Origin of the sequence: Albidovulum sediminicola (genome assembly GCF_025751575.1) — a bacterium.
Taxonomy (GTDB): Bacteria; Pseudomonadota; Alphaproteobacteria; order Rhodobacterales; family Rhodobacteraceae; genus Albidovulum; species Albidovulum sediminicola.
This window is the reverse complement of record NZ_JAOWLA010000001.1, coordinates 223,249-426,679: the sequence shown is the minus strand read 5'-3', so window position 1 is coordinate 426,679 and position 203,431 is coordinate 223,249. Positions and strand designations below refer to the sequence as shown.

The 203,431-nt window shown below is 67.6% G+C and carries 179 protein-coding genes, 2 tRNA genes and 1 other annotated feature (1 of these 182 cut by a window edge); of the genes, 82 read left to right on the top strand and 99 right to left on the bottom strand.

Features of this window, described 5'->3' with window-relative positions; translation table 11 throughout:
- Positions 1-354 precede the first annotated feature (354 nt).
- From OE647_RS02020 to OE647_RS01995, 6 genes are all read right to left on the bottom strand, one after another.
- A complete protein-coding gene (locus tag OE647_RS02020; RefSeq protein ID WP_263719920.1) occupies positions 355-993 on the bottom strand; it encodes an ATP-binding cassette domain-containing protein in 639 nt (212 codons plus the stop codon).
- Positions 990-2,699 carry an ABC transporter permease gene (locus tag OE647_RS02015; RefSeq protein WP_263719919.1) on the bottom strand — a complete coding sequence of 570 codons (1,710 nt, stop codon included), beginning with the start codon at positions 2,697-2,699 and terminating at the stop codon, positions 990-992. Before OE647_RS02015 ends, OE647_RS02020 begins: the two co-directional genes overlap by 4 nt.
- Positions 2,696-3,883 carry an ABC transporter substrate-binding protein gene (locus tag OE647_RS02010; protein ID WP_263719918.1) on the bottom strand — a complete coding sequence of 396 codons (1,188 nt, stop codon included), beginning with the start codon at positions 3,881-3,883 and terminating at the stop codon, positions 2,696-2,698. Before OE647_RS02010 ends, OE647_RS02015 begins: the two co-directional genes overlap by 4 nt.
- Positions 3,884-3,885: 2 nt before the next feature.
- Entirely contained in the window at positions 3,886-4,527 is a 642-nt protein-coding gene (locus tag OE647_RS02005; protein ID WP_263719916.1) for a CDP-alcohol phosphatidyltransferase family protein, read from the bottom strand.
- On the bottom strand, positions 4,524-6,677 hold the full coding sequence (locus OE647_RS02000) for an FAD-dependent oxidoreductase (protein ID WP_263719915.1): 2,154 nt from the start codon (positions 6,675-6,677) through the stop codon (positions 4,524-4,526). The genes OE647_RS02005 and OE647_RS02000 overlap by 4 nt, the downstream gene beginning before the upstream one ends.
- 191 nt (positions 6,678-6,868) lie before the next feature.
- Entirely contained in the window at positions 6,869-7,099 is a 231-nt protein-coding gene (locus tag OE647_RS01995) for a hypothetical protein (RefSeq protein WP_263719914.1), read from the bottom strand.
- A gap of 460 nt (positions 7,100-7,559) precedes the next feature.
- On the opposite strand from OE647_RS01995, the gene OE647_RS01990 reads away from it, so the two are divergent.
- Entirely contained in the window at positions 7,560-8,225 is a 666-nt protein-coding gene (locus tag OE647_RS01990; protein WP_263719912.1) for a TetR family transcriptional regulator C-terminal domain-containing protein, read from the top strand.
- Positions 8,226-8,279: 54 nt separating this feature from the next.
- Entirely contained in the window at positions 8,280-9,311 is a 1,032-nt protein-coding gene (locus tag OE647_RS01985; protein ID WP_263719910.1) for a trans-3-hydroxy-L-proline dehydratase, read from the top strand.
- Positions 9,312-9,426: 115 nt separating this feature from the next.
- Here OE647_RS01985 and OE647_RS01980 read toward each other — a convergent pair whose 3' ends face one another.
- From OE647_RS01980 to OE647_RS01955, 6 genes are all read right to left on the bottom strand, one after another.
- Complete coding sequence (locus OE647_RS01980) at positions 9,427-10,509, bottom strand: saccharopine dehydrogenase family protein (RefSeq protein ID WP_263719909.1); 1,083 nt, start codon at positions 10,507-10,509, stop codon at positions 9,427-9,429.
- A gap of 181 nt (positions 10,510-10,690) precedes the next feature.
- Positions 10,691-12,190, bottom strand: a complete 1,500-nt coding sequence (gene amaB, locus OE647_RS01975; RefSeq protein WP_263719908.1) for an L-piperidine-6-carboxylate dehydrogenase — start codon at positions 12,188-12,190, stop codon at positions 10,691-10,693.
- Positions 12,187-13,230 carry an ACP S-malonyltransferase gene (locus tag OE647_RS01970; RefSeq protein WP_263719907.1) on the bottom strand — a complete coding sequence of 348 codons (1,044 nt, stop codon included), beginning with the start codon at positions 13,228-13,230 and terminating at the stop codon, positions 12,187-12,189. Before OE647_RS01970 ends, amaB begins: the two co-directional genes overlap by 4 nt.
- Positions 13,227-15,416 (bottom strand): thiamine pyrophosphate-dependent enzyme, encoded by a 2,190-nt coding sequence (locus OE647_RS01965; RefSeq protein ID WP_263719906.1) that lies wholly within the window; start codon positions 15,414-15,416, stop codon positions 13,227-13,229. The genes OE647_RS01970 and OE647_RS01965 overlap by 4 nt, the downstream gene beginning before the upstream one ends.
- Before the next feature lie 106 nt (positions 15,417-15,522).
- Positions 15,523-16,731: an acyl-CoA dehydrogenase gene (locus tag OE647_RS01960; RefSeq protein WP_263719904.1), complete on the bottom strand. Its 1,209-nt coding sequence runs from the start codon at positions 16,729-16,731 to the stop codon at positions 15,523-15,525.
- 11 nt (positions 16,732-16,742) lie between these two features.
- Positions 16,743-17,951, bottom strand: coding sequence for a pyridoxal phosphate-dependent aminotransferase (locus OE647_RS01955; RefSeq protein ID WP_263719903.1), 1,209 nt, complete (start codon positions 17,949-17,951; stop codon positions 16,743-16,745).
- Between the two features lie 95 nt (positions 17,952-18,046).
- Here OE647_RS01955 and OE647_RS01950 point away from each other — a divergent pair, with 95 nt between their 5' ends.
- From OE647_RS01950 to tdh, 4 genes are all read left to right on the top strand, one after another.
- Positions 18,047-18,964: a LysR family transcriptional regulator gene (locus tag OE647_RS01950; protein ID WP_263719901.1), complete on the top strand. Its 918-nt coding sequence runs from the start codon at positions 18,047-18,049 to the stop codon at positions 18,962-18,964.
- Between the two features lie 31 nt (positions 18,965-18,995).
- Positions 18,996-19,556, top strand: coding sequence for a helix-turn-helix domain-containing protein (locus OE647_RS01945; protein WP_263719900.1), 561 nt, complete (start codon positions 18,996-18,998; stop codon positions 19,554-19,556).
- A 146-nt stretch (positions 19,557-19,702) separates the two neighbouring features.
- Entirely contained in the window at positions 19,703-20,896 is a 1,194-nt protein-coding gene (locus OE647_RS01940; protein ID WP_263719899.1) for a glycine C-acetyltransferase, read from the top strand.
- 8 nt (positions 20,897-20,904) lie between these two features.
- On the top strand, positions 20,905-21,930 hold the full coding sequence (tdh, locus tag OE647_RS01935) for an L-threonine 3-dehydrogenase (RefSeq protein ID WP_263719952.1): 1,026 nt from the start codon (positions 20,905-20,907) through the stop codon (positions 21,928-21,930).
- A gap of 448 nt (positions 21,931-22,378) precedes the next feature.
- Here tdh and OE647_RS01930 read toward each other — a convergent pair whose 3' ends face one another.
- The 3 genes from OE647_RS01930 to OE647_RS01920 all read right to left on the bottom strand — a co-directional run bounded on the left by OE647_RS01930 (position 22,379) and on the right by OE647_RS01920 (position 24,563).
- Entirely contained in the window at positions 22,379-22,660 is a 282-nt protein-coding gene (locus tag OE647_RS01930) for a hypothetical protein (protein WP_263719898.1), read from the bottom strand.
- 344 nt (positions 22,661-23,004) lie between these two features.
- Positions 23,005-23,775: an inositol monophosphatase family protein gene (locus OE647_RS01925; protein ID WP_263719897.1), complete on the bottom strand. Its 771-nt coding sequence runs from the start codon at positions 23,773-23,775 to the stop codon at positions 23,005-23,007.
- 2 nt (positions 23,776-23,777) lie between these two features.
- Complete coding sequence (locus OE647_RS01920; protein WP_263719896.1) at positions 23,778-24,563, bottom strand: DeoR/GlpR family DNA-binding transcription regulator; 786 nt, start codon at positions 24,561-24,563, stop codon at positions 23,778-23,780.
- 73 nt (positions 24,564-24,636) lie between these two features.
- Here OE647_RS01920 and OE647_RS01915 point away from each other — a divergent pair, with 73 nt between their 5' ends.
- On the top strand, positions 24,637-26,142 hold the full coding sequence (locus OE647_RS01915; RefSeq protein ID WP_263719895.1) for a sulfatase-like hydrolase/transferase: 1,506 nt from the start codon (positions 24,637-24,639) through the stop codon (positions 26,140-26,142).
- A gap of 8 nt (positions 26,143-26,150) precedes the next feature.
- Here OE647_RS01915 and OE647_RS01910 read toward each other — a convergent pair whose 3' ends face one another.
- The 6 genes from OE647_RS01910 to OE647_RS01885 form a co-directional block, all read right to left on the bottom strand.
- Positions 26,151-28,163: a hydantoinase/oxoprolinase family protein gene (locus OE647_RS01910; protein ID WP_263719894.1), complete on the bottom strand. Its 2,013-nt coding sequence runs from the start codon at positions 28,161-28,163 to the stop codon at positions 26,151-26,153.
- A gap of 11 nt (positions 28,164-28,174) precedes the next feature.
- Entirely contained in the window at positions 28,175-29,791 is a 1,617-nt protein-coding gene (locus tag OE647_RS01905) for a GMC family oxidoreductase (RefSeq protein WP_263719893.1), read from the bottom strand.
- 90 nt (positions 29,792-29,881) lie between these two features.
- Positions 29,882-30,781, bottom strand: a complete 900-nt coding sequence (locus OE647_RS01900; protein ID WP_263719892.1) for an NAD(P)-dependent oxidoreductase — start codon at positions 30,779-30,781, stop codon at positions 29,882-29,884.
- A gap of 24 nt (positions 30,782-30,805) precedes the next feature.
- Positions 30,806-32,371: a trimethylamine methyltransferase family protein gene (locus tag OE647_RS01895; RefSeq protein ID WP_263719891.1), complete on the bottom strand. Its 1,566-nt coding sequence runs from the start codon at positions 32,369-32,371 to the stop codon at positions 30,806-30,808.
- Positions 32,372-32,452: 81 nt separating this feature from the next.
- Positions 32,453-34,897 (bottom strand): GcvT family protein, encoded by a 2,445-nt coding sequence (locus OE647_RS01890; protein WP_263719890.1) that lies wholly within the window; start codon positions 34,895-34,897, stop codon positions 32,453-32,455.
- 72 nt (positions 34,898-34,969) lie between these two features.
- The gene (locus OE647_RS01885) at positions 34,970-37,414 is read right to left on the bottom strand and encodes a GcvT family protein (protein ID WP_263719889.1); all 2,445 of its coding nucleotides are present in this window, start codon (positions 37,412-37,414) and stop codon (positions 34,970-34,972) included.
- A 108-nt stretch (positions 37,415-37,522) separates the two neighbouring features.
- Between OE647_RS01885 and OE647_RS01880 the strand changes: the two genes are divergently transcribed.
- The 3 genes from OE647_RS01880 to OE647_RS01870 all read left to right on the top strand — a co-directional run bounded on the left by OE647_RS01880 (position 37,523) and on the right by OE647_RS01870 (position 40,552).
- Complete coding sequence (locus tag OE647_RS01880) at positions 37,523-38,101, top strand: isochorismatase family protein (protein WP_263719888.1); 579 nt, start codon at positions 37,523-37,525, stop codon at positions 38,099-38,101.
- Complete coding sequence (locus tag OE647_RS01875; RefSeq protein WP_263719887.1) at positions 38,101-38,979, top strand: LysR family transcriptional regulator; 879 nt, start codon at positions 38,101-38,103, stop codon at positions 38,977-38,979. The genes OE647_RS01880 and OE647_RS01875 overlap by 1 nt, the downstream gene beginning before the upstream one ends.
- A gap of 301 nt (positions 38,980-39,280) precedes the next feature.
- Entirely contained in the window at positions 39,281-40,552 is a 1,272-nt protein-coding gene (locus OE647_RS01870) for a DEAD/DEAH box helicase (protein WP_263719886.1), read from the top strand.
- A 97-nt stretch (positions 40,553-40,649) separates the two neighbouring features.
- On the opposite strand, the gene OE647_RS01865 is transcribed toward OE647_RS01870, so the two are convergent.
- The 5 genes from OE647_RS01865 to OE647_RS01845 all read right to left on the bottom strand — a co-directional run bounded on the left by OE647_RS01865 (position 40,650) and on the right by OE647_RS01845 (position 44,838).
- Positions 40,650-41,207 carry a PqiC family protein gene (locus OE647_RS01865; RefSeq protein WP_263719885.1) on the bottom strand — a complete coding sequence of 186 codons (558 nt, stop codon included), beginning with the start codon at positions 41,205-41,207 and terminating at the stop codon, positions 40,650-40,652.
- A 4-nt stretch (positions 41,208-41,211) separates the two neighbouring features.
- A complete protein-coding gene (locus OE647_RS01860) occupies positions 41,212-43,296 on the bottom strand; it encodes an MlaD family protein (RefSeq protein ID WP_263719884.1) in 2,085 nt (694 codons plus the stop codon).
- A complete protein-coding gene (locus tag OE647_RS01855) occupies positions 43,293-43,928 on the bottom strand; it encodes a paraquat-inducible protein A (protein ID WP_263719883.1) in 636 nt (211 codons plus the stop codon). The genes OE647_RS01860 and OE647_RS01855 overlap by 4 nt, the downstream gene beginning before the upstream one ends.
- A complete protein-coding gene (locus OE647_RS01850) occupies positions 43,895-44,530 on the bottom strand; it encodes a paraquat-inducible protein A (RefSeq protein WP_263719882.1) in 636 nt (211 codons plus the stop codon). The genes OE647_RS01855 and OE647_RS01850 overlap by 34 nt, the downstream gene beginning before the upstream one ends.
- Positions 44,531-44,761: 231 nt before the next feature.
- Positions 44,762-44,838 (bottom strand) — tRNA-Met (locus OE647_RS01845).
- Between the two features lie 125 nt (positions 44,839-44,963).
- Between OE647_RS01845 and selD the strand changes: the two genes are divergently transcribed.
- Positions 44,964-47,135: a selenide, water dikinase SelD gene (selD, locus tag OE647_RS01840; RefSeq protein WP_263719881.1), complete on the top strand. Its 2,172-nt coding sequence runs from the start codon at positions 44,964-44,966 to the stop codon at positions 47,133-47,135.
- A 4-nt stretch (positions 47,136-47,139) separates the two neighbouring features.
- Here selD and mnmH read toward each other — a convergent pair whose 3' ends face one another.
- Positions 47,140-48,201 (bottom strand): tRNA 2-selenouridine(34) synthase MnmH, encoded by a 1,062-nt coding sequence (mnmH, locus tag OE647_RS01835; RefSeq protein WP_263719880.1) that lies wholly within the window; start codon positions 48,199-48,201, stop codon positions 47,140-47,142.
- Between the two features lie 99 nt (positions 48,202-48,300).
- On the opposite strand from mnmH, the gene OE647_RS01830 reads away from it, so the two are divergent.
- A complete protein-coding gene (locus tag OE647_RS01830) occupies positions 48,301-50,727 on the top strand; it encodes a heavy metal translocating P-type ATPase (protein WP_263719879.1) in 2,427 nt (808 codons plus the stop codon).
- Positions 50,728-50,734: 7 nt separating this feature from the next.
- Here OE647_RS01830 and OE647_RS01825 read toward each other — a convergent pair whose 3' ends face one another.
- Both OE647_RS01825 and OE647_RS01820 read right to left on the bottom strand, forming a co-directional pair.
- Entirely contained in the window at positions 50,735-53,263 is a 2,529-nt protein-coding gene (locus OE647_RS01825; protein WP_263719878.1) for an ABC transporter permease, read from the bottom strand.
- Positions 53,260-53,964 carry an ABC transporter ATP-binding protein gene (locus tag OE647_RS01820; RefSeq protein ID WP_263719877.1) on the bottom strand — a complete coding sequence of 235 codons (705 nt, stop codon included), beginning with the start codon at positions 53,962-53,964 and terminating at the stop codon, positions 53,260-53,262. The genes OE647_RS01825 and OE647_RS01820 overlap by 4 nt, the downstream gene beginning before the upstream one ends.
- Here OE647_RS01820 and OE647_RS01815 point away from each other — a divergent pair.
- From OE647_RS01815 to OE647_RS01800, 4 genes are all read left to right on the top strand, one after another.
- Positions 53,963-54,673: an arylesterase gene (locus OE647_RS01815; RefSeq protein ID WP_263719876.1), complete on the top strand. Its 711-nt coding sequence runs from the start codon at positions 53,963-53,965 to the stop codon at positions 54,671-54,673. The two genes, OE647_RS01820 and OE647_RS01815, sit on opposite strands and share 2 nt — an antisense overlap.
- A 43-nt stretch (positions 54,674-54,716) precedes the next feature.
- The gene (locus tag OE647_RS01810) at positions 54,717-56,126 is read left to right on the top strand and encodes an FAD-binding oxidoreductase (protein ID WP_263719875.1); all 1,410 of its coding nucleotides are present in this window, start codon (positions 54,717-54,719) and stop codon (positions 56,124-56,126) included.
- Between the two features lie 81 nt (positions 56,127-56,207).
- The gene (locus OE647_RS01805) at positions 56,208-57,539 is read left to right on the top strand and encodes an MFS transporter (RefSeq protein ID WP_263719874.1); all 1,332 of its coding nucleotides are present in this window, start codon (positions 56,208-56,210) and stop codon (positions 57,537-57,539) included.
- Between the two features lies 1 nt (position 57,540).
- Positions 57,541-57,969: a YqaA family protein gene (locus tag OE647_RS01800; protein ID WP_263719873.1), complete on the top strand. Its 429-nt coding sequence runs from the start codon at positions 57,541-57,543 to the stop codon at positions 57,967-57,969.
- Between the two features lie 31 nt (positions 57,970-58,000).
- Here OE647_RS01800 and OE647_RS01795 read toward each other — a convergent pair whose 3' ends face one another.
- Both OE647_RS01795 and hemC read right to left on the bottom strand, forming a co-directional pair.
- Positions 58,001-59,215: an MFS transporter gene (locus OE647_RS01795; protein ID WP_263719872.1), complete on the bottom strand. Its 1,215-nt coding sequence runs from the start codon at positions 59,213-59,215 to the stop codon at positions 58,001-58,003.
- 82 nt (positions 59,216-59,297) lie between these two features.
- Entirely contained in the window at positions 59,298-60,254 is a 957-nt protein-coding gene (gene hemC, locus OE647_RS01790; RefSeq protein WP_263719871.1) for a hydroxymethylbilane synthase, read from the bottom strand.
- A 106-nt stretch (positions 60,255-60,360) separates the two neighbouring features.
- Here hemC and hemE point away from each other — a divergent pair, with 106 nt between their 5' ends.
- Positions 60,361-61,389, top strand: a complete 1,029-nt coding sequence (gene hemE / locus OE647_RS01785; RefSeq protein ID WP_263719870.1) for a uroporphyrinogen decarboxylase — start codon at positions 60,361-60,363, stop codon at positions 61,387-61,389.
- Positions 61,390-61,402: 13 nt separating this feature from the next.
- Here hemE and hemF read toward each other — a convergent pair whose 3' ends face one another.
- Positions 61,403-62,260, bottom strand: coding sequence for an oxygen-dependent coproporphyrinogen oxidase (hemF, locus tag OE647_RS01780; RefSeq protein WP_263719869.1), 858 nt, complete (start codon positions 62,258-62,260; stop codon positions 61,403-61,405).
- Between the two features lie 137 nt (positions 62,261-62,397).
- On the opposite strand from hemF, the gene OE647_RS01775 reads away from it, so the two are divergent.
- Both OE647_RS01775 and OE647_RS01770 read left to right on the top strand, forming a co-directional pair.
- A complete protein-coding gene (locus OE647_RS01775; RefSeq protein ID WP_263719868.1) occupies positions 62,398-62,760 on the top strand; it encodes a hypothetical protein in 363 nt (120 codons plus the stop codon).
- Positions 62,761-62,770: 10 nt separating this feature from the next.
- Positions 62,771-63,163 (top strand): hypothetical protein, encoded by a 393-nt coding sequence (locus OE647_RS01770; protein ID WP_263719867.1) that lies wholly within the window; start codon positions 62,771-62,773, stop codon positions 63,161-63,163.
- 1 nt (position 63,164) lies between these two features.
- Here the strand turns inward: OE647_RS01770 and OE647_RS01765 are convergent, their stop codons facing one another.
- The 3 genes from OE647_RS01765 to clpS are packed head-to-tail and all read right to left on the bottom strand — an operon-like array spanning position 63,165 to position 65,370.
- Complete coding sequence (locus OE647_RS01765) at positions 63,165-63,974, bottom strand: SDR family NAD(P)-dependent oxidoreductase (protein WP_263719866.1); 810 nt, start codon at positions 63,972-63,974, stop codon at positions 63,165-63,167.
- 55 nt (positions 63,975-64,029) lie between these two features.
- On the bottom strand, positions 64,030-65,031 hold the full coding sequence (locus OE647_RS01760) for a class I SAM-dependent methyltransferase (RefSeq protein ID WP_263719865.1): 1,002 nt from the start codon (positions 65,029-65,031) through the stop codon (positions 64,030-64,032).
- Between the two features lie 18 nt (positions 65,032-65,049).
- Positions 65,050-65,370 (bottom strand): ATP-dependent Clp protease adapter ClpS, encoded by a 321-nt coding sequence (clpS, locus tag OE647_RS01755; RefSeq protein WP_263719951.1) that lies wholly within the window; start codon positions 65,368-65,370, stop codon positions 65,050-65,052.
- A gap of 159 nt (positions 65,371-65,529) precedes the next feature.
- Between clpS and OE647_RS01750 the strand changes: the two genes are divergently transcribed.
- Both OE647_RS01750 and OE647_RS01745 read left to right on the top strand, forming a co-directional pair.
- Complete coding sequence (locus OE647_RS01750) at positions 65,530-66,231, top strand: HAD family hydrolase (protein ID WP_412174913.1); 702 nt, start codon at positions 65,530-65,532, stop codon at positions 66,229-66,231.
- Between the two features lie 221 nt (positions 66,232-66,452).
- On the top strand, positions 66,453-68,258 hold the full coding sequence (locus OE647_RS01745) for a D-alanyl-D-alanine carboxypeptidase family protein (RefSeq protein WP_412174919.1): 1,806 nt from the start codon (positions 66,453-66,455) through the stop codon (positions 68,256-68,258).
- Positions 68,259-68,292: 34 nt separating this feature from the next.
- On the opposite strand, the gene ccoS is transcribed toward OE647_RS01745, so the two are convergent.
- From ccoS to ccoN, 8 genes are all read right to left on the bottom strand, one after another.
- A complete protein-coding gene (gene ccoS, locus OE647_RS01740; protein WP_263719863.1) occupies positions 68,293-68,451 on the bottom strand; it encodes a cbb3-type cytochrome oxidase assembly protein CcoS in 159 nt (52 codons plus the stop codon).
- 4 nt (positions 68,452-68,455) lie between these two features.
- Positions 68,456-70,579, bottom strand: coding sequence for a heavy metal translocating P-type ATPase (locus tag OE647_RS01735; protein WP_263719948.1), 2,124 nt, complete (start codon positions 70,577-70,579; stop codon positions 68,456-68,458).
- A gap of 65 nt (positions 70,580-70,644) precedes the next feature.
- A complete protein-coding gene (locus tag OE647_RS01730) occupies positions 70,645-71,100 on the bottom strand; it encodes a FixH family protein (RefSeq protein ID WP_263719862.1) in 456 nt (151 codons plus the stop codon).
- Between the two features lies 1 nt (position 71,101).
- Positions 71,102-72,529, bottom strand: coding sequence for a cytochrome c oxidase accessory protein CcoG (gene ccoG / locus OE647_RS01725; RefSeq protein ID WP_263719861.1), 1,428 nt, complete (start codon positions 72,527-72,529; stop codon positions 71,102-71,104).
- Positions 72,530-72,837: 308 nt separating this feature from the next.
- On the bottom strand, positions 72,838-73,707 hold the full coding sequence (gene ccoP / locus OE647_RS01720; protein WP_263719860.1) for a cytochrome-c oxidase, cbb3-type subunit III: 870 nt from the start codon (positions 73,705-73,707) through the stop codon (positions 72,838-72,840).
- Positions 73,704-73,910 carry a cbb3-type cytochrome c oxidase subunit 3 gene (locus tag OE647_RS01715; RefSeq protein WP_263719859.1) on the bottom strand — a complete coding sequence of 69 codons (207 nt, stop codon included), beginning with the start codon at positions 73,908-73,910 and terminating at the stop codon, positions 73,704-73,706. The genes ccoP and OE647_RS01715 overlap by 4 nt, the downstream gene beginning before the upstream one ends.
- Positions 73,911-73,919: 9 nt before the next feature.
- Complete coding sequence (ccoO, locus tag OE647_RS01710) at positions 73,920-74,645, bottom strand: cytochrome-c oxidase, cbb3-type subunit II (protein ID WP_263719858.1); 726 nt, start codon at positions 74,643-74,645, stop codon at positions 73,920-73,922.
- A gap of 14 nt (positions 74,646-74,659) precedes the next feature.
- Positions 74,660-76,261, bottom strand: coding sequence for a cytochrome-c oxidase, cbb3-type subunit I (gene ccoN / locus OE647_RS01705; RefSeq protein WP_263719857.1), 1,602 nt, complete (start codon positions 76,259-76,261; stop codon positions 74,660-74,662).
- A 330-nt stretch (positions 76,262-76,591) separates the two neighbouring features.
- Between ccoN and OE647_RS01700 the strand changes: the two genes are divergently transcribed.
- Positions 76,592-77,431: a universal stress protein gene (locus tag OE647_RS01700; protein ID WP_263719856.1), complete on the top strand. Its 840-nt coding sequence runs from the start codon at positions 76,592-76,594 to the stop codon at positions 77,429-77,431.
- Positions 77,432-77,486: 55 nt separating this feature from the next.
- Here the strand turns inward: OE647_RS01700 and fnrL are convergent, their stop codons facing one another.
- Positions 77,487-78,233 (bottom strand): transcriptional regulator FnrL, encoded by a 747-nt coding sequence (fnrL, locus tag OE647_RS01695; protein WP_263719855.1) that lies wholly within the window; start codon positions 78,231-78,233, stop codon positions 77,487-77,489.
- Positions 78,234-78,296: 63 nt separating this feature from the next.
- Between fnrL and hemN the strand changes: the two genes are divergently transcribed.
- A complete protein-coding gene (gene hemN, locus OE647_RS01690) occupies positions 78,297-79,652 on the top strand; it encodes an oxygen-independent coproporphyrinogen III oxidase (RefSeq protein ID WP_263719854.1) in 1,356 nt (451 codons plus the stop codon).
- Positions 79,653-79,659: 7 nt separating this feature from the next.
- On the opposite strand, the gene OE647_RS01685 is transcribed toward hemN, so the two are convergent.
- From OE647_RS01685 to OE647_RS01660, 6 genes are all read right to left on the bottom strand, one after another.
- A complete protein-coding gene (locus OE647_RS01685) occupies positions 79,660-80,877 on the bottom strand; it encodes a glycosyltransferase (RefSeq protein ID WP_263719853.1) in 1,218 nt (405 codons plus the stop codon).
- 4 nt (positions 80,878-80,881) lie between these two features.
- Positions 80,882-82,468: an ABC transporter ATP-binding protein gene (locus OE647_RS01680; RefSeq protein ID WP_263719852.1), complete on the bottom strand. Its 1,587-nt coding sequence runs from the start codon at positions 82,466-82,468 to the stop codon at positions 80,882-80,884.
- Positions 82,465-83,568, bottom strand: a complete 1,104-nt coding sequence (locus OE647_RS01675) for an ABC transporter permease (RefSeq protein WP_263719851.1) — start codon at positions 83,566-83,568, stop codon at positions 82,465-82,467. The genes OE647_RS01680 and OE647_RS01675 overlap by 4 nt, the downstream gene beginning before the upstream one ends.
- A complete protein-coding gene (locus OE647_RS01670; protein ID WP_263719850.1) occupies positions 83,568-84,662 on the bottom strand; it encodes a microcin C ABC transporter permease YejB in 1,095 nt (364 codons plus the stop codon). Before OE647_RS01670 ends, OE647_RS01675 begins: the two co-directional genes overlap by 1 nt.
- Before the next feature lie 16 nt (positions 84,663-84,678).
- Entirely contained in the window at positions 84,679-86,586 is a 1,908-nt protein-coding gene (locus OE647_RS01665; protein WP_412174918.1) for an extracellular solute-binding protein, read from the bottom strand.
- A 164-nt stretch (positions 86,587-86,750) separates the two neighbouring features.
- The gene (locus OE647_RS01660) at positions 86,751-87,278 is read right to left on the bottom strand and encodes a c-type cytochrome (RefSeq protein ID WP_263719848.1); all 528 of its coding nucleotides are present in this window, start codon (positions 87,276-87,278) and stop codon (positions 86,751-86,753) included.
- A 121-nt stretch (positions 87,279-87,399) separates the two neighbouring features.
- On the opposite strand from OE647_RS01660, the gene OE647_RS01655 reads away from it, so the two are divergent.
- Positions 87,400-88,233 (top strand): prephenate dehydratase, encoded by an 834-nt coding sequence (locus OE647_RS01655; RefSeq protein WP_263719847.1) that lies wholly within the window; start codon positions 87,400-87,402, stop codon positions 88,231-88,233.
- A 1-nt stretch (position 88,234) separates the two neighbouring features.
- On the opposite strand, the gene OE647_RS01650 is transcribed toward OE647_RS01655, so the two are convergent.
- Complete coding sequence (locus tag OE647_RS01650) at positions 88,235-88,714, bottom strand: SRPBCC family protein (protein WP_263719846.1); 480 nt, start codon at positions 88,712-88,714, stop codon at positions 88,235-88,237.
- A 28-nt stretch (positions 88,715-88,742) separates the two neighbouring features.
- Positions 88,743-89,702, bottom strand: a complete 960-nt coding sequence (gene nudC, locus OE647_RS01645; protein WP_263719845.1) for an NAD(+) diphosphatase — start codon at positions 89,700-89,702, stop codon at positions 88,743-88,745.
- 215 nt (positions 89,703-89,917) lie between these two features.
- Here nudC and OE647_RS01640 point away from each other — a divergent pair, with 215 nt between their 5' ends.
- Both OE647_RS01640 and OE647_RS01635 read left to right on the top strand, forming a co-directional pair.
- Positions 89,918-91,897 (top strand): bifunctional 2',3'-cyclic-nucleotide 2'-phosphodiesterase/3'-nucleotidase, encoded by a 1,980-nt coding sequence (locus OE647_RS01640; RefSeq protein ID WP_263719844.1) that lies wholly within the window; start codon positions 89,918-89,920, stop codon positions 91,895-91,897.
- A gap of 67 nt (positions 91,898-91,964) precedes the next feature.
- Complete coding sequence (locus tag OE647_RS01635; protein ID WP_263719843.1) at positions 91,965-92,306, top strand: hypothetical protein; 342 nt, start codon at positions 91,965-91,967, stop codon at positions 92,304-92,306.
- Between the two features lie 103 nt (positions 92,307-92,409).
- On the opposite strand, the gene OE647_RS01630 is transcribed toward OE647_RS01635, so the two are convergent.
- The 4 genes from OE647_RS01630 to OE647_RS01615 form a co-directional block, all read right to left on the bottom strand.
- On the bottom strand, positions 92,410-93,651 hold the full coding sequence (locus tag OE647_RS01630) for a saccharopine dehydrogenase family protein (protein WP_263719842.1): 1,242 nt from the start codon (positions 93,649-93,651) through the stop codon (positions 92,410-92,412).
- Positions 93,652-93,704: 53 nt separating this feature from the next.
- Complete coding sequence (locus OE647_RS01625) at positions 93,705-94,799, bottom strand: carboxynorspermidine decarboxylase (protein ID WP_263719841.1); 1,095 nt, start codon at positions 94,797-94,799, stop codon at positions 93,705-93,707.
- Between the two features lie 83 nt (positions 94,800-94,882).
- Positions 94,883-95,587 carry a winged helix-turn-helix domain-containing protein gene (locus OE647_RS01620; RefSeq protein WP_263719840.1) on the bottom strand — a complete coding sequence of 235 codons (705 nt, stop codon included), beginning with the start codon at positions 95,585-95,587 and terminating at the stop codon, positions 94,883-94,885.
- A gap of 28 nt (positions 95,588-95,615) precedes the next feature.
- Entirely contained in the window at positions 95,616-95,855 is a 240-nt protein-coding gene (locus tag OE647_RS01615; RefSeq protein WP_263719839.1) for a hypothetical protein, read from the bottom strand.
- Between the two features lie 224 nt (positions 95,856-96,079).
- On the opposite strand from OE647_RS01615, the gene OE647_RS01610 reads away from it, so the two are divergent.
- The 4 genes from OE647_RS01610 (at position 96,080) to OE647_RS01595 (ending at position 99,828) form a co-directional block, all read left to right on the top strand.
- Positions 96,080-96,580 carry a hypothetical protein gene (locus tag OE647_RS01610; protein WP_263719838.1) on the top strand — a complete coding sequence of 167 codons (501 nt, stop codon included), beginning with the start codon at positions 96,080-96,082 and terminating at the stop codon, positions 96,578-96,580.
- A 163-nt stretch (positions 96,581-96,743) separates the two neighbouring features.
- Complete coding sequence (locus OE647_RS01605) at positions 96,744-97,379, top strand: ribonuclease HII (protein ID WP_263719837.1); 636 nt, start codon at positions 96,744-96,746, stop codon at positions 97,377-97,379.
- A gap of 117 nt (positions 97,380-97,496) precedes the next feature.
- Positions 97,497-98,606, top strand: coding sequence for a site-specific DNA-methyltransferase (locus OE647_RS01600; RefSeq protein ID WP_412174917.1), 1,110 nt, complete (start codon positions 97,497-97,499; stop codon positions 98,604-98,606).
- A 148-nt stretch (positions 98,607-98,754) separates the two neighbouring features.
- Positions 98,755-99,828, top strand: coding sequence for a class I SAM-dependent methyltransferase (locus tag OE647_RS01595; protein WP_263719835.1), 1,074 nt, complete (start codon positions 98,755-98,757; stop codon positions 99,826-99,828).
- A 10-nt stretch (positions 99,829-99,838) separates the two neighbouring features.
- Here the strand turns inward: OE647_RS01595 and OE647_RS01590 are convergent, their stop codons facing one another.
- Positions 99,839-100,963: an alkane 1-monooxygenase gene (locus OE647_RS01590; RefSeq protein WP_263719833.1), complete on the bottom strand. Its 1,125-nt coding sequence runs from the start codon at positions 100,961-100,963 to the stop codon at positions 99,839-99,841.
- 29 nt (positions 100,964-100,992) lie between these two features.
- Entirely contained in the window at positions 100,993-102,003 is a 1,011-nt protein-coding gene (locus OE647_RS01585) for an A/G-specific adenine glycosylase (protein ID WP_412174916.1), read from the bottom strand.
- Positions 102,004-102,145: 142 nt separating this feature from the next.
- Here OE647_RS01585 and OE647_RS01580 point away from each other — a divergent pair, with 142 nt between their 5' ends.
- The 3 genes from OE647_RS01580 to OE647_RS01570 are packed head-to-tail and all read left to right on the top strand — an operon-like array spanning position 102,146 to position 104,482.
- The gene (locus OE647_RS01580) at positions 102,146-102,673 is read left to right on the top strand and encodes a DUF721 domain-containing protein (protein WP_263719831.1); all 528 of its coding nucleotides are present in this window, start codon (positions 102,146-102,148) and stop codon (positions 102,671-102,673) included.
- Positions 102,674-102,677: 4 nt separating this feature from the next.
- Complete coding sequence (locus tag OE647_RS01575) at positions 102,678-103,346, top strand: DsbA family protein (protein ID WP_263719830.1); 669 nt, start codon at positions 102,678-102,680, stop codon at positions 103,344-103,346.
- A gap of 2 nt (positions 103,347-103,348) precedes the next feature.
- On the top strand, positions 103,349-104,482 hold the full coding sequence (locus OE647_RS01570) for a CaiB/BaiF CoA transferase family protein (RefSeq protein ID WP_263719829.1): 1,134 nt from the start codon (positions 103,349-103,351) through the stop codon (positions 104,480-104,482).
- A gap of 18 nt (positions 104,483-104,500) precedes the next feature.
- Here OE647_RS01570 and lpxK read toward each other — a convergent pair whose 3' ends face one another.
- The 5 genes from lpxK to OE647_RS01545 form a co-directional block, all read right to left on the bottom strand.
- Positions 104,501-105,493: a tetraacyldisaccharide 4'-kinase gene (gene lpxK / locus OE647_RS01565; RefSeq protein ID WP_263719828.1), complete on the bottom strand. Its 993-nt coding sequence runs from the start codon at positions 105,491-105,493 to the stop codon at positions 104,501-104,503.
- Positions 105,493-106,725 (bottom strand): 3-deoxy-D-manno-octulosonic acid transferase, encoded by a 1,233-nt coding sequence (locus tag OE647_RS01560; protein ID WP_263719827.1) that lies wholly within the window; start codon positions 106,723-106,725, stop codon positions 105,493-105,495. The genes lpxK and OE647_RS01560 overlap by 1 nt, the downstream gene beginning before the upstream one ends.
- A gap of 177 nt (positions 106,726-106,902) precedes the next feature.
- Positions 106,903-107,706 carry a carnitinyl-CoA dehydratase gene (locus tag OE647_RS01555; protein WP_263719826.1) on the bottom strand — a complete coding sequence of 268 codons (804 nt, stop codon included), beginning with the start codon at positions 107,704-107,706 and terminating at the stop codon, positions 106,903-106,905.
- Complete coding sequence (locus OE647_RS01550) at positions 107,706-109,703, bottom strand: acetate--CoA ligase family protein (RefSeq protein ID WP_263719825.1); 1,998 nt, start codon at positions 109,701-109,703, stop codon at positions 107,706-107,708. The genes OE647_RS01555 and OE647_RS01550 overlap by 1 nt, the downstream gene beginning before the upstream one ends.
- A 260-nt stretch (positions 109,704-109,963) precedes the next feature.
- On the bottom strand, positions 109,964-111,127 hold the full coding sequence (locus OE647_RS01545) for an acyl-CoA dehydrogenase family protein (protein WP_263719824.1): 1,164 nt from the start codon (positions 111,125-111,127) through the stop codon (positions 109,964-109,966).
- 82 nt (positions 111,128-111,209) lie between these two features.
- On the opposite strand from OE647_RS01545, the gene OE647_RS01540 reads away from it, so the two are divergent.
- On the top strand, positions 111,210-112,166 hold the full coding sequence (locus tag OE647_RS01540; protein WP_263719823.1) for a GlxA family transcriptional regulator: 957 nt from the start codon (positions 111,210-111,212) through the stop codon (positions 112,164-112,166).
- Here the strand turns inward: OE647_RS01540 and OE647_RS01535 are convergent.
- Positions 112,148-113,611, bottom strand: a complete 1,464-nt coding sequence (locus OE647_RS01535) for an aminotransferase class V-fold PLP-dependent enzyme (RefSeq protein WP_263719946.1) — start codon at positions 113,609-113,611, stop codon at positions 112,148-112,150. The genes OE647_RS01540 and OE647_RS01535 overlap by 19 nt on opposite strands.
- 104 nt (positions 113,612-113,715) lie before the next feature.
- On the opposite strand from OE647_RS01535, the gene OE647_RS01530 reads away from it, so the two are divergent.
- The 5 genes from OE647_RS01530 to uvrC all read left to right on the top strand — a co-directional run bounded on the left by OE647_RS01530 (position 113,716) and on the right by uvrC (position 118,222).
- Positions 113,716-114,189, top strand: a complete 474-nt coding sequence (locus OE647_RS01530; RefSeq protein WP_459542704.1) for an Lrp/AsnC family transcriptional regulator — start codon at positions 113,716-113,718, stop codon at positions 114,187-114,189.
- A 95-nt stretch (positions 114,190-114,284) separates the two neighbouring features.
- Positions 114,285-115,082, top strand: a complete 798-nt coding sequence (locus OE647_RS01525) for a S49 family peptidase (protein WP_263719821.1) — start codon at positions 114,285-114,287, stop codon at positions 115,080-115,082.
- Between the two features lie 2 nt (positions 115,083-115,084).
- The gene (locus tag OE647_RS01520; RefSeq protein WP_263719820.1) at positions 115,085-115,255 is read left to right on the top strand and encodes a hypothetical protein; all 171 of its coding nucleotides are present in this window, start codon (positions 115,085-115,087) and stop codon (positions 115,253-115,255) included.
- The gene (locus OE647_RS01515; protein WP_263719819.1) at positions 115,252-116,040 is read left to right on the top strand and encodes an SDR family oxidoreductase; all 789 of its coding nucleotides are present in this window, start codon (positions 115,252-115,254) and stop codon (positions 116,038-116,040) included. Before OE647_RS01520 ends, OE647_RS01515 begins: the two co-directional genes overlap by 4 nt.
- A 304-nt stretch (positions 116,041-116,344) precedes the next feature.
- Positions 116,345-118,222 (top strand): excinuclease ABC subunit UvrC, encoded by a 1,878-nt coding sequence (gene uvrC / locus OE647_RS01510; protein WP_263719818.1) that lies wholly within the window; start codon positions 116,345-116,347, stop codon positions 118,220-118,222.
- Between the two features lie 6 nt (positions 118,223-118,228).
- On the opposite strand, the gene OE647_RS01505 is transcribed toward uvrC, so the two are convergent.
- From OE647_RS01505 to OE647_RS01470, 8 genes are all read right to left on the bottom strand, one after another.
- Positions 118,229-118,816: a hypothetical protein gene (locus OE647_RS01505; protein ID WP_263719817.1), complete on the bottom strand. Its 588-nt coding sequence runs from the start codon at positions 118,814-118,816 to the stop codon at positions 118,229-118,231.
- A 181-nt stretch (positions 118,817-118,997) separates the two neighbouring features.
- The gene (locus OE647_RS01500; protein WP_263719816.1) at positions 118,998-119,474 is read right to left on the bottom strand and encodes an RNA pyrophosphohydrolase; all 477 of its coding nucleotides are present in this window, start codon (positions 119,472-119,474) and stop codon (positions 118,998-119,000) included.
- Positions 119,475-119,477: 3 nt separating this feature from the next.
- On the bottom strand, positions 119,478-120,815 hold the full coding sequence (locus OE647_RS01495) for a S41 family peptidase (protein ID WP_263719815.1): 1,338 nt from the start codon (positions 120,813-120,815) through the stop codon (positions 119,478-119,480).
- Positions 120,816-120,818: 3 nt separating this feature from the next.
- The gene (locus tag OE647_RS01490) at positions 120,819-121,940 is read right to left on the bottom strand and encodes a murein hydrolase activator EnvC family protein (protein ID WP_263719814.1); all 1,122 of its coding nucleotides are present in this window, start codon (positions 121,938-121,940) and stop codon (positions 120,819-120,821) included.
- Positions 121,937-123,457, bottom strand: a complete 1,521-nt coding sequence (gpmI, locus tag OE647_RS01485) for a 2,3-bisphosphoglycerate-independent phosphoglycerate mutase (protein WP_263719813.1) — start codon at positions 123,455-123,457, stop codon at positions 121,937-121,939. Before gpmI ends, OE647_RS01490 begins: the two co-directional genes overlap by 4 nt.
- Before the next feature lie 69 nt (positions 123,458-123,526).
- Positions 123,527-123,997: a 23S rRNA (pseudouridine(1915)-N(3))-methyltransferase RlmH gene (gene rlmH, locus OE647_RS01480; RefSeq protein ID WP_263719812.1), complete on the bottom strand. Its 471-nt coding sequence runs from the start codon at positions 123,995-123,997 to the stop codon at positions 123,527-123,529.
- Complete coding sequence (gene rsfS / locus OE647_RS01475) at positions 123,997-124,368, bottom strand: ribosome silencing factor (RefSeq protein WP_318527922.1); 372 nt, start codon at positions 124,366-124,368, stop codon at positions 123,997-123,999. Before rsfS ends, rlmH begins: the two co-directional genes overlap by 1 nt.
- A gap of 222 nt (positions 124,369-124,590) precedes the next feature.
- Positions 124,591-125,916 carry a mechanosensitive ion channel family protein gene (locus OE647_RS01470; protein ID WP_412174912.1) on the bottom strand — a complete coding sequence of 442 codons (1,326 nt, stop codon included), beginning with the start codon at positions 125,914-125,916 and terminating at the stop codon, positions 124,591-124,593.
- Between the two features lie 240 nt (positions 125,917-126,156).
- Between OE647_RS01470 and leuC the strand changes: the two genes are divergently transcribed.
- From leuC to OE647_RS01445, 5 genes are all read left to right on the top strand, one after another.
- Positions 126,157-127,563 (top strand): 3-isopropylmalate dehydratase large subunit, encoded by a 1,407-nt coding sequence (gene leuC, locus OE647_RS01465; protein WP_263719810.1) that lies wholly within the window; start codon positions 126,157-126,159, stop codon positions 127,561-127,563.
- Positions 127,563-128,168 (top strand): 3-isopropylmalate dehydratase small subunit, encoded by a 606-nt coding sequence (gene leuD / locus OE647_RS01460; RefSeq protein WP_263719809.1) that lies wholly within the window; start codon positions 127,563-127,565, stop codon positions 128,166-128,168. The genes leuC and leuD overlap by 1 nt, the downstream gene beginning before the upstream one ends.
- 280 nt (positions 128,169-128,448) lie before the next feature.
- Positions 128,449-129,285: a hypothetical protein gene (locus OE647_RS01455; protein WP_263719808.1), complete on the top strand. Its 837-nt coding sequence runs from the start codon at positions 128,449-128,451 to the stop codon at positions 129,283-129,285.
- An 82-nt stretch (positions 129,286-129,367) separates the two neighbouring features.
- On the top strand, positions 129,368-130,474 hold the full coding sequence (gene leuB / locus OE647_RS01450; protein WP_263719807.1) for a 3-isopropylmalate dehydrogenase: 1,107 nt from the start codon (positions 129,368-129,370) through the stop codon (positions 130,472-130,474).
- A gap of 125 nt (positions 130,475-130,599) precedes the next feature.
- Complete coding sequence (locus OE647_RS01445) at positions 130,600-131,562, top strand: DMT family transporter (protein WP_263719806.1); 963 nt, start codon at positions 130,600-130,602, stop codon at positions 131,560-131,562.
- 37 nt (positions 131,563-131,599) lie between these two features.
- On the opposite strand, the gene OE647_RS01440 is transcribed toward OE647_RS01445, so the two are convergent.
- Entirely contained in the window at positions 131,600-132,358 is a 759-nt protein-coding gene (locus tag OE647_RS01440) for a hypothetical protein (protein ID WP_263719805.1), read from the bottom strand.
- A 159-nt stretch (positions 132,359-132,517) separates the two neighbouring features.
- Here OE647_RS01440 and OE647_RS01435 point away from each other — a divergent pair.
- The 7 genes from OE647_RS01435 to OE647_RS01405 all read left to right on the top strand — a co-directional run bounded on the left by OE647_RS01435 (position 132,518) and on the right by OE647_RS01405 (position 139,319).
- Positions 132,518-132,594 (top strand) — tRNA-Pro (locus tag OE647_RS01435).
- A 109-nt stretch (positions 132,595-132,703) separates the two neighbouring features.
- A complete protein-coding gene (locus OE647_RS01430) occupies positions 132,704-134,233 on the top strand; it encodes a trimethylamine methyltransferase family protein (RefSeq protein ID WP_263719804.1) in 1,530 nt (509 codons plus the stop codon).
- A gap of 25 nt (positions 134,234-134,258) precedes the next feature.
- Positions 134,259-135,437, top strand: a complete 1,179-nt coding sequence (locus tag OE647_RS01425; protein ID WP_263719803.1) for an MFS transporter — start codon at positions 134,259-134,261, stop codon at positions 135,435-135,437.
- 51 nt (positions 135,438-135,488) lie between these two features.
- Positions 135,489-136,538: a glycosyltransferase family 4 protein gene (locus tag OE647_RS01420; RefSeq protein WP_263719802.1), complete on the top strand. Its 1,050-nt coding sequence runs from the start codon at positions 135,489-135,491 to the stop codon at positions 136,536-136,538.
- A 105-nt stretch (positions 136,539-136,643) separates the two neighbouring features.
- Positions 136,644-137,576, top strand: coding sequence for a lysophospholipid acyltransferase family protein (locus OE647_RS01415; RefSeq protein ID WP_263719801.1), 933 nt, complete (start codon positions 136,644-136,646; stop codon positions 137,574-137,576).
- On the top strand, positions 137,573-138,208 hold the full coding sequence (locus OE647_RS01410) for a glycosyltransferase family 29 protein (protein WP_263719800.1): 636 nt from the start codon (positions 137,573-137,575) through the stop codon (positions 138,206-138,208). Before OE647_RS01415 ends, OE647_RS01410 begins: the two co-directional genes overlap by 4 nt.
- A gap of 88 nt (positions 138,209-138,296) precedes the next feature.
- The gene (locus OE647_RS01405) at positions 138,297-139,319 is read left to right on the top strand and encodes an aspartate-semialdehyde dehydrogenase (protein ID WP_263719799.1); all 1,023 of its coding nucleotides are present in this window, start codon (positions 138,297-138,299) and stop codon (positions 139,317-139,319) included.
- A gap of 61 nt (positions 139,320-139,380) precedes the next feature.
- Here the strand turns inward: OE647_RS01405 and OE647_RS01400 are convergent, their stop codons facing one another.
- Genes OE647_RS01400 through OE647_RS01390 form a run of 3 tightly spaced genes read right to left on the bottom strand, consistent with a single transcriptional unit; the run spans position 139,381 to position 149,255 of the window.
- Positions 139,381-141,696, bottom strand: a complete 2,316-nt coding sequence (locus OE647_RS01400; protein WP_318527921.1) for a Tex family protein — start codon at positions 141,694-141,696, stop codon at positions 139,381-139,383.
- A gap of 59 nt (positions 141,697-141,755) precedes the next feature.
- Positions 141,756-143,792 (bottom strand): penicillin-binding protein 1C, encoded by a 2,037-nt coding sequence (pbpC, locus tag OE647_RS01395; protein WP_263719797.1) that lies wholly within the window; start codon positions 143,790-143,792, stop codon positions 141,756-141,758.
- Positions 143,793-149,255 (bottom strand): alpha-2-macroglobulin family protein, encoded by a 5,463-nt coding sequence (locus OE647_RS01390; protein WP_263719796.1) that lies wholly within the window; start codon positions 149,253-149,255, stop codon positions 143,793-143,795. It abuts the gene before it with no gap.
- Positions 149,256-149,427: 172 nt separating this feature from the next.
- Here OE647_RS01390 and OE647_RS01385 point away from each other — a divergent pair, with 172 nt between their 5' ends.
- Positions 149,428-151,131 (top strand): thiamine pyrophosphate-binding protein, encoded by a 1,704-nt coding sequence (locus OE647_RS01385; RefSeq protein WP_263719795.1) that lies wholly within the window; start codon positions 149,428-149,430, stop codon positions 151,129-151,131.
- A 12-nt stretch (positions 151,132-151,143) separates the two neighbouring features.
- Here OE647_RS01385 and OE647_RS01380 read toward each other — a convergent pair whose 3' ends face one another.
- The 6 genes from OE647_RS01380 to OE647_RS01355 form a co-directional block, all read right to left on the bottom strand.
- Entirely contained in the window at positions 151,144-151,911 is a 768-nt protein-coding gene (locus OE647_RS01380; protein ID WP_412174911.1) for an ABC transporter ATP-binding protein, read from the bottom strand.
- Complete coding sequence (locus OE647_RS01375) at positions 151,899-152,732, bottom strand: ABC transporter ATP-binding protein (protein WP_263719794.1); 834 nt, start codon at positions 152,730-152,732, stop codon at positions 151,899-151,901. Before OE647_RS01375 ends, OE647_RS01380 begins: the two co-directional genes overlap by 13 nt.
- Entirely contained in the window at positions 152,729-153,643 is a 915-nt protein-coding gene (locus tag OE647_RS01370; protein WP_263719793.1) for an ABC transporter permease, read from the bottom strand. The genes OE647_RS01375 and OE647_RS01370 overlap by 4 nt, the downstream gene beginning before the upstream one ends.
- Entirely contained in the window at positions 153,640-154,701 is a 1,062-nt protein-coding gene (locus OE647_RS01365) for an ABC transporter permease (protein ID WP_263719792.1), read from the bottom strand. Before OE647_RS01365 ends, OE647_RS01370 begins: the two co-directional genes overlap by 4 nt.
- A gap of 1 nt (position 154,702) precedes the next feature.
- On the bottom strand, positions 154,703-156,295 hold the full coding sequence (locus OE647_RS01360; RefSeq protein WP_263719791.1) for an ABC transporter substrate-binding protein: 1,593 nt from the start codon (positions 156,293-156,295) through the stop codon (positions 154,703-154,705).
- A gap of 164 nt (positions 156,296-156,459) precedes the next feature.
- A complete protein-coding gene (locus tag OE647_RS01355) occupies positions 156,460-157,389 on the bottom strand; it encodes a 2-dehydro-3-deoxygalactonokinase (protein WP_263719790.1) in 930 nt (309 codons plus the stop codon).
- 169 nt (positions 157,390-157,558) lie between these two features.
- Here OE647_RS01355 and OE647_RS01350 point away from each other — a divergent pair, with 169 nt between their 5' ends.
- From OE647_RS01350 to OE647_RS01330, 5 genes are all read left to right on the top strand, one after another.
- Positions 157,559-158,443 carry a LysR family transcriptional regulator gene (locus OE647_RS01350; RefSeq protein ID WP_263719789.1) on the top strand — a complete coding sequence of 295 codons (885 nt, stop codon included), beginning with the start codon at positions 157,559-157,561 and terminating at the stop codon, positions 158,441-158,443.
- A gap of 123 nt (positions 158,444-158,566) precedes the next feature.
- Complete coding sequence (locus tag OE647_RS01345) at positions 158,567-158,797, top strand: DUF1127 domain-containing protein (RefSeq protein WP_263719788.1); 231 nt, start codon at positions 158,567-158,569, stop codon at positions 158,795-158,797.
- Positions 158,798-158,882: 85 nt separating this feature from the next.
- A complete protein-coding gene (locus tag OE647_RS01340) occupies positions 158,883-159,461 on the top strand; it encodes an ImuA family protein (protein WP_263719787.1) in 579 nt (192 codons plus the stop codon).
- Positions 159,376-160,857 carry a Y-family DNA polymerase gene (locus OE647_RS01335; protein ID WP_263719786.1) on the top strand — a complete coding sequence of 494 codons (1,482 nt, stop codon included), beginning with the start codon at positions 159,376-159,378 and terminating at the stop codon, positions 160,855-160,857. Before OE647_RS01340 ends, OE647_RS01335 begins: the two co-directional genes overlap by 86 nt.
- Positions 160,854-164,240, top strand: coding sequence for an error-prone DNA polymerase (locus tag OE647_RS01330; protein WP_263719785.1), 3,387 nt, complete (start codon positions 160,854-160,856; stop codon positions 164,238-164,240). Before OE647_RS01335 ends, OE647_RS01330 begins: the two co-directional genes overlap by 4 nt.
- 38 nt (positions 164,241-164,278) lie before the next feature.
- Here the strand turns inward: OE647_RS01330 and OE647_RS01325 are convergent, their stop codons facing one another.
- Together OE647_RS01325 and OE647_RS01320 are read right to left on the bottom strand one after the other, a co-directional pair.
- Positions 164,279-165,142: a universal stress protein gene (locus tag OE647_RS01325; RefSeq protein ID WP_263719784.1), complete on the bottom strand. Its 864-nt coding sequence runs from the start codon at positions 165,140-165,142 to the stop codon at positions 164,279-164,281.
- 13 nt (positions 165,143-165,155) lie between these two features.
- On the bottom strand, positions 165,156-166,646 hold the full coding sequence (locus OE647_RS01320; RefSeq protein ID WP_263719783.1) for a SulP family inorganic anion transporter: 1,491 nt from the start codon (positions 166,644-166,646) through the stop codon (positions 165,156-165,158).
- 67 nt (positions 166,647-166,713) lie between these two features.
- Positions 166,714-166,771 (bottom strand) — a sequence feature (sul1 is cis-regulatory element that is thought to sense ions involved in sulfur or methionine metabolism; They are found in Alphaproteobacteria).
- Between the two features lie 189 nt (positions 166,772-166,960).
- Here OE647_RS01320 and OE647_RS01315 point away from each other — a divergent pair.
- Entirely contained in the window at positions 166,961-169,246 is a 2,286-nt protein-coding gene (locus OE647_RS01315; RefSeq protein WP_263719782.1) for an arginine/lysine/ornithine decarboxylase, read from the top strand.
- Between the two features lie 38 nt (positions 169,247-169,284).
- Here OE647_RS01315 and OE647_RS01310 read toward each other — a convergent pair whose 3' ends face one another.
- Positions 169,285-170,238 carry a LysR family transcriptional regulator gene (locus OE647_RS01310; protein WP_263719781.1) on the bottom strand — a complete coding sequence of 318 codons (954 nt, stop codon included), beginning with the start codon at positions 170,236-170,238 and terminating at the stop codon, positions 169,285-169,287.
- A gap of 91 nt (positions 170,239-170,329) precedes the next feature.
- On the opposite strand from OE647_RS01310, the gene OE647_RS01305 reads away from it, so the two are divergent.
- A complete protein-coding gene (locus OE647_RS01305; protein WP_263719780.1) occupies positions 170,330-170,809 on the top strand; it encodes a cupin domain-containing protein in 480 nt (159 codons plus the stop codon).
- A 21-nt stretch (positions 170,810-170,830) separates the two neighbouring features.
- On the opposite strand, the gene OE647_RS01300 is transcribed toward OE647_RS01305, so the two are convergent.
- Complete coding sequence (locus OE647_RS01300) at positions 170,831-171,115, bottom strand: DUF1330 domain-containing protein (protein ID WP_263719779.1); 285 nt, start codon at positions 171,113-171,115, stop codon at positions 170,831-170,833.
- Positions 171,112-171,792, bottom strand: coding sequence for a GntR family transcriptional regulator (locus OE647_RS01295; RefSeq protein ID WP_263719777.1), 681 nt, complete (start codon positions 171,790-171,792; stop codon positions 171,112-171,114). The genes OE647_RS01300 and OE647_RS01295 overlap by 4 nt, the downstream gene beginning before the upstream one ends.
- Positions 171,793-171,895: 103 nt before the next feature.
- Here OE647_RS01295 and OE647_RS01290 point away from each other — a divergent pair, with 103 nt between their 5' ends.
- The 5 genes from OE647_RS01290 to OE647_RS01270 are packed head-to-tail and all read left to right on the top strand — an operon-like array spanning position 171,896 to position 176,693.
- Positions 171,896-172,498 (top strand): amino acid synthesis family protein, encoded by a 603-nt coding sequence (locus tag OE647_RS01290; protein WP_263719775.1) that lies wholly within the window; start codon positions 171,896-171,898, stop codon positions 172,496-172,498.
- A complete protein-coding gene (locus tag OE647_RS01285; RefSeq protein WP_263719774.1) occupies positions 172,470-173,252 on the top strand; it encodes an alpha/beta fold hydrolase in 783 nt (260 codons plus the stop codon). Before OE647_RS01290 ends, OE647_RS01285 begins: the two co-directional genes overlap by 29 nt.
- On the top strand, positions 173,252-174,178 hold the full coding sequence (locus OE647_RS01280) for a flavin reductase family protein (RefSeq protein ID WP_263719773.1): 927 nt from the start codon (positions 173,252-173,254) through the stop codon (positions 174,176-174,178). The genes OE647_RS01285 and OE647_RS01280 overlap by 1 nt, the downstream gene beginning before the upstream one ends.
- A gap of 5 nt (positions 174,179-174,183) precedes the next feature.
- Positions 174,184-175,221 (top strand): LLM class flavin-dependent oxidoreductase, encoded by a 1,038-nt coding sequence (locus OE647_RS01275; RefSeq protein WP_263719772.1) that lies wholly within the window; start codon positions 174,184-174,186, stop codon positions 175,219-175,221.
- A gap of 8 nt (positions 175,222-175,229) precedes the next feature.
- A complete protein-coding gene (locus OE647_RS01270) occupies positions 175,230-176,693 on the top strand; it encodes an aldehyde dehydrogenase (protein WP_263719770.1) in 1,464 nt (487 codons plus the stop codon).
- 57 nt (positions 176,694-176,750) lie between these two features.
- Here the strand turns inward: OE647_RS01270 and OE647_RS01265 are convergent, their stop codons facing one another.
- The 4 genes from OE647_RS01265 to dnaK all read right to left on the bottom strand — a co-directional run bounded on the left by OE647_RS01265 (position 176,751) and on the right by dnaK (position 181,717).
- Positions 176,751-177,656 carry a helix-turn-helix transcriptional regulator gene (locus tag OE647_RS01265; RefSeq protein ID WP_263719769.1) on the bottom strand — a complete coding sequence of 302 codons (906 nt, stop codon included), beginning with the start codon at positions 177,654-177,656 and terminating at the stop codon, positions 176,751-176,753.
- 118 nt (positions 177,657-177,774) lie between these two features.
- Positions 177,775-178,533 (bottom strand): RadC family protein, encoded by a 759-nt coding sequence (gene radC, locus OE647_RS01260; protein WP_263719768.1) that lies wholly within the window; start codon positions 178,531-178,533, stop codon positions 177,775-177,777.
- Between the two features lie 55 nt (positions 178,534-178,588).
- Positions 178,589-179,734 carry a molecular chaperone DnaJ gene (gene dnaJ, locus OE647_RS01255; RefSeq protein WP_263719767.1) on the bottom strand — a complete coding sequence of 382 codons (1,146 nt, stop codon included), beginning with the start codon at positions 179,732-179,734 and terminating at the stop codon, positions 178,589-178,591.
- A 69-nt stretch (positions 179,735-179,803) separates the two neighbouring features.
- Positions 179,804-181,717 (bottom strand): molecular chaperone DnaK, encoded by a 1,914-nt coding sequence (gene dnaK, locus OE647_RS01250; RefSeq protein WP_263719766.1) that lies wholly within the window; start codon positions 181,715-181,717, stop codon positions 179,804-179,806.
- 236 nt (positions 181,718-181,953) lie between these two features.
- Between dnaK and OE647_RS01245 the strand changes: the two genes are divergently transcribed.
- Positions 181,954-182,544 (top strand): alpha-ketoglutarate-dependent dioxygenase AlkB family protein, encoded by a 591-nt coding sequence (locus tag OE647_RS01245; protein WP_263719942.1) that lies wholly within the window; start codon positions 181,954-181,956, stop codon positions 182,542-182,544.
- Between the two features lie 2 nt (positions 182,545-182,546).
- Here the strand turns inward: OE647_RS01245 and OE647_RS01240 are convergent, their stop codons facing one another.
- Positions 182,547-183,365 (bottom strand): ABC transporter permease, encoded by an 819-nt coding sequence (locus tag OE647_RS01240; protein ID WP_263719765.1) that lies wholly within the window; start codon positions 183,363-183,365, stop codon positions 182,547-182,549.
- Positions 183,366-183,484: 119 nt separating this feature from the next.
- On the opposite strand from OE647_RS01240, the gene cysQ reads away from it, so the two are divergent.
- From cysQ to OE647_RS01195, 9 genes are all read left to right on the top strand, one after another.
- Positions 183,485-184,282 carry a 3'(2'),5'-bisphosphate nucleotidase CysQ gene (cysQ, locus tag OE647_RS01235; protein WP_263719764.1) on the top strand — a complete coding sequence of 266 codons (798 nt, stop codon included), beginning with the start codon at positions 183,485-183,487 and terminating at the stop codon, positions 184,280-184,282.
- A complete protein-coding gene (locus OE647_RS01230) occupies positions 184,279-185,079 on the top strand; it encodes a 3-deoxy-manno-octulosonate cytidylyltransferase (protein ID WP_263719763.1) in 801 nt (266 codons plus the stop codon). The genes cysQ and OE647_RS01230 overlap by 4 nt, the downstream gene beginning before the upstream one ends.
- Entirely contained in the window at positions 185,076-186,320 is a 1,245-nt protein-coding gene (locus OE647_RS01225; protein WP_263719762.1) for a glycosyltransferase family 2 protein, read from the top strand. The genes OE647_RS01230 and OE647_RS01225 overlap by 4 nt, the downstream gene beginning before the upstream one ends.
- 193 nt (positions 186,321-186,513) lie before the next feature.
- Positions 186,514-187,407 carry a UTP--glucose-1-phosphate uridylyltransferase GalU gene (gene galU / locus OE647_RS01220; protein ID WP_263719761.1) on the top strand — a complete coding sequence of 298 codons (894 nt, stop codon included), beginning with the start codon at positions 186,514-186,516 and terminating at the stop codon, positions 187,405-187,407.
- Between the two features lie 3 nt (positions 187,408-187,410).
- Complete coding sequence (gene galE, locus OE647_RS01215; protein WP_263719760.1) at positions 187,411-188,397, top strand: UDP-glucose 4-epimerase GalE; 987 nt, start codon at positions 187,411-187,413, stop codon at positions 188,395-188,397.
- Positions 188,387-189,616 carry a glycosyltransferase family 4 protein gene (locus OE647_RS01210; protein WP_263719759.1) on the top strand — a complete coding sequence of 410 codons (1,230 nt, stop codon included), beginning with the start codon at positions 188,387-188,389 and terminating at the stop codon, positions 189,614-189,616. Before galE ends, OE647_RS01210 begins: the two co-directional genes overlap by 11 nt.
- 42 nt (positions 189,617-189,658) lie before the next feature.
- Positions 189,659-190,669: a glycosyltransferase family 2 protein gene (locus tag OE647_RS01205; RefSeq protein ID WP_263719941.1), complete on the top strand. Its 1,011-nt coding sequence runs from the start codon at positions 189,659-189,661 to the stop codon at positions 190,667-190,669.
- A gap of 10 nt (positions 190,670-190,679) precedes the next feature.
- Positions 190,680-192,377 carry a beta-1,6-N-acetylglucosaminyltransferase gene (locus tag OE647_RS01200; RefSeq protein WP_263719758.1) on the top strand — a complete coding sequence of 566 codons (1,698 nt, stop codon included), beginning with the start codon at positions 190,680-190,682 and terminating at the stop codon, positions 192,375-192,377.
- A 5-nt stretch (positions 192,378-192,382) separates the two neighbouring features.
- Positions 192,383-193,792 (top strand): sulfotransferase, encoded by a 1,410-nt coding sequence (locus tag OE647_RS01195; protein ID WP_263719757.1) that lies wholly within the window; start codon positions 192,383-192,385, stop codon positions 193,790-193,792.
- Here the strand turns inward: OE647_RS01195 and OE647_RS01190 are convergent.
- From OE647_RS01190 to OE647_RS01160, 7 genes are all read right to left on the bottom strand, one after another.
- Positions 193,780-194,244 carry a PTS sugar transporter subunit IIA gene (locus OE647_RS01190; protein WP_263719756.1) on the bottom strand — a complete coding sequence of 155 codons (465 nt, stop codon included), beginning with the start codon at positions 194,242-194,244 and terminating at the stop codon, positions 193,780-193,782. The genes OE647_RS01195 and OE647_RS01190 overlap by 13 nt on opposite strands.
- A gap of 34 nt (positions 194,245-194,278) precedes the next feature.
- Positions 194,279-194,848: a ribosome hibernation-promoting factor, HPF/YfiA family gene (gene hpf / locus OE647_RS01185; RefSeq protein ID WP_263719755.1), complete on the bottom strand. Its 570-nt coding sequence runs from the start codon at positions 194,846-194,848 to the stop codon at positions 194,279-194,281.
- Between the two features lie 299 nt (positions 194,849-195,147).
- Positions 195,148-195,909 carry an LPS export ABC transporter ATP-binding protein gene (lptB, locus tag OE647_RS01180; protein WP_263719754.1) on the bottom strand — a complete coding sequence of 254 codons (762 nt, stop codon included), beginning with the start codon at positions 195,907-195,909 and terminating at the stop codon, positions 195,148-195,150.
- Positions 195,909-196,403, bottom strand: coding sequence for a lipopolysaccharide transport periplasmic protein LptA (gene lptA, locus OE647_RS01175; RefSeq protein ID WP_263719753.1), 495 nt, complete (start codon positions 196,401-196,403; stop codon positions 195,909-195,911). Before lptA ends, lptB begins: the two co-directional genes overlap by 1 nt.
- Before the next feature lie 7 nt (positions 196,404-196,410).
- Positions 196,411-197,013, bottom strand: a complete 603-nt coding sequence (locus tag OE647_RS01170) for a hypothetical protein (RefSeq protein ID WP_263719752.1) — start codon at positions 197,011-197,013, stop codon at positions 196,411-196,413.
- 4 nt (positions 197,014-197,017) lie between these two features.
- Positions 197,018-197,986 (bottom strand): KpsF/GutQ family sugar-phosphate isomerase, encoded by a 969-nt coding sequence (locus OE647_RS01165; protein WP_263719751.1) that lies wholly within the window; start codon positions 197,984-197,986, stop codon positions 197,018-197,020.
- Position 197,987: 1 nt separating this feature from the next.
- Positions 197,988-198,602, bottom strand: a complete 615-nt coding sequence (locus OE647_RS01160; protein ID WP_263719750.1) for a ribonuclease D — start codon at positions 198,600-198,602, stop codon at positions 197,988-197,990.
- A 405-nt stretch (positions 198,603-199,007) separates the two neighbouring features.
- On the opposite strand from OE647_RS01160, the gene OE647_RS01155 reads away from it, so the two are divergent.
- The 8 genes from OE647_RS01155 to OE647_RS01120 form a co-directional block, all read left to right on the top strand.
- A complete protein-coding gene (locus OE647_RS01155) occupies positions 199,008-199,856 on the top strand; it encodes a serine protease (RefSeq protein ID WP_263719749.1) in 849 nt (282 codons plus the stop codon).
- Between the two features lie 275 nt (positions 199,857-200,131).
- Entirely contained in the window at positions 200,132-200,701 is a 570-nt protein-coding gene (locus OE647_RS01150; RefSeq protein WP_263719748.1) for a recombinase family protein, read from the top strand.
- Between the two features lie 306 nt (positions 200,702-201,007).
- Complete coding sequence (locus OE647_RS01145; RefSeq protein ID WP_263719747.1) at positions 201,008-201,355, top strand: hypothetical protein; 348 nt, start codon at positions 201,008-201,010, stop codon at positions 201,353-201,355.
- On the top strand, positions 201,352-201,525 hold the full coding sequence (locus OE647_RS01140; RefSeq protein ID WP_263719746.1) for a hypothetical protein: 174 nt from the start codon (positions 201,352-201,354) through the stop codon (positions 201,523-201,525). Before OE647_RS01145 ends, OE647_RS01140 begins: the two co-directional genes overlap by 4 nt.
- Before the next feature lie 88 nt (positions 201,526-201,613).
- Positions 201,614-202,531, top strand: coding sequence for a hypothetical protein (locus OE647_RS01135; RefSeq protein WP_263719745.1), 918 nt, complete (start codon positions 201,614-201,616; stop codon positions 202,529-202,531).
- A gap of 77 nt (positions 202,532-202,608) precedes the next feature.
- On the top strand, positions 202,609-202,818 hold the full coding sequence (locus tag OE647_RS01130; protein ID WP_263719744.1) for a hypothetical protein: 210 nt from the start codon (positions 202,609-202,611) through the stop codon (positions 202,816-202,818).
- The gene (locus OE647_RS01125; RefSeq protein WP_263719743.1) at positions 202,815-203,129 is read left to right on the top strand and encodes a hypothetical protein; all 315 of its coding nucleotides are present in this window, start codon (positions 202,815-202,817) and stop codon (positions 203,127-203,129) included. Before OE647_RS01130 ends, OE647_RS01125 begins: the two co-directional genes overlap by 4 nt.
- Before the next feature lie 211 nt (positions 203,130-203,340).
- Positions 203,341-203,431: the 5' portion of a hypothetical protein gene (locus OE647_RS01120; protein ID WP_263719742.1), read on the top strand. It continues 119 nt past the right edge of the window; 91 of the gene's 210 nt are visible here — the first part of the coding sequence; the start codon lies at positions 203,341-203,343; its stop codon lies off the right edge, out of view.

Here is a 203,431-nt window from a genome sequence, read left to right as displayed (position 1 = left end):
CGCTCGCCTCATCTCCAGTTAGTCGCAGCTTCTAACTTCCGTCTCGCAACTTCCGCCGTCCGCCGTCCGAAGCATCGTCCGCTTCGGTGAGCCGCTGTTTACGGATACACCCATACCTCCGCAAGAGGTAATTTCACAAAAGTATCGTGTTTTTTCATCTTGAGCTTCACATGGCTTCGGCGGGTGCGGTGCGAATCCCGGTTTTCAGGGGATTCAGGGCCCTTCAGGCCTGTCTGAGGCCCCCGCAGCCAGCCGAATTTTTTGCAAGAGTCGGGATTCTTCCGTCCGGGACCGGCGATTCTGCCGGCCCTCACCGAGTCGCGGCCGGGATTCGTCCCCGGATTCGCCCTGTGGCTAGAGCGAAATGCGCGGCCCCCCGGCAGCCTCGGCGTCTGAGGCGTCGTGAGTCACCATCAGGACCGGTATATCGCGTGCGCGAACGTGGTCTAAGACAAACGCCCGAATCTCCTGCCGCAGCTCCGGGTCGAGCTTGGCGAAGGGCTCGTCGAGCAGGAGCGCGCGCGGTTCGGCAAGAAGTGCCCGCATCAGGGCCACGCGCGCCCGCTGCCCGCCCGACAATGTCGCGGGGTCGCGGTCGTAGAAACCCGGCAGGCCCGCGCGATCCAGCGCGTCTTCGACCTTGCGGCGCCGGTCGCGCCGCCCGCGCACCGCGCCGGACAGTCCGAACGCGAGGTTGTCGCCCACTGACAGATGCGGAAACAGCACCGCGTCCTGGAAGAGGATGCCGATCCCGCGCGCCTCTGCCGGAAGGGCGGTCATATCCCTTCCGTTTAGCAGCACCCGACCGGTCGCCCGAAAGCCCGGCCCCAAGTGCCCGCCGATGAAATCGACCAGGGTCGACTTGCCGATGCCGGAGGGTCCCATGAGGGTCAGCACCTCCCCCGCCGGGATCGTGACCGTCAGATCGGGGAAGAGCGGGCGTTCCGCGTTTCGCGGCGTGACGCGGACTTGCAGGAGTTGGAGCGCATTCATCCCGTTTCTCCGGACAGGGCGCGACGGTGGCGGAAGACCCAGGCGGGAATCAGGAAGGCCGCGGCATAGACGAGGAACGGCAGCGCGGACTGAAGCGTCGCGTAGGTTCCGGTGACGCGGCGGTCGGAGCTCGAGGACAGGGTCACCGCCTCCGTCGTCAGCGTCGGAACCCGGCCGGCGCCAAGGAACAGTGTCGGCAGGTATTGCGCGACCGAGACCGCAAAGCCGATCGCGGCCGCCGTCAGGAGCGGTCGCAGAAGGACCGGCAGACGGACCGCGAAAAGCCGCCGCATGGGACCTGCGCCAAGGGCGGCGGCCGCGCGCAGCAGGCGCGGGTCGAGCGCGCGCCAGGGGTCGGACAGGGCGATCATCACATAGGGAAAGACGAAAAGCGCCTGCCCCCAGATCACGGCCCCGATCCCCCCCGCAAGGCCCAGGCGGACGAATACCACCTGCAGGCCGTAAAGAAAGGCGACCTGCGGCACGATCAGCGGCAGATAGATCAGCCCCTCGGCCCAGCGGGCACGGGCAAGGCCGCCGCGCTCCTCGCCTTCAAGCCAGGCCACCGCCAGGGTCAGCGCCAGCGCGGTCGTGACAAAGCCGATGACAAGGGTATTGAGCGCGGCCAGCCCCCAACCCGCGCCGGGCCGCGCCCAGGTGTGGAGGGAAAGCGACTCCGGCCAGACGTTGGGAAAGCTCCACCGCCAGGTGAGCGACCAGAGGGTCAGCGCCGCCAGGGAGAGCAGCCCAAGCAGCAAGAGTGCGCCAACGATCCCCGCGCCCCCCCAGGCCGCACCCGACCAGGTCCGGCCTCTGCGCCCGCGGCGCAGGATCGCCCGGCCGGCCAGGGACACCAGCGTCTCCGTCCCGCGCCAAAGGGCGATGGCCCCAAGGGCGATCACGGCCTGCGCGACGGCGGCGGCCGACGCCGGCAGGATCAGCCCGCTGTCGGGGGCCAGAAACCAGCGCGTCATCGCCACCGCCAACACCGGCGGGTTCGACGGGCCAAGGATGATGCCGAGGTCCACCACCGAAAGCGCGAAGGAAAGCACCACATAGACCGGCAGCCGGATCTGCGCATAGACCTGCGGGGTGATGACGAAGGCCCAGACCTGTGCCGGGCCATATCCCAGCGCCCTGCCTGCCCGCATCTGCGCGGCGGCCGGGACCTGTGCCAGCGCCCCGAGGATCACCAGAAGGAAGAACGGAACCTCCTTGATCACCAGCCCCAGGATCAATGCCAGGCCCGCCGGGTCATGGACGATGGCGAGGTCGGGGGGCACATCCCAGCCCGTCGCCCAGGGGCTGAGCCCGCGCGCGATCCAGCCCGAGGGCGCGATCACGAAGGCCAGGCCGATCGCCAGCGCGGCATGGGGCACGGCCAGGAAGGGGGCAATGGCGCGGCCGATGGCACGCGGTCCAAAACGGCCATGCGCCCAGGCCGCGGCCGCCAGCGCCAGCACCAGAGACAACGCGGTGGAGGCAAAGCCGGTCCAGAGCGTGAGCCTGAGGCTCGTCAGCGCGCCCGGAAGGTCGACAAGCTGCCGCCAGGGCGCAAGCGAGGGGCCATTCGCCCCGATGGCGGGCAGGTGCCCGAAGGCGGCGGCAAGCGTTCCCCACAGCCCGGCGGCGATCGGCAGCACCAGCCCCAGCGCCACCACCGCCAGAACTGCCGCCCTTAGCCATCGCCCCCCGGCCCGCGTCATCTGGTGTAGCGTTCGGCCCAGGCCTCGGCGATCATGGTCATCCAGCTTGGGTGCGGCTCGATCAGCGTCGGGCCAAGCGCCTCAAGCGTCGGAAGCGCGGGCGAGGTCGGCAGGGCATTGAAGGCCGCCCGCTCTGCCTCTCCCAGCTTTGCGGGGTCGAGGACCGCGAAACTGCCCAGAACGGTGATATCCTGCGCGTGGGCCTGCGTCGCCGGGTCGAGGAGGAAGTTCGCGACCACCATCGCGCCTTCCTTGTGGGCGGCGTTGTAGGGGATGGCGACAAAGCTGATGTTGCCGATCGTTCCGCCCTCAAGCGCATAGGCGCGTGCGGTCTCGGGCAGCAACCCCTTCTCAATCGCCGCCGCGGCCGAGGCCGGATCGAAAGCCATCGAAATATCGACCGCCCCGTCGTTCAGCATCTGCTCCTGCACCGAGGCGTTTTCGGGGAAAGTTTCTCCGCCGCGCCAGAGCGTCGGACGCAGCGCATCATACCATGCCCAGAGTGGCGCGGTGGCGGCATCGAAGTTCCCCTCCGTCGCGGGGCCCTGCAGGGCCGAGGCATCCGGCGTCAGTTCGATCAGCGCCTGCTTCAGGAATGTCGCGCCCATGAAGTTCGACACGGCGGGATGGGTGAAGCGGCCGGGGTTGGCCGCCGACCATTCCAGCAACGCGGCCATCGACCGGGGCGGGGTTTCGACGCGCGCGCTGTCATAGGTCATGACAAACTTCGCCAGCCGCCAGGGCGCCTCGTAGCCCTCGACCGGAACGGTGAAATCGACCGAGGCGGCCGACCCTGGCGACAGGTCAAGATAGCGCGCGTTCGGCAGGTCCGCGACGAAGGGACCATGAAGCAGCCCCTGTTCCTTCATCGAGAGGAAGTTGGCGCCGTTGATCCAGATCATGTCGACCGAGCCGTCCGCGTCCTGGCCGGCGGCCTTCTCGGCGACCACGCGGGTCACGGCCTCGGCGGTGTCGGCAAGCTTCACCTGCTGGATGGTCACGCCATATTGCGCCTCCACCTGGTCGGACGCCCAGGCGATGAAATCATTGGTCCGCTCATCCCCGCCCCAGGCGTTCCAGTAGACCGTCTGGCCGCGCGCGGCGGCGACGATCTCGTCCCAGCTTTCGGCGCGAAGCGGCAGAGCAGCCGCCAGAAGAACGGCGGTCAGGATCGGAAGGCGCATGGTCACTCCTCTATCGTGTCTTTGTATGGGGCGGCGGCAGGGGCGAAGGCAACCCAGCCCATGCGCCAGCGCGTGAGCGTCGTCACCGCGCAGGCGGCGGCGAAAAGGCCTGCCAGCGCGGGGAAGGCCTGCGGCCAGAGGCAGACGGCTGCGAAGAAGGCGATCGTCTCCGCCCCCTCGGTCAGGCCGCCGAGGTAATAGATGCCCTTGGCCGGGTACTGGTCCGCCCTCAGCCCGCGCTTCGCGGCGATGGCGGCGAAGGCCAGGAAGCTCGATCCGGTGCCGATGAAGGCCGCAATCAGAACCGCCGCCGCCAGCGCGTTCCGCGCCGGGTCGGCCAGCGCGAAACCCAGGGGCACCAGCGCATAGAAGATGAAGTCGAGCGCGATGTCGAGGAAAGCCCCCCGATCGGTCGGCCCCGCCACCCGCGCCACCGCCCCGTCAATCCCGTCGGCCAGCCGGTTGGCCAGGATGAAGGCAAGCGCCATCCCGAACCACCCCAGCCAGAGCGCGGGCAACGCCAGAAGCCCCAACCCGAACCCGGCCAGCGTCACCTGATCCGCCCCGACGCCCCGTGCAACCAGCAGGCGCGCGACCGGGGCGAGGGCCGCGCGCTGCGCGGGCAGGAGATAGCGGTCGATCATACGCCGCGCCTCCGGCCATGGAGCCATTCGAGCCAGCGGAGCACCGCCGGGTTCACATGCGCCCTGCGCCATTCCCCGGCGGCGAACTTGTTGGCCTCGGCCAGTGTCGGATAGATGTGGATCGTGCCGAGGATCTTGTTCAGCCCCAGCCCGTGCTTCATCGCCAGCACGAACTCGGCCAGGATGTCGGCGGCGTGTTCGCCCACGATCGTGACCCCAAGGATGCGGTCGCGCCCCGGCACCGTCAGCACCTTGACGAAGCCTGTCGCCGTCCCATCGGTGATCGCGCGGTCCAGGTCGTCGATGCCGTAGCGCGTGACCTCATACGCAATCCCCTTCTCGCGCGCGTCCTGCTCGTTCAACCCGACGCGGGCGACCTCCGGGTCGATGAATGTGGCCCAGGGAATGACCCGGTAATCGGCCTTGAAGCGTTTGACGAAACCGAAAAGCGCGTTGACCGCCGCGAACCACGCCTGATGCGCCGCGGTGTGCGTAAACTGGAACGGCCCCGCGACATCGCCCGCGGCATAGATGTTGGGGTAAAGCGTTTCGAGATAGGCGTTGGTCTCGACCACGCGCTTGGCGGGGATGCCGAGCTCTTCCAGCCCGTAGCCCTCAAGCCGGGCCGCGCGACCGACCGCGACGATGATCTCGTCAAAGCCGATGCGGCGGGTGTCGGCGCCCGCCTGCACCTCGATCCATTTGCCGCCGTCTGTCACGCCGCAGGCCAGCGCCTTGTGCCCCGTCAGCACCTCCACGCCATCCGCCGCAAGCGCCGCGCGGGCGAAGGCCGAGACCTCCGGGTCCTCGCGGGTCATGACCCGGTCCTGCATCTCGACCTGCGTGACCTGCGATCCGAGGCGCGCGAAGGCCTGCGCAAGTTCGCACCCGATCGGCCCGCCCCCCAGGACGACCATCCGCGCGGGTGGCGCATCACGCTCCGCGAAGGCCTCCCAGAGCGTGTCCGATGTGAGGTAGCCCACGTCCGCCAACCCCGGCAGCGGTGGCACGAAAGGGGCGGCCCCCGTCGCGATCACGACCGCGCGCGTGCTGAGCTGCCGCGCCGTTCCATCGCTCAGCGCGACCTCGACCCGCCAGGGATCGAGCAGCCGCGCATGGCCCTGCAACACCTCGACGCCCAGCGCCTCATAGCGCTCCACGCTGTCATGGGGTTCGATCGCGGTCACGACATCGCGGACGCGCGCGAAGACAGGGCCGAAGGACACGGCCGGATCCACCGGCGACAGGCCAAGCTCCCCGGCCTTGCGCATCTGATGGGCCAGCTTGGCCGAACGGATCAGCGCCTTGGACGGCACGCAACCGAAGTTCAGGCAGTCGCCCCCCATCTTGTGGCCTTCGATCAGCGTCACCTTGGCCTTAAGCGCCGACCCGATATAGGCCGCCACCAGCCCAGCCGCGCCGCCGCCGATGACGACAAGGTTGCGGTCGAACCGCTCAGGCCTGTTCCAGCGCGCATAAAGACGCCGGCGCCGAATGGCCGAAAGGGCGAAGCGCGCGATCCAGGGAAACACCCCTAGCAGCCCGAAGGACAGCAGGATCGGCGCCGAGAGGATGCCCGCGACGGAGTCGAGCTGGCCAAGCTGGGTGCCCGCGTTCACATAGGCTGCAGTCCCGGCCAACATGCCCGCCTGACTAACAAGATAGAACGTCGCCACGCGCATCGGCGTCAGCCCCATGAGCAGGTTGATCGCAAAGAAAGGGACCGCCGGGATCAGCCGCAGGGTGAAAAGGTAAAAGGCGCCATCGCGCCGCACACCGTCGTCGATCGTCGCAAGGCGCGCGCCCAGGCGGTCATGAACCCAGTCCGACAGCAGATAGCGCGCGGCCAGGAACGCCAGCGTCGCCCCGAGCGTCGAGGCAAAGGAGACGACCACAAGCCCCCACCAGAACCCGAAGAGCGCCCCCGCCGCAAGCGTCATCCAGACCGCCAGCGGCAACGAAAAGGCCGTGACCGCGGCATAGGCGACAAAGAACAGGGTCCCGACCAGCACCGGCCTTTCGGCGGTCAGATCGGCCAAGCCTGCGATGTAGCCACGCAACGCCTCCAGGTCGAGCGAATGGCGCCCCCCCAACTGGACCAGCAGAACGGCCAGCGCTGCTACCGCCAGAAAGATCAGCGGCTTTTTCATGCGGCCAAGGCGCCCCGCGCCGATTTGCTGACCCGTCTCATCTGCACCTGCCCAGTTAACTTGATCTCAGGACCTTATCAGCCAATCCCGATCACGCGGAACCCGGACAGGCAACACGTTTGTGTCAAGGCTGTTACAGCCGAACGGGCACCCCTTGGGTCAGGGGTGCCCGTCGCGCTGACCACACCGGATCAGTTCAGGATGGCACGGATCTGCGCGCCGATATTCTCGTCAGAGGAATAAAGCACCGCCTCGATCGCCCGCACCTGTTCATGCGTCAGACCGCTCAGGTCCGAGGTCGGGGCCGCCTGCCGCGCCTCGGAAAGGTCGGTCGCGGAAAGCAGGCCGGGATCGGTCATGGCAGAGGCAGCGCCGGCGGCGGCAAAGGTCAGGGCGGCGGCGGCGAGAATGGAACGTTTCATGTCTAAATCCTTTCAGGTCTGTGTCGGGCTCGTTGGCCACTGACCGAAAGATGTGCCCCCGCCCCGCGAAGGGGAAATCACACCTCGGTCGCGGCGGTTCACGGCGTTATTCCCGGATGTGCGCTTGATCTTGAAACACCGGTAACATCCCCCGCCGCGCGGGACGAAAGTTGCCGGCCCCGCCTCGCGAGCGCGTGACATCCGGCCATCGCCCAGGGCCGCCGGGTGCCGCGCACCATGTCTGTGCGGGGGCGCGCGTCTGTGCGGGGGGGCGCGCGCGCCAGGCTTACCTCGTTACAGCCCCTGTTTCCCGCGTGTCGGGCCACACCGAATCGCCTTCCGGCTGATTCCGCCGAAAGATCGGCCAAATATTCAACTCACAATATCCTTAGTTGCAGGATGCGGATTTGGCTCTATTAAGGCGCCGCAGCAACGAAGCCCTGCCGGAGAGAGGACGCCGATGAACGCAGCCGCGGCCAGATCGAAAGCAGACCCCGCGCAGCCGCGCAAGCTGAGCCGCGCGGCGCGGCGCCAGCAACTCATCGAAGCCACGATCGAGACGATCGCCGAACGCGGCTATGCCCGCACGACCCTGACCGATGTCGCGAACCGCGCCGGTCTTTCCCACGGTCTCGTCAACTTCCACTTCGAGACGAAAGAGAAGCTTCTGACCGAGACGCTCGTCTTCCTCTCCGAGGAGTATCGCGCCAATTGGGTAGCGGCCCTGGACCGCGCGCCCGATGACCCCGCGCATCGGCTCGACGCGATGATCCGGGCCGACTTCTCGCCCGAGATCTGCACCCCAGAACGCCTGGCTGCCTGGTGCGCCTACTGGGGCGAGGCGCAGTGCCGTCCGCTCTACCAGGAACACTGCGGATCGAACGACGCCGAATATTTCCAGGTGCTCTTGGGTATTTGCGAGCGACTGGCCCGCGAGGGGCGATATGACTACAACCCGACGCTGGTCGCGCGGGTGCTTCGCGTCATGCTCGAAGGTGTGTGGCTCGACATGATGACGATGAACATGCCCTATAGCCGAGCGGAGGCGCTGACGACCGTCTATGCCAGCGCGGCCGCCTTCTTCCCCGACCATTTCACGACCGAAGGCCCCAAGACCAGCGCCTGAGACGCCTTCGGGGCACCGACCGCAGGCCACCCCACCCCAGCTCCCGAGGTCCCCATGCGCACCACAAAGGTCATCCACACCATCAGCTGCCACGCCGAGGGCGAGGTCGGCGACGTCATCGTCGGCGGCGTCGCCCCGCCTCCGGGCGAAACGCTCTGGGATCAGCGCAGCTTCATCGCCCGCGACCAGTCGCTGCGCCGCTTCATGCTGAACGAACCCCGCGGCGGGGTCTTTCGGCACGTCAACCTGCTGGTGCCCCCCAAGCACCCCGAGGCGCAGATGGGCTTCATCATCATGGAGCCGGAGGACACGCCCCCGATGTCGGGCTCGAACTCCATCTGCGTTGCGACCGTGCTCCTGGACGCGGGCCTCCTGCCCATGACCGAACCCGTGACAGAACTCACGCTCGAGGCGCCCGGCGGCCTGGTCCGGGTCCGGGCCGAATGCCGCAACGGCAAGGCCGAACGCATCACCGTGCGCAACCTGCCCTCCTTCGCCGTGCGCATGGCCGAACGGATCGAGGTCGAGGGCATCGGTTCCCTGACCGTCGATACCGCCTATGGCGGAGACAGCTTCGTGATCGTGGACGCCGCCAGCCTCGGCTTCGCGATCGCCGCGGACGAGGCCCGGGACATCGCGCGCCTCGGCACCCGGATCACCGCAGCCGCCAACGCGCAACTGGGCTTCGCGCATCCCGAACAGCCGGATTGGGACCACATCTCCTTCTGCCTCTTCGCCGGTCCGCTCGAAGAGGCGCCCGAGGGTTTCCGGACCAGCTCCGCCGTCACCATCCAGCCGGGCAAGATCGACCGCTCGCCCACCGGAACCGCGCTCTCCGCGCGCATGGCGCTGCTCCATGCCCAAGGCCGCATGCGCGAAGGCCAAAGCCTTACCTCGCGCTCGATCATCGGGTCGGAGTTCACCGGCCGCATCGCCGCGTTGGCCGAGGTCGCCGGACGTCCCGCGATCATCCCGGAAATCTCGGGCCGCGGCTGGATCACCGGCACCCACCAGCACATGCTCGACCCGTCGGACCCCTGGCCGGAGGGCTACCGCCTGTCCGACACCTGGGGTGCGCGCGACTAGCCCCGTCTTCATTGCCAAAATACCCCGCCGGAGGCAAAAGGCGGAGCGCCGTCCGCAGTGGCGGACGGCGCGACAGATCGCTTGCGCGCGCCCTGAGGGCGCGCGCGCCTTGGGATCACTGCCCGCGGCCGCGATGCCCGAGGTTGTAGTAATTTCCCGTCTTCGTCGCCAGATAGGGCGTCAGCGGGATCTCCTCCTGCTTCAGGAAGCCCTTGGCTGGGATCATGCCCAACCGCACCATCTCGATCACCGCCACGACCGAGGCGGAGGTCGTCCAGGCGATCGCCGTGCGCCGCTTGCCGCCGATTTCAAGCGGATAGTAGGCGCGCACGAACTCGCGACGCTTCAACTGCCCCTCGACCCAGCCTTCAGCCGCCACATGGACATAGACCACGTCCTCGTCGACCGGGGGCTTGGCATGGGTCAGGATCTTGCCGGCCGCCTCGCGGTTCTCACGCATCAGCAACTCATGGAAGAAGAAGTTCATCAGCGACACATGCCCGGGATAGCGCATGGTCTTGTAATCGATGTTCTCCACCCGCCCCGCGTAGGTTTCGCACATGGTGCCAAGCCCGCCGGAGGTCGTGAAGGCCTCAAGGTGCACGCCGTCGATATAGATCGTCTCCAGCCATTCCATGGCAGAGACGGTCTTGCGCACCCCCTCCTCGATCACCTCGCAGTCGTTGAGGTATTCGTTAACGACCCCCTCCGGCGACCAGTTGAAGGCGTATCCCAAAAGCCCGGTCGGGTTCTGCGGCAGTGCGCCCACGCGCAGGCGGATGGAGCGGACCTTCTCGAACTGTTCGGCCAGGTGGGCCCCGACGATACCCACGAACCCGGGCGCAAGCCCGCATTGCGGCGCCATGATGCCCTTGGCGGTCTTCGACAGCTCCCGGATATGGTTCGTGGTCGGGACATCCTCGGTCAGGTCGAAGTAATGCAGCCCCAACTCATGAGCCACGCTCGAAACGCCGATGTTGAGGTGATAGGGCAGGCAGGACAGCACCGCCTCTTGCCCGCCAAGCACGGCCTTCAGCGCCGCGGTGTCGGTCATGTCCACGCGCTTCACGGCGAAGGGGCAGCCCGATACCTCGCGCGCATCGACCCCCGTCACTTCGAACCCCGCTTCCGCCAGCAGCTCCGCCGCCAGGTGCCCGACCTTCCCAAGGCCCAGAACGGCCACTTTAGTGAACGACATCTCTTGTTCCTTCTTTCGTCGCCCGGGGCCCGAATGCCCCTTTCCGACGCATATTGCCGGATTGTGATGGCGATTGCGCCGATCATTCCGACGAAATTTATTATTGAAACAAGAAATAAGACAGGCCGGTCGGGCATTATGCCGACCGGCCTGCATTGACCCTCTGGAAGGATCCCGCGCCTCAGAAGTCGAACTTCACCCCCTGCGCCAAGGGCAAGGTCGCGCCGTAGTTGATGGTGTTGGTCTGGCGCCGCATGTAGCCCTTCCAGGCGTCCGAGCCGCTTTCGCGGCCACCGCCGGTCTCCTTCTCGCCGCCGAAGGCGCCGCCGATCTCGGCGCCCGAGGGGCCGATGTTGACGTTGGCGATCCCGCAGTCCGATCCGGCCGCCGACAAGAAGGTTTCCGCCTCGCGCATGTTCAGCGTGAAGATGCACGACGACAGGCCCTGCGGCACGTCGTTCTGGATGGCGATGGCCTCCTCCAGTTCATCATAGCCCATGACGTAGAGGATCGGCGCGAAGGTCTCGGTCCGGACCGTGTCGGTCTGGGCGGGCATCTCGGCAATCGCGGGTTCCACATAGGCCCCGCCCTGCGGCACGCCTTCTGCCACGGTGCGCCCGCCATGAACCTTGCCGCCCTCGGCGCGCGCCTGTTCCAGGGCCGCTTGCATCCGGTCGCGCGCGCCATGGTCGACCAGCGGCCCGACCAGCGTGGTGCCCTTGCGCGGGTCGCCGACCGGCAGGCTGCCATAGGCCTTGACGAGCTTCGCCACCAGATCGTCCTTGATCGAGTTGTGGGCGATCAGGCGGCGCAGAGTGGTGCAGCGCTGGCCTGCCGTGCCGACCGCCGAAAAGACGATGGCGCGCACCGCCATGTCGAGGTCGGCCGAAGGCGCAACGATCATCGCGTTGTTGCCGCCCAGTTCCAGGATCGGCCGACCCCAGCGCGCCGCGACTTTCGGCCCGACGATGCCGCCCATGCGGGTTGATCCGGTGGCCGAGACGATCGGCACGTCCTTCGAATTCACCAGCGCCTCGCCGATGGCCGGGCCGCCGATGACAAGCTGCACCAGCCCTTCCGGCGCATCGCCGAAACGCTTGAGCGCGCGCTCCATGATCTTCATCGAGGCCAAGGCCGTCAGCGGCGTCTTTTCCGACGGCTTCCAGATCACCGGATCGCCGCAGACCAGCGCCAGAGCGGTGTTCCAGGACCAGACCGCGACGGGGAAGTTGAAGGCGGTGATGACCGCGCAGGGGCCCATCGGGTGCCAGGTCTCCATCATGCGGTGGCCGGGGCGCTCGGAGGCGATGGTCAGCCCGTAGATCTGCCGGCTGAGGCCCACGGCAAAGTCGCAGATGTCGATCATCTCCTGCACCTCGCCCAGACCTTCGGAGGTGATCTTGCCCGCCTCCAGCGTCACCAGCGCCCCCAGTTCGGCCTTGGCCGCGCGCAGTTCCTCGCCCAGGAGCCGCACCAACTCGCCCCGCCGCGGCGCGGGCACCTGGCGCCAGGCCTTGAAGGCCTCCTGCGCCCTGGCGATGACGGCAGGCATGTCGGCGGGCGCGGTTTCGCGGATACGCGCGACCTCCGCCCCGTCGATGGGCGAATGTACGGCCAGCGTGCCGCCCGTCAGTTCGTCCTGCGTCAGGCCCGCGGCCTTGAGGATATCTTCATGGGTCATCTCTGGTCTCCCTTAGTGACGGCCGCCCGCTGATCTTCCATTCCCATGGAGATCAGCACCGGCGCCGCCTGTTGCCGTGTCTGAAAATCGGTTTTCGATCCCATGCCGCGCCAGTCCGACAGGATCAAGGACTGCGCGACCGCGCCCCCCAATGTGGTGCCAGGGCCGGTGACGATGAAGAGATCGGGCGCGAATTCGCGCGCCGCGATCCGGATCGCATGGGTGAAGTCGTAGGTCTCGGTCACCTGGTGGCCAAGCGTGTAGTCCCAAAGGGCCTGCGTGTCGGTGGCCCCTGGCCACCAGATCGCGCCGCGTCCATCGATCATCGGCAGGCGCGGCTGGCCGAAGAGCGCGGGCGAAAGCCGCGCGCGGCCCCGTTCAGCGACTGGCGCCTGAAGCGCGGAGTGGAAGGCCGCATGGTTGGCGAGCCGCATCGGGAAGCGTCCCTGAACGGCCGGCACCGCCGCTTCGAACGCGGCAAGCCCTGCCTCGTTCCCCGCCAGGACCAGCATCCCGCCCAGGTCGATCGACAGCGTCAGCACATGATCGGCGCGGGCCGCGATCGTGTCCACAAGGGCCAGAAGTTCGGCCTTGCGCGCGGGCTCGGGCCGCCAGTCTTCTCCCACGAAGGGATAGATCAGCTGCCCGCCGATCAGCGACTGCTGCATCAGCGTGCCCATGGTGTTGACGACCTCGAAGCCCGCCTCGGCGCTCAGCGCGCCACCGCAGGCAAGCGCGGAATACCAGCCCATGGAGTTGCCGGTGACCGCCACGACCTTCACCGCGCCCTCGTCAATGGCGCGAAAATCGCCCAGCGTCGCCGCGTAGATCAGCGCCGAGGCATTGTCACCCCGCGTATGCCGTGCCACCGAATAGCTCGCCGCCCCGTCGAGCGCGCTGAGCGTGTCCTGCCCCTGCGCGGCGCGCAGGCCATCAAAGGCGTTCATCAACCCCCGGTCGCGGAAATGCCGCCCCAGATAGCCAAGCTCGGTCTTTGTATAGGTGCCCCGGCCGGGGCAGATGACAACGGCCGTTTTCATTCCGCCCCCCCGATCAGCGCCATCGCCGCCTCATAGATGCCCTCGGCCGAGGGCATCGTCGCCGCATAGGCGGGCCCCGTCGCGATGAAGCTGTCCTCGGCCGTCAGGCGCGCCTTCGGCACATCGGTCCGCTCCGCGAAAAGCGCCATCAGCGCCTCGGCCACCCCGCCCGACCGGCGCGTCTCGTCCACGATCAGGATGCGGCGCGCGCCCTTGACCGCCTCCACCAACGCCTCGGCTGGAAGGGGCGACAGCCAGCGCATGTCGATGACGCGCGCCTTGACGCCGGCCTCTGCCAGCCGCCGTTCCGCCTGCCGCGAAAGGTAATAGCCGTTGCCGAAGGTCACGATGGCCAGGTCCTCGCCCGCGCCATGCACGCCGACCTCGCCCAGCGGGATCACCTCCGACGGGTCGGGATAGCGGCGCATCCAGCCGCCGTCCTTCTCCGCATGCAGGTCCCGCATCGGGTAAAGCGCGATCGGCTCCAGGAAGACCACGACCCGTTGCTCCTCCCGCGCGAGCCGCGCGCATTCCCGCAGCATCCGCGCCGCGTCCGCCCCGTTCGAGGGGCAGGCGAGGATCACGCCCGGAATGTCGCGCAGGACCGCCACCGAGTTGTCGTTGTGGAAATGCCCGCCGAAGCCCTTCTGATAGCCAAGCCCCGCGATCCTCAGCACCATCGGGTTGGTGTATTGCCCGTTCGAGAAGAAGGGCAGCGTCGCGGCCTCCCCCCGGATCTGGTCCTCGGCATTGTGGAGGTAGGCGAGGAACTGGATCTCGGGCATCGGCACGAACCCGTTCTGGGCCATGCCGATGGCAAGGCCCAGGATCGACTGTTCGTCCAACAGCGTGTCGATCATCCGGTCGGGTCCGAACCGCTGCGTCAGCTTCTGGGTCACCCCATAGACGCCGCCCTTGCGGCCCACATCCTCGCCCATCATGACGATCTCGGGATGGGCCAGCATCAGGTCCGTCAGTGTCCAGTTGATCAGCCGCGACAGGATCTGCGGCTCCTCCATCGCCTTCAGATCGCCGCCGAAGGCCGCGGCCCGCGCCTCGGCCGAGGGGCCGTTCGTCGGGCGGCAGACCCGTTTCGGCGGGATGAGAGAGGCCATGACATCCGCCGCCGTCTTCAGACGCGGCCGCTGGACCGCATCCGTGGCCACACGCGCCACCCGCGCGCAGGTCTCCTCATAGACCTTCAGCGAGTCGCCGGGCGTCATCGCCCCCGCCTGGTCCAGAAGCCGGACGGAATGCAGAAGCGGATCGTTCGCCTCCTCCGCTTCAACCTCCTCCCGCGACAGATAGGTCGTCGGCACATCGGCACCGGCGTGCCCGTAAAGCCGGATCGTCCCCACATGAAGGAAGGCGGGCTTGCGGCGATTGCGGACATAGGCCGCGGCCTCCTGCGCTACGCGGTAGGTCTCGTAAATGTCGAGGCCATTGCAGTGGAAATACTTCAACCCGGGCCGGTTCCCGAACGTCGCCGCGATCCAGCCCTTGGGTGTCTTTGTGGAAATGCCGATGCCATTGTCCTCGCAGACGAAAAGCAGTGGCAGCGGGATCGATTGATAGGACGTCCACTGTGCGGTATTGAAGGCGCCCTGCGCGGTCGAATGGTTGGCCGAAGCGTCCCCGAAGGAACAATAGACGATCGCATCGTCCGGCAGTTCCTGATGCTCGGGCCGATGACGCCGCGCCGCACCGACCGCATAGGCCGCGCCCACGGCCTTCGGCAGATGCGAGGCAATGGTCGAGGTCTGCGGGGGGATGTTCAGCGCCTTCGACCCCAGCACCTTGTGCCGCCCGCCGGAAATCGGATCCTCGGAGGAGGCCGCGAAACTCAGGAGCATGTCCCAGGCGATCGACTGGCCCGGAACCTGCCTCGCGCGTGCGATCTGAAAAGCCGCATCGCGGTAGTGCAGGAAGGCCATGTCGGTGGGCCGAAGCGCCAGCGCGACCGCCGCCAGCCCCTCGTGCCCCGAGGACCCGATCGTGTAGAAGCCCTGCCCCGCTTTCTGCATCGCCCGGCTCTGCCGGTCGAGCGCGCGCGTCAGACACCCCGCCCGATAGGCGGCAACCGCCTCCGCCCGCGACAAAGCCCCAGAGGGCGCCGCGCCCGGCGGCAGGTCGCGCGCCGCCACCCGGCGCAGGAAATTCTCGTGTACGATATCAGCGCGATCCATCGTCCCTGTCTCTCTTATGCTTTCTTCTTTTTCCAAATATCCCCGCCGGAGGCTTCCAACGGATCCGAAGGGAGCCTCCGGCGGGGATATTTTCGAAAAGAAGAGATCAGAAGAACGCCTGAAGTCCGGTGACCGCACGGCCAAGGATCAGCGCATGCACGTCATGGGTCCCCTCGTAGGTGTTCACCGTCTCGAGGTTCACCATGTGGCGGATGACGTGGAAGTCCTCCTGGATGCCGTTGCCGCCATGCATGTCGCGCGCCCAGCGGGCGATGTCGAGCGCCTTGCCGCAATTGTTGCGCTTGACGATGGAGATCATCTCGGGCGCGGCCTTCGCCTCGTCCATCAGTCGCCCGACGCGCAGCGACCCCTGCAGGCCCAGGCTGATCTCGGTCAGCATATTGGCGAGCTTGAGCTGGAAGAGCTGGGTCTGAGCCAACGGCTTGTTGAACTGCTTGCGATCAAGACCGTATTGGCGCGCCGCGTGGAAGCAGGCCTCGGCCGCGCCCATGACGCCCCAGCTGATCCCGTAGCGGGCGCGGTTGAGGCAGCCGAACGGGCCCTTCAGCCCTTCGACATTGGGCAGGAGGGCGTCTTCGCCCACCTCGACGTTATTCATCACGATCTCGCCGGTGATCGAGGCGCGCAAGGAGAGCTTGCCGCCGATCTTCGGGGCGGAGAGCCCCTTCATGCCCTTGTCGAGCACGAAGCCGCGGATCTTGCCGCCATGGGCCTCCGACTTCGCCCAGACGACGAAGACATCGGCGATGGGCGCGTTCGAGATCCACATCTTCGACCCGTTCAGCACATAGCCGTTCGCGGTCTTGGTCGCGCGCGTCTTCATGCCGGCGGGGTCCGATCCGGCATCCGGTTCCGTCAGGCCGAAGCAGCCGATGTATTCACCCGAGGCGAGCTTCGGGAGGTATTTCTGCCGCTGCTCTTCAGAGCCGTAGGCGTAGATCGGATACATCACCAGGGAGGATTGCACCGACATCATGGAGCGGTAGCCGCTGTCGACCCGCTCGACCTCGCGCGCGACGAGGCCATAGGCGACGTAGGAGGCGCCGAGCCCGCCGTATTCCTCGGGCACGGTCACGCCCAGAAGCCCCATCTCCCCCATCTCACGGAAGATCGAGGGGTCGGTGTGTTCCTCGCGGAAGGCGGCGGTGACGCGGGGCATCAGCTTTTCCTGCGCGTAGGCGCGGGCGCTGTCGCGCATCATGCGCTCGTCCTCGGAAAGCTGGTCCTCCATGCGGAAGGCATCTTCCCAATCGAAGCGGGACAGGTCGGGGGCATCTTTGGGCTTCAGGGCCATGGGCGGTCTCCTCAGGTCAGCGATTGGCAGAATCGGGCAATGCGGGTGCAGGCCTCGGCCAGGGAGGCGCGTGCATAGGCGTAGGACAGGCGGAAATGGCCGGGAAGCCCGAAGGCGCGGCCGGGCACGAGCGCCACCCCTTCGGCGCTGAGCAGCGCGGCGGTGAAATCGGCGTCGCAGTCGATCACGGCGCCGTCGGGCGCGGTCTTTCCGAAGGTCGCCGTGCAATCGGGGAACAGGTAGAACGCCCCTTCGGCCGAGGCGCAGCGGATCAGTCCGGTCGCGTTCAGCGCGCTCTGCACCATGTCGCGGCGATCGCGGAAATCGTCGTTGCGCTCGGCCAGCAACTGCTGGTCGCCCGAGATCGCCGCCAGCGCGGCCGCCTGGCCGACGGAGGAGGCGCCGGAGGTCGCCTGCCCCTGCGCCGCCGCCATGGCTTCGATCAGCCGTCTTGGCCCGATCCCCCAGCCGATCCGCCAGCCGGTCATCGCGTAGGACTTCGACACGCCGTTCACGATGAGCATGCGCCCGGCAAGATCCGGCGCCACGGTGCGAAACGAGGCGAAGGGGACGTAGCAGATATGCTGGTAGATCTCGTCGGCGATGATGCCGACATGGGGCGCGCCGCGCAGAACCTCCGCGAGCGCCTCCAGTTCGGCGGGCGCATAGACCGCGCCGGAGGGGTTGCCGGGGGAGTTCAGGAGCACCCAGCGCGTGCGCCCGGTGATGGCTGCCGCCAGAGCATCAGGCGTCAGCTTGAAGCCGGTCGCGGCGTCGGTCGGAACGACGACAGACGTGCCGCCGCAGACGGCCACCATGTCGGGGTAGCTCGTCCAGTAGGGCGCGGCCAGGATCACCTCGTCGCCGGCGTCGAGGGTTGCGAAGAAGGCGTTGAAGATCACCTGCTTGGCCCCGGTGGACACGATGACCTCGGCCGGTTCCGGGCGATAGCCGTTCTCGCGTTCGCAGGCCGCTGCGATCGCGGTGCGCAACGCGGGCGTCCCGGCGGTCGGCGTATAGGTCGTCTCACCCCGCAGCGCCGCCTCATGGGCCGCGGCGACGACATGCGGGGGCGTGGGAAAGTCGGGCTCTCCGGTGCCGAGCGAGATCACGTCGCGCCCCGCGCGCTTCAGGGCGGCGGCGGCCTCGGAAACCTGGATGATCTCCGACAGCTCCACGGCGGCGATGCGTGTGGCACGGCGGAAGGGATCTTGGGGCATCCTGCGGCTCCTGACTCTGGGCATATGCTATATGCGCCTTTTTTCGGACGCGGAATACTGCTATTGCGGCGGTATTATATGCATGGAGCACATATATGGCCGTTCCTCGCCGACTTCTGCCGTCGATCAGCCTGCTGACGGCATTCGAGGCCGCCTGCCGCACCGGCTCGACGCTGGCGGCGGCGCGTGACCTCGATCTGACGCAAGGGGCGGTCAGCCGGTTGATCCAGAACCTGGAGGCGCAACTGGGCGTGCAGCTTTTCCTGCGCGAGGGGCGCCGGCTGAAGCCGAACGACCGGGCGTTGGCCTATGCCCGCGACGTGGGCAAGGCGCTGGACCTGATCTCGCGCGGGTCGATGCGGCTGCGCGCGGGGACCGGCGGCGGCACGCTGGCGCTTGCGATCCTTCCGACCTTCGGCACGCGCTGGCTGGCGCCCCGGCTGCCGCGCTTCCTGTCGGCGCATCCGGGCATCACCATCAACCTCGGCACCCGGCTGCGCCCCTTCGATTTCGAGGAAGAGGGCTTCGACGCCGCGATCCACTTCGGCACCGACAGCTGGCCGGGCGCGGGCACGGTCAAGCTGTTCGACGAGCGGCTGATCGCGACCTGTTCGCCCGAATTCCTCGCCGCCAACCCCGTGGGCGAGGCTTCGGACCTGGCGCGGCTGCCGCTTCTGCAACTGGAGACACGGCCCAATGCCTGGGCGGGCTGGTTCCGCGCCCATGGCGTGGAGGGCGCGCCGCCCCAGGGGATGCTCTTCGACCAGTTCGCCCCGATGATCCAGGCGACGATCCATGGGCTGGGCGTCGCGCTCCTGCCCGAGTTCCTGGCCAAGGCCGAACTTTCCGACCGGCGGCTGGTTGCCGCCTGGGGCGCGCCGGTGGCGGGGGAGGGCAGCTACTACCTCGTCTGGCCGCGCGTGGGCGAGTGGTACCCGCCGCTTCAGGCCTTCCGGGACTGGCTGCTGGACGAGGCCGCCGATCCGGATGGCGAGGACATGCTGCCCCGTTGACCTTTCCCCCGCGCCGCCTCACCCTTGGATCATGAACACGCGCCCCGACATCCACGACCGTCTTGCCGCCTCGCTCAAGCAGGCGCGCCGCGCCAAGGGCCTGAGCCTTGATGCGGTGGCGAAGCTCTCGGGGGTCAGCCGCTCGATGGTCAGCCAGATCGAACGGGGCGAATCGAGCCCCACGGTCGCCACGCTTTGGAACCTGACCCAAGCGCTCCAGGTCGATTTCGCGGGGCTACTGGAAGGGCGCGCCGCCCCGGGGATCGACGTGATCCGGGCCGAGGCCGTGCCGGTCATCGCGGGCCGGGGCAAGGGGGTGCGCATCCGCATCCTGTCGCCCGCCGATGCGGTGGGGGAAACCGAGGTCTATGACCTGCGCTTCGACGCCGAGGGCCTGTTGGACAGCGATCCGCACGGGCCGGGGTGCCGGGAAAGCCTGACCGTGCTGGAGGGCGCGCTGGAGGTCGTCTCGGGCGAGGATCGCCAGGACCTCCGGACCGGTGACACCGCCCGCTATTTCGCCGACCGTCCGCATCGCATCGCCGCGGGGGACGGCGCGGCGCGGGCGATCCTGATCGTGCATAACAGCTGAGAGGGCGGGCGGCCGCCTGCCCCCCGCACCCCCCGGGAGTATTTCGGCCAGAATGAAGCATGTTCCGCTATAGTGGATTTCATTCCGGCATATTGACTTTTCCGTGATCGCGGATATTTTTCCGCCATATAGGAATGGAGTCTGTCATGCCGGACACGCAGGGGTTTCTGGATCACCTTGGCCAAACGCTTGAGGCCATCGAGGCCGACGGGTTGATGAAGCGCGAGAGGCTGATCACCTCGGCCCAAGGCGCGCATGTGAAGGTCGCGGGCCGCGACATGCTGAACCTTTGCGCCAACAACTACCTTGGCCTGGCCGACCACCCGGCGCTGATCGCGGCGGCAAAGGCGGCGATGGAGGATCACGGCTACGGCATGGCCTCGGTCCGGTTCATCTGCGGCACCCAGGACCTGCACCGGGAGCTGGAGGCGCGAATCGCCCGCTTCCTCGGCAAGGATGACGCGATCCTGTTCGCGGCCTGTTTCGACGCCAATGGCGGGCTCTTCGAGCCGCTTCTGGGGCCGGAGGATGCGATCATCTCAGACGCGTTGAACCACGCATCCATCATCGACGGCATCCGGCTGTGCAAGGCCCGGCGCTACCGTTACGCGAATTCCGACATGGCGGATCTTGAGGCGCAGTTGCAGGCTGCCCGCGCCGACGGAGCACGCTTTGTCATGATCGCGACGGACGGCGTCTTTTCCATGGACGGCTACCTGGCGAAGCTGGCCGAGATCACCGCGCTGGCCGAGAAATATGGCGCGCTCGTCATGGTGGACGACTGCCACGCGACGGGGTTCATGGGCCCCCAGGGGCGCGGCACGCCGGCCCACGCAGGGGTGGAGGTCGATATCCTGACCGGCACGCTGGGCAAGGCCCTTGGCGGGGCGCTTGGCGGCTATATCGCTGGGCCGCAGCCCGTCGTCGACCTCTTGCGTCAACGCGCGCGGCCTTACCTCTTCTCGAACGCGCTGCCGCCTGCCGTGGTGGCCGCAGGGATTGCCGCCATCGATCTGGTCGAGGCGGCGGACGACCTGCGCGCGCAGCTTTTCGAGAACGCCCGCTACTGGCGCACCGGGCTGACGGAGGCTGGCTTCACGCTGCTGCCGGGAGAGCACCCGATCATCCCGGTGATGCTGGGGGACGCGAAGCTCGCGCAGGCGATGGCCTCGGCGCTTTACGACCGGGGGGTCTATGTCTCCGGCTTCTTCTTTCCGGTGGTGCCGAAGGGGCAGGCGCGCATCCGCACGCAGATGAACGCGAAACTGAGCCGGGACGATCTGGATTTCGCGCTCGACGCCTTCCGGGGCGCGGGCAAGGCCGTGGGGGCGATCCGATGAGAAACGACATGAAGGCGCTGGCAAAATCGAAACCCGAAGTCGGGCTCTGGATGGAAAACCGCCCGGTGCCTGAGATCGGACCCGACGACGTCTTGATCCGGATCCGCAAGACCGGGATCTGCGGCACCGACATCCATATCTGGAACTGGGACGACTGGGCGGCCAAGACCGTGCCGGTGGGCCTTGTCACCGGCCACGAGTTCGCCGGTGAGATCGTGGAGATCGGCAAGAACGTGGAGGGGCTCTCCATCGGCCAGCGCTGTTCGGGCGAGGGGCACCTGATCGGCAAGCAGTCGCGGCAAAGCCGGGCGGGCAAGTTCCACCTGGACCCCGCCACACGCGGAATCGGGGTGAACGAACAGGGCGCCTTCGCCGAATACCTGCGCCTGCCCGCCTTCAACGTCGTCCCCCTGCCCGACGAGATCGATGACGAGATCGGCGCGATCCTCGACCCGCTGGGCAACGCGGTCCATACCGCGCTGTCCTTCGATCTGGTCGGCGAGGACGTGCTGATCACCGGCGCCGGGCCCATCGGCATCATGGCCGCCGCCGTCGCCCGCCATGTCGGCGCGCGTCACGTTGTCATCACCGATGTGAACCAGGACCGGCTGGACCTGGCGGCGCAGGTGACCGACGTGGTGCCCGTCAACGTGGCGAAGCAGGACCTGCGCGAGGTCGAGGGCGCGTTGCGGATGAAAGAGGGCTTCGACGTCGGCATGGAGATGTCGGGCAATCAGGCCGCGCTCGACCAGATGGTGGAAAACCTGGTGATGGGCGGGCGGATCGCGATGCTCGGCATCCCGCCGGGCAAGTCGCCGGTGGACTGGTCGCGCATCGTCTTCAAGGCGATCATGATCAAGGGCGTCTACGGGCGCGAGATCTTCGAGACCTGGTACAAGATGATCGCGATGCTGGAAAACGGCCTCGATATCCGCCGTGTGATCACCCATCGCTATAAGGTCGATGACTTCCGCGAGGGGTTCGAGGTCATGCGCTCCGGCAAAAGCGGCAAGGTGGTTCTGGACTGGGGATAGTTTGGACGGGGGATAGAACGGGCGTCAGGCCCGTATCCGAAGGCCATCCGGGTCGTGAAGCGGGCGCGGTGACAGCGCCACGGCACGCGGGCGGCCCAGGACCGCGACCCGGGTAGGCGGCGCCGGGTCGCCAGGCGTCGGGCGGGCCATATCCCCTAGCGCCATGCTGTCCGGTCGAGGGCCCCCAGCCGCCCGTGGCGAGGGATCCCACGGGTTCGCCGTCCATAAAGACCGCCCCCCGATGGCGCCGGACCCGGCATCGACGGCGAAGGTGGCGATGCGCTCGCGCATCACCGGGCCCGCCGAGAGAAAGGGGAAGGCGCGCTGCCAAGATCGCCCTCGGCCACCTGGGCCAGAATTTCGCGCGATGCGGGGTCGCACAGGTGCGGACCGGCAGGATCGCAGGAACGGTTGAGAACCTCCAATCCCAGTTCGGGCAGGCGCCCCGTCAGCGGACGGTCGGGCCAGGCCGTCGCCCCGGCCCACGGATCTCGGACCGCGCGAGGGCCGATAGCCCGACCAGCCCAGCCGCCTCGTAGATCCGGCGGCCCTCGTCGGCGACGGGCGACCGCCAGTTCGGCCGCCGACAGCTGGGCGCATCACGCCGACCCGAGGCCCGCACACCGAAACGGGCCAGGTCCCAGGCCAAGGCGTCCATCGCGGGCTCGCCCTCGGTCATCCGGTCGGCGATCAGCTTGCCCATGCCCGACCCCTGGTTGAAGCCCGACATCCTCTCCTTCGCGCAGGGATAATTGCGGGGCGCCGGATGCGACCCCAGAAGTGGCGTCAGGTCGGGCGAAAAGATCATCGGCGGGTTGATGGTCCGCCTGACTCGGCCCCCTCAAGGCAGGGCATCATTCCCACCGCCTGTTCGAAATTTCAACCCATGCGCGACTGGTCGTCGGGCAGAAACTCATGCCTGAGATCGGCGGGCATGCGTTCCTTCGCCTAAGGGGGTGCAGCGGCCCTCGCAAGCGCCAAAGTGCAGGCACTTGCGCGCTTGCCCCGCGTCGCGGCCTTTATCGTTGATCTGCGGGAGTTCGAAGGACGCTTTTCCCCCGGGGGCCCTGCCGCTTATCCGCCTATCACCGCCAAGGCCCTTGCGTGCAGTTCCGCCGTTGCCGCAGCGACGACGGGGACGTTGTAGCCCATGCCCAGGGCGCGCCCGTCCCAATCGGTCATCACCCCCCCGGCTTCTTCGACAAGAAGGGCGACAGGGTGGTAGTCGTAGGGTTGCAGGTCGAAGTCGATGACGACATCGACGCTGCCCATCGCCAGAAGCCCGTAGGGGTAGCAGTCGCAGGACAGCCGCCGGGTCTTTCCGAAATCCATCAGGCGGGCAAAGACCGCGGCGTCCGCGCGCCAGATCTTTTCGCCCTCGTTGATGTAGACCGCCGCGCCCTCCGCCTCTGTTCGTCCCGAGGTGCGGATGGGCACGCCGTTCAGAAAGGCGCCCTGCCCCCGCCCGGCAGAAAAGACCTCACCCGTCGGGGGGATGGAGACGACGGCAAGCTCCGCCCGACCGCGATGGAGCTTGGCCAGAAGAAAGCCGAAAAGCGGATGCCCGGTGATGAAGCTGCGCGTGCCGTCGATCGGATCGACGATCCAAAGATCGTCGCGGTCGGCGCCTTCGACGCCATGTTCCTCGCCGAAGATCCCATGGCCGGGGAAGCGGTCGGCAATGATCGCGCGGACCTCGGTTTCGACCGCGCGGTCGGCAATCGTCACCGGGCTTTCGTCGGCCTTGAACTCGACCCCCAGACTTGTCCGGAAGTGCGACAGGGCGACGGGCCGCGCGGCCTCGGCGATGGCGATGGCGTCTTCGAGGCGGGCGCGGGCGGCCATGGCTATTCCTTCCTGCGGGCGATCATCGTAACGACTTCGGCCAGCGCCAGCGCGCGGGCGATGGGTTCTGGCGGGGCGCGGTCGGTGACCATGAGGTCGACCCCGTCGACCGGCACGGTCACGACCGGCGCCTCGCGACCGAACTTTTCCTGATCGGCGCAAACGATGCAGCGGCGCGCGCGCGAAGCGGCAAGCCGCGCGATACTCGCCTCGGCGGGGTTGTAGACGGTGAAGCCCGCGCGCTCCGACACGCCGTTGGCCGACAGGATCGCCGCGTCGAAGGCAAAGCCGCGGATCGCCGCCTCGGCCAGCGGGCCATAGCTGCCGCGCTCCTCCCCGCCCAGTTCACCCCCTGTCAGGAACACGCGGTTGTCGTTGTGGTTGGCCAGAGCCTGCGCGGCCAGGAGCGAATTCGTGACGACCATCAGCCGGTGTCGGACCCGCAGCGCCTCGGCCACGAACTTGGTCGTCGAGCCCACGTCGAGAAACAGGCACATGCCGTCCTGGATCTCCTCGGCGACGGCGGCGGCGATGCGCGACTTGCCGTCGGTGTTCTGTGCTGCGCGGTGGTGAAAACCCGGCTCCGCCCCTGCCAGCAAGGTGCCGCCATGCATCCGCTCGACCTGCCCGTCGCGCTCAAGCCGCTTTGCCAGCCGACGGACGGTTTCTTCCGACACGTCGAGCACGCGCGCAATCTCGCCATTGCGTGCCGAGCCGCCGTAGCGGCGCAGCACTTCCAGAAGCTCGTGCTCGCGGTGGCTGGCTTTGGCCGGTCTGCTTTTCGGCATGGATTACCTCTCAAAAAAGATTTACACATATTTCCACACATTAAGCCACACGATAAATCGCGGAGGGCCAGCGATGACGCAGCCGGAGAACGTGCTTTTCGTCGTGATCGACCAGCTTAGGGCGGACTGCCTCTGGGGCGCGCTTGCCGATCATGCCGTGCTTCCGAACATCCGGGCACTGGCGGACGATGCGATGGCCTTCCGCAATCACTATTCGGTCGCCAATCCCTGCGGACCGGCGCGCGCCTCGCTGCTGACCGGGCAATACGCGATGAACCATCGCTCAGTCCGAAACGGGACGCCCCTGCCGCATGACAAGCCGAACCTCGCGACCGAGGCGCGCAAGGCGGGCTACCAGCCGCTGCTGTTCGGCTACACCGACATCGCCAAGGATCCGCGCGTCCATCACCCAAACGACCCGGCCGTGAAATCCTATGAGGAGGTTATTCCCGGCTTCGACGAGGTCGTCGAGATGCGGATGGAGGAAAGCATCCCCTGGCGCGCGCATCTGATCGCCCGTGGCTATGATGTCCCCGACTATCCCGACAACTTCCGCCAAAGCGGGCCGAACCTGACCGATCCGGCCCTTTACCGGGCCGAGGACAGCGACACCGCCTTCCTGACCGACCAGACGATCGCCTATCTGCGCGCCTCGCGCCCCGGCTGGTTCGCGCATCTGACCTACCTGCGCCCGCACCCTCCGCTGGTCGCGCCCGAACCCTGGAATCGCCTGATCGACCCCGCGTCCCTGCCCCTGCCAGTAGGCCGCGCCGACCGGAGCGCAGCGGAGGCCGCCCACCCCTTCGTCGCCCCCGCCCTTGCCGCAAATACCGCCGCCGACATGGTCGTGGGCTTCCCGGACCTAGAGGCGACGGACGACACGATCCGCACGCTCCGCGCGCTCTACCTCGGCCTTGCCGCCGAGGTGGATCATCATCTGGGCCGCCTGATCGCATGGCTCAAGGACAGCGGTCAGTACGACCGCACCCTGATCGTCGTGACCGCCGACCATGGCGAGATGCTGGGCGACCATCACGCCTGGGGCAAGATGAACTACCACGCGCCTGCCTGGCATGTGCCGCTGATCATCCGTGACCCCCGCGCGACGGGCGCGCGCGGCATCGCGACCGACGCGCCGACGGAATCGATCGACATCACGCCAACGATCCTTGACTGGGTCGGGCAGGCGCGGCCTACGACGATGGACGGGCGGAGCCTTCTGCCGCTGATCCAGGGCGACACGCCGCCGGATTGGCGCAGCTACACGGTGTCGGAGTTGGACTTCGCCGACCCGGCGGCGCCGACGATCTGGGAACGGTCACTGGGCCTGCCGGCGGAGCGTTGCAACCTCGCGATCCTGAGGACCGGGACACATGTGCTGGTGCATTTCAACGGCGGCCTGCCGCCCCTGCTTTTCGACCGGCGCGACGGGCCCGGGGCGCTGAACCGGGCCACCGATCCGGCAGAGGCGCCGCTGCTTCTGGCCCTGACGCAGCAGCTTCTGAACCACCGCATGGCCCATGCCGAAGGGCTGTTCGCCCGCACACGGGCCACGCGGCACGGCCACCTGACGACCTGAGCGCCCCCTTAGCCGACGGCGATGCGGGGGCGGCCCTGGGCGGTGACACGCAGCCGCGCCTCGATGAACATCGGCTGGCCCTCGATCTCGATCTCGCGGATGTCGCGCACGACGCTCAGGCGCATCTCCTCCACGCCGGAGGCGCGGGCGCGGCTGGTCGCTTCCTCGGAGAGCGCGGTCTCCAGCGCGTGGATCGCGGCGGCCTGATCGGCGAAGCGGGCGGGACCGGCCGGCAGGTGGGCGGAGAAGATGCCGGGGCCGGGGCTGGTCACGATCCCTTCGGCATGCATGGCGATCTGCCCCACGACCGCGCCGATCGCGTTGGCGACACCCGCATGTTCGGAGAGGATCATCCGCGCGCCCACACGATCGCCCACCGCGCCGTAATAGGACGGCGCAGAGGCGCCGAGCCCGATCACCGGCACGCCAAGGCTGGCGCTCATTCGGATCACGCCACTGTGCCCCGCGAAGGCGGCGCGTGTCAGCGCATGGCGGGCCAAGGCCTCCGCGGCCTCGTCCGGCCAGGACTGGCCATCCTCGGCAAAGGCGGCTTCAAGCAGGCAGTCCACGGTCTGCCGGGTCAGTTGGTCGACGATCCGGGTTGCCAGCGCCTCGGGCCCCGGGGCGATACGGTCGCCGCGCCCGTTGCGCCGCTTGGCAAACAGCGTCATCGCCTTGCGCGCGGCCTCGCCATCCCAGCTGTCGAGCCGGCCAAGGACATGGGCCGCGTCCGAGGGCGTGACGCCCGCGATCATCACCGCGCCCCGTGACACGAGCTTCATGAGCGCGGGCAGTTCCAGCCGCGTGCGCACCGCATCGACAACCCGCATCGGCCCGGCAAGCAGGCGCTCGGCCACGGCGGCCTCACGCGGGGCCAGACCAGTGGGCGGGCCATCCTTCCACATCGGGATGGCGAAACGGCCATCGTGTTCGCCCACCGCATCGGTTCCAAGCCAGGTGTCGAGCGCATCGTGAACCAGCCCCGGCCAGTCGCGCGCCGCCAGCGACACCGGCATCAGCCGCCGCGGCCCGAGCTTCAGGCTGGTTTCCAACCCGTCGATCAGGTGCACCTCGCTGTCGCCGCCAAGGCCGGTGGTGCGCATCGCCACCGCCTCGACCATGGTGCGGTAGGGGCCGACGCGCGCGCCCAAGGGGTCGATCTTCGGCTTGCCGTCCTGGAGGAGGCAGACATCCGTCGTCGTCCCGCCGATGTCGGACACCAGCGCCTCGGTTTCGCCGGTCAGCCAACTCGCCCCCGCGATCGAGGCGGCGGGGCCGGACAGGATCGTCTCGATCGGCCGCTCCCGCGCAAGGCTGGCGGACACCAGAGCCCCGTCGCCGCGCACGACCATCAGGGGTGCTACGATGCCGCGCGCCTCCATATGCGCCTCGCAGGCGGTGATCAGCCCGTCGATCATCCCGATCAGGCGCGCGTTCAGGACCGCCGTCAGCGCCCGGCGCGGTCCGTTCAGCCCGGCGCTGAGTTCATGCGAACAGGTGACCGGGCGGTGTGCCAGGGCGCGAATCGCGTCCCGCGCGGCGATCTCATGCGCGGGGTTGCGGGTCGCGAAGGCGGAGGCGACGGCAAAGCCCGTGACCTCGGGCCCCAGACGCAGCGCCGCAGATTCGACGGCGACCAGGTCAAGCGGGGTGGCCTCGGCCCCCGCGTGGTTGTGCCCGCCGGCGATGCGCACGACCGGATCGCCCTTCATTGCCTCCTCAAGGCCCGCGCGGGCAAGTTCCGCCGCCTCGAACCCGATGAAGATCAGCGCGACGCGCCCGCCCTGCCCTTCGACCAGCGCATTGGTCGCCAGCGTGGTGGAGAGTGAGACCATGCCGATCTGTGCCGCGTCGATCCCCGCCTGTTCCAGCGCCGCATCAATGGCCCGGCCCACGCCCAGCGACAGGTCGGGCCGCGTGGTCAGAGACTTGGCCGAGGCGATGACGCGGTCCTCCACCTCGTTCAGGATGACCGCGTCGGTATAGGTGCCGCCGGTATCGACGCCCAGAAGATATGCCATGTCCGTTCCCTTCAGCTGGCGTCCTGCAGGATCCGCCCGGCCCCGATCCATCCTGTCAGGATCGACGGCGCATTTGTATTCCCCCCAATCAGCGTCGGAAAGACCGAGGCGTCGCAGACGCGCAACCCCTCGACGCCGCGCACCTTCAGGTCGGGATCGACGGCCGAGGTCGCGGGATCGCGCCCCATCCGGACCGTGCAGGAGGGGTGGAAGACCGTGCCGGAACGCGCGCGGAAATCGGCGATCAGATCCTCATCCGAGGAAACCTCCGGCCCCGGGCGCAGTTCCTCTGCGATCAGGCCGCGGATCGGGTCCTGCGCGGCGATGCGGCGCAGGAACTTCACCGCCAAGAGCATCTCCTCGACATCGTGGTTGGTCGAGAAGGCGTTGGCGGTGATCTTCGGCGCGGCGAAGGGATCGCCGGAGTTCAGCGTGATTTCCCCCCGGCTGGTCGGGCGGCAGTTCGACAGACCGATGGAGAGGCCCGAGAACGGGTCCGGGGTCAGAAGCGGCCGTTCGCCTTCGCGCGGGATCAGAGTCGAAAACGCCTGGAAATAAAGCTGCATGTTCGGGCGCAAGAGGTCGGGCGAGGTGCGGAAGAACCCGCCCGCGTGGTTGATCGACTTGGCCAAGGGGCCCGACCCGGCCAGGAAATACTTCATCCCTGCGTAGACCTTGCCCCACCATGGACGCAGGAGGTCGTTGTAGGTCGGCACCTTCATACGCCAGGTGTAATTGATCCCCTGATGGTCGTTCAGGTTCTGCCCCACCGCCGGCACGTCGGCCAGCACGTCGATGCCGTGGTCCTTCAGATGCCCCGCCGGCCCGATCCCCGAAAGCATCAGGAGCTGGGGGGAATTGATCGCGCCACCCGACAGGATCACCTCGCGCCCGGCGCGCACCTTGTGGAGCTTGCCCGCGCGGTAATATTCGACCCCCACCGCGCGGCGCCCCTCGAACAGCACGCGCGTGGCATGGGCCTCGGTCAGCACCGTCACGTTCTTGCGCTTCATCGCGGGGCGAAGGAAGGCGCGCGCAGTCGAATTGCGCCGCGCCCCCTTGATGGTCATCTGGTAGATGCCGGCGCCCTCTTGCCGGGTGCCGTTGAAATCCTCGGTCGGGCCGAGCCCCGCGGCCTCGGCGGAACGGATGTAGGTATCGACCAGAGGGTGCAGGTCGCGGCGGTTGGCCGAGATGAAAAGCGGCCCGCCTGTGCCGCGCAGATCGTCGCCGCCGGCCTCGTTGTCCTCGATCGCGCGATAGGCCTCGCGCGCGGCGTCCCAGCCCCAGCCCGCATCCGCGATCGACGCCCAGTCCTCGTAATCGGTCTGGTGGCCGCGGATCCAAACCATGGCGTTGATCGCGCTTGACCCGCCCAACACCTTGCCGCGCGGCCAGAAGTCCCGGTTCCCCGCCAGCCCCGGATCGGGCTCGGTCCGGTACATCCAGTTGACGTCCGGGTTGAAGAAGAGCTTCCCGTAGCCGAGCGGCAGATTGACGTAGAAGCGCCGGTCGGACCCGCCCGCCTCCAGCACCAGAACCTTGTGGCGCCCGTTCACGGACAGACGCTCGGCCAGCACACAGCCCGCCGAGCCCGCGCCCACGATGATATAGTCGAACCCGTCCACGCTAGTTCCCCCCGGTCACGGCCAGTGCCCTGATGCACCGGGCCAACACGGGTTGCAGTCCGGTCCGCGACCGATTTTGTCGCTTCGCGATCACTCAAGCCGCGCCGGGAAGCCCGGAGCGCGCAGATCGGTGCCCAGAAGGTCCTCAAGCAGCTTTGCGATCATCGGCGACTGCGCCTTGCCGCCGTAAGCCGCCTTCGCCGCGACATAGGTCTGGTTCGTCATGCTGGCGAGGTCCAGCGGCACCCCGAACTCCTTCCCGAAGCCCAGCGCGAAGCCAAGATCCTTCAGCGCCAGGTCGATATCGAAGGCGATGTCGTAGGACCCGTTCAGGATCAGCGCGCCCTCGGTCTCATGCACGAAGGAGTTGCCGGAAGACGCCTGGATCGCATGCCAGGCCTGCCCGAGGTCCAACCCCCCGCGCTTGGCCAGCATCAGCGCCTCGGAACAGGCCTTGAGGTGGATGAAGGCCAGCATGTTGGTGATGACCTTGATGATCGAGGACGACCCCAAGGGACCCATGTGGAAGATCCGATCGCCCATCGCCTCAAACGCTTTCCAGTGCAGATCGACCAGGTCCTTGTCGCCCCCCGGCAGCATTGTGATCTCGCCGCGCGCGGCCAGATGCACGCCGCCAGTGACGGGCAGTTCGAGCATCCGCACGCCGCGCGCCTCCGCCACCTTGGCAAAGGCCAGAACGTCGTCACGCCCCAGCGTCGACATCTCGATCCAAGTCGCACCGGGCTTCATCGCCGGCAGGATCTGGTCCAGCACCTTTTCCGTCACGGCCGGAGAGGGCAGGCAGGTGATCACGTGATCGGCGGCCGCGGCGGCATCGGCCGCGCTGTCGGCCCAATGCGCGCCCGCCGCGATCAGCGGCTCCGCCACCGCCCGGTTCAGGTCGAAGACGGTCAGTTCAAAGCCCGCCCGCCGCAGGCAGGCGGCGCAGCTGGCGCCGAGGTTTCCGAGGCCGATATAGGCGTAATGCATGATGCGTCCCGTTTGCAGCTGGGTTTAGTCGTTGAAATACATCTTGAACCTGGCGCGGATCGCCCGGTCCAGATCGGGCGCGACCTGGCACCCGGCAGAGGCCAGGATCTCGTTCTTGCGGCGGATCGCCTGGTCCAGAAGCATCGGCCGGCCGGCCTCAACCCATTCCTTCGGACTCATCCGGTTGCCGACCGCGGGATAGATATATTCGGTCTGCATCAGGCTCAGCGTCTGGCCCGAGCCCAGGTAGTGTCCCGGCCCGCCCAGGCAGACCTCCTTCATGGCCTCGATCGAGGTCGAATCCTCGGTCACGTCGATGCCACGCACGCAGCGCAGCACCTGGCCCAGGATGTCGTCGCCAAGAACCAGCGACTCCAGGCAGAAACCCAGAAGCGAGGCGTGCATGCCCACCGATTCATAGACCATGTTCAGACCCGAAAGCCCGGCCAGCGTGTTGGTGATGGCCTGCTCCCAGCCCGCCTGCATATCCGGCAGCTTCGCGTCCGAGATGCCGGCGGCCGCACCGCCGGGCAGGTTGTAGAACCGGTGCATCTGGGCGCAACCCGCGCTCAGAAGCGCTTGCTCGGCGCTACCGCCCGACATAGCCCCGGTCCGCAGGTCGCTGACGAAGGGCCAGGTCCCGAAGACCGCCGGATGCCCCGGCTTGATCGCGTTCACATAGACCACGCCCGCCAGGCACTCCGCGACCGCCTGCACGATCGCCAGCGCGATCGGCGCGGGCGCCGTCGCCCCGGCCTGCCCGGCTGACAAGAGCAGCACCGGCATGCCCGCGTGGATCAGCTTCTCCATCGTGACGCAGCTTTCCTCGGCGAACTTCATCGGCGGCACGACGAAACAGTTGGAGTTCGAGATGAAGGGACGCGCGCGCCACTTCTCCTCTCCGCCCGCGATGGTGTGGATCAGTTCCATGCACCCCTCGACATGCGACGGATCGCTGAAGGAGGTGCCGACATGCTTGGTCGTGCCTGCACAGCAGGCATAGATCGTGTTCATGTCCATCTCGTAGTTGTCGAGCACGTCGCGGCAGACCATCGCGCGCTGGAAGAAATGGACGTTGTCGAGATTATGGGTGATCCGCGCCGCGTCATAAAGATCCTGCGCCGTGGAATCACGGTATGTGTTCGTCTCCAGATCGACGATATGGACCGCCGCGCCGGCGGTGCCGAAATGCACCTTGCTCCCGGACAGGTGCAGGTCATACTTCGGATCGCGCGCATGAAGCGTGATGTCGCGTGCGGCCACGGCCAGCATGTCCTCGACCAGCGCGCGCGGAAAGCGCAGGCGGCCGTCCTCGCCCAGGATGGCGCCCGCGCGGGTCATCGCCTCCACGCCCGATGCGGGGGCGTTCGCCAGCCCGATCACCTCCAGCGCCTCAAGCGCGGCCTGGTGGATGCGCGCCATGCCCGCCTCCGTCAGCGGTCGGTATTGCCCGCCCTCCAGCCCCGCCCGCACGGGGCGGATGTTTTCCGCCAGCGGCGCGGCCCGCATCGCCCGGCGCGCCTCGCGCCCGCCTGCCCGTGCAGCCCGTGCCGCCCGCTGGGGCGCACAATTCTGAGCATCATCCGACATTTCGTCTCTCCCGAAAGCGCCCGGCTTTCATTCTGGTTCAAATACTCCGGGGGTCCGGGGGCAGGGCCCCCGGCCGCCGCCTCAGGCGCGCACGCGCTCGCCCTTGGGATCATACATCGGGGCCAGCGAGGCCTTGGCCCGAACCCGCCGCCCGGCGACCTCGACCTCGTAGCTCGACCCCAGGATCTCCGCCGCGCTCTCGCCCTTGCAGGGCAGGTAGCCCATGCCGATGGCCGCGCCCAGGTGATGCCCGTAGGCGCCCGAGGTCAGGTGGCTGACGATCTTGCCGTCGCGGATCACGGGCTCGTTGTGATAAACCATCACCCCCGGCTCGCTCAGGCGGAACTGCACCATCCGGCGGTCCAGCCCGGCCTCCTTCTTGCGCAGCACCGCGTCGCGGCCGATGAACCCCGGCTTCGAGGTCTTCACCGCAAAGCCCAGCCCGGCTTCGAGAACATGATCCTCGCAGGTGATGTCGTGGCCGAAGTGGCGGAACGCCTTCTCGATCCGGCAACTGTCCATCATGTGCATGCCGCAGAGCTTCAGGCCCAGGTCCTGTCCCGCCCCCCAGAGCGTCTCGAACACATGACCCGCCATGTCGGAGGAGATATATACTTCCCACCCCAGTTCACCGACGTAGGACACCCGGTGCGCCCGGGCGAGGCCCATGCCGATCTCGATCTCCTGCGCGGTGCCGAACGGGTTGGCATCGTTCGAGAAATCGTTGGGGCTGACCGCCTGCATCAGCTTGCGGGCATTCGGCCCCATGACCGCCAGAACGCCTTCGCCCGCTGTCACGTCGGTCAGGACGACGTTGAAATCGCCGATGTGCCGCCACATCCATGCCTGGTCCTTGGGCCGCGTCACCGCGGGCGTGACGACCAGATAGGCGGTCTCGGAGAGCCGCGTCACGGTCACGTCGGCCTCGATCCCGCCGGCGGCGTTCAGGAACTGCGTATAGACGATCTTGCCCGCCGCAACCGACATGTCGGCGCCGCAGATATGGTTCAGGAAGGCCTCCGCGTCGCGCCCCTCGACCCGGATCTTGCCGAAGGAGGACATGTCGTACATGCCGACATTGGTGCGCACCGCGTTGTGTTCCGCCGCCTGGTTCGCGAACCAGTTCTGCGGGCCCCAGCTGTAGCGGTATTCGCGCTCCTGGCCCGGTGCCGCGAACCAGTTCGCGCGTTCCCAGCCGCCGATCTCGCCGAAGACGGCGCCCTGCGCGTCCAGGTGCCCGTGGAAGGGCGTCCGGCGCACGCCGCGCGCGGTGGCCTTCTGGCGATAGGGGAAGTGGTTGGCGTAAAGCAGGCCCAGCGTCTCCTTTGACCGTTCGAACAGGTAATGCCGGTTGCCCTGGAAGGGCTGGTTGCGCGCCACGTCCACGTCGCCGAGGTCAAAGGGCTTTTCACCCGTCTCCATCCACTGCGCCAGCGCCATGCCCGCGCCGCCCGCCGACTGGATGCCGATGGAGTTGAAGCCGGCCGCGACCCAGTAGTTGTCGACCTCCAGCGACAGGCCCAGGTTATAGGCGTCGTCGGGGGTAAAGCTCTCGGGGCCGTTGAAGAAGGTGTGGATGCCTGCCTCCGCCAGCATCGGCAGGCGGTTCACGGCGCGCTCCAGGATCGGTTCGAAGTGGTCGAAATCCTCGGGCAGCTGGTCGAAGCAGAAGTCCTCGGGGATGCCTTTCATGCCCCAGGGCTTGGCGTTCGGCTCGAACGCGCCCAGCAGGTATTTGCCGGCATCTTCCTTGTAGTAGGCGCATTCGTCGGGCACCCGCAGCACCGGCATCTGGGTGAGGCCCGGGATCGGCTCCGTCACGATGTAGAAGTGTTCGCAGGCGTGCAGCGGCACGTTGACGCCGGCCATGCGGCCGACCTCATGGCCCCACATGCCGGCGCAGTTGACGACGTGATCGGCCGCGATGGTGCCGCTGTCCCCGCCCATTTGCCAGGCGACCGACTTCGCGCGCCGCCCCTCGACCGCGATACCGGTGACCTTGACGCCCTCGACGACAAGGGCGCCGCGCTGGCGCGCGCCCTTGGCCAGCGCCAACGCGATGTTCGCCGGGTCGCCCTGCCCGTCGGTCGGCAGCCAGACGCCCGCCTTCACGCCGTCGATGTTCAGATGCGCGTAGCGTTCCTTCACCTCCTGCGGCGACATCTCCTCGACCGGAACGCCGAAGGCCCGCGCCATGGAGGCGGAGCGGAACAGCTCCTCCTTGCGCGCCTCGGTCAGCGCGACCGAGATCGAGCCGACGGTCCGCACGCCCGTCGCAAGGCCGGTCTCGGCCTCCAGCCCGCGGTAGAGGTCGGCGGAATACTTGGCGAGCCGCGTCATGTTGGCCGAGGCCCTGAGCTGGCCGATCAGGCCAGCCGCGTGCCAGGTGGTGCCACAGGTCAGCTGCTTGCGCTCCAGCAGCACCACGTCCTTCCAGCCGAGCTTGGTCAGATGATAGGCGACCGAGCATCCGACGACGCCGCCGCCGATGATGACCACGCGGGCCTGGGTGGGAAGGGAGGTCATTTCGCGGGCTCCTTGAAGGCGAAAAGAGGGAAGGGCGCGCGCCACCGGGCGCGCGCGTCACGGCAGGGGCGGTCAGGCGCGGATGCGGGCATTTTCCGGGTCCCAGAGCGGCTGGTCTTCCTGCACGACCGCGCGGCGGCGCTCGCCATAGATCTCGACCGCGATCTCGGTCCCCGGCTGGGCCAGGTCGGCGCGCAGCATCCCCAGCGCGATCGACTTGCCCACCCGGTAACCCCATCCGCCCGAGGTCGTCTCCCCGACCACGGCGCCGTCATGCCAAAGTGTCGACATGTAGGGCGCGTCCGCCTCGCCCGCGTCCACGACAAGCGTCACGAAGCGCTTTTTCGATCCACGCTGCTTTTCGGCCAGAAGTGCGGCCTTGCCGGGGAAGTCCTGCGGCTTGTCGAACTTGATGAACCGGTCGAGCCCACCCTCCAGCAGGCTGTAGTCGGTCGAAAGATCGCCCTTCCAGGCGCGGTAGCCCTTTTCCAGGCGCAGCGAATTCAGCGCCCACATGCCGAAGGGTTTCGCGCCCTGCCCCAGAACCGCGTCATAGATCGCGGGCATGTCGGCAACCTTGGCGTGGACCTCCCACCCGAGTTCCCCGGCGAAGCTGACGCGCGCCAGCATCGCAGGCCGTCCCGCGACGCTCGCGGACTGGATCGAGAGCCAGGGCAGCGACAGGTCGGCCTCGCCGATCGCGGCGAAAAGATCGCGCGCCTTGGGGCCCGAGACGATCAGCGTGTCGAACTCGACCGTGCGGTCCGTCAGCGTCAGGCCGGGGGCGAGGTTCTGGCGCAGGTGTTCGCCGTCGTGCCACTGCGCGGTGGCGGCCGTGATCAGGGTAAACTCATCCTCGCCGTGACGCAGGATCGACATCTCGGTCAGGATGCGGCCGCGCTTGTCGGGGAAGTAGCCCAGGTTCATGCGCCCGACTTTGGGAAGCGCACCTGCGATCATGCCGCGCAGCCAGTCCGCCGCCCCCGCGCCCGAAAGGTCGAAGCGCGAGAAGCCCGGCAGGTTCAGGACGCCCACGCCGTCGCGGACCGCCTCGCATTCCTCGCGGATGCGGGCCTCCCACGGGCCGGCGCGGTTCCAGGTCTGGGTCGCTTCTTCCGAGGTGTCGTCGCCCGGTTGCGCGAACCAGTTCGCGCGTTCCCAGCCGTTGTAGGCGCCGAACTGGCCGCCCAGTGCCTTGACCTTGTCATGGACCGGCGAGAGCTTGCGGTCGGGCGCGGCGGGCCAGCGATGCCAGGGGAAGTGCATGGCGTATTCGTGGCCATAGACCTCCTTGCCCTTCTCGATGCAGTAATCCCGGTCGGTGTAGTCGGTGTAGCGGCGCGGGTCGCAGGACCACATGTCCCATTCCGTGCAGCCCTCGGTGATCCACTCGGCCAGCACCTTGCCCGCACCGCCGCCCTGCGCGATGCCGAAGGTGAAGACGCAGGCCTCGAACGCGTTCGGGACGCCGGGCATGGGGCCGATCAGCGGGTTTCCGTCGGGGGCATAGGGGATCGGGCCGTTGATGACGCGGGAGATGCCAGCGGTGCCCAGAAGCGGCACACGGGCCATCGCGTCTTCGATGTAGAACTCAAGACGGTCCAGATCGTCGGGATAGAGCTGGAAGCTGAAGTCCTCCGGGAAGGGGTCGTCGGGCGTCACCCAATGCGCCTTGCAGTTGCGCTCATAGGGGCCGAGGTTGAAGCCCGTCTTTTCCTGCCGCAGGTAGTAGGAGGTGTCGACGTCGCGCAGAAGCGGCAGCTTGCGGCCGCTTTCCTTCGACCAGGCCTCAAGCTCGGGGACGGGTTCGGACAACAGGTACTGGTGCGACATCACCATCATCGGCACCGTGCGCCCGCCATAAGGCTTGAACCACTCGCCCACGCGCTGCGCGTAATAGCCGGCGGCGTTGACGACATATTCGCAGCGGATGTCGCCCTTTTCGGTATGAACGATCCATTCGCCGTTCTCGCGGCTGACGCCGGTGGCGGGGGTAAAGCGCAGGATCGTCGCCCCCATGTCGCGCGCGCCCTTGGCCAGCGCCTGGGTCAACTGCGCCGGGTCGATGTCGCCATCCGCCGGGTCGTAAAGCGCGCCCTTCAGGTCGTGCGTTTCGAGGAAGGGGTACTTGCCCTTGATCTCGTCAACGCCCAGGACCTCGATATCCATGCCCTGGTAGCGGCCCATGCCCTTGGCGCGTTCGAATTCCTGCATCCGCTCCTTCGAATGGGCGAGCCGGATCGAGCCGGTGACATGGTAGTTCATCGGATAGTCGACCGCCGCGCCGAGTCCGCGGTAAAGCTCGGTCGAATAGCGCTGCATGTTCATCAGCGACCACGAGGTCGAAAAGGTCGGCACGTTGCCTGCCGCGTGCCAGGTGGAGCCGGCGGTCAGTTCGTTCTTTTCCAGAAGCACGCAGTCGGTCCAGCCCGCCTTGGCCAGGTGATACAGCGATGAAACCCCGACGGCGCCTCCCCCGATGATCACCACTCTTGCTGTCGAAGGTATACCGCTCATGCTTTGCTCCCGGGGGTCGTTTCGGGCGCGAGTATCACGATCTGCCCCACCTCTTTCAATTCGCTTGAAACGCAATTATTAATCGGAATGTCCGATAAGAGGATTGCGATGCAAGACCTGCTTTTTTCCCGTGATCGCTCGGTTCTGGCGGTGATCGACGTGCAGTCGGTCTTCCTCGATAAACTGCCCGAGGCGGAGCGGGCACCGCTCGTCGGGCGAATCTGCTGGCTGATCCGGGCGGCCGTCGCGCTGGGGGTTCCCGTCGTCGCCATGGCGGAGGACATCGCGGCCAACGGCCCGCCCGTTGACGCGGTCGCGGCGGCGCTGCCCGAGGGGACGGTCATTCACGACAAGCAGGTCTTCGGCCTCGCGGGGCAGGCCGGCATCCTTGCCGGCATCGCCGCGCACCGCCGGGCGGAGGTCGTCCTCGCCGGGCTGGAAACCGATGTCTGCGTCGCCCAATCGGCGCTGGGCCTTATCGGCGTGGGGTATCGCGTGGCCGCGCTCACGGACGCCACGGGCGCGCCCGGCGCCTGTCATCCGGCGGGGCTGGAACGGATGCGCGGCGCCGGCGTCCAGATCTCAACCGTCAAGGGCATCTATTACGAATGGGTCCGCGACCTGCAAACGCTGGCGCGCGTCAAGCCGATGTTGGCTGGCGCGCTGCCTGCGGGGCTGACGCTCTGATGCAGATCGAACTGATCGACACCTTCCTCGACCTTTGCGAGACGCGCAGCTTCAACCGCACGGCCGAGCGGCTGGGCGTCACGCAGTCCACGATCTCCGGCCGGGTCAAGGCCTTGGAAACCGCCGTCGGCCAGCGTCTTTTCATCCGGTCCCGCGCGGGAACGGCCCTGACGCTACAGGGGATGCGGTTCGAGCCGCACGCGCGCAGCCTGCGGCTGGGCTGGGCCGAGGCGCGCCACGCCATCAGCCAAAGCGGCGGGCGGGCCGCGACCGTGCGCATTGGCATCCAGCACGACCTTGTCGGCAGCCACTTTTCCGATCTGATCCGGGCCTTCCGGGCGGCCCTTCCCGACACCTCCTTCTTCTTCGAGGCCGACTATTCGACCCAGATGTGCGCCGACCTGACGACCGGGGCGGAGGATCTGGCCATCCTCTTTTCGCCCCGCTTCCACCCCGATCTCTATTTCGAGCCGATCGGGGAGATCACCTATGAGATGGTCTCGACCGAGACCGACCGGCTGGAGGAGGTGCGCCGGGAAACCTACATCCTGCCGCATTTTTCCGATGCGATCCCCCACGCCCACGCGGCATTGCACCCGGCTCTGGCGACGGCGACGCTGTCGATCGGACAGAATGCGGCCATGGTCAGCCTGATGCGGACGATGGGCGGCAGCGCCTATGTCTTGCGCGACTCTGCCGGGGAACTGGCGGTCGAAGGCGTCTGCCGCAGGGTCATAGATGCCCAGCCGATCCCCCAGGCGGTCTTCGTCGGCGTCAACCAGCGTCAGCGCCACCGGGCGGTCCAGCGCCGCCTGTTCCAGATCCTTAGGGACCATTTCCGTGCCCCCGCGCTGCGGGCAGAGGCGCGGGGTGGCTGAGCCACGGGGCGGGCGGAACCGGCGCCCTGAGACCGCAACGGCCCCGATCACCCTTGACAGACGCCTCGCGAAAGCGCATGTGCTCCAAGTTCGCCGCGCTGCCGCGTGAGACAGCCGCGCCCCACTGACCGGGCGCATCGGCGACAAGATCTTCCGGTTCCCCATCACGCAGGGTTCTGAACGTCGGGCAAGGCAGGCGCATGCGGCGCAGGTCCAGACGCCCGGCGAGACCCTCGCCCGCCACGAAACCCGTGGCCAATCCAAGCTGCGTCCGAACCGGCGCGGCCCGAAAGGAATACCTTTGTTCGACTTCGACATGCTCGGCCTTGCGCCGGCCCTGACCTCGGCGCTCAAGCGCGCGGGGCTTTCCCAACCGACCCCGATCCAGAACCAGGCGATCCCGCTGGCGCTGGCGGGGGATGACATCCTCGGCCTCGCCCAGACCGGGACCGGCAAGACGCTGGCCTTCGGCTTGCCGCTGGTCGATCACCTGCTGGCCCAGCCCGGCAAGCCCGAACCCAAGACCGTCAAGGCGCTGATCCTGGCGCCCACCCGCGAACTGGTGAACCAGATCGCCGACAGCCTGCGCGTCCTGACCACCGGCACCAAGGTCCGCGTCGTGACCGTCGTCGGCGGCCAGTCCATCAACAAGCAGATCGAGGTCCTCAAGCGCGGCACCGACGTGCTGGTGGCCACCCCCGGCCGCCTGATTGACCTGATGGACCGCGGCTCGGTGAACCTCTCGACGGTGCGCCACCTGGTGCTGGACGAGGCCGACCAGATGCTGGACCTCGGCTTCATCCACGCGCTGCGCAAGATCGCGCCGCGCCTGGGCACCCCGCGCCAGACAATGCTCTTTTCCGCCACCATGCCCAAGCAGATGGAGGAACTGAGCCGCGCCTACCTGACCAACCCGAAGAAGGTGCAGGTCTCCCCTCCGGGCAAGGCCGCCGACAAGGTCACCCAGTCCGTCCATTTCCTTGACCGCGCCCGCAAGCCCGAAAAGCTGCGCGAGATCCTGGCGCGCGACCTCGGTGCGCTGACGCTCGTGTTCTCGCGCACCAAGCACGGGGCGGAAAAGCTGATGAAGGACCTGGTCGCGGATGGCTTCAACGCCGCCTCGATCCACGGCAACAAGAGCCAGGGCCAGCGTGACCGCGCGATCAAGGCCTTCCGCGACGGCACGGTGACGGTCCTGGTGGCGACCGACGTGGCCGCACGCGGCATCGACATCCCCGGCGTTGCCTATGTCATCAACTACGACCTGCCCGAGGTGCCGGACAACTACGTCCACCGCATCGGCCGCACCGCCCGCGCGGGCCGCGAGGGCGAGGCGATCGCCTTCTGCACCCCGGAAGAGGCCGATCAGCTGCGCGATATCGAGAAGCTGATGAAGATCGAGATCCCGGTCGCCAGCGGACATGCCCCGCGCGGTCCGGTCGAAAAGCCCGCCCGCGGCAGGCCCGGCCCGAAGCGCCACCGCGGCCCCAAGCCCGATTTCGCGGGCGGCGAGAAGAAAGCCGCCCCGGCGAACAACAACCGTCAACGTCAGCGCCGCCGCCGCGCCGCCTGAGCGGCAGGGGAGCCACTGGCTTTACGCTGAAGAGAAGACCTTGGCAGCGGCTCGGACAACCGGGCCGCTGTCGGCTTTTTGCGCTGGCGGTATCTTCTCAGCGCGCGAGGCTGCGCGCGATCGCCTCCGCCAGGCGGGCGACCGCCGTGCCGCTCGCCGCGGCGATCCCCGCCGAATCGACGGCCCCGGCCGGAAGATGGATCGCGAAGCGCTCGATCCGCTCGCGCACCCCGCCAAGGGGCGCGGAGACCGCGAACTGTCCCTCGAAATCGAAGCCGCCGTCGGCGCGCGCCAGCATCTTCTCCACATGGACGGCCACCCGCGCCTGGGCGGGCTCCTCCAGCGGCCAGGGTTCGGGCGCGACCGTCGCCGTCGTCGCAAGGTCGAGGCTGCGGGCAAGCGCGGCGGTGATGCCGCGCACCGGCTCGTCCGCCCAAAGCGAATCCGGCAGGTTGCGCACCGCGCCGCCGTCGTCCTGCCGGGCGATCTCCACTGCCGCGGCATAGGCCGGAAGCGCCACGTCGAGCACCTCGATGGAGGAGACGGCCACGGCCGTCCGCGCGGCGGGCGCAGGTGTATCCAGCACGAAGCGGCCGGCATTGTCGGCACAGCCGGTCAGCGCGAGGGTCAGGCAAAGAAGGGCAAGGCGGCTCATCGGTTCATCGTCCCGTCAGAAGAGAGTTCGGGTTGCGCTCGATCGCGCGGGCAAGCTGGGCCACGGCGCGCGCGGCGGTGCGGACCTCGCGCAGGGCCGCCAGCGTTTCGTCGTTGAATTCGGAGCGCTGGCCATAGGCGGACAGAAGCCCCTCGGCCCGGGATACGAGCTGGTTCAGCCGATCCGAGAGTTCCGGCAGGCGTTCGGTCGCCCGGGCCACCGCATCGGCGGCATCGCGGGCGGAGGCCATGGTGGCATTGGCGTTTTCGACCGCGCCCCCCTCGCGCAGTTCGGAAAGGGTCGCGCGCACCTCGTCCAGCGCCCCGTTGAGCGCCGGGGGCAGTTCCCGCGCGGCGTCGGAATCGATCACCTTGTCGGCGCTGTCGAGCACGCGCGTCGCGGCGGCGACCAGATCCTCCGCCTTCAGCGCATTGGCCTTCTGCGCGACCGCGCGCAGATCCGCGACAAGCGCCGGGAACTCGGCTGAGCTTTCGCTGAGATTGGAGGCGATCGTGTCGGCCTGTTCGAGCGCGGAGGCCAGGTTGGCGACCGCGCCGCCGTCCTTCAGCTCCTGCAAGGCCGCGCGCAGATCGGCGACGGTGGCGCGCAGCTCGCCCGGAAGCGCCCGGGTCGCCTCGTCATTGACGAGCGCGCGTGCGTCCTCCAGCAGGGCAACGACGGCATCGGGCGCGCTCCTTACGCCGTCGGAGCTTGCGACCGCTTCGATCGAGGCCATGGTGCGGATCGCCTGGTCGATCAGCTCCTCGACCGGCAGGGCGTTGATCCGCTCAAACACGCCCTGCGCGGTCGCGGTGAAATCGGGCAGGTCGGACTTCACGCTGGGTATGACGGGCGCCGGATCGGCGGCGCGGTCGAAGCGCGCCGGGTCGGCCTCGGGCATTTCCACCAGTTCGACGACGAGCGCCGCGTTGAACAGGCTGGTCGTGCCGAGCCGCGCGCGCAGGCCCTTCTCAACCGCCGCCTCGAAGAAATCCAGGGTCTCGGCCTCGCCGCTGCCCGCGGGCAGGCCGAGACGTTCGGGATCGATCGCGAGGTTCGCCATCAGCCGGACCACCGGCCCCTGGTCGGTATCCTGCACCCGGGCGCTGATCGCGGTCACTTCGCCCACCTGCAACCCGCCATAGCGGACCTCCGCCCCGGCCTCGAGGCCGCTGACGGATTCGCCGAATTCCGCGGCGATGGTCACGGTCGCGCTGCTGGTGCGCGTGACCAGGCTCTTCCGCGCCTCCGCCTCGTCCGCGTAGACGTTGAAGACATGGCCCGGCCCGATGGCGCGCCCGCCCTCGTAGAGCGCGTCGAACTCCACCCCGCCAGAGACGAGCGAGGCGAGGCTGTCGAAATTGACGCTGAGGCCCGCGCCGCTCAGCGACACCTCGAAGCCCGAGGTATCCCAGAATCGCGTGGCCGTGGTCAGGCGCCGGTCGTGCGGCGCCTCGATGAAGGCGTCGACGATGATCGCGTCAGAGGAGACCGTGAGGCGCGGCTTTTCCAGGCGCCCCACCTCGATCCCGTGGAAGAACACCGGCGCCCCTTCGGAAATCAGGCTGCCATCGTGCGTCAGAAGGGTGATGCGCTTGCCCTCCCGTCCCGGCTGGACCAGCGGCGGTCCGTCACCGCCCTGGAAGGCGAAGGTCTGGGTGCCCGGCTCCTGATCCCAGGCGCCCTCGATGTAGACGCCCGACAGCACCGTCGAAAGGCCGGTGATGCCGCGCGCGCTGACCTTGGGGCTGACCACCCAGAAGCGCGCGTCCTCGTCGAGGAAGGGCGCGACATCGCGGTCGATCCGGGCGCGCACCAGGACCTTGGCAAGGTCCGGCGTGAAGGTCACCTGTTCGACCTTGCCGATGGCGACCTCCCGGTACCTCACGGTGGATTCGCCCGCGACCAGCCCCGAGGCGCTGGGGAAGGTGATCTCGATCAGCACGCCGCGATTGGCGATGTTCTGCCAGGCGATGCCAAGCGACACGACCAGCGCCAGGACCGGAACCGCCCAGACGAAGGACAGGTTGCGCCAGAACGCCGGTTTCGGCGCCGAAACCTCAAGATCTGCCGGGCGCGGTTCGCTCATGTGTCGTCGTCCTCGTAGGCGTCCCAGATCATCCTGGGGTCAAAGCTCTGGGCGGAAAGCATGGTGAATGCAACCGATAAGGCGAAGCTGAGCGCGGCGATGCCCGGGGTGATTGTGGCAGTGAAACCGAAACGCACCAGTGACGACAGGATCGCGACCACGAACACGTCGATCATCGACCAACGCCCGATGAACTCCACCACATGATACAGGCGCTGGCGGCCATGGCCGCGGATCACGACGCTGCTGCGCACCGAAAGCGCGAGGTAGCCGATGGCGATGAACTTGCTGATCGGGATCAGGACCGAGGCGACGAAGACGATCAGCGCGACGAAATAGGACCCCTCGTCGAAAAGGTGGATGGCGCCGCCGACGATGGTGTTTTCCTGCTGCTGGCCGAGCGTCGTCGTCATAAGCATCGGGAAGGTCATCGCCGGGACATAGGCGATCATGCCCGCCATGAGCCAGGCCCAGACCCGCTGCAGGCTGGCCCCGTCGCGGCTCGTCAGCGCGCTGCCGCAGCGGCGGCAGGTGCTTTCGCGCGGCGAATGGACCCGGCCACAGCGCGTGCAGCCCACAAGCCCCGCCCGCCGTGCCGTCAGGATGGCCGGCGTTCCTCGAGCGTCTTCCATACCGTCATCCTGCACATAAGGGTGTCCTTCAGGACCGTGACCACGACCAGCACCGCCAGGGCCCAGAACGCAGGCCCCAGCGCGACATCGGCCAGCGCCGAGATCTTCACCAGCGAGATCGCCGCCCCGAGGATGAAGATCTCCACCATCGCCCAGGGCCGCATCGCCTCGGCCCAGCGGAAGGCCAGCGCGGCGTGGGGCGCCGGGCGGTGACCCAGGGCCATCGGCGCCAGCGTGTAGATAAGCGCGGCCAGCCGGGCGAGCGGCAGCACCAGGATCATCGCCCCCAATCCGAAGGTCAGGGGCAGCATCCAGCCCTCCGAAAAGGCCGCGACCACCCCGAGGAGGGAGCTCCACCGGCTGAGGCCCGACGCATGGATCTCCAGAAAGGGAAAGAACACCGCGGCGACCATCAGGATTGCCGCGGTCGCCGCCAGCATGACGATCTGGGTCATCGCGCTTTGCCGCGGGGCCAGAAGCACCCGTGCACAGCGCCGACAACGCGCGCGCGCGCCCACCGGAACCTCCGCGAGGCGGTGCAGGGCATCGCAGGTCGGACAAGCGATCAGCGCATCGAGCGCGCGGTCCTCGGCACCGGGCAAGGCGGGGGTCTGCGAGGGGGCGTAAGAAGTCAAATCGGGATCGAAGCCCCTCGGGTTCGGGAACGCAACACCCTCCCTCCTTAGCGCGATTCCGCGGGCGGGACGACGAAAAACGCGCCAGCCCGGCCGGGGGAGGCCAGATCAAGCCTGCCCGGGATCGCCCCGGGCGGCACCACGACCGGGCAAGGACCGTTCCGGTCGCCGGCCCGTCATAGCGTCACAAGGGAAGGGTGGTAGCGGAGGAGGGATTTGAACCCCCGACACAAGGATTATGATTCCTCTGCTCTAACCAGCTGAGCTACTCCGCCAGAGCGAGCGCGTAGGTATGCGAGGCTGGCCGGGCCGTCAAGCCGAAAATCGCGCCTTCTTGCGTCGATCTTTCCGGTCGTCTTTCGCGGGCGCTCAGGATAGCAAGATCGGGAGGGAGCCGATCATGCAGCCACAGATACCCCTGACGCGCGATATCGTCTTTGTCGGCGGAGGGCATGCCCATGCGCTCGTGCTGCGCATGTGGGGCATGAAGCCGCTGCCGGGCGCGCGGCTGACGGTGATCAGCCCGGACCCGACCGCCGCCTATTCGGGCATGCTGCCCGGCCACGTTGCGGGTCACTATCCGCGCGAAGCGCTTCAGATCGATCTGGTGAAGCTTGCCCGCCATGCCGGGGCGCGGCTGATCCTGGGCAGGGCCACGGGGATCGACCTGGACGCGCGGCGGGTCGCGGTCTCCGGTCATCCGCCGGTCGCCTATGACCTGCTCTCGATCGACATCGGCATCTCCTCGGAAATGCCGGCGCTGCCGGGCTTTGGCGACCATGCCGTGCCGGCAAAGCCGCTCGATGCCTTCGCCGACCGTTGGCAGGCCTTCGCGGAAGGCGCGCCGAAGGGGGCGCGGGTCGCCGTCATCGGTGCAGGCGTGGCAGGGGTGGAACTGGCGCTGGCCGCCGCGCAACGCCTGGGGCCGGATGCGCAGGTGACGTTGGTCGAAGCGGGGGCGGCGCTGTCCGCGCTCGGGTCCGGCGCGCGCCGGGCGCTCTTGCGGCACATTGCGCGGGCGGGCGTGACATTGGTCGAGGATGCCGCGGTGGCCGCGGTGGAACGGGACGGCCTGCGCCTGGCTGACGGGCGCCTGATCGCGTCGGACTTCACGCTGGGCGCGGCAGCGACGCGGCCGCAGGGCTGGCTGACCGGAACCGGGCTTGCCTTGCGCGAGGGCTTCGTGAAGGTCGATGAATACCTGCGATCGGTTTCGGACCCAGCGATCTTCGCGGCGGGCGACATCGCGCATCTGACCCACGCGCCGCGCCCCAAGGCCGGGGTTTTCGCCGTGCGCGAAGCGCCAGTGCTGCTCCATAACCTGACCGTGGCGGCGACGGGCAAGGGCGTGCAGCGCCCCTACCGGCCGCAGCGCGACTATCTGAAGCTGGTCTCGGCCGGGGCGGGCCGGGCGGTGGCCGACAAATGGGGGCTGCCGCTTGACGGGGCGTGGCTCTGGCGCTGGAAGGACCGGATCGACCGCAAGTTCATGGCGAAGTTCGACCCGCTGCCCGCGATGCCCCGCCCCGCCCTGCCCGATCCGGTGGCCCAGGGCGTGGCCGAGGAACTGGGCCGCGGCAAGCCGCTGTGCGGGGGCTGCGGGGCCAAGGTCGGGCGGGCCGACCTTTCCGCGGCGCTGGCCGAACTGCCGCCGCCGCGCCGGGCGGATGTGATCTGGGGCGCGGGCGACGACGCGGCCATCCTGCGCCACGGAACCGGCGCGCAGGTGCTGACCACCGACCATGTCCGCGCCTTTACCGAGGATCCCTGGCTGCTGGCGCGGATCACCGCCGTCCACGCCCTGGGTGACGTGTGGTCCATGGGCGCGCGCCCGCAGGCGGCGCTGATCCAGGTGATCCTGCCGCGCATGGCGCCGCGCCTCCAGACCGAGACGCTGCGGGAGATCATGGCAGGCGCTGCCGAGGTCTTCGGCGCCGAGGGCGCGGACGTGGTCGGGGGCCACACCAGCCTCGGCGCGGAACTGACCGTCGGCTACACCGTCACCGGGCTTTGCGACAGGGTGCCGGTCACGCAGGCGGGCGCGCGGGCGGGTGACGTGCTGGTCCTGACGAAGCCGATCGGCACCGGGGTGATCCTGGCGGCTGAAATGACCAAGGCCGCGCCCGGCGCCGTCGTGGCGGGGGCGCTCGCCTCAATGGCGCGGCCGCAGGGGGCGGCGGCGCGGGCTCTCGCACCCCATGCCCATGCAATGACCGATGTCACCGGCTTCGGCTTGGCCGGGCACCTTCTGGGCATGCTGGAAGCCTCGGGTCTGGCCGCGACACTGGATCTTGCCGCGGTGCCGGTTCTTCCGGGCGCGGAGGCGCTTTCCGCCGCCGGGCATGGATCGACGCTGCTGCCCGCGAACCGGCAGTCCATGGCGCGGATGTTCCTGACTGAAAGCCCGCGCGCGGACCTGCTGTTCGATCCGCAGACGGCAGGCGGATTGCTGGCCGCCGTTCCGGCGGCGCAAGCGTCTGAGGTGCTGGCCCATCTGGCCGAGCTTGGCGAACCCGCCGCCGTCATCGGCACGCTGAGCGAGGGCGCGCCCTTCCTGACGGTCGAGGGCTAGACGCTCAGCGGCCGCCGAAGCGCCCGACGGCTTCCGCCACCCGCGCGGCCAGCGCATCAAGCGCCTCCGGCGCGAGCGTCCCGGCCGCGATGACCTCCCCCGGCGCATCCTCGAACCGCGCGCGGTGCTTTTCGTAGCGGGGATCGTAGTGGCGGACCATCAGCTCTCCCGCCAGCGTCGCGAAATCCCCGGCGGCCGACAGCGAAAGCCAGTCGGCGATCACCTCGGCCGGGTGCAGCGGCCGCAGAAGGGAAATCGTCTGCTCCAGCCGATCCCGGTCTTCCGTCAGGTCCGCATAGGCCCGCGCCAGATAGGCCGCCCGCGCCGCGACCGGCGCCGCGATGCGGATGCGGGGCGCCGCCCCCATGGCCGCCCAGAGCTTCTTCGGCAGGCCCAGGTTCCCGACCTTGGAGCTTTCGGCCTCCACCACCACCGGCCGGTCCGGGTCGAGCGCCGCCAGCGCCGTGGCCAGCCGCCCCTCGAACGCCTTCTGCGAGGGTTGCCCGCCCGCGCGATGCCCGAAAAGCGATCCGCGATGGTTGGCAAGCCCTTCGAGGTCGATCACCTGCACCCCGTGGGCAGGCAACCGCCCCAGGATATCGGTCTTGGCCGAGCCGGTATTGCCGTCCAGGACCACGACGGACGCGCGCACATCGCGGTCGTGCAACTCTTCGACCACCAGGCGCCGCCAGGCCTTGTAACCGCCCGCGACAAGTTCCGCCCGCCAGCCGACCTGCGACAGGATCGTGGCGAAGGAGCCCGACCGCTGCCCGCCGCGCCAGCAATAGACCAGCGGCCGCCAGCCGCCGGTCATCCCGGCCAGCGGTCCTTCCAGATGCGCGGCGGCGTTGCGCGCCACCAGCGCCGCGCCCAGCTTGCGGGCGAGGAAGGGCGATTGCTGCTTGTAGATCGTGCCCACCCGCGCGCGTTCCTCATCGTCGAGCACGGGCAGGTTGATGGCGCCGGGCAGATGATCCTCGGCATATTCCGAGGGCGAGCGGACGTCGATCACGGCGTCGAAGCCGTGCCGGTCGAGATCGAGAAGCGAGGTCAGCGTCAGGGGCATGGTGCACTCTTATCCCGTGGGACGCGACGGCGAAAGGGCTGCCGGTGGTTTGACAAACCCGGCCCCCGACCCCCATCTAGGCGTGAAAGGAACCCAGCCATGCCCTCAGCCAAGTTCACCGTCGAAGGAATGACCTGTGCCTCCTGTGTGGGGCGGGTCGAACGGGCGCTGAAGGCTGCGCCCGGCGTGCGGGACGCGCAGGCGAACCTGATGGCCGGAACGGCCTCGGTCGACTACGACGCGCCCGCCGACCCTCAGGCGCTGGCCGATACGCTGCGGCGCTCCGGCTATCCGCCGGTCGAGACCGAGATCCAGCTGGATGTCACGGGGATGACCTGTGCCTCCTGCGTGGGCCGGGTCGAGCGGGCGCTGAAGGCCGCCCCCGGCGTCGTGTCGGCCGAGGCGAACCTCGCCACGAACTCCGCCCGCGCGCGGGTCCTGTCCGGCCTGACCGACGCCGACACGCTGGCCGCCCGCGTGACCCAGGCCGGGTATGAGGCGCACCCCCACCATGAGGCCACCACGCAGACGCACGACCATCACAGCGGGGACAGCGCGGAACTGGCCCGCCGGGTCGCGATCTCCGGCGCGCTGACGTTGCCGGTGGTGATCCTGGCGATGGGCGGGCACATGGTGCCGGCCTTTCACCACTGGATCGCGGGGTCAATCGGGATCCAGGCCTCCTGGCTGATCCAGTTCGTGCTGACGGCGCTGGTCCTGTTCGGGCCGGGCCGGATCTTCCTGACCCATGGCCTGCCCGCGCTGGCCCGCGGCGCACCCGAGATGAACTCTCTCGTCGCCCTGGGCAGCCTGGCCGCCTTCGCCTATTCAACCGTCGCGACCTTTGCCCCGGCGCTCCTGCCCGCCGACGCCCGCGATGTCTATTTCGAGGCCGCCGCGACCATCGTCACCCTGATCCTCGTCGGCCGCCTGCTGGAGGCACGCGCCAAGGGCCAGGCGGGCGAGGCGATCCGCCGCCTGGTCGGCCTGCGCCCGGCGACCGCGCGGGTCGAGCGCGACGGCACCGTGGTCGAAACCGCGGTCGAGGATCTTGTTCCCGGCGACATCGTCCACCTGGCCCCGGGCGAACGCGTGGCCGTCGATGGCGTGGTGACCGAAGGCCAGGGCTGGATCGATGAAAGCATGCTGACGGGCGAACCCGATCCGGTCCGGAAAGCCGAGGGCGCGGCGGTGACCGGCGGCACGGTCAACGGGGCGGCGGCGCTGTCCTACCGGGTGACGGCAACCGGCGCCGATACCGTGCTGGCCCGGATCATCCGCCTGGTGGAGGACGCGCAGGGCGCCAAGCTGCCGGTGCAGGCGCTGGTGGACCGCATCACCTTCTGGTTCGTGCCCGCCGTCATGGCGCTGGCGCTGCTGTCCTTCGGGCTGTGGCTGGCGCTCGGCCCCGATCCCAGGCTGACGCATGCGCTCGTCGCGGGAATCTCCGTCCTGATCATCGCCTGCCCCTGCGCGATGGGGCTCGCGACGCCCGTCTCGATCCTGGTGGGCACGGGGCGCGGCGCGGAGAAGGGTGTGCTCTTCCGCCGAGGCGACGCGCTTCAACGCCTGTCCGAAGTGGGCATCGTCGCCTTCGACAAGACCGGCACGCTCACCGCCGGGCATCCCGAACTGACCGATATCGAAACCGCCCCCGGTTTCGAGGCCGATCAGGTGCTGCGCCTTGCCGCCGCGGCCGAGGCGCGTTCTGAACATCCGCTGGCCCGGACGATCGTGGCGGCCGCGGCGGAACGTGCGCTTTCTCCCGCCACCGCGACGGGGGTCGAGGCGAAGCCGGGCCTCGGCCTTGCCGCGACCGTCGAGGGCCAGGCGATCCTGATCGGAAACCGCCGCGCGATGACCCAGTCGGGCATCGAGACCGGCGATCTGGCCGAGCGCGCCGCCGCGCTGGCCTCCGAGGGCAAGACCCCGATCCTGATTGCCCTTGATGGCCGGATCGCGGCGCTTCTGGCGGTGGCGGACCCGATCAAGCCCGGCGCGCCAGAGGCGATCGCGGCGCTGCACGCGGCGGGGCTCAAGACGGCGATGATCTCCGGCGACACCCGTGCGACGGCGGAGGCCGTGGCGCGGCGGCTTGGCATCGACGCGGTCCGGGCAGAGGTCCTGCCCGACGGCAAGGTCGCGGCGCTGGGTGAACTGGCCCAGGGGAAACGCGTGGCCTTCGTCGGCGATGGCATCAACGACGCCCCGGCGCTGGCCGCCGCCGATGTCGGAATCGCGATGGGCACCGGCACCGATGTCGCCATCGAGAGCGCCGAGGTGGTGCTGATGGGCGGCGATCCGGAAGCCGTCCCGGCGGCGGTGGCACTCTCCCGCGCGACGATGCGCAACATCCGCGAGAACCTTTTCTGGGCCTTCGGCTACAACGTCGTGCTGATCCCGGTTGCGGCGGGCGCGCTTTATCCCCTTGGCGGGCCGCTCCTGTCGCCGATGCTGGCGGCGGGCGCGATGGCGCTGTCCTCGGTCTTCGTGGTGACCAACGCGCTGCGCCTGCGCCGCGCCTGAGCGCCCGTCACTCTGACCCGCGCAGGATGCGGCCGGGCCGCGCGCCCAGCGCGGGCAGCGCGAAGGCAAGGCCCGCCAGAAGCGTCGCCAGCACACCCCCGGCAACCACCGCCAGCGCGGTCACGGGTTCGAACCGATAGGGCGCATCCATCACGAAGCGCATGACGGCAAGCCCCGCCACCGCGCCAAAGCCGATCGCCACCAGCCCCGCCGCCGCCCCCATCAGCGCCGAGCGCAGGGCAAAGCTCGCGAGGATTCCCGCCCGCGTGGACCCCAGGACCTTCAGGATCGCCGCCTCGTAGACGCGCGCGCGCTGGCCAGAGGCCGCCGCCCCGATTAGCACCACGACCCCGGTCAAGAGCGTCACGCCCGCCGCGATGGCGGTGGCCCGCGCGATGGCGCCCAGGATCTCCGACACGCGGCCCACGACCTCACGCACCGCGATCGCGGTGATGTTGGGGAAGGCACCCGCGACATCGCGCAGGATGCGCGCATCCGCGCCCGCATCGGCATAGACCGTGGCGATATGGGTATGCGGCGCGCCCGTCAGCGCGGCGGGGTTCATCAGCATGACGAAGCCGATCCCGGCGGTCGAGAAATCGACCTCGCGGAGCGAGGTGATCTCGGCCTCGATATCCCGGCCAAGCACGTTGACGGTGATCCGGTCGCCGAGTTTCAGGCCAAGCTCCGCGGCCTCCTCCGCAGCGAAGCTGAGCTGAGGGGGGCCTGTGTAGCCCTCGGGCCACCAATTGCCCGCGACGATCCGTGTGTCGGCGGGCGGGGCGGCGGCATAGGTCAGCCCCCGGTCGCCCCGAAGCACCCAGTGATCGCCGGCAACCTCGCGCGCGTCGCGCCCATTGATGCGGGTCAGGACCGCGCGCAGCATCGGCGCGGTCTCGACCTTGGTGACGCCCGCCTCTGCCGCCAATCGGGCTCGGAAGCCCTCCAGCTGATCGCTCTGGATATCGACGAAGAAGAAGGAGGGCGCGACCTCCGGCAGGTCACGGTCGATGGCGGCACGCAGGTTGGCATCGATCTGCCCGACGGCGGCCAGGACCGACAGGCCCAGGCCCAGCGCCAGCACCACGGCGCTGGCCTCTTCCCTTGGGCCGGCGACGGCCGCCAGCGCCAGACGCAGCCCAGGCCGTCCGCCCGTGTGATGCGCCAGCCGCCGCGCGATCCGCCGCAGGACCCAGGCCGCGCCCGCCAGCAGCAGCAAGGCCCCGGCGATCCCCCCAAGCGTCGCGAGAGCCAGGCTGGGCATCGCGGAAAGCCCCAGCACCACCACCACGAAGACCGCAAGAATGCCCAGAAGCGCCCAGCCCAACCGCCGCCCCGGCCAGCGCCGCCGCCCCGCGCCAAGATCGCGGAACAGGGCCGCCGCGCGCACGTCCCGCACCCGGGCGAGCGGCCAGAGCGTGAACAGCACCGCCGTCAGGACACCGTAGATTGCGGCCTCCGCCGCCGGGGCGAAGGCCGGGGCGACCGCGACCGGAATCGGCAGAAGCCCCGCCACGACCGGCGCGGCGGCAACCGGCAGGGCGATGCCCAACGCAAGACCCAGTACGATGCCCAGCACGGCCATCCCGCCCACCTGGAGCGCATAGGCCAGAAAGATCGTGCCGCTGTCGGCCCCCACGGCCTTCAGCGCGGCAATCGTGCGCGTCTTGCCGTCCAGATAGGCCCGCACCGCCGAGGCGATGCCGATCCCGCCCACGGCCAGCCCGGCAAGGCCAACGAGGACCAGGAAGGACCCCATCCGCTCCACGAACCGCTCCGCCCCCGGCGCGCCCCGGCGCGCGTCGCGCCAGCGCAATCCGGTGTCGAGAAAGGCGGCCTCGGCCTCCTGCTGAAGGCCGCCAAGATCGGCGCCCGGCGGCAGCCGCAGCCGGTAGCGGGTGTCAAAGACGCTGCCCGGCGCCAAGAGGCCGGAGCCCTCCAGATCTCGGGTATGAACGATGGTCCGCGGGCCGAGAAGCATGCCGCCCATGGCCCCGTCCGGTTCCCGCAGAAGTCGCGCGCCCAGCCGGAATTCGGTGGCGCCCAGGCGGAAGCGGTCGCCCGTGACCAGCCCCAGCCGGTCGGCCAGGACGCCGTCCATCACCGCGCCCGGCACGCCATCGCGCGACGCCAGCGCCTCGGCCAGCGGCACGCCGGGGTCGAGGTCGAGCCCGCCCACCAGCGGATAGGCCGCGTCCACCGCCTTGACCTGGGTCAGCGCGCGTTCTGCCGCCTCGCCTTCGCCCGCGACCGCCATGGAGCGGAAATCGACGATTTCCGAGACCGCTTCGGCGCGCGCCTGCATGAAGGCGCGTTCCTCCGCGCTCGCGAAACGGTAGGTGAAGGACATCTGTGCGTCGCCCCCCAGCAGCGCCGCCCCCTCGCGCGAGAGCGCGTGCGCGATGGCCGATCGCACGGTGCCCACGGCCGCGATGGCCGCAACGCCAAGGATCAGGCAGGCCAGGAACACGGCGAAGCCGCGCAGCCCTCCGCGCAGGTCGCGCCGCGCGATGCGCCAGGCGACGGGTGCGTTCACGCCCGCACCTCCACCTTGGCCCCCACCTCCGTCTCCGGCACGATCGCGCCATCGGCCAGCCGCACGATGCGGTCGCACCGCTCCGCCAGTTCGGGCGCATGGGTGACAAGCACCAGTGTCGCCCCGTGACGGTCGCGCAGGCCGAAGAGAAGCTCCATGATCGCGGCCCCGGTCTGGCTGTCGAGGTTTCCGGTCGGCTCATCGGCAAGAAAGATCGCGGGCCGGGGCGCGGCGGCGCGCGCCAGCGCCACGCGCTGCTGCTCGCCCCCCGACATCTCGGCCGGGTAATGGCCAAGCCGCGCGCCCAGGCCCATGGCCTCCAGTTCCTCCCGCGCGCGCGCCATCGCGTCGGGCATCCCGGCAAGTTCCAGAGGGATCGCGACATTCTCTAGCGCGGTCATCGTCGGAATCAGGTGGAAGCTCTGGAAAACGATGCCCATATTGGCACGGCGGAAGCGGGCCAGCGCGTCTTCGCCCATGGCCGTCAGGTCTTGGCCCAGAGCCTCGACCCGGCCCGAGGTCGCGCGCTCCAACCCGCCCATGAGCATGAGGAGCGAGGATTTGCCCGACCCGGACGGCCCGACCAACCCGAGGCTTTCGCCGCGCGTGACGGACAGCGTGATGCCCTTCAGGATCTCCACCGGGCCGGCATTGCCCGCAAGTGTCAGCCGTGCCGCCTCAAGGCTCAGAACCCTGTCCATGTCCGCCCGTTTCCGCCTGTCCCGTTTCGCCTATCGATATGGGGGCGGGGTCTTGGGGCGCAACCTTGCGGCGACGATCTGGGCGATCTTTCTTGCCTTGGGCACCGGCGCCGCATCCCCGGCGGCGGCCGAACCCTTCACCATCGTCGCACTCGGCGACAGCCTGACGGCGGGCTATGGCCTGCCGCCCGAGGACGGCTTCGTCCCCCAGCTGCAACGCTGGCTTGACGCGAAGGGCGCCGGGGCAGCGGTGATCAACGCGGGCGTATCGGGCGATACCACCGCCGGCGGCCTTGCCCGCACCGACTGGGCGCTGGTCCCCGAAACCGATGCGGTGATCGTGACGCTTGGCGGCAACGACCTTCTGCGCGGGCTTCCTCCAGAGGAGGCGCGCGCCAACCTCGACGCGATCCTCGACAAGACCGACGCGCGCGGACTGCCGGCCCTGCTGGTGCCGATGATCGCGCCGGGCAACTATGGCCCCGACTACAAGGCGGCCTTCGACGCCATCTACCCGGCACTCGCCGAAAGCCACGGCGCGCGCCTTGGCCCCGCCTTCTTGGCTCCGATCCTGACGCAGACCGACCAGACCGCGGCGCTCCGCGACCTCATGCAGCCGGACGGCCTGCACCCGAACGCCGCGGGCGTCGCCCTGATCGTCGAGACGCTGGGGCCCGAGGTCCTTGCCCTGATCGGGGCCGCGAACTGACCCCGCCCCGTCTTCCTTGCCCAGATACCCCGCCGGAGGCCCCATGTCCCTTCTCGACCGCCTGACTGCCCTGCTGGGTCCCGCCCATGTCCTGACCGGACGGGATTGCGCGCCCTATGTCAGCGAATGGACCGGCAAGTATCACTGGGAGCCGCTCGCCGTCCTGCGCCCGGCAAACCGCGACGAGGTTGCGGCGGTCCTGCGGCTGGCGTCCGAAACCGGCACGCCCGTCGTGCCGGTGGGCGGGCGCACCGGGCTTGTCGGCGGGACCGAGGCCCAGGGGCGGCTGATGCTTTCGCTCGAACGGATGAACCGCATCCGCGAGATCCGGCCCGAGGCGCGCATCGCCATCGTCGAGCCCGGGGTAATCCTGTCGCGCCTGCACGAGGCGGCGGCGGACCGGGGGCTCTATTTCCCGCTCTGGTTCGGGGCGCGCGGCTCGGCGATGATTGGCGGGGTCCTGTCCACCAACGCCGGCGGATCGAACGTCCTGCGCTACGGCTCGACCCGCGCGCTCTGCCTGGGGCTGGAGGTCGTGCTGGCCGACGGACGGGTGCTGAACCTGATGAGCGAGCTGCACAAGGACAATTCCGGCTACGACCTGAAGGACCTTTTCATCGGCGCCGAGGGGACGCTGGGTGTGATCACCGCCGCCGTGATGCGGCTGGTGCCTGCACCGCGCGCCCATGCCACCGCGATGCTGGCGATGCCCTCGCTCGATGCCGCGCTGGCGCTTCTGAACCGGCTTCAGGCCGCGACCGGCGGCCTGGTCGAGGCGTTCGAATTCATGCCGCGCAGCTACCAGGCGTTGCTGGTCGCGCGCCGACCTGACCTGGGCCTCGCCTTCGACCGCATCTACGATGTCACGATCCTGGTGGAACTGGGCGCCACCGCCCCGCGCGACTGCTCCCCCGGCCCGGACGGCACGCTGCCGCTGGCGGCACTGCTGGAGGAGACGCTGGGCGCGATGATGGAGGAGGGGCTGGTGACCGACGCCGTGATCGCCGCCTCCGAGGCGCAGCGCCAGGCGCTCTGGGCCCGGCGCGAGGCCGCGGCAGAGGTCGGAACGCCGGTTTCCGGCCCCTCGGTCGATACCGACATCTGCGTGCCGCTCGACAAGGTCGCGACCTTTCTCACGCAGGCGGAGGCGCGTGTCGCGGCGCTCGATCCCGGCGCCTTCCCGCATTGCGTGGCACATCTGGGCGACGGCAACATCCATTTCACCGTCTTCCCCACCCGCGACGATCCGGCGCTTGAAGGCGCGATGGTCCGCGCGGTGGAGGATACGGTGCAGGACCTGGGCGGCAGTTTCTCGGCCGAACACGGGGTGGGCCTGTCCAAGCGCGGCTCGATGGCGCGGCGCAAGGACCCTGTCGCGCTCGACCTGATGCGCGGGCTCAAGCAGGCTTTCGACCCCGGCAATATCCTCAACCCCGGCAAGGTCCTGCCCTGAGCGCCCTGCCCGCCCGATCTCGACGCCGCAGCCCGGCCCCGGTATGACGGTCGGGAAAGCCCCAGGAGCGCCAGGAACAGCATGATCGAGGTCTTTGCGAACCGAACCTACCGGCATCTTTTCGCCGCGCAGGTCATCGCGCTCCTGGGTACCGGGCTGGCGACGGTGGCGCTTGGCCTTCTGGCCTGGCGCATCGCGGGGGAGGACGCGGGCCTGGTGCTGGGAACGGCGCTGGCGATCAAGATGATCGCCTATGTGACCCTTGCACCAGTCGCCTCGGCCTTTGCCGACCGGGTGCCCCGGCGGGCAATGCTGGTCACTTTGGACCTGATCCGGGCGGGCGTCGCCTGCGCGTTGCCCTTCGTGACCGAGGTCTGGCAGGTCTATGTCCTGATCTTCCTGTTGCAGGCGGCGTCGGCCGGCTTCACCCCGACCTTCCAGGCGACGATCCCCGATGTCCTGCCGGAGGAGGCGGATTACACCCGTGCCCTGTCGCTGTCGCGGCTGGCCTATGACCTCGAAAGCCTGCTGTCCCCGATCCTCGCCGCCGCGCTCTTGAGCGTGGTGAGCTTCCCCGCACTTTTCGGCGGCACCGTGATCGGGTTCCTGGCCTCAGCGGCGCTGGTGGTGAGCGTCACGCTGCCCTCGCCCCGGCCCGCGCGGCCGCGCGGGATCTGGGACCGCACGACGCGCGGGCTGCGCATCTACCTGGCGACCCCGCGCCTGCGGGGGCTTCTGGCGCTGAACCTCGCCGTGGCCTCGGCAGGTGCCATGGTGATCGTCAATACCGTCGTCATCGTGAAGGGCGACCTTGGCCTGGGGGAGGCGCAGTTGGCGCTGGCGCTGGCCGCCTTCGGCGGCGGCTCCATGATCGCAGCACTCTTGCTGCCGCGGCTCCTCGACCGGGTGCCCGACCGGGCGGCGATGCTGGCGGGCGCCGCGATCCTGGTGCCGGGCACGCTGGCCGGGGTACTGGCGGGAACTCTGCCCACGCTCATGGCGCTCTGGGCCGCGATCGGCTTCGGCTACAGCCTTGCCCAGACCCCGACCGGGCGGCTTTTGCGGCGCTCCGCGCAGCCGGAGGACCGGCCCGCAGTCTTCGCGGCGCAATTCGCGCTCAGCCACGCCTGCTGGCTCATCGCCTATCCGCTGGCCGGACGGTTCGGCGCAGGCTTCGGGACCGGGGCGACCTTTGCGGTGATGGCGGCACTGGCGCTTCTGGGGGTGATCGCGGCGATCCGGCTTTGGCCCGCGCAAGACCCCGCGGACCTGCCGCATGACCATCCCGACCTGCCCCGCGACCATCCGCATCTGGCCGATCACGCGGCGGGGCCGGGCGACAAGGCCGGAGCCGATCACCGCCATGCCTTCGTGATCGACGATCTGCACCGGCGCTGGCCGCCGCGACCCTGACGTGACGAGCCTCGCCGCCCTGTTCGCCACGGCGCTGATCGCCGCGACGCTGGTCCCCGCCGGGTCAGAGGCCGTGCTGGTGGCCCTCATCCTGCAGGCCGGGCATCCGGTCTGGCTGCTGCTGACGGTCGCGACCACCGGCAATGTCCTCGGCTCCGCGATCAACTGGGCGCTTGGCCGGTTCCTCGCCCATCACGCGGGGCGCCGCTGGTTCCCGGTTCCGCCGCGCAAGCTTGAGCGCGCCTCGGGATGGTACGCGCGCTGGGGGCATTGGAGCCTTCTGGGCGCCTGGCTGCCGGTGGTGGGCGACCCCCTGACACTCGCCGCCGGGGTCCTGCGGGAGCCGCTCTGGCGGTTCCTGCTGATCGTGACGGCCGCGAAATTCGGCAGATATCTGGTGTTGGCGATCGTCACGCTGGGCGCGGGCTGAGCCGCGGCGCCCCGGTCATTCCTGAGCGGCGTCATCCCCGGTCACGCGCGCGCCACCCAGCCAGAGAACGCCTGCCAGCGCCAGTGCCGCGAAACCCGCCCCGGCAAGGAAGGTCGCGCCCGATCCGATCACCTGCCAGAGTGCGCCCGCGATCACGCTGGCGGCCAGAAGCACCACGCCGGTGACCAGATGGTAAAGACCGAAGGCCGTGCCGCGCAGGGCCGCCGGTGCGGCGTCCGCGATCAGCGCCGACAAGAGGCCCTGCGTCGTCCCCATGTGAAGCCCCCAGATCAGCACGCCCGCCGCCACGCCCCAAAGCCCCGGCGCCAACCCCAGCAGAAGATCCGCGACGATCAGGAGCGCGAGCCCCCCCGACCAGCAGCGCGCGCCGCCCGATCCGGTCCGACAGCGCCCCCACCGGATAGGCAGAAGCCGCGTAGACCAGGTTCATCCCCACCAGGACCAGCGGTGCGAGGGCCGGGGCAAGTCCCGCCTCGACCGCACGCAGGATAAGGAACGCCTCGCTGAAGCGGGCCAGCATGAAGGCCGAAGCGACCGCGATCACCACCCAATAGGCCGCTGGAAGCGCTGAAAGCTCTGCCCGCGACAGGGGATTGCGCGGGGTCGCATCCGTACTCCGCGCCGGTTCCCGGACCGCCGTCAGGATCAGCCCCAGCGCCAGGAAGGCCGGGATCACCGCGACCCAGAAGACGCTGACGAAATCGCCCGCGAAAGCCGCCATCAGGGCAATGGCCGCAAGCGGCCCGATGAAGGCCCCGATGGTATCGAGGGACTGGCGCAGACCGAAGGCCGCGCCCCTGAGCCCCTCGGGCGTCAGATCGGCGATCAGCGCGTCACGCGGCGCCCCGCGTATCCCCTTGCCAACCCGGTCGATGAAACGCGCCGCAACCACCCAGCCGATGGAGCCCGCCAGCGGAAAGACCGGCTTGCTCAGCGCCGCCAGCCCGTAACCGAGCGCCGCCAGTTCCTTGCGCCGCCCGATCCGGTCCGACAGCGCGCCCGAGAAGATCTTGACGATGGAGGCCGTCGCCTCCGCGATGCCCTCGATCACGCCGACGGTCAGCGCCGTCGCGCCGAGACCGACGGTCAGGTAGATGGGCAGCAGCGCGTGGATCATCTCGGAGGAGATGTCCATGAGCATGGAGACGAAGCCAAGCACCCAGATCCCGGCGGGCAGGCGACGCCAACGCCGGTTGCTATCTGGTTGGGGCTTGGGATCAGTCACGCTGGCGCCCTGCGGTCGGGACGGTGCACGCCCCGCATGCGCCCTATCCACACCCAGGTCGCGGTGCGGAGGCGCACCGACCTCAGCCTTGGCGCCAGTCGAAAAAGCCCGGCCCCGCCTGCGCGAGGAGTTCGCGCGCAAGGTCCTGCCCCGCCGCAGCCGCGTCGGAGACCGCGCAGCGCCGGTCGCCCGCGATGGCTTCGGAGCCGTCGGGCCTCAGGATCTCTCCACGCAGCCACAGCCCGTCGCCGTCGTGAAGGGCAAGCCCGGCGATGGGGGTCTCACAGGACCCGTCAAGCTCGGCCAGGAACGCGCGCTCGGCGGAAAGCCGTTCGCCCGTCTGGCCGTGGTGAATCGCGGCCAGAAGCCCGGCGGCGTCGCCGTCGGCCAGCCGCCGCTCGATCCCGATGGCGCCCTGTGCGACGGCGGGCAGCATGTCCTCGGGCGCGATGGCCGCGCGCGCGATGCGCCCCATGCCCAGGCGATTCAGCCCCGCCATGGCGAGGAACGTCGCCGCCGCGACCCCTTCGTCGAGCTTCTTGAGCCGCGTCTGCACATTGCCGCGAAACTGCACCAGCTTCAGGTCGGGGCGGCGGTTGGCAAGCTGCGCCCGCCGACGCAGGCTGGACGATCCGACCACCGCGCCCTCGGGCAGATCGGCGATCGAGGCGTGGTCGCGCGACACGAAGGCATCGCGCACATCCTCGCGCGGCAGGTAGCAATCCAGCACCAGCCCCTCCGGCTGGGCGACCGGCATGTCCTTCATCGAATGCACCGCGATGTCGATGCGGCCCGACAGCAGCGCCTCCTCGATCTCCCGCGTGAACAGGCCCTTGCCGCCGACCTCCTTCAGCGGGCGGTCGGCTGCGATCATCGCCCGGTCGTCGCCCGTGGTCTTGATGATCACGATCTCGAAGGCGTCCTCGGAAAGGCCATGCGCCTCCATCAGGCGTCGGCGCGTCTCGAACGCCTGCGCAAGCGCCAGCGGAGAGCCACGGGTTCCGATCTTCAGCGGGGTTTTTGCAGTGGGCTGTGTCATGCCTCCCGGCATATCCGCGACACATTGGCCGCGCAATGGGCCTTGACCAGACTTCGCCTTGACATCCCGCCGCAGGCGGCGATGAAGGGGCACGAAGGAGAGCCCGATGACCAAGACCATCCTCAAGGCGCTGGCCGGTGAAACCCAGGCCGTTCCCCCGATCTGGATGATGCGCCAGGCGGGCCGCTACCTGCCGGAATACCGCGCCACGCGGGCCGAGGCCGGGGATTTCCTGTCGCTCTGCTATGCGCCCGACCTCGCCGCCGAGGTGACGCTGCAGCCGATCCGCCGCTACGGCTTTGATGCGGCGATCCTGTTTGCCGACATCCTGCTCCTGCCGCAGGCGCTCGGGGCGGAGCTTTGGTTCGAAACCGGCGAGGGGCCGCGGCTCTCGACCATCACGACGCCCGCCGAGCTTGCCAAGCTGGGCGGCAAGGACGACATCCACGACCGGTTGGCGCCGGTCTATGAAACCGTCCGGATCCTGGCGCGCGAACTGCCGCGCGAAACCACGCTGATCGGCTTTGCCGGGGCGCCCTGGACGGTTGCGACCTATATGATCGCGGGCCGTGGCACCCCGGATCAGGGACCCGCCCATGCGCTGAAGGCCGCCGACCGCGCGACCTTCGCGGCGCTGATCGACCTGCTCAGCGAAGCGACCATCGAATACCTCTCCGCCCAGGTCGCGGCGGGGGCCGAGGTCATCAAGCTCTTCGACAGCTGGGCCGGATCGCTCAAGGGGCAGGATTTCACCGATTTCGCCCTGGAGCCCGCGCACCGAATCATCGCCGCGCTGAAGGAGCGTCATCCCGGCCTGCCGATCATCGCCTTCCCGCGCGAGGCGGGGGAGCGTTACATCGGCTTCGCCCGCGCGACCGGCGCCGATTGCGTCGCCATCGACAATTCGGTCTCGGCCGAATGGGCGGCGGAGCATGTGCAGAAGGACGGCTGCGTACAGGGCAACCTCGATCCGTCGCTGCTGGTGTCAGGGGGCGAACGGCTGATCGAGGAAACCCGCCGCGTGGTGCGGGCCTTTTCCGGCGGCCCGCATATCTTCAACCTCGGCCACGGGATCACGCCGGACGCTGACCCCGAGAACGTCGCGCGCATGATCGAGGCGGTGCGCGCCCGCTAGGGCCGCGCGCCCCTCACGGCCATTTGGCGACGGGCGGCAAGCTCATCAGCACGGCATTGGCGTCGTGGCCGGTTTCCAGCCCGAACTTGGTGCCCCGGTCATAGACCAGGTTGTATTCGGCATAGAGCCCGCGATGGATCAGCTGCACCTCGCGGTCGGCCTCGCTCGCCTGCGCACCGAGCCGCCGTTCGGTGACCGGCACGAAGGCGGGCAGGAAGGCGCGGCCCACCGATTGGGTGAAAGCGAAATCGGCCTCCCAGTCGCCGGTGTTCAGGTCGTCGTAGAAGATCCCGCCGATGCCGCGCGCGCGCCCGCGATGGGGGACGAAGAAATACTCGTCCGCCCAGGCCTTGAAGCGGTCGTAGTAGCCCGCGTCATGGGCGTCGCAGGCGGTCTTCAGCGCGGCGTGGAAATGCGCGGTGTCCTCGGCATATTCGATGCAGGGATTCAGGTCCGCCCCGCCCCCGAACCACCAGGCATGCGGGGTCCAGAACATCCGCGTGTTCATGTGGACGGCGGGGGTATGCGGGTTCTGCATATGCGCGACAAGGCTGATGCCGGAGGCCCAGAAACGGGGGTCCTCGGACATGCCAGGGACGCCGCGCGCGGCCATCGCCTTTTGCGCCCGCTCGCCCAGCATGCCGTGGACTGTGGAGACGTTGACACCCACCTTTTCGAACACCGCGCCGCCGCGCATCACGCTCATCAGACCGCCGCCGCCGTCCTCGCCGCGCCGCGTCTCGGACACCTCGAACCGGCCGGGCGTGGCGGAGGCCGCATCCTCAAGCCCCTCGAACGCCGCCACGATCTGGTCGCGGAGTGTCCGGAACCAGGCCGAGGCCCGCGCCTTGCGTTCGTCGAAATCCACCATCTCCCGGTCCTCCCTTTCGCGGCCTGCCTAGCAGCTTTGCGCCCCTGCTGCCAGTTGCCGGACGGCGGCTGCGACGCGGCACTTGGCCCTGACCGCCCATCCGCTATCCTTGGGCCAGCGAAAGGATGAGTCGCGCCATGCCCCGTTCCCTTCTGCCGTTGCTGATGGCCCTCACGCTCGGCGCCTGCGCCGCGCCCGCAAAGCCCGGCTGCGACCGCGCCGTCGCGCGCGAGCTCGCAACCCTCGCCACGCTGATTGACGAGACGGAAGCCAACCTCGACAACGGCTACCGGGTCGAGCGGGCGCCGGCGCGCAGCGGCTTCAACCTTTGCCTGGGGTCGGCGCGCAGCCATGTCGGCATCAGCTTCTGCACCGAGCCTGCAAGCCGCACCCAAACCGTTGCCATCGACCCGGAGGCAGAGGCGCGCAAGCTTGCCGCCCTGCGTGAACGGCGCGCCGCGCTTCTTGCCGCCCATCCTACCTGCGGCGCCCCAGAGTGAAGGAACCGCCATGCGCCTTTCCGCGACCGTCCTCGTCCTCGCGCTGACGCTGGCCGCCTGTTCGGCGCAGGACAACTGCCTCCGCAGCGCCACGCGCGACATCCGCGCGCTCGACGCCCTGATCGCGGAGACCGAGGCGAACATCGCCCGCGGCTACGCCTATGAGAGCCGGGAAGTGACCCGCTGGGCCTGGGTGCGCTACTACGACGGCCCCTTCGACGCGCGCCACCACCGCACGCTGACCCGCTGCTGGGAACCCTATACTGACATCGTCCGCAAGCCGGTCGCCATCGACCCGGAGGCGGAGGCGCGCAAGCTGGCCGCGCTGAAGACGCGCCGCGCGGCGCTGGCCTCGACCGCCATGACCGCGGTCGAGGATTGCCGTCGGCTTTACCCCGAATGACCTAGTGGATCGGCACACCCGCCGGGTCGATCAGCCCGCGCCCGCCGTCCAGCGTGAGGGTCTGGCCGGTGACGAAGCCCGAGGCATCTGAGGCGAGGTAAAGCGCGGCATCCGCAACCTCGGACGGTGCGGCGATGCGGCCAAGCGGCGTCGCGTCGATCACCCGGTCGCGCCAGTCGGCATGTTCGCGCAGGGCCTCCTGAAGGCTCGCGCTCAGGACGCTGGCGAAGGCCACGCCGTTGACGCGGATGCGATGCGGCGCAAAAGCCACGGCCAGCGACCGCGTCGCCTGTTCCAGCGCCGCGTTTGACACCGAAACACCCAACAGGTCCGGATGCGCGAGCCGAGAGGCGAGCGTCGAGACATTGACGATCGCGCCGACCTGGCCGCTTTCCTGTCCGTCCCGCTCGGCCTGGGTGATCATGCGCCGCGCGACCATCTGGCTGAGCCGGACCGCGCACATCATGTTCTGGCGCACCAGCATCTCAAAGGTGGCGTCGTCGGGGTTCAGCGGATCGGTCAGGGCGAAGTCGCGGTTGGCGTTGACGAGGATATCGACGCGATCGAAGGCGTCGATGGTGGCGGACAGCAGGTTCGCCGCCGTCAGCTTCTGGCTGAGATCCCCCGCGAAAGAGCGCAGCGGCCCTTCACCCTCGGCCTCGTCGCCAAGCTCGGCCTCCAGCCGTGCCTCGTCGACGTCGGCGAACATCACGTTCGCGCCGACGGCGACGAAATGCCGGGCGATGGCAAGGCCGATCCCCCTGGCAGAGCCCGTGACGATCGCGGTCTTTCCAGCGATGGAAAGGGTCATGTCATCCCCTGTTCTTGATGCTTGTTCTTGATTCTTGGCGCGAGCCTATCGGAATTCACCGGCCGGGGCGAGGCGAGGTGGCCGGACGGTTTCCCTTGAGCACCTTGAAGCCGGATGTGCCGCCCACTTCCGCCACTTCGCGAAACAATGCGGCCATGGTCTTCTCGTAGGGCAGGTGCCGATTCGCGACGAGCCAAAGCTGACCGGAAGGCGTCAGCATCCCCGCCGCGGCCTGGATGAAGGCGGCGCCAAGCGCGGGATCGGCCGCGCGTTCGGTATGGAAGGGCGGGTTGGTCACCACGACATCGAAGCGCCGCTCAGGCCGGAAGCGGGTGGCATCCGCCCAGTGGAAACGCGCGCGCGGATCGGTGACGTTGCGCCGCGCGCAGGCCAGCGCGGCGTGATCGGCCTCGATCAGGTGCAACTCACGCACCCCGTCGCGCTTGAGGATCTCGGACGAGAGCCACCCCCAGCCCGCGCCAAGGTCGGCGACGACCCCGTGCAGATCGCCGGGCAACTCCGCCGCCAGCGCCACGGACCCCTTGTCGATCCCGTCGGCCGAAAACACGCCCGGCGCCGCCACGAAGCCTGGGGCCGGCTGCGTGTCGGCCGCGCGCCAGTCCTCAAACCCGCCCCGCTCCGGCACCGCGAAGCGAAAGACCTTGCCATGCGCCTTGGCGAACACCTCCGCGATCTCGGCCCGCGGGCGGATGTCCTTCAGCACGCTGTCCACGCCATCGGTCTTCTGGCCATCCACCCAGACGGACGCGCCCGCCGGCAGGTGATCCGCCGCCGCGGCGACCAACGCCCGCGCGGCGGCCCGCGCGCGCGGCACGAAAAGGATCGCCGCCGCGTGATGCCCCTCAAACCCGGGCGAGACCGCGTAGCCTCGTGCGGCCAGCGCGTCATGGTCGGGCCGGAAGCCCTGGACGATCCGCACCCGATCCTTGGGCAGCGCCGACAGGTCGGTATCCCCGCGCGGGCCGATGACCAGGATCGTACCCTCGGCGGGCAACTCGGCGCCCTCAAGCGCAAGGGTAAGTCGGGATTGGCTCATGGCTTGGGGGCAGGCGCCCTATTCCTTTTCCATCGTGCATTGCAGCGGATGCTGGTGGCGGCGCGCGAAATCCATCACCTGCGCCACCTTGGTCTCCGCCACCTCGAAGGAAAAGACACCGACGACGGCAAGCCCGCGCTTGTGCACGGTCAACATGATCTCGAACGCGTGGGAATGGTTCATCCCGAAAAAGCGTTCCAGCACATGCACGACGAATTCCATCGGCGTGTAATCGTCGTTCAGGAGCAGCACCTTGTACATCGGCGGGCGCTGCGTCTTGGGCCGGGTCTTGGTGACGACCGAAGTCTCGCCATCGCGGCCGCCGTCTTGGTCGGACATGATGAAGGGACGAAGGGTCACGGGGCCAGCTCCTGGTGGATTCGGGCGACAGGGGTTCGCCCGGCAATATAATCCGGGAGGGGCCGGGAAAAAAGTCCGCAAAACACGCGATTGCAACGATCCGCCCCGCCGCGCTATCAAACCCGGCGGGAGGCGCTGATGGAAAAGTTCACGACGGTCGCGTTCGACGCCGACGACACGCTTTGGCACAACGAGCGCTTCTTTCGCCTGACGCAGGACCGGTTCGCGACGCTCCTGGCGGATTTCGCGGAGCCCGATCACCTGGATGAGCGCCTGCTTGAGGCCGAGCGGCGCAACGTCGGGCGCTACGGGTTCGGGATAAAGGGCTTCATGCTCTCGATGATCGAAACCGCGATCGAAGTGACCGAGGATCGCGTGCCCGCCCGCGTCATCCGGGAAATCATCGCGACGGGCCAGGACATGCTGGCCCACCCGATCGAGCTTCTGCCCCACGCGCTCGATACCGTCTCCTCGCTTGCGGGACGGTATCGCATCCTGCTGGTGACCAAGGGCGACCTGCTGGACCAAGAACGCAAGCTCGCGCAATCGGGTCTGGGCGATCTCTTCGACGGGGTGGAGATCGTGTCGCAGAAGACGCCCGCCGTCTATGCGGCCATCTTCGAACGCCACGGGGTACGGGCCGAGGGTGCGATCATGGTCGGTAACTCGATGAAGTCCGATGTCGTGCCGGCGATCGAGGCCGGCGGCTGGGGCGTCTATGTCCCGCACGGCCTGACCTGGGCACTTGAGCATGCAGACGCGCCCGAGGGTCATCCCCGCTTCCGCGAGATCCCCGACCTCGGCGCCTTGCCGCCGCTGATCGCCGCGCTTGAACGATGAGCGGCCACACCCCGACAGGCCACGCTGAACGAAGTCCGGGCCGCAACGGCTCAAAAAGACTTGCAATTGGGCTTTTGCGGATGCGAACCCCTGTGCTATCGTCAAGGCGAAGCAGTAGCCCCACCACAAAAACCGGGGCACCGAGGCAGAACATGGGCAGTAAGCAAACCGCACCCGCCGGGACGCGGGTGAAGGGTATTATCCGGAATTTGATTGTGGGCTTGGCGCTGGCTCTGGCGCCGGTCGCGGGCGTGGCCGCACCCTACGCCGATTACGTGATCGACGCGCGCACGGGCCAGGTCCTGCACGAGAAGAACTCGGACGCCCGGCTTCATCCCGCCTCTCTGACCAAGATGATGACGCTCTACATCGCTTTCGAGGCGATCGAGCGCGGCGAGATCTCGCTTGACACAAAGGTGACGGTGTCAAAGCACGCAGCCTCTCAGCCGCCGTCTCGGCTGGGACTCAAGCCCGGCCAGAAGATCGCGCTGCGCTACCTGATCCGCGCGGCCGCCATCAAGTCGGCGAACGATGCCGCGACCGCCATCGGCGAGGCCATCGAAGGCTCCGAGCCCGCGTTCGCAAAGCGCATGACGCGCACCGCCAAGGCGCTGGGCATGTCGAAGACAAGCTTCCGCAACGCGAATGGCCTGACCGCCGAAGGTCACCTGTCGACCGCCCACGACATGACCATGCTGGGTCGCCACCTGTTCTTCGATTTCCCGCAGTACTACAACCTCTTCTCCCGCCGCTGGGCGGATGCGGGGGTGGCCAAGGTCGCCTCGACCAACCGCCGGTTCCTTGAGGCTTACGAAGGCGCGGACGGGATCAAGACCGGCTACACCGTCGCGGCGGGCTTCAACCTGGTCGCCTCGGCGCAGCGGGGCAACAAGCGCATCATCGCGACCGTCTTCGGTGGAACCTCGACCGCACAGCGCAATGAGCGTGTGGCCCAGCTTCTCGACATCGGGTTCGGCAAGGCGCCGAACCGGGCCGTGGTGCAGAAACCTGCGGCGCCGAACTACGCGGTGGCCGATGGCGGAGAGCCCGGCGGCGCGGGCAAGATCATCCGCCTGTCAGGCGCGGTGAAGACCGCAAGGAAGCCGATCGCCCGCCCGGTTCCGGGCGCAGCCCCCGCCGCGCCGCCGGAGGAACTGCTGCTGGCGATGCAGGAAAACATCGATTCCGTGCTTGAGGCGGTGCAATCCGCCGATGCGCCGCCGGCGCCGGCCCCCGCCGAGATCGCCCAAGCCGCGATCGCGGCACTGGAAACGGTCGCTGTGCCCACGCCGCCTGAGGGCACGCCCCAGCCGGTCGCGCGCCCCGCAGCCGTCGAAACGGTTGCGCTGGCGGCAGCCGAACCGGCAGCGCCGGAACCGGCCGCCGAGGCACCGCAGGACACCGCCGAGGCCGCGCCCGTAGAAGAGCCCGCCGTGATCCTGGCCGCCGCCGCCCTGACGGACGACATCCAGCGCCCCGTGGCCCGCCCGGGCGCCGCCGAACCGGCCGAGACCGTCGTGGTCGCCGCCGCGGAAGAAGCCCCGGTCGAAGCCAGCACGCCCGAGCTCCCACCGGAGACTGTCGCAGCGGCCGATGCGCCGGAAGTCCTGGACCTGCCAGCCGTGGCAACGGCGGTCGAAGAAACGACCGTTGCCGCGCTCGACACCCCGCGGGAAACCATGACCCCCATTGCCCGCGCGCTGCCCGAGCGGGTCATCCTCGCGGCCGCCGACGCCGCGCCCCCGGACGCCGCGGAGCCGCTGGAGATCGTCACGCGGGTCTCGACCTCGGGCGGGCGCCAATGGGCCATCAACGTCGGCAACTACCCCTCGCGCTACGAGGCGGAACGGCGGCTCCTGCAGACCGCGCTGATGGAGATGAACACGCTGGACGAAGCCCTGCGCAAGGTCGTCCCGCGGCGCGGCGGCTTCGATGCGAATTTCGTCGGCATGACCGAGGAAACGGCCCAGCTTGCCTGCCGCCGGCTGGTCGCCCGCAACGCCGATTGCGAGGTCGTGGCACCCTGAGGCCGAGACAGCCCCGGCAAGACCCGGCCATGGCCTAGGGCTTCGGGCGGTCGTCCCAATCGTCCGAAAGAAAGCGCTGACCGTCGCCGTCGGGGTCCTCGAACTGGCGATTGCGCAGCGCCCAAAGGAAGGCGGCAAGGCCGACCCCACCCAGAAGCAGGGACGCCGGGATCAGGTAGACGAGCATCTCCATCCCGTCACCTCAGCCTGAGCGCGTTGAGAGATACGGTGATCGAGGAGGCCGACATCGCCAGGGCCGCGATCAGCGGGGTCGCAAGCCCCAGAAGCGCGACCGGCACTGCCACCAGGTTGTAGCCGAGCGACAGCGCGAAGTTCTGCTTGATCCGCCGGCGTGCGGTGACGGCAAGCGATGCGGCCAGCGCGATGGGCTGCAGGTCCTGCCCCAGAAGCACGATGTCCGAGGCGACCCGGGCCGCGTCAAGCGCGGTGGCAGGCGAAACCGAAACATGCGCGCCCGCAAGCGCCGCGGTGTCGTTCAGACCGTCGCCCACCATCAGCACGCGCCCGCCCGCCGCCGTCAGGTCCGCTACCCGCCCGGCCTTCTCCTCGGGTCGGGCGCCCGCGTGCCATTCCTCGATCCCAAGCTCCTTCGAAAGGCGCGCGACCGGCGTTTCCGCATCACCCGAGAGCAGCACCACGCGCTTGCCCGCCGCCTTGAGCGCCGCCACGGCCTCTGCCGCGCCGGGGCGCAACTGGTCAGCGAAAACGAAGGTTCTCGGCGCGCGTCCATCGCCCGCATCAAGGTAGGTCGCGGTCATGTCCTCAGGCGTGGCGCCGGTCCAGTCGGCGCGGCCCAGCCGCACGCGGCGGTCGCCCAGGAATGCCTCCACGCCCTCGCCCGGAACCTCGCGCAGCCCGCTGACCGGTGCCGGGGCGATCCCGCGATCCGTTAGCGCCGCCGCCAGGGCGGCAGACAGCGGATGGGCCGAGCCGGCGGCCAGCGCCGCGACCAGCGACAGGTCGGTCGCGTCATGCCGGTCCAGGTCGATGGGCCGGGGCGCGCCAAGGGTCAGCGTCCCTGTCTTGTCGAAGACGACCGTATCGACCTCTGCCAGCCGTTCGAGCGCGGTGCCGTCCTTGATCAGCAGGCCCTGCCGGAACAGGCGGCCCGAAGCGGCCGTCACGACGGCCGGCACGGCAAGCGCCAGCGCGCAGGGGCAGGTGATGATCAGCACCGCCGAGGCGACGTTGACCGCAAGCCGGATATCGCCGCCCGACTGGACCATCCAGCCGATGAAGGCCGCGAGCGCGAGCAAGTGGACGCTGGGCGAATAGGCCCGCGCCATCCGGTCGGCCAGCGAGGTGTAGCGGTTGCGCGCGCTTTCCGCGACCGCGACGAGGTCCGCCATCCGGTGCAGCGACGAATCGCGCCCTGCCGCAGTCACGCGCACCGTCAGGGGTCCGGTCAGGTTGACCTCCCCCGCGCTGACGGGCAGGCCGGCGGCCACCCGCACGGGCAGCGTTTCCCCGGTGAGGAGCGAACGGTCGAGCTCGGACGCGCCCTCGGTCACGATCCCGTCGACGGGCATGCGGGCGCCGGGCCGGACGCGCACCAGATCGCCCAGGGCGAGCTCGGCGATGGGCACGATCGACTCGCCCTCAGGTCCGATCCGGGTCGCACGCGGCACCTCCAGCGCGGCCAACTCCTCGGCTGCGGACCGTGCAATCGCGCGCGACCGGTAATCGAGGTAGCGCCCCGCCAGCAGGAAGAAGCACAGCGACACCGCGGCATCGAAATAGGCGTGTTCGCCGCCCTGGAACGTCTCGTAAAGCGAGATCGCGGATGACAGAATCAGCGCCAGCGAGATCGGCACGTCCATGCCAAGGCGCCGCGCCTTGAGCGAGGCCCAGGCCGAGGCAAAGAAGGGTTGACCGGCAAAGACCAGCGTCGGCAGCGCGATCGCGGCGCTGATCCAGTGGAAGAGGTCACGCGTCGCGGCCTCCGCCCCCGACCAGACGGCGACGGAAAGCAGCATGACGTTCATCATCGCGAATCCGGCAACGCCCAGCCGCATCAGCAGGTCGCGCCCGCGCCGGTCGGTTTCGGTCACAGACAGAAGGCCCGGATCAAGCTCATGCGCCTCGTATCCGATCCCGGCGAGCCGGGCGATCATCGCCTCGGGCGTGACCTCGGGCGCGGCCTCGACGCTGACGCGCTTCAGCGTCAGGTTGACCCGCGCCGAACGGACCCCCGGCATCCGCGTCAATTCCCGCTCCACGTCCGAGATGCAGGCCGCGCAATGCGCCGTCGGCAGCGAGAGGACGAGGCCGGAAGCTTTCTGCGCCCGTGCCGCCGCCATGGCCTCGGCCGAGGGTGCGGCGATGCAGGCGGGGCAGGCCGAGATCGAGGTTGCCGACACGGGTCCTAGTCCTTCACGGAGATATCGAGCCGCTTGTGAAACCGGGTGCCGTCCTCGGCCCGCGCTTCGAGCAGGACCATCCAGCGGCCCGGCCCAAGGTCAAGCGGCGCGACATAGTCGCCACCCTCGTGGACGAAGATCGGGGTCTTGTCTTCGGCAGCCTCGGTCGTGCGGCCGACGGTTGCGGCGATGTCGCCCAGGGTGACGGGGTGACCCGCGCTGTCACGGAAGGACAGCCTGAGCTCGCCCGCCTCGTAGCTGTCGGTGAGCGTCCAACCCAGCGCCTCCTGCGCGTTGCGCTCCCGGTCGAAGTTCTGCGAGGCGACGTAGGAGTTCGCCACCTCCAGCCCCGGAAAGGTGCCCACCGCCTTCACGGCCATGTAGACATTGACCGCGATGATGATGGCGAAGGCCGACGCCGTGATCGCGAAGACCTTGCGCCCTGTCAGTTCCCGGCCCATCTCACTGGTCCTTCCCGTTGAAGACCGTGTTCGCGTAGACGCGGTCCTGGTTCACCTGGTCCACGATCCAGAGCCGGATCGCGGTGCGGTCCGCCACGGCGGCCCGGCTGCCCGGCGGCGCGGTCACATAGACGCGCTGGGTCAGCGTTTCGTCCGCGGGCACGGTCACAACATAGCTTTCCCGGCCTTCGAGCGAAAGCGCCAGCGGCGAATCCGAGGTCAGCGACAGCAGGAAGGGGCGATCCTCGGGCTGCTTGTTGCGCAGCCGGATCTCATAGGCGTTGCGGATCGAACCGTCGGAAAGCGTCACGAAGATCGGGTTGCGCTCCGGCGTCACGTTGAAGTCGATGGGCGAGCGCATGAAGAGCGCCACGATCAGCCCCACGCCGACCGCTGACCAGAGCGCGGTGTAAAGCAGCGTGCGCGGACGCAGGATATGCTTCCAAAGCTGCTTGGGATGCCCGCCCGCGCGTTCGACCGTCTCGTCCTTCAGCGCCATGTAGCCGATCAGGCCGCGCGGCTTGCCGATCCGGTCCATGACCTCGTCGCAGGCATCGATGCAGAGCGCGCAGGTGATGCATTCGAGCTGCTGACCGTTTCGGATGTCGATCCCCACCGGGCAGACGTTGACGCAGGCCATGCAGTCGATGCAATCGCCCTGGCTCGGATCAAGCTCCCCCTTCTTGAGCTTGCCGCGCGGCTCGCCGCGCCATTCGCGATAGGCGACGACCAGCGTGTCCTCGTCCATCATCGCAGCCTGGATGCGCGGCCAGGGGCAGGCGTAGATGCAGATCTGCTCGCGCGCGAAGCCGCCGAAGACGAAGGTGGTGACGGTCAGGATGCCCATCGTCGAATAGGCGATCGGATGGGCATCGAGCGTGAACAAGTCGCGCGCCAGCGTCGGCGCGTCGGTGAAGTAGAAGACCCAGGCCCCGCCGGTCGCCAGGCCGATCAGCAGCCAGATGAACCACTTCGTCATCCTCAGGCGGAACTTCCGCAGGTCCCATTTCTGGTTCCAGAGCCGCACGCGGGCGTTGCGGTCGCCCTCGACCCAGCGCTCGACCAGGATGAAAAGATCGGTCCAGACGGTCTGCGGGCAGGTGTAGCCGCACCAGACCCGGCCAAGCGCCGAGGTGAACAGGAAGAGCCCCAGCCCCGCCATGATCAGAAGGCCGGCGATGAAGTAGAACTCATCCGGCCAGATCTCGATCATGAAGAAGAAGAAACGCCGGTTGGCCAGATCGACCAGCACAGCCTGGTCGGGCAGGCTCGGCCCCCGGTCCCAGCGCAGCCAGGGCGTGACGTAATAGATACCAAGCGTCACCACCATGATCACCCATTTGAGGGTGCGGAAGTTGCCTTTGACCCTGCGGGGGAATATCGGCTCCCGCGCTGCGTAAAGCGCCGGAGGCGTTTCGCTGGAACTCATCTTCAATTTCCTGAATATTTTATGTCCGTTCGCGTCGGACTATTACGGCACCGCTCCGACTCGTGGCTTTGATATAGGTCAATGGTAGCGGGAGGTGTCCCCGGAATTGAAGTCCAAATGGTCGCAGGCTATTTTTGCCGCGGACTTCGCAGGGTAGGCCCGCCCGCCGGGCGGGGACGCGCCCAGAAAAAAGGCGCGCCCGAAGGCACGCCAGAAGTCTTGGAGCATCGGCGCCCCCAGGAAACGCGCGAACAGGACGGGGCGCCGATGCTTTTCACCGGAAGGGCAGTGATGCCCCCCGGATTCCTTTACTCGCCGCCGCCGCGGCTGTGGACCCAGGTCGCGACCGCGCGGATGTCGGCCTCGCTCAGGCGGCCGGACCAAGCCGGCATCACGCCGAAGCGGGCATTCGTCACCGTCTCGGTCAGCGCAGCCGCATCCCCGCCATAAAGCCAGATGGCGTCGGTCAGGTTCGGCGCGCCCTGCGCGCGGTCGCCCGAGCCGTCTTCCGCGTGGCAGGCCGCGCAGTTGTCGGCGAAGACCGTGGCGCCCTCGGCCGCGAGGGCCGCGTCATTGTCCTGGCCCGAGAGCTGCAGGACGTAGTGCACGACCTGGTCGATCTGCTCGGATTCCAGCAACTCGTCGGCGCCGAAGCGCGGCATTTCGGAGTAGCGGGCGTCCGCGTCTTCCGTGTTGCGGATACCGTGCTGGATCGTGGTGTGGATATCCTCGATCGTGCCGCCCCAGAGCCAGTCGTTGTCGTTCAGGTTGGGATAGCCCTTGGCCCCGGCGGCACCGGCACCGTGGCACTGCGCGCACCAGGTCTTGAACACCGCGGCCCCTGCGTTGGTCGCAAAGCCGACAAGCTCCTGATCCGCCGAGATTGCCGTCAGGTCCGCCGCCACCAGCTTGGCCTCGATCCCCGCGTTCGCATCGTCGAAGCGCTGGATTTCAGCGGCGACGCTCGTGCGCGGGTTGCCGCCCCAAAGACCCTGGGTCGCGCCCTCCACCAGCGGCCAGGCCGGGTAGAGGATCGTGTAGATCAGCCCCCAGATGATGGTCAGGTAGAAGGTCCAGAGCCACCAGCGCGGCAGGGGGTTGTTGTATTCCTCGATCCCGTCCCAGGAATGTCCCGTGGTTTCGGGCTGGGCCTTCGTCGTTGTCGGTTTCTTGCTCATCTTGCGCCTCCTTGACCCCGCGCGCCGGTCGTGCCGGCGGGGGCGGGCCTGTCCTCATGCCGGAAGGGAATGTTCGCCACGTCGTCGTGGACCTTCCGCGACCCGGGCCGGAAGGCCCAGATCACGACGCCCGCGAAGACCAGCACCAGCGCCAGAAGCGCCCAGCTGTCGGCGAATTCCCGGAAAAGCGAATAGATATCCATCCGCTCCTCCTATCGGTTCGGGTCAGGTTCGAAGGTCGAGAAATCGACCATCGTGCCCAGCACCTGGAGATAGGCGATGAGCGCGTCCATTTCCGAGATGCCCGCCTGGCCGTCGAAATTGGCGACACTGGCACCGGCGTAGCGCTCAAGCAGCCCGTCGGTGTCGGCATCCGGATCGGCTTGGGCCGCGAAATCAGCCTTGGCCAGCTCGATCATCTCGGACGTGTAGGGCACACCGACGAGCGCGTCGGTCGCCAGACGGTCCTCGATGTGCTTGGCCTCGATCATCCGGTCGGAAAGGAAGCCGTACTTCGGCATCACCGATTCCGGCACCACCGACTGCGGGTCGGTCAGGTGGTCGACATGCCATTCGTTCGAATAGCGGCCGCCCACCCGGGCCAGATCCGGCCCGGTGCGCTTGGAGCCCCACTGGAACGGATGGTCGTACATCGACTCCGCCGCCAGAGAGTAGTGGCCGTAGCGCTCGACCTCGTCGCGCATCGGGCGGATCATCTGGCTGTGGCAGACATAGCAGCCTTCGCGGATGTAGATGTCGCGCCCCGTCAGTTCGAGCGGAGAGTAGGGACGCACCCCCTCGACCTTCTCGATCGTGTTCTCAAGGTAGAAGAGGGGGGCGATCTCCACGATCCCGCCGATGGTCACGACCAGGAAGGACCCGACGAGCAGCGCCGTGGCGTTGGTTTCGAGGAACTTGTGCTTTTCAAGGATGGACATTTTCTGGGCCCCTCTCATTCGGCCGGGACCGCGGCGCTGGCAGCGGCGGAGGCCGGCTGCTTAGCGACGGTTGCCCAGAGGTTGTAGACCATGATGACCGCACCAGCCAGGTACATGACCCCGCCCAGACCCCGCACCACGTACATCGGGAACTTCGCGGCGACGGTGTCGGCGAAGGCGTTCACGAGGAAGCCGTTCGCATCCACTTCACGCCACATCAGGCCTTCCATGATCCCCGTCACCCACATCGAGGCGGCGTAGAGCACGATCCCGATGGTGGCGAGCCAGAAGTGCCAGGAGACGAGCTTGAGGCTGTAAAGACCGGCGCGGTTCCACAGGCGCGGCACCAGGAAGTAGAGCGCCCCGAAGGTGATCATGCCGTTCCAGCCCAGCGCGCCGGAGTGGACATGGCCGATGGTCCAGTCGGTGTAGTGCGACAGCGAGTTCACGGCCTTGATCGACATCATCGGGCCTTCGAAGGTCGACATGCCGTAGAAGCCGATGGAGATCACCATCATGCGGATCACCGGGTCGGTGCGGATCTTGTCCCAGGCGCCCGAAAGCGTCATCAGGCCGTTGATCATGCCACCCCAGGAGGGCATCCACAGGATGATCGAGAAGACCATACCCAGCGTCGAGGCCCATTCCGGCAGCGCGGTGTAGTGCAGGTGGTGCGGACCGGCCCAGATATAAAGGAAGATCAGCGCCCAGAAGTGGATGATCGACAGCTTGTAGCTGAAGACCGGGCGTTCGGCCTGCTTGGGCACGAAGTAGTACATCATCCCCAGGAAGCCTGCGGTCAGGAAGAAGCCCACGGCGTTATGGCCGTACCACCACTGTGTCATCGCGTCCTGCACGCCGGCAAAGACCTGAACTGACTTCGACCCGAAGACCGAGACCGGGATGGCAAGGTTGTTGACGACGTGGAGCATCGCGATGGTGACGATGAACGACAGGTAGAACCAGTTCGCCACGTAGATGTGGGGTTCCTTGCGCTTGATGATCGTGCCGAGGAAGACGGCCAGATAGGCGACCCAGACGATGGTCAGCCACCAGTCGACGTACCATTCGGGCTCGGCGTATTCCTTGGACTGGGTGGCACCCAGGATATAGCCCGTCGCGGCCAGCACGATGACCAGCTGGTAGCCCCAGAACACGAACCATGCGAGGTTTCCCCCCCAGAGCCGCGCCGCGGAGGTCCGCTGGACGACATAGAACGAGGACATGATCAGCGCGTTGCCGCCGAAGGCAAAGATCACCGCCGAGGTGTGCAGCGGTCTCAGCTTGCCGAAGTTGAGGTAACCCTGGGCCAGTTCGGACAGGTTCAGCGCCGGAAAGGCCAGCTGGAAGGCAACGGTCACGCCCACCAGAAAGCCCACGACACCCCAGAAGGCCGTCGCGATCACCCCGGCGCGCACGACGCCGTCAAGGTACTCGTTGGCAACCTGGGGCCGCGGCGTATCAATACGGCGCAACACCCAGACGAATGTGATGGCCGCAGCCAGCATCACGGTCAAGGCGTTGACCATGTATGCAAGGTCGCGCGCGTAGTTGGCTGCGATCGCGGCCACGACCGCGATGGCGCCAAGCGCGGCGAGCTTCAAATAATCCCACATGCTATGTCCCTTCGTTCATCCATGCCCAGCCGACTCGCGCAGTCGGACGGTTTCCGGACGGGGGTCATTTGACCCGCCGAAGGCAACCTTACCTTGATCTGGGTCAAATGTCGGTGATGGCTTTCGGCATGGTTGAAGATGTTTCGCGGAAACCCAGGCCGCCCGGCCTGCCCGCCCGATCCCCCGGACCGATAAGTCCTTGAGCGCGCGCGCATCCCGGCAGCACCCCGGAACGGCGGGCCAAACGCGCGGAGGCACTTGATCCGAATCAAGGTGGCCCCTCCTACTGTCCCCTAGGTTCAGGGCAAACGCGCTCACGGGAGGCCGGACATGGGCTACAAATCGATCCTTACCATCGTCACCGATCCAAAACTTTCGGCCACTCAGATCGACGCGGCCGTCGCGCTCGCCCGGAGGGAGGACGCGCATCTGGACATCCTCTGCCTCGGCATCGACCGCGCGCAGACAGGCTATTACTACGCCGGCGCCACGGCAGCGCTGCATCAGGAGACCTTCGAATACGCCCGCGCCGAAGCGGCGGAGATCGAGAACGCCGTGCGTGCCCGCATGGCCTCGGAGGAGATCCGCTGGGCGGTAGATACCGTCGTGACCCAGATCGCCACGCTGACCGAGCCCGTCGCGGTGGAGGCGCGCTTCTCGGACCTCGTGGTGCTGCCGCAGCCCTATGGCGGCAAGGACCAGCACGATCTTGAAGCCGTGCTTGAGGCGGCGCTCTTCGACGGGCGCGCGCCGGTCCTGGTCCTGCCCCCGGCTGGCCTCAGCGCCACGCCGCCGCAGCGCATCGTGATCGCCTGGAACCAGAGCGACGAGTCCCTGATCGCGATCCGCGCCGCGCTTCCGATCCTCAAGGCGGCCTCGATCGTGAACATCACCGTCATCGACCCACCGAGCCACGGGCCGGAGCGGTCGGACCCCGGCGGGCTGCTCTCGCAGTTCCTGGCGCGCCACGGGGTCAAGACAGAGGTGTCCGTGCTGGCCAAGACGCTGCCCCGCGTGTCGGAGGTCCTGTGCCGCCACGCCCGCGACATCGATGCGGACATGATCGTCATGGGCGGCTACGGGCATTCCCGCTTCCGCGAGGCGATCCTGGGCGGGGCGACCCGCGACATGCTGGAAATCGCCCAGATTCCGGTGCTGATGGCGCACTGAACGGGCGCCGGAAATCCGGTCTATCGTATGCGCTGGCCGTCAGGCCGGCGCGCGATCAGGGCAGATAGCCGCCGTCGGCATCATCGCCGGCTTCGTCCAGAAGCAGGTCGTAGTCGGGCACGATGACGTGGCGCTTGCCCTCAAGCTCGATGACGCCGTCGCGCCGGAGCGCGGACATCTGCCGGCTCACGGTTTCGAGCGTCAGGCCAAGGTAGTCGGCCATCGCCTCGCGCGTCAGCGCAAGGTCGAAGGCCATGCGCCCCGAGGGCGTGCGCAGGTTGAGGCTCGCGTCCCGCCGCGCGACGATCGCGAGCAGGCTCGCGATCTTTTCCCGCGCGGTCTTGCGACCCAGAAGCAGCATCCATTCGCGCGCCGCGTCAAGTTCGTCCAACGTCATCTCCAGCAGCCGCTGGGCGATGTGCGGCGTCCGGCCCATCAGGTCCTCGAACGGCTTCTTGCGGAAGCAGCACATCAGAAGATCGGTCGTGGCGGTGACGTTGTAGGGGGCATTGGGGCGGCCCGGGCGGCCGACGAAGTCGGAGGGCAGCAGAAGCCCCACCATCTGCGTCCGCCCGTCTTCGAGCGTCTGGGTCAGCGTAGCCACGCCGGTCACGACGGAGGCGACGAAATCCATGCGATCTCCCGCCCAGACGACCGTCTGGCCCGGCTCGAAGCTGCGATAGTATTTGATCGCATCGAGCTGCGCCAACTCATCGGTCTCGCAGCGGGCACAGACCGCGCGATGACGGATCGGACAATCGCCGCACCGCGGGGCGATGTTGGGAACTTCGTGGAGGCTCATGTTCGCGCGTATCTTTGATCTACGTCAAGGATTTTGCCCATCATAGCCCTTAACGCTACCGACATGAAACCCATTTCCGAACTTGCGCGGCTCGGACTTTTCGATGCGCGCGTGCCCCGCTATACGAGCTACCCGACCGCCCCGCATTTCTCTAATGTGGTGACGGATCAGGATTTTTCCGGCTGGATCGGGGCAATCCCCGAAGGCTCGCGAATCTCACTCTACCTTCATGTGCCCTTCTGTCGCAGGCTGTGCTGGTTCTGCGCCTGCCGGACACAGGGCACGCGCTCGGAAGAGCCGGTTCGCGCCTACGCGGAGGTGCTGAAGGCCGAGCTTCAACTGCTGAAGGACCGCCTGCCGGCCGGCGTGACGCTGTCGCGGCTGCATTGGGGTGGGGGGACGCCCACGCTTCTGCCGGCGGATGAAATCGAGTCGCTGGCCAAGGCGATCTTTGCAGTGGCGCCCCTTGGCAAGGATGCGGAGTTCTCGGTCGAGATCGACCCGAACGAGATCGACGACGCCCGCCTGGACGCGCTTGCCGCGGCGGGGATGAATCGCGCCTCCATCGGGGTGCAGGACTTCGACCCGATCATTCAGAAGACGATCGGCCGCGATCAGAGCTACGAGGTCACGCAGAAGGCGGCCGAAATGATTCGGGCGCGCGGCGTCCGGTCGCTGAACGCGGATATCCTCTACGGTCTGCCCCATCAGTCGGACGCGCGGATCAGCGACAGCGTGAAGAAACTCTTGTCGCTGTCGCCTGATCGCGTGGCGCTTTACGGCTATGCGCATGTGCCCTGGATGGCGCGCCGTCAGGTGATGATCCCCTCCGACGCCATGCCCAAGCCAGAAGAGCGGCTGGGCCTGTTCGAAACCGCCCGGGATCTGTTCCTCGCGGCCGGCTACGAAGAGATCGGCATCGACCATTTCGCCAAGCCCGAGGATGGGCTGGCCGTCGCCGCGCGCGAAGGCCGCCTGCACCGCAACTTCCAAGGCTACACCGACGACACCGCGGAGGCGCTGATCGGCCTCGGGGCTTCCGCGATCTCGCGGATGCCGCAGGGTTACGCGCAGAACGCGCCCTCCACCTCCGCCTATATCAAGGCCATCCGCAGCGGGAACTTCGCCACCGTCAAGGGCCACGCCTTCGACCGGGAGGACCTGCTGCGCGCGCGCATGATCGAGGCGCTGATGTGCGATTTCCGCATCGACAGCCGCGAGCTTCTCGGGCGGTTCGGCACGAGCCCGGAGCGCTTGGCGGAGCTTTACTCCGTCCCCGCGCATGAGTTCGACGGGATGGTGGTGGTCAATGACGAAGGCTTCGCCATCCCCGAACGCGGGCGGCCGCTGACCCGGATGATCGCCCGCGCCTTCGACGCCTACGACCTTTCAAAGGCCGGGCACAGTTCGGCGGTCTGACCCCAGGTCAGGCCCGCCGGATGTCCGCGCTTTCGACAAAATCGATCAGTCGGGGAAGGCAGACGGTCTTGAGGTCATAGCGCGCGCGTGCCGTGTCCCGCGCGGCCCGGCGCAAGGGCGCCTGCGCCGCCGGATCGGCCAGCGCCCCGATCAGCGCATGTGACCAGCCGTCGATGTCGAAAAACGGCACCAGGCGCCCGTTGACGCCGTCGCGGATCACCTCTTCCACCGGCGGGGTCGCGGAACCGACGACCAGTGCGCCCGCGGCCATCGCCTCGATCATCGACCAGGACAGGACGAAGGGATAGGTCAGGTAGGCGTGGACGCGCGTCACCTGCATCAGCGCGACGAAGCGCGCGTGGGTGATCCGCCCGACAAGGTGAACCCGTGACCGATCGATCCGGCCCGCGACCTCCTCCAGGAAGCGATCCCGCCAGCTGCCACTCTCTGGCCGTCCGCCGTAGCTTTGCCCATCCGCGCCGACGATGACCACCTGCGCCTCGGGCCTTGCGGCCAGCACCGCCGGCAGGCCGCGCATGAACAAATGATAACCGCGATAGGGTTCGAGGTTGCGGGCCACGAAGCTCAGGACCTCGTCCCCCGGGCGCAATGTCGGCCCGCCGGGAAGATCGAAGCACGCCTGCGGATCGGGGCGCAAAACATCGGTGTCCACCCCGTCGTGGATCACCGCGATCTTCTGGCGCAACGGTTCGGGGAAGGTCGAGGCCTGAAACTCCGTAGGCGACAGTGCGGCATCGGCATCCTGAAGCGCCATCAACAGATGCGCCTTGCGCGCGGTCGTGGACAGGCGCGCGCCAAGGCTATCCGTCGAAAACTCCGGATCGAACCCGGCATCGAGGCCCGTCGAACGATAGAAGAACTCCGCATAGGTCAGGATGCGGACATCCGGCCAGACCTCGCGCAGGAACAGCGGCTCCCCCCAGCCGCCATGGGCGAAGATCACCTCGGGTCGGTAGCCCTGCGCGTCCAGCGCCGCACAGGCGCGGGCGACGCGATGCCCGCGGTCGCAGGCGCGCGCATAGGTGCGTGCCAGGCCCGGCACCTCGGGCCCGTCTGGACTGGGATAGCAGAGCGTCCGAACGACGCGGGGCCGGGTGTTGGCCGCGTCGGTCAGCGCCAGAACGTCGTGCCCGCGCGCGGCAAGGGCCGGGGCAAGGTGCAGGAACTGCCCCGGAAAGTTCTGGTGAATGAAAAGGATCCTCAAGGGGTCACCCCCCGAACGCGGCCGCCATCAGTTCGCGTGTATAATCCGTCTCCGGCCTTTCGAAGATCTTAGCACTGTCGCCGGATTCGACGATATCGCCCTTCCGCATGACGATGATCTTGTGCGACAGCGCGCGCACGACGCGCAGGTCGTGGCTGATGAACAGGTAGGCCAGCCCGTATTTGCGCTGCAACTGGCGCAAAAGCTCGACGATCTGCACCTGCACGGTCATGTCGAGCGCCGAGGTCGGCTCATCCAGCACCATCACCTTTGGACGCAGGATCATCGCCCGCGCGATGGCGATGCGCTGGCGCTGGCCGCCGGAAAATTCGTGCGGGTAGCGCCCCATGGTCGCGGGGTCGAGGCCAACCTCGGTCATGATCTCGGCCACCATCTCGGTGCGGTTGCGGCCCGGTTCGACGCCATGGACGCCCAGGCCCTCGGCGATGATCTCTTCGGCGGTCATGCGCGGGCTGAGGCTGCCGAACGGGTCCTGGAAGACGATCTGCATGTCGCGGCGCAGCCGGCGAAGCTCGCCCGCGGTCCAGCGGGTAATGTCCTGGCCAAGGTAGATGACTGGCCCGGCCGCCTCGATCAGGCGCATGATGGCAAGCGCAAGTGTCGTCTTGCCCGACCCGCTTTCACCCACGATGCCGAGCGTTTCACCGGCACGGACCGACAGGGTGGCGTCGTTCACGGCCTTCACATGGCCGACGGTCTTGCGCAGGAAGCCGCGCTGGATCGGGAACCAGACCCTGAGGCCCTCGGTCCGGATGATCTCCTCGGCGCCCTGGGGCACGGGGTCGGGGCGGCCCCTAGGCTCGGCGGCCAGAAGCTTCTGCGTGTAGGGGTGCTGCGGATTGGCGAAGATCTCCGCCACCGGGCCCTGTTCCACGATCGCGCCGCCCTGCATCACGCACACGCGGTCGGCGATGCGCCGCACGATGTTGAGATCGTGGGAGATGAACAGAAGGCTCAGCCCCTCCTTGCGCTTCAGGTCTGCCAGCAGTTCAAGGATCTGCGCCTGGATCGTGACATCGAGCGCGGTGGTCGGCTCGTCCGCGATCAGGAGCTCCGGCCCGTTCGCCAGCGCCATGGCGATCATCACCCGTTGGCGCTGCCCGCCCGACAACTGGTGCGGATAGTCCTTCAACCGCCCCTCGGCATTGTCGATGCCGACGTTGCGCAACAGTTCGACCATCCGCGCCTGCGCTTCCGCCCCGCTCAGCCCCTGATGCAGCAGAAGGCTTTCGCCGATCTGCTTTTCCAGCGTGTGGAGCGGATTGAGTGAGGTCATCGGCTCCTGGAAGATGAAGCTGATGTCATTGCCGCGCACCTTGCGCAAAAGCGGCTCGGGCGCGCCGACCATTTCCTGGCCGAGGTAGGTGATGGACCCGGCGATGGCCGCGTTCCCGCCCAGAAGCGCCACGGTCGACAGCGCCGTGACCGATTTTCCCGACCCGCTTTCCCCGACAAGCGCCACCGTCTCGCCCTTCTTGACGGTGAAGCTGACGCCCTTCACCGCCTCGATCATCCGTCCGTCCTGGCGGAACTGCACCGACAGGTCGCGCACCTTCAGCACTTCGGTCATTGGAAGGTCTTCCTCGGGTCGAAGGCATCGCGGACGCCTTCGAAGATGAAGACCAGGAGCGACAGCATGATGGCGAAGGTGAAGAAGGCGGTGAAGCCGAGCCAGGGCGCCTGAAGGTTCTGCTTGGCCTGAAGGCTGAGCTCGCCCAGAGAGGGCGCCGAGGATGGCAGGCCGAAGCCCAGGAAGTCGAGCGAGGCGAGCCCCCCGATCGCCCCCGTCACGATGAAGGGCAAAAGCGTCACGGTCGCGACCATGGCATTGGGCAGGATGTGGCGGAACATGATCACCCGGTCGGGCACGCCCAGCGCACGGGCGGCGCGGACGTACTCGAAATTGCGCGCGCGCAGGAACTCCGCCCGGACAACACCCACGAGCGCCGGCCAGCCGAAGAGGATCGAGACCACCACCAGAAGCCAGAAACTTCGCCCCAGGATCGCGAAGAGGATGATGATGATGTAAAGCGAGGGCGTGCCGCCCCAGATCTCGATCACGCGCTGGAAGATCAGGTCGGTGCGACCGCCGAAATAGCCCTGGACCGCGCCCGCGATGATGCCAAGGATGCTTGCCCCGGTCGAGACGATGATCGCGAAAAGGATCGACAGGCGGAAGCCGTAGATGATCCGCGCCAGCACGTCGCGCGTGGTGTCGTCGGTGCCCAGCCAGTGATCGCCATCCGGCGCCGAGGGCGCGGTGCCCACGTTGTTGATCGTGTTGTAGCTGTAAGGGACCGGCGGCCAGAGAAGCCATCCCGCCACCACCGGCTCGCCCGCGAATTCACCGTCGGCGGCATCCGCCATCACCCCTTCGGGATCGTCGAAGCAATCGACGATCCCGCCGGTCTTGATCAGACACTGCACCTCCGGGTCGCGGTAGATCGCCTCGGTCTTGAAATCGCCGCCAAAGGCGGTTTCGGGGTAGAAGCTGTAGATCGGAAACCGAAGCTCCCCCCGGTAGCTGACGGCGATCGGCTTGTCGTTGGCGAGCACCTCGGCAAAGAGAGACAGGCCGAAGAGCGCCGTGAAGATCCACAAGGCCCAGAAGGCCCGCCGGTTGGCCTTGAAGTTGCGCCAGCGGCGCTGGTTCAGCGGCGAAAGGCGCATCAGCCCACCCTCCGCTCGAAGTCGATCCGGGGGTCGACGAAGACATACATCAGGTCCGACACGATCCCGATCACCAGCCCCATCAGGCCAAAGGCATAAAGCGTGCCGAAGACCACCGGGTAGTCGCGCTGCAACGCGGCCTCATAGCCCATGCGCCCCAGCCCATCGAGCGAGAAGATGATCTCGATCAGGAGGCCGCCGCCGAAGAGGACCGCGAGGAACAGCGAAGGGAAGCCCGCGATCACGATCAGCATCGCGTTGCGGAAGACATGGCCGTAAAGCACGCGCCCCTCGGTCAGGCCCTTGGCACGCGCGGTCAGCACGTATTGCTTGTTGATCTCGTCCAGGAAGCTGTTCTTGGTCAGCAGCGTCAGCGTCGCGAAGCCGGAGATGGTGGAGGCGATGACCGGCAGCGCAATGTGCCAGAAATAGTCCAGCACCTTGCCGATCAGGCTCAGATCCTCCCAGTTGTCGGAGGTCAGCCCGCGCAGCGGGAAGATGCGCCAGTAGCTGCCGCCCGCGAAAAGCACGATCAGCATGACCGCGAAGAGGAACCCCGGGATCGCGTAGCCGACGATGATCGCGCCCGAGGTCCAGGTGTCGAAGGACGTCCCGTCCTTCACCGCCTTGCGGATGCCCAGCGGGATCGACACCGCATAGGCCAGAAGCGTGGACCAAAGGCCCAGCGTGATCGACACCGGCATCTTCTCGATCACCAGGTCCACGACCGAGATGGAGCGGAAGTAGCTTTCGCCGAAATCGAAGCGCATGTAGTTCCACATCATGTTGAGGAACCGCTCAAGCGGCGGCTTGTCGAAACCGAACTGGACCTCAAGTTCCTTGATGAACTCGGGCGGAAGGCCGCGGGCGCCGACATATTTGTCGCCCCCGCCGCCGCCCGCCATCTCTTCCGCCTGGCCGCCGTCGCCGCCCCCGGTGATGCCGCGCAGCACGTCGCCCTCGCCCTGGATCTGGGCCAGGACCTGTTCGATCGGGCCGCCGGGCACAAACTGGGTCAGGGTGAAGTTGACCACCATGATCCCGATCAGCGTCGGGATCACCAGCAAGAGCCTGCGCAGGATATAGGCGCCCATGCCCTCTGCCGTCCGCTCAGTTCAACGCGCCGGCCGACTTGAGCGCGGCGGCCCTGTCGGCGTCGTACCACCAGAAGCTGAGCTCGCCCAAGGCGAAGGGCGGCAGCGGGTCGGGGTGCCGATACATGTCGTAATAGGCGACGGTGTAACTGTCCTTGAACCACTGCGGCACCCAGAAGCGGTGAGCGCGCAGCACCCGGTCCAGCGCCTTGACCGCGACGTGCATCTCGTCCTTGCTTTGCGCCGCGATGACCTTCTCGATCAGCGCATCGGCCGCCGGATCGGACAGGCCCATGGTGTTGAAGACATCCGCCAGCCCCTCTGTTCCGAAATACTGCTTCAACCCTGCCCCCGGCTCGTATCCCGTGGGGAACTGATCGGTGATGATGTCGAAATCGAACGAGGCCGCCGCGTTCGCCGCGTCCGGGCGCACCCGCTTGGTGTATTGCGCCGGGTCGACCCGGTTCAGTGTCGCGTCCACGCCCAGCGCGCGCAGGTTCTCGATGAACGGGTTCACGATACGGTCGAAGGCGGGGTCGTCCTCCAGGAACTCGATCGACAGCATTTCGCCCCTGGCATTGCGGCGTATGCCGTCGTCGCCGACGATCCAGCCCGCCGCCTCCAGAAGCGCCGCCGCCTTGCGCAGGTTCTTGCGGTCGAGTTGACGTTCGCCCGAGACCGGCGCCATGGCCGGCTCCTGATCCAGCACGCCCGGCGGAAGCTGATCCTTCAACGGCTCCAGCAGCGCCAGTTCCTCGGGCGAGGGCAGGCCCTGGGCCGCAAGCTCACTGTTTTCCCAGAAGGAATTGATGCGCCGGTAGAGCCCGTAGAAGAGTGATTCGTTCGACCATTCGAAGTTGAACATCAGCCCGATCGCCTCGCGCACGCGGGGGTCCTGGAACTTTTCGCGGCGCAGGTTCAACACGAAGGACTGGCCGTTCGCGATGTTACCGTGCTTGAGCTCCTGCTTCACCAGCCAGCCCTTTTCGACCGCCGGGATGTCATAGGCGGTCGCCCAGTTCTTCGATGAGTTCTCGTTGCGGAAGGTGTAGGCCCCCGCTTTCAGCCCTTCGAGCGCCGAGGTCGCATCGCCGAAATACTCGATCCGGATGCGGTCGAAATTGTTCTGGCCGATGCTGATAGGCAGGTCCTTGCCCCAGTAATCCGGGTTGCGCTTGTAGATCACGCGCTGGTTCACGTCGAAGCTTTCGAGGACGTAGGGACCCGAGCCAACCCCCGGCTCCATCCGGCTTTCGTCAAGCTTCGCGCCGGTCTTCTCGAACCAGGCCTTCGACATCACGGGCAGGCCGCCCGCCATCTGGATCCGTTCGCGCGGGGAGCTTTCGGGCTTGAAGACGTACTTGATCCGGTGGTCGTCCAGGACCTCGACGCTCTCGACGTATTCCGCGAGCACCGTGCGGAAGGAGATCAGCCCCTCGTCGCGGAACAGCGCATAGGTGAAGGCCACATCCTCCGCCGTCATGGGGCTGCCGTCGGAAAACCGGGCCTCGGGGCGCATGTGGAAGATGACCCAGGCCTTGTCCTGCGGGTACTCGATGGTCTTGCAGATCAGGCAATACATCGCGCCGACCTCGTCGGCGGTCCCCACCATCATCTCCTCATAGGCGATATTGGCCAATGCGGCGGCGCGGCCCTTCTGCGTGTAGGGATTGAAACTGTCGAAGGTGCCGAAGGTCGCCTCGGAGATTTCCCCGCCCTTGGGCGCATCCGGATTGACGTAATCCAGATGCTTGAAATCGCTCGGGTATTTCGGCGCGTCGCCAAAGGTCGTGATGGCGTGGGAGGTGATGACCGTCCCCTCCGCCCGCAGACCGGAGGGCGCTGCAAGCGCGAGCACCGCCGCCAGCCCGAGCGTCAGGCGGGCCCCTGTCTCGGATCGGCCGGAGGACGCGTCCGCGACCATCACCTTGCGCTTCATACCGGCAACCTCCCCTTCGGACCCTGGCCCCTCCCAAGCTAGAAGCGCGCGCGGCGGGCTTCAAGTTGCGAATACGTGAGCTTCGGGCGAATGCAAAAGCAAAGGCCGCCCCGAAGGGCGGCCCCGTGATCCTGTCTCGCGCGCCGCGCTCAGCCGCCCAGCGATTGCAGATAGGCGATCAGGTTGACGCGGTCCTCTGCCTTGGGCAGGCCGGCGAAGGACATCTTGGTGCCCGGCACAGCGCCCTTCGGGTTGGCGAGGAAGGCGTCCAGTTCGGCCGGCGCCCAGGTGCCGCCATGCGAACCCATCGCGTCGGAATAGCTGAAGCCCGCGACCGAGCCCACCGCGCGGTCGACCACGCCGTCGAGATGCGGGCCGGTGCCGTTGCTGCCATCGGTCTTGTGGCAGGCCTTGCACTTGCCGAAGACCTTCTCGCCCGCGCCGGCATCGGCCGCGGCGAAGAGTTCGTCGAAGCTCGGGCCTTCCTCGGCCGCCGCCGCTTCGCCGCCTTCCGAGGCGCCGGTGTCGATCGTGTAGGCCTGCGCGACCTCCTCGTCACCATGGCTTTCAGCCCCGGTGTGGTAGAGCGATTCCGCCGCCCAGTTGCCCAAAAGGAAGATCAGCAGGGCGCCGCAAAGCGCACCACCGGCCTTCGTTACAGTCATCGTGTCGAACATGTCGCGCCTCTACCCTGGCATTTTCTCGCCGGTATCTATCCGCTTCCACTGTCCTGTTTCAAGGTATAGTTAGCGCGACGTAACGCCCCCGGTCGCGGGGCCACGTCAAGGAGCCACCCGCATGACCGGTCGGATCGCCTTCCAGGGGGAACCCGGAGCCTATTCGCACGAGGCCTGCCGCAAGGCGCGCGCCGACATGGAAGCGGTGCCCTGCGCGACCTTCGAGGACGTGATCGACACGGTCAAACGTGGTGACGCCGACCTTGCGATGCTGCCGGTCGAGAACTCGACCTACGGCCGGGTGGCCGACATCCACCACCTTCTGCCCGAATCCGGCCTGCACATCATCGACGAGGCCTTCGTGCGCGTGCACATCAACCTTCTGGCCGTGCCGGGCACGAAGCTGGAGGAGGTCGAAAGCGCCATGAGCCACACGGTCCTTCTGGGCCAGTGCCGCGGCTTCCTGCGCAAGCATGACATCCGTCCGGTGACGGGCGCCGACACCGCGGGCTCGGCCCGCGCGGTGGCGCAGATGGGCGATCCGAAGATGGCCGCGCTCGCCTCGGAACTGGCCGGCGAGATCTATGGGCTGGACCTTCTGGCGCGTCATATCGAGGACCGGGCGCACAACACCACGCGCTTCCTGGTGATGTCGCGGGCGCCGGACCTGACGCGGCGCGGCACTTCGGGCATGATGACCAGCTTCGTCTTCCGCGTCCGCAACATCCCCGCCGCGCTTTACAAGGCGATGGGGGGCTTTGCCACCAACGGCGTCAACATGACGAAGCTCGAAAGCTACATGGTGGACGGTAGCTTTTCCGCCACCCAGTTCTACGCCGATATCGAGGGCCACCCGGACGACGACAATGTCCGCCTGGCGATGGAGGAGCTTGAATACTTCTCCTCCTCGATCACGGTCCTGGGCGTCTATCCCGCCGACCCCGGACGCAACTGAGTCACTGCCAGGGGTTCGCGCCGGTCCTGTGCCAGCGTTCGATGCCGCGGCAAAGTTCGGCGATCCGGCGGTCGAAGCGACGCTCCAGCCCTTTCTTGCCGAAGCGCATGGAATTGAGAAGGAAGCGCGCCGAAAGGCTGCGCGGCTTGACCTCCAGCGCGGTGCCCAGCCGGCTGCGGCCCGCCCCGATATCCTGCGGCGTCATCGTCAGCGTCATCTCGAACCCGCCGATCGTGCCCAGGACGCTCAACAGGTCGCTGGGCTTCATCGACTGGATCTCGACCACGAGGTTGCGCGCCTTGCCGCGGTGCTGGAAATCGACCTCCCAGGCCGATCCGACGCCTGCGGCGGGCAGGCTGTCACGCCGCACCACGGCGGCGTCGCGGCGCAATGCCGCGCGTTCGAGCGTCTCGAAATCGGTGATCTTGGCGAAAACGACGGCCGCCGGAACCGCGATCTCCTGCGAGGTCGTGAACTTCATCGGCAATTCCTCCTGCGGTCTTTTCGCGTCAATCCAGGCGGTCGGCAAGCCAGTTTCTGAGCAGGAACCCGGCGATCGCCCCGCGACGCGGCGCGCGGATCTCCGGGTGTTCTCCGGCGAAGGCGCGGGCGATCTCCTCGCGGCTGACCCATCGGGCATCCTCAAGCTCTTTCGGGTCCAGCGTGATCGCCGCGTCCAGCGCCTCGCCCGCCGCGCCGAGCATGAGCGAGGAGGGATAGGGCCAGGGCTGGCTGGCCAGGTAGCGCACGCTTCCCACGCGAATGCCGGCTTCCTCGTGGACCTCGCGGCGGACGGCGGCCTCCATCGTCTCGCCGGGCTCCATGAAGCCCGCAAGGCAGGAATACATCCCCTCCGGCCAGCCGGGCGAGCGGCCCAGAAGCACGCGGTTGCCCCGCGTGATCAGCATGATCACAACGGGGTCGGTGCGGGGAAAGTGATGGGCGCCACAGGTTGCGCAGGTCCGCTGCCATCCGGCCATCGCGACCGCGCTTTCGGCCCCGCAGGACGAACAGAAACGGTGGCTGCGATGCCAGCCGATCAGCCCCTTCGCCGTGGCCGCGCATTCCGCGTCACGGGGCGACAGATCCGCCATCACCCCGCGCAGCTCAACGAAGCGGTGACCGTCCGGAAGGCCGGGATGATGCTGTTCGCTCGCATCGAAGAAGCTGCCTTGCGCGGGGCCCTCCCCATCCTCGGGCTGCCAGGCCGATAGGTCGATGGCAAAGCGCGGCCCGGCCTCGTCCATGCCGAGGAAGATCGCGGGCTCCCCGTCCGCCAGCGCGGGAAGGCCGGTCCCGACCCAGCCCAGATCCGATGTCCCCGCGAAAGAAGGCTTGCCGCGCCAGACCGGCAGGACCCGCGCTGTGGAGCTGCGCCATAGCGCCGCGATGCGCGCCGCATCGCCCCGCATCTCCGCCGCCCGGTCCAGGCCCGAGCCGCCGAATGTCACCGTCTCCGCAATCCGCATCCGCCCGATCCTCCGGCGACATGCCTTGCATGGGCGCGACCGGGTTGCAATCTCCGACGCGCGCGCCGAGAGCCCGGGTCGATGGATTTGCACCCTGAAATGCACGCGGCACGCCAGTCGCCGGTTGGATCGGCTGGCGAGGTGATCTAGGATCAGGCATTGACGGTTTAAGTGACACGAGAAACGTGCAATTTCCGAACTATCGGAGTGCCCACATGCCGCATTTCACATCGCCAGCCCTGACCCGCCGAGGTTTCCTTGCGGGCACCGCCGCAGGAACCTCCTTGATCGCGCTCCACCCCTTTTCCGCCTTCGCCGCCAGCAACCAGGCCCATCTGCGGATCATGGAAACGACGGACCTGCACGTCCATGTCTTTCCCTATGACTACTATTCCGACAGGCCGGTCGATACCGTGGGTCTCGCGCGCACGGCGGCGATCATCGAGACGATCCGCGCCGAGGCGACCAACGCGCTTCTGGTCGACAACGGCGATTTCCTGCAGGGCAACCCGATGGGCGACTACATCGCCTATGAACGGGGCATGAAGGAAGGCGACCTGCACCCGGTCATCGCGGCGATGAACACGCTGGCCTTCGACGCCTCGACGCTTGGCAATCACGAATTCAACTACGGGCTCGATTTCCTGATGAAGTCGCTCGCGGGGGCCAGCTTCCCGGTCGTTTCGGCCAATATCTCCAAGACGCTTGGCACCGCCCCGCGCCAGGATGAAACGCTGCTGAGGCCCTATGTCATCCTCGACCGCAGCGTGACGGACGGGGCCGGCCAAAGCCATCCGATCCGCCTGGGCCTGATCGGCTTCGTGCCGCCCCAGGTGATGACCTGGGACCGCCGCCACCTGGAGGGCAAGGTCGGCGCCCGCGACATCGTCGCCGCCGCGCAAGCCTGGGTTCCCCAGATGCGGGAGGAAGGCTGCGACCTGGTCGTCGCGCTGAACCATTCCGGCATCGGCGCCGCCGAGCATGAGGAGGGGATGGAGAACGCCGCCGTGCCCTTGGCCCGTGTCGAGGGGATCGACGCGATCCTGACCGGGCACAGCCACCTCGTCTTCCCCTCCCCCGCGTTCGAGGGGGTCGCCGGGGTGGACGCGGCGCGCGGTACGATCTCGGGCAAGCCGGGCGTCATGGGCGGTTTCTGGGGATCGCATCTAGGACTGATCGATCTGCTTCTGGAACGCGACGGCAACGCCTGGCGTGTCGTCAACTTCACGACCGAAGCGCGCCCGATCTATGAGCGGGGCGAGGATCGCAAGGTCACGCCGCTTGTCGACAGCGTGGAGACCGTCCTCGCCTCGGTCCAACAGCAGCATGACGAGACGCTGGACTACATCCGCCGCGCGGTCGGCAAGACCGAGGCGCCCTTGCATTCCTACTTCGCGCTGGTGGCCGACGACCCCTCGGTCCAGATCGTCTCCATCGCCCAGCGCTGGTACATCGAAGAGATGATGAAGGGCACGCCGCACGAGGGGCTGCCGGTCCTGTCCGCAGCGGCCCCGTTCAAGGCCGGCGGGCGCGGCGGGCCGGATTATTACACCGACGTGCCCGCAGGCGATGTCGCGATCAAGAACGTGGCGGATCTTTACCTTTACCCCAACACGATCCGCGCCGTCCGCGTGACCGGCGCGCAGGTCAAGGACTGGCTGGAACGCTCCGCCGGGATCTTCAACCAGATCACGCCCGGCATGGCCGATCAGGTGCTGCTCAACCCCGACTTCCCCTCCTACAACTTCGATGTGATTGATGGCGTAAGCTATGAGATCGACCTGTCCCAGCCCTCGAAGTTCGGCCCGAAGGGGGAGGTGCTGAACCCAGGTTCCAGCCGCATCGTCAAGCTCAGCCATGCCGGAGGGCCCGTCGATCCAGCGGCGGAGTTCATCATCGCCACCAACAATTACCGCGCGACCGGCGGCGGCAACTTCCCCGGCGCGGGCGGCGATACGGTGGTCTTCGAGGGGCCCGACACCAACCGCGACATCATCGTGCGCTACATCCACGAACGGGGCAGTATCAACCCCGCGGCCGACGGCAACTGGCGCTTCGCGGCGATGCCGGGGACCAGCGTGCTTTTCGACACCGGCCCACGCGCGGCCGATCATATCGCCGACCTGAAGGGCATGGTGATCGAGTCGGCGGGCGACGGACCGGACGGCTTCATGCGCCTGCGCATCTCGCTCTAGGCCCCCGGGCCTCGACAGCCGCATCGCCCGCGGGCATAAGGTTGGCCAAGCGGATGAAGGGGTCGAGATGTTCAAGTGGGTGATCTTGCTGATCGTTCTGGGCGCGGGCGCGGCCTGGCTGACCAAACCCGGCGAGGCCGCCTTTGACGACATGCTGCGCGCACGCCTCGAACGGCAGATCGCAACCCAGGATGTGGGCACCCAGGATGACCCGATCGCGGCCATCGCGCTCGTCGTCTGCAAGCTGCGCCCTTCGGGCTGTTTCAAGATGGTCCGCGAGGGGCTTGAGGTCACGGTCGAGGATCGCGTCCTTTATACCCGGCTCCGCGCCGACGGCTTCGGCAAGCGCACGGTTTGCACCGGCGCCTTCACCAAGCTCTGGTGTCACGAGGTCAGCGCAGAGCGGTAATCCGATCGGCGTGAGGCAGGCGGCGCGAACATCCGGCGCCAGGACGCAAAAGGCGGCACCCTTTCGGAATGCCGCCTTCGGTTTTCAGACCCTGCGCCTGCGATCAGGCGAAGTCGACCGGACGGTCGCCGTCCGCATCCTTGACCCGCGTCGGCAGCCCGATGCGGTTCAGAAGGCTGATGAATGGCTTGGGGTCGAGGTCCTCGACGTTGGCCATCTTCTTCACGTCCCAGGTGCCGTTCGCGACAAGGATCGCGGCAGCGACCGGCGGAACCCCGGCGGTGTAGGAGATCCCCTGGCTGCCCACTTCCTCGTAGGCTTCCTTGTGGTCGGCGACGTTGTAGACGAAGACCTCGGCCGGCTTGCCGTCCTTCGTGCCCCTCACAAAATCACCGATGCAGGTCTTGCCGGTGTAGTTGGGCGCCAGGCTCGCCGGGTCGGGCAGAACGGCCTTGACGACCTTCAGAGGGATCACCTCTTGCCCCTCGGCGGTCTTGACCGGCTGCTCGGACAGCAAGCCTAGGTTCTTCAGCACCGTGAAGACATTGATGTAGTGATCGCCGAAGCCCATCCAGAAGCGCACGTCGGCCTCAGGGAAGCGGGCGGAGAGCGAGTGCACCTCGTCATGGCCGGTCATGTAGGCCTTCTGCTTGCCGACCACGGGCAGGTCCCACTCCTGGCCGACCTCGAACATCTTGTTCGATTGCCACTGACCGTTCTGCCAGGAATAGACGGTGCCGGTGAACTCGCGGAAGTTGATCTCCGGGTCGAAGTTCGTGGCAAACCACTTGCCGTGCGATCCCGCGTTGATGTCAACGATGTCGATGGAGGCGACGGTATCAAGGTATTCGTCCGCCGCCAGGCGCGCATAGGCGTTGACGACGCCCGGATCGAAGCCCACGCCAAGGATCGCCGTCACGCCCGCCTGTTCGCAGGCCTCGCGCTTCTTCCACTCGTAGTTGCCGTACCAAGGGGGCGACTCGCAGATCTTTTCCGGGTCCTCATGGATCGCGGTGTCCATATAGGCCGCACCCGTCTCGATGCAGGCGTCGAGCACATACATGTTCACGAAGGCGGAGCCGACGTTGATCACGATCTGCGCCCCGGTCTGACGGATCAGTGCGACGACGGCGGCGGTATCCATCGCGTCGACCGCATGCGCCTCGAACGTGCCGGGCACCTTCATCGCGCCCTTCTCGTGGACGCTGGCGATGATGGCGTCGCATTTCGACTTCGTGCGGCTCGCGATATGCAGATCGCCCAGCAAATCGTTGTGCTGCGCGCATTTATGCGCGACGACCTGCGCGACGCCGCCGCCGCCGATGATTAGCACGTTCTTTTTCACTTCGGCTGTCTCCTTGTTCCCAGAGGCCAGTGGAAGGGGCGCGTGTAACACGCTCACGACAGGCTTGAGGCGTAGTCCTCATAGCCAAACTCGCGGACCAGACGGATGCTGCCGTCCAGTTCCTTGATGGCGATCGACGGCATGTTCACGCCGTTGAACCAGTTCTTCTTCACCATCGTGTAACCCGCCGCATCCGCGACGGAGATGCGGTCGCCGACCGACAGCGGACGCTCAAAACGCGCATCGCCGAAGATGTCGCCCGCCAGGCAGGACTTGCCGCAGATCTGGTATTCGTGGTCGCCCGACTGCGGCAGCTTCGCCTTTTCGCGGTAGATCAGCAGGTCCAGCATATGCGCCTCGATCGAGCTGTCGACGATGGCCAGGTCCTTGCCGTTGTTCAGCAGGTCCAGCACCGTTACCTCAAGCGAGGTGGAATCGGTGATCGCCGCCTCGCCGGGCTCCAGGTAGACCTGCACGCCGAATTTCTCGGAAAACGCCTTGAGCCGGGCGGCAAGGTCATCGACCGGGTAGCCCTCGCCGGTAAAGTGGATGCCACCGCCGAGGCTGACCCACTTCACCTTCTCCAAAAGCGGGGAGAACTCCGCCTCGATCCGGCCAAGCTGCTGGTCAAACAGGTCGAAGTCGCGGTTCTCGCAATTGTAGTGGATCATGAAGCCCGAGATTCGGTCGATCACGCCCGCGATCTTGACCGGGTCCCACTCGCCCAGACGCGAGAACGGGCGCGCCGGGTCAGCGAGGTCGAAGCCGGAGGTCGAAAACCGCGGGTTCAGCCGCAGCCCCCGCTCGATCCCCGCCGACTGGTTGTCGAAGCGTTCAAGCTGGCCGATGGAGTTGAAGATGATCTTGTCGGCGTAGCCCACCGCCTCGGCGATCTCATGATCCGCCCAGGCAACCGAATAGGCGTGGGTTTCCTTGCCGAACTTCTCGCGGCCGAGCCTCAGTTCAAAAAGCGAGGAGGAGGTCGTGCCATCCATATGGTCGCGCATCGTGTCGAAGGCAGACCAGGTCGCGAAGCACTTCAGCGCCAGAAGCGCTTTGGCCCCGGAACCCGCGCGCAGGCGGTCGATGGTCTCCATGTTGCGAAGAAGCTTCGCCTTGTCGATGAGATAGAAGGGTGTCTGAAGCACGGGCAGCCCCCCAAAACCGGCAAACGAGGCGTCCGTATAGGACCCCCCGCCCCCCGACGCAAGGCCCCTGACGCAAGGGCGATTCAGATCATCCGGATCGCGTCCTTGTTCACCGCCAGCATATAGCCGCGGCGCGCGATGTTCTTGACCAGAAGCTCCGAAACGATCTGATTGCCCAGCGCATCGCGCAGCCGCTTGATGCGGACCGCGCCCGCGGCCTCGTCACAATCGACGGCCTTGCGGCCGGTGATCACGGCCTCGATCTCCGCCCCTGAAAGCACGTCATCATCCATCCGCGCCTCGGCCAGAACGGCCAGGGTCTCGATCGCGGCGTCGGTCAGCTTGAACTCCAGGTCGTTCAGCACCACCGCCTTCTCACCCCGGCTGATCAGAAGCGAGGAAACCTGGATGCCCTGACGCTGGATCTCCACCATTCGCCGGTTCAGCGCGACGATCATCACCAGGAACACCAGCGCCGCGATCAGAAGCGCCGCCGCGAAGATCATCAGGATGAAGATGACGACCCGGTAGCTCGTCAGAACCTCGGAGAATGTCGTGCCCGACTGCGCGAGGACCTCCAGAAGCTTGATCTGCTCGCCCGTGGTCAGGGCGTCGTTCTCGATGAAGATGCGCTCGACCCGGGCGTTGAAGGCATTCGCGTCGGGCAGCGAGAAGAACAGGAAGCCCGCCGCCAGGACAAGCGTCGCCACGATCCCGGCGATGCCCCAGATGACAACGCGGTTACCGGCCTTGAGCGCCACCTGGGCGGTGTTGGGATAGTCGGACACGGAGGGCGGATTCCCTGACTAGGCGATATCAGCCGAGAATGGCAACAATCGCCAGAAGGGTCCAGCCTTCCTTGGCAAGCTTCGGCGCGAGCGCGGCCGCCGCCGCGTCCTTCGAGCCGCAGGCGCTGTCGGGCAGCGTCGCCTCGCCGGCCATCAACTGCAGGGGGTTGTCCTGCTTGGCCTTGTACTTGACCGTGCAATCCGCAAGCGCGGGACCCGCGACCGTCAGCGCGGCAAGGGCGGCTAGGGTGAAGATCGTGCGTTTCATGGTCTCAGGCCCGTTGCTAGGGTTTGCTGCCGGGGTTGGCTTGCATTCAACCTGCGATAGCCAACCTGCGATGGTAGGGCCCGTTAATCAATATCAAAGCCCCCGGCATGGGGTGTTATCGAATATCGGCGGGGCGTAATTGCTTGCCGCGGCCCATCTGCCCCATCTCTGTCCCATCACGTCGCGGCCACCGCCGCCCGACGACCGAGAGTACGGAGAGAGAGATGAAACACCGCATCACCGCCGCCATCGCCGCCGCCGCCATCGCGCTGGGTTCGGCCGCCCCGGTTCGCGCAGAAGAGGGCGATTTCCTCAAGCTTGCCATCGGCGCCGTCGGTGTGGGCCTGCTGGTCCACGAACTGGACAAGAAGAACAAGGAAGAGATCCGGAACGAGGAAATCCGGAGAAGGGGCGAGATCGAGAACGTCTCCGACGACGAACACTTGCACCACTGGCTCCCCGGTGACGACTGGCGCCGCGACCGCAAGTTCTTCGAGCACAAGCATCGCGGCAAGATCATTCCGCAGCAGTGCATCTTCGAGGGCAAGATCCGCGGCCGCTGGCGGGACGTCGTCTCCGAACGCTGCATGGAAAAGGTGGGGGCGAGCCGCCGCCTGCCGCGCGAGTGCCGGGTCGAGGTGCGTGCCCGCGGCGACCGTCGCCAGGCCTACGGGCTGAGATGCCTTGAGCATCACGGCTACCGGGTGGCGCGCGGGCGCTACTGACCAATTCCCCGATAATCGAGCAGCCGGGCGTCTCCCCTTCGCGCACCGGAAACCTGGCGGGCGCTTCGGCGTCCGCCTTTTTCATGCGCGCCCGGGGCCTCGCCATGGCACGCGGCTTGCGTTTTCCGGTTGCGTCCGCGCCGTGGAACCGCAACTTGGGGCCATGTCGAACAGCCCTGACTTTTCCCATGAGACGGCGGCGCTGGCGCGCGGGTTGGCGCGCATCGCGGGCGTGGACGAGGCCGGGCGCGGCCCGCTCTGCGGCCCGGTCATCGCCGCAGCCGTCCGCCTGGACCCCGAGCGCATCCCCGCCGGCCTGAACGATTCCAAGGCATTGAGCGCGACGCGGCGCGCGTCGCTCTTCGAGGCGCTCCGCGACACTGCCGATGTCGCCTGGGCCGAGGCCAGCGTGGCTGAGATCGACGAGATGAACATCCTGCGCGCCAGCCACCTGGCCATGGTCCGGGCGCTGGAGGCCCTGCCCGGGGGCGCGGATCATGCGCTGATCGACGGAAACCTGATCCCGCGCGGGCTCGCGCTCAGCGCCGAGGCCATCGTCAAGGGCGATGCGCGCAGCCTTTCGATCGCGGCGGCCTCGATCGTGGCGAAGGTGGTGCGCGACCGGATCATGGTGGATTTGGCGCAACAGCACCCCGGCTACGGCTGGGAACGCAACGCCGGATACCCGACAAAGGACCATCTGGCCGCGCTGCGAGATTTAGGGCCAACCCCACACCATAGGCGTTCGTTTAAGCCGGTGCACAATATCTTGTATCAAGAGAAAACAATAACCCCTTGATTCAAAAAAGAATTTGACGGCGAATCGGTCCTGACTCATCTTGAGGACAACACGAACCGGCAGAACAAACCGCCGGGCAACAAACGGCGAAACGCCGAAGATGAGGCAGAGATGACGATGACAAAGGCCAAGGGCGCGCAGTCGGCGCTGCCCCTCAACCAGATCATTGCGGGTGACTGTATCGAAGTGATGCGGTCCCTGCCGGAGGCGAGCGTGGATCTGATCTTCGCCGATCCGCCCTATAATCTCCAGCTTCGCGGCGACCTGCACCGGCCCGACAATTCCAAGGTCGATGCGGTGGACGACCACTGGGACCAGTTCGACAGCTTCAAGGCCTATGACACATTCACCCGCGACTGGCTGGCGGCGGCGCGGCGGCTTTTGAAGCCCAACGGCGCGATCTGGGTCATCGGTTCCTATCACAACGTCTTCCGCATGGGGACGGAGTTGCAGAACCAGGGGTTCTGGATCCTCAACGACGTGGTCTGGCGCAAATCGAACCCGATGCCGAACTTCCGCGGCAAGCGGCTGACCAACGCGCATGAGACCCTGATCTGGGCCTCGAAATCCGAGGGCGGCAAATACACCTTCAACTACGAGGCGCTGAAGGCCCTGAACGAGGGGATTCAGATGCGTTCGGACTGGGTGATCCCGCTCTGCACGGGGGGTGAGCGGCTGAAGGATGAACACGGCGACAAGGCCCATCCGACGCAAAAGCCCGAGGCGCTCCTGCACCGCGTTCTGATCGGCACGACCAATCCGGGCGATGTGGTGCTGGACCCGTTCTTCGGCACCGGCACGACCGGCGCGGTGGCCAAGATGCTGGGCCGCGACTTCATCGGGATCGAGCGTGAGGCCGCCTATCGCGAGGCCGCCGAGAAACGCATCGCCAAGATCCGCAAGTTCGACAAGGAGGCGCTGGAGACCGCGACCTCCAAGCGGGCCGAGCCGCGGGTGCCCTTCGGCCAGGTGGTCGAACGCGGCATGCTGCGCCCGGGGGAGGAGCTTTATTCCCCCCGAGGACGCATCGCCAAGGTCCGCGCCGACGGCACGCTCGTCGGCAATGACGTGAAGGGATCGATCCACCAGGTCGGCGCGCATCTGGAAGGGGCGCCCTCCTGCAACGGCTGGACCTACTGGCACTTCAAGCGCGACGGGCAGCTTGTGCCCATCGACATCCTGCGCCAGCAGATCCGCGCCGAGATGGACAGCACCCAGGCGCACTGACCCCGCCCCGCAGCTTCAAACCTTACCGCCGGTGCCTGTGGCCTGACCCACGGCGCGTGACTGCCCCGCCCGTTCACGGCGGGGCTTTTTTTGCGGCCCAAAACCGGACAGGATGCATTCAGAACCATCCATCGCGGCGAGCGGCGAGATGCACCTTTCGACACGACATCCCGAGGCCCCCCGCGTACTGGAGGCCGAGGCATCGGCCCTCGCCTCGGACCTGGTGGAGCGGCTGATGGCGCCGCCAGTCGGACGGCGCCGCCTGCGATCCGGCATCGACGGATTCGAGACACTGATGACGCGCACGCGCGCCGCCCTGTCCGCCAAGCAGCGCGCTTTAGGCTACGCGCCCCGCGCGCGCGGTAAGGAGGAGGCCGCCGAGACGCAATATTGCAAGGACCTGCGCAAACGGCTTGGCCAGTGGCGGGCGGTGATCGCGGCCCTCCGGCAGATCGAGAAGCGGGCGAACTTCGCCCTGATCCCGGCGGATCGCCCGATCCTCGATCCCCGCGCGGGGATGGAGGAGATCCTGGACATCACCTTCACCCGCGCCCACCGCGCGGTGAACCCTGCGGTCCAGACCAAGGATGCGGCGGCGCATGGTTGTTTTGCGGACATTCCGACGCGGGTGTCCCTGTTTCTGGAAATCGCGCAGCTGGCCTATCGGGTCCTGCTGGCGCGCCGCCACACGGGCCCCGGACGCTTTCTCGACGTGGGCTGCGGCAGCGGGATCAAGGTCGCGCTGGCCACGCAGATCTTCGCGACCGCCGACGGGATCGAATACGATCCGGGCTATGCCGAAAACGCCCGGCGGGCGCTGCCACTTCTGCGCGCCGATCGCGGACGGATCTTCGAGGGCGACGCGCTGGCCTTCGATAGCTACGGCGATTACGACGTGATCTACCTCTACCGGCCGATGCAGAACGACGCGCTGATGCGGCAACTGGAGGAACGGATCCTCGACCAGGCGCGCCCGGGGACGCTTCTGCTTGCCCCCTATGCGATGATCGAGGCGCATTGCCCCCGGATCAGGAAGATCGCGCACTGCGTCTATGCGGTGGGCCTGAGCGCCGCGGAAGTCGAGGGATTGAAACGTCAGACCCTCCGGATCGGCCCTCATATCGTCGCCCCGGACCGGCGGCTGCCGAAGCAGATCGGGTGGCTCGCCCCGCTCTGGGAGGCCTGCGAGGCGAACGGATTCGATCCGGCGCTTTGGGCCTGAGCCACCCGGCTCAGCTCGCCCCCCTGGGCATGGGCAAGCGTCCGGCGTTGTAGTCCGACCAGTCGGCCACACCGGGATAGAACCGGCGCCGCCAGGCGCGCACGCGTGGGTTCATGCGCCGCCGCCAGAGGGGCGGGATCATCGCCAGCGCCGTCATCGCAGGATAGCCCAGCGGCAGTTGCGGTGCCTCCTCCGCGTCGTAGGTCTGCAAGAGCGGAAAGCGGCGGTCCGGCTTGCAATGGTGGTCCGAATGACGCTGAAGGTTGATCAGCATCCAGTTCGACGCTGCGTGATCGGCATTCCAGGAATGATGCGGGCGCACCGGCTCATACCGGCCCTCGCCCAGGTGTTCGCGCGTCAGCCCGTAATGCTCGACGTAGTTCACCAGTTCCAGTTGCCAGACGGCGACAAACGCCTGCCAGAGGAACAGCGCCACCCCCGCCCAGCCGCCGACCAGCCAGGCCAGGATCACCGCCAGCCCCTGCAAGGCCCCGTAGCGCCAGAACGGGTTCGAGGGGTGCCCCATCGTCCGGTTTGCGCGCGCCAGAAGCTGCCGTTCCGCCCGCCAGGCCGATACGGGCCCCATCCGCAGGACACGCGGGAAGAAACGATGGAACCCCTCGTTGTAACGGGCGCTGACCGCGTCGCGCGGGGTGCCGACATAGCGATGGTGGACCAGCAGGTGCTCGGTCCGGAAATGGCTGTAAAGCACCAGCGCCAGAAGCAGGTCGCCCAACCAGCGTTCCACGCGGTTCTTCTGATGCATGAGTTCATGGGCGTAGGTGATCCCGATCGAGCCCGAGATGACGCCGAGCCCGAAGAACAGCCCCAAGCATTCCCAGAAGCCGAGCGTGCCGTGCTGCGTCACCCACCAGATAGATCCGTAGATCGCCGCCGCCTCCAGCGGGAACCAAAGAAGCGTGATCAGCCGGTACCAGAACAGGTCCTTGTCGGGCGCCTGCGGGTCGGGGTTTTCGGCGTTGCGTCCGAAGACCGCGTCAAGAAGCGTGATCCCGACCCAGCCGTAGAGCGGGAGCAAAAGGACCGTCCAGCCGCCCTTGATTGCGCCCAGAGCGGCAAGGGGCAACAGGACAAGCGAGATCCAGAAGGGGAGGGCGGCAGGGCGGCGCGGCATGGCAGAACGTTCCGAATTTTGCGGCCAGCCTAGCCGTCCGCGCCGTCACCCTCAAGCGCGCCCCGCGCGATGTCATGGGCCTTGCGCATGACCGTGGGCAGGTCGGCGGGGCTGAAGCTGTCGCGCGGCACGAAGGTGCCCGTGCCGGCCGCCGCGTCCGGGGCCAGGCGGGCGGCCTGCACCTCCAGCACAAGGTGGAAATGGGTGAAGGTGTGGCGCACCTCGCCCACGCGCCGCCAGTTCCCCGGCGCGGGAGGCGCGGGGTCAAGGGGCGCCTCAGACCATTCTCCGCCGGGCCAGCCCAGCATCCCGCCCAGAAGCCCGCGATCCGGGCGCCGTTCCAAAAGCGCCGCGCCATCGCCGCGAAGGCCGACGAAAGCCGTGCCCCGGCGCGTCGGCTTGACCGGCTTCGGCGCTTTCGCGGGCAGCCGGGCGGCAATCCCGGCAGCCCGCGCGCGGCAGGCCGTGACCAGGGGGCAGATCCCGCAGGCCGGGTTGCGGGGGGTGCAGATCGTGGCCCCCAGATCCATCATCGCCTGCGCGTGGTCGCCCGGCCGCGTCCGGGGCGTCAGCGCGGCCGCATGCGCGGTCAGTTCGGGCTTTGCCGCCGGAAGCGGCGTCTCGACCGCGAAAAGCCGTGCGACGACGCGCTCCACATTGCCATCAACGACAGTTGCCGGTTCATCGAAGGCGATCGCGGCGATGGCAGCCGCGGTGTAGGGGCCGACGCCCGGCAAGGCCCGAAGCGCCGCCGCCGTCTCGGGAAATCGCCCGCCGTGATCGGACACGACCGCCCGCGCGCATTTCAGAAGGTTGCGCGCGCGGGCGTAGTAGCCAAGCCCCGCCCATTCGGCCATGACCTGGCCGTCCTCGGCCGCCGCCAGGTCCCCGACCGTTGGCCAGCGTTCCGTGAAGCGGCGGAAGTAGTCGCGTACCGCCGCGACGGTCGTCTGTTGCAACATGACCTCGGAGAGCCACACGCCATAGGGATCGGGCCTCTGGCCCGACCGACGCGCCTCGGGCCCCACGCGCCAGGGCATCACGCGGGCATTCGCGTCGTACCAGCGCAGAAGCGCCGCGCTCAACTCCTCATCACGCAAGTGTTTGCTCTCCGGTGTCGGGGGCCATGGGCATCGCCCGGTCTTTCGCCTAACATAGAGGGGACATGCCGGAAGGACAGGGATGACGGAAGCACAAAACCGCTCCGACAGACGCCGCCGCGGGTTCGAATCCGCGGGTTTCCTGCTTTCGGGAAAGATCCGCAAGCTGGGCGAGGCGCGCGGCTTCGCCGTCGCCCGGCTCCTGACCCACTGGTCCGAGATCGTGGGCGAGGATCTCGCCGCGATGGCGCTGCCGGTCAAGATCAGCTACCCGCGCGACGGCTTCGGCGCCACGCTGACGGTGCTGACGACCGGCCCCAACGCACCGCTGGTGCAGATGAAGCTGCCCGCGATCCGGGAAAAGGTGAACGCCTGCTACGGCTACAACGCGATTTCCCGCGTCGCCGTCACGCAGACCGCACCGACGGGCTTTGCCGAGGGCCAGGTCGCCTTCGCCCCGGCGCCACGCCAAAGCCCCTCCGCCCCCGATCCGAAATGTTCCGAAGCCGCCCGGTCGATCTCCGCCGGTGTGGGCGACGATGGCCTCAGGGCCGCCCTTGAAGCGCTGGGAGAAAAAGTCTTATCTCGCAGCGGGAAACAGAAAGGCTGATCTCATGTCGAAGAAAATCAAGCTGGCCGCCGTGGTGGCCGCGGGGGTCGTGGCCGGTGGCTGGTGGGCCGCCCAGCCCGAGGCGACCCTTCCGCCGACCCTGTCGATCGCGGCGGACGCCCAGACCGCGACCGAATCCGAGGCCGCGCAAATCCCCGACATGGTCATGGGCCAGGAGGACGCGCCGGTGACGGTGGTCGAATACGCCTCCTTCACCTGCCCCCACTGCCAGCGTTTCCACGAGACGGTCTTTGGCGAGCTGAAGGCGAACTACATCGACACCGGCAAGGTCAAGTTCGTCTACCGCGAGGTCTATTTCGACAAGTTCGGCCTCTGGGCGGCCATGGTCGCCCGCTGCGGCGGCACCGACAAGTACTTCGGCATCTCGGACATCATCTACGACACGCAGAAGGACTGGCTGAAGGCCGAGAACGAGGCCGGAATCGCCGACAACCTGCGCAAGATCGGGCTCAAGGCCGGGATCGCGCCTGATACGCTCGACGCCTGCCTGAACGACAACGACACGGCGCGGGCCATGGTCGCGACCTACCAGGCCAACGCCACGAAGGACGATATCTCCGGCACGCCGAGCTTCATCATTGACGGACAGAAGTACTCAAACATGTCCTATGAGGATTTCGCCCAGATCCTGGACGAAAAGCTCGCGAACTGACCATGACACCACTTTCCGGGCTGAAAGTCGTCGAGCTTGCCCGCATTCTGGCCGGTCCCTGGGCCGGCCAGACCCTTGCGGATCTGGGCGCGGATGTCATCAAGGTGGAAGCGCCGGAGGGGGACGATACCCGCCGCTGGGGCCCCCCCTTCATCGAGCGGGACGGCGACCTCAGCGCCGCCTATTTCCACGCCTGCAACCGCGGAAAGCGCTCGGTCATCGCCGATTTCCGCACCGAGGAAGGGCAGGCCTTCGTCCGCGACCTGGTGCGTGACGCCGACATCGTGATCGAGAACTTCAAAGTGGGCGGCCTGAAGAAATACGGGCTTGATTACGAGGGGCTCCGCGCGGTCAACCCGCGGATCATCTATTGCTCGATCACCGGCTTCGGGCAGGACGGACCCTACGCGGCCCGCGCGGGCTACGACTACATCATCCAGGGCATGGGCGGGCTGATGAGCGTGACCGGCGACCCTGCCGGCCAGCCGCAGAAGGTGGGCGTCGCGGTCTCCGACATCTTCACGGGCGTCTATGCGGCGACCGCGATCCTGGCTGCCGTGCATCAGCGCGCCACGACCGGGGTGGGCCAGCACATCGACATGGCGCTTCTCGACGTGACGGTGTCGATCATGGCCAACCAGGCGATGAACTACCTGGCCACCGGCAAGGCGCCGGGCCGGATCGGCAACGCGCATCAGAACCTGGTGCCCTACGCCGTCTTCGACTGCGCCGACGGCTGGATCATCCTGGCCACCGGCAACGATGCGCAGTACCGGCGGCTTTGCACGATCCTCGGGGTCACGGAACTGGGCGAGGCCCCGGAGTATCGCACCAATGCCGACCGCATCGCCAACCGCGTGACCCTGACGGAGCGCCTGACCGCCCGAACGAAGCAATGGGCCAAGGCCGACCTTCTGGCCGCCTGCGAGGCCGCGGGCGTGCCCGCCGGCCCCATCAATGACCTGTCCGAGGTCTTCGAGGACCCGCAGGTCGTGGCGCGCGGCATGCGGATCGAGCGTGACGGCATCCCCGGCGTCCGCTCCCCCTTCCGATTCTCGGGCGCGGAACTTGCGCTCGACCATCCCTCGCCGAAGCTCGGCGAACATGACGCGCAGGTGAAATCGGGCCGCGACTAGCCGCGCGGCCGGCACCCGTCAGAGGCCGATCGCCGCAAGCCGGCGGTCGATCTCCGACCAGTCGGCGATGTGGAGGCGCACCGGCAGGGTCACGACACCCCGGCGGAAGTCCTCCGGCAGGCGGACGGCGTCCTTTTCGGTGGTGACAAGTTGCAGCCCGCGCGCCAGCGCCTCACCCGCCAGCCGCCGCAGGAGCGGCGGGGTGAAGGGTTGGTGGTCCTCAAGCGCCTCGGCCCGGACAACATCGGCGCCCAGCGCCCGAAGCGTGGCGAAGAATTTCTCCGGATAGCCGATCCCGGCGAAGGCGAGGACGCGCAGCCCGGCCCAATCCATGCCTGTTTCGAGGGGCTGCAAGCTGGCCGTGACGACCGGGCAAGGGATCTCGCCTGCCCAGCGGGCGGCGAAGGCGGCCTGCGTATCGCCATCGCCGATCGACAGGACGAGATCGGCGCGGGCAAGTCCCGCCGGAACCGGCTCCCGCAGCGGGCCCGCAGGCAGGCAAAGGCCGTTGCCGAAGCCCCGTGCCGCGTCCACGACGACAAGGGACAGATCCTTGGCCAAGGCGGGGTTCTGGAACCCGTCGTCCAGCAGGATCGCCTGCGCGCCAGCCCGGACCGCGGCGCGCGCGCCCTCGGCCCGGTCACGCGCGACCCAGGTCGGCACGAAGGCCGAAAGCAGCAGCGGCTCGTCCCCGGTCTGCGCCGCGCTGTGGCGCCGTTCATCTACGCGCACGGGGCCAAGCAGCGTCCCGCCATAGCCGCGGCTGACGACATGCGCCGTGACCCCACGCTCGGCGAGCCGTTGCGCCAGCGCGATGACGGTCGGCGTCTTGCCGGTCCCGCCCGCATTCAGGTTACCGACGCAGATAACCGGCACGCCCACGCGCGCGAAGGGTCCGCGCGCCAGGCGGCGCGCGGTGGCCGCGCCATAAAGCCGTCCCAGGGGCGCCAGCAGGCGCGCCGGCCAGTCCGGGCGCTCCGGCGGGCTGAACCAGAAGGCGCGCGCGGCCATCAGGCGGCCTCCGGTGCGGATGCGGTGCGGGCGGCCAGCGTTTCAAGGATCGCCTGGGTCACCCGCTCCGTGACCTCCGCCCCGCCGGAGGTCACGGCCCAGGCGTTATGCGCCAGAAGCGCCGCGCGATCCGGCGCCATCAGTTCGGCGATCGCCGCCGTCAGGGCCTGCGGCGTGGCGACCGAGCGCGTCGCGCGCGCCTCGGCCAGCCGGGCGTAGGCATCGGGATAGGGCGCAAGATGCGGCCCGTGCACGATCGCCGATCCCAACGCGGCGGGTTCGAACGGGTTGCGCCCAGAACCGCCGGGCAACAGCGTCCCGCCCATGCAGGTCAGCGGCGCGAGACGATACCAGAGCCCCATCTCCCCCTCGGTATCGACGACATAGGCCTGCACCTCCGGATCGGGCTCCTCATCGGCGGAACGCAGCGCGGCCACCCAGCCCTCGCGCGCGAGGCGCTCCACCAGGGCCGGAGCCCGCGCGGCGTTGGCGGGCGCAATGATCAGCAGCATCCGGTGCGCCAGCCGCAGGACATGGGCCTGCGCGGCGATCACCGCCTCCTCCTCCGCCTCGGGGCAGGCGGCGGCGAACCAGACCGGGCGCGCCTGAAGCAGCTCCGCCAGCGCCTCGCGCTCGGCCTCGTTGCAGGTGAGCGGGTCGTTCGATTCTTCGATGCGCCCCGCGATCTCGACCCGGCCAATGGGCGCCCCGCGAAGCCTGAGCCCCCGCGCGCTTCCGGGGTCCTGCACCAGCAGTCGCGCGAAGCGGGACAGGAGAGAGCCGGTCATGCCCCGCTTCAGCCGCTGCCCCAGCGATATCGCCGCCGGGACAGACGCATCGACCAGCACCAGCGGCACCGCGCGGTCATGGGTGGCCACGATCAGCGCCGGCGGCAGGTCCGAGCCCGCGATCACCGCCAGGTCGGGCAGCCAGTGGTCGAGAAAACCGCGCACGTCGGGAAAGGTGTCAGGGGGCAGGACATCGGCGCTGGTTTCCTTCGGGAAGCCCTCAAGCCCCGGCGCGGCGCCTTCCGCGGTGATCAGCAGGCTCGTTCGCGGCTTTTCCCGGGCCAGGCGCTGCGCAAGCTGGCCGAGGCTCGTCAGGGAGGCGCCGTGCCCGGCGTGCAGCCAGATCACCCGTCCCTGAGGCCGCGGCCCGCGCGGGCGCGATACGCCGGGGCGGGCCCGTTTGGCGGCCAGCAGATAGGCCCAAAGCACGATCGAACGACCCATTCCCCGACCTTACGCCCCGTATTCGGTCCGCGCGGCAGGTTCCGGGCCGGAAACGCGCTGAAGGGCCTGGATCATCCCGTTCTCTCCCTGGATCGGTCGTGGGCCAAGGTAGAGCATGCGCCCGCGCGGCTCAAGCAGATGGGGCGGGTGGCAAGGGGACCGCCCGCAACCCGCGTCTTAGCGCCCCTTCCAGATGGGGTCGCGCTTCTCGGCGAAGGCGCGCGCACCCTCAAGCTGGTCCTCGGACGAATAAAGCCGGTCGACCGTCGGCATCTGCCGCTTGGTGATCCGGTTCAGCGCGTCCTGGAAGCGCATGTTCTCGGCCTCGCGCACGACCTCCTTGATCGCGGCGTAGACAAGCGGCGGGCCGCTTTCCAGAAGCCGCGCCAGATCCCAGGCCTTTTGCAGCAGCGCCTCGGGCGTAGTGATCTCCTTCACGATCCCCCACTGCTTGGCCTCCGCCGCGTCGAACCAGCGCCCGGTCAGCAGAAGATCCATCGCGACATGGTAGGGGATGCGCTTGGGCAGCTTGATCGAGGCCGCGTCCGCCACCGTGCCCGACCGGATCTCCGGCAGCGCGAAGGTCGCGTTGTCCGAACAGAGGATCAGGTCCGCCGACAGCGCCAGCTCCAGCCCGCCGCCACAGCAGATCCCGTTGACCGCGGCGATCACCGGCTTGTTGAGGTTCGGAAGCTCCTGCAACCCGCCAAAGCCGCCGACGCCGTAATCGCCATCGACCGCGTCACCGTCCGCCGCCGCCTTAAGGTCCCAGCCGGGGCAAAAGAACTTCTCCCCCTCTGCCCGGATAATCGCCACGCGCAGGCTTTCGTCGTCGCGAAAGTCGCGAAAGGTCAGCCCCATGATCCGGCTGGTCACCAGGTCGATCGCATTGGCCTTGGGCCGGTCAAGCGTGACCTCCAGCACCCCGCCTTCGCGCCGGGTCCGGATCGGCCCCTCCGTCCGCATCTGCATTTCCGCCATCAGATCGCCTCCCTTATCAATGCGTCCACCGCCACCGCGCCGTTTTCCCGGACGAGGATGGGGTTGATCTCGATCTCTTCCAACTCGGGCCGGGCCAGCATCTCCTGCCCCAGGCCCACGGCGATGCGCGCCACCGCCGCCATGTCGGCCTTCGGCCGCCCGCGATAGCCGTCAAGCAACGGCCAAAGGCGCAGCCCCCGCATCGCGGCCAGCACAACGTCCTCGGTCACGGGCAGCACGAGCGTCACCGTATCGGCCAGGACCTCGGCCGTCACGCCACCCAGCCCCAGCGTCAGCGTGACCCCGTAGACCGGGTCGCGGCGCAGGCCCAGCAGGATCTCGGCCCGCGTGTCGGTCACCATCTCTTCGGCGAGGTAGCCGGTCGCGCCCGGCATCTCGGCCTGGCCCTCGACGGTGGCGAGCCCCAACCGGACAGCCCCCGCTTCGGTCTTGTGCGCGAAGCCCAGCCCCTTCAGCGCCAAGGGCGGCCGCAGGCACGCGGCCTTCGCAGTCAGTTCCTCCAGCGTGTTGGCGATGACCCCGCGCGGGATCGCCACCCCGGCACGATCCAGCAGGCGCTTGCCCTCGGCCTCGTCCAGCAACCGCGTCCCGCGCGGCGGCAAGGCCGGCGCCGGGCGCCAGCCAGGCACGCCTGCCGGGGTCGCTGCAGCCTTGATCGCGCCCAGCGCCGTTTCCAGCCCCATCAGCGGGGCCACCCCCTCTGCCATCATCGCGATGGCCCGATCCTCGTCAAAATTCTCGGGCAGCGAGGCGACGGGGAATGCCGGCTTTCCCGTCGTCCGCCCGGCCTCAACGATGGCGTCAAGCGCAGGCTGGAACGAGGTCGGATCGCAGCGGTCAGGCCGCGGCGGATCGATGATGTAGATCCCCGCGTCATACCCTTCGAGCATGGTGGTGAAGACCGCCTCGGTCCGCGGGCCGTCGCCCCAGATGAAGGTGTGGTAGTCGAGCGGATTGGAGATCGTTACGATCGGCCCCAGGATCTCGCCCAGACGCTGGCGCTGCGCCTCGGTCGGGGGTTCGAACGCGTGGCCGAAGGGCGCGGCCAGATCCGCAACCAACCCCGCCTCGCCCCCCGAACAGGAGCAGGAGCAAAGCCGAGGGCCGATCTGCGGTCCATGGACGTGAAAGATCTTGAGCGTCTCGATAAGCTCCGAAAGCGTATCGACCTCGGCCACGCCCGCCTGGCGCAGGAAGGCGGACGACGCAGCACCACCCCCGGCGAGAGACGCGGTATGCGAAGCCGCCGCGCTGCGGGAGGCCTCGGTCTTGCCGGATTTCACGCAAACGATGCCCTTGCCCGCCGCCCGCGCCGCCTCGGCCAGCGCGGCGAAGGCGGGCGCGTCGTCGATCCCCTCCACGTACATGCCGATGGCGGTCACCCGGTCGTCGCCCAGCAACGCCCCGGCAAGCTCCGCGAGCCCGATCTGCGCGGCATTGCCCAGACAGGCCACATAGGCGACCGGCAGGCCCCGCGCCTGCATCGTCAGGTTGATCACGATGTTCGAGGACTGCGACAAGAGCGCGACGCCGCGCTCGACCCGCCGCCCGCCATGCTGGTCCGGCCAGAGCAACGCCCCGTCCAGGTAATTGATGACGCCATAGCAATTGGGTCCAAGGATCGGCATGTCACCGGCAGCAGCAACCAGGCGATCCTGAAGTTCCGGCTCCCCGGCTTCTGTCCATCCGGAGGCGAAGCAGATCGCGCCCCCCGCCCCACGTGCCTCCAGTTCGGTCACGACCTCGACCGTGGCATGACGATTAACGCCGATGAAGGTCGCGTCGGGCGCTTCCGGTAGCTCGGCGATGGAGGGATAGGCCCTGAGCCCGCCGATTTCCGCCTTGGTCGGGTGTATCGGCCAGACCGGCCCCTCGAACCCCATCTTGCGGCACTGATCGATGACGTTCACCGCCCAGCCAGCACCCAGGACAGCGATATGGCGCGGACGCAGAAGCCGCGACAGATCCCGCCTCATGCCCGGCCCCCCGCCCCTGGGCAGACGCCGGGGGCTCTGCCCCCGGACCCCCGGGATATTTTCGAAAAGAAGAAAGCAGAAACGCTCCGCCCCGACAGGAACGGAGCGCCTTCTCCTTTTACGGTCATCGGCGTCCCCGCCTGTACCGTGCTCTCAGGATGCGCCATGTAGATTAACATTTTCTTGCTTCTTCTTTTTTCAAGTATCCTCGGGGGGAGCTCCGGGCTTGCCCGGAGCCGGGGGGCAGACAGCCCCCCGCGTCAGGCGCCGAAGGGACGCAGCAGTTCCCGGCTGATGATATGGCGCTGAATCTCGGAGGTGCCTTCCCAGATCCGCTCGACGCGCGCGTCGCGCCAGATCCGCTCAAGGGGCAATTCATCCATGAGGCCCATGCCGCCATGGATCTGGATCGCCTCGTCCGCGATATGCGCCAGGACCTCGGTCGCCTTCAGCTTGGCCATCGACATATCGGACTCGGTCACGGTGCCTTGATCGTATTTCCAGGCGGCTTCCCGCGTCAGCAGTTCCGCGGCCTTCAGTTCCATTGCCATGTCGGCGAGCTTGAACGATATGCCCTGGAACTTGCCGATCTTCTGGCCGAACTGTTCGCGTTCGGCCGCATAGGAAACCGCGTGCCCCAGCGCCCGCTCGGCGCGGCCGAGGCAGGTCGAGGCGACCTGGAGCCGAGTGGCGCCAAGCCAGCTGTTGGCGACCTCAAACCCCTTGTGCACCTCGCCCAGGATCTGGCGCTTGTTGAGGCGGCAGTCGTCGAACTCAAGTACCGCATTGGTGTAGCCGCGGTGGGAAACGTTGCGGTAGCCATCGCGCACCGTGAAACCCTTGGTGCCCTTGTCGACGAAGAAGGCGGTGATCTTCTTCTTGGGCCCGCGCGGGGTCATTTCCTCTCCGGTCGCCATGAAGACGATCGAGAAGCCCGCGATGTCGGCGTGGCTGATGAAATGCTTGGTGCCGTTCAGGATCCAGTCGTCGCCGTCCTGCCGGGCAGAGGCCTTCATGCCGCGCAGGTCGGATCCCGCGCCGGGCTCGGTCATCGCCAGGCAGTCCCAGGTTTCCCCCCGGATACAGGGATAGAGGTACTGCTCCCGCTGTTCGTCGTTGCCCGCCAGAAGGATGTTCGAGGGGCGCGCCACGCAGGTCCAGTGGAGCGCGTAGTTCGCCCGGCCCAGTTCCTTTTCGTAAAGCAGCCAGGTGAGCGTATCGAGCCCCGCGCCACCCACCTCTTCGGGCATGTTGGCGGCATAAAGCCCCGCAGCCATCGCCTTGGCCTGGATCTCCTTGATCAGTTCCATCGGCAGGTGGCCGGTCCGCTCGACCGTCATCTCGTGCGGGTAGAGCTCATTCTCCACGAAGGCACGCGTGGTATCGACGATCATCTGCTGTTCTTCGGTCAGGCCGAAATGCATGGGAGGTCCTTCCGGGATGGGGTGCTGGGCCCATCGCTATCAGGGATTGCGGGCCATTTTCGTGCAGATTATGATATTGATCATGCCGATCTGGACAAAAAACACGACCCGGACCCAGCGGGTTCTGCTCTGGCTCTTCGAACGGTTTTCGATGCATTGCCTGGCCAATGTGGTCGAACCGCTGCGCGCCGCGAACACGATCGCGCGGCGGCAAGTCTTCGAGTGGCAGTTCGTGACGCTGGACGGGTCGAGCGTCACCTCTTCCTCCGGTCTGCCGGTCCTGCCGCATGCGGCGCTGGCCGAAGCCGGGCGCGCCGACGTGCTGTTCGTCATGCCGAGCTATGACGCGCGCGCCCATGCGACACCACGCTGCCTTTCGGCCCTGCGGGAGGCCGCCAGCCGCCATGGCGCCATCGCCGCGATGGACATGGGAAGCTGGCTCCTGGCGCGCGCCGGGCTACTGAAGGGGCGGCGCGCGACCATCCACTGGGACGAGATCGACGCCTTCGCCGAAACCTTCCCCGAGGTCGAGGTTGAGCATCGGCGGTATGTGATCGACGGCACGCTGATGTCCTCCGGCGGGGCGATGACGGCCTTCGACCTGACCACGCGGCTCGTCGGCGACCTGCTGGGCGAGGGGATGCGGCTGGAGGTTTCGGCGCTGTTCATGTCGGCGGATATCGAGCGCCCGGAAGAGCCGCTGCGCCGCAGGCCGCGCGGGCGCATGGTGGAATCGGCCATCGCCCTGATGCGCCGCCATATCGAGGACCCGCTGCCCCTGCCCGAGGTCGCGCGCCGCCTGGGCCTCGGCCTGCGCGACCTGGAAGGGCGCTTTGCCGCCGAACTCGGCGCCGGGCCGCGCAGCGTCTACCGCAGCCTGCGACTGTCCGCGGCGCGGCGCTATGTCGAGCAATCGACCTATCCGGTCTCCGAGATCGCGTTGCGTTGCGGATACAAGGACGCCTCGGCGATGACGCGGGCCTTCTCGGCGGAGTTCGGCACGACCCCGCGCGACCTGCGTCAGGGCCGCGGGGCCTGAGCGGTCGAAGTCGCGCGCGGGGTGAAGATCGCCGTCGATGCGTCGAAGTCATAGGCCGGGCGCAGCCGGTCCGCGTTCCGCGCCAGATCAATCACGGCAGCGATCACGCGGTCGGCCTCCTCATCGGAAAAGAGATAGCTGAAATTCAGGCGGACGAAGCCCGGCTTCAGCATCTCCTGCCCCGACAGGATCGCGGCGCGCAGGGCGCGGGATTCCTCCGCACAGATCCCCAGAAGGCGGTGGACATAGGGCCCCGCGCAGGCGCAGCCGCCGCGGGCCTGTATGCCGTGAAGGTCCGAAAGCATCCGCGTGGCAAGCTGCTGGTGCAAATAGCCGCCCTGCCCGTCGCGGATGCGGAAGGAGAGGATCGGAAGCCGCGCGACCTCAAGGTTGCCGAGGATCTCGATCCGGTCACAGGCCCCCCAGGCCGCCAGCGCGCGATCCCTCAGTTCGGCGTTGCGCGCGTCGATGAAGCGCTGTCCGATCGCATCCTTGACGATGAACGCCAGCGCGGCGCGGATATCGCCCACGACGTTCGGCGTCCCGGCTTCCTCCCGCGCCTCGACGTTTGCGGCGTAATCATGGGCCTCGGGCGAAACGAAGCGGACCGTGCCGCCGCCCGGAAAGGTGGGGATGTCGGCCGCCACAGCCGAACGGCGGAGCAGGAGGAGGCCTGAGGCCGCAGGCCCGCCCACGAACTTGTGGGGGGAGGTGACGATGGCATCGATCTCGGCGTCGGGGGCGGGCGCCATGCGGATCGGCAGGTAGGGACCGCCGCCCGCGTAGTCCCAGACCGCTCGCGCGCCGGCCGCCTTCAGCTGCCGGGTTATACCCTCGACATCGGTGAGGATGCCGGTGACGTTCGAGGCTGCGGAAAAGCTGCCGATGACCAAGCTGCGGCCTGCAGCGGCCGCAAGTGCCCGCGCCAGCGCCTGGCGATCGGGGCCGCCCCGGGCATCCTCCGGGATCTCGACCACCTCGGCGCCGCTTTCGCGCCAGGGCAGGATGTTGGAATGATGCTCATAAGGGCCGATGATGACGACCGGACGGTCGCCGCGCCGGACCGCCGTGTCGAGCCCCAGCAGATGCACCAGCCGGTTCAGCCCCGCGGTCGCCCCCGAACCGGTGAAGATCACCGCCGTTTCCTCCCCCGCCCCGCAGAGCGCGCGGATGACCGACCGCGCCTCGCGCCGCAGCCGGGTCATGACGCCACCGCAATGCGACGCCTCGGTATGGCTGTTCGAATACCAGGGCAGAACCTCCTCCATCACGAAGGTTTCAACCTGCCGCAGCGCACGGCCGGAGGCGACGTAATCGGCATAAAGCATGGGCTTGGGACCGAAAGGCCCGTCGATCACGGCGTCCTTGCCGATCACGCCATCATGGATGCGCCCGGGCACATTGTCGGACCCGAGGCTGGCGCGGAAGCGGTCGAAAGCGGTCATGGTCATGGCGTTCTCCTGTCTGGAGGAGATAATCGTTGCACTCAACCGCCAATTCATCACATATTTGATATCCGAATTCTCAATTATTGGGTCATTTGACCTTAATAGCCATGAAAATCGACGCAATCGACCAATCCATCCTGAACTGCATCCAGGCCGATGGCAGCTTGTCCCAGCGCGAGGTGGCGGAGCGTGTGGGCCTGTCGCAGAACGCCTGCTGGCGGCGGATGCAGCGCCTGACGCAGGCGGGCATCATCCGCGGCGCAACAGCCCGGCTCGACGCGCGGGCGCTGGGGCTGGACCTGACCGTCATGGTCTTCGTCAAGACGCGGAACCATTCGCCCGACTGGTCGGCCCGCTTCCGCGCCAAGGTCGAATCCATCCCCGAGATCGCCTCATTCCACCGTATCGGGGGGGAGTGGGATTATTTCCTCAAGGTCGTGACGACCTCGATGGCCGGGTATGACACGGTCTATCAGCAGCTGATCACGGTCGGCGACCTTGAAACCGTGACCGGCCACTTCTCGATGGAGACGATCTTCGACGGCCGCCCGCTGAGGGTGCGCGTGATCGGCTGAGCAGATCTGTCCCACAGGGGAAAACGGTGGTGGGCAGGGGCCTTTGCGCCGGCTTTCCATTGTTCCGGCGGCCGCGAAGGTCTACATCGCATCTCATGAGATCCATTCGCGACCTTTTCCGCGCCAAGCCGCGTGTCGCCGTCCTCCGGCTTCAGGGTGTGATCGCCGCAGGCCCGCGCGGCGGTCTGTCCGATCACGCGCTGGCCCCGATCATCGAACGCGCGTTCCGCCGCGGCAAGCCGAAGGCGGTGGCGCTGGTCATCAACTCGCCCGGCGGCTCGCCGGTACAGTCGGCCCTGATCGCCGCCCGCATCCGCCGCCTTGCGGAAGACCGCAAGATCCCCGTCCACGCCTTCGTGGAGGATGTCGCGGCCTCGGGCGGTTACTGGTTGGCGACGGCGGCCGACGATATCTGGCTGGACGCGAATTCCGTCACCGGCTCGATCGGCGTGATCTCTTCGGGCTTCGGCTTCCCGGAGTTCCTGGCCCGCCACGGGATCGAGCGGCGCGTCCATACCGCCGGCGCCTCGAAGAGCTTCCTCGATCCGTTCCGACCGGAAAAGCCCGAGGATGTGGAGCGCCTGCAGGCAATCCTTTCCCCCGTGCATGAGGCGTTCAAAACCCAGGTCAGCAGCCGCCGTGGCGCCCGCCTGGACCCCGGGCGCGATCTGTTCACGGGCGACGTCTGGGTGGGTCAGGGCGCGGTCGACGTGGGCTTGGCCGACGGGATCGCCCACGCGGTCCCGAAGCTCAAGGCGCTTTACGGCGACAAGGTCAAGCTGATCCCCTACGGCACCAGGCGGCCGTTCTTCCAGCGGCTGACCGGCAGGCTCGTCGGATCGGTGCTGGAAGAGGCGGAGGAGCGCGCGCTTTGGGCGCGCTACGGGTTGTAGCCATGGTCAAGGTCGTCACACTGTTCCTGATCGTGATGGCGGTGCTCGCGCTGTTCGGACGGCTCCGGGTGCCGGGCATCGGGTCGCGCAAGACCGGGATGCGGCGCTGCCGGTCCTGCGGGCGCCCGATCGTCGGCAAGGGCGGATGCGACTGCGGAAAGGATGCGTCATGACCGTTGTGCTGGGACGCGCGCTTGTCACCGGCGGGGCAAAGCGGCTGGGGCGCGACATGGCGCTATACCTTGCCTGCCGCGGGCTGGATGTGGCGATCCATTACGCCAGCTCGGCCGAGGCGGCCGAGGCCACGGCGGAGGAGGCGCGGGCCTATGGGGTGCGTGCCGTAACCCTGCAGGCCGACCTTCTGGACGAGGCGCAGACCGAAACCCTGATCGCCCAGGCCGCCGCCGCATTGGGGGGCGAGTTGACCGTGCTTATCAACAACGCCTCGATCTTCGAATACGACAACATCCGATCCGCCAGCCGCCAAAGCTGGGACCGGCACATGGAATCGAACCTGCGCGCGCCCTTCGTGCTGACCCAGCACTTCGCGGCGCAGGCCCCGCGCGCGACCGAAGGCCCCGGCGGCCGGCGGGCCGAGGCGCTGGTCGTCAACATGGTTGACCAGAGGGTCCGCAAGCTGACGCCCGAGTTCATGAGCTACACCATCGCCAAGATGGGCCTCTGGGCCTTTACCCAGACCGCGGCGCGGGCGCTGGCGCCCGACATCCGCGTCAACGCCATCGGCCCCGGCTCGACCCTGAAGGGCGAAAACCAGCCCCAGGCACAGTTCGAGGGCCAGCGCGCGGCCTCGGTGCTGGAGCGGGGCGCGAACCCCGACGACATCTGCGCAGCACTTGGCTATTTCCTCGACGCGCCCGCGGTGACGGGCCAGCTTCTGTGTGTCGATGGCGGCCAGCACCTGGGCTGGAAGACGCCCGATATTCGCGGAATCGGCTAAAAAAACCCGGGGGTGTGGCGGTGCGCACCCTTGACTTGTGCACTCTTGGGTCGGCAGTCACAAAACTGTCAAGATTCTCCCAATAGTTTCAGGCCTTTGCATGGCGTTAAGAATTTTACATATCAATTTCAAATACTTACGATTGCGCCTAAAAATTAGGCAAACCGGAGAACGGGTCACAAACTAAGGAGAATTTCGGGGTGCCGGATTATTATCACCAGAGTTATCCACAGAATCCGTGGACAGGTTTCCTCTTGCGCCCCAGCGCTTAACATTGCAGCAGCCACGCGGAATCATCTGCCCCATGACCGACGACCAGAGCCAGACCCAGCAGCCGCCCGCGACGGGCCACGCGGTCATCCAGTCCTACCTCAAGACCCTGACGGCGCAGCCGGGGGTCTACCGGATGCTGGATGCCGAGGGTCGGGTGCTTTACGTCGGCAAGGCCCGCAATCTCAAGGCGCGGGTGTCGAACTATGCCCGTCCCGCGGGCCATTCGGCACGGATCGCGCGGATGATCCATGCGACCGCCTCGATGATGTTCCTGACCACGCGGACGGAGACCGAGGCGCTGCTGCTGGAACAGAACCTGATCAAGCAGCTCAAGCCCTATTTCAACGTGCTGCTGCGGGACGACAAGTCATTCCCCAACATCCTAGTCTCCAAGGAAACCGAGTTCGCGCAGATCAAGAAGCATCGCGGCGCGAAGAAGGAAAAGGGCAGCTACTATGGCCCCTTCGCCAGTGCGGGCGCGGTGAACCGGACGCTGAACCAGTTGCAGAAGGTGTTCCTCTTGCGCAACTGCTCGGACGCGATGTTCGCCAGCCGCACGCGCCCGTGCCTGCTTTACCAGATCAAGCGCTGCGCCGCGCCTTGCGTGGGGCGTATCAGCACGGCGGATTATGCCTCCCTTGTCACCGACGCGGAACGCTTCCTCCAGGGCAAGACCACCCAGGTGCAGGCGAAGCTGGCCGAAGAGATGTCGGCCGCCGCCGAGGCGATGGAGTTCGAGCGTGCCGCCGCGCTGCGCGACCGCATCCGTGCGCTGACGCAGGTGCAGTCCTCGCAGGGGATCAACCCCCGTGGCGTGCCCGAGGCCGATATCGTCGCGCTGCACATGGAAGGCGGGCAGGCCTGCGTCCAGGTCTTCTTCATCCGTGCCAACCAGAGCTGGGGCAACCGCGACTTCTACCCCAAGACCGGATCGGGCGCCGAGGAGGCCGAGGTGCTGGAGGCCTTCCTGGGCCAGTTCTACGCCGACAAGGAGCCGCCGCGGCTGATCCTGCTTTCCCATCCGATCGAGGATGCGGACCTGATGACGGAACTGCTCAGCGACCGCGCCGGGCGCAGGGTCGAGCTTGCCGTTCCCCAGCGGGGCGAAAAGGCGGAGCTTGTGGAAAACGCCGCCCGCAACGCCCGCGAGAGCCTTGGCCGCAAGATGAGCGAAAGTGCCGCGCAGTCGAAGCTGCTCGACGGGTTGGCGGAAGCGTTCGAGCTGGACGGTCCGCCGCGCCGGATCGAGGTCTACGACAACTCCCACATCCAGGGCACCAACGCGGTCGGCGGCATGATCGTCGCGGGACCGGAGGGCTTCGACAAGGGCCAGTACCGCAAGTTCAACATCAAGGGGACCGAACTGACCCCAGGCGATGACTTCGGCATGATGAAGGAGGTCCTGACACGCCGTTTCCAGCGCCTGTTGAAGGAGGACCCGGACCGGGAAACCCCGGCCTGGCCCGACCTGATCCTGATCGACGGCGGGGCGGGGCAGGTCTCCGCCGTGCGCGAGATCATGGAGGAACTGGGGGTGGAGGACGTGCCAATGCTGGGCGTCGCCAAGGGCGTGGACCGCGACGCGGGCAAGGAAGAGTTCCACCGCCCCGGCAAGCGCCCCTTCGCGCTGCCGCACAATTCACCCGTGCTCTACTTCATCCAGCGACTCAGGGATGAGGCGCATCGCTGGGCCATCGGCGCCCACCGGGCGAAACGCGCCAAGGCCGTCGGCGCGACCCCCCTGGACGAGGTGCCGGGCATCGGGGCCACGCGCAAGCGCGCGCTCCTGCAGCATTTCGGGTCGGCCAAGGCGGTCAGCCGCGCCGGCCTCGACGACCTCAAGGCCGTCGAGGGGATCTCGGAAAAGGTCGCGCAGACCGTCTACGACTTCTTCCACGCCGAGGGCTGATGCGGCTCAGCCGTGCTGGTGCTCGCAGGTCACGTTCGGGTTGAAGGGCACGTCCACACCATTCGGATTTTCCCTGAACAGCCAGACATGCTTGTCGTAGTGCGGCATGAACCCGTGCGCCTCGTCGGCATCGGTCCCGGCATCGTCGGCCATGTGGTCCCACATCCGGCCGTTGAACATCGGCCCGGCGCTGTTTCCGGCCTCCGTCCAGGCCTTCTCGAAGACCAGGTTCTCGATCCCTACCAGTTCCAGTGTCCCGTCTTCCTGCGGTTCATAAATCAGGATCGCCGGGGCCATGAAGTCGGTGTAGGTGCTGCCGCCGTCGACGCGCTCACCGCCCTGCGCGATCTCCAGCAGGTCGGGCCGCAGGTAATGGATGCCCATCGCGCCCCATTCGGCCGGCAGCCCTTCGGCGGCGGCGCTGACGCAGTGGCCCGAGGGGTCCTGAATAAACCCTTCGGCCAGCGCGACATTCACGTCCTTATATTTCTCGGTGGCCGCCCGGAGCGTATCGAGGTCGTAGTCGTCTGCCGACGCGATCACGGGCAGCCAGGCGGCGGCCAGAGCGGCGCCGAGTATCACATGTCCTTTCATGGGTCCCTCCCTTTCGGGCCGCGGCAGCACCACGGCCACGCGGGGCAATGATACCACCGAACGGGCCGATTCCGGTGTCCCGCCCGGCGGGTCGCACCAAATATTCAGCCCCGAAGCCGCCAGGCTTCCACCTTACGGCGACTGGACGGGGGGCCGCTCGCCAATCGCTCGTTCCGGGGCGTCAGGCGAGCCAGGCGCGAAACTCGGAAACGACTCGCTCGTAGACATCGCGTTTGAAGGGCACGATGGCGGCGATCATCTCCTCCGCCGTCACCCAGCGCCATTCGGAAAACTCGGGGTGTTCGGTCGCGATGTCGATCTGATCGTCCCGGCCCAGATAGCGAAACAGGAACCAGCGCTGCTTCTGGCCGCGGAACTTGCCGCCCCAGACCCGGCCCAGAAGCTCCGGTGGCAGGTCGTAGGTCAGCCAGTCCGCCGATTTGGCAAGGAATTCCACAAGCTCCGGCGCGATCCCAGTTTCCTCGCCCAGTTCACGCAGCGCGGCCTTTCGCGGCTTTTCGCCTTCGTCGATCCCGCCTTGCGGCATTTGCCACGCGGCAACGGGGCTGTCGAAACGCTGGCCGGCGAAGATCCGGCCCGCGTCGTCGATCAGCATGACGCCCACGCAGGGACGATAGGGCAGATCCCCGGCTTGCACGGCCTAGTTCGCCTCGGCGATAGCCGAAAGGCCCTTGAGGATGTCGATGGCATAGGCCAGCTGGTAGTCCTCCTGGCGAAGCTTCGCGGCCTCCTCGGCGCGGGCCTGTTCTTCTTCCAGGACGCGCTTTTCATCCTCGGTCACGGAGTCGTTGGTCAGGCTGCCGCGCAGGCTGGCCTCGGTCCGGTCGCGGGCGGCGGCGCTGCCGTCCTCTTCCTCGCTCGGCGGCGCGACCTTGGGCTGCTCGACCAGAATGTCGGGCGCGATACCCAGCGCTTGGATCGAGCGGCCGGAGGGCGTGTAGTAGCGCGCCGTCGTCAGCCGCATCGCGCCGTTGCCGCGCAGCGGGATGATCGTCTGGACCGAACCCTTGCCGAAGCTCTTGGTGCCGACGACGATGGCCCGGTGATGGTCCTGAAGGGCGCCGGTCACGATCTCGGAAGCGGAGGCAGAGCCGCCGTTGATCAGCACAACGATGGGCTTGCCCTCGGCCAGATCGCCCGGCTCGGCGTTGAAGCGTTCGCTGTCCTCGGGGTCGCGGCCGCGGGTGGACACGATCTCCCCCTTGTCGAGGAAGGCGTCCGAAACCTCGATCGCCTGGGTCAGAAGCCCGCCGGGGTTGTTGCGCAGGTCGATGACGAAGCCGTTGACCTTGTCGATCCCGCCGGCTTCGGCGACCGATTTCTTCAGCCCTTCCTCAAGGTTGGCATAGGTCTGGTCGTTGAAGGTGGTCACCCGGATCACCACCGTGTCGCCCTCAAGCCGCGCCTTGGCGGCGGTCAGCTTGATCGTGTCGCGGATGATGGAGACGTCGAAGGGCTCGTCCACGTCCTTGCGCACCACGGTGATGACGATCTCGGACCCGACCGGGCCGCGCATCATGTCGACCGCCTCGTCAAGCGTCAGGCCCAGAACGCTTTCGCCGTCCACATGGGTGATGTAGTCGCCCGCGTGGATGCCCGCCTCATACGCCGGGGTGCCGTCCATGGGCGAGACCACCTTGATGAAGCCTTCCTCCTGCGTGACCTCGATGCCGAGGCCGCCGAATTCACCCCGGGTCTGGACCCGCATGTCGCTGAACGCATCGGGAGGAAGGTAGTTCGAATGCGGATCGAGAGAGGTCAGCATGCCGTTGATGGCAGCCTCCACCAGCTCGCCAGGATCGACCTCCTCGACATATTGGGAGCGGATGCGTTCGAAGATGTCGCCGAACAGATCGAGCTGCTGGTAGACGGACGCGCCCTTGTCGGCTTCCTGCGCGAGGAGAGGCCCGGCCACCTGCGTCGTGAAGAGCGCCCCCGCCAGCGTGCCGCCCACGACGGCCAACAGATATTTCCTCATCGGCTACTCTTCCCTCAATTGCTCGAACCACGGCGCGGGGTCGATCGGCTCCGCATCCTGTCTTACCTCTATATAGAGCGTTTCCGTCCGCTCTGCGCCAGCCCCTTCCGAAAGGGCCGCCTCTTCCCCGCCCATGAGGCCGACCGGCGCGCCTGCGTCCAGCACGTCGCCCGTCTCGCCGTAGACGGTCGCGAGTCCCGCCAGAACCAGAAGATAACCGGATGCGGGCTCAAGGATCATCACATTCTTGTAGTCGAGCAGCGGGCCGCGGTAGCGGATCGTCGCGAGCCAGGGCGTCGTGACCAGGGCCGCGGGCCGGGTCGCGATCAGGACGCCGGGCCGGACGATCCCGGCGGCGTCGGCCTCGCCCGCGCGACGCAGAAGGGTTCCCACCACCGGCAGAGGCAGCGTGCCCTTCGCCCCCTCGAAGTCCTCCATCGGCGGGCCGACATCGGACTGAAGCCGCGCCACGCCGCGCGCGAAGCCCTCCAGCGTTTCGGCATTCTCGACAAGCGCCCGCAACTCCTCGGGGTCCTCAAGGAAGCGCTGCGGCAGGTCGGTGCGGTCCTGCACCGCCTGGCTGAGCGCGGTGCGCGACGCCTGCGCGGCGGCAAGCCCCTCCTGCAGGGCTGCAAGCGCGCTGTCCTGAAGCGCCCGCATCCGGGCGATTTCCTGAAGATCGCCCCTGAGCCGCGCCGCCTCTGCCTCAAGCGCGGGCTGGACCGAGGCCAGGATCATGCCGCTGCGCGCGGCGGCCTCCGGCCCGTCGGGATGCAAGAGGACCAGGGGACCCGGCGCGGCCTCCATCGCGGCCATCGCGGCCAGAAGCTGGCCGATCGTGTCCCGCCGCGCGTCGAACCGGGCGCGGATCTCGCCTTCCTTCAGAGCGGAGCTGCGCAGCCCCTCGCGCAGCGCGCCGAGGCCAAGTTCGTAAGCCCGGATGGTCTGGGTCAGCGCGGCGATGCGGTTGCGCGCGCCATCCGCCTTGTCGAGCGTCTCGATCGCGGCGCGAAGATCGGCCGCCGCCTGTTCGGCCGATTGCGTGGCGGTTTGCGCAGGCGTCTGCGCCCCGGCGGGAAAGGCCAGAAGACTGGCGGCGGCAAGAACCCTGGCGGCGCGCATCATCTTTCGATCAGCGTCCGTCCCGTCATCTCCGGCGGCAGCGGCAGCCCCATCAGGTCAAGGACCGTCGGCGCCAGATCGGCCAGCCGCCCGTTCCGGAGCCGCGCGCCCGCCGGGCCGCCGACCAGGATCACCGGCACCGGGTTGGTGGTATGGGCCGTATGCGGACCGCCGGTCACCGGGTCGATCATGGTTTCGCAGTTGCCATGGTCGGCGGTCACGATCATCGCGCCGCCCGCGCGCTCCAGCGCGTCCAGCGCCTTGCCCAACCCGCCATCCACCGCCTCGACGGCCTCGATCGCGGCCTCGAGGATGCCGGTATGGCCAACCATGTCCGGGTTGGCGAAGTTCACGACGATCAGGTCGTAGCCCGCGCCGATCGCCTCGACGAGCTTGTCGGCCACCTCGGGCTCGGACATCTCTGGCTGGAGGTCGTAGGTCGCGACCTTGGGCGACGGCGCCATGTGGCGATCCTCGCCCGTCTCCGGGGCCTCCTTCCCGCCGTTGAGGAAGAAGGTCACATGGGGGTATTTCTCGGTCTCTGCCAGGCGGAACTGGCGCAGGCCCCGCGCCGCGACCCAGGCGCCCAGCGTGTTGACCACCGGGCGCTTGGGATAGGCCGCGGCCATGAAGGCGTCGTGGGTCTTCGAATAGTCCACCATACCCAGAAGGGCCGCCCAGTGCGGTCGCTTGCCCCGTTCGAACCCGGTGAAGTCATCCTCCCCCACCGCGAGCAGGATTTCCCGCGCGCGGTCGGCGCGAAAGTTGAGGCAGAAGAAGCCGTCCCCGTCCTTGGCACCCGCGTAGTCGCCGATCACCGTCGGCTGGATGAACTCATCCGTTTCACCCCTCTCATAGGCTGCGGCGACAGCGCCTGCGGGCGATGCGGCGCCCAGCCCCTCGGCGCCCACCATGGCGCGATAGGCGCGTTCGACCCGATCCCAGCGGTTGTCGCGGTCCATGGCGAAATAGCGCCCGGTGACGCTCGCCACGCGAACGCCCACGGGCAGCCGCCGCGTCAGATCCTCCACGAACCCGTCCGCGGAGGACGGCGCGACATCGCGCCCGTCGGTGACCGCATGCAGCGCCACCGGAACACCGGCGGCGGCCACCGCCTCGCAGGCCGCGATGACGTGGTCGATGTGACCATGCACCCCCCCGTCCGAGATCACGCCCATCAGATGCGCCGTCCCGCCCGAGGCCTTGAGCGTCTGCACGAAGCCAGTGATCGCGGTATTGCCGAAGAAGCTGCGATCCTCGATCGCGAGGTCGATCTGACCAAGGTCCATCGCCACGACGCGCCCGGCGCCGATGTTGGTGTGCCCGACCTCGGAATTGCCCATCTGACCCGAGGGCAGGCCGACATCGGGCCCGTGGGTCACAAGCTGCGCATGCGGGCAGGTCGCCATGATCCGGTCGAAGGCGGGCTTTCGCGCCAGCGCCACGGCATTGGCCGTCCGCTCGGCACGCAGGCCCCAACCGTCGAGAATGCAAAGCACCACGGGCTTCGGAGGTGTCATGGCGGGCTCCCTGTCAGTCGTGCGCATCTTCTAGGCCCGTTGGCGGCGCGGGGCAACAAGCGCCGCGCGTCAGACGCGGTGGTAGGGCGCGCCCGCAAGGATCGTCGCGGCCCGGTAAAGCTGTTCGGCCAGCATCACGCGCACCAGCATATGCGGCCAGACCATCTTGCCGAAGGAAAGCGCGAAATCCGCCCGCGCGCGCAGGTCCGGCGCGATGCCGTCGGCACCGCCGATCACGAAGGCCACGTCCTGCCGCCCCCCGTCCCGCCAGCCCGCGAGCCTGTCGGCGAATTCCGGCGAGCTGACGGTCTGTCCGCGCTCGTCAAGAATGGCAAGGACGGCACCCTGCGGGATGGCCCGCGCCAGAAGCGCGCCCTCCGCCGCCATGCCGCCGCCCTTCTTGTCCTCGACCTCGTGCTCGGACACGGGGCCAAGCCCAAGGGGCCGCCCCGTCCGGTCGAAACGCTTGAGGTAGTCATCGACAAGGTCGCGCTCCGGCCCCGCCCTGAGGCGGCCGACAGCGCAAAGATGCAGCCGCATCAGGCCTGGCGGGTCGTGAACCCGGTTCCGGTCGGCATCCACATCTTCTCGAGCTGGTAGAACTCCCGCACCTCGGGACGGAAGACATGGACGATCACGTCGGCGGCGTCGATCAGGACCCAATCGCCCTGCTCCTTGCCCTCGACCCGGCAGAACCGGCCGAACTCTTCCTTGAGCCGCTCGGTCAGCTTCTCGGCGATGGCGCCGACCTGACGCGACGACCGGCCCGAACAGATGACCATGTAATCGGCAACGCTCGACCGTCCGCGGAGATCGATCGTCACCACGTCCTCGGCCTTGTCGTCATCGAGGGAAGCGAGAATCCGGGCGAGCAACTCGTCGCTGGAAACTTCTGCGGGCATCGCCGTCATCGGCACCGCCCCCGCAGCCATACCGCCGGCTGCCGGCACTTCGGAAAACAGGACATCGTCCTCCTGGGTTGCGCGCCTGTGAAAAACCCCGGCGCCGGGCCATACTTAAAAATTAGCATCTGCAAGGTGAAATCTCAATGACACGCGGCCGATCTGCACAAGGTTGTCACCCGGTTGCCGCAACGACATGGGGCGAAGGCCCGGACGCCGGGGCCGCGCAGCTCAGCTTTCCGGCCTTTCGGCCGCCGGCGGATCGGCAAGCAACCGGACCTCCCGCTGCGGGAAGGGGATGGAAATGCCGTTTTCCTTGAACCTATCCCAAAGGGCAAGGAAGACCGCGCCCCGCACGTTCATCAGGCCCTGCACCGGGTCCGTGATCCAGAATCGCAGCACATAATCGACCGAGTTGTCGCCGAAGCCGGTGATGTGGCAGACCGCCGGCCGATCCTGGAGGACACGCGGCACGGACTTCGCCGCCTCGACCGCGAGCTTGCGGACAAGATGCGGGTCGTCGCCATAGGAGGTACCAAAACTCAGGTCGATCCGCACGAAATCGTTGGAATGGGACCAGTTCACCACCTGCCCGGTGATCAGGTCCTCGTTCGGGATCAGGTATTCCTTGCCCTCGCGCGTGACGACGCTGACATAGCGGGCGCCCAGCCGCTCGATCCAGCCGAAGGTCTCGCCGAGCGAGATCACATCCCCCGGCTTCACCGACTTGTCCAGAAGGATGATGACCCCCGAGACCAGATTCGACACCACCTTCTGCAGGCCAAAGCCCAGGCCGACGCCGATGGCCCCGGACAGGACCGCAAGGCCCGTCAGATCGAAGCCCACGGCCTTCAAGCCGATGAAGACCGCCGCGCCGTAAAGCAGGATCTGCAGGAACTTGATCGCCAGCACCTGCATGGAGGGCGAGATCTCGCGGTTGCCCTCGATCCGGTTCTGCGCCTGCTCGGCCAGAGTGCGTGCCCCCAGAAACAGGATACCGGTGACGGCCATGGCCTTCAGCACCGACAGCATCGACAGACGGAAATCCCCGAACTCGACCGATACCCGGTCGAGGAAGTCGGAAAACCCGTCCGACAGGCCGAGGAAATAGATCACCACATAGGCCCAAAGCCCCCAGGTCGCGAGGCGCCGCAGGAAGGGCGAGCGGATCAGCCGGGCCGCGAGGCTGACGGCCAGCAGGGCCGTCGCGATCGTCGCGACCAGCGCCACCAGGTAGCGGCGCGACGGGAAGGTGGTGATCGCCGACAGCACCACGTCCGCGCCCCAGGCCAGCAGCACGAAGAAGATCAGTTGCAGGCGCCGTTGCAGGATTACCGCGACGCGCAGCCGCCATCTCGGCCAGCCCTCGCGGCTGCGCAGCCAGTCATTGATCCGGGGGGTGGCCCAGCGGCGAAGCGCCCAGGCAACCAGGACGCAGACCAGCAGGATCACCATCTGGTTGAGCCGCGAGGGCAGCAGAAGATTGCGGAGCGACATGAAGACGCCGTCGCGCAACTCGATCAGGGCCTCGATGAAGGCCTGAAGTTCTGTTTCCATCCGCCTCCCCTTCGGGAAAAAGCATCGCACAGGCCCCGCAGGCTCGACAAGGTTTCCCCTTCGCCCTTGCGGGAAACGGGGGCAAGGAGTATCTGAGCGGGCATGAAACGCTTTTTCGACATGGATGACCGCGCCCGCCTGCCCTGGCGCTTCTACGGGTCCACCGTCTCGATCCTCGCGCGCGCCTGACCCGCGTTCCGCGCGTCACCCCCTTTTGCCTTTCCGCTATGAGAGAATGCCATGTCCGGCCCGAAAACACTCTATGACAAGATCTGGGATGCCCACGTCGCCCATGAAGACGCTGACGGCACCTGCCTGCTCTACATCGACCGTCACCTCGTTCACGAAGTGACCAGCCCCCAGGCCTTCGAGGGCCTGCGCATGACCGGCCGCAAGGTGCGCGCGCCGGAAAAGACGATCGCCGTGCCCGACCACAACGTGCCCACCACCCCGGGCCGCGACAAGCACATCGACAACGAGGAGAGCCGTATCCAGGTCGAGGCGCTCGACAAGAACGCGCGTGACTTCGCGATCAACTACTACCCCGTGTCCGACATCCGTCAGGGCATCGTGCACATCGTTGGTCCCGAGCAGGGCTGGACCCTGCCCGGCATGACCGTTGTCTGCGGCGACAGCCATACCGCGACCCACGGCGCCTTCGGGGCACTTGCCCACGGCATCGGCACGTCGGAGGTGGAGCATGTGCTCGCCACCCAGACGCTGATCCAGAAGAAATCCAAGAACATGAAGGTGGAGATTACCGGCAAGCTGCGTCCGGGCGTCACCGCCAAGGACATCACGCTGTCGGTCATCGGCGCGACCGGCACCGCCGGCGGCACCGGCTATGTGATCGAGTACTGCGGCGAGGCGATCCGCGACCTGTCGATGGAAGGCCGCATGACGGTCTGCAACATGGCGATCGAGGGCGGCGCGCGCGCGGGCCTGATCGCGCCCGACGAAAAGACCTTCGACTACGTCATGGGCCGCCCGCACGCGCCGAAGGGCGCGCAATGGGAAGCCGCGCTCAACTGGTGGAAGACGCTCTTCACCGATGAGGGCGCGCATTTCGACAAGGTCGTGACCATCCGGGGCGAGGATATCGCCCCCGTCGTCACCTGGGGCACCAGCCCCGAGGACGTGCTGCCGATCACCGGCACCGTGCCCGCGGCGGAAAGCTTCACCGGCGGCAAGGTTGGTGCTGCGCAGCGCAGCCTTGACTACATGGGCCTGACGCCGGGCATGAAGCTGACCGACATCCAGATCGACACGGTCTTCATCGGCTCCTGCACCAACGGCCGAATCGAGGATCTGCGCGCCGCGGCCGCGATCCTGAAGGGCAAGAAGGTCAAGGACGGCATGCGCGCCATGGTCGTGCCGGGCTCCGGCCTCGTGCGTGCACAAGCCGAGGAAGAGGGCCTGGCCCAGATCTTCATCGACGCGGGCTTCGAATGGCGGCTTGCCGGCTGCTCCATGTGCCTGGCCATGAACCCCGACCAGCTCTCGCCCGGCGAACGCTGCGCCGCGACCTCCAACCGCAACTTCGAGGGCCGCCAAGGCCGCGGCGGTCGCACCCACCTGATGAGCCCCGCCATGGCCGCCGCCGCCGCGGTCACCGGCCACCTCACCGACGTCCGGGAGATGATGTAATGGACAAGTTCACCAAACTGACCGGCATCGCGGCGCCCATGCCGCTGGTCAACATCGACACCGACATGATCATCCCGAAGCAGTTTCTGAAGACCATCGCCCGCACGGGCCTGGGCAAGAACCTGTTCGACGAGATGCGCTATACTCAGGACGGGCAGGAGATCCCGGATTTCGTCCTGAACCAGCCCGCCTATCGCGACACCCAGATCCTGGTTGCGGGCGACAACTTCGGCTGCGGCTCCTCGCGCGAGCACGCGCCCTGGGCGCTTCTGGATTTCGGCATCCGCTGTGTGATCTCCACCAGCTTCGCCGACATCTTCTACAACAACTGCTTCAAGAACGGCATCCTGCCGGTCGTGCTTCCGGCCGAAGCGGTCGAGGTGCTGATGGACGACGCCCGCAAGGGCGCCAACGCACGCATGACCGTGGACCTGGAGGCGCAGACCGTCACCACCTCCGACGGGCATAGCTTCGGCTTCGAGATCGACCCGTTCAAGAAGCATTGCCTGCTGAACGGGCTCGACGACATCGGGCTGACGCTGGAAAAAGCGGCCTCGATCGACAGCTTCGAAAAGGCCGCCGCGCAGTCGCGCCCCTGGGTCTGATCCGCGACCGGATCTTGCCGCAAGTTTCGGGCCGCCCCTTGCCGGGCGGCCCTTTCGTTTTCCCGGAACCAGATTCCTGCGCGGAAAATGATGCAATGCCGCACCAGTTCGGACACGAAAAGGCCGCATTACGCGCGTTAATCTGAACGGACGATTGTGCGGAGTGCGGAATGTGGGCAGAAATGTGTCAAGAATGAGGCAGCCCGCCACAAACGCGGGACTAAGTTTGGAACAATGGGGCGGCATCGCATCGCTCCTGGCCAGATCGAGGAACTGAGCAGTGATCTCGCGGTTCGCAGGCGCTTTGGCGCGCGCTGTGCTGGTGATGGGACTCATCGCCATGCCATCGCTGATGTTGCCCGGCGTGCACCGCGACACGACTCAGATCGTTGCCCTCGTCGCAATCTTCGCCGCGCTGCTGACCTTCTTCGAATATGTCGCGATTTATCCCTGCCTCATGGAGTTCCGGGACGCCCCGCCCTTCAACCGGCTGCGTTTCCTGTCGCTCTTCGTGACCGTGTTCCTGCTGACCACGATCGTGCGCGGCCAGAATGAGCAGACGGCGCTGACCCTCTTCGTCGAGGTCGTCGGCAACCGGCTGGGAGAGTTGATCGACATCCCCTACAGCCCCGTGCGCCTGTTCGTGCTGATGCTGCCCGACGACATGAGCCTTTACCAGATGATCCTGATCCGCACCGCGGCGGGGATCGCCTACACCGTGTCGCTGGTGACGCTGATCGTGTTCATCATCTCGCTGCGCGTTATCGACTGGCCCGCGCGGCTGGGCTCCTTCAACGTCTGGGTCAACCTTCCGACCTTCGACCCCACGACCGGCGGCGATGTCGTGCGGCGCCTGCAACGCGATGCGCGCTTCAACATCGTCGTGGGGATTCTGCTGCCCTTCGTCATCCCCGCCGGCATCCGGATCGCGGAAAGCTCGTTCGAGCCGGTCTCGCTCGAAAGCCCGCAGACGCTGATCTGGGCGATGACGGCCTGGGCGTTCCTGCCCGCCTCGCTGCTGATGCGGGGCATCGCCATGGGCCGCATCGCCGGCATGATCGCCGAGAAGCGGCGGCGCGGCCAGCGCGGCGTGCAGGCGGAACTGCAACCTGCGTGAAAGGCGCGGCGGCTTGACCGCGCCCTTGCCTTTGGCTAGGCCAACCCGGACCCTTTTTCACGACTGATCCGGAGAGCATCCAGTGGCCAACCCCTCCCTCCTTATCCTGCCGGGCGACGGCATCGGCCCCGAAGTCATGGCCGAGGTCCGCAAGATCATCGACTGGTTCGGCGCCAAGCGCGGGCTGGTCTTCGACGTGTCCGAGGATCTGGTGGGCGGCGCGGCCTACGATGTCCACGGCGTGCCCCTGGCCGACGCGACGATGGCCAAGGCGCAGGAGGTCGACGCGGTCCTTCTGGGCGCCGTCGGCGGGCCGAAATACGACAAGCTCGACTTCTCGGTGAAGCCGGAGCGCGGCCTTCTGCGCCTGCGCAAGGAAATGGACCTTTATTCGAACCTGCGCCCGGCCCAGTGTTTTGATGCGCTGGCCGATTTCTCCTCGCTCAAGAAGGACATCATCGCCGGGCTCGACATCATGATCGTGCGCGAGCTGACCTCGGGCGTCTATTTCGGCGAGCCGCGCGGCATCTTCACCGAAGGCAACGAGCGTGTCGGCATCAACACCCAGCGCTACACCGAAAGCGAGATCGCCCGCGTGGCGCGCTCGGCCTTCGAACTGGCGCGGCGGCGCGGCAACAAGGTCTGCTCGATGGAGAAGGCCAACGTCATGGAATCGGGCATTCTGTGGCGCGACGTGGTGCAGGAAGTGCACGACAAGGAATACCCCGATGTCGAGCTGTCGCACATGTATGCCGACAACGGCGCGATGCAGCTTGTCCGCTGGCCCAAGCAGTTCGACGTGATCGTGACCGACAACCTGTTCGGCGACGTGCTGTCGGATTGCGCGGCGATGCTGACGGGGTCGCTGGGCATGCTGCCCTCGGCCAGCCTCGGCGCGCCGATGGCCAACGGCCGCCCGAAGGCGCTTTACGAGCCCGTCCATGGCTCCGCCCCCGACATCGCGGGCCAGGGCAAGGCCAACCCGATCGCCTGCGTCCTGTCCTTCGCGATGGCGCTGCGCTACTCCTTCGACCGGGGCGAGGATGCCGACCGGCTTGAAAAGGCGGTCGAAAAGGTTCTGGCGGACGGTGTGCGGACGGCCGACCTGATGCAGAACGCGGGCGAAACTGCGGTGACCACCAGCCAGATGGGCGACGCGATCGTCGCCGCGCTGGACGCAAGCCTCTGAGCAGGTCCACACGGTCGCGTGACGTGGTGCGAACGGGGGGCGGTTTTCGCCCCCCGTCCTCGTTTCAAGGCTTGCAAAGACCCCGGCACCGGGCCAAAGGGTGTGAGCGGTAACGGATCGGAGCCATGAGCACACAGGGCGGAAACAACATGCGGGCCGCGCTCGTCATGCTGGGCGCCATGGGGGTCTTCGCGACCCACGATGTCGTCGTGAAGGCCCTGGGCGCGACCTACTCGCCGGCGCAGCTTCTGTTTTTCGGCTCGCTCCTCGGTTTTCCCATCGTCGCGGTGATTCTGCTCAACGACCGCCGGCATGAGAGCCTGCGCGCGCGTCATCCCGGCTGGGTCATGCTGCGAACGGCCTGCGCGATCGTGACCGGGGTTTCGGCCTTCTACGCCTTTTCAAACCTGCCGCTGGCGCAGGTCTACGCGATCCTGTTCTCGATGCCGCTGCTGGTGACGATCCTCGCGATTCCGATGCTGGGCGAAAAGGTGCGCCTGCGCCGCTGGGCCGCCGTCGTCACCGGCCTCGTCGGGGTGATGATCGTGCTGAGGCCTGGGCAGGCGGACCTGTCGCTGGGCCATCTTGCTGCCCTGGTTGCCGCCCTGACGAGCGCGGCGGCCTCGGTCATCGCGCGCAAGATCGGCAAGGACGAACGCTCGGTCGTGCTGCTGCTTTACCCGATGGTCGGAAACTTCCTCGTAATGGGGGCGGCGCTGCCCTTCGTCTATGTGCCGATGCCGATCGAGGACCTGGGCCTGATGTCGATCATCGCGGTCTTTGGGCTGATCGGCGCCTTCCTGATGATCCTGGCCTACCGGGAGGGCGAGGCCGTCATCGTCGCGCCGATGCAGTATTCCCAGATCCTCTGGGCCACGGGCTACGGCTACGCGCTTTTCAACGAACACCTGGACGGCCCGACGGTTCTCGGTGCAGCGGTCATCATCGCCTCGGGCATCTACATCGTCCTGCGCGAGGCGCGGCCGGGCACCTCGGGCAACCGGCCGGTTCTCGAAACGCGGGGACGGGCGGAAACCGTTACCGCGCCGCGCTCAAGCATCCTGCAACGCATCCTGTCGAACAGGTAAAGGGGCACCCCACGCGGAGGTGCCCCCTTGCTCGTGATCAGCCCTTGAAGGCCGCGATCGCCTTCACCTGGATCACCGCCAGTTTCACGATCTTGGCGCGCTTTTCGTTAGTTGCCTCGTCCTCGGCATCAATGCCCAGCGTGTTCTGGTCGAAGCCCTTGAACTTCTCGAAGTCCTTCCAGAACTTGGCGCGATAGGCCTGCAACTGCGCGACGGAGTTGGAGACGCTCCGCCCCTGCTGCTTGATGTTCGCCTCCCAGCTTTGCTTGCTGGGCGCGCGCAGGAAGGTCGCGGCACCGGTTGCGAATTTCTTCAGCGAATCGTTGAGATGCTTCGCAGCCAACTCGTTCTTCTTCTGGATGTCGGCCTTCACCTTTTCGACCGCCCTTTCCAGATCGAGGCTTTTGCAGCTGACGCGCAGCACCTCGGCCTCCTTCTGGACATCGGCCGCGGCCTTGGCGGCGTCCTTCCCGCCCAGCGCCTTCTTCAGCTTGGCCTCGGCGTCCTTGGCGGCCTTGACGACGTTGTCGAGCTCCTTCGAGAACGGAATGACGGTCGCGGCATAGTGCTTCTTGGCCCGGTCCACCGCATCGTTGAGCTCCTCAAGGCTCTTGAGCGGGTTGGAAGACGGGTCGAGCACCCCAAGGTCGATCTTCTTGAATGCCGCCTCGGCCTTCTCAAGCGCGTCGCCAAGCCCGGTCTTCGTCAGCTTGCCGATCTTGCCCTTGGCCTTTTGCCAGTCGGCGTTCGTCAGCGCCTTGGGATACTTCAATGAATAAATATCAATGCCGGCCATGTTCTCTCCCGTGTTTTGTTGTGAGAAGGAGCATGCAACGTCGCCCGCCCGCGATCTACCGGGAAATGTTCCACGATTTTCCACCTGCGCCGAAAATCCCCTGCGGCCGCGCAATTCTCCCTTGTGCCGCCGGATGAATCCGACTAAACGCCTCCCCGTCGGAGCGTAGCGCAGCCTGGTAGCGCACCTGCTTCGGGAGCAGGGGGTCGGAGGTTCGAATCCTCTCGCTCCGACCAGAATTCCCGACAATCCCCCGAAGCATAACGCGAATAGTCGCATTCCAGGTCGCTTTCGACCCAGAGCCTTGTCCAGATCCGGTTACGGTGCGGCCAGGGAGGATCCGAGATGCGCAGACAAGACCGCAAGCGAGGCGATGGCCGGACGGGAAACCAGGGCGCGCGCCGTGCGGACTACGGCCACCTTGCACACCCGTTCGCCCCACAGGCGATGTTTTCCGACGATGCCGTCGCGGGGCTGCACGAGACGGCGCTGCGCGTGCTGGAAAACCTTGGCGTGCGCTTCCTGCTGCCCGAGGCGCGGGCGCTTTTCGCGGCCGCCGGCGCGATTGTCGACGAAGACCGCCAGATGGTGCGGATCGGCCGCGAGATCGTCGCGGCGGCACTGGCCAGCGCGCCCCGCTCGATCCGGCTGCGCGCCGCCGACCCGCGCCACGAACAGACCTATGCGCCGGGCCGCCTGCTCTTCGGCGGTTCCGGCGGCTGCCCCAACGCGACCGACCGGGTGCGCGGGCGCCGGCCCGGCAGCCTGTCGGACTACGAGGACGCGTTGAAACTGCAACAGCATTTCGACGTGATCCACATCCTCAGCCCCTCGGCCGAACCGCAGGATGTGCCGGTCCATCTGCGCCATTACGCGATGATGCGTTCGCAGATGCTGATCGGGACGAAGCCGCTCTTCGCCTATGCGCGCGGGCGGCGGCAGGTCGCCGACAGTTTCGAGATGGTGCGCACCGCGCTGGCGCTTGACGAGGCCGCCTGGACGGACGGGGTCTGGTGCAAGACCATCATCAACTCCAACTCCCCGCGCCTGATCGACATCCCCATGGCCGAGGGCATCATCGACTTTGCCCGCGCCGGTCAGTTGACGATCATCACCCCCTTCTGCCTGGCCGGGGCAATGGCCCCGGTGACGGTGGCGGGGGCGCTGGTCCTGCAACATGCCGAGGCGCTGGCCTGCATCACGCTCGCCCAGCTTGCAAAGCCCGGCGCGCCGGTCAGCTACGGGGGCTTCTCCTCGAACGTCGACATGAAGTCGGGGGCGCCCGCCTTTGGCACGCCCGAACATGTGAAGATGCAGATCGGCTCGGGCCAGCTGGCGCGGCTGATCGGCCTGCCCTGGCGCTCGGCCGCGGGCTCGGCCTCCAACACCGCCGACGTGCAGGCCGCGACGGAGAACATGATGGGGCTCTGGGGGGCGATGATGGCGAATGCCACGCTGACCGTCCATGCCGCCGGCTGGCTCGAAGGCGGCCTGACCTTCGGGTATGAAAAGTTCATCCTTGATGTCGAGGCGCTCCAGACCATCGCCGAACTTTGCGCCCGCCCCGAGGCCGATGCCGCCGCCATGGCCTATGAGGCCATCGCGGAGGTCGATCCCGGCGGACATTTCTTTGCCGCCGCGCACACCATGGACCGTTACGACCGCGCGTTCTATACGCCGCTTGTGGCCGATCTCGGCAACTTTGGGACCTGGAGCGAAAACGGCGCCAAGACCGCGACCGAACGGGCGACCGGCATCTGGCAGCGCGCCCTGGCGGAGTTCCAGCCCCATGCCGGGGCGGCTGCGGCCGATGAACGGCTCGCGCCGTTCATCGCGCGACGGACGACAGAGGGCGGCGCCGCGCCCTCGGAGTGAGGCGGCGCCGAAGGAGTGAACAGACGTGCGTATGGGAATTTTCGTCCTGATCCTCGGCTATGTGCTGAGCCAGTTCTACCGGGCCTTCCTAGCCGTTCTGGCGCCGGTTCTGGGAGCCGAGATCGGGGTCAGCCCGGCCGACCTCGCGCTCTCCTCGGGCCTGTGGTTCTTCTCCTTCGCGGTGATGCAGATGCCGGTGGGCGCCGCGCTGGACCGGATCGGTCCGCGCCTCACGGCCTCGGTGTTGCTGGCCGTTGGCGGCGCGGGGGGCGCGCTGGTCTTCGCGACGGCCCAGGGGCCCGTGGCGATCCATGTGGCCATGGTGCTGATCGGGATCGGCTGTTCCCCGGTGCTGATGGCAAGCTACGTCATCTTCGCCCGCGTCTATTCCCCTGCGGTCTTCGGGACGCTGGCGGGCATGATCATCGGCTTCGGCTCTCTCGGGAACATCGCGGGCTCCGCGCCGTTGGCGATGTTGGTGGCCGCAGTCGGCTGGCGCGCGGCGCTTTTCGGCCTGGCGGCAACGACGCTGGCCGTCGCCGCCGCGCTGGCGATCTTCATCCGCGATCCGGAGCGCATCAACTCCGCCACCGGCGCGCGGGGGTCGGTCCTCGACCTGCTGAGGCTGCCGCGCTTCTGGGCGATCCTGCCGCTGATGGCGGTCGCCTACGCCCCTGCCGCCTCGATCCGGGGGCTCTGGGCTGGACCCATGCTCAGCGACCTTTACGGGGCTGACAGCGCCCGCATCGGCACGGCGACGCTGGCGATGGGGCTGGCGATGGTGGCGGGCAATTTCGCCTACGGACCACTGGATCGCCTGTTCGGCACCCGCAAGTGGGTGGTCTTCTGGGGCAACGCGCTGGCGGCGGTGGCGCTGACGGTGCTCGCGGTTACACCGGGCGCGGGGTTCTGGAAGGTCACGGCCCTGCTGGCCGCGCTTGGGCTTTTCGGGGCATCCTTCCCCGCGATCATGGCGCACGGCCGCGCCTACTTCCCGCCGCACCTGATCGGGCGCGGGGTCACCTTCCTCAACATGTTCGGGATCGGCGGGGCGGGCATCCTGCAATTCACCTCCGGCCCGGTGTTTCGCGCGGCCTCCGGCGGCACGGCGGAGGCGGCCTATGCCACGCTCCTGCTCTTCTTCCTGGTGCCGCTGGTGGTGGGGCTTGCGATCTACCTGCTCAGCCGCGAAAGCCTCGATTGAGGCTTTCGGCGCGGTCCGGCCTGCGCTAGGCAGGTCTGGAAAGGAGGCGCCATGCAGATGGACCCGTCCAGGATCGATGTGATCGCCCCGAACCTCAAGCGGCGCCTGTCGGGCGTGACCGCCACGATCGCGCGGCTGGTCCCGATCCAGGCGGGCATGATCGGCATCGCGGCCACCGGCCCGGGCCTGCCCGCCGATATTCCCCACCTGCCGCTCTGGCGCTGTTTCCTTTTACCGCGCGACCGGGTGCGTGTCTGGCACGCCCGGCGCAATACCGAGATGCTGCTTGGCCTCTTTCTGCGCGGCGTCCTGCGGCGGCGGCTGCGGCTTCTGTTCACCTCGGCCTCGCAGCGCAGGCACAGCCGCTACACCAAGTGGCTGATCGGGCGCATGGACCGCGTCATCGCGACCTCGCGCAAGACCGCCGCCTATCTTGAGCGGCCCGCCGATGTCGTCCTTCACGGCATCGGGACCGAGGGGTTTTCCCCCGCCCCGGACCGGCGGGCGCTGCGCCGCAGCCTGGGCCTGCCCGAGGACGCGGTGATCTTCGGCTGCTACGGCCGCATCCGCGCGCAGAAGGGCACCGATGCCTTCGTCGACGCGGCGATCGCCCTGTTGGGCGCCCGTCCGCAGGCGGTGGCCCTGGTGATGGGGCGCGCGACGGCCGAACACACGGCCTTTCTGGCCGGGCTGCGCGACAAGGTCGCGGCGGCGGGGCTCACCGACCGCATCCTGTTTCCGCCCGAGGTGCCGGTGGACCGCATCGCCGACTGGTACCGGGTGCTGGATCTCTATGTCGCCCCGCAACGGTGGGAGGGCTTCGGCCTGACCCCGCTTGAGGCGATGGCCTGCGGCGTGCCGGTCGTCGCCACCCGCGTCGGCGCTTTCGAGGAGCTGATCACCGAGGGGCAGACCGGAACCCTTGTCCCGCCCGGCGACATCCCGGCGCTGGCGGGGGCCATCGCCGAATGGATCGACGCGCCCGCCCGCCTGGCGGAGGCCGGACCGGCAAGCCGCGCCCATGTCCTGGCCAACCACCGGATCGAGGGCGAGGCGGCGCGCCTGGTCGCCATCTACCGCGGCCTTTTGGCGAACGTCTGAGCGCCCGCGCGCGCGCCGGCAAGTTGCATGGGCGCGGGCCTTGGGCTACCAGAAACCAAACCGATGGCCGCCGAGACATGCCGGCCCCGCAACCGCCGGATACCCGTGACCAAAGCCCCGACACTTTCCCAGAAGCTGCGCCGGCTGAACCACTGGATCACCGACCGGGCGATCCGCGCGATGCTGGCCGTTCTGCGTCTTCTGCCCTTCGACGCCCGCCGTGCGCTCGGCGCGCGGCTGGTCTCGGGCCTGGTGGCGCCGATCGCGGGCTACCGTGCGCGGGTCCGCGAGAACCTGGCGCTGGTTCTGCCCGACCTGCCGGAGGCGGAGGCCCGCCGCCTGACCCGTGCGGTTCCGGCCAACATCGGGCGCACGCTCGTCGAGCTATACTCGCCCGAGGATCTGAAGGCGCGGGTCAGGGACGAACCCTTCCAGGGGCCCGGCGTTCCCGCGCTGGAAGAGGCGCAGCGGACAGGGCGCGGCGTCCTTCTGGTGACGGGCCATATCGGCAACTACGATTCCCTGCGCGCCGCCTTGATCGCCCGGGGCTACCGCGTGGGCGGGCTCTACAAGCCCATGCGCAACCCCTTCTTCAACGAACACTACGTCGCCACGATTTCCCGCATCGGCCAGCCGCTTTTTTCGCGGACCCGCCAGGGCATGGCGGCCATGGTCCGCTTCCTGCGCGACGGCGGGATGGTGGGCGTGGTGCTGGACCAGCACACGAGCCTGGGCGAGCCGGTGATGTTCATGGGGCGCCCCGCGATGACCGGCCTCGCGGTCGCCGAGATGGCGCTGCGCTACGACGCGCTGGTGCTGCCCTGCTACGGCATCCGGCGCACGGACGGCGGCTTCACGCTCTGGTTCGAAGCGCCGGTCCCCCACAGCAACGCGCTGACCATGACGCGGGCGCTGAACGACGACCTCGAACGCCAGGTGCGCGCGCATATGGACCAGTGGCTCTGGACCCATCGGCGTTGGAAAGGCCAGCCCCCCGGTGCGGTGCCCGACGACCTGGACGAGGAGGAGGCCCAATGAGCGGCGCTCCGGCAAACCTGCTGCGATTCCTGATCGCGCGCACCCTGCGGCATGAGGCGCCGCTGGCCGCGCTGTCCTGCGGCAAGCCCGCGCTTCTGGCCGATCTGGCCGGGCGGCGCGTGGCGCTGGTCGGAAATGCGCGGTCTCTGGCCGAGGGCGCCTTCGGCCCGGCGATCGACGGGGCCGACCTCGTCATCCGCGTCAACCGCGCGCCGATGCCTGACGCCCGAAGCCATGGCACCCGCACCGACTGGCTGGCGCTGGCCGTGAAGCCAGGCCCGGGCGACCTTCGCCGCCTGAACCCGGCGCGCGTCCTGTGGATGTCGCACAAGCGCAAGCGCCTGCCCTGGGACATCGCCCGGGACCCCGGCTTCTACCTGCATCCACTGGCCGACTGGTCCCGGTTGCGTGACACGCTCGGCGCCCCGCCCACCACCGGGCTGATGATGATCGACCTTCTGGCCCAAAGCGGGCTTGAACGGCTGGACCTCTACGGATTCGACTTCTTCGCCTCGCTCTCGCTGACCGGAAGCCGGAGCGCCGCGCAGGTTCCCCATGACTTCGCGGCCGAGAAGGCCTGGGTCGAGGCGCTGACCGCCCGCGACCCGCGCATCGGGCTGACAGGCGGCTAAGACATATGCCGCACTGCCGCAACTAGCCCTTTCATTGGGCAACGCTTTCGGCTAAGGGGCCTCGTCCTTAACTTGAGGAGACCCCCAGATGGGCTACAAGGTCGTTGTCGCCGGCGCCACGGGGAATGTGGGCCGCGAAATGCTGAACATCCTCGCCGAGCGGGAATTCCCCGTCGACGAGATCGCCGCGCTTGCCAGCCGCAAGTCGCTTGGCACCGAGGTTTCGTTTGGCGACAAGACCCTCAAGACCAAGGACCTGGACACGTTCGACTTCACCGGCTGGGACATCGCGCTGTTCGCGGTGGGCTCGGACGCGACGAAGGTCTATGCGCCCAAGGCCGCCGCGGCGGGCTGCGTGGTGATCGACAACTCCTCGCTCTATCGCTACGACCCGGAAATCCCGCTGGTCGTGCCGGAAGTGAACCCGGAAGCGGTGGAGCAGTACAAGACCCGCAACATCATCGCGAACCCCAACTGCTCGACCGCGCAGATGGTCGTGGCGTTGAAGCCGCTGCATGACCGCGCGCGCATCAAGCGCGTCGTGGTTTCCACCTATCAGTCCGTTTCGGGCGCGGGCAAGGCCGGCATCGACGAGCTTTGGGACCAGACCAAGTCGATCTACAACCCGACCGACGAGGTCGCGCCGAAGAAGTTCACCAAGCAGATCGCCTTCAACGTCATCCCCCATATCGACGTCTTCCTCGATAGCGGCGAGACCAAGGAAGAGTGGAAGATGGTGGCCGAAACGAAGAAGATCCTCGACAAGTCGATCAAGGTCACCGCGACCTGTGTGCGCGTGCCGGTCTTCGTCGGCCATTCCGAGGCGATCAACCTGGAGTTCGAGGACTTCCTGGATGAGGACGAGGCCCGCGACATCCTGCGCGAGGCGCCGGGCGTCATGGTCGTCGACAAGCGCGAGAACGGTGGCTACATCACGCCCATCGAATGCGTCGGCGAATACGCGACCTACATCAGCCGCATCCGCCAGGACTCGACGATCGACAACGGCCTGAACCTCTGGTGCGTGTCGGACAACCTGCGCAAGGGCGCGGCGCTGAACGCGGTGCAGATCGCCGAGACGCTGGGCAACCGCTGCCTGAAGAAGGGCTGAGGTCCTCGCCCAGACCGGAACAAGGATCGGCGCCCCGCGGGGCGCCGATTTCGTTTTGGCCTCAGCGTTTCTTCAGCGCGTCCATCAGCGCTGCCCCGAAGGCACCCTGCGAGGGCGCGGGGCTTGCGCTCATCGGGCGTTTCGTCCCGCCCGGCTTGCCGCCGGACTTCGGCGCGTCGTTGCGCAATGCCTTGTCCTCGCGCGCGGACGCCCCGCCGTCCTTGCGCATGCTCAGCCCGATCCGCTTGCGCGGCACGTCCACCTCGGTCACGCGGACCTTGACCACGTCGCCGGCCTTCACCACCTCATGCGGGTCCTTGACGAAACGGTCGGCCAACTGGCTGACATGCACCAGCCCATCCTGGTGGATGCCGATATCGACGAAGGCGCCGAAGGCCGCGACGTTCGTCACCGTGCCTTCCAGGACCATGCCCGGCTTCAGGTCCTTGATGTCCTCGACCCCCTCGGCAAAATTCGCGGTGACGAAGCTGGGGCGCGGGTCACGGCCGGGCTTTTCCAGTTCCGCCAGGATGTCGCGCACCGTGGGCAGGCCGAAGCTGCCGGTGACGAAATCCTCGGCCCTCAACCGCCGCAGGGCGGAGGTGTCCCCCATCAAGGCCCGGATGTCGCGCCCGCAGGCTTTCACGATCTTGCGCGCGACCTCATAGGCCTCCGGGTGGACGGCGGAGGCATCGAGCGGTTCTTCCCCCTCGCGGATGCGCAGGAAACCCGCGCATTGTTCGAAGGCCCGCGGCCCCAGGCGCGACACGTCTAGCAGTTTCTTGCGCGACCGGAAGGGGCCGTTAGCGTCGCGGTGGGCGACGATGGCCTCCGCCAGCCCCGGCCCTAGGCCCGACACATGCGTCAGAAGCGCGGCCGAGGCGGTGTTCAGGTCCACCCCCACGGCGTTCACCGCGTCCTCCACCACCGCCTCCAGCGATTTCGCGAGGCGGTATTGGTCCACGTCGTGCTGGTATTGGCCGACGCCGATGGACTTCGGCTCGATCTTCACCAGTTCGGCCAGAGGGTCCTGCAAGCGCCGCGCGATGGACACCGCGCCGCGCAGCGAAACGTCAAGTTCCGGGAATTCCCGCGCCGCAAGTTCCGAGGCCGAGTAGACCGAGGCCCCAGCCTCGGACACCACGACCTTGGTCGGCATCTTCGCCCCCTTGGGCAGGCGTTTGAGCGTGTCCGCGACCAGCCGCTCGGTCTCGCGGCTGGCGGTGCCATTGCCAATGGCGATCAGCTCAACCCCATGCCGGGCGATCAATGCCAGCAACGCCGCCTCGGCCCCCAGGAGATCGCTTTTCGGTGGAAAGGGATAAAGCGTCGCGGTCGCCAAGAGCTTGCCGGTCGCATCGACAACCGCCGCCTTAACCCCTGTGCGGATGCCGGGGTCGAGCCCCAGCGTCGTCTTGGCCCCGGCAGGCGCGGCCAGCAGCAGGTCCTTGAGGTTGCGGGCAAAGACGCCGATCGCCTCTTCATGCGCCCGCGCGCGCAGGTCCGACAGCAGGTCCAGCATCATCGAGGTCGAAAGCTTCACCCGCCAGGTCCAGCCCGCCGCCGCGCGCAGCCACTGGTCGCCCGGCCCCGCCCCCCGGGCGTCCAAAGCCGCGGCCACCATCGCCTCGGCCCGCTTGCCGCCATCCTCGCCCGCAGGCGCGATGTCGATGGTCACGACGCCCTCGTTCGCGGCCCGCAGGATCGCCAGCGCCCGGTGGGAGGCGATCTTGGCCCAGCCTTCGGTATGGGCGAAGTAGTCGGAATATTTGGCGCCCTTCTCCTCCTGCCCCGGCACGACGCGGGCGAGGATCTCTGCCTCGCGCTGCATGAAGGCGCGCAGGTCGCCCAGAAGGCCCGCGTTTTCCGTGAGCCCCTCCGCCACGATGTCGCGCGCGCCGTTCAGGGCGTCCTTCACGGTTGGGACCGCTTCGCTCACATAGGCCGCCGCCAGCGCCTCCGGATCGGCGGCGCGGTCGGCCAGGACCGCCTCCGCCAGCGGCGCCAGCCCGTTTTCACGCGCAATCATCGCCTTGGTGCGGCGCTTGGGCTTGTAGGGCAGGTAGATGTCCTCAAGCTCCGCCTTGGTCTCGGCCCGGCCGATCGCGACCGAAAGCTCGTCCGTCAGCTTGCCCTGCTCGGTGATCGAGGACAGGATCGCGACGCGGCGTGCCTCAAGCTCGCGCAGGTAGTCGAGCCGGTCGGCCAGCTTGCGAAGCTGCGTGTCGTCAAGGCCACCCGTCACCTCCTTGCGGTAGCGCGCGACGAAAGGGACCGTCGCGCCCCCGTCCAGAAGCTCCACCGCGGCGTTGACCTGCTGGGGCTTGGCGCCGATTTCCTCGGCGATGGTCCGGGCGATGCGCTGGGTCGTGTCCAAGGGATCCTCCATGACTGCGGATCGTCTTCTTAGCGGCGGCGAGGCCAGAGGCCAAGCGGTCAGTTCAGCGTCACCGAGACCGCCGCGCTGCGCCCCTCCGCGTCGATGACCGAGAGGCGGTAGAACCCGCGCCCGCCAAGCGCCAGCAGCGTTTCGCGCGCGCTCTGCCCGGCTGAGGCCGGGGTGCCGTTGATCATCCAGACGAAAGGCGCGGTGCCGTCGCGGACACGCACCGCGACCGTGCCGTCGGGTGCCTCGATGGCCGCTCCGTCCGGGGGGAAGGCGACCTTGGGGGCGTCCGGCGCGGCCATGGCGAAAACGGCGCCGCGAGGGCGGAACTGGCGCAGCGGCTGAGGCAACCGGGCGTTGGGCAGAATCAACGTGGCGGGAGGCGGCGGGGGTAGCGGATCGAAACGGGGTTTCAGCCGCCCGAAGACCTCAAACAGGATGGGCGCCGCCAGATCGCCGCCGAAGGCGCCGGGGACCGGCGTGCCATCCGCCCGCCCCATCCAGACCCCGGCGACATGCGCCCCGTCGAACCCCACCGCCAGCGCGTCCCGGTGGCCGTAGCTGGTGCCGGTCTTGTAAGCAAGCCGCCCCGGCGCGGCCCCGGCGGGCGGGGGAAGCTGCGCCAGGATGTCGATGACCTGCCAGGCGGCCTCCGCCCCGAACAGCGACTGGGGCAGCGGCCCCGCCGCGCCCGGCACCGCCGAAAGCCTGACCGGACGCCCCAACCGCGCCAGCCCCGCATAACCCTGCACCAGGTCCTGAAGCGAGATCCCCAAGCCCCCCAGCGCCGCGGCCAGTCCCGGCCGCCCGCCGGGCACCTCGGCCCGCGCCCCCGCCCGACGGAGCGTGGCCAGCAGGTTCGCGGGGCCCAGCGCCTCGGTCAGGCTCACCACGGGGAGGTTCAGCGACTGGATCAGCGCCTCGCGCACCGGGAGCGTGCCGCGGAACCGGCCGTCGAAGTTCTGCGGCTCGTAGGTGCCGAAGGCCATCGGCCGGTCGTCGATCAGCGTTTCGGGATGCGCCAGCCCCTGGTCGAAGGCCAGCGCATAGACGAAAGGCTTCAGCGTCGATCCAGGGGACCGCAGCGCCTGCGTCATATCCACGAAGCCCTTCCGCCTCGCGTCCCCCCACTCCGCCGTGCCAACGGAGGCAAGGATTTCCCCCGTCCGGTGATCGGCCACCACGATCGCGACCGACAACTGCTCGCCCGCGCGGCGCGCCGCCTGCGCCGCAAGTGTTTCCAGAGACGCCTGAAGCGGCGCCCGGATCGTCGTCCGGTGCAGCCGCGCGACGGGATCGGCCCGGCGCAGCGCCTCGGACAAAAGCGCGGCGTGATCTGGGAAGTCGCGGCGCAGGGTGGGGACAGGCTCGGTTTCCGCCGCGGCCACGCGGTCCTGGCTCAGGACCCGCGCCCGCTCCATCCGGTCCAGCACGCGGGCGCGGGCCTCGGCCGCAGCGCCGGGGTGGCGGTCGGGGCGCCGAGTCTCGGGGCTTTGCGGGATCGCGACCAGAAGCGCGGCCTCGGCCGGGGTCAGATGGCGCGGCTCCTTGCCGAAATAGGCCAGCGCCGCCGCCCGCACCCCCTCGATGTTGCCGCCGTAGGGCGCGAGGCGCAGGTAGAGGTCCAGGATCTCCGATTTCGTGAGCCGCCGTTCCAGCGCCAGCGCGACGCGGATCTGGCGCAGCTTGCCTGCCCAGCGCCCGGTCCCGCCCTCTTCGAGCAACCGCGCGACCTGCATCGTCAAAGTCGAGCCGCCCGAGACGATATGACCGTTGGCAAGCGCCTGCCCCGCCGCGCGCAGCATCGCCAGCGGATCGACCCCGCCATGGCTGAAAAAGCGCCGGTCCTCATAGGCGGTCAGCATCGCCACGAACAGCGGATCGACCGGGCCCGGCTCCAGCCGCCAGCGGCCATCCCCGACGGTGAAGGCCCGCAGGAGGTTGTCGTCACGGTCCCGCACCTCGACCGAGGTTTCGACGGCCAGGGGCGGTAAGTCCGTCGCCGCAACCCAGGTGTCGAACGCATCGCGCACGAACCCACCGACAAGCAGCAGGGCCGCCGCCAGGATGAAGCCGCGCGCGCGCATCTAGCCGCCGACCCGGACCCGACCCGCCTCCGAACGGGCGCGGTAATCGGGGCGGTACATGTCCTCGACCGTCGCGGCGGGCAGGTGATAGCTGCCGGGGGAAACCGCACGGACGACATAGGCCAGGCGGAATGGCTCGGGAGAGGTCCAGTCGACGGCGGCGAGGAACCGGTCCTGCCGGAACTCGACGCTCCGGGTCGTCTCGACCGTATCGAGCCAGTCGAGCGCCGCGACATCGCCGCTGCGGATCAGGTTCGGGTTGTCGATCTCGAACCCGGCGGGCAGAGGGTCATTCACCATCAGCCGCGCCTCTCCGCCACCGAAGGGCGTGACCTCGATCACGGTGACAAGCCGGGTGCCCTGGGCCACGTCGGAAGGGTCGGCCTCCTCCCCCTCAAGGGTGAACCAGCGCCGGGTGATCGCATAGCCGTTGCCGCCTGCGGGTTCCGCCGCCGCGGGCACCCCGAAGGTCGACAGCGTCAGCGTCGCCTCCGCCCCGCCACTGTTGGTGATCACCTGGGCCGGGGCGCCGTCCCCGTCCGCCGTCATGCGGACCATGGGCCCGGTCAGCGGCGCGCCATCGACGCTAAAGCGCGCACCTGCGTCCGAGCCCAGCATGGCGTGCGCGGCAAGCAGCGCCCAGGTCGCCTCCTGTGTCGAAAGCGGGCGGGTGGCAAGGGCCGCCGCCACCGACTGGCCGATGGCATCGGCGGGAACGACCTCTGACCCCGCCTCTGTCGCGAGCGCCAGGACGGCCGCCGCATCGCGCAGGCCGGTGCCGTAGTCGGCCCGCCAAAGCTGCGCCTCGGCCTCCGCCAGGCCGTTGCGCGACAGGATCTCGGCGGCCTGCCGGAACATTGCGTCGGCGCGCCGCTGGTCTCCGTAGGACGCCAGCGCAGCGCCAAGCTGGGCCGCCGCGATCGGGGTGTCGAAGGCCCCGGCCCGGACATCGGCATAGTAGCGCAGATCGCCGATCGCCGCCGCGCCCTCCCGCGCCAGGACCATCATCGCATAGGCGTAGGGGCCGCCGTCCTCGTCGAACTCCGGCGCGTAGTTCAGCCGGTTCCTGAGGTTGTCGAGCGCGTTGCGGAAAGCGGTGTCCGACACCTTATAGCCCTGGATGCGCGCACGGCTCAGGAAATCGGTGACGAAGGCATCGAGCCAGAGGTCGCCAGAATCCGGGTACCAAAGCCCGAAGGCCCCGCCGGAGGACTGGTTCAGCAGGATCTCTCCGATCGCTTCCTGCACCCGCTGGCGGATGCCGCCGGTGTCGCCCGCGCTGCCCATGGCGCTGGCCAGTTCTTCGAAATAGAGCAGCGGCAGCGCCTTGGAGGTCATCTGTTCGGTGCAGCCATAGGGGTAGCGGTCGAGCGCGGCGAGGATGCCCGGCGCGTTGAACCGCGCGATGGGGCCAAGCGCCAGCGTCGCGCGCCCCGTACCCGTCCGGTAGTCGGCAAAGACATCGCCGTCGAGCGTGAAGGAGGCCCCCGGCGCCAGCGTGAACTGGTGCTGGCGCAGCGTTTCGGGGTCGTTGGCGCGCACCGGCAGGTCGAGCGTCTTGACCAGCTGCCGCCCGTCCGGCGTGCTCAGCGCCACCCGGATCGTCGCGTCGCCCTCTCCCTTGGGGGCGGCGATGGGAACCGTGATGACCGACTTCGCCTTCTCGGCCAGATCGAGACCAGATGGCGCCGCGCCCAGGTCGAGCCCCGTGGCCGAGACATCGAGACCCATACGGCCAGACGGCCCGGCGGCATGCACGACCTCCAGCCTCAGCGTGGTTTCGTCACCGGGCGCGAGGAAACGTGGAACCGAGGCGGTGACCACGACCGGATCGCGCACCAGAACCTCTGCCCTCGCCTGGCCGATCGCTGATTTGGTCCAGGCAACCGCCATCACCCGAACGGTCCCGTTGAACGCCGGCAGCGTGAATTCGGTGCGTGCATAGCCATCCGCGCCCACTGTCAGGGGACCGGAGAAATAGGCCACCAGCTTCTCCGTCGGGGGCGGAGACTGGAGCCGCGCGGCGCCTGCGTCACCGCCGGACCGGACCTGGCCCATGGCGCCGTTCTGGCCGTCGATGAGGCGCCCATAGACATCGCGTATCGCCATGCCCAGCCGCCGCTGACTGAAATAATGCCCCTCGGGATCGGGCGCGTCAAAGCCGGTCAGGTTCAGGATGCCGAGATCCACGGCCGCAAGCGTGACCTGCGCGGTTTCGCCCGGCGCGATCCCTTCGACGCGGACCGCGACGGGCAGCGGGCCGCGCGGATCGGCCTCGGGCGCGACCTCGACCGTGGTGGCAAGCCGCTTCGCGCCGGGATCGACCGGCGCATAGGACAGGCCCAGCGCCCGGGCAGGCGTGCGGCCCGCCGCCGCGTCCATCGGCCTGAGGACCGAGGCCGTGACATAGGCACCCGCCCCCCACTCGGCGGTCACCGGCAGGTCGATCGTGTTTTCGCCCTCCGTGACCTCGACCGCCTTCATCGCGATCAGCCGGTTGGAGACGACGCTGACCAGCGCCACCCCCGCCGTGCGCGGCACGATCCTGAGCCGGGCGGTATCGCCCGCGCGGTAGGCGGGCTTGTCGAGCGACAGCTCAAGCGTATCGGGCGTGCTGGCCGTGTCCGCCGGGGCGTACCAGCCCGCGTAGAACGAAACCGAGGCCGCGCCGGGCGCGCCGTCGGCGGGCTCGACCAAAAGTTCGTATTCGCCCCACTCCACCTGCCCCTCGATCCGGACCGGCGCATCGCCAAGCTCCGCCGTCCCCTCATCGACCCGCGTGCGGACGGTCGATACGTCCCAGTTCCACTGGCCGTAGAGCGCATACCACTGGTAGCGGCGGTCCAACCGGTTGAGCCGCCAGCGCACCTTCAGCGCCGCGGGCTGGGCGTCCGGGCCCAGCGCGATCAGCCGGAACTCCGCCGGGAGGCCCTGCGGCGATACGCCGTCCTCGAACGCGGGCTTGATCCCGATGACGGGGCTTGCGGGCAGGACCAGCCGTTCCAGCCCGCGCTCGACCGGGCGACCGGAGCCTTCCAGGAGCCGGACGCCATAGCGCACGCTCAGGGGTCGGGCGGCTTCCGGGCCAAGTTCCGGCAGGGTGACCTGGAGGCGGGCCTTGCCATCGGCATTGGTCGCGCCGGGGTCCGCGACGTAGTCGAAATAGACGGGGAAGTCCGCGTCATGGCGGCCAAAGCTGTAGCCGGGATGGTCCGGCATGTCCCGGGCGGCGCTGATGCGGTAATCGCCCTCGATGGGCAACTCGGCCGCAGGCGCGCCGAACAGGTAGCGCGCGTCGATGGCGATCTCCGCCGTGGCGCCCAGCGCCTGGGGCCCCTCCGCCATCGTCAGGTCGAAGTCGATGCGTTCGGGCAAGAAGTCCTCGACCAGGAAGGACTGGGAGGTGAGGATCGGACCTTTTTCCTCGGCCCGTGCCTCCATCCGCCAGGTTCCGCGCGGGGCGGAGCCCGCCAGCGCGAAGGACACCGCCCGCCCCCCGCCCCCCGCGTCAGGGGCCAGCGCGCGGGCATATTCCACCCCGTCGGGACGGACGAGCCGCACTGTCAACGGCAACCCCTCGATCGCGGACATATTGGCGTCGCGGGCAAGGATCGTGGCGTTCACCGTCTCACCCGCGCGGTAGGCACCACGATCGGTCGACAGGAAAACATCGACGGCAGGCGCGGCGGGCCGGCCCGCGACACCCCGGTCGGACAGGTCGAACTCAGGCTCGCTCAGCGACAGGTAGGAAAAGTCGTCCCCCTTCGCGACCGTGAGCAGCGCGGGCGCCTGACCTGCGGTTCCCGAAACCAGCGCCGGGGCGAAGCGGGCGTAGCCCTCCGCGTCCGTCTCGGCCGTGGCGAGGACCGCGTTGGCGGCCGAAATCAGCGTGACCGTCGCCCCGGGCTTGGCCGAGGCATCGCCAAGGCTGCGGGCAAAGACATGCAGCCCGTCCGCCCCCTGCATCGTCGTGAACCCGATGTCGGAGATCACGAACCACTGCGTCGCGGGCGGGATCAGGTCGGGATCGCTGTCCGCGACCTGCGCCTGAAGGGCGTAGATACCGGGGCCCAGGTCCGTCAGCGCGGCGTCCAGCGGCAACCGGGTGGTCACGTCGCGATTGACCTCGCCCGGCGCGGTGTCGGCGGCGCCACGCCAGACCTCTGCGGCGTACTGGCTGGTGAAGTATTCCGCCGTCCAGTAGTCGAGCGGCCGGCCCACGAAATCCTCGCGAAAAGCCGCGACGAGGTTGCGATCGGAAACCGCCCAAAGGGTCAGGGTCAGATGCGGCGCGTTGACGGTTTCGACCGGGATGCCGCTTTCGGTGGCGCGCGGCAGGATATAGGCGCGGCCCGGGAAGCGGACCGACGGCGCGCGGTCGCGGACATAGGCCTGGATCGTCACGTCCTTGACGAGCCTTTGGCCATCAGCCGCCGGAAGCCCGGCGCGGAAGGTCAGCGCGTAGCGCTTGCCATGCTGAACACCGCCCACGCAGATCCGGTTGGTGTCGCTTTCCACCGCCAGACCGCCTTCGGGCAGCGCGACATAGGGTGCGTAGTCGAAGCCCGTGCCATCCAGCGCCTCGGTGAAGGTCGCGCAGATGCGGGGGGCTGCGCTCTCGCTCTCAACCTCGTGTTCGGAGATGCGGAAGCCGTATTTCCCGATCGCGTCCTCCAGCAGCGCCGCCGCGTCGTCGCGGGGCTGGATCTCCTGCGCCAGGCGCAGGGTGGGGACCATGTCGCGCCCGCGGCCCGTGGCCTCGAACGCGCGGGCAAGGGTGAAAAGCGCGCTGGCCCGGACCGCCGGGCGCTCCGCCCGAAGATAGGCGTTGAGCGCGGCGGAGACCGTTGTCTGCGGGTTGAGGAACCGGTCGGCGTCGAAGCGGTCCAGATAGGCGATCAGAAGCTCAGCATATTCGGTCCAGTCGGCCGCCGCGTCGGTCAGGTTCAGCGCCGCCCCCTGCAGCCGGAGCGCGCCGGCGGCATCGCCCGCTTGGCGCGCCTCTGCCACGCCGGCCAGAAGCGCTTCGCTGCTGTTGGCGCCCGTCAGATGCAGGCGCGACAGCCGGGTCGCCAGGTCGAACGCGGCCGCGAAATCCTCCTCCCGCAGGAAGGAAAGCTCCGCCGCCCGCTCCGGCGCGCGGGCAAGGGCCGGCGGATCGGCCGCCATCACCCGGCCCGAGATGGCCCGTTCATAGGGCCGCGCCTCAGTCACGTCGGACTTCAGGAAGCAGGAATGCGCCTTGGCGTTGTAGGTCAGCGCCTGGCATTCCGGCACGCTCAGGCAGGCGGCTGAACAGGCCTCGATCGTGGTGTCGAAGAGGGCGCGAAGGTCCGAGCCGTAGAAATCGGTATCCGCCGTCAGCACCAGCCGCCGCTCTGGCACAAGGGCGCGATCCTGCGCGAGCGCCGGGGTTCCAAAAAGCGTAAGTGCTGAAAGCAAAAGCAATCCCGGCAGGCGCATACGAACCTCCTTTGTCTAATCGGGGGAAGGGTGCCACGGGGCCGAAGGGATCGCAATGCGCTTGCGCCCCGGGGTCACGGGCGACCCGAGGGCAATCTGCACTTGACGTCGAATATCATGCTGTATTCAGATCGGACGACACGCATGACGACCCAGCCCGATGGGGGGATCCATGGCCGAAACAGCCAAACCCAACGCGATGACCGGCGCCGAGGCCCTGGTGCGGATGCTCGACGCCTACGAGGTGCGCCACATCTTCGGCCTGTGCGGCGACACGACGCTGCCCTTCTATGACGCGCTTTACCGGCTGGATCACAAGATCGAGCATATCCTGACCCGCGACGAACGCTCGGCCGCCTACATGGCCGACGGCTACGCCCGCGTGACAAAGAAGGTAGGCGTGTGCGAGGGGCCCTCGGGCGGGGGGGCAACCTATATCCTGCCGGGGCTCGTGGAGGCCAACGAAAGCTCTGTCCCCGTGCTGGCGATCACCTCGGACGTAGGGACGCGGGCGAAGGGCCATTACCCGCTGACCGAACTGGACCAGCAGGGGCTGATGCGCCCGCTGACCAAGTTCAACACCGTGATCCAGCATGCCGACGCGGTGCCCGACGCGGTGCGCACGGCCTTCCGGACCATGACCACGGGGCGGCCGGGATCGGCACATCTGGGCCTGCCGATCGACGTGCAGCGGGGGCAGGCGAACCCCGACGACATCTGGGCCGACCCCGCCCATGCCCGCTTTCCGGCCTATCCGTTCGGCGCCGATCCCGCGGCGGTGGAAGCCGCGCTGGACGCGATCCTCTCGGCGCGGTTCCCGATCGTGATCTGCGGGGGCGGCATCGTCCTTGCGGGGGGTGAGGCCGCCTTCGCCCGCTTTGTCGAGGCATTGGATATCGCCGTCGCCACCACGATCTCCGGCCAGGGCAGCATCGCGGAGACGCATCCCAACTGCGTGGGTGTGGTGGGCTCGAACGGCGGCGTCCCGGCGACACGCGAACTCGTGCAGCGGGCGGATCTTGTCGTCTTCATCGGATGCCGCGCGGGGTCGGTCACGACCGAGCTTTGGCGTTACCCCGCCAAGGGCACGCGGATCGTCCATATCGACAGCGATCCGGAGGTCATCGGCGCCTCCTACCGGACCGAGGTCGGCGTGGTCTCCGATGCCCGTCTGGCGCTCGACGCGCTGAACGCGGCGCTTGAGGCGCGCGGGGCCCAGCCGGGCTTCGGCGGGGCGGCGGCGATCGCGCCGCTTAAGGCGCGCAAATGGGAGGCGTTTCATCGCCTCTCGTCCAGCGCCGAGCGCCCGATCCGGCCCGAACGCACCATCGCCGCGCTGCGCAAGGTGCTGGACGACGACGCCATCGTGGTCGGCGATCCGGGCACGCCCTGCCCCTATATCTCCGCCTTCTACGAACTGCGCACGACGGGGCGGAAGCTTTTCTCCAACCGCGCGCACGGGGCGCTTGGCTATGCGCTGTCGGCCTCGGTCGGCGCGGCGGTCGGCGCGCCGGGCAAGAAGATCGTGGCGCTGATGGGCGACGGCAGCTTCGGCTTCACCTGCGGGGAACTTGAAACGGTGGTGCGGCTGAACCTGCCAATCACCTTCATCGTCTTTTCCAACGCCGTCTACGGCTGGATCAAGGCCGGCCAACGGTCGGCCTTCGAGGGGCGCTATTACTCGGTCGATTTCGGACGCACCGACCACCGCGCGGTGGCGGAGGCCTTTGGCCTGCGCGCCTGGCAGGTCGAGGACCCGGAGAAGCTGGAAGGCATCCTGCGCGAAGCGGCGAACCATCCCGGCCCGACGCTGGTCGACATCCTCAGCCAGCCCCTGAACGAGGCCGCCGCCCCGGTCAGCGAGTGGATCGCCTGACCGCGACCCGTGTCAGCCGGGCGCGGGGCTGTAGCCCTCGGAGGCCGCCAGCAGCTTGCGGGTATAGTCCGTCTCCGCCCGGTGCGCAGCCAGTGCCGCGCGCGAAAGCTCCTCGACGGCGCGGCCGTGCTGCATGACGATCAGCCGCTCGCACATGTGCGACACCACGGCCAGGTCGTGCGAGACCATCAGGTAGGTCAGCCCGCGTTCGGCGCGCAGCCGGTCCAGCAGGTTCAGAACCTCTGCCTGGATCGAGGCGTCGAGCGCCGAGGTCGGCTCGTCCAGCAGCAGGACCTGCGGTTCGAGGATCAGCGCGCGCGCGATGGCGACGCGCTGGCGCTGCCCGCCCGAGAGCTGATGCGGATAGCGGAAGCGGAACCCCGCGCCCAGCCCGACCTCCGCCAGGGCCTGCTCGATCCGCTCCTCCCGCCGGTCGAAACCATGGATGGCCAGCGGCTCGGACAGGACCTTGTCCACCGTGTGGCGTGGGTGGAGCGAGGCGTAGGGGTCCTGGAACACCATCTGCACCTGGCGGAAGAACGCGGCGGACCGTGGGGTTTGCAGCCCCTGCCCGCCCATCGCGACGGACCCGGCGCTGGTGGGCGCCAGCCCGCAAAACGCCCGGAGCACGGTCGACTTGCCCGACCCGCTTTCGCCGACGATGCCGAAGCTTTCGCCGCGCATCACCTCGAAGCTGACACCGCGCACCGCGCGCACCGTGTCGCCGCCACGGCGGAACGTGACCTCCAACCCGTCGACGGTGATCATCACTTCGCCCATGCCGCGTCCCTTTCCAGCGTCGGAAGCGGGCGCTGCCCGCCCTCGATCTGCGGCAGGCAGTTCATCAGGCCGCGCGTATAGGAGTGCTGCGCCTGCTTCAGCTCCGAGGCCTTGAGTTCCTCCACCACCCGGCCCGCGTACATCACCAGAACCCGGTCGCAGAACGAGGACACCAGCCGCAGGTCATGGCTGATGAAGATCAGGCCCATGCCGCGCTCGGCCACGAGCCGGTCGAGGATGCGCAGGACCTCCACCTGGACCGTCACGTCAAGCGCCGAGGTCGGCTCATCCGCGATCAGCAGGTCGGGTTCGGTCACCAGCATCATCGCGATCATCGCGCGCTGGCCCATGCCGCCCGACAATTCGTGCGGGTAGGCGCGGAAGACGCGCTCCGGATCACGGATCTGCACCGCCTCCAGCATCGCGAGCGCGCGGTCGCGCGCCTCGGCCCGGGTGCCGGTGGCGCCGAATTTCACCGCCTCGACGATCTGGCGGCCCACGGTCATGACGGGGTTGAGCGAGAATTTCGGGTCCTGCATGACCATGGACATGCGCGCGCCCCTGAGGCTGCGCCAGGTCGCGGGCCTGGCCGCACGCAGGTCGATCCCGTCGAAATCCAGGATCTTGGCCGTGGCCCTGCCCGGCGGCGGCGTCAACCCCAGGATCGCGCGGCCCGTCTGGCTCTTGCCCGATCCGCTTTCGCCCACGATGCCGAGCCGTTCGCGGCCCAGCGTGAAGGATACGCCGCGCACGACCTCGGACGGGCCCTGGCGGGTCGGAAAGGTCACGCGCAGGTCTTCGACGGTCAGAAGCGGGCTCATTTGCGGGCCTTCGGGTCAAGCACGTCGCGCAGGCCATCGCCCAGAAGGTTGAAGCCGAGCGAGACGATGAAGATGGCGATGCCGGGTACGGTCGCGACCCACCACTGGTCGATCAGGAACCGCCGCCCCGCGGCGATCATGGCGCCCCATTCGGGCTGCGGCGGCTGCGCGCCGAGGCCAAGGAACCCAAGGCCCGCCGCGGTCAGGATGATCCCCGCCATGTCGAGGGTTACGCGGATCACGACCGAGGACAGGCAAAGCGGCGTCACATGGCCCCAGAGGATACGCGCCGAGGACGCGCCTTGAAGCCGCGCGGCGTTGATGTAATCGCTGTCGCGGATCGTCAGCGTCTCCGCCCGCGCAAGACGCGCATAGGGCGGCCAGGAGGTGATGGCGATGGCGATGATCGCGTTCTCGATCCCCGGACCGAGCGCCGCCACGAACGCGAGCGCGAGGATCAGCCGCGGAAAGGCCAGGAAGATGTCCGTGAGCCGCATCAGCACGGTATCGACCCAGCCCCCGAAATAGCCCGAGGTCGTGCCGACCAAGAGCCCGATCGGGGTGGCGATGACGGCGACCAGCACCACGACCATCAGCGTCAGGCGCGACCCGTGGACGATCCGGCTGAAGATGTCGCGCGCGAGGTCGTCGGTGCCGAAGATATGCCCCTCGGAGAAGAGAGGCAGGAACCGCTCGGTCCGCAGGTCGCCGCCGAGGACGGGGTCGTAGGGGGCGATCACATCGGCGAAAAGCGCCACGAGGATCAGCGCAAGCACGATCGCGAGCCCGACCATGGCCAGCCAGTTGGAACGGAAGGAAAGCCAGGTCCGGTAGGCCTGCCCAAGCCGCGCCTGACGGCGCGACGCGGGCTGGTCGGACAAAAGCCAGTCGCGGCGGGAAAGGCTGCTCATGCCTGCCTCCGCACGCGGGGATCAAGGAGCGAATAAAGCAGGTCGGACATGAGGTTCAGCCCCACGAAGATCGCCCCGATCAGGAGCGTCGAGCCCAGCACCGCGTTCATGTCCGCGTTCTGGAGGGAGTTGGTCAGGTATTGCCCCAGCCCCGGCCAGGCGAAGACCGTTTCGGTCAGCACCGAGCCTTCGAGCAGGTTCGCATAGGACAGCGCGATCACCGTGACCAGCGGCACCGCCGCGTTGCGCAGCGCGTGGACCCAGATGATGCGCCATTCCGGCACGCCCTTGACGCGGGCCGTGATGACATATTCCTGCGCCAGTTCGTTCAGCATGAAGCTGCGCGTCATCCGGCTGATATAGGCCATGGAGAAATAGCCCAGAAGCGAGGCGGGCAGGATGATATGGGACATGACGTTCCCGAACGCCTCCCATTCGCCCTGCATGGCGCTGTCGAGAAGCAGAAGGCCGGTCTTGACCGTGATCGAATACTCATAGGCGATATCGACCCGCCCCGGTCCCGCGACCCAGTGCAGCCGTGCGTAAAAGACCAGAAGCCCCAGAAGGCCCAGCCAGAAGATCGGGGCCGAATAGCCGACAAGGCCCAGCACACGCACGACCTGGTCGGCCAACCGGCCCTGCCGGACCGCCGCCCAGACCCCCATCGGGACACCCAGGACCGTGCCGATCAGGATCGCGACCGTCGCCAGCTCCAGCGTCGCGGGGAAGACGCGGGCGATGTCGTCCGCGATGTCGCGCTTGGTCAGGAAGCTTTGCCCGAAATCGCCACTCAGCACCTTTTGCAGGTAGAGCCAGAACTGCTCGTAAAGCGGCCGGTCGAGGCCAAGCTCGATGAAGACCCGGTCATAGACCGACTTCGGCGCGCGGTCGCCGATCACGGCCAGAACCGGATCGACGGGGACCACCCGGCCGATCAGGAAGGTCACGACTAGGAGGCCGAGAAAGGTCAGCGCGACCGTCGCCGCAATCTTCGTGACCTTCCACAGGATACGAGGGAGGGCGCCCGTGCGCCCTCCGCCGTCGGTATCATCGCTCATGTCACTTCGTCACATGGGCATAGTTGTTGTCGTTGAACGACGGGCCGACGATGAAGCCGTTGACGTTCGAGCGCATCGCGGAAACCTCGATTTCCTGGAACATGATCACGAAGGGCGAGGTCTGCTGATGCTCGCTCTGGATGTCCAGATACATCTGTGCGCGCTTGGCCGGATCGGATTCGAGCACCGCAGCGTCGGCCATCGCCGTCATCTCCGGGATTTCCCAGGCGTTGCGCCAGGCCAGCGGCTTGGAGGCCGCATCGTCGGCGTTGTCGGGGTTACGCGCGAACGTATCGGCGTTGGTGTGCGGGTCCTGGTAGTCCGGACCCCAACGGCCGATGTAGATGTCATGGTTGCGCGCACGGTACTTGGTCAGCGTCTGCTGGCCGTCGCCCGGGATCAGCTCCATCTGGATACCCGCCTGCGCCATGGTCTGCTGGATCGCCTGCGCAATGCCCGTGATCTCGGGCGTGTTGCGGGTGTCCATCGTGACAGCAAATCCGTCGGGCAGCCCGGCTTCCGCCAGAAGCTCCTTCGCCTTGGCCACGTCGAGCGCGAAGGGCGTGTCCTCAAGCGCGCCGAGGAAGCCGCGCGGCAGGAAGGCCTGGTGCACCATGACCTTGCCCTTCATGATCGTGTCGGCGATCGCCTGGTAGTCAACCAGGTACTTCATCGCCTGACGGACCTGCGGCTTGGCCAGGTTCTCGTTCTTCTGGTTCAGGCCGAGGTAGTAGATCGACCCCTTGGGGCCTTCCTGGATCTTCAGGTCCGGGTTGGCGCGCACCGCGTCGATTTCCTCGGCGGTCAGCGAGCGCGCGATGTCGATGTCGCCTTGTTCCAGAAGCAGCCGCTGGGTCGCCCCCTCGGGGATGTGGCGGTAGATCACACGCGCCATCGGCGCGGCGTCGCCCGAATAGTTCGCATTGCGCTCCATCACCACGGCCTCGTTGGCGCGCCATTCGCGGATGGTGAAGGGGCCGGAGCCGGCATAATTGGTCTTCAGCCATTCATAGCCGAAATCGCCGTTCGCCTCGTGCTCCATCACCAGCTTCTTGTCGACGATGAAGCCGACGGTCGCGGTCAGGCAGTAGAGCACCAGCGTCGGCGCATAGGGCTTGTCCATCTTGAACTGGACGGTGTCGGGCCCGGTCTGGACCACCATCTCGTCCACGTTCCCGGCGTTCAAGCCGAACTGGGTCAGGATGAAGGCGGGCGACTTGTCAAGCTTGACCGCGCGGGTGAGGGAGAAGACCACATCCTCGGCCGTGATCGGGTTGCCGGAGGCAAAGGTGCGCCCGTCGCGGATCTTGAAGGTGATCGACATGCCGTCCGGCGCGACCTCCCAGCTTTCGGCGATCTTGCCGTAGATATTCGTCACATCGGCCGGGTCGTAGCCGATCAGCCCCTCATAGGCGTTGCCCGCGATCTCGGAGGCGGTGAACTCGAAGATCTCGGCCGGGTCGAGCGAAATGATATCGTCGATGGCCCAGGCCTGGATCAGCGTGTCGGCGGGCGTTTCCGCCTGTGCGACCGGCGCGCCGAGCAGCGCGAACGCGGCCACGGTGGCAGCCAGCAATGTGCGACTGTGTAACATTCGTCAGATCTCCGCTGTTGATATTCTTGTATTTTATGCCCCACCCGCGGAACGGCCCCGCAGGCGCAGGCGACGCCTGCGAATTAACCGCTCGGTCAAATTCCAAGTCAAGGGCAATAACGGCCCGGCGGTCGAAAGAAACCGCCGCGCGCCTTGCAGAAGGGTCAGACGGCTTGCCCTGCGAGGCCGCTGCGGATCGCGACCAGGCCGGCAAGGGCCATCGCCGCGCCATCCGCCGTTTCAGCCGTGACGCCGACCTCCGCAAGCGCGCGGACATAGGTCTGCGAAAGGCCGTTCGCGCCGATGACCGCGATGCGTTGTCCCAGCCAGTAGGGGCGCATCGCCGCAAGCTCCGCCCCGATCAGAAGGCCCGACAGCCGCGCGCGCGCCGCATCGGGACCCAAGCCATGGAGCAGGCTTTCGGAGCGGATCGAGAAAAGCTCCGCCGCGAGCCGCTCGGGCCGGGACAGCGTCTGCCCCAGGGCTGCCACGAAGGCGCCCGCATCGGTGCCTGCCTCAGTGCCCGCGTCGGGTCCGCCGACACTGTGACGCAGCACCGATTGCGAGGACAGAAGGGCGAAAAGCTCCCCCGTCATGGCCGTCCGGAAACTCACCACCTCGCGCGCGGATATATGAACCCACTTGCTATGCGTCCCCGGCAGGCAGAGGACCCCGTCGAAATCCGGATTGCCCGCCAGGAACCCGGCGATCTGGGTCTCCTCGCCGCGCATCACCTCTGCGGGGCTTTCCTGCGACAGGCCCGGAGCGATCCAGAGCCGCAGGCGCGGGTCCTGGACGGGCGCGGCGGACAGGCCCTGGACCAGGTCCATCGCCGCGGGCACCTTGCGGTAGGGCACCTCGACCCAGCCCTGGCGGGAACCGACCATGCCGCAGGCAAGGACCGGGATCTGGACGCCGGGCCTCAGCCAGCCGCCGACCAGATCCAGCAGGAGGGCTTCATGCGACGCGGCCCCCGCCATGGCGGTATTCGGGGCGTCCCGCTGGTCGAGAACGCCCCCGGCCCCAAGCGCCGTCGCGCGAACACGGGTGGAGCCCCAGTCAACCCCGATCCAGTCAACTCCGTTCCCGTCCATCGTCACCCTCATCCCCGTACCTGCGGCGCCATCATGCGCGAGGCGAACGTTACAGGAAAGGTCAGGCCACCCTTAAACGCCGCAACGACAGATCCCGCTTGGCCTTGTCCTTCACGAGTCCCGGCTGATACCGTGGCCCGACCGTATCGCCGACGGGAGAGCGCCGGGCATGATCGACAAGCTGGAAATGTTCCTCGCCGTCGCGAAGGAGGGCCATTTCGGCCGCGCGGCGGCCAGCCTCGGCATCGCGCAGCCCACGCTCTCGACCGGGATCAAGCAGCTTGAGGATCAGCTGGGGGTACAGCTGATCTTCCGCGGTTCCCGCTTCGGCGGGCTAACGCCCGAGGGACAGCGCGCGCTGATCTGGGCGCGCCAGATCGTCGGCGACGCGCGCCAGTTGCGCGACGAGATGCGCTATTCCCGCGACGGGCTGTCGGGACAGCTGCGCATCGCCGCGATCCCCACGGCCCTGACCTGGGCAAGCCGGCTGGCCACCCGATTCGGGGAAAAGCACCCGAACGTGCGTTTCACGATCCTGTCGCGCACCTCGATCGAGATCCTGTCGATGCTCGAAAACCTCGATATCGACGCGGGCATCTCCTACCTCGACAACGAGCCGACCGGAAAGGTCAGCACCGAGCCGCTTTACAACGAACGCTACATGGTGGTGTGCAACGCCGCCTCTCCGTTCGCGCGCCGGGACAGCGTGGGTTGGGAAGAGCTTGCGGACCAGCGGCTCTGCCTGCTGACGCCCGACATGCAGAACCGCCGTATCATCAACCGGCACTTCCAGGAGGCCGGGATCTCGCCCGAGGCGCGAATCGAATCGAACTCCACCGTCGTGCTGGTCGCCAATGTGCTGAGCGGCGGATGGGTCACGGTCCTGCCGTTCGACATGGCGGCCTTCCTGACGGCAGGCAAACCGCTTCACGCGGTGCCCCTGGCGGGGGCCCAGCGCGATCACGCTGTGGGTCTTGTCGCGCCCTACCGCGAACCGCACACGCCGGTCCTGCGCGCCCTTCTGGCAGAGGCGCGGCGCCTGTCCGAAGTCTAACCGCCGGGGCGTTTCGCGTGGCGCAAACCGGCTTTGTGCCCCAGGGGGCTTGCCCTGCCGCGCCCTGTCGCCCACCCTTAGCGCCAGGGAGGAAACAACCTGTGGACACACAAGGGGTTTCCAATGGAACGCACCGCCGGCATCGCCGCCACTCACCGTCCTTTCGACCTGCTTCGCGCCGCCGCCGCGCCGTTCAGGACGTTCGGGATCTTTCTTGTCGCGCTGGCCGAGGCCGGCCCGCGGATGGAAGCCATCCGCCGCCTGAACGCCACAAGCGACGAGGACCTCGCCGCGCGGGGCCTGACCCGCGCGGGCGAGGTGCAGCGCATTTTCCGCGACCGTTACTACGTCTGACCGCTTGGGCGCGGCGCGGGGGTGCCCCCGGGGGCAACGGGATATGGCGATTTATTTTGCCTCGGGCGTGATATAGTCAGCCGCCATGTCCTTTGCCCCTCGCTTTCCCCCGCCGTTGCGCAAGGGCCGCGTCCACGAAGCCTGCGGGCCCGGCGCGGCAGGCTTTGCCGCCGCGGTCTGCGCGCAAGGCACAGGCCCGATCCTCTGGATCCGCGAATCCTGGCGGGCCGAGACGCTCAATCCGCTGGGCCTCGCCCCGTTCTTCGACCCGCACCGGCTTCTCTGGGCCTCGGTCGCAACCCAGACCGACGCGCTGGCCACCGCGGAAGAGGCGCTGAAAGACGGCGCGATTCCCCTGGTCGTGATCGAGACCACCGCCGCGCTGGACCTGCGCGAGGGGCGGCGGCTGCAACTGGCGGCCAAGGCCGGCCACACGACCGGGCTTTGCCTGATCCCGGAAGGCATGGGCAGCAACGCCGCCGAAACCCGCTGGTATTGCGCGCCGCTGGCGGGGGCGGACTCGACTCTGATGCGCTGGGAGCTTATCAAGAACAAATCGGGAACATTGGGGACCTGGGATGTTCGATGGGATCACGCGGCGCGTCGTCTCGATGTGGTTCCCCCGGTTGGCGAGCGACCGGGTTCTGCGCCTGCGCCCGGTTGAGGCGCCCTTCGCGCTGACCATCCGCCAGAACAACACCGAACGGATCCACTGCCTGAACGCCCGGGCCGAGGCGATGGGCCTGCACCGCGCCATGCCCTTCGCCGACGCGCGCGCCTTCTGCCCCGACCTGCACAGCGCCCCGGCCGAGCCCGCCCGCGACGCGCGCTTCCTGGCGATGCTGCGCCGCTGGGCCACGCGCTATGCCCCCTGGGTGGGGTTCGAGGGGGAGGACGGGTTGGTGCTCGACATCACCGGCTCGGCGCATCTTTTCGGCGGCGAGGCGGCGATGATGCGGGACATGGCGGCGCGGCTGGCGCGCGCGGGGCTGACGGTGCGGCTGGGGCTGGGGGCCACGCGCGGGGCGGCCTGGGCCTTTGCCCGCTTCGGCGAGGACCACGGCGCCGCGCTCGACCGCCTGCCCGTCGCGGCCCTCAGGCTGGCGCCCGACACCGTCACCGCGCTGGAACGGCTGGGCCTGCGCACCATCACGGATCTTGCCGCCACGCCGCGCGCGCCCCTGGCCCGGCGCTTCGGGCCCGAGGTGCTGATGCGGCTCGACCAGGCGCTGGGGACCCGGCCCGAACAGATCGCCCCCGAAACCGATCCGCCCCATTACGGCGTGCGCCTGACCCTGCCCGAGCCGATCGGCCTTGTCGCGGACGTGATGGCGGGAACCGCGCGGCTGATCGAACGGCTCTGCGCCCGGCTGAAGGAAAACGCGGCCGGCGCGCGGGTCCTGTGCCTGACGCTGCGCCGGGTCGATCAGGCCAGCCAGCAGGTCGAACTGCGCCTGGCCAGCGCCATGCGCGACCCCGCCCGCATCCTGCCGCTTTTCGAACGCGGGGTCGGCGCGGTGGACGCCGGTTACGGCATCGACCAGATGCGGCTTGAGGCGGTGGTGGTCGAACCGCTTGCCCCCGAGCAGCTTGGCGCGGTTCCCAGCCGGAATGGCGCGGGCGGCGACCGGCTGGAGGATCTGATCACGCGCATCGGCACGCGCATCGGGCTGGAGAACATCCGCCGCTTTCTGCCCGCCGACAGCCATATCCCCGAACGCGGATTCCTGGTCGCGCCCGCCGCCTGGTCCCGCCCCGAAGGCGCCTGGGTCACGCTGCGCCCGCGCCCTCCGGTCCTGTTTTCCCCGGAGCCGCTGATGGGCACCGGTCCCGATACCGGCCCCCGCCCGCCCGCGCGGTTCCGCTGGCGCCGGATGAGCTTCGAGACCGCGCGGGCGACCGGCCCCGAACGCATCGCCCCCGAATGGTGGCTGGAGGACGAAGGCTGGCGCACCGGCGTGCGCGACTACTGGCATGTCCAGACCCGGCAGGGGCGGCGGCTCTGGCTGTTCCATACTCCCCAGGCCCCCGGCTGGTTCGTACAGGGGGAATTCGCATGACCCGCAAGCCCGCCCCCCCAAACAGCCCTGCGCGCCCCCACAACCTGCCCGTCTACGCCGAGCTTTGCGTGACCACCAACTTCACCTTCCTCACCGGCGCCTCCCACCCGGAGGAGATGGTCGTGCGCGCCGCCGAACTGGGGCTGGAGGCCATCGCGATTACCGACCGCAATTCGCTCGCGGGCGTGGTCCGGGCCTGGTCCGCGCTGAAGGAGTTGCGGCGCGAGGCCGAGGAGGCGCTGCGCATCCGCTCGCAGCACCGCATCGACAGCTGTTCCCGCCAGGAGGTCGGCCAGCCGCAGGACATCGCCCGGCCCGGCGCGGTTCGCCTGCCCCGCCTGATCGTGGGCTGCCGGCTGGTGCTGACCGACAGCCCGGTCGAATGGATCGCGCTGCCCACGGACCGGCCCGCCTATCAGCGCCTCTGTCGGCTTTTGACCCTTGGCAAGCGACGGGCGGAGAAGGGGGGGTGCCTGCTGACCCTTCCCGACCTGCTGGAGGGATGCCGGGGCATGATCCTGATCGCCCTGCCGCCGCCCACCCCGACCGCCGCGGATCTGGCCCGTGCCGCGCGCCCGATCGAGACGATGCGGCGGCGCTATCCCGATCATGTCTTCCTGGGCGCGGCGCCGCGCTACGACGGCTCCGACCAGGCCTGGTTCGCGGCCTGCGCGGCGCTGGCCTTGCGCGTCTCGGCGCCGATGGTGGCGGTGGGCGACGTGCTGATGCACCGCGCCGGGCGGCGGCAACTGGCCGATGTGCTGACCTGCCTGCGCGAGGGCTGCACCATCGACCAGATCGGCACGCGGGCGCTTCCCAACGCCGAACGGCGGCTGAAGGGGGCCGGGGACATGGCGCGGCTTTACCGCAACCACCTGGCCGCGATCCGCCGCACGCAGGAGATCGCCGGGCGGTGCAGCTTCGACCTGGGCGAGCTCAGCTACGAATACCCCGACGAGATTGCGGGCAGCGAGACCCCGCAGGCGCGGCTGGAACGGCTGGCGGCCGAGGGGCTGGCCCGGCGCTGCCCCACCGGTATCCCGGACCGCTACCACGCGCTGGCGGAAAAGGAGCTGCGCCTGATCCGCGACCTGGGCTTCGCCGCCTATTTCCTGACGGTTCACGACATCGTGGCCTATGCCCGCTCGATCGGCATCCTCTGCCAGGGGCGCGGGTCGGCGGCCAACTCGATCCTGTGCTGGGCGCTTGGCATCACCGACGTGTCGCCCGACATGATCGGCATGGTCTTCGAACGCTTCGTCTCGAAGTACCGGGGCGAGCCGCCCGACATCGACGTGGATTTCGAGCATGAGCGGCGCGAAGAGGTCATCCAGTGGATCTATGAGAAATACGGCCGCCACCGCGCCGGGCTTTGCGCCACCGTGATCCACTTCCGATCCCGCGCCGCGATCCGCGAGGTGGGCAAGGTCATGGGCCTGTCGCAAGACGTGACGGCGGGCCTTTCGGGCCAGATCTGGGGCATGTCGAACGGCGGCGCCGACCCCGAGCGCATCCGCGAACTGGGCCTCGACCCGACCGACCGCAGGCTTGCCCAGACCATCCGCCTGATCGGAGAGATCATCGGCTTCCCCCGCCACCTGTCGCAGCATGTCGGCGGCTTCGTCATCACCCGCGGCCGCCTGGACGAGCTTTGCCCGATCGAGAACGCCGCGATGGAGGATCGCACCGTCATCGAATGGGACAAGGACGACATCGACGCGCTGGGGATCCTCAAGGTCGATGTGCTGTCTCTGGGGATGCTGACCTGCATCCGCAAGGCCTTCGACCTCCTGCGCGCGCACGAGAAGACAGAGCTTTCCATCGCGACGATCCCGCAGGAGGACCGCGCGACCTACGACATGCTGTGCGTGGCCGACGCGGTCGGCGTCTTCCAGGTCGAAAGCCGGGCGCAGATGAACTTCCTGCCGCGGATGCGGCCGCGCACATTCTACGACCTGGTGATCGAGGTCGCGATCGTCCGGCCCGGCCCGATCCAGGGCGGCATGGTGCAGCCCTATATCCGCCGCCGTCAGGGGTATGAGGCGGTCAGCTTCCCCTCGAAACCGCTGGAAGGGGTGTTGGGCAAGACGCTGGGCGTGCCGCTTTTCCAGGAACAGGCGATGCAGATCGCCGTGGTCGCCGCGGGCTTCACCGCCGAAGAGGCCGACCGCCTGCGCCGCTCGCTGGCGTCTTTCCGGCGCATGGGCACGATCGGCACCTTCCGCGACAAGTTCATCGCCGGGATGCTGGCCAACGGCTACACGCCCGAGTTCGCCGAACGCTGCTTTGCCCAGATCGAGGGCTTCGCCGACTATGGCTTTCCCGAAAGCCATGCCGCGGCCTTCGCGATGCTGACCTATGTCTCCTCCTGGCTGAAGCGGCACCACCCGGCGGTCTTCGCCTGTGCGCTCCTGAATTCACAGCCGATGGGCTTCTACGCCCCCGCGCAGATCGTGCGGGACGCGCGCGAACACGGGATCGAGCTGCGCCCGGTCTGCGTCAACCGCAGCGACTGGGACAACCGGCTGGAACGCCGCCCCGACGGGGCGCTGGCGCTGAGGCTGGGCTTCCGCCAGATCCGGGGGCTGAGGGAAGACGACGCGCGCTGGATCGTGGCGGCGCGCGGCAACGGTTTTCCCGACCCCGAAAGCCTGTGGCTACGCGCGGGCGTGTCGCCCGCCGTGCTGGAGCGGCTGGCGGAGGCCGACGCCTTTTCCGGCATGGGCCTGACCCGGCGCGACGCGCTTTGGCAGGTCCGCGCGATCCGGGCGCCCGCGCCCCTGCCGCTCTTTGCCGATCCGATTGACGGCGAGGGCTTGCGTGAACCGCAGGTCGATCTGCCCGCCATGCACCTGGGCGAGGAGGTGGTGGAGGATTACGTGGCGCTCCGCCTGTCGCTGCGCGCCCACCCGATGGAGCTTCTGCGCACCTCCCTCCCCAGCCTGACCCCGCATGTGGAACTGGCCACCGCGCCGCCCCGGGCGCTGTCGGTCTGCGGGCTGGTCATCACCCGCCAGCGCCCCGGCACCGCCTCGGGCGTGATCTTCCTGACGCTGGAGGATGAGACGGGCGTGGCGAACGTCGTCGTCTGGCCCAAGGTCTACGAGCGATTCCGCCGGGCAGTGATGGGCGGGCGGCTTCTGCGCGTCAGCGGCCGGCTGGAGCGTGAGGGCATCGTCGTCCACCTGATCGCCGACCGGATCGAGGATCTGTCGCAGCGCCTGTCAGAGCTTGGCCATCCGATGGACGAGGCGGTGGGCATCACCCAGCCCCAGGCCGACGACGCCCCCCGACCGGCGCGCCCCGCGCTCAGAACCCCCGCCCGCGCGCGTCACCCCCGCGAACAGGCCAAGCAGCTGTTCCCCAGCCGCGATTTCCACTGAGCGGGCCCGTCACCCTGCGGCTCGTTCCCGCCGCACGGTCAGCGCATCAGCAGGACCGGCACCTTGCAGGACCGGATCATCGCCGTCGTCGTCGATCCGATGATCAGGCTGCGGATGCGCGAATGGCCGTAGGCGCCCATCACCAACATGTCGAAGCCGGCCTCCTCGACCAGCGTGGCAAGCGCGGTTTCGGGCTGTCCGGGCAGGATCGATGTCTCCGCCTCGATCCCCGCCGCCCGCAGCATGGCCTCGGCGTCCTCCAGCCCCTTCTTCGCCTCCGCCGTCGCGGCGCCCACGGTCACGACATGGATCGCCAGCCCCTGGAACAGCGGGCTACGGGCGATATGGTCCACCGCCTTCATCGCAGAGACGCCGCCGTCATAGGCGACAAGCACCTTCGCGATCGGCCGGAAGGCACGGGCCGCGACAAAGACCGGCTTGTGGCTGGCGCGCACGATCCGTTCGAGGTTCGAGCCAAGATGGCCCTTGGCGAAGTCCGCGGCCTCGCCGCGCTTGCCGATCATGATCACGCGCGCGTCGCCCTCAAGCTCGGCCACGGCCTCGACGATGTCGCCGTGGCGCAGGCGCGTGGCGCTGTCGGGGACGCCCGCCCTGTCGAGGATCGCCTGCGCGTCCTCAAGGATCGCGCGGCCGCGGTGGCTGACAAGCTTCGCGCGCTGCGCGTCCAGCGCCGCCAGTTCCTCCAGCAGCGCCGAGCGCGCACCAAGCCGGATCGCCCCGGAATGGTCGTGGGTGTCGGCGGCCTCGCGTCGGCCCAGAACGTGGATCAGCTCCACCGGAGCGCCGGTGCGCAACGCCACCCAGGCCGCGTGATCGCAGACGCTGGCCGAATAGAGCGAGCCATCCACGAGGGCGACGATCTTCTGCGATTGTTCGGTCATCCGTCCGCCCTCCTCAATGCGCCATGAGCTTGTCTGCCGCGCCCGGCTTGTCGTGAATCGCCAGCCGGTCGACAATGGTTTCCGAGGCCGCGTTCATCCCGACGATCTCGACCTCGGCGCCGTCGCGGCGGAATTTCAGGACCGCCATGTCAAGCGCCTGGACCGAGGAGATGTCCCAGATATGGGCGCGGCTGACATCGATCACCACGCGGTCCAGCGCCTCGCGGAAGTCGAAGGCGTTCATGAAATCCTCGACCGAGCCGTAGAACATTTGCCCCTCGACCACATAAACCCGCTCGCGCCCGTCGCGGGAGATGGTGGAACTGACCTGAAAGAGCTGCGCGATCTTGGCGGCGAAGAAGATGCCGGACAGGAGCACACCCAACAGCACCCCGATGGCAAGGTTGTGGGTATAGATCACCGCCACGACCGTCGCGATCATCACGATCGAGGAGGAGCGGGGATGCGTCCGGAGGTTCTTGATCGAGGACCAGGAAAAGGTGCCGATCGACACCATGATCATGATCGCCACCAGCGCCGGCATCGGCATGCGCCCGACCCAGTCGCCCAGGAAGACCACGAGGATCAGCAGCACGGTTCCGGCGGTGAAGGCCGAAAGCCGCCCGCGGCCGCCGGATTTCACGTTGATGATGCTCTGCCCGATCATCGCGCAGCCGGCCATGCCGCCGATGAAGCCGGTGGCGGTGTTGGCAATGCCCTGGCCGATGCATTCCTGGCTGCGGTTCGACTTCGTGTCGGTCAGGTCATCGACGATGTTCTGCGTCATCAGGCTTTCGAGAAGTCCCACCACCGCGACCGCGAAGGAATAGGGCAGGATGATCCGCAGCGTCTCAAGCGTCAGGGGGATCTGCGGCACGAGGAAAACCGGCAGCGCGTCGGGCAGTTCGCCCATGTCGCCGACCGTGCGCACGTCCCAGCCGAAGGCCATGGTCAGCGCGGTCAGGACCACGATGTTGACGAGCGGCGAGGGGATCGCGCGCGTCAGAAGCGGGAAAAGGTAGATGATCGCCAGCCCCGCCGCGACCAGCACATAGGTCAGCCAGGTGACCCGCGTGGGGTCAAGCTCCGGCAGTTGCGCCATGAAGATCAGGATGGCGAGCGCGTTCACGAAGCCGGTCATCACCGATTTCGAGACGTAGCGCATGACGAAGCCGAGCTTCAGGATCCCCGCGCCGATCTGGATCAGCCCGGCCAGCACCGTTGCGGCCATCAGGTATTGCAGCCCGTGATCGCGCACCAGCGTCACCATCAGGACCGCCGTCGCCGCCGTCGCGGCGGAAATCATTCCGGGCCGGCCGCCGGTGAAGGAGATCAGGACGGCGATGGAGAAACTCGCGTAAAGCCCTACCTTCGGGTCCACCCCCGCGATGATCGAAAAGGCGATGGCCTCCGGGATCAGGGCCAGCGCGACGACGAGGCCCGCCATGAGGTCGCCGCGGATGTTGCCGAACCACTGGGCCCGGTAGGCGTCGAGTGAAATCATGTCAAATCGTTCCCGATCGTTCCGGCCGGCAGGGCCGCACGTCGCAATGTCCGTCGCTCTCGACAGGGGTTGTCCGGCGGATCGGCGGCCGGAAGAGCCACCCGGGGGTCACACCCGGGTCCGTGTTCGCTGCGCGGCTGCATACACAGATGGGCCCGGCAAGCCAAGCCTTGATCCGCCGAAGCACCCCCGCGGCAAGGATGCGGGGCTTGACGTTGCAGGCAGGGAAGGGAAGAACGGATGAACCTCAAACGCCCGCCCCGCAATGCCTGCCCCGCAATGCCTGCCCCAATGCCCGCCCCGAGGAGAGGTCCATGAAGTTCCGTTTCCCGATCGTCATCATCGACGAGGATTTCCGATCCGAGAACACCTCGGGCCTGGGCATCCGCGCGCTGGCGGAGGCCATCGAGAAAGAGGGCTTCGAGGTGCTCGGCGTCACCAGCTACGGCGACCTGTCGCAGTTCGCCCAGCAGCAAAGCCGCGCCTCTGCCTTTGTCCTGTCGATCGACGATGAGGAGTTCACCGTCGGCCCCGACATCGATCCGGTGGTCGTCAACCTGCGCGCCTTCATCGAGGAAGTGCGGCGCAAGAACGCCGACGTGCCGATCTATGTCTATGGGGAAACCAAGACCTCCCGCCACCTCCCGAACGATATCCTGAGGGAGTTGCACGGCTTCATCCACATGTTCGAGGACACGCCGGAATTCGTCGCCCGCCACATCATCCGCGAGGCGAAAAGCTACCTCGAAGGCATCCAGCCCCCGTTCTTCAAGGCGCTTCTGGATTACGCCGAGGACGGGTCCTATTCCTGGCATTGTCCGGGGCATTCGGGGGGCGTCGCCTTCCTGAAAAGCCCGATCGGGCAGATGTATCACCAGTTCTACGGCGAAAACATGCTGCGGGCCGATGTCTGCAACGCGGTGGAGGAACTGGGCCAGCTTCTGGACCACAACGGCGCCATCGGCGCCTCGGAACGCAACGCCGCGCGGATCTTCAACGCCGATCACTGCTTCTTTGTCACCAACGGCACCTCGACCTCCAACAAGATGGTCTGGCACCACACGGTGGCACCGGGCGACGTGGTGATCGTGGACCGCAACTGCCACAAGTCGATCCTGCACTCGATCATCATGACCGGCGCGGTTCCGGTGTTCCTGCGGCCGACCCGCAACCACTGGGGCATCATCGGCCCGATCCCCCGGTCGGAGTTCGAGCCGGAGTCGATCCGCGCCAAGATCCGCGCGAACCCGCTGCTGGCCGGGGTGGACGCCGACGCGGTCCGGCCGCGGATCATGACACTGACGCAGTCGACCTATGATGGGGTGCTTTACAACACCGAGGTCATCAAGGAGATGCTCGACGGCTACGCGGAGAACCTGCATTTCGACGAGGCCTGGCTGCCCCATGCCGCCTTCCACCCGTTCTACGGCAGCTATCACGCGATGGGCCGCAAGCGGGGCCGGACGAAGCATTCGGTCACCTACGCGACCCAGTCGGTCCACAAGCTCCTGGCCGGGATCAGCCAGGCGAGCCATGTGCTCGTCCAGGATTCCGAGGCGACGAAGCTTGATCGGCACCTCTTCAACGAATCCTACCTGATGCACACCTCCACCAGCCCGCAGTATTCGATCATCGCCAGCTGCGATGTCGCTGCGGCGATGATGGAGCTTCCGGGCGGCACCGCGCTGGTCGAGGAAAGCCTGGAAGAGGCGCTCGATTTCCGTCGGGCGATGCGCAAGGTCGATGAGGAATTCGGCAACGACTGGTGGTTCCAGGTCTGGGGACCCGACGCGCTGGCCGATGAGGGCGTCGGGCGCGCCAAGGACTGGGAGTTGAAGAAGACCGACAGCGAGGGCGTCGAAAGCTCGGGCGAGGACGCCTGGCACGGCTTCGGCGACATGGCGCGCGGCTTCAACATGCTGGACCCGATCAAGGCCACGATCATCACCAAGGGCCTGAACATCGACGGGCGCTTTGATGAAACCGGCATTCCGGCCTCGATCGTCTCGAAATACCTGACCGAACATGGCGTCGTGGTGGAAAAGACCGGGCTTTACAGCTTCTTCATCATGTTCACGATCGGCATCACCAAGGGCCGGTGGAACACGCTTCTGGCCGCGCTTCAGCAGTTCAAGGACGACTACGACCGCAACCAGCCGCTCTGGCGGGTGATGCCGGAGTTCTGCGCCAAGCAGCCGCGCTATGAACGGATGGGCTTGCAGGACCTTTGCCAGCATGTCCACACGCTTTACGCCAAATACGACGTCGCGCGGCTCTCGACGGAGATCTATCTGGGCGAACACCGCCCCGCCATGACCCCGTCCGAGGCGTTTTCGCACATCGCGCGGCGCAAGACCGAACGGGTCGCGATCGACGACCTGGAGGGGCGCATCACCACCAGCCTCGTCACGCCCTACCCGCCGGGCATCCCGCTTCTGATCCCGGGCGAGGTCTTTGACGCCAAGATCGTCGACTACCTGCGCTTCAACCGCGCCTTCGCCCGCGAATGCCCCGGGTTCGAGACCGACATCCACGGCCTCGTGCAGGAGGTCGGCGAGGACGGCCAGACGCGCTACTTCGCGGATTGCGTGGCGGAATAGCCAGCTCAGGGGAGCACTCGGCAGCTGCGATCACAAGGTCAGGCGGGGGCTTCCTCACCGCCCCAAAGCCGGTGAACCTCTGCCAGAAGCCGGGTCCGGAACCAGACATGCGCCGCGGCCCGGTTGAAGCGGCTGTGCCAGTAAAGCTGCATCCGCGGCGCGGGGATGTCGATCGGCGGCTCGAACACCATCAATTCCCTCGGCCAGGCCGCTTCCGCGATCATCTGCACCGGGACGGAGGCGATCATGTTGCTGCGCGCGACCGCCTGCACCACGGCGTCGAAATGCGGCACCACCAGCGCGACCCGGCGCCGGAGCCCCTGGCGCGCGAGCGCGGCGTCGGTCATCCCAGTCGTCGTCCCGTCGATGGAGCGCAGCGCATGCGGCAGGCCGCAGAAAATCTTCAGCGGCAGGACATCGCCCGATCTGACCCCGGCCTCGCGGATCGCCGGGTTGTCCGGCGCCGCGACGATCTTGAATGGCGAGGGGAAAAGAAGCGCGCTCGCGACCCAGGGCGGCACCTCGGTCGGCTGTTCCAGGGCCATGTCGATCTCCCCCGTCTGGAGCAGGTCGATCAGGTCCCCCCGTCCGCTGTCAAGGAAGCGGATCGTAATGCCCGGCGCCTCCTGCGCCAACGCGGCGGCGAAGGACGGGATCAGGCGCATCGAGAAGAAATCCGCCCCGCGCAGGGAAAACGTCGCCTCCGCAGTTTCCGGCACGAAGGTCTCGGTCGCGGCGAGCGCGGTTTCCAGTCGGACGAGCGCATCGGCAATCGCCGGCGCGGCCGCCGCGGCGCGAGGCGTCGGCGCCATGCCATTGCCCACACGGACGAATAGCGGGTCATCCAGATGGTCCCGCAACCGTGCCAGAGCCGCGCTGACGGCGGGCTGGCTGAGGCCAAGCTGCTGGGCCGCGCGCGTGACGTTCTGCGTCTCATCAAGCGCGACGAAGACGCGCAATAGGTTCAGGTCGAGTGTACGGAAATTCACCATGTGAATGACTCTCATAAGATCATTCGATTTCTAGATTGATACCCTGCGCGCTAGCCTTCTGTCCACGACCTCAGACAGGAAGGAGACCGCCATGACCCCGTCCGAAGCCGCGCTCTGGTTCCTCAATACGCGCGTCCGCATCGTGGTTCCCGCCGCGTCCGGCGCGGACGGGCTCTCGGTGATCCGCCACTGGGCGCCCTACGGGGATTCTCCGCCCCTGCATGTCCATGACACCGAGGACGAGGTTTTCCATGTGCTTGAGGGCCGGGTCCTGTTTTCGGTGGACGGCGCGCTGCAAGAGGTCACGGCCGGTCAGACCCTGATGGCGCCGAAGGGCGTTCCGCACAGCTATGTCGTCGAATCGCCCGAGGGCGCGAAGTGGCTGACCGTCACCCGGCCCGGCGATTTCGAGGCGCTGGTGCGAGAAACTTCGCGCCCTGCGAGCGGGCCGGGGTTGCCGCCCGCCGGTCATCCGACGCCGGAAATGAAGGCGCATCTGGCCGAGGTCTGCGCGCGGCACGGCATCCGTCTGGTCGGCGCTCCGCTGACGCCGCGCCAACCGGCGGAGTAGAGCGTCGGGGCGACCTAGCGGTCAGATGCCGTCCACGATCACGATCTGGGTCAGGCAGGCGCCCTGCCGCCGCGACCGTGCGGCGGCGTATTCCGGGGAGTCATAGCAGGCCCGGGCGGCATCGAGGGTCGGGAACTCGATCACCACATGGCGGGCGAAGTCCTGGCCCTCAAGATGCGCGCTGTCGCCGCCCCGCGCCAGGAACCGACCGCCGTGCCGCTCGAACACACCTGCAGCGGCCTGCCGGTAGTCCGCGTAGGCGTCGGGGTCTGTCACGGTGACATGAGCGATCCAATAGGCGCTCATTCCTCGGCCTCCAGCAGGCGGCGCGCGATCTCCGACGCCTCCGTCAGGTGCTCTCGGACCGCCAGCGCGGCGGCGGCGGGGTCGTTTTCGCAGATCGCCTGGCAGATGCTTGCCATATGCGCCGGGCCCGAAGTGTGGCGGTCCTTTGTCGCCAGCGTCAGCGCCCGCAACCGGGAGATCCGGCTGTTAAGGCGCTGGACGACTTCCCAGGAGATGTCCTGACCTGCGGAAAGGAAGATGGTTTCGTAAAAGCGCGTCGTGGCCTCATAGACCCGGATCGGCGTGGCCTCCTCGAAGGCAACCTCCAGGTCCGCCAGCGCCTGGCGGAGATCTTCCTTGATCCGCGCATCGGCGACACGGGCGCAGGCAGAGGCCGCCTCCGCCTCCAACAGGCGCCGGATCTCGTAGATCTGATGCGCGCGCGCCCAGTCCAGCTTGGCCACGACCGGCCCGCTGCGGGCCTGCGTCTCAACGAGGCCTTCGGCCTCAAGAAACCGGATCGCCTCGCGCACGACGGAGCGCGACACGCCAAGCTGGTCGCAAAGCGTCCGCTCCACCAGGCGTTCGCCGCCACGGAATCGGCCCGAGATGATGGCGCCGCGCAGACGCTCAACCGTCATCGCGCGCAAGGTGGCGGGGGGCTGGTCGATCCGGAGGTCGTCGGGGGTATCGTTCATGATTCCATTGTATGTGGTTGCGCGAAGTCCTGCAAGATCATATTGACATATGGACTGATGGTATACCAACATACAACTCAAGGAATCACCCAAGGAGGCCGCCATGCCCGCGCTCATTCGCAAGACCATGCTCAACATCGAGACGACGCTGATCGAAGGCGGAAAGGCCGCCCCGACGCCGCTCAAGTTCATCGCCGCCGCAGCGGTGATCCGCAATCCCTGGGCCGGTCAGGGCTTTGTCGAGGACCTGAAGCCCCAGATCCACGACGTCGCGCCGGGTCTCGGTGCACTCCTGACCGAGATGATCATCGACGCGGCCGGTGGCGGCGACAAGGTCGAGGGCTACGGCAAGGCCGCCGTCGTGGGCTTGAATGGCGAGGTCGAGCACGCCAGCGCGCTGATCCACACCCTGCGCTTCGGCAACCATTACCGCACCGCCGTGGGCGCCAAGACCTACCTGGCCTTCACCAATACCCGTGGCCCAGCGAACTGTCCGATCATGATCCCGCTGATGGACAAGAACGACGAGGGCCGCCGCTCCCACTACCTGACGATCCAGTTCGCGATCCCCGACGCCCCGGCGGCCGATGAGATCGTGGTGGCGCTTGGCGCCTCGATCGGCGGTCGGCCGCATCACCGGATCGGCGACCGCTACCAGGACCTGAAGGACCTTGGTCATGACGTCAAGAACCCTGCGGCTGTCTGACGGCGGCACCGCCCGGGTGCTTGAGGCCGGGGCGGGCGAGCCGCTTCTGCTGATCCATGGCGTCGGCCTGAGGGCCGAGGCCTGGGGCCCCCAGATGGGGCTCGACGCGCATGTGATCGCGGTGGACATGCCCGGCCACGGCGACAGCAGCCCCCTGGCAGAGGGCGCCCGCCTGCCCGACTACGTCGCCTGGGCGGCCCGAGTGATCGAGGCGCTGGACCTGGGCCCGGTCAGCGTCGCGGGCCACTCCATGGGCTCACTGATCGCGGCGGGCCTTGCCGTGACGCGCCCCGACCTGGTGCGGCGCGTGGCGCTGGTGAACGGCGTCTATCGGCGCACGCCCGAGGCGCGGGCCGCAGTTCTGGCGCGGGCGGACGACATCGCCGCCGGCAAGGGCAGCATCGAGGCGCCGCTGGCCCGCTGGTTCAATGCGGACGAAGAGGCCGTGCGCGACCGCGTCGCCGGGTGGCTTTCCTGCGTCAAGCAGGACGGCTACGCTTCTGCCTATCGCGCCTTCGCCGAGGGCGACGCGGACTATGCCGACCGTCTGGGCGACATCGCCTGCCCACTTCTGGCACTGACGGGCGATGGCGACCCGAACTCGACGCCGGAGATGTCGCAGGCCATGGCGGCGATGGCGGCGCAAGGCCGCGCCGTCGTGATCCCGGGCCACCGGCACATGGTCAACCTGACCGCGCCCGAGGCCGTCACCGCCGAACTGCAACGCTGGCTGTCCACAACGGAGACCCTGTGATGAGCACCGAAGAGCCCGCCGTCAACCCGCGCGCCCTGCGCGACGCCTTCGGCTGCTTCATGACCGGCGTTACGGTCGTCACCACGATGGACGCGGAGGGCAAGCCCCTGGGGTTCACGGCCAATTCCTTCACGTCCGTCTCGCTCGACCCGCCGCTCCTGCTGGTGTCGATGGCCAACAGCTCGAAAAGCCACGCGGCCTTTGCGGCAGCGTCGAGCTTCGCGGTCAATATCCTGTCCGAGGAGCAGAAGGACATCTCGACCACCTTCGCGCGCCCTGTCGAGGATCGCTTTGCCAGCGTCTACTGGCGCCGCGGTCCGGTGGGCGCCCCGGTGATCGCCGGGGTTTCGGCCTGGTTCGACTGCACCGTGGAAAAGCTGGTGCCCGCGGGCGACCACACGATCCTGATCGGCCGCGTCGGCGCCTTCGAGGCGACCCAGGCGCCGGGCCTTGGCTACTACCGGGGCGCCTATGTGACCCCGGCGAAGACCGCGGCGCAGCTGCCGACCGGCCCCGATGTCCAGATCTCCGTCATTCTTGAGGCGGACGGCCAGCTGCTGCTGGTCGACGACGGGCATGGCGGGGCATCGCTGCCCACCGCGCGCGTCGGGCGCGAGGGGTTGCAGACCGCGCTCGAAAAGCTCATCGCCGACACCGGGATCACGGCTGAGCCCGGCTCGATCTACGCCGTCTACGAAGATGTCTCGAACGCCAAGCAGCATATCGCGTTCCGATGCGCCGCCAGCCGCGACAAGCCGCGCAAGGGCGCCTTCGTCGATCTGTCACCGGATGGCGTCGCGGATGTGACCGACCCGGCCATGCGCGTCATGCTTGAACGGTTGGCGGGCGAAGCGCGGCTAGGCAACTACGGCATCTATTTCGGAACACACGAGCGGGGTCGCGTGACCCGGGCCGGGGAAAGGTAACACCAATGAAATTCTCTCTTTTCATCCACATGGAACGCGTTTCGGCCGACGAGGACCAGAAGCGCCTCTATGACGAGATGATCGCGCTCTGCCAGATTGCCGACGAGGGTGGGATGCACGCCATCTGGACCGGCGAACATCACGGCATGAACTTCACCATCGCGCCGAACCCGTTCCTGAACCTCGTGGACCTCGCGCACCGGACCCGCAACGTGCGTCTTGGCACCGGCACCGTGATCGCGCCCTTCTGGCACCCGATCCGGCTTGCCGGCGAGGCGGCGATGGCCGACATCATCACCGGCGGGCGGCTTGACCTCGGCATCGCGCGGGGCGCCTACAGCTTCGAATACGAACGCATGTCGCCGGGGCTGGATGCCTGGACCGCCGGCCAGAAGATGCGCGAGCTTGTCCCGGCGGTGAAGAAGCTCTGGGAGGGCGACTACGAACACCAGGGTGAGCACTGGCAGTTCCCCTCGACCACCTCGGCGCCGCTGCCGGTGCAAGAGCCGCATCCGCCGCTCTGGGTTGCCGCGCGCGATCCCAACAGCCACGAATTCGCGGTTTCGCAGGGCTGTAACGTGCAGGTGACGCCGCTGCACCTGGGAGATGAGGAGGTGCAGTCGCTGATGGACCGTTTCAACGCCGCCTGCGAAAAGTTCCCCGAGCAGCCGCGCCCCAAGATCATGGTCCTGCGCCACACCTATGTCGCCGACAGCGAAGCCGACGCCCAGCGCGGCGCGGATGAGATGAACCGCTTCTATTGCTACTTCGGCGCCTGGTTCAAGAACGAGCGACCGATCCACCAGGGCCTGATCCAGACCCTGACCGAGGAAGAGATCGCGGCCCATCCGTTCTATTCCGCCGAAGCGATGCGCAAGAACCAGATCGTCGGCGAAGCCCCCGAAGTGATCGAGCGCATCAAGTCCTACGAGGCGATGGGTTATGATGAGTTCTCGTTCTGGATCGACAGCGGCATGAGCTTCGAGCGCAAGAAAGCTTCGCTTGAGCGTTTCATCCGCGACGTGATGCCAGCCTTCGCCTGAGGGACATGATGGACCGCTTCCAGCACTATATCGACGGCCGCTTCGAAGACGGCGACGCGTGGTTTCAAAGCCTCGACCCCGCGACCGGCGCGCCCTGGGCAGAGATGCCGGACGCCTCGGCCGCAGATGTCGGCCGCGCGGTGGAGGCGGCCCGCCGGGCATTTCTGGGCCGCGACTGGGCCGGGCTGAGCGCCACCCAGCGCGGCAAGCTCCTGATGCGGCTGGCCGACCTCGTGCAGGCCGCCGCGCCACGGCTTGCCGCGCTTGAAACCCGCGACACCGGCAAGATCATCCGCGAGACCTCGGCGCAGATCGCCTATGTCGCCGATTACTACCGCTACTACGCAGGCCTGGCCGACAAGATCGAGGGCGCGCATCTGCCGATCGACAAGCCCGACATGGAGGTCTGGCTGCGGCGGGAACCCGTGGGCGTGGTCGCCGCGATCGTGCCCTGGAACTCCCAGCTCTTCCTCTCTGCCGTCAAGCTTGGCCCGGCGCTCGCGGCGGGCTGCACCGTCGTGCTGAAGGCCAGCGAGGACGGCCCCGCTCCCTTGCTGGAATTCGCGCGCCTCGTGCATGAGGCGGGCTTTCCGCCCGGCGTGGTCAATATCCTGACCGGCGGGCCAGAGGCCGGGCGAGCGCTGAGCACCCATCCCGCGGTTGACCACATCGCCTTCACCGGCGGCCCCGAAACCGCCCGCCATATCGTGCGCGCCAGCGCCGAGAACCTGGCGAGCATCTCGCTGGAACTCGGCGGCAAGTCCCCCTTCATCGTCTTCGAGGACGCCGACCTCGACTCCGCCGCCAACGCGCAGGTCGCGGGGATCTTTGCCGCAACCGGGCAAAGCTGTGTCGCAGGGTCGCGCCACATCGTGCAGCGGACCGTCAAGGAGGCCATGCTGACACGCCTGAAAGCCAAGGCCGAAGCCGTCGCCATCGGCGCGCCCGACCGGATGGAGACCGAGGTCGGCCCGCTCTGCACCCGGCGCCAGCGGGACCGCATCCAGGCGCTGGTCGATGCCTCTGTCCGCGCCGGCGCGCGCCTTGTCACCGGCGGCCAAACGCCCGACAGACCGGGCTTCTACTACCCGCCGACGATCCTCGATTGCACCGAGGCGCCCGACGCACCCTGCCTGCACGAAGAGGCCTTCGGCCCCGTCCTGGCCGTCACCGCCTTCGACACCGAGGACGAGGCGCTGGTGATCGCGAACGGCACGGCCTACGGGCTGGCCTCCGGCGTCTTCACCCGCAGCCTGACCCGCGCCCACCGCATGATCCGGGGGATTCGCGCGGGGATCGTCTGGGTGAACACCTACCGGGCGGTCTCGCCCATCGCGCCCTTCGGCGGCCACGGGCTGTCCGGCCACGGGCGCGAGGGGGGGCTGGCCGCTGCGCTTGACTACACTTCGGTCAAGACGGTCTGGCTGCGGACCTCCGATGACCCGATCCCCGACCCCTTCGTGATGCGCTAGGGGCCGCAGCGGGCAGGCGGGACCGCCAGGCAGCCCAAGGTTACCCGGCCCGCTGCTTCAGCTTGGGCCGAGAAACCCCTGGGCGCCGATCAGCGCGACCAGCTCGTCATGCGCGTCGTCCAGGCCTTTGCCCGATGTGTCAATCATGGCCTCCGCCCGCGCGTAAAGCGGTTCGCGGCCTTGCAAGGCGCATTTCAAGCGCCCTACCGCGTCGGGAGTGTCGGGTGTCGAACGCGGGCCGCCTTGCGCGCGGACGCGGGCCAGATGGTCCTCGGCCGAGGCCCTGAGCCAGATCGTGTGAAAGCGCGCCAGAAGCGCCCCGCCAAGCGCCGGTTCGGCGAAGGCGCCGCCCTCGACCGCCAGGACGACCGCCTCATGCGCCGCGATAACGCGGTCGATCGCCTGCGCTTCGAAGCGGCGGTACCCGTCCTGCCCGTAAAGCGCCAGCACCTCGGCAACCGCCATGCCCGCGTCCGCCTCGATCTCCCGGTCAAGCTCCACGAAGGGCAGCCCGAGCGTGTGGCCGACCATAGCGCCCAGGGTCGACTTGCCCGCGCCCCTGAATCCGATCAGGCCGATCCGGCGCGCGCGCTGGTCCATCCGCGGTCCGACGTTCAGCAGCTCAAGCACCCGTTCCCGCGTGGCCACCGGGGCGCCATGATAAAGCTCCGCAACCTTGCGGACATCCGGCGGCAACGGCTCCTCGTCCGCGACAAACCAGTCAAGCCGCTGGTCGAGCGCGATCGCGACCCGCTTCAGAAGCCCGATGGAAATGTTGCCCTCTCCTGCTTCGAGCTGGGCGAGGTAGCGCGGCGAGACACCCGACATTTCCGAGATCACCCGGCGCGGCAGCCCCTTCATCTCCCTTGCCTTGCGCACCCTGTCGCCGACTTTCTGTATGAGGTCCACGACCATGAGGTCGGCCGCGGCTTCCGCCCGATTCGGATCTGCGATCTCTGTCATGGCAACTGTGCGATTGGGTCCTGTTGCGTCGTCATAGTCATCCATGGCCTCGCCTCAACGCGCGTTGCATCGTTTGCCGCACACCTTCTCGCCATGCGCCGAGCCCAAGGCCCCTCAGCTAGAGATGCCCCGCCGCGCGAAAGCTCGTCTCGCGCGATTTGCCGATGATCAGGTGATCGTGCAGCACCATCCCCATGACCGTCAGCGCGGCATTGATCTGGCTGGTCAGAGCGATGTCCTGCTCCGACGGCGTCGGGTCGCCCGAGGGGTGGTTGTGAACCAGGATCAGCGCCGAGGCGTTCAGTTCCAGCGCCCGCTTCACGATCTCCCGCGGATAGACGGGCACATGGTCCACCGTGCCGCGCGCCTGTTCCTCATCCGCGATCAGCACGTTCTTGCGGTCGAGGAAGAGGATGCGGAACTGCTCCGTTTCCCGGTGCGACATCGTGGTGTGGCAGTAGTCCAGGAGCGCGTCCCAGGACGACAGGACGGAGCGGTGCATGACCTTTGTCCGCGCCAGCCGCTGCGCGGCGGCCTCCACGATCTTCAGCTCGGTCACGACGGCCTCGCCCACGCCCTCGATCCGCGCCAGCCGCTCCGGCGACGCCGTCAGCACCCGGTTGAAGTCGCCGAAGCGCTCGATCAGCCGACGGGCCAGCGGCTTCACATCCTGGCGCGGGATCGCGCGGAACAGGACCAGTTCCAGAAGTTCATAATCCGGCATCGCCGTGGCGCCGCCCTGAAGGAAGCGCTCGCGCAGCCGCTTGCGATGGTCGCGGACATAGCTCGGCACCCGACCGGGCCCAAGGACATGCTCGGGCGCCTCGTCGGCATCGAAAAGCGAAGCGGCTTCGCGAAAGGCGCGGGGATCATTCATGGCGCAACTCTCGCGCGCCATGATGAACGAAAGGTTAACGCCGGACGGCCCGGCGTCAGCCTTTCATTCCGTCCCAAAAGCTGCGCACCTTGGAGAAGAAGGAGGAGCTTTCCGGGTTGTTGTTCTCTGCAAGCTTGTCGAATTCCCGCAGGATCTCTTTCTGCCGCGCGGTCAGGTTGACGGGCGTCTCGACCGCAAGCTCGATCAGCATGTCGCCATGGCCGCCCCCCCGCAGGGCGGGCATGCCCTTGCCGCGCAGGCGCATCTGCTTGCCGGTCTGCGCGCCCTCGGGGATGCGGACCCGGCTGCGGCCGCCGTCGATCGTCGGCACCTCGACCTCGCCGCCAAGGGCGGCGGTGGCGATGGAAACCGGGATACGGCAGTAAAGGCTCGTGCCGTCGCGCTGGAAGAGCGCGTGTTCACGCACCTCGATGAAGATGTAGAGATCGCCCGTCGGGCCACCGCGCATCCCCGCCTCGCCCTCACCGGCAAGGCGGATGCGGGTTCCGGTCTCCACCCCCGCAGGGATGTTCACGGAAAGCTGGCGTTCCTTTTCGACGCGGCCAGCGCCTTGGCAGGTCCGACAGGGGTTCTTGACGATCTGGCCGGCGCCGGCGCAGGTCGGGCAGGTCCGCTCGACCGTGAAGAAGCCCTGCTGGGCGCGCACCTTGCCCATGCCTGAACAGGTCGGGCAGGTCTGCGGCTCCGATCCGCCTTCCGCCCCGGTGCCGTTGCAGGATCCGCAGGCGACCGAGGTGGGCACGTTGATGGTCTTCTGCACGCCGGAATAGGCTTCCTCAAGCCCGACGCGAAGGTTGTAGCGCAGGTCCGAGCCGCGCTGGGCGCGGCTGCGCGGGCCAGCCCCGCCACGGCCGCCCATGAAGTCGCCGAACAGGTCCTCGAACACATCCGAGAACGAGGAGGCGAAATCGCCCTGCCGCCCGGCCCCGCCGCGCGGGCCCGCCCCCATGCCGCCGTCAAAGGCCGCATGGCCGTAGCGGTCATAGGCCGCCTTGCGGGTATCGTCCTTCAGGACCTCATAGGCCTCGTTCGCTTCCTTGAAGTCGGATTCGGCCTGGGGGTTGTCCTTGTTGCGGTCCGGATGAAGCTCTTTCGCCTTGGTGCGATAGGCTTTCTTGATCTCATCCGCCGAGGCGCCGCGGCTGACACCCAGAACTTCGTAATAGTCGCGCTTGGCCATTCTGCATCCCCTCGGGAAACGCGCAGGCCGGCCTGGACAATGCCAAGCCGGCCCCGGTGTCGTATCGCGTTACTTGCCCTTGCGGTTCTCGCCCAGGTCCTCGAAGTCGGCATCGACGATGTCGTCATCGACCCCGCGCGGAGCGTCTTCATCCGCAGCGGCACCGCCTTCGGCCTGTTGCGACTTGTAGATCGCCTCGCCCAGCTTCATCGCCGCGTCGGTGAGGTTGTGGATGCCGCCCTTGATCTTGCCGGCATCTTCCGACTTGAGCGTTTCTTCCAGCGCGCCGATCGCAAGCTCGATGGCCTCGACGGTCGAGCCGTCGATCTTGTCGCCATGCTCTTCCAGCGACTTCTTGGTCGAGTGGATGAGGCTTTCGGCCTGGTTCTTGGCTTCCACCAGTTCCTTGCGGGACTTGTCGGCCTCGGCATTCGCCTCGGCGTCCTTGACCATGCGGTCGATCTCGTCGTCGCTGAGACCGCCCGAGGCCTGGATGGTGATCGCCTGTTCCTTGCCGGTGCCCTTGTCCTTGGCGCGGACCGAAACGATGCCGTTCGCGTCGATGTCGAAAGTCACCTCGATCTGCGGCAGGCCGCGCGGCGCCGGCGGGATGTTTTCCAGGTTGAACTGGCCCAGCAGCTTGTTGTCGGCGGCCATTTCGCGTTCACCCTGGAAGACCCGGATGGTCACGGCGTTCTGGTTGTCCTCGGCGGTGGAGAAGATCTGCGACTTCTTCGTCGGGATCGTGGTGTTGCGGTCGATCAGGCGGGTGAAGACACCGCCCAGCGTCTCGATGCCGAGCGACAGCGGCGTCACGTCCAGAAGAACCACGTCCTTCACGTCGCCCTGCAGCACGCCCGCCTGGATGGCAGCACCCAGCGCCACGACCTCATCGGGGTTCACACCCTTGTGCGGCTCCTTGCCGAAGAACTTGGTGACCTCTTCGATGACCTTCGGCATCCGGGTCATGCCGCCGACCAGGACGACCTCGTCGATGTCGCCCTTGGAAATGCCGGCATCCTTCAGCGCGGCGTCGCAGGGCTTCAGCGATTTCTTGATCAGGTCGCCGACCAGGCTTTCCAGCTTCGCGCGGGTCAGCTTCATGACCATGTGGAGCGGCGTGCCCGACTTCATGTCCATCGAGATGAAGGGCTGGTTGATCTCGGTCTGCTGGCTGGAGGAAAGCTCGATCTTCGCCTTCTCGGCCGCTTCCTTCAGGCGCTGGAGCGCCATCTTGTCCTTGGTCAGGTCGACGCCGTGTTCCTTTTTGAACTCGTCGGCCAGGTAGTTCACGATGCGCATGTCGAAGTCTTCGCCGCCGAGGAACGTGTCGCCGTTCGTCGACTTCACCTCGAAGAGGCCGTCGTCGATCTCCAGGATCGTGATGTCGAAGGTGCCGCCGCCGAGGTCATAGACCGCGATCGTCTTGGTTTCCTTCTTGTCGAGGCCATAGGCCAGCGCGGCCGCTGTCGGTTCGTTGATGATCCGCAGGACTTCCAGACCCGCGATCTTGCCCGCGTCCTTGGTGGCCTGGCGCTGCGCGTCGTTGAAATAGGCCGGAACCGTGATGACGGCCTGCGTCACCGTCTCGCCCAGGTAGGATTCGGCGGTTTCCTTCATCTTCTGGAGCACGACGGCGGAGATTTGGGCGGGGCTGTACTTTTCGCCCTTCACCTCGACCCAGGCATCGCCGTTGCCGCCATCAACGATGTGATAGGGGACAAGCTTCTTGTCCTTCTCGACCTCGGCGTCGGTGACGCGGCGCCCGATCAGGCGCTTGACCGCGAAGACGGTGTTGGTGGGGTTGGTGACGGCCTGCCGCTTGGCGGCCTGCCCGACGAGACGTTCGCTGTCGGTGTAGCCGACGACGGAGGGCGTGGTGCGCGCACCTTCGGAGTTCTCGATGACCCGCGGCTGCGACCCGTCCATGATGGCGACGCAGGAGTTCGTGGTCCCGAGGTCGATCCCAATGACTTTGGCCATGTCTTTACCTTTCCTTCGGCGATTTTGTGGAGACGGGACCCGATTGCGGCTTCCCATCCCCGATCCCAGGTTGCGTCCAGCGGGCATCGCCCGATGGCTTCGAGGCGTATATAAGAAGGGGCAATACGGCCTGCAAGCGCGGAAAAGGCGACAAAATGATGGAATATCCCGCGGAAAACCGGACAGCCGGCGCGCCACCGGACGATCGGCAGGACAATCGACCGCAACCGGCGGCCATGCCGGGCGGGGCGGCGTACTTTCCCGCGTTCCTGGAACGCGACGCGCAGGCGGCGATGGTCGCGGACCTGCGCGGGGTCGTGGCGCAAGCGCCGCTCTTCTCGCCCATGACGCGCTATGGCAAGGCGATGAGCGTCCGGATGACCTCGGCCGGGCGCTATGGCTGGTACTCCGACCGGCGCGGCTACCGTTATGAGCGCGCGCATCCTTCGGGCTCCCCCTGGCCGCCGGTGCCCGAGAGCGTTCTGGCCGTGTGGCGCCGGCTTGTCAGCCGCACGCGGATGCCGGATTGCTGCCTGGTCAACGTCTATGACGGTGCGGCCCGGATGGGCTTGCACCAGGACCGGGACGAGGCCGATTTTTCCTGGCCGGTGCTCTCGATCTCACTCGGCGACGAGGCGCTGTTCCGCATCGGCGGGACGGCCCGGGGCGGGCCGACCGAGAGCCTCCGCCTGCGGTCGGGCGATGTCTTGCTGCTCGCGGGCGCGGCGCGGCTGGCCTTTCACGGGATCGACCGGACCTATCCCGGAACCTCGGACCTGCTTGCCAGGGGCGGACGCATCAACCTGACGCTGCGCGTCGTTGACTGACCCTAGGCGTTCCACCAGCCCTGAGAGTTGTGCTTGCGCCCGTAGAACTCCCCCATGAGGCCGATCATCAGGGCGCCGAGCGTGATGTAGGCGGGCACCGCCAGGCTGGTCGTCTGCGGCTCATAGTTGATGAAGGCATAGCCGCGCATCTGGTCGACGATATGGAACAGCGGATTCCATTCGAACCAGTGATGGAGATGGTAAGGCATCGTGTTGGCAACGAACATCTTGCCCGAAAACAGCATGTTGGCGCGCAGGAAGACAGTCTTGAGGATATTCGTCAGCCGTGGCGCCCAGGGCCGCATCGCCAGCAGGACCAACCCGATGGCGCCGCCGCTGGCCCAGGCGAAAAGGATCATGGCGATAAAGCCGATGGGCTCCGCGATTTCCACGGGGCCGACAAGCACATGGTAGGCGAACCCCATGATCGCGATCGCGACCGCCTGGAGGTAAAGCGCGCTGAGCGCCGAGGACGCGATCGCCGCGAAGGTGCTGATCGGGGCATGTGCCATCAGGGAGGAGTTCGGCCCCTCCGCGCCGCTCACGGCACCGAGCGCCCTGTTGAACATGGTGAAGGTGAAGATGCCCGACAGAAGGAACAGCAGGAAATCGCCGTGGATGCCGGCCCGCCGCACCCCGAAAAGGCTCGACATCAGGTAGAAGAAGGCGAGCATCAGCGCGATCTGGAACATGGCCGTGAACAGCGCCGCTGCCGGTGTCTGATGTCGGCCCTTGATCTTCCGGACGGTCAGCACATAGGTCACCGACAGCACCGATGCCGCGGCAGACAGCGTGGTTCTTTTTCGCTCGACCCTGAACATACCGCTCTTGCGCCCGGGATTGCGGGTTTTTCGTAACAGGCAAAACTTGCCGTTCCCTTAGCCTGCGAGCATAAGAGGAGCGGCCCGCGCGATCAACGACCCAGCGGAAAGGGAACACCTTGGACTTTGAAAGACTGACCCAAGTGATGCGCCGCCTTGCGCTTGAAGCCGGCGACCGGATCATGGAGATCTATAACGCGCCGGATTTCGAGGTCCGCGCGAAATCCGATGACAGCCCGGTGACCGCCGCCGACGAGGCCGCCGACGCGTTGATCGCGGAGGGGCTGGCAGAGGCCTTTCCGGCCCTTCCCCTCGTGACCGAGGAACAGTCCGACACCCACGGCCAGGCGGTCAGCACCTTCCTGATCGTCGATCCGCTGGACGGCACCAAGGAATTCATCAAGCGCCGCGGCGATTTCACCGTCAACATCGCCTATGTGCAGGACGGCGTTCCCCTGCGCGGCGTGGTTTATGCGCCCGCCAAGGGACGGCTTTTCTACACGCTCGGCGATGGCCGCGCGGTCGAGGAAAAGGGGCCCTTCGCCAAGGATCAGCCCGGCGAACAGGTCCCGATCACCGTCTCGGTCCCCGACAACCGCGCGCTGATGGTCGTGGCCTCGAAGTCGCACCGCGACCAGGCCACCGACGATCATATCGCCCGCTACGCGGTGCGCGACATGACCAGCGCGGGGTCCTCGCTGAAGTTCTGCCTGGTCGCGACGGGCGAGGCCGACCTCTATCCGCGGCTCGGCCGCACGATGGAATGGGACACCGCGGCGGGCGACGCGGTCCTGCGCGGCGCGGGCGGCTGCATGGTCCGCTTCGACGATCACGGTCCCTTCACCTACGGCAAGCCCGGCTTCGAGAACCCCTTCTTCATCGCCTATGCCCCCGGCGTGCTTCTGGTGAGCCCATGAGTGTCCTGATCGCGATCCCCGCCCGCTACGCCTCGTCCCGCTACCCGGGCAAGCCGCTGGTTCCCCTGCGCGGGGCCGACGGGGTGTCGCGCACGCTGGTGCAGCGCAGCTGGGAAGCCGCGATGGCCGTCAAGGGCGCCGACCGGGTCGTGGTCGCGACCGATGACGACCGCATCCGGGACGAGGCCCTGGGCTTCGGCGCCGAGGTCGTCATGACCTCTTCCGACTGCCGCAACGGCACCGAACGCTGTGCCGAGGCGCACGCGGTTCTGGGCGGCGGCTTCGACATCGTCGTGAACCTTCAGGGCGACGCGCCGCTGACGCCCCACTGGTTCGTCGAGGATCTGGTGGCGGGCCTTCGCGCCGATCCGGCGTCCGAGGTCGCAACCCCGGTGCTGCGCTGCGACGGGCGCGCGCTCAACGGCTTCCTCGACGACCGCCGTGCCGGCCGCGTCGGCGGCACCACCGCCGTCTTCGGCCATGACCGCCAGGCGCTCTACTTCTCCAAGGAAGTGATCCCCTACACCACCCGGCGCTACGGCGACGAGGAACCGACACCGGTCTTCCATCATGTGGGTGTCTACGCATATCGCCCGGCGGCGCTGTCTGCCTATCCGGGATGGGAGCCGGGAGCGCTCGAAACCCTTGAAGGACTGGAACAGCTGCGCTTCCTGGAACGCGGCCGCCGCATCCTTTGCGTCGAGGTCGAGGCCAAGGGCCGCCAGTTCTGGGAATTGAACAATCCCGAGGACGTGCCGCGGATCGAGGCGATGATGGCCGAGATGGGAATGGCATGACCGGAGATCCGCTGGTCGGCCCGCCGCCGGCCAGCGTCATCCCCGCCAGCATCATCCCTGTCAGCATAATTGTCGTGTCCCGCCACCGCCCGACCGAGCTTTCGTTTTGTCTGGCGGCGATCCGGAAGCAGGATCACCCGAACTTCGAACTGGTCGTGGTGGCCGATCCGGCCACGGCGGCCGGGATTGCCGTGCCGGGGGCCAAGGTCGTGCCCTTCGACGAGGCCAACATCTCCGCCGCGCGCAACGCGGGCCTCGCCCAGGCGGCAGGAGAGATCGTTGCCTTCATCGACGACGACGCGGTGGCCGAGCCGCGCTGGCTCAGCCGCCTGACCGCCCCCTTCGAGGATCCCGAGGTCGCCGCGACCGGCGGCTTTGTCATCGGGCGCAACGGCATCTCGTTCCAGTGGAAGGCATCGGCCGCCGACCGCCAGGGCCGCTCGACGCCGCTGGAGGTCGATCCCGCCGCGGTCACGGTCCTTGCCGGCTCACCCGGCCGCGCGATCCGGACCGAAGGCACCAACTGCGCCTTCCGCCGTGCCATCCTGGCCGAACGGGGCGGGTTTGATCCGGCCTACCGCTTCTACCTCGATGAAACCGACCTCAACATGCGCCTGGCGGAGCGGGGGCTGAAGACCGCCATCGTGCCGCGCGCCCGCGTCCACCACGGTTTCGCGGCCAGCGCCCGTCGCAGGGCCGACCGCACGCCGACCGACCTGACCGAGATCGGTGCAAGCCAGGCGGTGTTCCTGCGCCGGCACGCGCCGATGGAGGAACAGGCCGCCGCGCTCGATCGCCTGCGGGCCGAGCAGGCGGCGCGGGCGGAGAAGCTGCGGCGGCGCGGAAGGATCGATGCGGCGGCGAAGGCGCATCTTCTTGCCTCTCTCGACCGGGGGATCGAGGCGGGTCTGGAACGACCTCTTTCGGCGCTTGCCCCAGTGCGCGCTGCACCGCCCGCCTTTCGGCGCCTCGCGGGCGGCAGCGGTGCGGTTCGCCATCTTTGCGGATGGTCCTGGCAGGCGCGGCGTCTTCGGGCCGCCGCGCCCGATGCTGAAGGCGCGGGAACGACGTTGCTGATTCTCTTCAGCCCCACCACGCTCTTTCACCGGCTCCGCTTCACCGGCACACATTGGGAACAGCGGGGCGGGCTTTTCGGAAGATCAGACCGCGCGGACCCGCTCTTCCGCTTCTGGACACGCAAGGGCAGATGCGCGCGCGAAGCCAGCAGGCTAGACTTCTAGATGCCGGGCGCGCTATGCAGCTTATAGGGCCGCATTGTTGCTGTGATGGCGGGCAATCATTAGGTTTTGACCTGAATAAAGACGCAATTGAACTCAATTTTCGGCGACGGGTTGCCCGAGGCGGGGCAGTGGCATTTACTTGAGGCGGGTAAGTTCGCACGAGCGCAGAGTCGCCGGAGTTGCGAGGGGGATCATGAAGCGCAAGGTAACCAAGGCCATTTTTCCCGTCGCGGGGCTGGGCACGCGCTTCCTGCCCGCCACCAAATCCATCCCGAAAGAGATCATGACGCTCGTCGACCGGCCGTTGATCCAATACGCCATCGACGAGGCGCGCGCCGCCGGGATCAAGGAGTTCATCTTCGTCACCTCGCGCGGCAAAAGCGCGCTTGAGGACTATTTCGATCACGCCAACGAGCTTGAGGCGCATTTGCGCCGGAGCGGGCGGGACGAACTTCTGGCGATCCTGAAATCCACCAACATGGAATCGGGCGCCATCGCCTATATCCGCCAGCACAAGGCCCTTGGGCTTGGCCACGCGGTCTGGTGCGCGCGGCGGCTGGTGGGCAACGAACCCTTCGCCGTCCTTCTGCCCGACGACGTGATCGCCGCAGACAAGCCCTGCCTTCAGCAGATGGTCGAGGTTCACGCGGAAACCGGCGGCAATATCGTCGCGGCGATGGAGGTTCCGCATTCCAAGACCTCGTCCTACGGCATCCTCGATGTGAAGGAGGACCTGGGGGCGCTGGTCTCGGTCCGGGGGATGGTCGAAAAGCCCGCGATGGACAGCGCGCCCTCCAACCTCGCGGTCATCGGGCGCTACATCCTGACGCCCGCGATCCTGCGCAATCTGGACCGGATCAAAGCCGGCTCGGGCGGGGAGATCCAGCTGACCGACGCCATCGCCGAGGAAATCGCGCGCTCCGACAATGTCTTTGGCTTCCGCTTCCGCGGCCAGCGCTTCGACTGCGGCTCCAAGGCGGGCTTCCTGCAGGCGACGGTGGCCTTCGCGCTGGCCCGCCCGGACCTGCGCGACGAGTTGACGGAGTTCCTGAACGAACTGACCGCGATGCGCCGCGCCGCCGAATAGACGATGCCCCGCCACGTCCTTGTCACCGGAGGGGCCGGCTATATCGGCTCCCACGCCTGCAAGGCGCTCTCGCGCGCGGGCTTTGTTCCGGTGACCTTCGACAACCTCTCGACCGGATGGCGCGAGGCGGTACGCTTCGGCCCGCTGGAGGTCGGCGACCTTGGCGATCCAGCACGTCTTGCGCAGGTGTTCGACCGCTGGCGGCCGGTCGCCGTCATGCATTTCGCAGCCCTGAGCCTGGTCGGCGATTCCATGCGCGATCCGGCGGGATACTGGCGCGCGAACGTGCTGGGGGCATTGAACCTGGCCGAAGCGGCCGTAAACGCCGGCTGCCTCGATTTCGTTCTGTCCTCCACCTGCGCGACCTACGGCGACCAGGACGGCGTCGTCCTGACCGAGGAGACGCCCCAGGCGCCGATCAACGCCTATGGCGGCTCCAAGCGCGCGATCGAGGACATCCTGCGCGACTTCGGCGCCTCCCATGGTCTGCGATCCGTGATCTTTCGCTATTTCAACGTGGCTGGCGCCGATCCGGAGGGCGAGGTGGGCGAGTGCCACCGGCCCGAAACGCATCTGATCCCGTTGCTTCTGGACGCGATCGCCGGGCTGCGCCCCGCGCTGACGGTCTACGGCTCCGACTATGCCACGCCCGACGGCACCTGCATCCGCGACTACGTGCATGTCGCAGACCTGGTCGAGGCCCATGTGCTCGGCCTCAACTGGCTGCTGGAGGGGCGGGGCAGCCGCGTCTTCTGCCTGGGCACCGGGCGCGGATTTTCCGTGCGCGAGGTGATCGAGGCGGCGCGCGCCGTGACGAACCGGTCGGTGCCGGTGGTGGAGGGCGACCGGCGGCCCGGCGACGCCACCCGGCTTGTCTGCGGCAGCGCCCGCGCCGTTGAGGAACTGGGATGGCGGCCCGGCCGCTCGACCCTGCGGGCGATGATCGCCGACGCCTGGCGATGGCATCAGACGGGCGGATATGAGCGCTGAGCCGAAAGCCCGCCTGCTTGATGTGACGCGCCTGGTGTCGCGGATCGGGCGCGGGCCGCTGACCGGGGTGGATCGGGTCGAGCGCGCCTATCTTCAGGCCCTTCTGGCGCGCCACACGCCGCTTTTCCTGCTGCTTCAGACACCTTACGGGTACATCGTCCTGCCGCGCGCGGCGGGCCCGCTGATCCTGGGCTGGATTGCCGCGCCAGAAAGCGTGCCGCGACCGGCCCTGCCTTTCGGCCTGGGGCGGCGGCTGTCGCTGCGGCGGGCGGTGCGCATCGCGCTTCGGGCGCACCGCGCGGCCTCTTGCCTGCCGGTGCGGTTGCGCGCGACGATCCGCGCGCTGATGCCCCAGGGCGGGGTCTATCTGAACGTCGGGCTTTCGAACCTGTCGGGGCGGACGCTCTCGCAGCTTCAGGCGGTTCCGGGGTTGCGGGTGGCGGTGATGATCCACGACACGATCCCGCTCGATCACCCGGAGTTCTGCCGGCCCGAGGCCGTTGCCTCTTTCCGCGCGACGATGGCGGCCGTCAGTCGCCACGCCGATATCGTGCTTTGCCCCTCCCGCTGCGCGGGCGACGACATCGCACGCCACGCGGCCAGCTTCGGCGGCGCGCCCAGGATCCTGCCCGCGCATCTGGGCATCGATCCGGCGGAGCCCGACCTGGACCAGGTGCCAAAGACGATCGATCTGACGCGGCCCTACTTCCTTGCCCTTGGCACGATCGAGCCGCGCAAGAACCACGCGCTGCTCCTGGACGCCTGGGCAGAAATGGCCAAGCGCATCCCGGCGTCCCTCATGCCGCAACTGCTGATCATCGGCCACCGCGGCTGGCGCAACGAGGAGATCTTTGCCCGTCTCGACGCGTTGAAGGATGCCGGCGGCCCGGTCGTGGAGCTTTCGGGGCTGGGCGACGCGGCTGTGGCTGCGCTGATGATGGGTGCGCGCGCGCTGCTGATGCCAAGCTTCGCCGAAGGCTTCGGCCTGCCGGTCCTGGAGGCCGCGCGGATGGGAACACCCGTGATGTGCAGCAAACTTCCAGTTTTCCGAGAAGTGCTTGGCGACTATGCCGTTTACGCGGATGCGGGCGATATGTATTCTTGGCTCCCAAGAATAATTGACCACGCAGGGAGGGTACGGGCAGCAGGCCCCGGCCGCATTCTTGAGGCAGATGTCGGCTGGGCGGAGCATTTCAGGACGGTATTAACCGTGGTCTGATCTATTTCCGGCCCGACACAGGGTCTGATCCCATTGGTTTTCATGCGCGCGCTGGAAAGATACAGACTTCGTCTACGGCGCAAGCGCTTTCTCTGGCGCGCGGTGCGCAAGCGGCGAGAGCTTTCGGTGATCGCGGACCGCACAGCGGGGCTGCGGCCCGACGCGATCCTGCTTTTTGCGACGCTGCGGAACGAGCGGGTCCGGCTTCCCTACTTCCTGAGTTATTATCGCAAACTCGGCGTCGACCACTTCATCTTCGTCGACAACGGCTCCTCGGACGGATCGGGGGATTACCTGGCCGCAGCGCCCGATGTCTCCGTCTGGCGCACCGAAGACAGCTACCGGAAATCGCGCTATGGGCAGGACTGGCTGACCGGGCTCATGCGCCGGCATGCCGCGAACCGCTGGGCGCTGACGGTCGATCTGGACGAATTCTTCGTCTATCCGTTCTGCGACACCCGCCCGCTCAGGGCGCTGACCGACTGGCTTGACGGGCTCGACGCGCAGGCCTTCCCGGCGATGGTGCTGGATATGTATCCGCGCGGCCGGATCGACGCGGAAACCTACCGCGAAGGCCAGGACCCGTTCGAGACCCTGCAATGGTTCGACGCGGGAAACTACACGATCTCGGTCAACGCGACCTACGGCAACCTCTGGATTCAGGGGGGCCCCCGCGCGCGCTGCATGTTCGCCGACAAGCCCGAGGAGGCGCCGTCGCTGAACAAGATCCCGCTGGTCAAGTGGCGTCGGGGCTACTGCTACGTGAACTCGACCCACATGCTCTTGCCGCGGCGCCTGAACCTGCTTTACGACCGCGAGGGGGGGGAGATGCCCTCGGGCTGCCTGATGCACGCGAAGTTCCTTTCGGTCCTCGGCGAAAAGGTGTCCGAGGAGTTGGACCGAAAGCAACATTTCGCGGAGGGCCGCGAATACCTGCGCTACGCCGAAACGCTGACCGAGGATCACGACCTCTGGTGCAAATGGTCCGAAAGATACGTCAACTGGCGGCAGCTGGAGATCCTGGGATTGATGTCGAAAGGCTCTTGGGCCTGAGGGTGAATTGATGAGTGTTGGTTTCGTCATGCTGTGCCACACCGCGCTTGGGCGCGCAGCCCAGGTCGCGCGGCACTGGGCCGCCAGCGGCGCGCCCGTGGTGATCCATGTCGATGCCCGCGCGCCCCGGACCGATATCGAGGCCATGCGGGCAAGCTGCGCGGACCAGCCCAACATCAGCTTCGCGCCGCGCTTCCGCTGCGAATGGGGAACCTTCGGCCTGGTTCGGGCCACGCAAGCGGCAACGGCACAGATGCTGGCCCGCCATCCCGACGTTCAGCATGTCTTCCTGGCCTCGGGGTCTTGCCTGCCGCTCAGACCGCTGGAGGAGCTGCGGGACTACCTGGCCCGGCACCCGCAAACAGACTTCATCGAAAGCGTTACGACCGCGGATGTCGGCTGGACCAAGGGCGGGCTTGATGCGGAACGCTTCACGCTGCGCTTTCCCTTTTCCTGGCGCCGGCAGCGGCGGCTCTTCGACGCCTATACGCGGCTTCAGCGCCGGATCGGCGTGCGGCGGCGCATCCCGCTGGGGCTGGTTCCACACCTGGGCTCGCAATGGTGGTGCCTGACGCGCGCCACGCTGACCCGGATCCTGGAGGACCCGAACCGGGCGATCTACGACCGCTACTTCCGCCGCGTCTGGATCCCGGACGAAAGCTACTTCCAGACGCTGGCGCGGCTCCATTCCACCCGGATCGAAAGCCGGCCGCTCACGCTTTCGAAATTCGACCACGCCGGCAAGCCGCATGTGTTCTACGACGACCACCTGCAATTACTGCGCCGGTCGGACTGCTTCGTCGCGCGCAAGATCTGGCCGGGCGCGACCCAGCTCTATGATGCTTTCCTCAGCCCCCTCGGCCAGGCCACCCGCGCGGTGGAGCCGAACCCGGGCAAGATCGACCAGCTTTTCACCAAGGCGGCGGAGCGGCGCGCGCGGGGCCGCCCCGGTCTTTACATGCAAAGCCGCCTTCCCCGCGCGGGTGCGGAAAACGGACGCACGGCCGGTCCCTATTCGGTGTTCCACGGCTTCTCGACGCTGTTCGAGGATTTCGACAGCTGGCTCGCCAAGATGCTGGGTTTGCGGGTCCATGGCCATCTTTTCGCGCCCGAGCGGGCCGAATTCGCAGGCGGTGACGGCATCTTCGACGGCGCGCTGAGTGACAGCGCGGCGCTGCGCGACTTCAACCCCCGCTCGTTCCTCACCAACCTTCTCTGGAACAGCCGGGGCGAGCGTCAATGCTTCCTGACCGGGCCCCGCGATAGTCTGGGCTGCACGGGTTTCATGGCGCAGGACGCCAATGCTCAGATCTCGGTCGTGACGGGCACCTGGGCAATTCCCCTGTCGCGCGCGACCGGCGACTTCAGCGCGATCCGCGCCGAAGCCGCCCGGTGCCAGAAGGCCGAAACCGAGATGCTCGGGCATCTGCAGTCGGGCGGGGTCAAGGCTTCGGTCAGGGTCTGGCCGCTGGCAGGTTTCATCGAAAACCCGATGGAGGCGATTCAGGCCATCTTCGACGAGATCAACCCCCGCGCGCCGCATCGCCTGGCAGAGGTTCCGCGGATGGTCGATCTTGGCGGGGTGTCGGCGTTCCTGCAGCAGCTGCGCAACCAGGGGATGTTGCCCACGCTGGTGGGCGATTACGCGGCGATCGACGCGATGCTGGCCGCACCGCATGAGCACATGCGCCCCTATCTGGTGCGCTGATCGGCATGACGGGTACTCGTTTCGACACATTCGTGATCCTCGCCGCGATGCGGACCGGGTCCAACCTGCTGGAGGAAAGCCTGAGCGCGGTCCCCGGCCTTGCGGGCCACGGGGAGGCCTTCAACCCCCGTTTCGTCGGCGGCCCGCGCAAGGAAACGCTGCTCGGCATGTCCTTGCAGGAGCGCGAGGCCGATCCCGGCGCCATGCTGGACCGGATGGCCGCGGCCGAAGGGGTGAACGGCTTCCGATACTTCGCCGATCACGATCCCCGCATCTTCGACCGTTTCATGCAGGACCCGCGCTGCGCCAAGATCGTGCTGACGCGCAATCCGCTGGAGAGCTTCGTCAGCCTCAAGATCGCGCGGCAGACCGGGCAGTGGAAACTGGGCCGCGCGCGGGATCGCAAGGAAGGGCAGATCACCTTCGACGCGGCGGAGTTCGAGGCCCATCTCGACGGCCTGGAAGACTTCCAGCGGCGGATCGCCCGCTTGCTGCAGTCCACCGGACAGGCCGCCTTCCATCTGGGCTACGAGGATGTCCGCGACGCCGAGGTGCTGACCGGGCTTGTGCGCTATCTGGGGGTGCCCGCCGGGACGGTCCGTCCCTCAGCCAAGCTGGTCAAGCAGAACCCCGCCGACCTGACGGAACTGGTCGCCAACCCCGACGCGATGGAGGCCGCGCTTGCGCGCCTCGACCGCTTCAACCTGGCGCGTAGCCCGAATCTGGAGCCGCGCCGGGGGCCCGGGGTGCCGGGGTTTCTCGCCGCGCGCGGCCTGCCGATTCTGTTCATGCCGGTGCGCGGCGGTCCGACCGACCGGATCGCCGCTTGGCTGGCGCAGGCCGGCGGCGGAGTCGAGCGCGACTTCACCCAGAAGACGCTGCGCGACTGGATGCGCGCCCACCCCGGGCACCGCAGCTTCACCGTGCTCAGCCATCCGGTGGTGCGCGCGCATCGGGCCTTTGCCGAGATCATGCAGAACGCCGACGCGGCAGAGTTTCGCGACTATCTGAAGCGGGCGCATGGGCTGGCCATTCCCCAGCCCGACGCCAGCGGCGCGCTCGCGCCGGACGCGCAGCGCCGGGCTTTCCTGGGGTTTCTCGCCTTCTTCCGCGCCTCGTTGAACGGCCAGGCCTCGCTTCGGCCCGATCCGGCCTGGGCGAGCCAGTCGGCGCTGGTGGCAGGCCTTTCCCAGTTCGCGCCCCCTGACATGATCCTGCGCGAGGAGACGATGGCCGAGGGCCTGGGCCCCTTGTGCGACACGTTCGGCCTGTCGATCGACAACCTGCCAGCCGCAGAGCCGCAGCCTGCGCTTTCGGAAATCTACGATGCAGTGATCGAAAAAGCGGCGCGCGCGGCCTATCCGCGCGACTACCTGGTGTTCGGGTTCGGTCCCTGGCGGGATCAGGCCGCCTGACTCGGCTGCGCCTCCGTCAGGACGGCGTGCAGCGCGGCGGTGTCGGAGTTCGCCCTGAGCTTCGCACAGGTCGCGGCCTCACGCATGGTGCGCGAGACCAGCGCCAGCGCCTTCAGATGTTCCACGCCCGAATCCTTGGGCGCGAAGAGGGCAAAGACCAGATCGACCGGCTGCCGGTCGACCGATTCGAAATCCATGGGCTTTTCAAGGCGCATGAAGACGCCCACGACACGCTCAAGCCCGTCGATGCGCGCGTGGGGCAGCGCCACGCCATGACCGACGCCGGTCGGGCCAAGGCTTTCACGCTCCTGCAGCGCATCGACGGTTTCATGGGCGCTCAGCCCATAGACCACATGCGCGATGTCGGCCAGGTCCTGAAACAGGCGCTTCTTGCTGGTAACCTGGCCGAACACCTTGACCGCCGCGGGCTTCAATAGGTTGGAAAGTTCCATCCGTCTCCATGTCCTTCGCGGCGGCGCGCCGGGCTCAGCTTGCGGTGACCGGGTCGATCCAGCCCACGTTCCCATCGTCGCGACGATGAACGACGTTCACGCCACCATGTTTTTCGTTGCGGAACACGAGAACCGGCGCTCCCGCCAACTCCATCTGCATGACCGCCTCGCCGACGGAAAGCGAAGGAATCTTCGTCTCCATCTCGGCGATGATCATGGGCTGGAGCGTATCGGGTTCCGCGCCCTCGTCTTCGTCACTCGCGGCGAGCACATACATGGGCGCCTCGGCGAATTCAACGGGTCCGACGCGATGGTGGTCGCGCAGCCGGCGTTTGTAGCGGCGAAGCTGCTTGTCCATCTTCTCGATACAGTTGTCGAGTGCGGCATAGATCTCATTGGCCGAAGCGCGCGCAGAGGCCGTCATCCCGGTCGACAGATGCACTGTCGCTTCACAGACATACTCATGCGCGTTGCGCGAAAAGACGATGACAGCATCGGTCGGACGCTGCGAGTATTTCTCGATCGTCTGGGTCAGTTCGGTTTTGACATGCGATTGCAGCGCGTCTCCGATGTCGATCTGTTTTCCGCTGATCTGGTAACGCATGGATCCTCCTTGGGACTTATTGATCCTCGGCTCGCGGACAGGCGCCGCTGACAAGGACTCGGGTGAATTCGGGGGGGAATGCGATGCGCACGGGCGACGTTCGATCCGCGCGGTAGATTGTCTGACATCGACGCTCTTTGGATGAGGTTATGCACATGCATTTGTCATATTTGGCGTCAGCTTGACCTAGGATGTCAACGGCCTCTTTCGGAGAGTTGGGTACAATTCTGGCGTCCTGCAAGGGCAAGGGACGCGACGCCGACGATTCGCCGCAGCCCTGGCGCGGTTGCCACGCGGGGTCAGGAGATCCGGAAGCTCTGGCCCAGATAGACGCGGCGCACGTTTTCGTCGCGCACAACTTCTTGGGCGGTCCCGCTCATCAGGACCGCGCCATCGTGCAGGACATAGGCCCGGTCCACGATCTCCAGCGTGTCGCGCACGTTGTGGTCGGTGATCAGCACCCCGATGCCCCGATCCTTCAGGTCATGGACCAGCGTCCGGATATCGCCGACCGAGATCGGATCGACACCCGCGAATGGTTCATCGAGCAGCAGGTACTTCGGATCGGCGGCCAGGCAACGCGCGATCTCGACCCGGCGGCGTTCGCCCCCCGAAAGCGACAGGGCCGAGGCCCGGCGCAGGTGGGTGATCGAGAACTCCGACAACAGTTCCTCAAGCCGCTCGCGCCGCTTGTGGGGGTCCTTTTCGGCGATTTCGAGCACGGCGAGGATGTTGTCCTCGACCGACAGGCCGCGGAAGATCGACACTTCCTGCGGCAGGTATCCGATCCCCATCCGCGCGCGGCGGTACATCGGCAGGCCCGTCACGTCGCGCCCGTCGATCAGGATCTGACCGCTGTCGGGGGTGATCAGGCCGGCGATGTTGTAAAAGCAGGTGGTCTTGCCACAGCCATTGGGCCCCAGAAGTGCGACGACCTCGCCGCGGTTCAGCATTACGGATACGTCGCGGATCACTGGGCGGCGGCGGTAGCTCTTGCGCAGGTGCAGAACGCGCAGCCCGGCGCTGCCTTCGGCCACCGTCAGTTCGGGTCGCGCCGCCATCAGTTGCCCCCGGGTTGCAGCACGGTCTTGACCCGGCCGCCCATCTGCCCGGTCCCCGCCGCAAGGTTCAGCGCCAGCGTCTCGCCCGAGATCACCGTTGCCCCCTGGGTCAGCAGCACCGACCCCGCCATCAGGATTTCGCCGCTATCGACAGTGTATTCGGCGCGGTCCGATTTCGCCGCGTCGGGGCCGCTTGTCAGCACCACATTGCCGGTGGCAATCAGCCGCTCGATCCGGTTCTGGCCCCCGGCGGCATATTCCACCCGGATCTCGTCGGCGCCGAGGTGCATTTCGCCCTGGGTCACGACGACATTCCCGCTGAAGACGGCCGTTCCGTCGGTCTGGTTGACCGCAAGCCGGTCCGCCGTCACCTCGACGGGAAGGTCCGTGTCGGCCCGGATGCCGCCGAAGGCGATCTCGGCACCCTGCGCCACCGCGACGCCGGTGGGCGCGAGGGTCAGGCAAAGGGCTGTGATGAATGCGCGAACGGACATCGGAACCTCAATTTTCCGGGTTGTATACCAGTTTGACCCCTTGGTTGAAAACCAGAACGTAGCCATCCGGCGTTTCCGTCGCGGAGGTCAGCGCCATGGCGCCGGCGTCCAGGACGCCGAACGGGGCCGTGGCGTGAATCGCGCCGTCCGAGACGACCTCGGTGCGCACGGTCGAGGCCTTGAGACCCTGGGTTTCGATTCGATAGCCGGTGGAGGTTTCCAGCAACACATCCCCCGCCAGGGTGAAGACACCGGCGCCCGGATCCATGCGGCCCTGCGCCGCGCGCATGCCAAGCGTCAGCCCTGCATCGGTGACAAGTTCCGCCGTGATGTCCTCGGCCTGACCACCGCCCCGGGCGAGCGGTCGCGCCGCGCCCGCGCGCACCAGGAACTCGGTCCCGTCATCGGTCAGACCGGAATATTCCGGCGCCGTCAGGCGCTGTTCGCGGGCAAGCGCATCGACATCCACATCGGCATAGGGAATCGCGCCCTCGGTATCGGTACGCCGCGAAACCAGGAAGAGCGTCGAGAGGATCACCAGCGCCAGCAAGGGAAGGGCGATCTTCAGCCCGTAAACCAGACGCGAGCGGATGTCGCCGGACGCTGTCATCGGCTCACGCCACGCCCGCGCGCAGGCAGTCGTGGATGTTGAGGATGCCCTGCGCACGGCCGTCCCCTTCGGGGTCCAGCACGAAAAGGCAGGTGATCTTGCGGTCGCGCATTTCGGCCACGGCCTTTTCGGCCAGGGCGCCAGGGGGGACGGTCCGAGGGGCGCGGGTCATGACCTCGCCCGCAGTGTGGGTCAGAAGCCCCTCCATGTGACGGCGCAGGTCGCCGTCGGTAACGATGCCCACCAGACGACCCTCGGTGTCGGTGACGCCCGCCACGCCGAAGCCACGACCGCTCATCGTCACCAGCGCCTCGCTCATCGGCGTCGATTCGGTCACCAGCGGCATGGCATCGCCCGCGTGCATCAGATCGGCGACCTTCAGAAGCCGCGCGCCCAGCTTGCCGCCGGGGTGGAAGGTACGGAAATGTTCGGGCGTGAAGTGGCGGTGTTCCATCAGCGCCACGGCCAGCGCGTCACCCAGCGCCAGCGTCATGGTCGTCGAGGTCGTGGGCACGATACCGGTTCCACAGGCTTCCTCGGCCTTGGGCAGAAGGATCGCCACGTCGGCCTGGGTCAGCAGGGTGGAGCCCGCACGGCTGGCGACGCCGATCAGCGGGATCGCGAAGCGGCGGGTGTGGGCGATGATGTCGGCCAGCTCCGGCGTCTCACCCGAGTTCGACAGCACCAGCGCCACGTCGTCTTCGGTCACCATGCCCAGGTCACCATGGCTGGCTTCCGCCGGGTGGACGAACTGCGCCGGCGTTCCGGTCGAGGCGAGCGTCGCCGCGATCTTGCGCCCGATGTGACCCGACTTGCCCATCCCCGAGACGATGACCCGGCCCTTCGCGGCCAGAATCAGGTCGACCGCGGCGGCGAAGGTGCCGTTCAGCGCCGCGCCCAGCGCGGAGAGCCCGCGCGCCTCGATCTCGATCACGCGGCGGGCGGTTGCGATGAGTTTTTCCGGTTCGGTCATGTCAGTGCCTGAAGATATCGGCCTCGTCGCCCCAACCCATCAGGTCCAGTTCGGCGCGGGCGGGAAGGAAATCGAAGCAGGATTGCGCGATGGCGGTGCGCCCCTCGCGCGCGAGGCGCCTGTCGAGTTCGTCCTTGAGGCGGTGAAGATAAAGCACGTCGGAGGCGGCGTATTCCTGTTGCGCGTCGCTCAGGTTCGGGGCGCCCCAGTCCGAGGTCTGCTGCTGCTTGGAAATATCGACCCCCACCAGTTCCTGAAGCAGGTATTTCAGCCCGTGCCGGTCGGTGAAGGTGCGCACCATCTTCGAGGCGATCTTGGTGCAATAGACGGGCGCGGTGGTCACGCCGAAGGCGGCCTTCAGCGCGGCGATGTCGAAGCGGCCGAAGTGGAAAAGCTTGATCACATTGGGGTCTGCCAGAAGCCGGACGAGGTTTGGCGCCTCAGCCCGCTCGCGGGCGATCTGGACGAGGTGGGCGTCGCCATTCCCGGAAGAAAGCTGCACCAGGCAGAGCCGGTCCCGCCGGGGGTCCAGCCCCATGGTCTCGGTGTCGATCGCCACGACCGGGCCAAGGTCCAGCCCGTCGGGCAGATCGTTCTGATGCAGATGGATCGCCATGTTAACCCCTCATTGGCGAAGGGGTTTGGTGCCCAGAAGAAGCGACTGGGCTGCCATAAAACCTTGCCGACTCCAAGAATATCTGAGACAATTCAATTGGTTGCGAGACTTCTGTCATTCCGGATTTCCCGCCGTGTGTGCTTGATGCGATTGGCGTGTGCGCTGAGACTGCCGAACGTAGTTCGCATTAGCAAGACAGAAGATCAACCCGCCCCGGAAGCGCCTGAGGCGGGTGGTGACTTCACCAGTTGCGCTCGGGTTTGTTGAGCCACTCACCGCAAGAGTAGTTGACTGCAATCCAGTCATGGGCGGTGTAGAACCTCTATGTGGGCTGGCGCGACTAGAGCTTTCATGCCAGCCTGTGCACGTTTGAAATGGTTTTAGCGCGTTTCACGGCTTGGGCGGATGGATCAGATAGACGGCGAGACAGTAAGGGTTTCCTTTGAGAGTCGGGCAGTGTGCTATATCGAATGCATCCGAAAGGACGAAAACACTGGTGAGGTGGCGTATCGGTCGCGGGCATCTGGCTTCTATTGGGCGGACGTCGAACAGCTATACCTGATCACCAACCGGCATAACGTAACAGGACTGAATCCGATCACAGGCGACCCGATTGGCTCCTTCTGCCCCACCTTTCTCCGTGTTTGGTTTAATGAGCACACTGGCGAGAAAACGGGCGACTGTAGATACGTTAAGTTCGTTGGACGTGAGCTATCCCTGTTCGATAAAGATGAGCGTCCAACATGGTTCGAACACCCGTCTGATCCGAGTGTAGACGTCGTTGCAATCAGATTGGACGGTTATGACTGGCAGGAGCGCATTTCAGTTGTGAATGCCAAGAAGGCCATCCCTTACAGCCCAATGGCTGGAGAGGATTGCTTCATTGTGGGATACCCGGAGGGCCTTCTGGGGCCTGGGGGCACGCCCATTTGGAAGCGCGCATCAATCGCTACCGAACCTGAACTGGACTACGATGGTCGCCCTGTTTTCCTGGTAGATTCGCTAACCCGTCCAGGCCTGTCAGGTGCGCCAGTGTTCGCTCGGATCAACGGACTTTGGGGCCAAGAGGGCGCGCAAATTGAGATCGGAGTTGGTAGCCCTACTCCGTTTGGCTTTTGGACAAACTTTCTCGGCATCTACGCAGGGCGTGAGGGTGATGATAAAGTGGGCTTCCAATTGGCGCGTGTCTGGAAGAAAGCCGTGCTTGATGAGATAGTTTCCGCGAAGGCTATCGGAAAGAATCCGCACGACTGATCAATGCATTTTTCCGCAAAAATTTGAGGGGCTGGCCTCAACGGGCAAAGCAACCTCGTCCCCCCTCTGGGGATCCAATTTCTGCATTTCGCACGCCCGCTGAATTGACGATCCCGCACGATCTATTGGGGGCACCTACTGTCTCATAGGCCACGGTCTAGTGAGCCGTCTCACGGCAGCTATCGTATTGTCTCAAAAGAATGCCATTGACAGTTTGGGACAGATGGCCGTATCACATCTAAGACATTGTGAGACACATTCGGAGACGCACTTCCATGCTGATTGGCTACGCTAGAACCTCGACCCTCGACCAGAAGGCAGGGCTTGAAGCGCAGAGGCGCGACCTGACCGCCTCGGGCTGCGAGCGTGTGTTTGAGGAGCAAGTATCCTCCGTAGACGTGGTGAAGCGCGAGGCGCTGGCAGAGGCGCTCGCTTTCGCCCGGCAGGGGGACACCCTTGTCGTCACCAAGCTGGACCGCCTGGCCCGCTCCGTAGCGCATCTGGTAGAAATCCTGGGGCAGCTAGAGGCCAAGGGTGTGGCGCTGCGAATCCTGGGGATGGGCATTGATACCTCGACACCCACCGGCAAGCTGATGCTGACCATCCTCGGTGGCGTGGCGGAGTTTGAACGTGAGATCATGTTGGAACGTCAGCGCGAGGGCATCGCCAAGGCGAAGGCCGAAGGCAAATACAAGGGCAGGGCACCGACCGCGCGGGCGAAGGCCGATCAGGTCTTGAAGCTGCACGGCGAGGGCATCGGCGGGACCGAGATCGCAAAGCGCCTTGGGATTGGCAGGGCCAGCGTCTACCGCATCTTGGACGATGCTCAGAAGGCGGAGGTCTGAGGGATGGCTGAGACGGTTGTGGAAGTGCTGTTTTGGACCGTCAATGGCGTGATGGTGGCGGCTGCGCTGCTGTCCCTCTGGGCGCGAATGTGATATTTGTGCAACATGCGTCCCTCTATCTGTTTTTTGCCTTTGGTCACAAAGCCTGTGGACAACTGGCGTTGTCGGTCACAGCCGCGCAGATAACCCCTTGGGCAGACTAGTTCCGCACCAGATATTAGGTCCGGTGCATCGAAAAAATACGCGATTCCAAATCGTTGCGGAGCTTCCTACATTTGCCGCGAACGCAACCAAAAGGATCACGAAATGGCATTCGTAGCGAACCATGTGGGGCAACTGCGCGCCCAGCAAGAGCAGCTTGTGGAACGGATCGCACAAAATGAGCAGGAGCTCGCCGCGAATACCGCGCAGCTTGCGAGACTCGAAGATGAGATGCGGGCGATTGATCGGAATAAGGCCGTGCTTGACGGCTTGATTGGGCTGGCCGAGGCGCAAGAGGCATCTCGGAAGGCGGCGACAGGCGACGAAGCCCAGATGATGCGCAGCATGGCTGATGCCCTACGGGACGCCCGCACTCTCCTTGGCAGCGGGAACGGTCTGGACGAACTTATTGCGCAGTTTGACGCACTGGCAAAGAAGGCGGTGGCAGCATGACCACCAAGACGACCACCGCCCACATCGGCGCTATCCAGGACCTCACCGTCGCCACCGAATTTCTCATGACGGCCCTGCGCGAACTCTCGATAGGGGCAGCGCCTGGGGACCGTGAGGTGCGCCAGTGGGTCAACCTGGCGGTGGCGAAGCTGGAACCTCTGCGGCGCTGATGGCGGGGCTGGGGCATTACCCCTCAGCATTGGACGAATGAATTACCGCATCGTCCCCCATCACCATCAACATCAAAGGAACTCGAAAATGGCCGACGCCGCACACTTCAACATCACCACCGAACAGGAAGCCCAACAGGTTGTCCTCCTCGCCCAGGCAAGCCGCCCGAACGACCCGCTGCATGGCTGGCGTCCGAAGGCGGAGATCGCGTCCAAACAGGAAGTCGTCTGGCAGGGCGGGGAGATGACCAAGGCAACCTCTATGTTCAAGACCCAGGACGCCGTGACGCACTACGCCGTCGCGCCCACGCGCCCCGGTTATATCGCCGTCCCTGGCTTCGGAGAGACGACCGTCGAGGCCGCGAAGGCTGCCGGTCTGATCCCTGCCCACTGGAAGGAGGGCGATGCCAACCCTTTTGCTGATCCCGCCAAGGGCACCCAGGACAAGGGCACCGAGGCGGGCACCAAGGACGGCAAGGGCGGGGACCTCTCCGTCGCAGAGCATCAGGCCAAGGTCGCCGGGGGCATCCTCGACGCCGTGGACAAGGCGCACGGTTCTGCCGTCACCGACGCCATGATTGAGCGCGCGGTGGAGACGGGGGACCTGCCGCTGGACATGCTGCCCCAGGGCTTCTCCGAGGTGCAGATGAAGCAGGTTCACGCAGGTTATATCGCCCAGGCGAATGCTGCCCTAGCCACGGTCGGGGCCTCGGTCTCGCTCCTCGAAAGCATGATGACCGATGCGGAACTTCTGCAAGCCCGCCGCGCCACCCTGGCGAACTCGAAGGCGGAACTGGCGGCTCTCGGTCAGATGGCCGTTTCGCGCCTCGCTCAGTTGCCCAATACGGACCCCGAAGGTTTCTTGCAGATGGTCGCTGACATGCCCCCGGCAGAGCGCAAGTGCATGAGCTACGACAAGAGCCGTCAGTTGTGGGTCGTCAAAATCCCCGGCAAGCCGAGCATGAGTTACGGGGGTGCCGTCCACGCGGGCTTTATCCGCCTCTGAGGCAACCGCCACCACCTGCCCGATACGCCCTCCGAGACAACCTCGGGGGGCTTTTTCATTCCACACTAGGACATGACATGACCGCCACCACGATCACCCCGCCGTCGCCCGTCACCGCGACATGCGCCACCTGCGCCAAGACCTTCATCCCGCCCGCCATGGCCTCCGAGCGTGGAGGGAATGCCACCACCTGCCGGGCCTGTGCCGCCGACCGGATCGAAGCTCGCCGTCGCGCCGAAGCCGACGCCTACACCGCCGTCAACACCTCGGGGATTTCTCACGCATGACACCGCAAACTCTCACCTCAATCATGCTGGAAAGTGACGCCAGGATCGCCGCGAAGGCCGTTGCCGATCTGGTCGCCGCCAAGCTGGAACAGAACGCCGCAGAGGCCGCGCCCAGGGAACCGCGCCCGCACCCCTTCACCCGCGTCCGGTCCGCCATTGCGGACTACCAGGCGCGCGTCACCGAAGGCACCTGGCCTAGCCACGCCGACAAGGCTTCCGTGCGAGAGATCGCCAAGGCTGCGGAAGCCCCGGCTGACATTGTGCGGCACATTCTCCGCCACCCCGATTGCTCGATTGGAGGGACCAAATGAGCGCGACCTTTCAGCCCAAGTGCTGCACCCGCTGCGGCTCCACCTTCGAGCCCACGGGCGCTGCCGCCAAGTTCTGCCCGGAGTGTCGCCCTGAGGCCGTCCGGGAGAGGGTCAGGCGCAATGTCGCAGCCTGGCGCAAGGCTGACCCCGAGCGGGACCGTGAAGCCCGCCGCAGATGGCGCGTAGGCCGCAAGCTGAGGGACGCCCAGGCATGAGCGTCAATGTCGAACTAGGCCCGGTCCACGTCATCGGGCGGGGGCTTGTCGCCCCGAAGGGCTGGATCAGTCCAGAGACGCGGGCCT

Coding starts and splice junctions, on each gene's coding strand:
- OE647_RS01365 (WP_263719792.1), bottom strand. CDS start 154,701: ATGAGCGATGATACCGACGGCGGAGGGCGCACGGGCGCCCTCCCTCGT.
- OE647_RS01660 (WP_263719848.1), bottom strand. CDS start 87,278: ATGTTCGACACGATGACTGTAACGAAGGCCGGTGGTGCGCTTTGCGGC.
- OE647_RS01265 (WP_263719769.1), bottom strand. CDS start 177,656: ATGACAGAGATCGCAGATCCGAATCGGGCGGAAGCCGCGGCCGACCTC.
- OE647_RS01985 (WP_263719910.1), top strand. CDS start 8,280: ATGCGCACCACAAAGGTCATCCACACCATCAGCTGCCACGCCGAGGGC.
- fnrL (WP_263719855.1), bottom strand. CDS start 78,233: ATGAGCCTCCACGAAGTTCCCAACATCGCCCCGCGGTGCGGCGATTGT.
- OE647_RS01230 (WP_263719763.1), top strand. CDS start 184,279: ATGAGTGTCCTGATCGCGATCCCCGCCCGCTACGCCTCGTCCCGCTAC.
- OE647_RS01155 (WP_263719749.1), top strand. CDS start 199,008: ATGGATCAGATAGACGGCGAGACAGTAAGGGTTTCCTTTGAGAGTCGG.
- OE647_RS01410 (WP_263719800.1), top strand. CDS start 137,573: ATGAGCGGCGCTCCGGCAAACCTGCTGCGATTCCTGATCGCGCGCACC.
- OE647_RS01380 (WP_412174911.1), bottom strand. CDS start 151,911: ATGGGCGAAGTGATGATCACCGTCGACGGGTTGGAGGTCACGTTCCGC.
- OE647_RS01130 (WP_263719744.1), top strand. CDS start 202,609: ATGACCGCCACCACGATCACCCCGCCGTCGCCCGTCACCGCGACATGC.
- OE647_RS01915 (WP_263719895.1), top strand. CDS start 24,637: ATGACGCAGCCGGAGAACGTGCTTTTCGTCGTGATCGACCAGCTTAGG.
- OE647_RS02010 (WP_263719918.1), bottom strand. CDS start 3,883: ATGCGCCTTCCGATCCTGACCGCCGTTCTTCTGGCGGCTGCTCTGCCG.
- OE647_RS01420 (WP_263719802.1), top strand. CDS start 135,489: ATGCAGATGGACCCGTCCAGGATCGATGTGATCGCCCCGAACCTCAAG.
- OE647_RS01145 (WP_263719747.1), top strand. CDS start 201,008: ATGGCATTCGTAGCGAACCATGTGGGGCAACTGCGCGCCCAGCAAGAG.
- galE (WP_263719760.1), top strand. CDS start 187,411: ATGCCCCGCCACGTCCTTGTCACCGGAGGGGCCGGCTATATCGGCTCC.
- OE647_RS01360 (WP_263719791.1), bottom strand. CDS start 156,295: ATGTTACACAGTCGCACATTGCTGGCTGCCACCGTGGCCGCGTTCGCG.
- OE647_RS01855 (WP_263719883.1), bottom strand. CDS start 43,928: ATGGAAGACGCTCGAGGAACGCCGGCCATCCTGACGGCACGGCGGGCG.
- OE647_RS01980 (WP_263719909.1), bottom strand. CDS start 10,509: ATGTCGTTCACTAAAGTGGCCGTTCTGGGCCTTGGGAAGGTCGGGCAC.
- OE647_RS01775 (WP_263719868.1), top strand. CDS start 62,398: ATGCCCCGTTCCCTTCTGCCGTTGCTGATGGCCCTCACGCTCGGCGCC.
- OE647_RS02020 (WP_263719920.1), bottom strand. CDS start 993: ATGAATGCGCTCCAACTCCTGCAAGTCCGCGTCACGCCGCGAAACGCG.
- OE647_RS01965 (WP_263719906.1), bottom strand. CDS start 15,416: ATGGATCGCGCTGATATCGTACACGAGAATTTCCTGCGCCGGGTGGCG.
- OE647_RS01300 (WP_263719779.1), bottom strand. CDS start 171,115: ATGAGCGCCTATTGGATCGCTCATGTCACCGTGACAGACCCCGACGCC.
- rlmH (WP_263719812.1), bottom strand. CDS start 123,997: ATGCGGCTGCATCTTTGCGCTGTCGGCCGCCTCAGGGCGGGGCCGGAG.
- rsfS (WP_318527922.1), bottom strand. CDS start 124,368: ATGACGGCGATGCCCGCAGAAGTTTCCAGCGACGAGTTGCTCGCCCGG.
- OE647_RS01315 (WP_263719782.1), top strand. CDS start 166,961: ATGAAGTTCCGTTTCCCGATCGTCATCATCGACGAGGATTTCCGATCC.
- OE647_RS01350 (WP_263719789.1), top strand. CDS start 157,559: ATGATCGACAAGCTGGAAATGTTCCTCGCCGTCGCGAAGGAGGGCCAT.
- OE647_RS01280 (WP_263719773.1), top strand. CDS start 173,252: ATGAGCACCGAAGAGCCCGCCGTCAACCCGCGCGCCCTGCGCGACGCC.
- hpf (WP_263719755.1), bottom strand. CDS start 194,848: ATGCGTTACCAGATCAGCGGAAAACAGATCGACATCGGAGACGCGCTG.
- OE647_RS01995 (WP_263719914.1), bottom strand. CDS start 7,099: ATGAAACGTTCCATTCTCGCCGCCGCCGCCCTGACCTTTGCCGCCGCC.
- OE647_RS01950 (WP_263719901.1), top strand. CDS start 18,047: ATGGCCGTTCCTCGCCGACTTCTGCCGTCGATCAGCCTGCTGACGGCA.
- lptA (WP_263719753.1), bottom strand. CDS start 196,403: ATGTCCGTTCGCGCATTCATCACAGCCCTTTGCCTGACCCTCGCGCCC.
- OE647_RS01470 (WP_412174912.1), bottom strand. CDS start 125,916: ATGGAAACAGAACTTCAGGCCTTCATCGAGGCCCTGATCGAGTTGCGC.
- OE647_RS02005 (WP_263719916.1), bottom strand. CDS start 4,527: ATGATCGACCGCTATCTCCTGCCCGCGCAGCGCGCGGCCCTCGCCCCG.
- OE647_RS01390 (WP_263719796.1), bottom strand. CDS start 149,255: ATGCGCCTGCCGGGATTGCTTTTGCTTTCAGCACTTACGCTTTTTGGA.
- OE647_RS01650 (WP_263719846.1), bottom strand. CDS start 88,714: ATGAAGTTCACGACCTCGCAGGAGATCGCGGTTCCGGCGGCCGTCGTT.
- OE647_RS01600 (WP_412174917.1), top strand. CDS start 97,497: ATGACAAAGGCCAAGGGCGCGCAGTCGGCGCTGCCCCTCAACCAGATC.
- OE647_RS01590 (WP_263719833.1), bottom strand. CDS start 100,963: ATGCCGCGCCGCCCTGCCGCCCTCCCCTTCTGGATCTCGCTTGTCCTG.
- ccoO (WP_263719858.1), bottom strand. CDS start 74,645: ATGTCCATCCTTGAAAAGCACAAGTTCCTCGAAACCAACGCCACGGCG.
- OE647_RS01895 (WP_263719891.1), bottom strand. CDS start 32,371: ATGTCGGATGATGCTCAGAATTGTGCGCCCCAGCGGGCGGCACGGGCT.
- OE647_RS01335 (WP_263719786.1), top strand. CDS start 159,376: ATGTTCGATGGGATCACGCGGCGCGTCGTCTCGATGTGGTTCCCCCGG.
- OE647_RS01730 (WP_263719862.1), bottom strand. CDS start 71,100: ATGGGCCGGGAACTGACAGGGCGCAAGGTCTTCGCGATCACGGCGTCG.
- OE647_RS01195 (WP_263719757.1), top strand. CDS start 192,383: ATGACGGGTACTCGTTTCGACACATTCGTGATCCTCGCCGCGATGCGG.
- OE647_RS01375 (WP_263719794.1), bottom strand. CDS start 152,732: ATGAGCCCGCTTCTGACCGTCGAAGACCTGCGCGTGACCTTTCCGACC.
- OE647_RS01910 (WP_263719894.1), bottom strand. CDS start 28,163: ATGGCATATCTTCTGGGCGTCGATACCGGCGGCACCTATACCGACGCG.
- OE647_RS01550 (WP_263719825.1), bottom strand. CDS start 109,703: ATGAGGCGGGATCTGTCGCGGCTTCTGCGTCCGCGCCATATCGCTGTC.
- OE647_RS01970 (WP_263719907.1), bottom strand. CDS start 13,230: ATGAAAACGGCCGTTGTCATCTGCCCCGGCCGGGGCACCTATACAAAG.
- OE647_RS01290 (WP_263719775.1), top strand. CDS start 171,896: ATGCCCGCGCTCATTCGCAAGACCATGCTCAACATCGAGACGACGCTG.
- hemN (WP_263719854.1), top strand. CDS start 78,297: ATGAAACCCATTTCCGAACTTGCGCGGCTCGGACTTTTCGATGCGCGC.
- OE647_RS01595 (WP_263719835.1), top strand. CDS start 98,755: ATGCACCTTTCGACACGACATCCCGAGGCCCCCCGCGTACTGGAGGCC.
- OE647_RS01810 (WP_263719875.1), top strand. CDS start 54,717: ATGTCCCTTCTCGACCGCCTGACTGCCCTGCTGGGTCCCGCCCATGTC.
- OE647_RS01665 (WP_412174918.1), bottom strand. CDS start 86,586: ATGGTCGCGGACGCGTCCTCCGGCCGATCCGAGACAGGGGCCCGCCTG.
- OE647_RS01880 (WP_263719888.1), top strand. CDS start 37,523: ATGCAAGACCTGCTTTTTTCCCGTGATCGCTCGGTTCTGGCGGTGATC.
- ccoS (WP_263719863.1), bottom strand. CDS start 68,451: ATGGAGATGCTCGTCTACCTGATCCCGGCGTCCCTGCTTCTGGGTGGG.
- OE647_RS01165 (WP_263719751.1), bottom strand. CDS start 197,986: ATGACCGAACCGGAAAAACTCATCGCAACCGCCCGCCGCGTGATCGAG.
- OE647_RS01190 (WP_263719756.1), bottom strand. CDS start 194,244: ATGGAACTTTCCAACCTATTGAAGCCCGCGGCGGTCAAGGTGTTCGGC.
- OE647_RS01940 (WP_263719899.1), top strand. CDS start 19,703: ATGCCGGACACGCAGGGGTTTCTGGATCACCTTGGCCAAACGCTTGAG.
- OE647_RS01440 (WP_263719805.1), bottom strand. CDS start 132,358: ATGGCCGGCATTGATATTTATTCATTGAAGTATCCCAAGGCGCTGACG.
- hemE (WP_263719870.1), top strand. CDS start 60,361: ATGACCAAGACCATCCTCAAGGCGCTGGCCGGTGAAACCCAGGCCGTT.
- OE647_RS01815 (WP_263719876.1), top strand. CDS start 53,963: ATGTCCGCCCGTTTCCGCCTGTCCCGTTTCGCCTATCGATATGGGGGC.
- OE647_RS01765 (WP_263719866.1), bottom strand. CDS start 63,974: ATGACCCTTTCCATCGCTGGAAAGACCGCGATCGTCACGGGCTCTGCC.
- OE647_RS01430 (WP_263719804.1), top strand. CDS start 132,704: ATGCGCAGACAAGACCGCAAGCGAGGCGATGGCCGGACGGGAAACCAG.
- hemC (WP_263719871.1), bottom strand. CDS start 60,254: ATGACACAGCCCACTGCAAAAACCCCGCTGAAGATCGGAACCCGTGGC.
- OE647_RS01805 (WP_263719874.1), top strand. CDS start 56,208: ATGATCGAGGTCTTTGCGAACCGAACCTACCGGCATCTTTTCGCCGCG.
- OE647_RS01700 (WP_263719856.1), top strand. CDS start 76,592: ATGGGCTACAAATCGATCCTTACCATCGTCACCGATCCAAAACTTTCG.
- OE647_RS01285 (WP_263719774.1), top strand. CDS start 172,470: ATGACGTCAAGAACCCTGCGGCTGTCTGACGGCGGCACCGCCCGGGTG.
- OE647_RS01240 (WP_263719765.1), bottom strand. CDS start 183,365: ATGTTCAGGGTCGAGCGAAAAAGAACCACGCTGTCTGCCGCGGCATCG.
- OE647_RS01610 (WP_263719838.1), top strand. CDS start 96,080: ATGAAACACCGCATCACCGCCGCCATCGCCGCCGCCGCCATCGCGCTG.
- dnaK (WP_263719766.1), bottom strand. CDS start 181,717: ATGGCCAAAGTCATTGGGATCGACCTCGGGACCACGAACTCCTGCGTC.
- OE647_RS01605 (WP_263719837.1), top strand. CDS start 96,744: ATGTCGAACAGCCCTGACTTTTCCCATGAGACGGCGGCGCTGGCGCGC.
- OE647_RS01580 (WP_263719831.1), top strand. CDS start 102,146: ATGACGGAAGCACAAAACCGCTCCGACAGACGCCGCCGCGGGTTCGAA.
- OE647_RS01140 (WP_263719746.1), top strand. CDS start 201,352: ATGACCACCAAGACGACCACCGCCCACATCGGCGCTATCCAGGACCTC.
- ccoN (WP_263719857.1), bottom strand. CDS start 76,261: ATGTGGGATTATTTGAAGCTCGCCGCGCTTGGCGCCATCGCGGTCGTG.
- OE647_RS01585 (WP_412174916.1), bottom strand. CDS start 102,003: ATGCCCTGGCGCGTGGGGCCCGAGGCGCGTCGGTCGGGCCAGAGGCCC.
- OE647_RS01490 (WP_263719814.1), bottom strand. CDS start 121,940: ATGATGCGCGCCGCCAGGGTTCTTGCCGCCGCCAGTCTTCTGGCCTTT.
- OE647_RS01860 (WP_263719884.1), bottom strand. CDS start 43,296: ATGAGCGAACCGCGCCCGGCAGATCTTGAGGTTTCGGCGCCGAAACCG.
- OE647_RS01670 (WP_263719850.1), bottom strand. CDS start 84,662: ATGGGCGCCTATATCCTGCGCAGGCTCTTGCTGGTGATCCCGACGCTG.
- OE647_RS01515 (WP_263719819.1), top strand. CDS start 115,252: ATGACCGTTGTGCTGGGACGCGCGCTTGTCACCGGCGGGGCAAAGCGG.
- OE647_RS01830 (WP_263719879.1), top strand. CDS start 48,301: ATGCCCTCAGCCAAGTTCACCGTCGAAGGAATGACCTGTGCCTCCTGT.
- OE647_RS01210 (WP_263719759.1), top strand. CDS start 188,387: ATGAGCGCTGAGCCGAAAGCCCGCCTGCTTGATGTGACGCGCCTGGTG.
- OE647_RS01945 (WP_263719900.1), top strand. CDS start 18,996: ATGAACACGCGCCCCGACATCCACGACCGTCTTGCCGCCTCGCTCAAG.
- dnaJ (WP_263719767.1), bottom strand. CDS start 179,734: ATGGCCAAGCGCGACTATTACGAAGTTCTGGGTGTCAGCCGCGGCGCC.
- selD (WP_263719881.1), top strand. CDS start 44,964: ATGCAGCCACAGATACCCCTGACGCGCGATATCGTCTTTGTCGGCGGA.
- nudC (WP_263719845.1), bottom strand. CDS start 89,702: ATGCGGATTGCGGAGACGGTGACATTCGGCGGCTCGGGCCTGGACCGG.
- leuC (WP_263719810.1), top strand. CDS start 126,157: ATGTCCGGCCCGAAAACACTCTATGACAAGATCTGGGATGCCCACGTC.
- OE647_RS01570 (WP_263719829.1), top strand. CDS start 103,349: ATGACACCACTTTCCGGGCTGAAAGTCGTCGAGCTTGCCCGCATTCTG.
- galU (WP_263719761.1), top strand. CDS start 186,514: ATGAAGCGCAAGGTAACCAAGGCCATTTTTCCCGTCGCGGGGCTGGGC.
- OE647_RS01560 (WP_263719827.1), bottom strand. CDS start 106,725: ATGGGTCGTTCGATCGTGCTTTGGGCCTATCTGCTGGCCGCCAAACGG.
- OE647_RS01245 (WP_263719942.1), top strand. CDS start 181,954: ATGCCGGGCGGGGCGGCGTACTTTCCCGCGTTCCTGGAACGCGACGCG.
- OE647_RS01275 (WP_263719772.1), top strand. CDS start 174,184: ATGAAATTCTCTCTTTTCATCCACATGGAACGCGTTTCGGCCGACGAG.
- lptB (WP_263719754.1), bottom strand. CDS start 195,909: ATGGCGGCGCGACCCGAACTGACGGTGGCCGAAGGCAGCGCCGGGCTG.
- OE647_RS01885 (WP_263719889.1), bottom strand. CDS start 37,414: ATGAGCGGTATACCTTCGACAGCAAGAGTGGTGATCATCGGGGGAGGC.
- pbpC (WP_263719797.1), bottom strand. CDS start 143,792: ATGCGCGCGCGCGGCTTCATCCTGGCGGCGGCCCTGCTGCTTGTCGGT.
- OE647_RS01135 (WP_263719745.1), top strand. CDS start 201,614: ATGGCCGACGCCGCACACTTCAACATCACCACCGAACAGGAAGCCCAA.
- OE647_RS01370 (WP_263719793.1), bottom strand. CDS start 153,643: ATGAGCAGCCTTTCCCGCCGCGACTGGCTTTTGTCCGACCAGCCCGCG.
- OE647_RS01615 (WP_263719839.1), bottom strand. CDS start 95,855: ATGAAACGCACGATCTTCACCCTAGCCGCCCTTGCCGCGCTGACGGTC.
- OE647_RS01635 (WP_263719843.1), top strand. CDS start 91,965: ATGTTCAAGTGGGTGATCTTGCTGATCGTTCTGGGCGCGGGCGCGGCC.
- OE647_RS01270 (WP_263719770.1), top strand. CDS start 175,230: ATGGACCGCTTCCAGCACTATATCGACGGCCGCTTCGAAGACGGCGAC.
- OE647_RS01920 (WP_263719896.1), bottom strand. CDS start 24,563: ATGCCGAAAAGCAGACCGGCCAAAGCCAGCCACCGCGAGCACGAGCTT.
- OE647_RS01325 (WP_263719784.1), bottom strand. CDS start 165,142: ATGACCGAACAATCGCAGAAGATCGTCGCCCTCGTGGATGGCTCGCTC.
- OE647_RS01540 (WP_263719823.1), top strand. CDS start 111,210: ATGCCGATCTGGACAAAAAACACGACCCGGACCCAGCGGGTTCTGCTC.
- OE647_RS01330 (WP_263719785.1), top strand. CDS start 160,854: ATGACCCGCAAGCCCGCCCCCCCAAACAGCCCTGCGCGCCCCCACAAC.
- OE647_RS01520 (WP_263719820.1), top strand. CDS start 115,085: ATGGTCAAGGTCGTCACACTGTTCCTGATCGTGATGGCGGTGCTCGCG.
- OE647_RS02015 (WP_263719919.1), bottom strand. CDS start 2,699: ATGACGCGGGCCGGGGGGCGATGGCTAAGGGCGGCAGTTCTGGCGGTG.
- OE647_RS01295 (WP_263719777.1), bottom strand. CDS start 171,792: ATGAACGATACCCCCGACGACCTCCGGATCGACCAGCCCCCCGCCACC.
- OE647_RS01225 (WP_263719762.1), top strand. CDS start 185,076: ATGACCGGAGATCCGCTGGTCGGCCCGCCGCCGGCCAGCGTCATCCCC.
- gpmI (WP_263719813.1), bottom strand. CDS start 123,457: ATGACACCTCCGAAGCCCGTGGTGCTTTGCATTCTCGACGGTTGGGGC.
- OE647_RS01535 (WP_263719946.1), bottom strand. CDS start 113,611: ATGACCGCTTTCGACCGCTTCCGCGCCAGCCTCGGGTCCGACAATGTG.
- OE647_RS01305 (WP_263719780.1), top strand. CDS start 170,330: ATGACCCCGTCCGAAGCCGCGCTCTGGTTCCTCAATACGCGCGTCCGC.
- OE647_RS01865 (WP_263719885.1), bottom strand. CDS start 41,207: ATGAGCCGCCTTGCCCTTCTTTGCCTGACCCTCGCGCTGACCGGCTGT.
- OE647_RS01655 (WP_263719847.1), top strand. CDS start 87,400: ATGACCGGTCGGATCGCCTTCCAGGGGGAACCCGGAGCCTATTCGCAC.
- amaB (WP_263719908.1), bottom strand. CDS start 12,190: ATGACCCATGAAGATATCCTCAAGGCCGCGGGCCTGACGCAGGACGAA.
- ccoG (WP_263719861.1), bottom strand. CDS start 72,529: ATGAGTTCCAGCGAAACGCCTCCGGCGCTTTACGCAGCGCGGGAGCCG.
- OE647_RS01345 (WP_263719788.1), top strand. CDS start 158,567: ATGGAACGCACCGCCGGCATCGCCGCCACTCACCGTCCTTTCGACCTG.
- uvrC (WP_263719818.1), top strand. CDS start 116,345: ATGACCGACGACCAGAGCCAGACCCAGCAGCCGCCCGCGACGGGCCAC.
- OE647_RS01445 (WP_263719806.1), top strand. CDS start 130,600: ATGAGCACACAGGGCGGAAACAACATGCGGGCCGCGCTCGTCATGCTG.
- OE647_RS01495 (WP_263719815.1), bottom strand. CDS start 120,815: ATGAGGAAATATCTGTTGGCCGTCGTGGGCGGCACGCTGGCGGGGGCG.
- radC (WP_263719768.1), bottom strand. CDS start 178,533: ATGAATGATCCCCGCGCCTTTCGCGAAGCCGCTTCGCTTTTCGATGCC.
- OE647_RS01575 (WP_263719830.1), top strand. CDS start 102,678: ATGTCGAAGAAAATCAAGCTGGCCGCCGTGGTGGCCGCGGGGGTCGTG.
- OE647_RS01310 (WP_263719781.1), bottom strand. CDS start 170,238: ATGGTGAATTTCCGTACACTCGACCTGAACCTATTGCGCGTCTTCGTC.
- tdh (WP_263719952.1), top strand. CDS start 20,905: ATGAAGGCGCTGGCAAAATCGAAACCCGAAGTCGGGCTCTGGATGGAA.
- OE647_RS01760 (WP_263719865.1), bottom strand. CDS start 65,031: ATGAGCCAATCCCGACTTACCCTTGCGCTTGAGGGCGCCGAGTTGCCC.
- OE647_RS01160 (WP_263719750.1), bottom strand. CDS start 198,602: ATGGCGATCCATCTGCATCAGAACGATCTGCCCGACGGGCTGGACCTT.
- OE647_RS01735 (WP_263719948.1), bottom strand. CDS start 70,579: ATGGCGGCGGCACGGGCGCAGAAAGCTTCCGGCCTCGTCCTCTCGCTG.
- hemF (WP_263719869.1), bottom strand. CDS start 62,260: ATGGTGGATTTCGACGAACGCAAGGCGCGGGCCTCGGCCTGGTTCCGG.
- ccoP (WP_263719860.1), bottom strand. CDS start 73,707: ATGAGCAAGAAACCGACAACGACGAAGGCCCAGCCCGAAACCACGGGA.
- leuD (WP_263719809.1), top strand. CDS start 127,563: ATGGACAAGTTCACCAAACTGACCGGCATCGCGGCGCCCATGCCGCTG.
- OE647_RS01715 (WP_263719859.1), bottom strand. CDS start 73,910: ATGGATATCTATTCGCTTTTCCGGGAATTCGCCGACAGCTGGGCGCTT.
- OE647_RS01680 (WP_263719852.1), bottom strand. CDS start 82,468: ATGACCGAAGTGCTGAAGGTGCGCGACCTGTCGGTGCAGTTCCGCCAG.
- OE647_RS01405 (WP_263719799.1), top strand. CDS start 138,297: ATGGGCTACAAGGTCGTTGTCGCCGGCGCCACGGGGAATGTGGGCCGC.
- OE647_RS01170 (WP_263719752.1), bottom strand. CDS start 197,013: ATGACAGCGTCCGGCGACATCCGCTCGCGTCTGGTTTACGGGCTGAAG.
- OE647_RS02000 (WP_263719915.1), bottom strand. CDS start 6,677: ATGAAAAAGCCGCTGATCTTTCTGGCGGTAGCAGCGCTGGCCGTTCTG.
- OE647_RS01640 (WP_263719844.1), top strand. CDS start 89,918: ATGCCGCATTTCACATCGCCAGCCCTGACCCGCCGAGGTTTCCTTGCG.
- OE647_RS01200 (WP_263719758.1), top strand. CDS start 190,680: ATGAGTGTTGGTTTCGTCATGCTGTGCCACACCGCGCTTGGGCGCGCA.
- OE647_RS01125 (WP_263719743.1), top strand. CDS start 202,815: ATGACACCGCAAACTCTCACCTCAATCATGCTGGAAAGTGACGCCAGG.
- OE647_RS01930 (WP_263719898.1), bottom strand. CDS start 22,660: ATGTCGGGCTTCAACCAGGGGTCGGGCATGGGCAAGCTGATCGCCGAC.
- OE647_RS01990 (WP_263719912.1), top strand. CDS start 7,560: ATGAACGCAGCCGCGGCCAGATCGAAAGCAGACCCCGCGCAGCCGCGC.
- OE647_RS01150 (WP_263719748.1), top strand. CDS start 200,132: ATGCTGATTGGCTACGCTAGAACCTCGACCCTCGACCAGAAGGCAGGG.
- OE647_RS01385 (WP_263719795.1), top strand. CDS start 149,428: ATGGCCGAAACAGCCAAACCCAACGCGATGACCGGCGCCGAGGCCCTG.
- OE647_RS01675 (WP_263719851.1), bottom strand. CDS start 83,568: ATGCGCCTTTCGCCGCTGAACCAGCGCCGCTGGCGCAACTTCAAGGCC.
- OE647_RS01955 (WP_263719903.1), bottom strand. CDS start 17,951: ATGCCCCAAGATCCCTTCCGCCGTGCCACACGCATCGCCGCCGTGGAG.
- OE647_RS01900 (WP_263719892.1), bottom strand. CDS start 30,781: ATGCATTACGCCTATATCGGCCTCGGAAACCTCGGCGCCAGCTGCGCC.
- OE647_RS01925 (WP_263719897.1), bottom strand. CDS start 23,775: ATGGCCGCCCGCGCCCGCCTCGAAGACGCCATCGCCATCGCCGAGGCC.
- OE647_RS01355 (WP_263719790.1), bottom strand. CDS start 157,389: ATGGACGGGAACGGAGTTGACTGGATCGGGGTTGACTGGGGCTCCACC.
- OE647_RS01890 (WP_263719890.1), bottom strand. CDS start 34,897: ATGACCTCCCTTCCCACCCAGGCCCGCGTGGTCATCATCGGCGGCGGC.
- mnmH (WP_263719880.1), bottom strand. CDS start 48,201: ATGCCCCTGACGCTGACCTCGCTTCTCGATCTCGACCGGCACGGCTTC.
- OE647_RS01770 (WP_263719867.1), top strand. CDS start 62,771: ATGCGCCTTTCCGCGACCGTCCTCGTCCTCGCGCTGACGCTGGCCGCC.
- OE647_RS01525 (WP_263719821.1), top strand. CDS start 114,285: ATGAGATCCATTCGCGACCTTTTCCGCGCCAAGCCGCGTGTCGCCGTC.
- OE647_RS01505 (WP_263719817.1), bottom strand. CDS start 118,816: ATGAAAGGACATGTGATACTCGGCGCCGCTCTGGCCGCCGCCTGGCTG.
- OE647_RS01875 (WP_263719887.1), top strand. CDS start 38,101: ATGCAGATCGAACTGATCGACACCTTCCTCGACCTTTGCGAGACGCGC.
- OE647_RS01555 (WP_263719826.1), bottom strand. CDS start 107,706: ATGGCGGAAATGCAGATGCGGACGGAGGGGCCGATCCGGACCCGGCGC.
- OE647_RS01960 (WP_263719904.1), bottom strand. CDS start 16,731: ATGGCCCTGAAGCCCAAAGATGCCCCCGACCTGTCCCGCTTCGATTGG.
- clpS (WP_263719951.1), bottom strand. CDS start 65,370: ATGTCCGACCAAGACGGCGGCCGCGATGGCGAGACTTCGGTCGTCACC.
- lpxK (WP_263719828.1), bottom strand. CDS start 105,493: ATGGCCGCGCGCGCCTTCTGGTTCAGCCCGCCGGAGCGCCCGGACTGG.
- OE647_RS01320 (WP_263719783.1), bottom strand. CDS start 166,646: ATGATTTCACTCGACGCCTACCGGGCCCAGTGGTTCGGCAACATCCGC.
- OE647_RS01205 (WP_263719941.1), top strand. CDS start 189,659: ATGCGCGCGCTGGAAAGATACAGACTTCGTCTACGGCGCAAGCGCTTT.
- OE647_RS01340 (WP_263719787.1), top strand. CDS start 158,883: ATGTCCTTTGCCCCTCGCTTTCCCCCGCCGTTGCGCAAGGGCCGCGTC.
- OE647_RS01820 (WP_263719877.1), bottom strand. CDS start 53,964: ATGGACAGGGTTCTGAGCCTTGAGGCGGCACGGCTGACACTTGCGGGC.
- OE647_RS01750 (WP_412174913.1), top strand. CDS start 65,530: ATGGAAAAGTTCACGACGGTCGCGTTCGACGCCGACGACACGCTTTGG.
- OE647_RS01545 (WP_263719824.1), bottom strand. CDS start 111,127: ATGCATTTCGGCCTGACCGAAGAACAGCAGATGATCGTCGATACCACG.